This window comes from Herbaspirillum camelliae, assembly GCF_001929405.1.
GTDB classification, from domain to species: domain Bacteria; phylum Pseudomonadota; class Gammaproteobacteria; order Burkholderiales; family Burkholderiaceae_D; genus Herbaspirillum; species Herbaspirillum seropedicae.
This window is the reverse complement of sequence record NZ_KV880769.1, coordinates 795,271-1,024,162: the sequence shown is the minus strand read 5'-3', so window position 1 is coordinate 1,024,162 and position 228,892 is coordinate 795,271. Positions and strand designations below refer to the sequence as shown.

Sequence of the window (228,892 nt, the reverse complement as noted above, 5' to 3'; positions counted from 1 at the left end):
GGTGTGTCGGGTCGTGCGTTCGATGGTCGTGGCAACTACAACATCGGTGTGAAAGAGCAGATCATCTTCCCCGAAATTGAGTACGACAAGATCGATGCACTGCGTGGCATGAACATCAGCATCACCACGACTGCAAAGACCGACGACGAAGCGAAGGCGCTTCTCGCCGTATTTAAATTCCCGTTCAGAAACTGAGGATGCCATGGCAAAACTGGCACTGATTAACCGTGAACAGAAGCGCGCAGAAATGGTGAAGAAGTATGCTGCCAAGCGCGCCGAGTTGAAGGCTATTATCGACGACCAATCGAAGTCGGAAGAAGAGCGTTACGAAGCCCGCCTGAAGCTGCAGGCTCTGCCGCGTAACTCCGCTCCGACCCGCCAGCGCAACCGTTGCGCGCTGACTGGCCGTCCCCGTGGTACTTTCCGCAAGTTCGGATTGGGCCGTATCAAGGTCCGTGAAATCGCCATGCGCGGCGAAATCCCGGGTTTGACCAAAGCTAGCTGGTAATAGGAGAAGAAGCAATGAGTATGAGCGATCCTATCGCCGATATGCTGACCCGTATCCGCAATGCGCAAGGCGTGAACAAGACTACCGTCGTCATGCCGTCTTCCAAAGTGAAGGTCGCCATTGCCAACGTCCTCAAGGACGAGGGCTATATCGAAGATTTCGCCGTTGTTGCCGCTGATGGCAAGGCTGAATTGAAAATCGGTTTGAAGTATTACGCTGGCCGTCCGGTCATCGAGCGCCTGGAGCGCGTGTCCCGTCCGGGTCTGCGCATCTACAAGGGCAAGGACGATATCCCCAACGTCATGAACGGCCTGGGTGTGGCAATCGTGTCCACGCCGCGCGGCGTGATGACTGATCGCAAAGCACGCGCAACCGGTGTCGGTGGCGAAGTGATTTGCTACGTGGCCTAAGGAGTGCAAGATGTCTCGTGTAGGTAAAATGCCTGTTGCACTGCCGAATGGCGCGGAAGCGACCATCACTGCAGAGCAAATCACCGTCAAGGGCCCGCTGGGCTCCTTGACCCAACCGCTGACCAAGAAGGTCAAGGTGGTCAACAACAATGGCTCGCTGAGCTTCGAAGTGGCTGATGACAGCCGCGAAGCCAACGCGATGTCGGGCACCCTGCGTGCTCTGGTCAACAACATGGTCAACGGCGTCACCAAGGGCTTCGAAAAGAAGCTGAACCTGGTTGGCGTGGGTTTCCGTGCTCAAGCACAAGGCGACAAGCTGAACCTGTCGCTGGGCTTCTCGCACCCCATCGTTCACCAGATGCCCGCCGGCATCAAGGTTGAGACCCCGACCCAGACCGAAATCCTGATCAAGGGTATCGATCGCCAGGTGGTTGGCCAGGTCGCCGCTGAAATTCGCGCGTACCGCGAACCCGAACCCTACAAGGGCAAGGGTGTGCGCTACGCTGACGAAGTGGTGACGCTCAAAGAAACCAAGAAGAAGTAATAGGGGTTGACGATGGACAAGAAACAATCTCGCCTGCGCCGTGCGACTCAGACTCGCGCCAAGATCGCAGAACTGAAGGTGAATCGTCTGGCTGTGCACCGTACCAACACGCACATCTACGCCAGCGTCATCGGCCCCGACGCCAACGTGCTGGCTTCCGCTTCCACCCTGGAAGCAGAAGTCCGCGCCCAGCTGGCAGGTCAGACCGGCAAGGGCGGCAATGCTGCCGCTGCTGCCCTGATCGGCAAGCGCGTGGCGGAGAAGGCTCTGAAGGCCGGTGTGACTGAAGTCGCATTCGACCGCTCCGGTTTCCGTTATCACGGTCGCGTCAAGGCGCTGGCTGAGGCTGCGCGTGAAGCCGGCCTGAAGTTCTAAGGATTATCGATCATGGCAAAAATGCAATCGAAAACGCAAAGCGACAAGCCAGATGACGGCATGCGCGAAAAAATGATCGCGGTCAACCGCGTCACCAAGGTGGTGAAGGGCGGCCGCATCATGGGTTTCGCAGCGCTGGCAGTGGTCGGTGACGGCGATGGCCGTATCGGCATGGGCAAGGGCAAGTCCAAGGAAGTGCCCGTGGCCGTGCAGAAGGCGATGGAAGAAGCCCGTCGCAAGCTGATCAAGGTGACCCTGAAGAACGGTACCGTGCAACACACCGTCATCGGCAAGCACGGCGCTTCGTCGGTGATGATCTCGCCGGCCAAGGACGGTACTGGCGTCATCGCCGGTGGTCCGATGCGCGCGATCTTCGAGGTGATGGGCGTGACCAACGTGGTGGCCAAGTCGACCGGTTCGACCAACCCCTACAACATGGTCCGTGCCACCCTGGACGGTCTGTCGAAGATGAACACTCCGGCTGAAATTGCTGCCAAGCGCGGCAAGTCGGTCGAAGAAATCCTGGGCTAAGGTGATCGAGATGGCTAACACAATCAAAGTCAAACTGGTCAAGGGTCTGATCGGTACTCGTCAGGACCACCGCGCTACCGTGCGCGGTCTGGGTCTGCGTCGCGTCAACTCGGTGTCCGAACTGGAAGACACCCCGTCGGTGCGCGGCATGATCAACAAAGTGTCCTATCTTGTGAAAGTTGTGTCGTAAGCCTCGGCTTGCGAACGGAGCGAATCATGCAATTAAACACTATCCAACCCGCAGACGGCGCCAAGCACGCTAAGCGTCGCGTCGGTCGTGGTATCGGCTCTGGCCTGGGCAAGACCGCTGGTCGCGGCCACAAGGGTCAGAAGTCGCGTTCGGGCGGTTTCCACAAGGTCGGCTTTGAAGGCGGCCAGATGCCCCTGCAACGTCGTCTGCCCAAGCGTGGTTTCAAGTCGCTGGCGACGCCCTACAAGGCTGAAGTCCGCCTGTCCGACCTGGAAAAGCTGCCCGTCGCCGAGATCGACGTGCTGGCACTGAAGCAAGCCGGCCTCGTGTCGGAACTGGCTCGTGTCGTGCGTATCATCAAGGCTGGCGAACTGACCAAGAAGGTAACCGTCAAGGGTCTGATCGCAACCGCTGGTGCCAAGGCCGCTATCGAAGCTGCCGGTGGTTCCATCGCTGAGTGATCCGGTCCCGGAGCATTAATTGGCAACTACTCCTCAATTAGCAAAAGGTGCCGCAAAAGGATTCCCCTGGGGTCGTTTGTGGTTCCTGCTGGGGGCGTTGATCGTTTATCGCATCGGTGCACATATCCCGGTTCCGGGTATTGATCCGACGCAGTTGGCGCAGCTGTTCAAGCAGAATCAGGGCGGCATTCTGGGCATGTTCAACATGTTCTCCGGTGGTGCCCTGTCGCGCTTTACGATCTTCGCACTGGGGATCATGCCGTATATCTCGGCATCGATCATCATGCAGCTGCTGTCGGTGGTTTCGCCGCAGCTGGAAGCATTGAAGAAAGAGGGTGAAGCCGGTCGTCGCAAGATCACGCAGTACACCCGTTACGGCACCCTGGTGCTGGCGACCTTCCAGGCGCTGGGCATTGCGGTGGCGCTGGAATCGCAAGCCGGCCTGGTGCTGGATCCGGGTCTGGCCTTCCGTCTGACCACGGTGGTGACCTTGATTACCGGTACGATGTTCCTGATGTGGCTGGGCGAACAGATCACTGAACGTGGCCTGGGCAATGGCATCTCGATCATCATCTTCGCTGGTATTGCGGCAGGTCTGCCGAATGCTCTGGGTGGCTTGTTCGAGCTGGTCCGTACCGGTTCGATGAACGCTCTGTCGGCAATCCTGATCTGCGTGATCGTGGCTCTGGTGACGTTCCTGGTGGTGTTCATCGAACGTGGTCAGCGCAAGATCCTGGTGAACTATGCGAAGCGTCAGGTCGGCAACAAGATCTACGGTGGCCAGAGCAGCCACCTGCCGCTGAAGCTGAACATGGCTGGCGTGATTCCGCCGATCTTTGCATCGTCGATCATTCTGTTCCCGGCCACGATCACCAGCTGGTTCACATCGGGTGACACGTCGAACCCCTTCATTCGTTTCCTGAAGGATCTGGCGGCATCGATGGCACCAGGCGAACCGATCCATGCCTTGCTGTATGCGGTAGCTATCGTTTTCTTCTGCTTCTTCTACACCGCACTGGTGTTCAACAGCAAGGAAACGGCAGACAACCTGAAGAAGAGTGGTGCTTTTGTTCCGGGTATCCGTCCGGGTGACCAGACCGCGCGTTATATCGACAAGATCCTGATGCGCCTGACCCTGGCCGGCGCCGTGTACATCACCTTGGTGTGCCTGCTGCCAGAGTTCCTGATCGCACGCTGGAAGGTGCCGTTCTACTTCGGTGGCACATCGCTGCTGATCATTGTGGTCGTGACGATGGATTTCATGGCCCAAGTGCAGAACTATGTGATGTCTCAGCAGTATGAATCGTTGCTCCGCAAAGCTAATTTCAAGGGTGGCATGACACCGCGATAAGCGGGCTCATGCTCCAAGGAAGAAGACACGGAATGGCAAAAGACGACGTTATTCAGATGCAGGGCGAGATTCTTGAAAATCTGCCCAACGCGACATTCAGGGTTAAGTTGGAAAACGGTCACGTTGTACTCGGCCATATTTCCGGCAAGATGCGCATGAATTACATCCGTATCCTGCCCGGCGATAAGGTAACGGTGGAACTGACGCCTTACGATTTGAGCCGGGCACGTATCGTGTTCCGAACCAAGTAACAGTGAAACATTGAAAGAAAGAGGGCCACAATGAAAGTGCTCGCATCAGTCAAGCGGATCTGCCGCAACTGCAAAATCATCAAGCGCAATGGTATCGTTCGTGTGATCTGCACCGAACCTCGCCATAAGCAGCGCCAGGGTTAACTTAACGTTATTGATCGAGGAATAACGAATGGCACGTATTGCAGGGGTCAACATCCCCAACCATCAGCACACCGTAATCGGCCTGACCGCCATCTATGGTATTGGCCGTCCGCGCGCACAAGACATTTGCGCTGCTACCGGCGTTCCGACCAACAAGAAGGTCAAGGACCTGGACGATAACGAGCTGGAAAAGCTGCGTGACGAAATCGCCAAGTTCGTCGTGGAAGGCGATCTGCGCCGTGAGTTGTCCATGAACATCAAGCGTTTGATGGACCTGGGTTGCTACCGCGGTCTGCGTCACCGTCGTGGTCTGCCGGTTCGCGGTCAACGTACCCGCACCAACGCCCGTACTCGCAAGGGTCCGCGCAAGGCCGCTCAATCGCTGAAGAAATAATCCCGGCAGGCGCAAGCACTGGTCGGATTCAAGGAAGAAATTATGGCAAAGTCCCCCAACAACGCAGCAGCATCGCGTGTTCGTAAGAAAGTCAAGAAGAACGTTGCTGAAGGCATCGCGCACGTTCACGCTTCGTTCAACAACACCATCATCACGATCACCGACCGTCAGGGCAACGCTCTGTCGTGGGCAACTTCGGGTGGTGCTGGCTTCAAGGGTTCGCGCAAGTCGACTCCGTTCGCAGCCCAGGTCGCCGCTGAAAGCGCCGGCAAGGTTGCCATCGAATGCGGCATCAAGAACCTGGAAGTGCGTATCAAGGGCCCCGGCCCGGGCCGTGAATCCGCAGTGCGCGCTCTGAACAACCTGGGCATCAAGATCACCCAGATCCAGGACGTGACTCCGGTCCCGCACAACGGCTGCCGTCCGCCGAAGCGCCGTCGCATCTAAGTTGTAGTATAATCTTGCGCTTTCGCCTGTTCGTCAGGCAAAAGCGCAGGCAAATCACCCGCCAATCACCTTGGCGGGTTTTGTTCTTAAGACCACTGTCTGGCCGCATGCAGGTCAGACTAGCGTCCGGCAACATGGGACGTCATTGATAAAGGAAATACCGTGGCACGTTATATCGGACCGAAAGCAAAACTCTCCCGCCGCGAAGGCACCGACCTGTTCTTGAAGAGCGCACGCCGCTCGCTGGATTCCAAGTGCAAGCTGGATTCCAAGCCGGGTCAGCACGGCCGCACTTCGGGCGCCCGCACCTCCGACTACGGCAACCAGCTGCGTGAAAAGCAGAAGGTCAAGCGCATGTACGGCGTCCTCGAGCGCCAGTTCCGCCGCTACTTCGCTGAAGCCGACCGCCGCAAGGGCAACACCGGCGAAACCCTGCTCAAGCTGCTGGAATCGCGCCTGGACAACGTCGTCTACCGCATGGGCTTCGGCTCGACCCGCGCTGAAGCGCGTCAGCTGGTGTCCCACAAGGCCCTGACCGTGAACGGTCAAGTCGTGAACATCGCTTCGTACTCCGTCAAGGCTGGCGACGTCATCGCCATCCGTGAAAAGGCCAAGAAGCAAGTGCGTATCGCCGAAGCCCTGTCGCTGGCCGAGTCGAACGGTTTCCCGCAGTGGGTTTCCGTGGATTCGAAGAAGCTGGAAGGCACCTTCAAGTCGTCGCCGGACCGTACCGAAATCGCTGCCGACGTCAACGAATCGCTGATCGTCGAACTGTACTCGCGTTAATTCGTAGTACCGCCGTACCCCTGTGCCCACCTCATGGTGGGCATTTTTCCGAACTGCCATCAGCCTTATCGGTGTAACGAGCCGAGGGTATTGAAAAGGACAATTCATGCAAAACAGTTTGTTGAAGCCCCGCATCATCGAAGTGGAAACCCTGGCCCCCGGTCACGCAAAGGTCGTGATGGAGCCGTTCGAACGTGGTTACGGTCACACCCTGGGCAACGCGCTGCGCCGCGTGCTGCTGTCGACCATGAGCGGTTACGCTCCCACCGAAGTGACCATCGCTGGTGTGGTGCACGAATACTCGTCCCTGGACGGCGTGCAGGAAGACGTCGTGGACATCCTGCTGAACCTGAAGGGCGTGGTCTTCAAGCTGCACAACCGTGACGAAGTCACCCTGACCCTGAAGAAGGAAGGCGAAGGCGCCGTCCTGGCTTCCGATATCGATCTGCCGCACGACGTCGAACTGATCAATCCGGATCACGTCATCGCCAACCTGACCGGTGGCGGCAAGCTGGACATGCAGATCAAGGTCGAAAAGGGCCGTGGCTACGTGCCGGGTAACGTGCGTCGTCTGTCCGAAGACACCAACAAGACCATCGGCCGCATCATTCTGGATGCCTCGTTCTCGCCGGTGCGTCGCGTGTCCTACGCGGTCGAATCCGCTCGTGTGGAACAGCGTACCGACCTGGACAAGCTGGTCATGAACATCGAGACCAACGGCGTCATCACGCCGGAAGAGGCGATCCGCCAATCGGCTCGCGTGCTGGTCGATCAGCTCAACGTGTTCGCTGCCCTGGAAGGCACCGAAGCGACTGCAGAAGCACCGTCGCGCGCACCGCAGGTCGATCCTATCCTGCTGCGTCCGGTCGACGACCTGGAACTGACCGTGCGTTCGGCAAACTGCCTGAAGGCCGAGAACATTTACTACATCGGCGACCTGATCCAGCGCAGCGAAAACGAATTGCTGAAGACCCCGAACCTGGGTCGCAAGTCGCTGAACGAAATCAAGGAAGTCCTGGCTTCGCGTGGCCTGACCCTGGGCATGAAGCTGGAAAACTGGCCGCCGGCTGGTCTGGAAAAGTAATTCATGTCACCTGGCGGGCTGCGGTGCAAGCCGCGCCGCCAGGCTGACTTGAGGCTGTATCTGAAGTACCCGTCGTATTCGCAGCAAAGAACTTTTATCCGATATTTACCGGTCCGCGGTCAGGACAGCCCAGCTGGCCTGCCGATAGAAGAACTGGATCAAAACTGTAACCTGAAAGGAAATTACCATGCGTCACCGTCACGGTCTCCGCAAACTGAATCGTACTTCGTCCCACCGCCTGGCCATGCTGCGCAACATGACTGTTTCGCTGCTGCGTCATGAAGCCATCAAGACCACCCTGCCGAAGGCCAAGGAACTGCGCCGCGTCGTCGAGCCGATCCTGACCCTGGGCAAGACCGACACCCTGGCCAACAAGCGCCTGGCCTTCAACCGCCTGCGCGATCGCGAAATCGTCGGCAAGCTGTTCTCCGAACTGGGCCCGCGCTACGCTGCCCGTAACGGCGGCTACCTGCGCATCCTGAAGATGGGCTTCCGTCAAGGCGACAACGCACCGATGGCCTTCGTTGAGCTGGTCGATCGTCCGGAAGTCACCGACGCTGCAGACGCGCCGACCGCTGAGTAATCTCACGGACGTAGCTGCTCCAAGAAAAGCCAGGCATTGCCTGGCTTTTTTGTTTGCCACGCCGGTTTTCGCGCTTGTCCTTGTCTTGCATGGCCACGCAGCAGGTCAGGATGTGGTTGAATACGGCATCTGCAAGGAGATCTTCCGATGTCTGCTTCCCTGTTGAACCAACCGCTGCTGGTGTTGGCAAACCTGCCGGACCAGGCCTTGGCCGAACGCATCGCCGACGCGCTGGTCGAGCAGGGATTGGCCGCCTGCGTCAACATCCTGCCTGCGGTGCGCTCGGTCTATCGCTGGCAAGGAAAGGTCCAGCGCGACACCGAAGTCCCCGTGCTCATCAAGACCACGCAGGCCCGCTACCAGGAGCTGGAGCAGGCCATCCTGCAAGCCCATCCCTATGATGTGCCCGAGATCATCGCCCTGCCGATCACGGCGGGCCTGCCTGCCTACCTGGCATGGATGCAGGATGCGACCGCCCGTCCCTTGCGCGTATAGGCGCCCCCGCACTTCAGACAAGGAATACCGTTGAACCGCATGACCCCGCGCATTTCTGCCGACCCGCGCAAGCCTCTGCCGAGGCTGCCCTTGTTGATCTGGCTCGCCATCCTGGCCTTGCTGGGCCTGCTGGCCGCCAAGGCCGCCCAGGCGGCTGAGGATTACCTGCCGCCCGAACAAGCCTTCCAGCTCAGCGGCCGCATGGTCGATGCACAGACGCTGGAGCTGAGCTATCGGATTGCCGATGGCTACTACATGTATCGTGACCGCTTCCACTTCAGCGCCGAGGGGGCGACCTTGGCCGAGCCCCGGTTCCCGGCCGGCAAGCGCAAGTACGACGAGAATTTCCAGCAGGAAGTGGAGACCTATCACCAATCGGTCACGGCGCGCGTGCCGGTCAGTGGGGCGGTGGACAAGTTCGTGGTGCTGGCTGTTTCGCAGGGGTGCGCCGACAAGGGCTTATGTTATCCACCGATGACGCTCAAGCTGACCATGTCGGCGCAGGCCATCGGCCAGAGTGTGAGCCCGGCTGGCAGCGAGGGGGCAATCCAAGGTGGCGCTGGCGGCAGCGATATCGATGGCATTGCCGCCGTGCTCAAGAGCGGCAAGCTGTGGAGCATCCTCTCGCTGTTCTTCCTGCTTGGCATCGGGTTGTCCTTTACGCCCTGTGTGTTGCCGATGCTGCCCATCCTGTCCTCCATCATTGTCGGGCAGCAGCCGGGCGCCGGCGGTGGACGCGGGCGCAGCTTCCTGCTGTCGGTCGATTATTCGCTGGGCATGGCCCTGGTCTACACGGCACTGGGTGTGGCCGCCGGGATGCTGGGAGAGGGCTTGTCGGCCTATCTGCAGAACCCTTGGGTGCTGGGCGCGTTTGCCGTGTTGATGGCCGGGCTGGCATTGTCGATGTTCGACCTCTACACCCTGCAAGTCCCCGCCTCGTTGCAATCCAAATTATCCACAGCCTCCGGCGGAGGCAGTGGCAAATGGGTCGGTGTCTTCCTGATGGGCGCGATTTCGGCGCTGATCGTGGGCCCCTGCGTGGCGGCTCCCCTGGCCGGGGCCTTGCTGTACATCAGCCAGACCGGCAATGTGGTGCTGGGGGGCAGTGCCCTGTTTTCCATGGCACTGGGCATGAGCGTGCCGCTGCTGCTGGTCGGCGCGTCCGCCGGTGCCTTGTTGCCTCGCGCGGGTGCCTGGATGGATGCGGTCAAGCGCTTCTTTGGCGTGTTGATGCTGGGCACGGCCTTGTGGATGGTGTCGCCGGTGATCCCTTCATGGTTGCAGGTGGCTGGCTGGGCGGCGCTGGGCATCGGCTATGGCGCTTTCCTGCTGTGGACGCGTCCGGCTGGATGGATGTCCCGGGCACTCGGCCTGGTGGTGGTCACGCTGGGCTTGCTGCAACTGGTGAGCGTGGCCACCGGTGGGCGAGATCCGCTGGCGCCGCTATCGCATCTGCGCGGGCAGTCAGCCGCCGCGCAGGCCACCGACTTCGTGCGCATCCGCTCCAGCGCTGAGCTGGATGCGGCCCTGAAGGAAAACGCATCCGGCGAGCGCCGCCCGGTCATGCTGGATTTCTATGCCGACTGGTGCGTTTCCTGCAAGGAAATGGAACGCTTCACCTTCACCGATGAGCGCGTGAAGGCGCGCTTTGGCCAGATGCTGCTGCTGCAGATCGACGTGACCGCCAACAATGCCGATGACCGCGCCATGTTGAAGCGCTTCAATCTTTTCGGTCCGCCCGGCATCATGTTCTTCGATGCCGATGGCCGGGAACTGGCGCAGCGCCGCGTGATCGGCTATCAGGATGCTGACAGGTTCATTTCTACTCTGCAAAATCTGTAGTTCCACATGTCGCAATGTAATTTGAAAAGCACTTTATAGTCGTTGGCCTGAGGCTGGCCTCGCGTTATAGTCAGCCTTCTGTTTTCATTCTGTCCACCAAGGAGACCATCATGACGCTGCGCCTGGGCGATACCGCACCGGATTTCGAGCAAGAATCCTCGATCGGCAAGATCAAATTCCACGACTGGGCGGGTGACTCCTGGGTCGTGCTGTTCTCCCACCCGGCCGATTTCACGCCGGTCTGCACCACCGAGCTGGGCCTGACGGCCAAGCTGAAGCCCGAATTCGACAAGCGCAACGTCAAGGCCATCGCGCTCTCCGTGGACGGCGCCGAGGCCCATAACCAATGGATCAAGGACATCGAGGAAACCCAGCAGACCGTGGTCGGCTTCCCCATCGTGGCTGACGTCGACAAGAAGGTCGCGGGTCTCTACGACATGATCCACCCCAACCAGTCCGAAACCGCCACCGTGCGTTCGCTCTTCGTCATCGATCCGAAGAAGAAGGTGCGCCTCATCATCACCTACCCGATGAGCACCGGCCGCAATTTCGACGAAGTGCTGCGCGTCATCGACGCCCTGCAACTGACCGATGGCTATACCGTGGCCACCCCGGGCAACTGGAAGGATGGCGACGACGTCATCATCCCGCTGTCGATCAAGGACGAGGAAACCATCAAGCAGAAGTATCCCAAGGGCTACAAGGCGCCGCGCCCCTACCTGCGCATCACGCCGCAGCCGAACAAGTAATCCCGGCTCGCTGCCCAGTTCCACCAAAGCGCTCCTGCGGGAGCGCTTTTTGTTTGCCTCTCAGCATTGCGCCTCAGCTTGGCTGTGCCACCGTGCGCGCGAAGTCGTCCAGGAACAGGCGCGCCACCGGCGAGAGCATGGTGCCACGCCGCGTCACCAGCTGGTAAGGCTCGCTGCGGGTATGCAGGCGCAGCGGCAGGATGCGCGTCATGCCGAAGCGTGTGCAGAACTGCGCCACATCCACCGACAGCAGCGCCACGAAGTGCGGATTCTTCTGCAGCAGCGACAAGGTGGTGAAGGCCGAGGTGGTTTCCATCAGGTGTAGCGGGAAGCGCAGGTCGGCGTTGTGAAATTCGCGCTCCAGCGTCATGCGCATGGGCATGTTGGCCGAATAGACCACCCAGCGCGAATCGGCCAGGTCGGCCAGCTGCAGGCTGGGCGCATCGGCCAGCGGGTGCTGAACACTGGCCACCACGGCCAGCTCTTCATCGTGGATATTGAAGGCGTCATACAGGTCCGGACGCTGGCTGATGCTGGTGCGGCAGATCGCCAGATCCAGGCGGCCCTGGTCGAGCAGGCGCAACAGCCGGGCACTGGTGTCTTCGACGATTTCCACCGACAGCGCCGGATGGGCTTCCAGCAAGCGCGTGAGTGCATCGGTGAGCAAGGGCACCGCGCCCATGATGGTCCCGACAGCCAGTCGGCCGCCATGGCCCTGCATGATCGCCAGCATCTCTTCGCGCAGATGGGTCAGGTCGGTCTGGATGAGCCGCGCATAGCGGATGACGCAATGGCCCAGCTCGGTGGCCTCCAGCCCGCGATTGGTGCGGGTGAACAATTGCGCACCGAGCGTGCTCTCGATCTCCTGCAAGGCCTTGCTGGCCCCGGGCTGGGTCAGCGCCACCTGTTCGGCGGCCTTGAGCAGTGAACCATGGTCGGACAGGGCGATGAGCAGGCGCAACTGGCGCAAGTGCAGGCGGGAGGTGATGGAGGCCAGCGAAGGCAGCGTGTTGTGCATGAAGGTCATCCTCAAAGAAGTCCTTAGTATGAGCCTTGGTTATACCCATATCAACAGCTCTCATTAGCCAAGGGGGCCGCGATGGCTTAGAGTCTGGCTTTCCAATGCAGGAAGCCAGAGGGAAGCGCTGGCTTCGGCAGATTCGGGAGGACTGGCGGCACAGCAGCCCCCGATGCCGACATCTATAAATCAAGGCTATGTAATGGCACTTATCAACTACATCACCCAGGTTCAGTTCGACTACGGCGCGCTGGCGCTCCTGCAGCAGGAATGCGACCGCCTCGGCATCAAGAAGCCGCTGGTGGTGACCGACATGGGCATCCGCAATGCCGGCCTGCTGGACAAGGTCCTGGGTCAGTTGAAGGAGGGCGTCGGCGCCGTGGTCTATGACCAGACCCCGCCCAATCCCAACGAAGGCGCGGTGCGCGCTGCGGTCGCGCTGTTCCGCCAGCACGGCTGCGACGGCATCGTGGCCGTAGGCGGCGGTTCGTCCATCGACCTGGCCAAGGGTGTGGCCGTGTGCGGCACCCATGAGGGTCCGCTGAAATCCTTCGCGCTTATCGAAGGCGGCCTGGCCAACATCACCGCCAAGACCGCGCCGGTGATCGCCATCCCGACCACCGCCGGCACCGGCAGCGAAGTCGGCCGTGGCGCCATCCTGATCCTCGACGATGGCCGCAAGGTCGGCATCATCTCGCCCTATCTGGTGCCCAAGCTGGCCATCTGCGACCCCGAGCTGACCCTGGGCCTGCCGCCCTTGATGACAGCGGCCACCGGCATGGACGCCATCGCCCACTGCCTGGAAACTTTCATGGCGCCGTCCTTCAACCCGCCTGCCGACGGCATCGCCCTGGATGGCCTGTGGCGCGCCTGGGCGCATATCGAGCGCGCCACCCGCGAGCCGGGCGACCGCGAAGCGCGGCTGAACATGATGAGCGCTTCCATGCAGGGCGCGATGGCCTTCCAGAAGGGCCTGGGCTGCGTGCACAGCCTGTCGCATTCGCTGGGCGGCATCAATCCGCGGCTGCACCACGGCACCCTCAACGCCATCTTCCTGCCGGCCATCATCGCCTTCAACGAAAGTGCGGCGAGCATGGTCAAGGACAACAAGATGGCCCGCATGGCCCACGCCATGGGCCTGGGCAACGGCGCCGAGATCGGCCCGGCGATTCGCGACATGAGCCGCCGCCTGGGCTTGCCGGCAGGACTGGGCGAGCTGGGTGTGACCGAATCGATGTTCCCGCAGATCATCCAGGGGGCGCTGGCGGACCACAGCCACAAGACCAATCCGCGCGAGGCCTCGGAACAGGATTACCTGCACATGCTGCAGCAATCCATGTGATGGCCGACAATGACGGCGCAACCGGCCCGCCCCGCGTGGCCAGTTGCCCAGACCAGTAACCCAGCAGCCGCTCCCGCTCACGCGGGCGCGGCCTTTATGCCTGATCCGGCCAACGGCGCAGGCGCCAACGAAACCAGCAGGAGCACAACGTGAGCATTAACATCCTTGGACACAACTACATCGGCGGCCAGCGCAGTGGTCAGGGCGACGTCGCCCTGCACAGCGTCGACGCGACCACCGGTGCGCTCTTCGACACCCCGTTCCTGACCGCGACCGACAAGGAAGTGGCCGCCGCCGTCCACGCCGCCGAGCAGGCCTATCCGCTCTACCGCGCAACCACCTCGGAGCAGCGCGCCCAGTTCCTGGAAGCCATCGCCGACGAGATCGACGCCCTGGGTGATGATTTCCTCGCCGCCGTGGCCCGCGAAACCGCCCTGCCGGCCACACCGCGCCTGGCTGGCGAACGCGCCCGCACCAGCGGCCAGATGCGTCTGTTCGCCAAGGTCGTGCGTCGCGGCGACTTCTACGGCGCCCGCATCGACACCGCCCTGCCGCAGCGCCAGCCGCTGCCGCGCCCGGACATCCGCCAGTACAAGATCGGCGTAGGTCCGGTGGCCGTCTTCGGCGCCAGCAATTTCCCGCTGGCCTTCTCGGTGGCCGGCGGCGATACCGCTGCCGCTCTGGCGGCCGGCTGCCCGGTGGTGTTCAAGGCCCACAGCGGCCACCTGGTCACCTCCGAACTGGTGGCTGACGCCATCGAGCGCGCCGTCAAGAAGACCGGCATGCCCGCCGGCACCTTCAACATGATCTACGGTGACCGCGTGGGCGCCCAACTGGTCAAGAGCCCCGGCATCCAGGCGGTCGGCTTCACCGGCTCGCTGCGCGGTGGCCGCGCCCTGTGCGACATGGCTGCAGCGCGTCCGCAGCCGATCCCGGTGTTTGCCGAGATGTCCAGCATCAACCCCATCATCCTGATGCCGGAAGCGCTGAAGCTGCGCGGCGACGCCATCGCCAAGGACCTGGCCGGTTCGGTCACCGTCGGCGTGGGCCAGCTGTGCACCAGCCCTGGTCTGCTGCTGGGCGTGCGTTCGCCGGAACTGACCGCCTTCATCGAGAAGCTGTCGGCGGCCTTCGGCGGCACCAACCCGGCCACCATGCTCAACAGCGGCGGCCTGACCCATTACAACGGCGGTGTGGCGCGCCTGACCCAGTTGCCGGGCGTGAAGGTGATCGCCACCGGCGGCACCAGCTACACCCAGGCCGTGCCGCACCTGTTCAAGGCCGATGCCGCGCTGCTGTTCTCCAAGGAAGCACCGCTGGAAGAAGAAGTCTTCGGCCCCTCCACCGTCATTGTCGAGCTGGAAAGCCGTGAGCAGCTGCTGGACTTCGCCGCCAAGATGAACGGCCAGCTGACCGCCACCCTGCAAGCCGAGATCGGCGACCTGCAAGGCAACCAGGACTTGATCGCGATCCTCGAACAGAAGGCCGGTCGCCTGCTGTTGAACGGCTTCCCGACCGGTGTCGAGGTGTGCGACGCCATGGTCCACGGCGGCCCGTACCCGGCCACGTCGGACGCCCGCGGCACCTCGGTGGGCAGCTTGGCCATCGAACGCTTCCTGCGTCCGGTGTGCTACCAGAACTACCCGGACGCGATGCTGCCGGCGGCGCTGCAGAATGCCAATCCTCTGGGCCTGATGCGCCTGGTCGATGGCGAGCAGACCCGCGCTACCGTCGGCTGATATTGCTCACTGCATGATCCGGACCGGTCCCAGCCATCTGGCAAGGCCGGTCCTGCAAGACCTTCCCCGCACTCGATTGCGGGGTCGCAACAAGAACCCCATTCCAAGATCCCGAGAGGAGGAGACCCCATGACCCCATTCATCCGGCGCGCCGCGCTGTCGGCTACCGCCTGCGCGCTGCTGGGCGCAGCCATCCTGCCATCCGCCCAAGCGGTGGGCGATACCATCAAGATCGGCTTCATCACCGACATGTCCGGCACCTATGCCGATTTCGACGGCCAGGGCGGCGTCGAAGCCATCCGCATGGCCATTGCCGATGCCGGCGGCGCCATCAATGGCAAAAAGGTGGAGCTGGTCTTTGCCGACCACCAGAACAAGGCCGATATCGCCGCCAACAAGGCCCGCGAATGGTTTGACCGCGATGGCGTGGACATGCTGGTGGGCGGCGTGAACTCGGCAGCCAGCCTGGCCATGGGCAAGGTCGCGGGCGAGAAGAAGAAGGTCTTCATCTCGGTCGGCGCCGGCACCACGCGCCAGACCAACGAAGAGTGCAATGCCTACACCATCCAGTACGCCTACGACACCACCGCGCTGGCGCGCGGGACGGGCGCGGCCATCACGCGCCAGGGCGGCAAGTCCTGGTATTTCCTGACGGCCGATTACGCCTTCGGCACCTCGCTGGAAAAGGACACCAGCGAAGTCGTCAAGAGCAATGGCGGCAACGTCGTTGGCGCGACCCGGGTGCCGCTGGCGACTTCCGATTTCTCGTCCTTCCTGTTGCAGGCGCAATCCTCCAAGGCGCAGATCCTGGGCCTGGCCGTGGCGGGGGGCGACGTCATCAATGCCATCAAGGCGGCCAATGAATTCGGCGTGAACAAGACCATGAAGCTGGCCGGCCTGCTGATCTTCATCAACGATACCCACTCGCTGGGTTTGCCGCTGACCCAGGGGATGTACCTCACCGATGGCTGGTACTGGGACCTCAACGACCAGACCCGCGCCTGGGCCAATCGCTATTTCATGAAGATGAAGAAGATGCCTTCCATGTTCCAGGCCGGCGACGCCTCGGCGGTGGGGCAGTACCTCAAGGCCGTCAAGGCCGTGGGCAGTACCGATGCCGACAAGGTCATGGATTACCTGCGCAAGAATCGCATCAATGATTTCTTCACCAGCAACGGCGTGGTGCGTCCTGATGGACGCATGGTGCATGACATGTACCTGATGGAAGTGAAGAAGCCTTCCGAATCCAAGCGCCCCTGGGATTACTACAAGCTGGTGCAGACCATTCCCGGAGAGCAGGCCTACATGACCAAGGCGGAATCCAAGTGCGCGTTGTGGAAATGAACGCACGCTGAACCGACAAGCCGGACGGCGTCATCAAGACACCGCCGGCCAGATTTTGAGCAGAAAGTCTGATGTGGATCGGACCATGTTCAACGCATCCCGGGCAACCGGGGTGCGTTTTTTTTCGGCCTTATCCCAGGAATCCAATCAGGCGCGGCGCGGTACCTGCGGGCGCATCGACACGCCCAGGCGGTTCCAGGCGTTGATGATGGCCACCGCGAACGTCAGGTTGGCGATCTCGGTGTCATTGAAGTGCTGCTGCAACTGGGCAAAGGCGGCGTCTTCCTTGTCGGCATCCGGCTGGTGCAGATGGGTGAAACGCTCGGCCCAGTTCAGCGCGGCCCGCTCGGCGTCGGTGAAGAAGGGGATTTCGCGCCAGGCCGCCAGGGTGTTGAGGCGCTGCTGGTCTTCGCCCTTCTGCAGCAGGTCATGCGAATGCATGTCGACGCAGAAGGCGCAGCCGTTCAGTTGCGATACGCGCAGGAAGACCAGTTCCAGCAGCTTGGGATCGACGCCGCTCTGGTGGACCACTTCGCTGGCCTTGAGGAGGGCATTGAAGGCCGGGGCGGCGAGCTTGGCATGGGGCAGGCGTTGCTTGAAATCGGACATGGGAGTTCTCCATCGAGGGTGAGGTGACAACGGCGCCATTCGCCGGTGTTCCTCCACTAGACGGAGCGGGATGTCCTGTTGTGACAGGTCTGCGAAAAAAACCGAAAGATTCAGTCCACCGCCAGCTGTTGCCGGGCGATGGCCGCGAGCTTGTCGGGGTTGCGCACGACGTAGATCGCACTGACGCGCCCGGCCTGCCATTGCAGCGCCTGGGCCGATTCCAGCACGCCATCGACATAGCGCAACAGGCCGGCCGCACCATTGATCCAGGCGGCCTGATAGACGATGCGCGCGCCGAAGCGGCGCACATTGGCGTAGTACAGCCAGGAAATGCGCTCTGCCCCCTCCAGCGGATGCGGGAAGGACGCCACCTTGCCGCCGCCGTCGCCGATCAGGCGCGCATCCTCGGCCAGCAATCCCAGCATGGCCTCACGCTGGCCGCTTTGCAGCGCTTGCATGAATTTTTCCAGCAACAGCGCATGGGTCTCCCGCGTCACCGGGCTGGACGCGGCCCGCACTGCTGGGCTGAGCGGGTCGGCCTGGTGTTCCTGCCGCGCCAGCCGTTCGCGCGCGCGATGCACCAGCTGGCGGCAGCTGGCTTCGGACTTTTGCAGGATGGCGGCGATGTCGGGATAGTCGTTGTCGAACACCTCACGCAGCAGGAAGGCGGCGCGCTCTTCGGGCTTGAGGCGTTCCAGCAGCAACAGGTAGGCGAAGGAGAGGTCGCTGTGCTGTTCCAGCAACTGTTCGGGGGAAGGGGCCAGGCCGGCCTGGCCGTAGAGGTCGATGTCCGGACCGGGGCCGGGCTCGGCCAGGTCCACCAGCGGTTCCGGCAGCCAGTGGCCGACATAGTGCTGGCGTTCCTGCTGCAGCTGGCGCAGGCGGTCGATGCACAGGCGCGTGACCACCGTCACCAGCCAGGCCTCGGCCGAGTCCAGCACGGCCTTGTCCTGGGCGTGCCAGCGCAGCCAGGCGTCCTGCAGCACGTCGTCCGCCTTGCTGCGCGAAGCCAGCATGCGGTAGGCCACGCCAAACAGGCGCGGCCGGTGCTGTGTGAACAGGGCGAGCGCGAGGTCGTCCGTCATCGGTCTTGACCTGGTGCCGGGCGGTGTCAGCCTTGCTTGAGCTTGCGCGCGATGTCCAGCGCGAAGTAGGTCAGCACGCCATCGGCACCGGCGCGTTTGAAGGCCATCATGGCTTCCATCATGGTCTTGTCGTGGTCCAGCCAGCCATTCTGGGCGGCGGCCTTGATCATGGCGTATTCGCCGCTGACCTGGTAGGCGAAGGTGGGGACGCGGAATTCATCCTTCACGCGGCGCACGATGTCCAGGTAGGGCATGCCAGGCTTGACCATGACCATGTCGGCACCTTCTTGCAGGTCCAGCGCCACCTCGCGCAGGGCTTCGTCGCTGTTGGCCGGATCCATCTGGTAGGTGGCCTTGCTGCCCTTGCCCAGGTTGGCGGCCGAGCCGACCGCGTCGCGGAAGGGACCGTAGAAGGCCGAGGCGTACTTGGCCGAGTAGGCCATGATGCGGGTGTAGATGTGTCCCTGGGCTTCCAGCATGGCGCGGATGGCGGCGATGCGGCCATCCATCATGTCCGAAGGGGCGACCACGTCCACGCCGGCATCGGCCTGGGTTTGCGCCTGCTTGACCAGCAGCGCCAAGGTTTCATCGTTGAGGATGTAGCCGGTCTCGTCCAGCACGCCATCCTGGCCGTGGCTGGTGTAGGGGTCCAGCGCCACGTCGCACAGGATGCCCAGATCGGGGAAACGGTCCTTCAGGGCGCGCACCACGCGCGGCACCAGGCCGTCGGGGTTGGTGGCTTCGATACCGTCGGGCGTCTTCAGGGCCGGGTCGATCACCGGGAACAGCGCCAGCACCGGCACGCCCAGCTTCACGCATTCTTCGGCCACCGGCAGCAGCGCATCCAGCGAGAGGCGTTCCACGCCCGGCAACGACGCCACGGGCGTACGCAGGTTCTGGCCTTCCTGGACGAAGACGGGATAGATCAGGTCGGCGCTGGTGATGACGTTTTCGGCCATGAGGGCGCGCGAGAAGGCGTCGCGGCGCATGCGGCGCATGCGCAGGGCGGGGTAGCCGGCGTTGGAACTGAAGTCGGTCAAAGACATGGGCATTCTTTCAAAATAGATGATGTTTGACGTTATCTTGGAATATTTTCGAGCTATTCATCGTTATCTTCGGAAAATTGCCTCCTTTGAATTACAGGATGAACAACTTTCCCTCGAGATACTTTACCTTAGCTGCGGGTGATTCATTCACCCCCCGCTTCCCCTTCCCTCCCTGAGCGGGGCCGATCGTGCAAGCGAAAGGCATTCGGCCCCGGAGAATATCCCTGTTCTCCGGGGTTTTTTTTGTCCATGCTTTTTACTCCTGGCTGAGCCGATGCGCCTTGTCGGCGATCAGCTTTGCTGTGCTGCGTCAGCAGCAGCGTCGCCGGCCGCGGCGGCGGGAGTGGCCACCTGCGCCGGGTCGGCCTCTGCCGTGAGGCCGGCCAGTTCCAGGATCTTGTCGTTGGCTTCTTCCAGGCCCGTGCGTTTCAGGGCCGAGAACAGTTGCGCCGTGAACGGGAAGGGCTGGCCCTTCTCATCCACATAGCTTTGCAGGTAGGTCTGGGCCTGGCGCAGGGCATTGGTGGATTCGTTGCGGTTGAGCTTGTCGGCCTTGCTGAGGATGCAATGGATGGGTTTGCCGGTGGGGGCGAACCACTCGATCATCTGGATATCGAGGTCGGTGAAGGGGCGGCGCGAATCGACGATCATCACCAGCGCCGCCAGCTGTTCGCGCTGGCGCACGTAGTCGCCCAAGAGGGCTTGCCAGTGGTGCTTGGCCGAGCCCGACACCTCGGCGTAGCCGTAGCCGGGCAAGTCCACCAGCATGGCGCGGATATCGTCCGGGCGCGCCTCGTCATTGCGGTGCTGGCCCACGTGGGCGCCGCCGATGGAGAAATAGTTGATGTGCTGGGTGCGGCCCGGCGTCTTGGAGGCAAAGGCCAGGCGCTTCTGGTTGCACAGCACGTTGATGGCGCTGGACTTGCCGGCATTGGAACGACCGGCGAAGGCGATTTCCGGCACACTGGTCTTGGGCAGATCCCGCAGGTGATTGACGGTGGTGAAGAAACGGGCTTGCCAAAGTTGCGACATGGTGGGGGGAAATCCGAAAGAGGAGGGAAAAACGCGGAGAAGCTATTGTACAATGGCCCGAAACCCAACGCCTCGTTGACGCCAGGCAAGTAAAAAATATGGCGGCCATTGGAGACAGGTCAAACAACAGGCATTTGGTTTAGGGGCAGCTAGCCGCCGAACGGGCAAAATCTCTCAATTCCACAATAAGTATTAGGGTGACGAATGAACCGTGCCTTTTCCCCACTGTTGTACTCCGTTTTTGCTGCCTTCCTGGCAGTGGCCAGCACAGCCCACGCGGCTGATGACAAGAAAGCCGCGGTCAAGGCCGACCCGGCCAAGGGCGAAGCCCTTTATACCAATGGCGACAGCGCCCGCAACATCGTGGCCTGCGTATCCTGTCACGGTGCGGCCGGCAATTCGACCATCACCCAGAACCCCAAGCTGGCAGGCCAGCACGAGGCCTACATCGCCAAGCAGCTGCTGAACTTCCGCACCCCCGACCGCAACAATCCGGTCATGTCGCCGATGGCCAAGGCCTTGTCGGACGAAGACATCCATAACGTCGCCGCCTTCCTGGCCGCCCAGGCCCCCAAGCCGGGCGCAGCCAAGAACAAGGACACCATCGACCTGGGCAAGCACATCTGGCGCGCCGGCATCGCCGCCAAGAACGTGCCGGCCTGCGCTGGCTGCCACAGCCCCAACGGCGCTGGCATCCCGGCCCAGTATCCGCGTCTGGCCGGCCAGCACCAGGACTACACGGTGGCCCAGCTGACCAATTTCCGTGGCGGCGCCCGTACCAACAGCGTGCAGATGACCACCATCTCCGAGCGTCTCTCGGACAAGGAAATCAAGGCCGTGGCCGACTACATCGCCGGCCTGAAGTAAGCAGCCGGGCCGCCATGCGGCAGGGCAGGGAAGAGGCGGCCGGCGTGCCGCCTTTTTTCATGAGGGTTGACGCAGGTCGTGGCAGTCCGGCGCGGCAGCCCTCATGATGCTGCCTTGCCGCACCAGCGCCACGACCGATGAGCGCCGGCATGGACGTGCTACGCAGACTGGCGTCACGGACTTTCCCCGGGAGCGGTAGAATTCCGGGTTCGCATCCCTTGCCGTCCGGCAGGGCGATCCCCCCAGGTAAGCGGGTCCGCCAGCGCGGGCCCGGTAAGGCAGGAATATGACGACGGGCAGCAGTACCCAAGGAATCCAGATCAGGACCCGGCAGCGATGGTTGAGTGAAGCCGTCGAGCTGTTCTCTTCGATGCGCTTTGCCATCAGCCTGTTGACCCTCATCGCCATCGCCTCGGTGATCGGCACGGTGATGAAGCAGAACGAGCCGATGCCCAATTACGTGAACCAGTTCGGACCGTTCTGGTTCGAGGTGTTTGGCAAGTTGGGGCTGTATGCCGTCTATTCGGCCTGGTGGTTCCTGCTGATCATGGGTTTCCTGGTGCTGTCCACGTCGTTGTGCATTGCCCGCAACGCGCCCAAGATGCTGCGCGACGTCAAGAGCTGGCGCGACAACGTGCGCGAGCAGTCGCTGCGCAACTTCCATCACAAGCATGAGTGGCACACCGCCGAAGCGCCGGCCGAGGCCGCTGCGCGGCTGGTCCGCCAGGTCGGTGCCCGCGGCTACAAGACCCGCCTGGCCGACAAGGAAGGCGGCACGCTGCTGGCGGCCAAGCAGGGAGCGGCCAACAAGTGGGGCTACATCTTCGCGCATGCGGCCATCGTCATCATCTGCCTGGGCGGGCTGCTCGATTCGGACTTGCCGATCCGCTTCCAGCAATGGTTCTATGGCAAGTCGGCCTTTGCCGGCAACGGCATCATCGCCGAGATTCCCGAACGTTATCGCCTGGGCCTGAACAATCCGACCTTCCGTGGCAACACCCTCATTCCGGAAGGCGCCAGCAGCAGCACCGCCATCATCCCGCAGAAGGATGGCGTGATGATCCAGGACCTGCCTTTCACCATCCAGTTGAAGCGCTTCATCATCGACTTCTACTCGACCGGCATGCCCAAGCTCTTTGCCAGCGAGGTGGTGGTGCGCGACCATGAAACCGGCAAGGAGACCGCCGCCACCATCAAGGTCAACGAACCGCTGATCTACAAGGGGGTGGCGATCTACCAGTCCAGCTTCGAGGACGGCGGCAGCAAGCTCAAGCTGGTCGGCTATCCCATGCGCGGCGGGGCCAACAGCCACTTCGCTCTGTCCGGCGTGGTCAATGGCAGCACCGCGCTGCCGGCGGGCCTGGGTGACTACACCATCGAATGGAGCGGCTTCCGCCCCTTCAACGTGGAGAACATGCAGGCGTCCGGCGCTGGCGGCGGCTCGACCTCGGGGGATGCGCGGGCCGTCAATGTGGGCAAGAGCGTCAATCGTGGCCTCATGGATAGCCTGGACAAGCATCTGGGCTCCAGCGCCAAGAACGCCAACAGCAAGGACTTCAAGAACGTCGGTCCGAGTGTGCAGTACAAGCTGCGCGACAAGACCGGCCAGGCGCGCGAATACTTCAACTACATGCAGTCGCTGCCCATCGATGGCGCCTATGTCTTCCTGGCCGGCATGCGCGAGCAGCCTGACCAGCCTTTCCGCTACCTGCGCATTCCAGCCGACGACAATGACAGCGTGGCCGAATGGATGCGCCTGCGCGCGGCCCTGGCCAATCCGGCCCTGCGCGAGGAAGCGGCGCGCCGCTATGCCCGCCAGGCCATCAGCAGCGGACGCGAGGCTTCGCCGGTATTGCGCGAGCAGTTGCAGCAATCGGCCCTGCGCGGCCTGACCATCTTCGCCGGTGACGGCAAGGTCTCCGGCTACATTGCCGTGACACGCTTCCTGGAACAATTGCCCGCCGCCGAGCAGGAGAAGGCCGCCGACATCTTCATGAAGATCCTCAACGGCAGCATGTGGGAACTGTGGCAAGCCGCCCGCGCCCAGGATGGCCTGGAGCCGGTGGCCAGCGACGAGGCGCATGGACGCTACCTGCAGCTGGCCATCAATGCGCTGGCCGATGCGGCCTTCTACCCGGCGCCGGTGTTCCTGCAATTGTCCAGCTTCGAGGAAATCAAGGCCTCAGTGCTGCAGGTGACCCGCTCGCCGGGCAAGAAGGTGGTCTATCTGGGTTGCCTGTTCCTGGTGCTGGGCGTGTTCGCGATGCTGTACATCCGCGAGCGCCGCCTGTGGATCTGGATCAAGCCGGCCGCCGATGGCCAGGGCAGCCAGGCGCTGCTGGCCATGAGTACCCAGCGCCGTACGCTGGACTTTGACAAGGAATTCGAGCAGATGAAGGCCAGGGTGTCCGGCAACGCCGCCCCGCCGCCCTCTGCATGACAAGCGCTTGCAGCCGGACGATGACGGTTATCATCCGGGATATATGAATGACTGTGCTGTCTTGGCCGGTATCGCCGGTATCGCCGACCTCGCAGCAGTGGAGAAAGCAATGGAACTGACGCAACACAACCAGGCCTACGCCGAAGAGCAAGGTTTTTTCCGCCGCCTCGGCGTGCTCGACTGGATCTACGCAGCAGCCCTGGTGGCGGGCTCGCTGTACGCCTTCGGTCGCTTCGGCAGCTATATGGATTACTACGAAAAGGCGGTGCTGCTGCTGGCTGCGCCGACCTTCGCCTGGCTGGGCTGGCACTGGAAACCGGTGCGTCTGCTCATGCTGGTCATCGCCGTGCTCTCGCTGGGCGCCATCGCCATGTATGGCGGCGCGCTGGAATTGGCCGACAAGAAATTCTTCCTCAAGTACATGCTCTCCAGCCAGTCCGCCATCCTCTGGATGAGCGCGCTGTTCTGCCTGTCCACGCTGTTCTACTGGGGCGGCCTGGCCACCACCGCCGGCACCGGCAACGCGATCGGTTCGCGCCTGTGCTGGGCCGCCGTGGTGCTGGGGTTCACCGGTCTCATGGTGCGCTGGTACGAGTCCTACCTGATCGGGCCGGACGTGGGGCACATCCCCATTTCCAACCTGTATGAAGTCTTCGTCCTGTTCTGCCTGATCACGGCGCTGTTCTACCTGTATTACGAAGAGCGCTACGCCACCCGCCAGCTGGGCGCCTTCGTGCTGACCGTGATCACCGCAGCAGTGGCCTTCCTGATGTGGTATACCGTTTCGCGGGATGCCGCCGAGATCCAGCCCCTGGTGCCGGCATTGCAGAGCTGGTGGATGAAGATCCACGTACCGGCCAACTTCATCGGCTATGGCACCTTCGCCCTGGCGGCCATGGTGGCGGTGGCCTACCTGCTGCGGCAGAAGGGCTACCTGGCGGACCGCCTGCCTTCGCTGGAGGTGCTGGACGACGTGATGTACAAGGCCATCGCCGTGGGCTTTGCCTTCTTCACCATTGCCACCATCCTGGGTGCGCTGTGGGCCGCCGAAGCCTGGGGCGGCTACTGGTCCTGGGATCCCAAGGAAACCTGGGCGTTGATCGTCTGGCTCAACTATGCCGCCTGGCTGCACATGCGCCTCATGAAGGGCCTGCGCGGCCAGGCCGCGGCCTGGTGGGCGCTGGTGGGCCTGCTGGTGACGACCTTTGCCTTCCTGGGCGTGAACATGTTCCTCTCGGGACTGCATTCCTACGGCGAACTTTGACGGCGCTGGCGGCTCCTTGGAGAGGGCGGCCTCGCCCTGTAGACAAGGAGCAGCAATGAACGATTTCGCCACCTCGCCCGAACTGGTCATCTTCGACTGCGACGGCACCCTGGTGGACAGCGAAGTGGTCGCGGCCCGGGCCTGGTCCGAATATGTAGCCACCTACGGCGTGCAGCTCACCCCCGAGGACGCCCTGGCGCGCTTTCGGGGCGTGAGCATGAACTGGTGCATCGCCCATGTCGCGCAACTGCGCGGCCAGGCGCTGCCGGCGCATTTCGAGCAGGAGCTGCGCACGCGCATGGGCGTGATGCTGGAGCAGCACCTGCAGCCTATCAATGGCGCACTGGAGATGGTGGAGCAGCTGCAGATCCCCTTCGCGCTGGCCTCCAACGCCCCTCACCACAAGATCGAGCTATGCCTGCGGGTGACCGGCCTGCTGCCGCATTTCCAGGGACGCATCTTCAGCGCCTACGACGTGCAGCGCTGGAAACCCGATCCCGCCTTGTTCCTGTTTGCCGCCGAACGCCTGGGCGTGCCGCCCGCGCGCTGCGCGGTGGTGGAAGACAGCCTGCCAGGCGTGCAGGCCGGCCTGGCGGCGGGGATGAAGGTGATCGCCCTGCAAGAGCATGGCGTGCATCCCGACTTGCCCGAGGAGGTCGCCGTCATCACCCACCTGGGTCAATTGCATCCGCATCTGGCCTGAAGGGCTGGCCGCAGGCGCCGCGATTTGGCTAAGATGGAGCCAAGCACACGACCCCGGGCCGCCATGCACCACGCCATCGACCGCGAACGACAAATCATCTATTGCGACCGTGACATCGAAGTGCGCCCGCTCGGGCTGCGCGAAGCACCGGCGCTGTACGACGCGGTGCATCAGTCCATCCACACCATCAGCCAGTGGGAAGCCTGGTGCACCCCTGATTACAACCTGACCGATGCCAAATTGTTCCTCCAGCGCGCCATCGAGCAATGGCAGGCCGAGGCGGCCTATGACTTCAACATCGTCGACCGGGCGCGCGGGCTGGTGATCGGGTCGGTGGCCATCAACCAGGTCAGCGCGTTGAACCAGATGGCCAACCTGGGCTACTGGATACGCGAGGGCTATACCGGACGCGGCATCGCCGCCGTGGCCGCGCGCGCTGCGGCGGTCTTCGCCTTTGCCCATACCGGGCTGACCCGCCTGGAGATCGTCGCCCAGGCCGGCAACCTGCGCAGCCAGCGCGTGGCCGAGAAGACCGGGGCGACGCTGGAATGCCTGGCGCGCAATCGCCTGGTCTTTCATGGAGAGCCGCGGGATGCCAAGGTCTTTTCGCTGATTCCTGCCGACCTGGGACGGCCTGTGCCGGTGCATTGCTGAGCTTTCGCAGTGGCTGATAAAGATTCCTGCGAGCTAATCTTCCGTCGTTTTTTGGAGCGGAAAAGTGAAGATGGATACTTTTCGCAACACTTTTTTTGCGGTCTTTTTGTTCAGGAAAAGTGCACAATCGCAGTCCCACTGACAAGCCTGTCAGCCTTGATGGAGGCGGGTTTGGCGAAGTTTTGCAAAGCCGCAATAAAACGTTTCCTCAAAGTAATTTCAATTTGGCTGACAAAATACTGACTTTTCGCGTATTCCAAATCGCCGCTCGGGCGTTACATACCTAAAGCGCTGTCAAGAAAGGCCGCGCTTGTGTATCTGGAGCAGTTTCCCGGGATCAAGGCAGTGAGCAACATCTTCCGGGGCGCTGCGGGTTCTTCCGAAAAAACTCAGGACGGGAGAACGTTGAGCGTCAGCGACGTAAGAGGAAATACGATGCAAGCCATACAACGCAACAAGACCACGAACAATCACCACGCCGGCCGCGCCGCCCAACAATACGTCATGGGCGGGGAAGCGCGCAGCACTCGCCTGTCCAAGCGCCTCAAGAGCGCCGAAGCAGCCCATCAGGACGACGATTGCCATGCGCGCTACGACAAGATCTCCAAGCAGATGGATGACGCGCTCGAAGGGGGCTCGCCCCAGCACTTCAAGCGGCCCAAGATGGAAAGCGACATCATCGCGCGCTGAACCGGCCCTGCTTCAGGGTTGATGCTCGCACGATAAGAAACAGCCGGAGGCGGTTCGCTCCGGCTGTCATTTTCTCCGCTGTCGCCTGCGGTGAGGTTTGGTGAACCTTGCTGCCAGGCCGGCAGCTGGCGCTACAGGCTTTCCTCGCGCGCATCACGCGCCAGCAGCCGCGCCACCATCTCCTGTACCGACACGCCGTCGAACAAGGCCGCCGCCACCGCATCGGTGATCGGCATCTCGACGCCTTTTTCGCGCGCCAGCGCACGCACCGCCTGGGCGCAGCGCACCCCTTCGGCCACGTGACCGAGTTCGGCCACGATATCGTCCAGTTTCTTGTTCTGCGCCAGCCCCAGGCCGACCCGCCGGTTGCGCGAGAGGTCGCCGGTGCAGGTCAGGATCAGGTCGCCCACGCCGGACAGTCCCATGAAGGTTTCTGCACGTCCCCCCAGCGCCACCCCGAGCCGGGTGATCTCGGCCAGGCCGCGCGTGATCAGGGCGGCGCGGGCATTGAGCCCCAAGGCCAGCCCGTCGGCCACGCCGGTGGCAATGGCCAGGATGTTCTTGACCGCACCGCCGATTTCCACCCCGATCAGGTCGTCGCTGGAATAGATGCGGATGTTGTTGCCGTGGACCGCCGCCACGACGCGCTCGCACAAGGCAGCATCGGCGCCGGCGATGGTCAGCGCGCAGGGCAGGCCACGCGCCACTTCCTGGGCGAAGGAGGGGCCCGACAGGGCGCCTGCGGCCAGTTGCGGTCCCAGCACGTCCTGCACCACCTGGTGTGGCAGCAGGCGGGTGCCTTCTTCCAGTCCCTTGCACAGCCAGACCAGATTGGGGATGGGATAGGCGCGCAGATGACCGGCCAGCTCGCGCAGGCCCGATACCGACGACGCGGCGATCAGCAGGGAATCGGCAGGGTCGTCGCAGACGTGGCGTACCGCCGCGTCGAAGTCGGCGGTCACGACCAGGCCCTCGGGCAGCGGGAAACCGGGCAGGTAGAGGCTGTTCTCGCGCTGCCGGTCAGCTGCCTGCATGGCCTGGGCATTGCGTCCCCACAGCGTGACCTGATGCTTGCGCGCCAACGGGATAGCCAGGGCCGTGCCCCATGCACCGGCGCCCAGGATGGTGATCTTCATGGTGGTCCTGCCTCAGTCGCCCCAGACATCGCCGGCCTTGGCGAAGCCGGTCTGGCCGTCGCGGTGGCGCACCTTGACCCAGCCATTGTTGGGACTTTCCAGCATTTCCAGCAAGACCGACTTGTCGGCCGTGAAGACCACCGGGCTGCTCTCGTCGGCCGCATTGTAGACACGTGCATTGGCTGCCGAGACGACCAGCATGCGCTTGGGCGTGAGTGCCTTGGAGGAAATCCAGGACAGCGTGCCGGCGGCGTCCCTGACCTTGCTCCATTCGCCATAGGTCAGCACCACTTCGACCGGCATGCCGCGCGGCGCGACATAGACCCGCCGGCCCTTTTCGGAAGGCGCGTCGTACATGATGGCGGGGGCGGCGCCGACCGATTTGAAGTCCAGGGCCAGGGCGTCCTTGGCCAGGAAAGCACCCAGCAGGGTGGCGGAAAGAATCAGGGGCAGGCGTGTCATGGAAAAAGTCTCCGCAGAAGGGAAAGCGCCGCAGCGGCTGCTGCGGCGGCTTGGCGTCATGCCGGGCGCGACCGCGCTGACGCGGCCGCCCGGCAGGCGGACAGGTGGGCTGCGTGGATCAGTTGACGGCGGTAGAGCCGTTGTTGACCAGGGTCGCGCCCTGTTGCTCGGCCAGCGCTTGCAGGCGCTGTTGGTAGAACACCTCGAAGTTGATCTCGGCCAGGTGTACCGGCGGGAAACCGGCGCGGGTGATGGCGTCGGCGATGTTGGCGCGCAGGTACGGGTAGATGATGTTGGGGCAGCCGATGCCCAGGAGCGGGTCCAGCTGTTCGGCCGGCACGTTGCGGATCTCGAAGATGCCGGCTTGCTTGCCCTCGACCAGGAAGGCGACCTTGTCCTTGACCTTGGCGGTCACGGTGATGGTCACGGTCGATTCGAACACGCCTTCGGCCAGCGCTTCAGCGCCGACGTCCACCGAGACTTCGATCGAAGGGGCTTCCTGCTCCAGGAAGATGGCCGGGGAGTTCGGCTGTTCCAGAGAGAGGTCCTTGAGGTAGACGCGCTGGATCTGGAAAACGGGTTGCTGCTGAGCTTCTTGGTTCTGTTCCGACATGGATCTCTTTCAGGTTCGGTGAATCGATAAGGGGAAGGGTGCTGCCCTGGCCTCAGGCTTGCAGCAGCGGGTCCAGCTTGCCGGCGCGGTCCAGCGCGCTCAGATCGTCGAAGCCGCCGACATGGGTGTCGCCGACGTAGATCTGCGGCACGGTGCGGCGGCCGGTCTGTTGCATCATCAGCTCACGCTGCTGAGGGTCGAGATCGACGCGGATCTTCTCGATCTGCGTGATCCCCTTGCTGGCGAGCAGGCGCTCGGCCATCATGCAATACGGGCACACGGCGGTGCAGTACATCTTCACTGGGGCGCTCACTTGGCGGCCTCCTTGGTGGTCAGCGGCAGGCCCTGGCCTTGCCAGGCAGCGATACCGCCGCTGAGGCCGTAGACCTCGTTGAAGCCGGCCTTCTTCAGGGACGCCTCGGCGCGGTTGGCCTGGGTGCCGGTCTGGCAGACCACGATGACTGCACGGCCCTTGAGCTTGTCGAGTTCGCCGATGCGCTGCGGCAACTCTTTCAACGGGATGTTGCGGGCGTCGCGCAGGTGGCCGGCGGCGAACTGCTCGGCCTCGCGCACGTCCAGCACCAGCACCTTGCCCTGGTTGATCATCTGCGTGGCTTGCAGAAGGCTGAGCTTGTTGCCGCGTTGCTGCAGGTAGGGAACCAGCAGGGCGCCGCCCGAGACCAAGGCCAGAGCGATCAGGAAAATATTGTCGATGATGAATTTCACGGCAGTCCAATGAGTTTACTGAATCCCGGCATTATAAAATAGAAGCATTCGCGGTTTGCATGAGAACAGTCTAAGGTTTGCGCCCGGTTCCGCGTATGCGACCTTCGGGCAGCCGCATCGGTTTATCCATCATCAGAAACTAGTCCTGCTATGTACAAAATCGTATTCATGCGCCACGGCGAATCGACCTGGAACCTGGCCAACCGTTTCACCGGCTGGGTTGACGTCGATCTGACCGAGAAGGGCGTGGCTGAAGCCCGCCAGGCCGGCAAGCTGCTCAAGGAAGCCGGCTTCTCCTTCGATCTGGCCTATACCTCGGTGTTGAAGCGCGCCATCCGCACCCTCTGGACCACGCTCGATGAAATGGACCAGATGTACATCCCCATCAAGAACGACTGGCGCCTGAACGAACGCCACTACGGCGCCTTGCAGGGTCTGAACAAGGCCGAGACCGCCGCCCAGTACGGCGACGAGCAGGTGCTGGTCTGGCGCCGCAGCTACGATACCCCGCCCAACCCGCTGACCCCGGGCGAGGAGCGCGACGCCTTTGGCGACCCGCGCTACGCCGGCCTGTCGCGTGAGCAGGTGCCGCTGACAGAGTGCCTCAAGGATACCGTGGCGCGCGTGCTGCCGGCCTGGAATGACTCTATCGCCCCGGCCATCCGCGCCGGCAAGCAGATCATCATCTCGGCCCACGGCAACAGCCTGCGCGCCCTGATCAAGTACCTGGACGGCATCAGCGACAACGACATCGTCGGCCTGAACATCCCCAACGGCCAGCCGCTGGTCTATGAACTGGACGCCGACCTCAAGCCCATCAAGAGCTACTACCTGGGCGACCAGTCGGCCATCGAGGCAGCGCTCAAGGCCGTGGCCAACCAAGGGAAGTCGACATAAAACGGTCTCCCTTCCGCGAGACGCCGGCCGCACAGGCGGCGTCTTTTCCAGGCAAGTGCACCACGCAGGCGCGTTGCGGAGGCTTCTCCGGCGTGTCGCGGGGAGGCATTCGCCCCTGGCTGGCGGGGCTGGCGCTATTGCTGGCCACGGCAGCTGCGCAGTCCCAGCCGATCACCGAGCGCGCCCGGCAGAAGCAGGCCGCCGAGAAGGAACGCGCCGACCTGCAGCAGCGCCTGGCCAATCTCAAGCGCGACATCGACCATACCGAGACCGCCAAGGACAATGCCGCCGATGCGCTGGCAGCCTCCGAGCAGGCCATCTCCAAGGCCAACCGCTCCCTGCGCGACCTGGCGCAGGAGCAGCAGCAGACCGAGGCGCGCCTGAACCAGCTCATACGCCAGCTCAATGAACTGACCGCGCTGGTCAACGCCCAGCAGGCGCAGCTCTCCAAGCTGCTGCGCGAACAGTACGTGGCCGGCAATGAAGACCGCATCAAGCTGCTGCTTTCGGGTGACAATCCCAATCGCATCAACCGCGAGCTGCAGTACATGGGCTATGTATCGCAAGCCCAGGCCAAGCTGATCGAGACGCTGCGCGCCAACCAGCAGGCCATTCGCGCCAACAAGGCCGATACCCAGAACGCCAAGTTCGAACTAGAAGAAATCGCCCAGGAAGAGCTGGAGCAGAAAAAGGTGCTGGAGCGCGAAAAAGGCCGCCGCCAGACCCTGCTGTCGCAGCTTTCCACCAAACTCAACGCCCAGCGCCAGGAAGCCGGCCGCATCGAGCAGGACCAGCAGCGCCTCTCCAGCCTGGTGGACAAGCTGGCGCAGATCATCGAGCAACAGAAAAAGGCCGAAGCCGAGGCCCGCGAGAAGCGTCGCCAGGAACAATTGGCCAAAGCCAAGGCCGAACGTGAGAAGCGTCTGGCTGAGCAGCGCGCCCGCGCCGAGAAGCGCGCCGCCGAAGCGGCCAAGGCCGCCAAGGAGGGCAAGCCGGCGCCGAAGATGCCGGACCCGGCCGACGCCATCGATGATGACGAACCGCCGCAACAGGCATCGTTGGGCCGTAATGACACGGTGCCGGAGCCGCAGACGGACAACTTCGGCAAGCCCTTCGCCAGCCTGCGCGGACAATTGCATCTGCCGGTCAGGGGTGATTTGACGGCGAAATTCGGCAGCCGCCGCGGTGACGGACCGACCAGCCGGGGTCTGTTCATCCGCGCCCAGGAAGGTGCGGAGGTGCGGGCGGTGGCGGCCGGACGGGTGGTCTTTGCGGACTGGCTGCGCGGTTTCGGCAATCTGATCATCGTGGACCATGGCAACCAGTACATGACGATCTATGGCAACAACCAGTCGGTATTGAAGCGCGCCGGCGATCTGGTCAAGGCAGGCGACACCATTGCCACAGCAGGCAATAGCGGCGGTAACGAGCAATCGGGTTTATACTTTGAAATGCGGTATCAAGGCCGCGCATTCGACCCACAGGGGTGGGTAACTTCTAGGTGACACATGGGCAGCAAACTCAAGAATATCGGTTTGATCGGTTTGGGCATGGTGGCAGGCGCCACTGCGATGATTCAGTTCGACGCCATCGCGCAAAAGAATGCAACGGCGTCGCTGCCCCTGGAGGAGCTGCGCCAGATGGCCGACGTGTTCGGCCTCATCAAGTCAGACTATGTCGAGCAGGTCGATGACAAGAAGCTGTTGACCGAAGCCATCTCCGGCATGGTCGCCTCGCTCGACCCGCACTCCGCCTATCTGGACAAGAAGGCCTACAAGGAACTGCGCGAAGGCACCATGGGCAAGTTCGTCGGCCTGGGCATTGAGGTCGGCATGGAAGATGGCTACGTCAAGGTCATCTCGCCCATCGAGGATTCGCCGGCCTTCCGCGCCGGGATCAAGGCCGGTGACCTGATCACCCGCTTAGACAGCACCCCGGTCAAGGGCCTGACCCTGGATGAAGCCGTCAAGAAGATGCGCGGCGAACCCAATACCAAGATCACCCTGACCATCGCCCGCAAGGACGAAGACAAGCCCATCATCCTGACCATCACCCGTCAGGAGATCCGCGTGCAGAGCGTCAAGTCCAAGGTGGTCGAACCTGGCTACGCCTGGCTGCGCGTGACCCAGTTCCAGGAACCGACAGTGGACGACATGTCCAAGAAGCTGGCCGCCATCTACGCCCAGGAACCCAACCTGAAGGGCATCGTGCTGGACCTGCGCAATGACCCGGGCGGCGTGCTGCCGGGCGCCATCGGCGTGGCCGCGGCCTTCCTGCCCAAAGATTCGGTGGTGGTGTCCACCAATGGCCAGTTGCCCAGCTCCAAGCAGACTTTCTACGCCAAGCGCGAGTACTACGCGTCCAACCCGCTGTCGGACCCGCTGTCGCGCCTGCCGGACGCCATCAAGAAGGTGCCGATGGTGGTCCTGATCAACAGCGGCTCGGCGTCGGCCTCCGAAATCGTGGCCGGCGCCCTGCAGGATTACAAGCGCGCCACCATCATGGGCACCCAATCCTTCGGCAAGGGTTCGGTGCAGTCGGTGATCGCCTTGCCGCCGGAGAAGAACACCGCCGTCAAGCTGACCACCGCCCGCTATTACACGCCCAAGGGCCGTTCCATCCAGGCGCGCGGCATCGTGCCGGACATCATGGTGGATGAATACCCCGATGGCGATGGCTTGAACGGCCTGCGTCTGCGTGAAGCCGATCTGTCCAAGCACCTCACCAACGACACCGACAAGTCCGCCGAGGTCAAGGCCAAGTCGATGGATGAACAGGCGGAAGAACGCCTGATCGCCGCCGAGAAGAAGCGCAAGCCGCTGGACTTCGGCAGCAAGGATGACTTCCAGCTGATGCAGGCCCTGAACCAGTTGAAGGGTCTGCCGGTCAAGGTCTCCAACGCCAAGCCGGAAGTGCGCAACGAAGAAGGCAAGAACGACACCCCGGTGAAGGACGAGCGCCGCGACAACAAGGCGCCGGCCGAGAAGATCGACACCACCAAGTAATCCGCCGCCCTCGCGGGCAGGCACATCGGGCCGCTAGCACTTGCCAGCGGCCCTTTGTCATTTTCACGGGAACGAGGCTCACGACGATGGATGATCAACAGCTGCTGCGCTACTCGCGCCACATCCTGCTCGACGAGATCGACATCGACGGACAGACCCGGCTGCTGCAAGGACATGCGCTGGTGATCGGCGCTGGCGGCCTGGGTTCGCCGGCGGCCATGTACCTGGCCTCCGCCGGGGTGGGCCGCATCACTCTGGTGGACCACGACACGGTGGACCTGACCAACCTGCAGCGCCAGATCATGCACACCACGGCCCGGGTCGGCCAGCCCAAGGTGGAATCGGGGCGCCAGGCGCTGGAGCAGATCAATCCCGGCGTGCAGGTCACCGCCCTGGCCGAGCGCGTGGACGCAGAGCGGCTGCGGGCGCTGGTCGCCCAGGCCGACGTGGTGCTGGACTGCAGTGACAACTTCGCCACCCGCCATGCCGTCAACCGCGCCTGCGTGGCCGCTGGCGTGCCGCTGGTCTCGGGCGCGGCGATCCGCTTCGATGGCCAGGTCAGCGTGTTCGACCCGCGCCAGCACGCCAGTCCCTGCTATGCCTGCCTGTTCCCGCCCGAGCGCGAGTTCGAGGAGGTGCAGTGCTCCACCATGGGCGTGTTTTCCCCCCTGGTGGGCATCATCGGCACCATGCAGGCGGCCGAGGCGATCAAGCTCCTGGCCGGGGTCGGTCGTTCGCTGGCCGGACGCCTGCTCATCCTCGATGCGCGCGAGATGGAGTGGACTTCGATTACCGTGGGCCGCGACATGCAGTGCCCGGTGTGTGCGCAGCGCCACGCCTGACAGTCCATACTTGCCATACTGGCAACCCTTCCGCTTCCATCTGCCCCCGTTCTTCTGGTATAAACACGCTTGGATGTTGCAATGCAAATAGCATGCACATCGAGCCAGGCTGATGTTCGGAACGACGACAATTCATAAGCGCGATCAGCCCGCCCTGCATTTGCCCGCAACCGGGGACGTCGTGAACCGCTCCATGAAACGGTTTTCCAGCCCGCAGCCGGCCGTGTGCCGGCCCTTGAGCCCGGGGCTTGGCATCCGGAATCGTTGGTGTACAATCCTTGACCGCGAAAAAGCGTACGCTATCGGCAAGTCGCGGCCCGCCAGGAGGGAACCCATCGGGCCGGGGGACGGCGTGAACGCCAATCGAAGAGGTGCCAACGCGGCTAGGGAAGTGGATTCACAAGCGACCTGTTCCGGCAGCCAAGCATGAGCCGGGATAATGGATATAGTTGAAAAACCCGTAGTATTGAAAGTAAGCGAAGTGGCAACCAAAACTCCCAAAACTACCCCTGCAGCGCAGTTGTTGACCGAGGAAGAAATCCTCAAGATGGACGAGAAGGACTACATGAACGAAGCGCAGCTCGCTTTCTTCAAGGCCCGTCTCCAGCAACTGGAAAAGGATCTGCTCAAGAACGCGGATGAGACCACCGAACACCTGCGCGAAACCGTGCTGGTGCCGGACCCGGCCGACCGCGCCACCATCGAGGAAGAACATGCCCTCGAACTGCGCACCCGTGACCGCGAACGCAAGCTGCTCAAGAAGGTGCAGCAGTCCATCGTGGCCATCGACAACGGTGAGTACGGCTGGTGCGAAGAGACCGGTGAACCGATCGGCATCCCGCGTCTGCTGGCGCGCCCGACCGCGACCCTGTCGCTGGAAGCGCAGCAACGCCGCGAACTGAAGCAAAAGCTCTACGGCGACTGATCCCGCCACTGCAGGATGAAGCCTGTGCCGCGTGGCGGCCAGGTGCGGCGCCGGCAATGCCTGCCGGTGCTGGCTGACTGACCCCGTCGATCCGGGCCTGCGCCATTGGCGCCTTGTCTAATCCCTGCCATCCTGCGAGCCCTACACCGGCCATGACTCCTCTGCACCGCCTGCGTTGTCTGCATACTCCAGCTCTCGTCGCCATCCTGGCGATGTCGCTGCTGCTGGCGCAGATGCTGGGTTTCGTGCACGGCATCGCCCACGCCGGCTGGGCGCCGGGGACCGTGCATTCGCTCATCAGCGATGCGCTCTTTGATGAGGGCGAGGGCGACGACCATGCCGCCTCTGCGCATGTGCATGGTGGACAGCAGCAGGGCGAGGACCCCGCCCACGTCCACGCCGACCACTCGCATCACTCCTGCGTTTCCTACGATGCCGCCGCCCTGTCGGCCGGCGCGCACTTCGATTTCCCGCCGCTGCCCCTGATGCCGCCGGTGCGGGTACTGGCTCTCTGGCAGGCCTTCGCCTCCTGGGATCCGCCGCTCAACTGCCATTTCTCCTCGCGCGCGCCGCCGCGCTGAATTCCTCCCCCCTGCTAGCTTCTGACTGGTTGCCGGTTGTCCCGCGCGCATCCGGCCGCCGCTGACCTGGTCTTGTCGACCGCAGGCAGCGCGGCCCGGGCGCGTGTTGACGGCCGGTGTATCCGCGCCGCCTGTCCCACCCTCACATGACGGGCTGCGCCTCTGCACAACAAGGAATTCACATGGCAATCCAACGCCAACTCATCGCCACTGCGGTCCTCTCCGCACTGGCTACCTGGTCGCTGGCGGTCTCGGCCCAGACCGCTGCGCCCGCTGCACCTATTGACCCTGCTGTTTCGGTCACTCCTGCTGCTCCCGCGGCCGCCCAGCCGGCGCTGCAACCCATCGTCGTTACCGCCACCCCCTTCGGATCGCAGGAAGATGTCCAGGTCCTCACCCCGGCCAAGGTCATTGCCGGCGACGAGCTGCGCAACAAGCTGGGCAACTCGCTGGGCGAGACGCTGTCCTCCGAACTGGGCGTGTCGGCCTCGGCCTTTGGCGCGGTTGCGTCGCGTCCCATCATCCGTGGCATGGAAGGTCCGCGCGTGATGATCCTGCAGAACGGCATGGGTGTCTCTGACGTCTCCACCGTCTCCAATGACCACGCAGTTGCCACCGAAGCGGCGACCGCCCGCCAGATCGAGATCCTGCGCGGTCCGGCGGCGCTGCTCTATGGATCGGGCGCCATCGGCGGCCTGGTCAACGTGGTCAATGACCGTATCCCCACCGAGCTGGTGGGCAAGCCCACCGGTACCGTCGAAGGCCGCTACGGCACGGTCGATGGCGAAAAGAATACTTCCTTCTCGCTGGACACCTCGGCCGGCCAGATCGGCCTGCACCTGGATGGCAACTATCGCGATACCAGCGACTACAAGATCCCCGGCAATGCCCGCCAGGGCGACGGCAGCACGGCCTCGGGTCGCTTGCCCAATTCGTTTACGCATGAATCCAGCGTCGGCCTGGGCGCGTCCTATGTGACCAACTGGGGTTATGTAGGCGTCTCCGCTGCTACGTTGGACGATCACTATGGCATCCCCACCAGCGAACTATCCTTCATCGACCTGCACCAGAATCGCTACGACATCGATACGGTGGTCAACCAGCCCTTCGTCGGCATCGAGAAACTGCGCGTCCGCCTGGGTTACACCGACTACACCCACATCGAAAAGAAGCGCGACGGCACGCCCGATACCGTGTTTTCCAATCGCGCCGTGCAGACTCGCTGGGAGCTGACGCATGCGCCCCTGGCAGGATGGCATGGCACCTTCGGCGTGCAGACCGAGCAGGGTAACTACTCGGCCCTGTCGGCTGCCACCGGCGCAGCAGAGCTGACCCCGCCGACCCGCTCGACCTCGTTTGCCGGCTTCCTCGTGGAAGAGCGTCAGTTCGGCCAGGTGCTGGCTAGTGCTGGCCTGCGCGGCGAGAGCGTGAGCCGCCGTCCGGATGCTGGCAGGCAGGGACGCGACTTCAACCTCCTGTCCTGGTCCACCGGCGCGCTGTGGACCTTCCAGCCCGGCTATGGCCTGGGCCTGACCTACTCGCTGGCGCAGCGTGCGCCGACGGTGGAGGAGCTGTATTCCAATGGTCCACATGAATCGACTTCCACCTTCGACATCGGCAGCAGCCAGCTGAAGAAGGAAACCTCCCACAACATCGAACTGAGCCTGCAGAAGACCGAAGGCCTGGTGCGCTGGAAGGGCAACCTGTTCCGCAACAAGGTCAACAACTACATCTACGGCCGCACCAATGGCCAGGTCGATGACAGCGGCGCGGCCGATCCGAATGGTGAATTCACCCAGCGCTTCTGGTCGCAGGCCGACGCCACCATCCGTGGTGCGGAAGCCGAGGTCAGCTACAACTGGAACGGCGAAGGCATGTCGGGCCGCCTGTTTGCCGATACCTCTCGCGGCACCCTGGACAACCTGGGCAACATCCCCCTGCAGCCAGCCACCCGCTATGGCGTCGAACTGGGCTACAAGACCGGCCCCTGGGCCAGCGGCATGAAGGTGCTGCGGGCGCAGCGGCAGGACCGGCTGGCGTCCTTCGAGACCTATGCCACGCCGTCCTATACCCAGGTCGATGCCAACCTGTCCTACACCCAGAAGCTCAATGGCGTGAAGCTGACCTGGTTCGCGCTGGCGCGCAACCTGTTGAACCAGGACATCCGCCTGTCCACCTCGGTGCTGCGCGAAACCGTGCCGCTGGGCGGGCGCAATTTCATCGTGGGTGTGCGCACCAGTTTCTGACCGGCCCCCCAGTGCTGGAGGGAGCCTGCACCTCGCTCCAGCACGGTTTTGCCCGGCTCCTCCGCAAGGGGGCGCCGGGCTTTTTTTTCGCGCTGCCGCTAGGGCAGGGCGTCATGACGCCATTACGGGGCGGGCGGGAAGTCCAGCACGGTATCGTTGACGCGGTTGAACAGGTTGGTGAAGGTGATGGCCGTCACCGCCAGCAGGATATCGACGATCTGGGTATCGCTGTAGACTGCGCGCACGCGCTCGACCACGGAAGCTGCCACGGTGCCGCTGGTGCCGGCCAGCCCACGTACGAAGTCCGCCAGCACGTCGAGCCTGTCGTCCCCGGAGGGCTGGCCGTGACGCACACCCTGGATCGCCTGGGCGTCCAGCCCGGCCTTCCTGCCCATGAGTGTGTGGGCGGCCAGGCAGTAGTCGCATCCGGCCTGCTGGCTTACGGCCAGCTTGACGGCCTCGATTTCCTTGGCTGACAGGCTGCTCTTGCGCAGGGCGCCATCCAGGTGCAGCGCAGACTCCAGCGCGACCGGGCTGAGCGTGCCAATGCCCGCATAGGCATTGGGGACCATGCCGACGGCCGACTTGATGGCGGCAAACAGTTGGGCGGCCTGGCCGCTGGCTTCGCTGAGAGGGGCAATGGTGAGACGGGACATGGTGTTCTCCTTGAACGGGTGGACGCAGGGCGGTGGGGCGGGATTGCCTTCCTGACCGTGTTGCGCATGGATGTACTGTAGTCCCGGAGAAGGAAACGATGAATGCTCAGAAATGACATAAAATTGCTCAAAAATTCCAATCCTGTCCCGTGAGCCCTGAGCATGGATGCCCTCAGTCACCTGCTGTTCCTGCACCCGGTGCGCGCCGCGCTGGATATACGCTGTCGCTTCGGCCAGCCCTGGCATCTGCAGCATGTCGCCCAGCCGCAGGGGATCGCGCCCTACCATTTCATCCTGGCGGGGCAGGCGCAGCTGCAATGGGGCGATGGCGAGCCGCTGGCGCTGCAGGCCGGCGACCTGGTCGTGCTGGTGCGGGGTGCGGCGCATGGCCTGTTCACCGCCCCGGCGGCGCAGGCTGCGGCGGTGCGGGTGGCCAGCACGACCGCGCCCGTGGCCTTGCATGTCAACGGGCAAGCAGGAGAGGGCGGACCTGCCTTGTCCGATTTCCTCTGTGGGCAATTCACTTTCGATGCACCGCACTCCCACGCCCTGATGCAGGCCTTGCCCGACCTGCTCTGGATACGCGGGGCCGAGCTGCCCGAGGGCCATGGCTTGCGCACCCTGGCTACGCTGTTGCGCGACGAATGCGGCGGCAGTGAGGGTATCGATGGTATCGAGGCCCGGCCCGGCGCCCAGGCCGTGGTGGCCAGTCTGGCGGCGGCGCTATTCGGACTGGCCGTGCGCGCCTGGCTGGCCCAGTCCGGACCCACGCCGGGTTTGCTGGCCCTGCTCGCGCACCCGCTGCTGCACAAGGCCATGCAGGCGATGCTGGAGGCGCCCGCCGAAGACTGGTCACTGCCGCGTCTGGCGGCCTTGTGCCATATGTCGCGGGCGACCTTCATCCGGCGCTTCGCAGAAGTCGGCGCCAGCACGCCCGCCCAGGTGCTGCTGCAATTGCGCATGGCCCAGGCCGCGCGCTTGTTGAGCTACAGCAAACAAGCCACGGCGCAGATCGGCGAAGCTGTGGGATATCAGTCGGAGGCGGCCTTCAATCGGGTCTTCCGCAAATACAGCGGCATGGGGCCGGGGGCATACCGCCGCCAGGCGCGTGCAGCAGGCGAAGAGCGGCAATAGAAGAGAAACGATAGGTGGCGGCGCTAGCGGATCGGCAGGCGGATGGTGTTCTTCACCTCTTCCATCACCGCATAGGTATGGGTCTCGCGCACGCCCTTCAGTTGCAGCAGCGACTTGCCCAGGAATTCACGATAGGCGTTCATGTCCTTGACCCGCGACTTGACCAGGTAATCGAAGCCGCCGGCCACCATGTGGCATTCCATGATCTCGGGAATGCTCTGCACGCTCTTCTTGAATTCGGCGAAGACGTCCGGCGTGGTGCGGTCCAGCACCACTTCGATGAAGACCAGCAGCGATACGTCCAGCAGTTCGGGATTGAGTTGCGCCGCATAGCCCAGGATGTAGCCGGCCTCCTGAAGCTTGCGCACCCGTTCCAGGCAGGCTGCCGGCGACAGGTTCACCCGTGCGGCCAGATCGACGTTGCTGATGCGGCCATCGTTTTGCAGCTCCGCCAGAATTTTCTTGCTGATTTTGTCGAGTCCGGCCATGGTTTCTGAACTTTATTCAGTGAAAAAAATATTTAGAGAATTTTATTCTGATTATAAAGGCAATAAACGCGCCTAATATCAAGGAAGAGTCAATAGAATCCTCCCTCATAAAAAACATAACGTAATGCGGGCAGCGGGCTCAATCGAGCGCCGCTGCACGGATGACAGCAGTAACACCGGCTATTCTGTTGGCTAATGTTGTTTTGCCATGCCCTGCCTCTCACAAGGAATGCAGGGTGGCGCAAATCCTGCTTTTCAGCGTTTTCAATGCAATCACCCAACCGCAGTCTGACTTTCTAGAAGAGAGGAAACACCCCATGTTCAAGCGCGTCTCCGGACTCAACATCATCGCCGCCTCGCTGGCCCTGATCCCCGCCTTCGCCATGGCGCAGGAGACCCAGGTCGTCAAGATCGGTTTCTCCAGCCCGCTGACCGGCCCCCAGGCCTCGGCCGGCAAGGATAACCAGGGCGGCCTGATGATGGCCATCGAGCGTCTGAATGCGCAACCCATTACCGTGGGCGGCAAGAAGATCAAGTTCGACGTCATCGCCGAAGACGACCAGGCCGATCCGAAGTCGGGCGTGGGCGTGGCCCAGAAGCTGGCGGACCAGGGCGTCAAGGCCATCGTCGGCCCCTACAACTCGGGCGTGACCATCCCCGCTTCGCGCGTCTACAACGATGCCGGCATCGTGGTAGCCACCGTGGCCTCCAACCCCAAGATCACCCAGCAGGGCTTCGCCACCCTGTTCCGCGTGGCCGCCAGCGACAGCCAACTGGGCGGCAAGATGGCCCTGTACGCCGCCAAGGAACTGAAGTTCAAGCGCGTGGCCGTGATCGATGACCGCACCGCCTACGGCCAGGGCCTGGCGCAGGAATTCATCAAGGTCGCCAAGGCCAACGGCATCGACGTGGTCAGCACCGACTTCACCAACGACAAGGCCACCGACTTCACCGCCATCCTGACCTCGATCAAGGGCAAGAAGCCCGACGCCGTGTTCCTGGGCGGCTACGCTCCGCAAGGCGGCCCGATCAAGCGCCAGATGAAGCAGCTGGGCGTGGATGTGCCGCTCATGGGCGGCGACGGCATCTGCTCGCCGGAAATGGGCCGCCTCGGTGGCGACGCCATCGGCGAATCGGTCTACTGCACCCAGGGCGGCACCATGCTGGACAAGGCCAAGGAAGGCAAGGTCTTCGCCGACGAATACCAGAAGAAATACAACCGTCCCGCCGAGACCTATGCCGTCTCCTTCTACGACGGCATGATGCTCATCGCCCAGGCCATGAAGCAGGCCAACTCGGTCGACCCCAAGCAGTTCGGCCCGGCCCTGGCCAAGATCAGCTACAAGGGCGTGGCCGGCCAGTATGACTTCGACGCCAACCACGACCTGAAGCAATCGCCCGTCACCGTCTATCGCTTCAAGGATGGCCTGCCGGTGCCGCTGACCAGCTACTGATCGCTGCTCGCGCCTGCGCATCGGGCCTGAAGCGCACGCTTGCCGCCAACCGGCGGGTGTGCGCTGGCCTCCCCACCTCGTTTCACGATCGCTTTGCAAGCCCTTCCCTGCGGCCTGGCCGCAGGGGAGCGGCTGGCTGCAACTTTCGCGCGCGCTGCGTGGCCGTGGTGTACCCTGTGTTTCCCGCTTTGCCGGCCCGCGCTGTACCGTGCCGTACCGTAAGGAAGTCCATGCTCAGCTATACCCGCACCGTCCAGACCATCGATGCCCACACCGGCGGCGAACCGCTGCGCATCGTGGTGTCGGGCCTGCCCAAGATCCCGCCCGGCACCATCCTCGAGCAGCGCGCCTGGCTGCGCGCACATCGCGACGACCTGCGCTGCTTCCTCATGAACGAACCGCGCGGCCATGCCGACATGTATGGCGCCTACCTGTTGCCGCCGGTCACGGCAGGCGCCGATTTCGGCGTCATCTTCATCCACAACGAAGGCTACAGCGACATGTGCGGCCACGGCATCATCGCCCTGGGCAAGGTGCTGGTGGAGATGGGCTATGTCGAGCGCACCTCGCCGCAGACGCGCATCTGCTTCGACGCTCCGGCCGGCTTCATCGAGGCCTTCGTCGAGTGGGATGGCGAGCGCGCCGGCAAGGTCAGCTTCAACAATGTGCCGGCCTTCATCTATCGCCGCGACGTCGAAGTCGATACGCCCGGGTTTGGCAAGATCACCGGCGACATCGTCTTTGGCGGCGCCTTCTACTACTACATCAACGCCACCCAGGCCGGCCTGACCGTCAAGCCCGAACTGGTGCGCCAGCTGATCCAGCTGGGGGCCGAAACCAAGGCCGCCGTCATGGCCAAGGTCGCCATCGCCCATCCGCTGGAGCCGGGCCTGAACACGCTGTACGGCACCATCATCGACAGCGAACCCAATTTCCCCGGCGCCGACCAGTCCAATGTCTGCATCTTCGCCGACCGCGAAGTGGACCGCTCACCCACCGGCACCGGCACCTCGGGCCGCGCCGCCCAGCTGTTCCTGCGCGGCCAGCTGGCGCTGAACCAGCCCTACGTCAATGGCAGCATCGTCGGCAGCAACTTCGGCGTGCGCGTGACCGCCGCCACCCAGGTCGGCCCCTTCGAGGGCGCGCTCACCGAGGTCAGCGGTTACGCTCACATCATGAGCACCAACCAGTGGGTGCTGGAACAATCCGATCCTTTCCCGACCGGTTTCTTCCTGCGCTGACCGCTGACCTAAAGGACCACGCATGCATATCCTCGATCCCCGCCAGACCGCCCAGGCCCTGCCTTACGCCGCCCTTGTCGATGCGCTGGCGCGCGCCACGCAGGAACTGGCCGATGGCCGCATCCGCGCCCCCGAGCGCCAGGTGCTTCCCATCGATGCCGCCAGCGTGCTGCTGGGCATGCCCGCCATTGCCGATGACCTGTCCGTGACCAAGCTCATCACGGTGCATGCCGATAACGCGCGCCACCAGCTGCCCGCCATCCAGGGCGAGGTGATTGCCTTCGAGACGCAGACCGGTCGCCGCCTGGCCCTGATGGATGGCCCCACCGTCACCGCTCGCCGCACTGCCGCCATGAGCATGCTGGGCATTCGCACGCTGTTGCCGCGCAAGCCGCAATCGGCGCTGCTGATCGGCACCGGTGTGCAGTCAGCCGCGCATGCCGATGCGCTGGTGGAGTTCTTCGGCGTGCACCAGTTCTGGATCGCCGCACGCGATCTTCCTCGCACCCAGGCCTTCTGCCGCGCCTTGAGCGAACGCCATCCGCAGGCCGTGGCCAGTCCGCTGCCGGCGCAGATGCTGCAACAGGATCTGCCGCATACCGATGTGGTGATTGCTCTGACCACCTCGCGCAGCGCCGTCATCCCCGAAAAAATCGCGGCCGATACGCTGGCCATCGGCGTGGGCGCCTTCAAGCCGGACATGGTGGAATTTCCCGCCAGCCTGCTGCATGCGCGCCGCATCGTGGTCGATAACCTCGCCGGTGCGCACCATGAAGCAGGGGACCTGATCCAGGCTGGCGTGGACTGGTCCAGCGTGGTGGCCATCGCCGATGTGGTAGCCGGCCGCCCGCCCGCGGCCACCCTGGCCAGCGGCGCTGCGCTGCCGGTCTTCAAGACCGTCGGCCAGGCCGCCTGGGACCTGGCCGCTGCCCGCGTGATGCGAGCGACGCTGGGCCTGTAATACCAAGCCGGATGCGCGAGAGATCGCGCTCTTTTTTTATCCGCCGGTTTTCTTCTTTCTGCTCTTCTTGCTTTTGTTTTTTGCTTTTTGCTTTTTGCTTTTTCTTATAAATCACCGTCCCACAGGAGACACCGCTTCATGGACATTTTCATCCAGCAGATCATCAACGGATTGGTGCTAGGCAGCATGTACGCACTGATCGCCCTGGGCTACACCATGGTGTATGGGGTGCTGAACCTGATCAACTTCGCCCACGGCGACATCCTGATGGTGGGTGCGATGGTCGGCCTGTCGCTGCTCAAAGTGGTGCAGCAGGTGGCGCCTGGCCTGCCGGGCATCGTGCAACTGGTCATCGCCATCGTCGGCGCCATTCCGGTGTGCATCGTGGTGAGCCTGCTCATCGAACGCATCGCCTACCGGCCCCTGCGCAATGCCCCGCGCCTGGCCCCGCTGATCACGGCCATCGGCGTGTCCATCCTGTTGCAGACCTTGGCCATGATGATCTGGGGCCGCAGCCCCTTGCCGTTCCCGCAGGTCATGCCGTCGGACCCGGTGCATATCGCCGGCGCCCTCATTTCGCCCACGCAGATCATGCTGCTGGCGCTGGCCGTGCTGGCCATGGTGGGCCTGGTGCTGATCGTGGAAAAGACCAAGATGGGCCGCGCCATGCGCGCCACCGCCGAGAACCCACGCATCGCCGGCTTGATGGGCGTGGACGCCAACAAGGTCATCGTCGTCACCTTCGCCATCGGCGCGGGCCTGGCGGCCATTGCCGGGGTCATGTGGGCGGCCAACTATTCCACCGCGCAATTCGCCATGGGCTTCGTACCGGGCCTGAAGGCCTTCTCAGCCGCCGTGCTGGGCGGCATCGGCAACATCTACGGCGCCATGCTGGGCGGCATCCTGCTGGGCCTGATCGAAAGCCTGGGCGCGGGTTATATCGGTGACCTCACCGGCAACTTCCTGGGCAGCAACTACCAGGACATCTTTGCCTTCATCGTGCTCATCATCGTGCTGACCCTGCGCCCCTCCGGGATCATGGGCGAGCGCGTCGCTGACCGCGCCTGAGCCCCTTACTCCTTTAGTCATCCACACCTTTACAGAACCAGAAGAGAAGACCTATGGCTCTCCTAACTTTCGACATGAAGCGCAATCCGCAGCAAGCCCGCACCAGCCTCTTGCTGCTGCTGGCCCTGATGATCGTGTTTCCCTTCGTGGCCCAGCAGTTCGGCAATTCCTGGGTGCGCATCATGGACGTGGCGCTGCTCTACATCATGCTGGCCCTGGGCCTGAACGTGGTGGTGGGCTTTGCTGGCCTGTTGGACCTGGGCTACATCGCCTTCTACGCCATCGGCGCGTATACCGCAGGCTTGCTGGCTTCGCCGCAGTTTGCGGCGGTCATCGAATCCTTCGTCAACACCTATCCCAGCGTCGGCAACTTCCTGGTGTGGCTGTGCGGCCCGGAGATCGTGCAGAACGGCATCCACCTCTCGCTGTGGCTGATCGTGCCGATCTCGGCCTTGCTGGCTGCGCTCTTCGGTGCGCTGCTGGGCGCCCCGACCCTGAAGCTGCGCGGCGACTACCTGGCCATCGTGACGCTGGGCTTTGGCGAGATCATCCGCATCTTCATGAACAACCTCAACGCCCCGGTCAACATCACCAACGGGCCGCAGGGCATCAACCTGATCGATCCGATCAAGGTGTTCGGCGTCTCGCTGGCCGGTGAGCCCGGCTCGGGCTCGATGGTCCAGGTCTTCGGCATGAGCATGCCCTCGGTCAACGCCTATTACTTCCTGTTCCTGCTGTTGTGCATCGGCGTGATCTTCTTCTCGGTGCGGCTGCAGGATTCGCGTCTGGGCCGCGCCTGGGTCGCCATTCGCGAAGACGAGATCGCCGCCAAGGCGATGGGCATCAACACCCGCAACGTCAAGCTGCTGGCCTTCGCCATGGGCGCGTCCTTTGGCGGCGTGGCCGGGGCCATGTTCGGCGCCTTCCAGGGCTTCGTCTCGCCGGAATCGTTCTCGCTGACCGAATCCATCGCCGTGCTGGCCATGGTGGTGCTGGGCGGCATCGGCCACATTCCTGGCGTGGTGCTGGGCGGCGTGATCCTGGCGGCGCTGCCGGAAGTGCTGCGTCACGTGGTGGAGCCGGTGCAGATGGCCCTCTTCGGGAAGGTCTGGATCGATGCCGAAGTGCTGCGCCAGCTGCTCTACGGCCTGGCCATGGTGGTGATCATGCTGACCCGCCCGGCCGGCCTGTGGCCCTCGCCGCGCCATGAAGACCGCCCCGAAGCGGACCATACCCAAGTCGGCACGACCGGCGAAGTCAAAGCCTAAGCAGGAGAGAACAAGATGAGCCAGACACTGCTCAAGATCCGCGACGTCAGCAAGCGCTTCGGCGGCCTGCAAGCCTTGAACGGCGTGGGCATCACCATCGAACGCGGCCAGATCTATGGCCTGATCGGCCCCAATGGCGCGGGCAAGACCACCTTCTTCAACGTCATCACTGGCCTGTATCAACCCGACACCGGCACCTTCGAACTGGACGGCAAGCCCTATTCGCCCAGCGCCCCGCATGAAGTGGCCAAGGCCGGCATTGCCCGCACCTTCCAGAACATCCGCCTGTTCGGCGAGATGACCGTGCTGGAAAACGTGATGGTGGGCTGCCATGTGCGCACCAAGCAGAACGTCTTCGGTGCGGTGTTCCGCCACAAGGCCGCCCGTGAAGAGGAAGCGGCCATCCGCGAGAAGTCGCAGAAGCTGCTGGACTTCGTGGGCATCGGCCAGTTCGCCAAGCGCACGGCGCGGCACTTGTCGTATGGCGACCAGCGCCGCCTGGAGATCGCCCGCGCCTTGGCGACCGATCCGCAACTGCTGGCGCTGGACGAACCGGCCGCCGGCATGAACGCCACCGAGAAGCTGGGCCTGCGCGAGCTGCTGGTGAAGATCCAGGCCGAGGGCAAGACCATCCTGCTCATCGAGCACGACGTCAAGCTGATGATGGGCCTGTGCAACCGCATCACGGTGCTGGACTACGGCAAGCCGATTGCCGAAGGCGTGCCGGCCGATGTGCAGAAGAATCCGGCGGTGATTGAGGCCTATTTGGGTGCGGGACATTAAGTGAGGGCGGCTTCGATGTTGTTTGCACCGCTACGCACCGTTCGGACTGAGTAGCGGCTTTGCCGCGTATCGAAGATGCTCCTGCGGGCCTTCGATACGCGGCTGCGCCGCTACTCAGGACGAACGGTAGTGGATTGATTTCAGTACAGCCTCCAAGCAGTGAGAGAGCATAGAACATGACAACGAACATTCTTAAAGTCCAACAACTGAGCGTGGCCTATGGCGGCATCCAGGCCGTCAAGGGGATTGACCTGGAGGTCAACGAAGGCGAACTGGTCACGCTGATCGGCGCCAACGGCGCGGGCAAGACCACCACCCTCAAGGCCATCACCGGTACGCTGCCGGCCAGCCGCGTCGAGGGGCATATCGAGTACCTGGGCCAGGCGCTCAAGGGCAAGAAGTCCTTCGAGCTGGTCAAGGACAAGCTGGCGATGGTGCCGGAAGGGCGGGGCGTCTTCACGCGCATGAGCATCCAGGAAAACCTGTTGATGGGCGCCTACACCAGCGACGACAAGGGCCAGATCGCGGCCGATATCGACAAGTGGTTCGCGGTCTTCCCGCGCCTGAAGGAGCGCGCGGCGCAGATGGCGGGCACGCTCTCGGGCGGCGAGCAGCAGATGTTGGCGATGGCGCGGGCGTTGATGAGTCATCCCAAGCTGCTGTTGCTGGATGAACCGTCGATGGGCTTGTCGCCGATCATGGTGGAGAAGATCTTCGAGGTGATCCGCAATGTGTCGGCGCAGGGCATCACCATCCTGCTGGTGGAGCAGAACGCCAAGCTGGCGCTGGAGGCGGCGCATCGCGGTTACGTGATGGAGTCGGGCCTGATCACCATGCAGGGGCAGGCGCAGCAGATGCTGGATGATCCGCGGGTGAAGGCGGCTTATCTCGGTGAAGGCTGAGTTGTATCGCAGCCCGGGCCGCACAACGCCGCAACCGCAAGGTCTGCGGCGTTTTTTTCGACGGCGCTGCACTGCCCGCCCAGGCGCGCCGGGACTGGATGAGCTGGCCGCATCGTGTCCTTGTGGAAAATATAAAATGTTATAAATTAATATTGCCGAATTTAATATTGGTTATATAGATGAAATACAGAATTAATATTGGTTGTTAGCACATAGAATCCGCTTGCCCAAATCCACCCATTTTCCTGCTCCAGACCATGACCCACGTCGCTTCTGCCGCTGTCGCGGCCCCCTTCGGCGGTTTCCAGGCCGAACTGCTGCCCACCCCCAGCCCTCTGCGCGCCGCCATCACCGCCGCCTATCGCCGCGATGAGCGCGAGGCCGTGCAATGGCTGCTGCAGCAGGTGCAGGGCGAACAGCCCTGGAAGGACGCCACCCAGCAACTGGCCAGGAAGCTGGTGCAGCAGGTGCGCGAGAAGCGTACCCGTTCTTCCGGCGTGGATGCGCTGATGCATGAATTCTCGCTGTCCTCGGAAGAGGGCGTGGCGCTGATGTGCCTGGCCGAAGCGCTTCTGCGCATCCCCGACCGCCAGACCGCCGACCGTCTGATCGCCGACAAGATCAGCAAGGGCGACTGGCGCAAGCACCTCGGCGAATCGCCGTCGCTGTTCGTCAATGCCGCTACCTGGGGCCTGCTGATCACCGGCAAGCTGGTCTCCACCAGCAGCGAGAGCGGCCTCACGCAAGCCATCACGCGCTTGATCGGCAAGGGCGGCGAGCCACTCATCCGCAAGGGCGTGGACCTGGCCATGCGCATGCTGGGCAACCAGTTCGTGACCGGCCAGACCATTGAAGAAGCGCTGGAAAACAGCCGCGAGAACGAAAAGCGCGGCTATCGCTATTCCTATGACATGCTGGGCGAAGCGGCCCTGACCATGCACGACGCCGATGCCTATTACCAGTCCTACGAGACCGCCATCCACGCCATCGGCCGCGCCTCCAATGGACGCGGCATCAAGGATGGCCCCGGCATTTCGGTCAAGCTCTCGGCCCTGCATCCGCGCTATTCGCGCGCCCAGCATGCACGCGTGATGAGCGAACTGCTGCCGCGCCTGAAGCAGTTGCTGCTGCTGGCCAAGCAATACGATATCGGCCTGAACATCGATGCCGAAGAAGCGGACCGCCTGGAGCTGTCGCTGGACATGATGGAAGTGCTGGTGGCCGATCCCGACCTGGCCGGCTTCGAAGGCCTGGGCTTCGTGGTGCAGGGCTACCAGAAGCGCTGCCCCTTCGTCATCGATTACCTGGTCGATCTGGCGCGCCGCAACGGCCGCCGCCTGATGATCCGCCTGGTCAAGGGCGCCTACTGGGACAGCGAAATCAAGCGCGCCCAGGTCGATGGCCTGGAAGGCTATCCGGTCTATACCCGCAAGGTCCATACCGACCTGTCCTACCTGACCTGCGCGCAGAAGCTGCTGGCCGCCACCGATGTGATCTATCCACAGTTCGCCACGCACAATGCGCATACGCTGGCGGCCATCTATCACTGGGCCCGACAGCACCAGATCGACAACTACGAATTCCAGTGCCTGCACGGCATGGGCGAGACGCTCTACGACCAGGTGGTCGGCCCTGACAATCTGGGCAAGGCCTGCCGCGTCTATGCCCCGGTCGGTTCGCACCAGACCCTGCTGGCCTACCTGGTGCGCCGCCTGCTGGAAAATGGCGCGAACTCTTCCTTCGTCAACCAGATCGTCGATGAGGCCGTGCCGCTGGATCGCCTGGTGGCCGACCCTGTCGAGACCGTGCGCGCCCAGGGTGGCCTGCCGCATCCGGCCATCGCCGTGCCGCATCGCCTCTATGGCGAGGAGCGCAAGAATTCGGCCGGCATCGATCTCTCCAACGAAGATCGCCTGCAGCAATTGGGGCAACTGTTCATCTCCATGGCGGATCGCCAATGGCAGGCCGCACCGCTGCTGGCCGCTGACACTGCAGCGCGGCCTGCACAACTTGTACGCAATCCCGCCGACCATCGCGAAGTCGTGGGGCAGGTGAGCGAAGCCACCGTGGCCGATGTCGATACGGCGCTGCGCGCTGCCACCGAGTACGCGCCGCAATGGCAATCCACCCCCGCCGCCGAGCGCGCCGCCATGCTGGAGCGCGCCGCCGACCTGCTGGAAGCGCATATCGCCGAACTGATGGCGCTGGCCGTGCGCGAAGCCGGCAAGTCGCTGCCCAATGCAATTGCCGAAGTGCGCGAGGCGGTCGATTTCCTGCGCTACTACGCCATCGCCTCGCGCCACGATGGCAACGTGCTGGCCTGGGGGCCGGTGGTGTGCATCAGCCCGTGGAATTTCCCGCTGGCCATCTTCATCGGCGAAGTCAGTGCTGCCCTGGCCGCCGGCAACGTGGTGCTGGCCAAGCCGGCCGAGCAGACCGCACTGATCGCCCATCGCGCCGTGCAATTGCTGCATGAGGCCGGCGTGCCGCGCGCGGCCCTGCAATTGCTGCCGGGCCGTGGCGAGACCGTCGGCGCGGCGCTGACTTCGGATGTGCGCGTCAAGGGCGTGATCTTCACCGGCTCCACCGAAGTGGCGCAACTGATCAACCGCACCCTGGCGCAGCGCCAGCATGACGATGGCGATGGCAGCGGCGAGCACGGCGAGGTGCCGTTGATCGCCGAGACCGGCGGCCAGAATGCACTGATCGTGGATTCTTCGGCGCTGGCCGAACAGGTGGTGCAGGACGTGCTGTCCTCGGCCTTCGACAGCGCCGGACAACGGTGCTCGGCGCTGCGCATCCTGTGCCTGCAGGAAGATATCGCCGACCGCACCCTGGCGATGTTGAAAGGCGCGATGGCCGAGTTGCGCGTGGGTCGTCCTGATCGCCTCTCCATCGACATCGGCCCGGTCATCGATGCCGAGGCTCGGCAGAACCTGCTGGACCACATCGAGCGCATGCGCACCAGCGCCCGCGCGGTGCACCAGCTGCCGCTGGGCGAAGAATGCCAGCACGGCACCTTTGTAGCGCCGACGGTCATCGAGATCGACGACCTGGCGCAACTGCAGCGCGAAGTCTTCGGCCCGGTGCTGCATGTGCTGCGCTATCGCCGCGATGCCTTGCCGCAGTTGATCGACGCCATCAACGCCACCGGCTATGGCCTCACCCTGGGCGTGCATTCGCGCATCGATGAGACCATCGAGTTCGTGGCCCAGCGTGCGCACGTGGGCAACATCTACGTCAATCGCAATATCGTCGGCGCCGTGGTGGGCGTGCAGCCCTTCGGCGGCGAAGGCAAGTCCGGCACCGGTCCCAAGGCCGGCGGCCCGCTCTATCTGAAGCGTCTGCAACGCCATGCGCAACTGCATGAAGAGCTGACCCGCGCACAACCCGCCGACGTGCCCAATGCCTTGCTGGACAGCCTGCTGGACTGGGCCCGCACGCACGGCCATGAGCGCCTGGCCGCCAACGGCCAGCGTTATCATCGTGACAGCCTGCTGCAACGCAGCCTGGTGCTGCCCGGTCCTACCGGTGAACGCAATACCCTGGGCTTCGCGCCACGCGGCCTGGTGCTGTGCGCCGCCGGCAGCGTGGGCACGCTGTTGAACCAGCTGGCGGCGGCCTTTGCCACCGGTAACACCGTGCTGGTCGATGAGCGTAGCGCGGCCTTCTTGCCGTCAGGCTTGCCTGCGCCGGTGCGTGCCGCCATCCGTCGCGCCAGCCAGCTCGATGCCGAGCCGCTGCAGGCGGCGTTGGTGGACAGCCACCAGGCCGCCGACTGGCGCGCACGGCTGGCCGCCCGCGAAGGGGCGCTGGTGCCGCTGATCCTGTGCGGTGAAGACACGACCATTCCGCTGTGGCGTCTGCTGGCCGAGCGTGCGTTGTGCGTCAACACCACGGCAGCGGGCGGCAATGCCAGCCTGATGACGATTTCCGTCTAAGCTTTCCCGTCCCCTGCAACAGGCGCCCGGACCTCGTGTCCCGGCGCCTGTTTTTCTTGCAGGCGTACAATATCGGCCTCAATGAGCGGCGGCCCGATGGCATGACTTGCAATCCGGCCAGCCAGCCCCATCTCGACAGGAACGCGGATCCGGCACGTCCCTCCGCTGCTCCCAGGCACATATTGAACAGAGGCAAGCATGGAACAATTTCACGGCACCACCATCCTTTCCGTCCGTCGCGGCAATCAGGTCGCACTGGGCGGCGACGGCCAGGTGACGCTTGGCAACATCGTCATGAAGGGCAGTGCGCGCAAGGTGCGCAAGCTCTACCACGGCAAGGTGCTGGTCGGTTTCGCCGGCGGCACGGCGGACGCCTTCACCCTGTTGGAACTGTTCGAGGCCAAGCTGGAAAAGCACCAGGGCAATCTCATGCGCGCCTCGGTGGAACTGGCCAAGGACTGGCGCACCGACCGCATGCTGCGTCGCCTGGAGGCCATGCTGCTGTGCGCCGACAAGGAAACTACGCTGGTCATCACTGGCAATGGCGATGTGCTCGAACCCAATGACGGCATCGGCGCCATCGGTTCCGGCGGCAGCTATGCGCAATCGGCGGCCAAGGCGCTCTACGAGAATACCGAACTGTCACCGGCCGAGATCGTCAAGAAATCACTGACCATCGCCGGCGAGCTGTGCATCTATACCAACCTGAACCACATCATCGAGACGCTGGAATAAGCCACGCGGCGCGGGTTTTGCACCCATTCCCCTGATGAATCGTCACAGCGAAAAGATCACCACCATGAATATGACTCCCAAGGAAATCGTCTCCGAACTCGACAAGCACGTCGTCGGCCAGGCCCGCGCCAAGCGCGCCGTGTCCATCGCGCTGCGTAATCGCTGGCGTCGTCAGCAGATCGAGGAGCCGCTGCGCCACGAGATCACGCCCAAGAACATCCTGATGATCGGCCCCACCGGCGTGGGCAAGACCGAGATTGCGCGTCGCCTGGCCAAGCTGGCCGATGCACCCTTCATCAAGATCGAGGCCACCAAGTTCACCGAAGTCGGTTACGTGGGCCGTGACGTCGACACCATCATCCGCGACCTGGTCGATATCGGCATCAAGCAGACGCGCGAGCTGGAAACGCGCAAGGTGCGCACCCGCGCCGAAGACGCCGCCGAAGACCGCATCCTCGATGTGCTGTTGCCGCCGGCGCGCGATTTCGGTTTCACGCCCGATGGCAGCAACAACAGTGGCGAGAAGGACGACAAGAACACCACCCGCCAGACCTTCCGCAAGCGCCTGCGCGAAGGGGCGCTGGATGACCGCGAGATCGAACTGGAACTGGCCGAGGCCGCGCCTTCCATGGAGATCATGGCGCCTCCGGGCATGGAAGAGATGACCGAGCAGATCAAGTCCATGTTCTCGGGCCTGGGCAACCAGCGCAAGAAGGCGCGCAAGATCAAGATCAAGGAAGCCATGAAGCTCTTGATCGAAGAAGAAGCCGCCAAGCTGGTCAACGAGGAAGAACTCAAGCAGAAGGCCATCGCCAATGTGGAGCAGAACGGCATCGTCTTCCTCGACGAGATCGACAAGATCGCCACGCGCTCGCAGAACGGCAACGCCGATGTCTCGCGCGCCGGTGTGCAGCGCGACCTGCTGCCGCTGGTGGAAGGCACGACCGTCAATACCAAGTACGGCATGATCAAGACCGACCACATCCTCTTCATCGCCTCGGGTGCATTCCACCTGTCCAAGCCCTCGGACCTGATCCCGGAACTGCAAGGACGCTTCCCGATCCGCGTGGAACTGGATTCGCTGTCCATTGCCGATTTCGAGCGCATCCTCACCGGCACCGATGCCTGCCTCACCAAGCAATATGAAGCGCTGCTGGCCACTGAAGGCGTGAAGATCGAGTTTGCCGACAGCGGCATCAAGCGTCTGGCGGAAATCTCGCACTCGGTCAATGAGAAGACCGAGAACATCGGCGCGCGCCGTCTCTACACCGTGATGGAAAAACTGCTGGAAGAGATTTCCTTCACGGCCGGTGAAGCAGGCGTGGAGGGCTTGCTGATCGATGCGGATTACGTCAACGAGCGCCTGGGTGAGCTCGCCGTGGACGAAGACCTGTCGCGCTACGTGCTGTAAGCGCAACTGCGGGGAGCATGCGATGGCCAACAAGACACTGGGCACACGGCAGAAGCTGAGTTATCGCATCGAGCCTTCGCAATCCAAGCCCCGCAATCCGGTGGCGCTGGCCGCGCAACAGCGCGCCGGCGGCGCCGGGTCGCATCGCAAGAGTGAATCCACGCAGCGCCAGCAGGGTCGTTCGGCGCTGTTGAAGAAGCTGATCGATGGTGATGAGGAAAAGTAGGCAGGTGAGGTCCTGAGCAAACAATCGCCGCGCTTTGCGCGCTTGCTTGTGGGCATCGTGTAACAAATTGTTAGTCTTTGGAAAGCGCCGGTGTCTGCATCGGCGCTTTCTTTTTTTGCCTTCCTCTTGTCTGTCAGCAGAGTGTAGCCGATGCAAATAAGGCGATAAAAAAATACAACAATAGCCAATTCAATCATCGGCTCCCGTCTAAAAAATGTCTGCTATCGACCAAGGTGCAGTCATGCGCGAGCAGAAGCATTAATGTCTGTCCATCCGACTGCAAGTGCGGATCCTCAAGACTATTTTTAGAGAAGGACGTCACATGAAAAAATCTCTGCTGGCACTCGCCGTTCTGGGCGCGTTCGCAGGCGCAGCGCAAGCGCAAAGCTCCGTCACGATCTACGGTATCGTCGATACCGGTGTTGTCTACCAAAGCAAGGTTGCCACCCCCACCGGCGGCACCGGCAGCAAGTTCAGCCTGAATTCGGGTGTGATCCAGGGTTCGCGTATCGGCTTCAAGGGTACTGAAGACCTGGGTGGCGGCCTCTCCGCAGTGTTCAACCTGGAAGCTGGTTTCTCCAATGATACCGGCGCCCTGGATGATTCCAAGACCAGCAACACCCTGTTCCGCCGCAAGTCGGTGGTGGGTCTGGCCGGTAACTTCGGTAGCGTCCTGCTGGGTCGTCAGACCGACTTCGCTGACACCATCTCGTCCTACACCTCGGTGCAAGACTTCGGTGGCTGGACCGGCGCTGCAGGCCACAACCTGGATCGTCTGGAAGGCACCCGCACCAACAACTCCATCAGCTACACCACGGCCAACCTGAATGGCTTCACCGGTAACCTGATGTACGGCTTCGGCGAAACCGCTGGTCAGACCTCCGCTGGTCAAGCCTTCGGCATCGGCGGCAAGTACGACAATGGTCCTCTGGGTCTGGGTATCAACTACTACCAGTCCAAGGCTGGCTCGACCCCGGCGGATGCCTCCCTGCTGGCTGCCACTGGCACCAACCAGTACACCAACGGCGCCAACACTGGCAGCACTGCCCAGAAGGTCCTGAACGTGGCAGCGTCCTACCAGTTCGGTCCGGCCCGTGTGTACGGTAACTGGTCGCGCGTCAAGCAAGACCTCAACACCCAGGCCAACCTGACCGCCGCTGGCGTGGGTTCGCTGGCGACCATCAGCAACCGTACTCTGGCAGCCTCCAACAAGGCTGACATCTACGAAATCGGTACCGCCTACTCCCTGAGCCCGTCGCTGAAGTTGCTGGCTGCGGTGGATCACACTCGCGCCCAGTTCGACGGCGTCTCCGGCAAGGCCAAGCTGACCCAGGTCAGCCTGGGCACCGACTACTGGCTGTCCAAGCGCACCGACCTGTACGCCTTCCTGGCCTACAGCAAGGCTACCGACCTGAACAACCCGGGCGTGGCTGACAGCAGCGGCACCGATGGCAACCAAGGTGCTGTGGCCGTGGGTATCCGTCACAAGTTCTAAGCATGTCCTGATGAGCATCGTCGCTACGACGATGCTTGTTCTGGTGCAGAAGAAAAAGCGCCGCATGAGTTTCATGCGGCGCTTTTTTTGTTAGTTTTTTTGGGGAAGTTCCCTCACTCGTCTTATAAAATATTTTCATCAATGCGAGCCGGATGATGATCTCGCATTCCCATTGCGACCGCTTTCCCAAGCGACCTGATAGCCCTCGCTGGCGTCTCCATTTGTAACTTTTGCAAAGCTCGCTTTTGTGCTGCAAAAACCTGACGAAACCCTGACTGGTGGCCGATCTTTACGTTTGTAAATGAATAGTAATAAGCGCTTTCCCAGCGGGATTTTTGCACTGCGGACTGCTCTAATAGACACCATATAAATCGGTGCGCGCAGTGCTCATCCGCTGCTGCATTCATCCACCGAACATCGCCCCGTTGGCACATCGTGCTGCTGTGTTTTCTAACACAGCGGAGGGGAAGTCTTTTGTCCGGATTTAGTGCATCCGGCAGTGCAAGAGAAAGGAATCACATGGCGACAAGAGAAGAACTGGCAGTCATCAAGGCTGCCCGTGCGGGCGAGTCACGCGCACAGCTGGCGCTGGGACGACGTTATCTCAACGGTGGCAGCGGCCTGCCGCGCAGCAAAGGCACGGCTTTCTACTGGCTGCGGCGCGCAGCGCAGCAGGGCGTGGATGACGCCTGGATGATCATCGGTCGCAACATCACCTACGAACAGGTCAAGGAGCTGTCGCCGCCCAGGGAAGCCGCCGTCTGGTACGAGAAGGCCTTCGAGGCTGGCGTGCCGCAGGCTGGCCTGATCTTCGCGCGTCTGGTGCTGGACAATACCAGCGAGTTCGACAGCAACACCCATGCGCGCGCCATCGCTGCCCTGTCGCTGCTGGCCAGTCGCGATGACCACGAGGCGCAGTGGCTGCTGGCCCAGCAGATGCAACGCCACGGCCAGCCCATGCTGCCGGGTGCGGCGGCAGCTTCGCCCGCCTACGAAGACAAGCTGATGCTGGAGGCGGCCCGCGCCGGCATCGAGGAAGCCCAGTACGCCGTGCTGGACAAGGCCTGGCAGCAGGGTGACGAGGCCAGCTTTGCGCGCGGTGCGCAACGGGTCACGCAACGCCTGCTGGCGCGTCATGCCAACGCCGTGGCGCAGTTGGAGAAGGATGGGCAGATCCACGGTACGGTGCAGCTCAGCGATGAGGAAGCCACCTTGCTGTTGCGCTATGGCCAATGGCGCCTGCGCGGCCAGGCCCCGGATCCGGATGAATTGCAGATCCTGTTCGAACTGGCGGCCATGGGCGGCAATGCGCAAGCCTGTCTGGAACTGGGCCTGTTGTGCGCCAAGATCGATCGCCAGGGCGAGCGCATCTTCATGGAACATGGACTGGCCAACTTCAAGAAGGCGCTGCACTGGCTGGAGCGCGCTGGGGAAGCCGGCGTGGCGCAGGGCTGGCATGCGCTGGCGCGCATCTATTCGCGCTCGATCTATTCGCAGCGCAATCTGCAGGTGGCACAACAATATCTGGAGAAGGCGGCCCAGGCCGGACTGGTGGAGGCGCAATGCGAACTGGCGCAGATGTGCTGGCGTCATCGCCGCGATGATCCGCTCAATGACGTCAAGGCGCTGTACTGGTGGCAGCAGGCTGCGGCCCAGGGCGAGCCGACGGCGCAGGCGGCGCTGGAAGCTTTCGCCGCGCAGCCGCATGCCCAGGGCTGGGCCTTGCAAGCGCAGGCGCTGCTCACCGACAAGCTGCGCAACAGCAGTCCCTTCCTCAGCGCCCGCATCGAACTGGCGGCCACCTTCGGGCTGACCAAGCCCGAGGCGCTGCTCATCGATATCAAGGCGGCTGACTATGGCCACTGTCTGGTGGTGGACATCTGCGCCCACCATGCGCGCAGCAAGCGCCGCCTGATTGCCATCCAGACCGACGCCCAGCGCGCGACCCTGAACCGCGTCTCACGCCTGTTCGGCGATGTCGATTGCGGCTTCGACGGACTGGAGGGCAACTACCGCCAGCGCCAGTACCGGCTGCGCACGACCTTCCCCGACCTCGGATAAGGGCAGGCTTACATGTGGTAGCGCAGCGTCAGCGCGACGTTGCGCGGCGCACCCGGCATGCTGAGGTTGGGGTTGGTGCCGTGGCCGGAGATGATGTACCCGGTATTGAAGAGATTGCCGATGTTGAGCTGCACTTCATACTTGGGCGTGCGATAGGCCGCCATCGCATCGACTGTGACGTAACCGGGCAACGTGACGGTGTTGCCCGGATTGGCAAAGCGCGCGCCTACTGCGTTGGCGCCACCGCCGACTACCAGTCCCTCGCCCAGCTCGCGGGTCAGCCACAGGTTGCCGCTATGGCGCGGGGTCAGCGTGGCGTTCTTGCCCTTGAAGGGGACGCCATTGTCCAGCGACGAAGACTCGGTGATCACCGCATTGAGCCAGGCATAGCCGGCCAGCAGTTTCCAGCCTTGCTTGAGATCGGCGCTGAAGCTCAGTTCGGCGCCGTCGGTGCGCTGCTTGCCTACCGGGATGATCACGCCGCTGGGCAGGGCCGACTTGATGTTGTCGCGCTCCAGGCGGAACACCGAGACGGTGGCGCTGGCGCGGCCTTCCCAGAAATCATATTTGGCGCCGGCTTCGGTATTGCGGGTCTGCTCCGGTGCGAGGTCGGCGTTGTTGGTGGCCAGCGCGAAGCTTTCTCCCGATGGCTGGAAGGAACGGCTCCAGGACAGGTAATACGATTGCGTCTGGCTGGGTTGCCAGACCAGGCCGGCGCGCGGGCTGGTGGCGGTGTCGGTGCGCTGGAGATCGGCGGTGCTGCCGTTATTCAGGTTGAGGATGCGTGACTGTTGGCGATAGCGGTCATAGCGCAGGCCCACCAGCGCCTTCCATTGTTCGCTCAGGCTCAGGCTGTCCTGCAGATAGGTGGCGAAGGTGTCGTAGGTGCCATAGGTCAGCGTCGGCGGGTTCAGGCGATTGGGGTCGACCACCGGCAGCACGGGATTGAAGATGGAGATGCCAGGGAAATTGACGACGCCGCTGGACTGGCTGGAATCCTTGCTCTGGCTACCCAGTTCCAGGCCGTAGAGAATCTCGTGGCGGATCGATCCCAACTGCAGCTTCTGCGTCAGCTCGCTCTGGTTGAACCAGCCGTTTTCATCCCGCACCAGCTTGGCGTGGTTCAGGGTCGTCGTGGCGGTGGCCTCATTGACGGTGCCGCCATTGGTGTTGTTCCGGTTGAGGTGGTAATCGTAGTAGCGCAGCCCGTTGCGGAAGGAAAACTCGTCGTTGAAACGATGGGTGAAGGTCGCCGTGGTCGAGGCCACGCGTGATTGCACGAAGTCGGCGTCGCGGGCGTTGCGTGCGCCATAGGTGGTACCGGGATCGACATCGACCGGCCGGCCGCGATAGGAGGGAATGCCGAAGTCCATCATGCGGCGGTCTTCCAGATAATCCATCTGCAGCAACAGCTTGGTATCGGCCGAGAAGCGCAGCGCCACCGACGGCGCGATGGCCGTGCGGTCGATGAATTGCTGGGCGCGGAAACCGTCGCCGCGCTCGACTGCGCCGGTCAGGCGCCACGACAGCGCGCCTTCGCCGGCGCGTCCCAGGTCCAGCTCGGCGCGGCGGCCTGCGGTGCTGTTGGCGGTGAAGCTGACATCGCTGACATCCACCCCAGGCTTCTTGGTCACCCGGTTGATCAGCCCTCCCGACGAACCCCGGCCATACAGGACGGCGGCGGGTCCCTTGATCACTTCCACGCTTTCCACATTGGACAGGTCGCGGAAATACAGCGCATCGTCACGGAAACCATCCACGAACTGGTCGCCGATGGCCGTAAAGCCACGGATGAAGACCTGGTCGCGCTGACCGTCGCCGGTGGACAGGCCCAGGCCCGGCACGTTCTTGAGCACGTCCTGCAGGGAGCTGGCGTTCTGGTCGCGGATCACCTGGGCGGGCACCACGTTGATGGTCTGCGGTATATCGCGCAGCGGCGCTTCGCTCTTGGTGCCGCTCACCGCCGTCGGTGCAACGTAGCCATCGTTGGCGCGCGCACCGCTGACCTCGATGGCGGGCAGCGTGGTGGTGTCCTGCTGGGCGCAGGCGGGCAGGATGGCCAGAGGGGAGAGCGAACAGGTGGCCAGTACGGCCAGGTGCAGCGGGGAGAGGCGCAAGTTGATGGATTTTTTCACAGGATTGGATATTAATAAGAATAATTATTATTCGTATTTAATAACACTTGTGAGTAAATGTAAATCTGCAGAAGCTGACCTCAGGATTCTTCTCATCTGACAGGATGAGAAGACGCAAGGATGCGGCACCCTATTGCCAGCAGGCAAGGGCGGAGGTGAAGAAATGGAAGGAAGAAGAAGGGCGGCGAAGCGCCCGATGCAGGCCCTAGTGCAGACTGATTACCCGCTCGTCATCGTCGCCGCCATCCGGGCCGGCCTGGCCGAAGGAAAAGAGTTCATAGCTGGTGCCGTCGTCATCGGCCTGGTACTGGTAGGGATTGCCCCAGGGGTCGCGCGGCAGGCGTTCCACATAGCCGCCCAACTGCCAGCCATTGGCCAGCGGCTCGCGTGCCGGCCTGATCACCAGCGCCAGCAGGCCTTGCTGGGTGCTCGGGTAGCGGCCATTGTCCTGGCGGTAACGTTCCAGCCCGGCGGCGATGGCCTTCATGTCCTTCTCGGCGGCCAGGGCCTGGGGACCGTGATCGTGGTTGAAGCGCGTCACCAGCGGCGGCACCAGCAGGGCCGCCGCCACGGCCAGCACCGTCAGCACCAGGATCCAGCGCAGCCGCGCCAGGCCCCGTTGCAGGAACAGGAAAGCAGGATGTCGCCGCGAGGGCTGGAGAGAACGGCGCATGGATGCTGCTGGCTTCAAATCGGCGATGGGTTGGAAAACACGCAAGTATAAGCGCGCAGCCGCCCAAAAGGCGACATGCGCCATCGGGCGAGCTGCCCGCTGTGCTTGCTCAGGGACGGATGGTCACCGGCACGCCGGCCTGGCTGCTGACCACCTCCGAGAGGGTGGCGTAGAGTTCGGTGCCGTCGCGGGTGTTGAGCCAGTGCTGGCCGTCGTACTTGTAATGGAAGCCGCCGGAGCGGGCCGCCAGCCACATCTCCTGCATCGGCGCCTGGCTGTTGATGATGATCTTGGAACCGTTGTCCACGCACTCGATTTCCAGCACGTTGCCGCTGCGGCTGCATTCCACGTCCAGGTCGCTGGCGTCGCAGGCATCCTCGAGAGCCGTCTCGATGGCGTTGAGGGTGGCGTCGGCCAGGTCCAGGAATTCCGATTCGGTCATGCTACACTCCAAGGCATTCTAAGATTTCGATGTAATCCTCCATTTTATCGTGAAGTCACATTCTTCTCTTGCCCGTCGCAGCGCCGCCCTGGCCCTTTGCAGCGCCGTCCTGATGCTGGCCGGCTGCGGCCAGAAGGGCCCGCTGTTCATGCCCAAGACGCCGCCCGATCCGTTCGCGCAGACTCAGCCCCAGTCCCAGTCCAAACCGGCCGAGTCACCGGCTGCTGCCTCCGAGGGCAAGCGCCCGGCCGATCCCGCCGCCGGCAAGCAGTAACTCCGGCTTCACCGCAGGCCCGCGCAGCGGGCTCCGATCACCGCATTGCCACCCGACACCATGTCTCATTTCTCCTATCGCAATGGCGTCCTGCACGCCGAACAGGTTTCCCTCGCTACTCTGGCCGAGCAGTTCGGCACCCCCCTGTACGTCTATTCCAAGGCCGCCCTGGTCGAGAATTTCTCCGCCTACGCCAATGCCTGCCAGCAGGCGGGCCGCGCAGAGGGCGGCAAGGGCGGGGCGCTGGTGTGCTACTCGGTCAAGTCCAATTCCAACCTGGCGGTGCTGAACCTGCTGGGCCAACTGGGGTCGGGCTTCGATATCGTCTCCGGCGGTGAACTGCTGCGCGTAGTGGCGGCCGGCGGTGACGCCCGCAAGGTGATCTTCTCGGGCGTGGGCAAGGGCCGCGACGAGATGAAGCTGGCCCTGGAACATGACATCCTCTGCTTCAACGTCGAATCCATCCCCGAGGTGGCCCGTCTGAACGAAGTGGCCGGTGCGCTGGGCAAGCGCGCCCGCATCTCGTTGCGCGTGAACCCCAACGTGGATGCCAAGACCCACCCCTACATCTCTACCGGCCTGAAGGAAAACAAGTTCGGCGTGGCCTATGAAGATGCGCTGAACTGCTACCGCGCCGCCGCAGCCCTGCCCCACATCGACGTGGTCGGCATCGATTGCCACATCGGCTCGCAGTTGCTGGACGACTCGCCGCTGCTGGAAGCGCTGGACAAGATCATCGACATGGTCGATGCGTTGGAAGCCGAGGGCATCCCCATCCATCATCTCGACATCGGCGGCGGCATCGGCATCCGCTACGACGACGAGCAGCCGGTGGCCGTCGGCGACTACCTGGCGCGCGTGTTTGCCCGTGTCGATGCCTGGCGCGCCAGCAAGTACCAGGGCCGTCCCATCCAGGTCATGTTCGAGCCGGGCCGCTCGGTGGTCGGCAATGCCGGCCTGCTGCTGACCGAGGTGCAATACCTCAAGCATGGCGAAGGCAAGAATTTCGCCGTGGTCGACGCCGCCATGAACGACCTGATGCGCCCGGCCATGTACGAAGCCTGGCACGGCGTGAAGACCGTCAAGGAAAACGCCGGCCAGCCGCGCATCTATGACGTCGTCGGTCCGGTCTGCGAATCGGGTGACTGGCTGGCGCGCTCGCGCGAGCTTGCCATCGGCGAAGGCGACCTGCTGGCCCTGATGTCGGCGGGCGCCTACGGCATGACCATGGCGTCCAATTACAACACCCGTGGCCGCGCGGCCGAGGTGCTGGTCGATGGCGAACGCGCCCACCTCATCCGTGCGCGTGAAAACCCGGCCGACCTGTTTGCGCTGGAGAAGATCGTCAGCTGATTGCGGTCCATCGATTGACGTTTTGCCATCACGGCAGCCGCCCAAACGCGGCTGCCGTTTGTTTTTGTTGATTGCCCGGCAACATGCGCCGGTGCTGGGATGCGGATTTTTTTTGCATAGCCGCATTCTTTATTTTGCCTTTCAGAAATTTGGGAGCAAAATAGCCGTCCGTCCAGAAAATACCGGCAGCCGACTGCCAGCAGGCCCGTAGCGCGAGCTCATCCGCGCCCGGAGACCGGGCCATGACAACAAGGGGACGTCAGCGGGAAACCGGGCGCCGGGACGGCGGTCGGTAACGCAACACAGGGGAATTCCATGCAAGTTCTGGAACGCACAGGGGAAGATCGCGACAAGCGCGGGGCATGCCATGCCGACTCCGCCGCGCACGCGCATGCCTACGAGTACGCTTCTGGGCAGTCCGCCTCGCCCTCCGGCAGCATGGCGCTGTCGGCGCAGGCCGAGGAAGAATTGGCCATCCGCGCCTCCCACATCACCGCTGCCGCCGTGGCTGCAGCGGCCGTTACGGCCGCTGTGGTGACCGCCGCTGAAGCCCCTGAAGAACTCCGCGACGCCCAGGCCGCCAGCGCGCCTGCCGCGGCGCATGCCAGGCAGCCGCGCGGCTTGCAGGGAGCCGAGGCGGCCACGACGCAATCGCAGCCATCCCAGCGAGGCGCATGGCGGGTGTCGCTGCTGACCCTGGTCATCATTGCCGCGGCCCTGTGGGTGGGACAGCAGTGGCCCCAGCGCGGGCTCAAGCCCATGGTGACGCAGCTGCCGACCCTGAACCAGCCCGCTGCCGCACCGGCCAGCGCCGCCGCGCCTGCCCAGGCGCTGGACAGCACCGCGCCGGCTACCGTGGCCGAGGCCCCCAGTCCCGACGCCATCGCCCTGTTGCAAGAAGAATCCGAAGAAAAAGCGCGCATGCTGGCGCACAAGCGCGCCGTGGCCGAAGCGCGTCATCGCCGTGAGGATGCGGCCCAGGCCTTGCGTGAACAACGCCGCCGCCAGGCCGAGCAGCAACTGGCCGAGGCCCGCGCCAAGGCCGAGCGCGCCCAGGCCAGCAGCGTGGCCGCACCCGCGATATCCGCAGCGCCAGCCGCCCCTTCGCTGGCAGACCAGGTGGCCCAGTGCAAGACCTTGTCCGTGTTCGCCCGCGAAAGCTGCCTCTGGAAACTCTGCAGCGGCAACTGGGGCAAGAACGGTTGCCCCTCCTACGAGCGCAACAACGAAGGCGCTTGAGTCCACCTCCGGCTGGCGGCTCCGCCAGCCGATATTCCCTGACAAAGCACTGACACTCCTGCCCCTTGGCAGGAGCAATTCTTGCTTGACGACACCCCGATCCGGGCTACTTGCGGCAGCACAGCTGTGGTCCCGTCGCGACAGGTGAAAAGTCTTGCCGCAAGCGGCTTTGCGCGCAGAACTTGCCGCTATAATGCGCGTTTTTCGTCTCCACCCCCCGCAAGGAAATGGCATGAATGCACTGCTTTGGTTCGTCGTCCTCTATTGGGTCGTCTCGGTCGGCATCGGCCTGTATGCCACCCGCTACGTGAAGAGTTCGAAGGACTACGCCGTCGCCGGCCGCTCGCTGCCGATGTCGGTGGTGACTGCGACCGTCTTTGCGACCTGGTTCGGATCGGAAGCCGTGCTGGGGGTGTCCTCGACCTTCCTCAAGGAGGGCCTGGGCGGCATCGTGGCCGACCCCTTCGGTTCCTCGCTGTGCCTGATCCTGGTGGGCCTGTTCTTCGCCAAGCGCTTGTACCGGATGAACCTGCTGACCATTGGTGACTACTACAAGAAGCGCTTCGGCCGCGCCGCCGAAATGCTGGTCACCATCTGCATCGTCATTTCCTACCTGGGCTGGGTGGCTGCGCAGATCAAGGCGCTGGGGCTGGTCTTCAACGTCGTCTCGGGCGGCTATATCCCGATGCACTGGGGCATGATCATCGGCGCCGGCAGCGTGCTCATCTATACGCTCATGGGCGGCATGTGGGCCGTGGCCATCACCGACTTCCTGCAGATGATCATCGTGGTGGTGGGCATGCTCTACATCGGCTATGAGGTCTCCGGCATGGTCGGCGGCCCCGGCGTGGTGATCGCCCATGCTGCCGAGGCTGGCAAGTTCAACTTCTGGCCGGCCGCCGAACTCAAGGATGTGCTGTGGTTCTTTGCCGCCTGGATCACCATGATGCTGGGTTCGATCCCGCAGCAGGACGTATTCCAGCGCGTCATGTCGTCCAAGAACGAGAACGTGGCGCGCAATGCCTCGGTGCTGGGCGGCGTGATCTATTTCTTCTTCGTCTTCATCCCCATCTTCCTGGCCTATTCGGCCACGCTGATCGATCCCGAGATGGTCTCGCGCCTGCTGGAAACCGACTCCCAGCTGGTGCTGCCGACCCTGATCATGGAAAAGATGCCGGTGTTCGCCCAGGTGATGTTCTTTGGCGCCTTGCTCTCGGCCATCAAGAGCTGCGCCAGCGCCACCCTGCTGGCCCCGTCGGTGACCTTTACCGAGAACGTGCTCAGGGAAATCCGTCCCTGGAGGAGCGACCGTGAATTCCTCTTCTCCATGCGCGCCGTGGTGCTGGTCTTCACCATCGGTGTGACCTCGCTGGCCTTGAACAGCCAGTCCAGCATCTATGAAATGGTCGAGAACGCCTACAAGGTGACCCTCGTAGCCGCTTTCGTACCGCTGGCCTTCGGTGTCTACTGGCCGCGCGCCTCCCGCCAGGGCGCCTTGATGGCGATGGTGCTGGGCCTGGTGTCGTGGATCACGCTGGAATACGTCGCTCCGGATGGTTTCTGGCCGCCGCAACTGGCCGGTCTGCTGTTCTCCATCGGCGGCATGGTGGTCGGTTCGCTCATGCCCCAGGTGCTGGCGCCGATGCCGCCCATGATGCCGGCGCCCGCCGAGGGCAGCGCCCAGCCCTGATCATTCTTGCTCCAGTGAAACGGTCGCCCGGCCTTGCCGCGCGGCCGTTTTTCCTTTTTGGACGGCTTGGTCAGAACTGCTGGGACAGGGGCTGTCAAAGCATTGCCCACGCCCGGTTTTCGAAGTTGTTCGATGCTTTCTTGATAAGAAATCGAGAAACAACCGGAACTTATTTGCCTTCCATCAACCTCAAAAGGTATGACTGAGCAAACTCGCCCCTACGATATGGCTGCCGACGCCTTATTTCTGGATTTCGACGGCACTCTGGTCGACCTGGCGCCCCAGCCCGACGGGATCGTGGTGCCGCCAGAACTGATCACGCTGTTGCAGCAGATACAACAGGAGTCGGACGGCGCGCTGGCCATCGTCAGCGGCCGGCCCCTGGACCAGCTCGACTTCTTCCTGGCCCCGCTGCGCCTGCCGGCTGCTGGTGTGCATGGCGCCGAGCGCCGCACCGCCGATGGCCGCATCCTGCAGCAGCCGGTGCCGGACGTGCAGCACCTGCGCGAGCGCCTGCTGCCGCTGGTCGACTCCCATTCCGGCTTGCAACTGGAACTCAAGCGCGGCGCGCTGGCCCTGCATTACCGCCACGCCGCCCATCTCGAGCAGCGCTGCGTGGACGCCATGATGGAGGCGCTGCGCCACGAACCCGGTTTCACCCTGCTGCACGGCAAGATGGTGGTGGAAGCCAAGCCGCACATCAACAAGGGCGATGCCGTCGCCGCCTTCCTGCACGAAGCCCCGTTCCGCGGCCGCCGCCCGGTCTTCATCGGTGACGACGTGACCGATGAGGCCGGATTTGCCATCGCCCAGGGCGAAGTCTTCGGCGGATTGGGCATCAAGATCGGCGCCGGTCCCACGCAGGCCTTGCAGCGCCTGGCCGATCCGGCTGCGGTGCTGGGCCTGCTGCGCCAGAGCGTGGAGGTGCGCAGCACCTCCGGATAGCCGTATTGCCGGCAAACTTGCCGTGCGCAGCACAGCACATCGCCTTCCATCAAGAAATCTGATCCACAGAACAGAGCACGAGGAACCATGAGCCAGCCCAGCCCCGATCCGCAGCAAGAAGCGCAACCGCAACCGCACTCCCAGACGCAGCATTCCGAACAACCGCACCTGGCCGCCCAGGCCCACGACATGCCCTCGACGTCCTCGCTGGAGCTGGGCGTGATCGGCAATTGCGCCTTCTCGGCGCTGGTGGACAAGATGGGCCGCATCGTCTGGTGCTGCCTGCCGCGCTTCGATGGCGATCCGGTCTTCAATGCCTTGCTGGACCCCACCGACAATGGCGCGCTGTGGGCCTTCCAGCTGGAGAATTTCTCCCACAGCGAGCAGTGGTACGAACCCAATACCGCCGTGCTGCGCACCCGCCTCTACGACACGCTGGGGCAGGGCATCGAGATCACCGACCTGGCCCCGCGCTTCCAGAGCCGTGGCCGCTTCTTCCGTCCGCTGCAACTGGTGCGCCGCATCCATCCACTCTCGGGCGCGCCGCGCATGCGCGTGGTGCTGCGGCCCAAGTTCGACTGGGGCCGTGAAGAGCCGCTGCAGACGCGCGGCAGCAACCACATCCGCTACGTCGGCCAGGAACAGACCCTGCGCCTGAACACCGATGCGCCCATCAGCTACATCGTCGGCGAGACTGCCTTCGTGGTCAGCCGTCCCTACAACTTCATCCTCGGCCCGGATGAAACCCTGCATGGCGGCATCAATGACACCGCCCGCGATTTTGAACAAGAGACCACCGCCTACTGGCGCAACTGGAGCCGCGCCTTGGCCACGCCTCTGGAGTGGCAGGACGCCGTCATCCGCGCCGCCATCACGCTGAAGATGTCGGTCTATGAAGATACCGGCGCCATCATCGCCGCCATGACCACCAGCGTGCCCGAAGCACCGGGCAGCCAGCGCAACTGGGACTATCGCTATTGCTGGCTGCGCGACGCTTTCTTCGTGGTGCGCGCACTCAACAGTCTCTCTGAGCTGGGCACCATGGAAGACTACCTGCGCTGGCTGACCAATGTGGTGGTGCGTTCCGGTGGCGGCCATGTGCAGCCGCTCTACGGTATCGGGCTGGAAGAGGCGTTGCCCGAACAGATCCTGGATCATCTGCCGGGCTACCAGCACCACCAGCCGGTGCGGGTCGGCAACCAGGCCTATGAACACTTCCAGCACGACGTCTACGGCAATATCGTGCTGGGCGCGGCGCAGGCCTTCCATGACATGCGCTTGCACCATCGCGCCGGGGCCGAGCACTTCCAGCATCTGGAAGCCGTGGGCGAACGCGCCTACGAGGTCTACAGCCAGCCGGACGCCGGCATGTGGGAGCTGCGCACCCGTTCGCGCATCCACACCTCCTCGGCGCTGATGAGCTGGGCCGCCTGCGACCGCCTGGCCAAGATCGCCGCGCGCGTGGACCTGCCCGAGCGCGCCCGCTACTGGGGCGACCGCGCCAAGGAAATCGGCGACCGCATCCTCACCGAAGCCTGGAACGAACAGCGCCAGGCCTATGCCGAAAGCTTCGGTGGCCGCGACCTCGACGCCAGCGTGCTGCTGATGGTGGAAGTGGGCCTGATCTCGCCCACCGATCCGCGCTTCATCTCCACCGTGGAAGCGCTGGAGAAGTCGCTCTGCGACGGCCCTTATATGCGCCGGTACGAAGCCCCGGACGACTTTGGCCGCCCCGAGACGGCCTTCAACATCTGCACCTTCTGGCGCATCGACGCGCTCTCGCGCATCGGCCGCAAGGAGCAGGCGCGCGAGATCTTCCAGGCCATGCTGGACGCCCGCAACCACCTGGGCCTGCTGTCGGAGGATACGCATCCGGTCACGCGCCAGATGTGGGGCAACTTCCCGCAGACCTATTCGATGGTGGGCATCATCAACTGTGCGATGCGCCTGTCGGCATCGTGGGAGGCGGTGATCTGATGGGCAGACTCGTCGTCGTTTCCAATCGTTTGGCCGATCCACGCAAGCCTGCTGCGGGCGGCTTGGCCGTCGCCCTCGGCGAGACCTTGAAGAAGACCGGCGGGATGTGGTTCGGCTGGAGCGGAAAGGTCATCGAGAACGGCACGCCCGGCGAGGGCGAGCTGCGCGTGAACCAGGCCGGCCCGGTGACCCTGGCCGAACTGGACCTGTCGCAGGAAGACCATGACGCCTACTACCGTGGCTACGCCAATGGCGTGCTGTGGCCGGTGTTCCACTATCGCCTGGACCTGGCGCATTTCGAGGCCGGCCACCTGGGCGGTTATCGCCGGGTCAATCAACTCTTCGCGCGTAAATTATTTCCATTGTTGAAGCGCGATGACATCGTCTGGATCCACGATTACCACCTCATCCCCCTGGCTGCCGAACTGCGCGCCATGGGCTGCGAGGCGCGCATCGGCTTCTTCCTGCACATTCCGCTGCCGCCGCCGCCGATCCTCACCGCCATCCCTTCGCATGAATGGCTCATGCGCGCGCTGTTTGCGTACGACCTGGTGGGCTTCCAGAACCACGCCGACCTGCAGCACTTCGCCCAGTACGTGCAGGCCGAAGCGACCGCCGAGCCGGTCGGTCCCAACCAGTTCCGCGCCTTCAACCGCACGGTGCATGCCAACGCCTTCCCGATCGGCATCGACGTGGCCGAGTTCCAGCGCCTGGGCCAGGCCAAGGAAGCGCGCGATACCTATGAAAGCACCAAGGCCGAATATTCGCGCCGGCGCCTGCTCATCGGCGTGGACCGGCTGGATTACTCCAAGGGCCTGCCGCAGCGCATCCGCGCCTTTCGCGAGCTGCTGCGCCTGTATCCCGAAAACCGCCACAGCGCCACCTTGCTACAGATCGCCTCGCCCAGCCGCGAAGACGTGGAAGCCTACGGTGACATCCAGCGCGAGCTGGAAAGCCTGTGCGGCTCCATCAACGGCGACTTCGGCGACTTCGACTGGATGCCGATCCGCTACATCCACCGCACCGTAGCGCGCCGCCGCCTGCCGGGTTTGTATCGCGCCTGCGCGGTGGCGCTGGTGACGCCCTTGCGCGATGGCATGAACCTGGTGGCCAAGGAATTCGTCGCCGCCCAGGATGCGGACGATCCCGGCGTGCTGGTGCTGTCGCGCTTTGCCGGTGCGGCCGAGCAGATGAAGGCCGCGCTCATCATCAACCCCTATGACACCCACGGCACCGCCCAGGTGATCCAGCAGGCGCTGCAGATGTCGCAGTCCGAACGGCGCGAGCGCCATGCCGCGCTGATGGAGAACATCCGCCAGTTCGACGTACACTGGTGGTGCCGGGAATTCCTCGACACCCTGCGCAGCAGCCGCGCCGCTCCGGTGGAGAGTTGAGCCGGGAGGGCCCCGCCGGAAGGGCAGGGTGGCGAAGAAGATTTCCAGAAAGCAAGTATTTGCCTGGCGCGGCGGTGCATGCCGTCGCGCCAGCGCATCGCCCACGCGGGCAGGTTCACTAAAACTCCGCCAAAAGCCTTTATAATTCAGGGCTTTGGAAGTTTTTTGCGGAGTTTTCATGCCAATTTACGCGTATCGCTGCGAAGCGTGTGGTTTTGCCAAGGATGTCTTGCAGAAGATCTCTGACGATGCGTTGACCGTCTGTCCGTCCTGTCACAAGGACAGTTTCCGGAAGCAGTTGACTGCGGCCGGCTTCCAGTTGAAGGGTTCGGGCTGGTACGTGACCGATTTCCGGGGCAATGGCAGTGGCACGGTCAACAGCAAGGGTGCCAATGGCACCGGCATTGCCGCTACCGCTGACGCCCCCGCTGCGACTGCCGAAGCACCTGCTGCTGCTGCAGCTGCGCCCGCTTCGGCGCCGGCGGCGGCTGCCCCAGCGGCGGCCCCGTCCACCCCCAGCGCCAGCTAACGAGGTCCTCCTTTCCCCCATGCGCAAATACTTCATCACGGGTCTGCTGATCCTGGTTCCCCTGGCCATCACGCTGTGGGTGCTCAACCTGATCATCAGTACCATGGACCAGTCGCTGCTGCTGCTGCCGGAGGCCTGGCGGCCGGCGCACTGGCTGGGCCACAACATCCCCGGCCTGGGCGCGATCCTGACGCTGTTGATCGTATTCCTCACCGGCCTGGCCGCGCGCAATTTCATCGGCCGCCGCCTGGTGCTGCTGTGGGAAGGCCTGCTGACCCGCATTCCCGTGGTGAAGTCGATCTATTCCAGCGTCAAGCAGGTCTCCGACACGCTGTTCTCGCCCTCCGGCAACGCCTTCCGCAAGGCCGTGCTGATCCAGTACCCGCGCCAGGGTTCGTGGACCATCGCCTTCCTGACCGGCGCGCCCGGTGGTGAGGTCAAGAATCACCTGCCGGGTGAGTTCATCAGCGTGTATGTGCCCACCACCCCCAACCCGACTTCCGGTTTCTTCCTGATGCTGCCGCGTGCCGATGCCATCGAGCTCGAGATGTCGGTGGATGCAGCCCTGAAGTACATCGTCTCCATGGGCGTGGTCGCCCCCGAGATGGTCACCGACAAGAAGATCATCACCGACGCGGCGGCGCCGAAGAATTGACGGGGCGGCCGGCAGTCCGCTGCCCGGCCAGCCCCGCCTTCGCCCTTAGCGTCTTCTCTTTCGAATCCAACAAGAACACTGTCAACGGAATCACAACCATGTCCATGCGAACCCAATACTGTGGCCTCACTACCGAGGCACTGCTCGGCCAAACCGTCAGCCTGTGCGGCTGGGTGCACCGTCGCCGCGATCACGGCGGCGTGATCTTCATCGACCTGCGCGACCGCGAAGGCCTGGTCCAGGTGGTCTGCGACCCCGATCGTGCCGACGTCTTCAAGAACGCCGAATCGGTGCGCAACGAATTCTGCCTGCGCATCACGGGCCTGGTGCGCAACCGTCCGGAAGGCACCACCAACGCCAACCTGAAGTCGGGCAAGATCGAAGTGCTGTGCCACGAACTGGAAGTGCTGAACCCGTCGGTGACGCCGCCGTTCCAACTGGATGACGACAGCCTGTCGGAAACCACCCGCCTGACCCACCGCGTGCTGGACCTGCGCCGTCCGCAGATGCAGAACAACCTGCGCCTGCGCTACAAGGTCGCCATGGAAGTGCGCAAGTTCCTGGACGCCCAGGGCTTCATCGACATCGAAACCCCGATGCTGACCAAGTCCACCCCGGAAGGCGCGCGCGATTACCTGGTGCCCTCGCGCGTGAACGCCGGCGAATTCTTCGCCCTGCCGCAGTCGCCCCAGCTGTTCAAGCAGCTGCTGATGGTGGCCAACTTCGACCGCTACTACCAGATCACCAAGTGCTTCCGCGACGAAGACCTGCGCGCTGACCGCCAGCCCGAATTCACCCAGATCGACTGCGAAACCTCCTTCCTGAACGAACAGGAAATCCGTGACCTGTTCGAAGGCATGATCCGCCTGGTCTTCAAGAACGCGCTGGACATCGACCTGCCCAACCCCTTCCCGGTGATGGACTTCGCCACCGCCATGGGCATGTATGGTTCGGACAAGCCGGACATGCGCGTCAAGCTCGAATTCACCGAACTGACCGACGTCATGAAGGACGTCGACTTCAAGGTCTTCTCGGGCGCTGCCAACAGCGAAGGCGGCCGCGTGGTCGGCCTGCGCGTGCCGGGCGGTGCAGAAATGCCGCGTTCGGAAATCGACGCCTACACCCAGTTCGTCGCCATCTACGGCGCCAAGGGCCTGGCCTACATCAAGGTCAATGAAAAGGCCAAGGGCCGTGACGGTCTGCAGTCGCCCATCGTCAAGAACATCCACGATGCGGCCCTGAACGCCATCATCGAGAAGACCGGCGCGCAAGACGGCGACCTGATCTTCTTCGGCGCCGACAAGGCCAAGGTGGTCAACGACGCCATCGGTGCGCTGCGCGTGAAGATCGGCCACAGCGAATTCGGCAAGAAGAATGGCCTGTTCGACGACGCATGGCGTCCGCTGTGGGTGGTCGACTTCCCGATGTTCGAATACGACGAAGACGGCCAGCGCTGGGTTGCCCTGCATCACCCGTTCACCTCGCCCAAGGATGGCCACGAAGACTTCATCTCGACCAACCCGGGTGCAGCCATCGCCAAGGCCTATGACATGGTCCTGAACGGTTGGGAACTGGGCGGCGGTTCGGTCCGTATCCACCGCGCCGACGTGCAGAGCAAGGTGTTCCGCGCCCTGAAGATCGATGACGAAGAAGCCCGCCTGAAGTTCGGCTTCCTGCTGGACGCCCTGCAATACGGCGCGCCCCCGCACGGCGGCATCGCCTTCGGCCTGGACCGCCTGGTCACCATGATGGCCGGCGCCGAATCGATCCGCGACGTGATCGCCTTCCCCAAGACCCAGCGTGCACAGTGCCTGTTGACGCATGCTCCTTCGGAAGTGGATGAGAAGCAGCTGCGTGAGCTGCATATTCGTTTGCGCAATACTGAGCCGGTGGTGAAGGCCTGAGCGGCTTATCGATTTTTTCGATCAGCTCAGCGAAAGGCGCGTGCAGAAATGCACGCGCTTTTTTGTTTGTAAAATAATATAAATAATTTAAATGAATAGGTGCGGACGGCCTGAATGCCGCCTGCATATTGTTTGCACACGCATGCGATACGGTCATGGCAGCATGCACAGATATCATTTCCGCCCGCCTCCCGCTCACCCTATCATCGGCCGAATATCCAACGTCCAATATGAGGGGAGAGCATGCAGGCAAGTACATTACCAGCCGACGGGATTGTGTCGGTCAGCAATCAGCAGCGCCGACGCGCCATCGTCGCCACTGTCATCGGCAATGGTCTCGAATGGTTCGACTTCACCGTCTACAGTTTCTTCGCGGTGATCATCGCCAAGCTGTTCTTCCCGACCGGCAATGACCTGACTTCGTTGCTGCTGGCCGTGGCCACCTTCGGCGTCGGCTTCTTCATGCGTCCGGTGGGCGGCATCCTGCTGGGCATCTACGCCGACCGCGTGGGCCGCAAGGCCGCGCTGTCGGTCACCATCCTGCTCATGGCCGTGGGCACCACGATGATCGGCCTGGCCCCGACCTATGACAGCATCGGCCTGTTCGCCCCGCTGATCATCGTCGTGGCGCGTCTGCTGCAAGGCTTCTCGGCCGGTGGCGAGATGGGCAGCGCCACCGCCTTCCTCACCGAATACGCCCCCGAGCGCGAGCGCGCCTATTACTCCAGCTGGATCCAGGCCAGCATCGGCGTGGCTGTGCTGCTGGGGGCGGCCGTCGGCACCTTCGTCACCGCCAGCCTGGACGCCGCAGCGCTGGCCAGCTGGGGCTGGCGTCTGCCCTTCCTGCTGGGCATCATCATTGGCCCGGTCGGCTATTACATCCGTAACCATCTCGAAGAAACCCCGACCTTCCTCGAAGAAAAGGACAAGACCGATTCGCCCTTGAAGGAAGTGATCCGCAACTTCCCGCGCGAGACCTCGGCCAGCTTCTCCATGGTGATCCTGTGGACGGTCTGTACCTACGTGTTGCTGTTCTACATGCCGACCTATTCGGTGAAGGTCCTGAAGCTGCCGCAGACCACCGGCTTCATCGCCGGTATGGTCGGTGGACTCTGCATCATGGTGCTGGCCCCCATCGTCGGCAGTCTGGCCGACCGCATCGGCCGCCGTCCGCTGCTCTCCGGTTCGGCGGCCTTGATCCTGGTGCTGGCCTATCCGATGTTCGCCTACATCAATAGCGCCCCCAGCCTGTCCACGCTGCTGATCTTCCAGCTGGTCTTCGGCACCCTGATTGCGGCCTATACCGGCCCCATCCTGGCGGCCTTCTCCGAACTGTTCCCGGCCAAGGTGCTTTCCACCGGCCTGTCGGTGGCCTACAACCTGGCCGTGACCATCTTCGGTGGCTTTGCGTCCTTCTTCATCACCTGGCTCATTGCAGCCACCGGCAATAACATGGCCCCGGCCTTCTACGTGATGATCGCCGCCGCCATCAGCTTCGTCGGCACCCGCTTCGTGCGTGAGCCGCAGTACCTGCAACAACATTGAATTTCGCCATGACCAAGATTCTCCTGAAGGGCGGTAACGTCCTCGACCCGGCTCTGGGCAGCCTGTTCCCGCGCCACGATGTCCTGATCGACAAAGACCGCATCATCGATGTCTCCGCCACCCCGCTGGAGGTCAGCGGCGCACGCGTGATCGACGTGACCGGCAAGACCGTCATGCCCGGCCTCATCGATTGCCACGTGCACGTGCTGGCTTCGCTGGCCAACCTGGGGCTGAATGCCTTGCAACCCGGCTCGCTGACCTCGATCCGCGCCTTGCCCATCGTCGAAGCCATGTTGAATCGCGGTTTCACCACCGTGCGCGATGCAGGCGGTGCGGACTGGGGCTTGGCGCAGGCCATCGCCATCGGCCTGGTGCCGGGGCCGCGTATCTTCCCCTCGGGCAAGGCGCTGTCGCAGACCGGCGGCCATGGCGACTTCCGCCCGCGCTCCGATGTGCTGGAACCCTGTTCCTGCGCCTTCCGTGCCGGCGCCATTGCGCGCGTGGCCGATGGCGTGGATGCGGTGCGCCTGGCTGCCCGCGAAGAACTGCAGAAGGGTGCGACCCAGATCAAGATCATGGCCTCGGGAGGTGTCGCTTCGCCCACCGATCCCATCGGCAATACCCAATACAGCGAAGATGAAATCCGCGCCATCGTGGCCGAGGCAGAAGCCGCGCAGACCTATGTGATGGCGCATGCCTACACCGGCCGCGCCATTGCCCGCGCCGTGCGTTGCGGCGTGCGCACCATCGAGCACGGCAACCTGGTCGATGCCCAGGCCGCTCGCGTCATGCACGAACACGGCGCCTTCGTGGTGCCTACGCTGGTGACCTACGATTCGCTGGCGCGCGATGGCGCCCGCCTGGGGCTGCCGCCAGATTCGGTGGCCAAGATCGAATCGGTGCGCCAGGCTGGCCGCGACTCGCTGCGCATCTATGCCGAGCACGGCGTGCAGATGGGCTTCGGTTCCGACCTGCTAGGTGAGATGCATCAGGACCAGTCACAGGAGTTCATCATCCGCGCCGAGATCCTGGGCAATCTGGAAACCATCCGTTCGGCGACTTCGATTGCTGCGGCCATCCTGCAGCGCGAAGGCGAGCTGGGCACCGTGCGCACCGGCGCGCTGGCCGACCTGATCGTGGTCGACGGCAACCCGCTGCAGGACATCACGCTCCTCACCGGCCAGGGCGAGCACCTCTGCCTGGTCATGCAGGCAGGCCACATCCACCGCAGCCGCTGATTCCCGGCGCAGCGTCTGTTTTCGTCGCGGCTTTCCGCCAGCAACAGGAAAGCTGCGGCGGGCATGCTTTTCGCTCTACCATCTCGACTGGAGACCTTTCGAGCCGGAGCGCCGACCATGCGTATATCGCCACTTCCCCCTTTGCCCTCGCTGATCGCCTTCGAGGCCGCCATGCGCCATGGCAGCTTTACCCGCGCCGCCGCCGAGCTGCACCTCACGCAAAGCGCCATCAGCCGCCAGATCGCCCAGCTGGAGCGCTTCCTCGGCAAGAAGCTGTTCCTGCGCGAGCCGCGTGCGCTGCGCCTGACCGTCAGCGGGCAGCGCTATGCCGCTTTGGTGCAGCGCCTGCTGGTCGATTGCGCCGAAGCCACCGAAGACATCATGAAGCGCAAGGGCCACCAGGAACTCACGGTGGCTTGTTCGCAGGGCGTGGCCGTGCTCTGGCTCACGCCCCGTCTGGCGCGCTTTCGCGCCCGGCATCCGGATTGTCATTTGCGCCTGGTCGTCAACGACAGCCTGGCCCAGCTCTCGGAAACCGACTTCGACATGGGCATCTACTTCCTGCGCGACGGACCGCCAGCAGGCCTGGCCGTGCGCCGGCTGTATGACGAGGAGGTCTTCCCGGTCTGCTCGCCGGCCTACCTTGGTGGACGCATGCTGGAGCCAGAAGACCTGTGCCACGAGACCTTGCTGACGCTCGAAGATGGCCAGCGTCAATGGATGTCCTGGCAGAACTGGATGGCGCACAATGGCATGCCGAACGTGCGCATCGAACACCAGATCCTGTCCAATCAATATCCGGTGCTGCTGCAGCTGGCCATGGAAGGGCAGGGCATCGTATTGGCCTGGCGTCACATGATCGATGCCTGCATGGAGCACGGCCTGCTGGTACGCGCCTGCCAGGCCAGCGCCAGCCTGGGCGGCGGCTACTATGCCGTATGGCCGCGCGAGCGCATCGAACACGCCGCCGCACGCGCCTTCCGCAACTGGCTGGTGGCGGAGAGCGAAACCTCGCTGCTCTGAAACCTCCCCATCCCGATACAATGACGGCTTTCCCGCATCACGGACAGGCCATGACGCAAGCCAAGCCCTACAAGATTCCCGAATCGGTGCTGGTGGTGATCCACAGCGCCGACCAGCATGTGCTCTTGATCGAGCGCGCCGACCAGCCCGGTTTCTGGCAGTCGGTGACGGGCTCCAAGGACAGCCTGGATGAGCCCTTGTCGGAGACCGCCCGACGCGAAGTCGAGGAAGAAACCGGCATCGTGGTGGCCGACGTCGGCGTAGACTCTGCCCATGGTGAGGCAAACCGCGTCCCGCTGACGCATCTGCGTGATTGGCAACTTTCCAACATCTATGACATCTATCCGGTCTGGCGGCACCGCTATGCACCGGGCGTGACGAGGAACACCGAGCACGTCTTTGGCCTCCTGGTGCCGCGCGACATTCCGGTCACGCTGGCCCCGCGCGAACATACCCGCCATGTCTGGCTGCCCTATCGCGAAGCGGCCGACCGCTGTTTCTCGCCCTCCAATGCCGAGGCGATCCTGCAGTTGCCGCGCTACCTCGCCATGTAGCCAGCGCCTTGCGCGAGACCAGCGCCGGACAAGAACAAGAGAAAGGTTGCATCGATGAAGCTGCGTGTTGCCACATACAACATCCACAAGGGCGTGACCTCGTTCGCCGGCCGCCCGCGCATCCTGGCGTTGAAGCAGGCGCTGGCGCAACTGGACCCGGACATCCTGTTCCTGCAGGAAGTGCAGGGCCGCCACGATCTCAACGCCCTGCGCCACGCCTCCAACTGGCCACAGCAAGGCCAGCACGAATACCTGGCCGGCGACACCCATCATGCCGCCTACGGCATGAACGCCGTCTATGATCACGGGCACCACGGCAATGCGCTGATCTCGCGCTTTGAAATCGCTTCCATCCGCAATCAGGATGTCTCGGACCACGCCTACGAGTCACGCGGCATCCTGCACTGCGTGGTGCCGGTGGAGGGCGTGGAGGTGCATTGCTACGTGATCCACCTGGGCTTGTTCGCGGGTGGCCGCCGCCGCCAGATCGATGCGCTGATCCAGGCCGTCAGCACCTCTTCGCCCCCTGATGCGCCCTTGTTGATCGCCGGTGACTTCAACGACTGGACCAACCAGTTGAGCCGCACGCTCTACCAGAACCTGGGCGTGACCGAAGTGTTCGACCAGCCGCAACCCAAGGCGCGCGGCGTGATGCAGGGCCTGCGGCGACTCGGTGGCTTGTCGGCCCCGATCCGCCCGGCGCGCACCTTCCCGGCCATGATGCCGTGGCTGCGGCTGGACCGCATCTACGTGCGCGGTTTCCGCGTGGAAACCGCGGAGGTCTTGAAGGACGGACCGTGGGCGCGTCTGTCCGACCACGCCCCCATCGTCACCGAACTGCAGCTGGCCTGATTTTGCGTCACCTCACCTTTACCGACGGCAACCAGATCGCGCTGCTGCAGAGCGGCGCGGGCTTCTATCCCGCCCTGATCAGCGCCATCGATGCGGCGCGCGTCGAGATCTATCTCGAAACTTATATTTTCTCGCTGGACGACACCGGCGTGCTGGTCTGCGATGCCCTGCAACGGGCCGCAGGACGGGGTGTCGTGGTCTATGTCATCAATGACTGGCTGGGAACCGGCAGGGAAAATACTAACAAATTGCATCTCGCCCTGAGCGCGGCGGGCGTGCAACATCGTTCGTTCAATCCCTGGTTCCGGCGCGGCGTGGCGCGCAGCCATCGCAAGCTGTGCGTGGTGGATCGCCAGGTGGCGTTTGTGGGCGGGCTCAACATCAATGACGACATGGTCTCTGATCGCGACCACATGACGCCGCTGCCGGCCCCGCGCTGGGATTTCGCGGTGAGCATCCTGGGGCCGCTGGTGCAGGATATCTACCGTGAAGTGCAGGCACAATGGTTGCGCGTGGGCCACATGAAGCTCAAAGCGCGGTGGCGCAACTTCAAGCGCCTGCGCCACGGCCATAGCGGCCCCGTGCATGACCAGACCCAGGCCGCCCTGGTGGTGCGCGACAACTTCCGCAACCGCCGCACCATCCAGCGCGCCTACCTGCAGGCGCTGGGCCGCGCCCGCGAGAGCGCCTTCCTCGCCAATCCCTATTTCGCCCCCGGTCGCAAGATGCGCCGGGCGCTGGAAGAGGCCGCCATGCGCGGCGTCAAGGTCACCCTGCTGCTGGGCGTGGGCCAGTTCATGATGCAGGATGCCGTGGCCCATTCCTTCTATCCCAAGCTCTTGCGCGCGGGCGTGCGCATCATCGAATATACCCGCACCGAACTGCATGCCAAGGTGGCCGTGGTCGATGACAAGTGGGCCACGGTCGGGTCGAGCAACTACGATGGACTGTCCCTGTTTGTTAATCAGGAAGCCAACGTGGTGGTCCAGGACCCGGCCTTCGCCGGCTTCCTGCGCCAGGAGATCGAAGCGGGCGCCACCCAGGGCCGCGTGGTGCACCTGGCCGACTTCATGCACGTGCCCTGGTACAAGCGCGCAGCCTATGGTGCTGCCTTCCTCCTTTATCGGACGGTAATTCACATCATCACGCTGGGAAAAGATGCTTGAGATATATTTGGCGTCCGTTTGATTTACCGAAAATTCACCGTATCGCATTCCCCGCTGAAATGGAATAAGATGACCGCTCCGGTTTCCGGCGGGGAGCCCAGCGGCTTCCCGTCAATTTCTAATAAAAGGAGCGAGTTATGGATGATGTGGTCATTGTCGCAGCACAGAGAACGGCGATCGGCAAATTCGGCGGAGCCTTGTCGAAGATTGCGGCAGCCGATCTGGGTGCGCAAGTCATCAAGGCCTTGCTGGCCAAGACCGGCATCAAGCCCGAAGCGATCAGCGAAGTCATCCTCGGCCAGGTGTTGACGGCAGGCCTGGGCCAGAACCCGGCGCGCCAGTCGGTCATCAAGTCCGGCCTGCCCGACATGGTCCCGGCCTTCGTGGTCGGCAAGGTCTGCGGCAGCGGCCTGAAGGCCGTGCAACTGGCGGCCCAGGCCATCCGTTGCGGCGACGCCCAGATCGTCATCGCCGGCGGCCAGGAAAACATGAGCGCCTCCCCGCACGTCCTGAACAACTCGCGCGACGGCTTCCGCATGGGCGACGCCAAGCTCACCGACACCATGATCGTCGACGGCCTGTGGGACGTCTACAACCAGTACCACATGGGCATTACCGCCGAGAACGTCGCCAAGAAGTTCGAGATCAGCCGCGAAGAGCAGGACGCCTTCGCCGCCGCTTCGCAGAACAAGGCAGAAGCCGCCCAGAAGGCCGGCAGGTTCAAGGATGAGATCGTGCCCATCGAGATCAAGGGCAAGAAGGAAACCGTGGTCTTCGACACCGACGAGTTCGTCAAGCACGGTGTCACCGCCGAATCCCTGGCCACGCTGCGCCCGGCCTTCGACAAGGCTGGTACGGTGACGGCCGGCAACGCCTCGGGCATCAACGATGGCGCCGCCGCCGTGGTGGTGACCTCGGCCAAGCTGGCTGCTGAGCTGGGTCTGCCGGTGCTGGCCAAGATCAAGGCCTACTCCTCGGCCGGCCTGGACCCCAGCATCATGGGCATGGGCCCGGTGCCGGCGTCGCAGCTGACCCTGAAGAAGGCCGGCTGGACCCCGCAGGACCTGGACCTGATGGAAATCAACGAAGCCTTCGCCGCGCAAGCCATTGCGGTGAACAAGCAGATGGGCTGGGACACCAGCAAGATCAACGTCAACGGCGGTGCCATCGCATTGGGTCACCCCATCGGCGCCTCGGGCTGCCGCGTGCTGGTGACCCTGCTGCACGAGATGGTGCGTCGTGACGCCAAGAAGGGTCTGGCCAGCCTCTGTATCGGTGGCGGCATGGGCGTGGCGCTGGCGGTGGAGCGTTGAGTCTGTAGATCCGCTTGTTGCAATGAGGAAACGCCGGCTTGCGAGCCGGCGTTTTTATTTTTCTTAGTTTTTAGGTCTTTATTTTTTTAGTTTTGGGGTGTTATGTCCGCACCACTTCAACTGGCCGGATGGAGGATTTCCTGCGGCAACTCCGCCTCGTGGTATTTCTTGTAGATCGTATTGAGTTCTCCATTACTCAGGTTGGTGCGGATCCACCCGTCGATCTTTTCCTTCAGCCGCGGCTCTCCCTTGCGCAGTCCTACCGCCAGCAGATTGGCCTTGAGCGTGAGCTTGCTTTCGATGTCGCGCGATGGATTCTTTTGATTGACCACCTTCAGCAGCATGGGCGAGGTCGCCCAGATGTCGGCCTGGCCGCTGACCATGGCGGTCATCGAGGTGGCGTCATCATCGAAACGGGTAATGGTGGCCGAGGATGGCGCGATCCTGGTCAGTTCCTGGTCGTTGGTGGTGCCGCGCGTGGCAATGAGCTTCTTGCCGGCCAGGTCGGCCGGGCTGGTGATCTTCATGCTCTTCGGCGCTCCCACCACTACCAGGATGGGCGCATACGGGACGGAGAAATCGATGACCTTGGCGCGCTCGGGTGTGATCGAGAAAGCCGAGATGACGATGTCGGCCTTGTTGGTCTGCAGATAGGGCACGCGATTGGTCAGTGTGGTGGGGACCACTTCCAGTTCCAGGCCAAAGTCCTTGGCCATGCACTGGGCCGTCTCGACATCGGAGCCGATCAGCCTGAGCTTGTCGTCCTTCATGCTGTAGGGTGGCACCGCCAGGTCGATGGCCACGCGCAGCTTCTTCGCGGCCAGGATCGTATCGAGCTGGTCGGCCTGCGCCGCACCGGCGCCCAGCAGCAACAGGCCCAATAAAACCATCGGTACACGCCGCGCAGGGGATGAGGGGGAATGCATGTCTCGCTCCTTGTTTGATGAGTGTTAGGGTAGAACGCCAGCGGGGAAGAGAAAGCTCATAGACCGGTGCCGACAAAGCTGCGCAGTTCCGGCGTGACGGGCGCATCGAGAATCTCGGGGCCGCCCTGTTCCCACACCTGGCCCTGATGCATGAAGATGACCTGGTCGGCGACACGGCGCGCAAAAGCCATCTCATGCGTCACCAGGATCATGGTCATGCCTTCGCTGGCCATCTGCTCCATGACCTTGAGCACCTCGCCGGTCAGCTCGGGATCAAGCGCCGAGGTCACCTCGTCGAACAGCATCAGTTGCGGCTGCAATGCCAACGAACGGGCGATGGCCACGCGTTGTTGCTGGCCGCCCGACAATTGCTCGGGATAGGCCTCGGCCTTGTCGGCCAGGCCCACCCGCGCCAGCACCTGCTGCGCCAGCGTCTGCGCCTGACCGACTGGCATGCGCTTGACCGCCGTCGGACCCAGTGTGATGTTCTGCAGCACCGTCAGGTGCGGGAACAGGTTGTAGCCCTGGAAGACGATGCCGACGTCACGGCGCAAGCCGCGCAGGTCCAGCCCCGCAGCGTGCAGGGCATGGCCGCAGACGCTGATCTGGCCGGCGTCGATCTGCTCCAGCCGGTTGATGCAGCGCAGGGCGGTACTCTTGCCCGATCCGCTCTTGCCGATGATGGCCACCACCTCGCCGCGCGCCACCTGAAAGGAGACGCCGCGCAGCACGGTGTTGCTGCCGAATCGCTTGTGGACGCCTTGTAGTTCAACGACGGTGTGCATGGAGTTTCCTTTCGAGCGCCCGGCTCCAGCGCGACAGGGGATAACACATGGCGAAATACAGCAGCGCGGCGCTGCCGAAATACAGGAAGGGCTGGAAGGTGGAGTTGTTGAGCACCTTGGCGTTATAGGAAAGTTCGGCAAAGCCGATCACCAGCGACGCCACCGAGGTGTTCTTGATGACCTGCACCGCAAAGCCCACGGTGGGCGGCGTGGCCATGCGCAGGGCTTGCGGCAGCACGATCATGCGCATGCGTTGCCAGCGGCTCAGGCCTATGCATTCGGCGGCCTCCCACTGGCTCTTGTGGACCGACTGGATGCAGCCGCGCCAGATTTCTCCGAGGAAGGCGCTGGCATAGATCAGCATCGCCGTGGCGGCTGCCGGCAAGGCCTCGACCGTGCCGACGCCGGCCAGCGCCGGACCATAGAAGCACACGCCCATGAGCACCAGCAAGGGCGTGCCCTGGATCAGCTGTATCCAGGCGGCGGCCAGCCGCCGCAAGGGCGGCAGCGCAGAGACCCGGGCCAGCGCCAGCGCCAGACCGGCAATCCCGCCCAGCAGCAGCGTCAGGCCTGACAGCAGGACCGTGCCCCACGCCCCCTGCAGCAAGGAAAGCAATTGTTCTTCAGACATGGCCTGGCTCCTTCAGAGCGGTGTACCCAGCTTGCGCCGACGCGTGAAGACCAGTTGCCCCAGCAGCCAGAATCCGGCCCGCATCAGGCAGGCCAGCGCCAGGTAGGCGGCCCACAACAGCAGAAACACCTCGAAGTTGCGGAATGTGTCGGACTGCACCCGATTGGCCACACCCAGCAATTCCTCTGCACCCACCGACGAGAGGATGCTGGAGGCCAGCATCATCAGCACGAACTGGCTGGTCAGGGCCGGCCAGACCCGCTCCACCGCCGGCAGCAGGACCACGTGCCAGAACACCTGCGCCGGCGACAGTCCCAGGCAGCTGGCCGCTTCAAGCTGGCCGTGATGGATCGACTCCAGGCCGGCGCGGACGATCTCGCAGCTATAGGCGCCGATGTTGATGACCAGCGCCAGCGTGGCGCCGGCCATGATGGGCATGGTCACGCCCACCGAGGAAAGGCCGAAGATCAGGAAGTAGCACTGGATCAGCAACGGCGTATTGCGGATCAGCTCCACATAGCCGCTCACGGCCGCTCGCAGCCAGCCATACCGGCTGCCCCGTGCCACCGCGCAGGCAGCACCCAGCACGAAACCCAGCAGCGTGGCCAGGAAGGACAGCTGGACCGTGGTCCAGGCGCCCTGTAGCAATAGCGGCCAGTGGGCAGCTACGCTGGCGAAATCGAATTCGTAATGCATGTCTGCTCCTCGCTCGGATGATAGGGCGATGCCTAGGACTGCAAGCGGCGCAGGTAGCTTGCATCGAGCTGGTCGATATCCGGGCAGGCCAGCAGGGCCAGCACCCGATCCACTTCGCTGCGCAAGATGTCCAGCGCCCGCGCCGCGCCGGCCTGCCCACCCGCAGCCAGGCCATAGGTGGTGGCACGCCCCAGCAGGACGGCGTCAGCGCCCAGCGCAATGGCCTTGACGATGTCGGCGCCGCGCCGGAAGCCGCCGTCGAGCATCACGGTCAGTTGTCCCTTCACGGCGGCCACCACCTCGGGCAGCACATCCATCGTCGAGAGCGCGCCATCGAGCTGACGCCCGCCGTGGTTGGAGAGGACGATGCCATCCACCCCCAGCGCCGCGGCGCGTTGCGCATCCTCTACCTGCATCACGCCCTTCAAGACCAGCTTGCCCGGCCAGATGCCGCGCAGCCATTGCACATCAGCCCAGTCCAGCGCCGCTGACAGCGATTGGCCCAGGATGGACGCGGCCGCACCGCGCACGCTGGTCTGGTCGGGTGGCAGCAGGTCGCCCAGGTTGGCGAAGCGGGGGAAGCCATGCGGATAGAGGATGTCGATGAGCCAGCGCGGATGGCGCAGCACGTCGAGCTTGTTGCGCCAGTCCAGGCGGCGCGGGCTGCTGAAGTTGCGCACATCCCATTCGCGCTTGCCATAGACGGCGCTATCGGTGGTCAGCACCAGCACGCCGATGCCGGCTGCCTGCGCCCGCTGCGCCACGCTGGCCACGAAAGCGCGGTCGCGGTACAGGTAGACCTGCTGCCACACCTGCGCTCCCGAGCGGCGCACCACCTCTTCCAGCGAGGTGGTCGATACATTGGTCAAGACGAAGGGGACACCGGCGGAGGCCGCTGCGCTGGCCATGGCGACATCCCCCTCGCGCGCCAGCAGGCCGCTGAAGCCGGTCGGGCCGATCAGGAAGGGCGAGGCGATGTCCTGCCCAAACAGCTTGCGCGCCTGTCGGCGCACCGAGACATCCACCAGCGTGCGCGGCAGGAAACCGATGCGGGTGAACACCTCGCGGTTGTGGCGCAGGCTGATTTCTTCCTCGGCCCCGCCCTCGACGTATTCGAAACAGAAATTGGGTACCCGCTTGCGCGCCATGGCCCGCAGTTCTTCGATGCTCTGGGCGCGCTGCACCTCCGGCCCGGTGTATAGACGACGTTTCAATTCGACTCTCCCGATGGGGACTGCGTGGACATCCTGTTGACTGGCGGCATGGCATGGCCTGCTCGGCAGTGTATTAACTGGTAAGGCCAAAAGCAAATAATTTTTATTATTTGAAAATTGGTAAAGCCAATCGTAGATCCGTGCTTATGAGACAATCGCCCACAAATCCTTGGCAACCTGTCCCAAAGGTCAGGTTGTCAGGCATCACCAGATCCCTGCTCAAACGATGGCCAGCCAGAAATCGACCGATTCCCGCCGCTTGTACCTGCAGATTGCGGACCGCCTGCGCACCGTGATGTATCAGCCCGGCTTCACCAGCCATGGCCGCTTGCCGCCTGAGCGCGCGCTGGCCGAACAACTCGGGGTGTCGCGTCCGTCGATACGGGAGGCGCTGGTCGCGCTGGAGCTGGAAGGGCGAGTGGAGATTCGTATGGGGTCGGGCGTCTACCTCACCCAAACGCCGCCGCCGGGTTTGCAGGAAGCGCCGGCAACGGACAAGGAGATGGGCAACAGCCTGAGCGACATCATGGGCGCGCGCGCCATCTTCGAAGGCGCCATCGCGGCGCTGGTCGCGCCGCTGGCCAAGCCCAGGGATATCAAGGCGCTGCGCACCATCTACGACACCATGGAGCGCGAATGCCAGGCCGGCCAGAGTCCTGCGGTGGCCGACCGCGACTTCCACATCCGCATTGCGCGGATGACCGGCAACGACGTGCTGGTGCAGACCGTCGCCCGGCTTTACGATGAACGCCAGGACCCGATCTCGGCCAAGCTGCTGGATCATTACGAACCTGAAGACAGCTGGTTCACTGCCCTGCATGAGCACCGCGAAATCCTGGAGGCCATCGAAGCGCGCGATGCCATCCAGGCGCAGGCGGCCATGCAGCGCCATCTGAAGATGTCGCTCAAGCGCACCATGACGCGCAAGCAATTGAATTGAACCGGCCCACGTGGGACGTTACGCACAAGGACAGCAAGAGGACAGGATGGACACCACCCGCATCGACAAATGGTGCTGGGCCGCACGCTTCTTCAAGACGCGTTCGCAGGCCACCGAAGCCGTGGAGCGCGGCCGCATCCGGCTCAATGGCGAACGCACCAAGCCGGCCCACAACGTCAAGGCCGGCGATCGCCTCGACGTGGACAACGGCGCCACCGAATGGGAAGTGCTGGTCACCGGCATCGCCGACAAGCGCGGCTCGGCGGCCATTGCCGCCACCCTCTACCAGGAAACCGCAGAAAGCGTCGCCCGCCGCGCCGCCGAGGCCGAGCGCCATCGCCTCTTCCGCGAACCCTCGGCCGAGATCAAGGGCCGCCCCACCAAGCGCGACCGCCGTCTGCTGGACCGTTCCTCGTCCTGAGCGCAGGCACTGCCACCGCAGCCTGGGCTCGTTGTAAGATGAGGGCCGATCTCCCAGGCCTGTCTTTTCTCCAACGTAGGTGCGAAGGTGCAGATGTCTCAGGTTGTTTCTTCCGACTCCATGCAGCCCATGCCGGCGGCGCGGCCCATCCGCAAGGAATGCCCGCCCGGCGCCTGCGACTGCCAGCGCGAAGCGCTGCTGGAATGCCTGCATGCGCCCGAGGCGCGGATCCTGATGCTGACCCGCGAGGAAGAAAAGCGCCTGATCGAACGCATCTTCCGCATCGCTAGCTATGAGGAGCTGCTGCATGTGGGCGCCCTCATGCGCAAGAACCTCGGCATCCACCTGCACATCAGCCCCGGCCCCAACGAGGTGCGCACCGTGCGCGGCCTGCAGATCCATCTGGCCGAGCAACCGGGCCTGTGCCGCAAGACCCGCGACACCATTCCGGCCGCCATCCGCAAGTGCCTGGAAAACAATCCCACCATCGTCTACGCCCTGCTGGACGCCCACGACCTGCTGGGTGCAACCACGCCGCCGCCCGCCTCGCCACGCTAGCTTGTCGCCAGGAAAGCCCGCGTGGCAAGCGCGCAAGGCTGCCCGATTTTTTGTTTGACTTTTGTGGCGCGATGAATAATAGTACGATCGTTCGAATAAATTCCGCATGAAGGATAATTCATGCGTTCATGAGGCAGTGGCCACGCAAGCCGCGCCCGTCGACACGGTTCCTTCCCGTCCCGCCCGGGGGCGGATAGCAAAGAGATAACGATGACAGAGACAAGCAAGGTGACCACCGCGCCCGCCCGCCCCAAGTTCCTGCGCAAGGGTGAGCAGACCCGCGCCGCCATCCTCGACGTGGCGTTGGAGCTGGCCAGCCGCGACGGCCTGGAAGGCCTCACCATTGGCCTGTTGGCCGAGAAGATGAAGATGAGCAAGTCCGGCGTCTTCGCCCACTTCGGCTCGCGCGAGGACTTGCAGATCGAGGTCGTGCGCCTGTATCACAACCGTTTCGAAGCCGACGTCTTCTATCCTTCCATCAAGGAGCCGCGCGGCCTGCCGCGCCTGGAAGCGATGTTCGCGCGCTGGATCAAGCAGGTCACGGTGGAAATCGCGCTGGGCTGTATCTACATCAGCGGCGCCGTCGAATACGACGACCGCCCCGGCGCCATCCGCGACCACCTGGTGGCCATGGTGCAGGCCTGGCGCGATGCGCTGGAGCGCTGCATCCAGCAGGCCATCGAAGCCGGCCACCTGCGCCCGGAAGTCGATGTCAGCCAGATGGTCTACGAGATGTATGGCCTGATCCTGGCCCTGCATCATGATGCGCGCTTCCTGCACATCCCCGGCAGCGTCGAACGCGCCGAGGCGAGCTTTCGCCGTCTGATCGGCAGCTATCGCCCGCAGGGCAGCGACAGCCTCAGCAGCACGCCCGCCAAGCATTCAAAATCGGCCGCCAGGAAGGCAGCCTAAACCCGTACGGAGACATTCATGCCCCAATACAACGCCCCCTTGCGCGACATGCAGTTCGTGCTGCACGAGCTGCTCAATGTCGAGGAAGTCTTCAAGGAACTGCCGCCGCATGCGGACACCAACCGTGAGCTGGTGGACCAGGTGCTGGAAGAGGGCGGCAAGTTCGCTGCGCAGGTAGTGTTCCCGCTGAACCATTCGGGTGACCGCGAGGGTTGCCACTACGACCGCGAGAGCAAGACCGTGACCACGCCCAAGGGTTTCAAGCAGGCCTACCAGCAATACGTGGAAGCTGGCTGGGCGGCCTTGTCCTGTGACCCGGAATTCGGCGGCCAGGGCCTGCCGCTGACGATCAACAACTCCTTCTACGAGATGCTGAACTCGTCCAACCAGGCCTGGACCATGTACCCCGGCCTGTCGCACGGCGCCTACGAGTGCCTGCATGCGCACGGTTCGGACGAACAGAAGCAGCTCTACCTGCCCAAGCTGGTTTCGGGTGAATGGACCGGCACCATGTGCCTGACCGAAGCCCATTGCGGCACCGACCTGGGCCTCTTGCGCAGCAAGGCCGAGCCGCAGGCGGACGGTTCCTACAAGATCACCGGCAACAAGATCTTCATCTCCGCCGGTGAAAACGACGTGTCCGCCAACATCATCCATCTGGTGCTGGCGCGCCTGCCGGATGCGCCGGAAGGCTCCAAGGGGATCTCGCTGTTCCTGGTGCCCAAGTTCCTGCCCAATGCCGACGGCTCGCTGGGCGCGCGCAACCCGATCTTCTGCGGCGCCATCGAAGAGAAGATGGGAATCCACGGCAACGCCACCTGCCAGATGAACCTGGACGGCGCCACCGGCTGGCTGATCGGCCAGCCGCACAAGGGCTTGCAGGCCATGTTCGTGTTCATGAACGCGGCCCGCCTGGGCGTGGGCATGCAAGGCCTGGGCCTGACCGAAGTGGCCTACCAGAACGCACTGGTGTATGCCAAGGACCGCCTGCAGATGCGCAGCCTGTCCGGCATCAAGGCCGCCGACAAGCCGGCCGACCCCATCATCGTGCATCCCGACGTGCGCCGCATGCTGCTGACCGCCAAGGCCTTCGCCGAAGGCGGCCGCGCCTTCACGTCCTATGTCGCGCTGGAGCTGGACAAGGAACTGACCCACCCCGACGAGCAAGTGCGTAAGGACTCCGCCGACATCGTCGCCCTGCTGACCCCGGTGGTGAAGGCCTTCCTGACCGACAATGCCTGGACGGCCACCTCCGAGTGCCTGCAGGTCTACGGCGGTCACGGCTACATCGCCGAGTGGGGCATGGAGCAATACGTGCGTGATGCCCGCATCAACATGATCTACGAAGGCACCAACACCATCCAGTCGCTGGACCTGCTGGGCCGCAAGATCCTGATGGACAACGGCGCCAAGCTCAAGAAATTCGGCGCGCAGATCCAGGCCTTCGTGGAAGAGCATGGCACGGATGAGTCCATGTCCGAGTTCATCACTCCGCTGGCCGACATCGGCGACAAGGTCACCAAGCTGACCATGGAAATCGGCATGAAGTCCTTCGCCAATCAGGACGAGGCCGGCGCTGCCGCCGTGCCTTACCTGCGCGTGGTGGGCCATCTGGTGTTCTCGTATCTGTTCGCCCGCATGGCCAAGATCGCACTGGAAAAGCAGGACAGCGGCGACAGCTTCTACACCGCCAAGCTGGCCACGGCGCGTTTCTACTTCGCGCGCCTGCTGCCGGAGACCGCCATGCTGATCCGCCAGGCCCGTTCGGGCGCAGGCAACCTGATGGCGCTGGACGCAGAGTTGTTCTGAGCGCAACACCCTGCCGCACGCGGGCCCAGCGCCGGCGTGCGGCGTTGATCTAGCGCAATCCGGCCCGGTAGGGCGTCATGTTCGTGTCACCCCTGCGAGGCATGCTGTGACCTTCTGCAAGAAGGCGTACAGTAGCCGTTCGCACCTGCAGTAGCGTGGTAGCGCGGCAGCGCTGCTGGCCTGGCCCCGAATTCGTGTTTCATGTTTGCAGCACCAGCAAAAGGAGAGTTGCGTGTCCAATTTCATCGTCAAAAAAGTGGCAGTGCTTGGCGCCGGCGTCATGGGCGCCCAGATTGCCGCCCACTGCATCAATGCCCGCGTACCGGTCGTGCTGTTCGACCTGCCGGCCAAGGAAGGCCCGAAGAATGGCATCGTGCAACGCGCCATCGAGAACCTCAAGAAGCTCAGCCCCGCTCCGCTGGGCAACAAGGATGACGCGGCCCTGATCCAGGTCGCCAACTACGAGGATGACCTGGCCGTGCTGGAAGGCTGCGACCTCATCATCGAAGCCATCGCCGAGCGCATGGACTGGAAGCACGACCTCTACAAGAAGGTCGCCCCGCACATCGGCCCCAAGGCCATCTTCGCCTCCAACACCTCGGGCCTGTCGATCAATGCCCTCTCCGAAGGTTTCGAGGCGGGCCTGAAGGCGCGCTTCTGCGGCGTGCACTTCTTCAACCCGCCGCGCTACATGCACCTGGTCGAGCTGATCCCGACCCAGTCTACCGAACCGCACATCCTCGACCAGCTCGAAGCCTTCCTCACCACCACCCTCGGCAAGGGCGTGGTGCGCGCCTTCGATACCCCCAACTTCGTGGCCAACCGCGTGGGCGTGTTCGGCATCCTGGCCACCATCATCGAAGCCGAGAAGTATGGCCTCTCCGTCGATGTGGTCGATGACCTGACCGGCGCCAAGCTGGGCCGCGCCAAGTCCGGCACCTTCCGTACCGCCGACGTGGTGGGCCTGGATACCATGGGCCACGTCATCAGGACCATGCAGGACAACCTCAAGGACGATCCCTTCTTCTCCTCGTATGCCACCCCGCCGCTCTTGGCCAAGCTGGTCGAGCAGGGCGCACTGGGCCAGAAGAGCGGCGCCGGTTTCTACAAGAAGGTGGGCAAGGACATCTTGCGCATCGATCCGGCCAAGGGCGATTACGTTCCGGGCGGCGCCAAGGCCGATGACATCATCGCCCGCATCCTCAAGGAAAAGGATCCGGTCAAGCGCATGAAGGCGCTGCATGATTCGACCAATCCGCAAGGCCAGTTCCTGTGGGCCATCTTCCGCGATGCCTTCCATTACATCGCCGTGCATCTGGAATCGGTGGCCGACAATGCCCGTGACCTGGACTTCGCCATGCGCTGGGGCTTCGGCTGGAGCGTCGGTCCCTTCGAGACCTGGCAGGCGTCCGGCTGGAAGCAGATCGCGCAATGGGTCAAGGAAGACATCGAGGCCGGCAAGGCGCTCTCCAATGCACCGCTGCCCGACTGGGTCTTCGATGGCCGTGATGGCGTGCATTCGGAGAAGGGTTCGTACTCGCCCTCGAAGAAGGCTGACGTCGCCCGTTCCGAGCTGCCGGTCTACCAGCGCCAGGCCTTCCGCGCTCCGCTGGTGGGCGAAGGTGCAGCCGATGGCAAGAGCGCCGGCACCACCTTCTTCGAAGACGAATCGGTGCGCATCTGGCATCAGAACGACGATGTGCTGATCCTGTCCTTCAAGACCAAGATGCACGTGATCGGCCAAGGCGTGATCGATGGCATGAACAAGGCCGTCACCGAAGCCGAACAGAACTTCAAGGGCCTGGTGATCTGGCATCCGGACGCGGCCGAAGGCGGCGCCTTCTCGGCCGGGGCTGACCTGCAGTCGATGCTGCCGCTGTTCATGTCCGGCGGCGTCAAGGCCATCGAGCCGGTGGTGCACCAGCTGCAACAGGCGCACCAGCGCCTGAAGTACGCCAGCGTGCCGGTGATCGCCGCTGTGGCCGGCCTGGCGCTGGGCGGTGGTTGCGAATTGCTGCTGCATACCGCCAAGCGCGTGGTCTCCATCGAGTCCTACATCGGCCTGGTGGAAGTGGGCGTGGGCCTGATCCCCGCCGGTGGCGGCCTGAAGGAAGCCGCTGTGCGCGCCGCCCGCGAAGCCAAGGGCAACGACATCCTGCCCTTCCTGAAGGAATACATGCTGGCCGCGGCCACCGCCAATGTCTCCAAGTCCGCACTGGAAGCGCGCAAGCTGGGCTACCTGCGCGAGGATGACGTGATCGTCTTCAACCCCTATGAATTGCTGCACGTGGCCAAGGTCGAGGCGCGCGCGCTGTTCGACGCCGGCTACCGTCCGCAACTGCCGCCGCAGGTGCCAGTGATCGGCCGCAACGGCCTGGCCACCATCATGGCGCAGCTGGTCAACATGCGTGATGGCGGCTTCATCTCGGCGCACGACTTCAAGCTGGGCAAGATGATCGCCGAGACGGTGTCCGGCGGCGAGGTGGAAGAGGGCAGCATCGTCAATGAACAATGGCTGCTCGACATCGAGCGCAAGTTCTTCATGGAGCTGCTCAACCACCCCAAGACCCAGGAACGCATCATGGGCATGATGCAAACCGGCAAGCCTGTGCGCAATTAAAGAACGCCCCCTTCTTCCTGAGGAGAGCGCGAGCAAAGAAAGCTCCCTCCCCTTCAAGGGGAGGGTTGGGGTGGGGATGGGTTGAAATGAAAGGGCAGACCAACACGTTCACCAAACTTGCGGCCAAGCAGTTACGCAAGACCATGACCGATGCCGAGCAACGGCTATGGCACCGTCTGCGCGGCCAGCAACTGGACGTGAAATTTCGCCGTCAGCACCCCTATGAAGATTACGTACTCGATTTCGTTTGTCTGGAACGCAAGCTGGTGATTGAAGTAGATGGTTCGCAGCACGCCGGCAATCCGGATGATGAGAAGCGGACCGCGAGATTGAATCAGGCGGGCTTCACGGTGCTGAGGTTTTGGAATAACGAAGTATTGAATGAGACGGATGTGGTCGTTCAGGCAATCTGGAATGCGTTGAACCCATCCCCACCCCAGCCCTCCCCTTGAAGGGGAGGGAGAGTCCAAGGAGATTTTGAATGAGCAAACAACTGCAAGACGCCTACATCGTCGCCGCCACCCGCACCCCCATCGGCAAGGCGCCGCGTGGCATGTTCAAGAACACCCGCCCGGATGACCTGCTGGTGCGCGCCATCCAGTCCGCCGTGGCGCAGGCGCCGGGCCTGGACCCCAAGCTGATCGAGGACGCCATCGTCGGCTGTTCCTTCCCCGAAGGCGCACAGGGCCTGAACATGGCGCGCAATGCCGTACTGCTGGCCGGCCTGCCCAACACCATCGGCGGCGTCACCATCAACCGCTACTGCGCCTCCGGCATCACTGCCATCGCCATGGCGGCCGACCGCATCCGCGTGGGTGAAGCCGATGTGATGATCGCCGCCGGCGCCGAGTCGATGTCGATGGTGCCGATGATGGGCTTCCATCCCTCCATCAACATCAATGCCTTCAAGGATGAGAACGTCGGCATGGCCTACGGCATGGGCCTGACCGCCGAGAAGGTGGCGCAGCAGTGGAAGGTCTCGCGCGAAGCCCAGGACGAGTTTTCGCTGGCCTCGCACCAGAAGGCCATCGCCGCCCAAGAGGCCGGTGAATTCGCCGATGAGATGACTTCCTTCGAGATCGTCGAGCGCTTCCCCAATCTGGCCACCGGCGAGATCGACATCAAGACCCGCACCGTCAGCCTGGATGAAGGCCCGCGCGCCGATTCCAACCTGGCCGCGCTGGCCAAGTTGAAACCCGTCTTCGCCGCCAAGGGCAGCGTCACCGCGGGCAACAGCTCGCAGACCTCCGATGGCGCAGGCGCGCTGATCATCGTCTCGGAAAAGATCCTGAAGCAATTCAACCTGACCCCGCTGGCGCGTTTCGTCTCCTTCGCCGTGCGCGGCGTGCCGCCGGAAATCATGGGTATCGGCCCGAAGGAAGCGATTCCTGCGGCCCTGAAGGCCGGTGGCCTGACCCAGGACCAGATCGACTGGATCGAACTGAACGAAGCCTTCGCGGCCCAAGCGCTGGCCGTCATTGGTGACCTGGGCCTGGACCCGAGCAAGGTCAACCCCATGGGCGGTGCGATTGCCCTGGGCCACCCGCTGGGCGCGACCGGTGCGATCCGTGCCGCTACCACCATCCATGCGCTGCGCCGCAAGAACCTGAAGTACGGCATGGTGACCATGTGCGTGGGGACCGGCATGGGTGCAGCGGGCATCTTCGAGCGCGTCTGATCCGCGCGCGCAAGGCCTGAACAAAAAGCCGCACTGCTGATGCCGTGCGGCTTTTTTTCAATGATGCATGTAAATCATTTGTAAAATAAGAGGAGACCCGTCCAGATGGATATCCAACTGAGCAAGGCCGATGGCGTCCTGACCATCCACTTCGACCGTGAAGACAAGAAGAACGCCATCACCGCCGCCATGTACCAGCAGCTGGCCGATGCGTTGAGGGAGGCCGAGACCGACAGCGCGGTGCGGGCCATCCTCTTCACCGGCAAGCCGAAAGCCTTTTCGGCGGGCAATGACCTGGAAGACTTCCTGAAGCATCCGCCCAAGACCCAGGATGCGCCGGTGTTCCAGTTCCTGTGGCAGATCAGCCATGCCAGCAAGCCCATCGTGGCGGCGGTCTCCGGCGTGGCGGTCGGCATCGGCACCACGCTGCTGCTGCATTGCGACCTGGTGTATGCAGCCGACAATGCCAAGTTCTCTATGCCCTTCACGCAACTGGGGCTGTGTCCGGAAGCGGCGTCTTCGCTGCTGTTGCCGCACATCGCCGGTTACCAGCGCGCGGCCGAGAAGCTCTTGCTGGGCGAAGCCTTCGGCGCAGACGAAGCCTGCCAGATGGGCTTCGTCAATCGCGTCATGGCGCAGGAGGAGTTACTGCCGTATGCGCAGCAGCAGGCGGCCAAGCTGGCTGCGCTGCCGGCAGCATCGATCCGCGTGACCAAGCAGTTGATGAAGAAGAATCGCGTCACGGCAACCGAGCAGCAGATGGTGGCCGAGATCGAGCACTTCTCGCGCATGCTGACTGCGCCCGAAGCGAAGGAGGCATTCACGGCGTTCTTCGAGAAGCGCAAGCCGGATTTCACGCAGTTCGCCTGAGCGGGCTGGGCGGCGGAGATTGTCCGCCGCTATTTCCAGCTGCGCTTGCCCGACGCAATCACCTCTACCGGCTCTGCGCGCCGTTCATACGGATGCCGCAACACGATCCGGCTGGCGAATTTCTCAATGCCGATCTCATCCTCCAGCAGACGCTCCATCAGTTCCTGAAACATCCCGACCGTGGGCGAGATGATCTTGAGCAGGTAATCGTAACCGCCGCTGACGTTGTAGCACTCGACGATTTCCGCATACCTGGCCGCACCCTGTTCGAACTTGCGGAAGTCCGCAGGGCGATGGCTGCTGAGCGTGATCTCGGAAAACACCACAACGTGGCTGCCCAATTTTTCCAGCGCAACCTGGGCGGCATAGCTGGCGATGACACCGGTTTCTTCCAGGCGCTTGGTGCGGGTCAGGCAAGGGCTGGGGCTCAGATTGATGGCCTCGGCCAGTTCCACGTTCGAACAGCGTCCCTCGCGCTGCAAGTGCTCGAGGATCTTGATGTCGGTGCGGTCGATGGGGTCGGTGGGTCGCATGGATCGATCATAGCACCGCATCATCAGCCTCGACCTCAGCGCCGCGCCGCTGCCGTCCTGGCCTCGGTAAGCGACGCGTCCAGCGCCTCGATCACCATGCCTGCCTGCTCCGTCGTGAGCACCAGCGGCGGCCGGATCTTCAGTACGTTGTGACCCATCGCGCAGGCACTGAGCAGCACGCCCTTCTGACGCATCCGGTTGACCACCTCGCTGGTGAGCGCACGGGCTGGCGTGCGTCTGTCCCGGTCCGATACCAGTTCCACCCCCACGAACATGCCTGCACCGCGCACCTCGCCGATGGCTTCGTGACGTCCGGCCAGCGCGCCAATGCCCTCCAGCAGCACAGCCCCGACCTGGCGTGCATGGGCGATCAGCCCTTCGCGCTCGATGGTGTTCAACACCGCCAGCGCGGCGGCGCAGGAGACGGTGTTGCCGGCGAAGGTATTGAAGTAGCGCGAGCGCTGTCCGAACTCCTGCAACACATCGGCCGTGGCCAGCAGGCCGGCCACCGGCTGCCCATTGCCCATCGGCTTGCCCATGGTCACGATGTCCGGCGTCACGCCGTGGCGCTGGAAGCCCCACATGTGTTCGCCTGTGCGGCCAAAGCCCGGTTGCACTTCGTCGGCGATGAAGATGCCGCCGGCCTCTTTGATGGCCGCCACCGCGCCCTTGAGGAAGCCCGCGGCGCCCGGCAGGATGCCGTCGCTGGTGAAGAGTGAATCCACGATCAGGGCGGCGGGCTGGATGCCGTGCCGCTGCAGATCGGCAATGGCGGCCTGTACGTCGCGGGTGAAGCGTTCCCCCAGGTCCTGCCCCTCTGCATGATAGGCGCGCGGCGCCGGCACCAGCCGCACATGCGGCCCCAGGTTCACGCTGCTGCCCAGCGAGGGCGAGAACTGCGAGACCGCATCAGTGATGCCGTGATAGGCGGTCTCTGTCACGATCACGCCCACGCCGCCGGTGCGCACCTTGGCGATGCGATAGGCCAGGTCGTTGGCTTCGCTGCCGGTGCAGGTGAGCATCAGATGCGCCAGCGCGGTGTCGGGGACGGTGGCCAGCAGGCGCTCGGCCAGCTCCAGGATGGTCTCATGCAGATAGCGCGTATTGGTCGCCAGCGTCTGCACCTGCTGGCAGATTGCCTCGGTGACAGCCGGATGGCAATGGCCCAGCGAGGTGACGTTGTTGTAGACATCCAGATAGCGCCGGCCCTGCGGATCGATCAGCCACACGCCCTCGCCACGGACGATGTGCAGCGGATGCTCGTACATCAGGCGATAGGCCGGCCCCAGCAGGGCGTTGCGGCGTTCGATGAGGGCCTCGGTCACCGGCCCGACATCGGCGCGGCCGGGGATGTAAGCGTTGACCATGGTGAGGTCGGTCGTGGTGGTCATGCAATGCTCCTGTGTCGGATGTCGGAAAGCAGGCGGTCACGCGCGTCCTGGCGCGGCAGGTCGGCCAGCTGGCCGAGCGCCTCCCAGGCGGCCGGGTTGTGCCGCATGATGTAGGCGCGGTTATGGGGATAGCGCACGGCGCGCCATTCGGAGATCAGCGCCGTGATCAGGTGGCGCGTGGCCATCAGGTCGGCGACGATGTCCTGTTCCAGGGGTGTCAGCGGCAGGATGGCTTGATAGGCGCCCACGAACTGCGCCGGCCCGGCGAAGGGATCGTCACTGCCTGTCATGTGGAAGGCCGCCGCCGTGGCCACTTCGCTCACCAGCGGCGCATGCAGCATGTCGCCGAAGTCGATGATGCCGGTGACGCGTTCCTGTTCTGCAGAGGCCACCAGCACGTTGTAGAGGTGATAGTCGTTGTGGATCACTTGTGTGCGCACTTCATGCAGGCGCGGCAGCACGTGCTCTTCGAAGCGCGCCATGAAGCGCCGCGCCAGCTGCTGCTTTGCCGGGTCGGGCAGGCTCTCCATCTTGTCGCGCAGCCGATGCGCGGCGGAGGCGTTCCACAGCAGATCGTGATGCGCGCCAGGATGGTCAAAGCCTTGCAACGCCAGGTCCAGCCTGGCCAGGCCACTACCCATGGCGCACCGCTGAGCGGCTGTGCGTTCGGTGTGCTTGATCTGCACGCCATCGAGATAGGTCAGCATGCGTACCATGCTGAGACTGCCATCCGGCAATGTCAGATGCGCGGTGTTTTCGCCGTCCAGGGTGCGCAACACACGCGGAATCGGAAGATCCGGCGCCCGTTGCGCGATGTGATCCAGGGCTGCGATCTGGAAATCCACCACCGAGCTCTGTTCGGAGGGATTGCTGATCTTGAGCACATAGCGCGCGCCATCGGCAGTCTCGATGCAGGCGTTCTGGTCCCGTTCACCACCCAGTGCAGTGGCGACACCTTCGATGCCATAGCGGGCCGCCGCCAGTCTTTCCAGTGCAGCCGGGGAGAGATCAGGTGCAGCCGTGCTCAAGGCGGCGGTATCGGTCGAAGCTGTTTCAAGCATCATGGATTCCGGTTCGCGTGCGTGACAAGTGAATCATCAAAGACCCACCAGCGTGGCCAGCTGGCGGAAGTCCGTCAGCCGGTTCACGCCATAGCCATCAAAGCTGGGTTCGTGATTGCGGTCGATGAAGGCCTTGCCCATGAAGCCGAGGTCGGAAGCGGTCATGAGGTCGTAGCGGAAGCTCGATGAGCAATGCACCATCTCCTGCGGGCCGCAGCCGAGCTGGTCGAACATGTATTCGAAGGCTTGTCCACGCGGCTTGTAGGCCTGGGCTTCCTCTGCGGTGAAGACGGAATGGAAGGGCGCCTTGAGGTGTGCCACGCTGTGCGGGATCAGGTCGATCATGGAGTTGGACAGGATCACCAGCGGGATATGGGGCGCGATCTTTTCCAGCGTTTCCACCACGTGCGGATGCGGTTGCCAGGTCGGGATGGCGGCATAGAGCGCCTGCGCATCGCTGGCCCGGCACTCCACGCCGTGGGCGTGACAGGCGCGCCGGATGGCGTTGTCCACGACATCGAAGAAGGGCTTCCAGGCCCCCAGGACTTCATCGAGGCGATAGAAGCGGAAACTGTCCAGGAAGGCAGGCATGCGCTTCTCATCGACGCGGTCGGCAAAGAGCGTGCGGGCGGTCGGGCCCATCTCGAAGTTGATAAGGGTTCCGTAGCAGTCAAAGCTGATGAACTTGGGCTTGAAAATCATGGGATCGCACTCCTTCGTTGGGGATGGAAGAAGTATGGTCGTCGCCGCCCATCGGAAAATGTTTATTGCTGTCGGATTAAAGCAGCTTGTGCTTTTTATCGCCGGCTTTCTGGCATTTTCGATGGAGAAGGGCAGGACTATTTTCTTGGCGATGAACTTTATAGATCGCCTGTAAGCCGCTATGGTAAAGGCGTTGCGGTATTTTGAAAGAGCCCTGAAGAGCGTGGAAAAAAGGGTGGATGAAGTGCTTCAGCCTTCGCGTAACCTGGCTTCTTGGACGTCATGGAATACGTTAAATTATATTTAATGAAGCATTAAAGACGGCTTAATCATTAGCGCAATCTGCACTCGCATAATGATTTCACCTACCGATAGGTCAGGCGCCGCCCGCCATCTTTTTTCTTCGTCATCCCAATCTAGCCACCAGGAACACGCTCCATGTTTCCTCCGCTCATTCGTCTGGACAGGCCATGATGCAACTGAAGTCCTACTGGCTGGATACCTCGCCCGCCTTCGTCAGTCAGACCCGGACGCTGCCGGAGGGTGCTTGCGACGTCGTCGTGGTCGGCGGCGGCATCACCGGATCGGCCGCAGCGTTGGCCCTGGCGCGCAAGGGTGCGCGGGTCGTCGTGTGCGAGGCGGACATCGTCGGCGGAGCGGCGTCAGGGCGCAATGGCGGCATGTGCAATAACGGCTTCGCCCAGGATTACGCCACCTTGTCGCAGCGCCTCGGCGCCGAATGGGCCAACCGGCTCTACCGCGCCTTCGACGCCGGCGTCGATACGGTGGAGCGGCTGGTGCGCGAAGAATCCATCGATTGCAGCTTTGCGCGTCATGGCAAGCTCAAGCTCGCCGCCAAACCGGAGCATGCCGACAAGCTGGCGCGCAGCCAGGAACTGCTGGCCCGCCACGTTGACGGAGACACGCGTCTGCTGAGCCGGGCGCAACTGCGCGACGAACTGGGCAGCGACCGCTACCACGGCGGCCTGCTGATGCACAAGAGCGCCGGCATGCACGTCGGCTGCTACGTGCGCGGGCTGGCGCAGGCGGCCCAGCGACGCGGCGCGTTCTATCTGGAACGGACCCCGGTGCTGGGCATCGAGGCCAAGGGTGGCCGCTACGAGGTGCGCACACCGGCTGGCGTCCTGCATGCGGGGCAGGTGCTGCTGGCCAGCGGCATCTCCCAGGTCGGCCCGTTCGGCTGGATTCGCCGCCGCATCGTCCCGGTGGGTGCGTTCCTGATCGTGACCGAGCCTTTGCCTAATGCGTTGCTCAAGCAACTGTTGCCGACGCAGCGCATGTACACCGACACCAAGAATTTCGTGAACTATTTCCGCGCCACGCCGGACCAGCGCCTGCTCTTCGGCGGCCGCGCGCGCTTCGCCGTCTCCAACCCGCAGTCCGACGTCAGGAGCGGCGAAATCCTGCGCGCCCAGATGCTGGAGGTCTTTCCCGCGCTGGCGCAGACGCGCATCGATTATTGCTGGGGCGGCATGGTCGACATGACCACTGATCGCTTGCCTCGCGCTGGCCAGCGCGACGGTCTCTATTACTCCATGGGCTACAGCGGTCATGGCACGCATATGGCCACGCTCATGGGAACCCTGATGGCGGAGATCATGGACGGCCACGCCGACCTGAATCCATGGAAGGATTTTGACTGGCCCGCCATTCCGGGTCACTTTGGCAAGCCGTGGTTTCTTCCTTTCGTGGGAGCCTGGTACCGGCTCAAGGACAGATTGCGATGACTTGCCGGCTCATCAGGTCAGCCGGACAGGCTGCGACCTGAACCGCATCGGTAATGCTCTTTTCCGGTACAGCGGCGATAGCCGCTGGTACTTTGCTCAAACCTTATCTCTGCCTGCCCAACCCATCATGCTTTCTTCCCTGCGTGCGCGCGTCATCTGCGCCTTGATCCTGCTGGTCATCTCCTCAGTGCTCATCAGCACTGCGGCCAACTATCTCATTGCCCGCAAGGGCTTGAATGCCGCGACCGACGATGATCTTGCGAGCGCCGTCGACCAGCATGCCACCGTCATCGGCGACTGGCTCGCGGGCAAGAGCAAGATGATCGCCTCGCTCGAGGACATCACCCTGACCAACGACCCCGATGCCATGCTCAAGCAGATCTAGGTGGCGGGTGGCTTCTATGACGTCGGCGTGGGTTATCCGGACAAGCGCGCCAAGTTCACCGACTGGCCCAACATTCCGGCGACCTACAATCCGACTACGCGGCCCTGGTACAAGGGAGTGCTGCAGGCGGGCAAGCCGGTCGCTCTTCCCTATGTGAGCACCAGCGGGCTGTTGCTGGTGGCGCTGGCGCGGTCGGTGATGCGCGATGGCGTGCTCAAGGCCGTGGTGGTCGGCGATGTGGCGCTCGATAGCGTGGTGGAGAACATCAAGTCGATCCACCCCACACCCTCCAGCTTTGGCATGCTGGTCGAGCAGGGTGGGCGCATCATTGCGCATCCGGACGCCCAGCTGCGCTTCAAGCAGGCCAGCGAACTGGCGCCGCAGTTCAGCGACCTCAACGTCGCCAACGCCGGTCCGGGCAAGCCGCCGGTGCATATCGTCGTCGATGGGCGCGAGAAACTGGTGCGCGTGCAGGCCGTGCCGGGCACCGACTGGAACATCGTGGTGGCCATTGACCAGGAGGAAGCCAGCGCGGGTGTACGTTCGTTGCTGGCTTCATCGCTGGTGTCTCTGGTGGCGGTGGTGATTGCGGCCTCGCTGATCGGCGCGGCCGTCACGGCCACGGCGTTTCGCCGGCTGGGACAGATCAGCGCAGCCATGACGGCCATTGGCTCCGGCAGCGGCGACCTGACCCAGCGCCTGCCGGATCATGGCCGCGACGAAGTGGCCATCATCGCGCAGTCTTTCAATGCGTTCGTGGCCAAGCTGCAGAGTGTCATGCGCGATATCCGCGATGCCGGCGAAACCGTGCGGGTGGCGTCCGACGAGATCGCCGCAGCCAATCACGACCTGTCGGTCCGTACCGAATCGGCCGCGGCAAGCCTGGAGCAGACTGCCGCCTCCATGGCCGAGATCTCGTCCACCGTGGACCGCTCGGCTACGGCCGCCCACGAGGCCGACCAGCGCTCCAGCGCCGCTACCGGGATCGCCTCCCAGGGCGGCAAGGTGGTCAGCGATGCAGTGGCCACCATGGGCGAGATCGAGAAGGTCTCGGCGCAGATCGGCGACATCATCAGCGTCATCGATGGCATCGCCTTCCAGACCAATATCCTGGCCTTGAACGCAGCGGTCGAATCGGCGCGCGCTGGGGAGCAGGGGCGCGGATTTGCAGTGGTGGCCCATGAGGTGCGCAATCTCGCGCAACGCAGCGCCGGGGCTGCACGCGAGGTCAAGGATCTGGTGGAGGCGACCATCTCGCGGGTTTCTGCAGGGTCGCAGCAGGTCCGCCAGGCCGGCGGCACCATGCGCGACATCGTTGCGCACACGGCCGATGTGCAGTCAGTCATCGCCGATATTGCGCGCACCACCACCGAGCAGACGCGAGGAATCCAGGAGGTGAACCAGGCCGTCATCCAGCTCGACGGCATGGTGCAGCAGAACGCGGCGCTGGTGGAAGAATCGGCGGCGGCTTCGTCCACCTTGCAGCAGCAGGCCAATGTGCTGGCCGCGACCATCGCACGCTTCAGGATCGATTGAACACAGCCATCGCCGCGCCGCTGGTCCTAAGCACCTTCGCATGCGCGGCTGGCCGCAGGCCATGCCAGGCTATGTGGCATTGGATGGGGTGATGACGATCTGGTTGCGCCCCGCGCGCTTGGCCTCATACAGGGCCGCATCGGCCAGCGCCATCAGGCCTGCCAGATCGTGCGCCGCCGTGCAGTAGAGACTGACGCCCACACTCAGGCTTACTGCCTCCGGGGTGGCCACGGCCGTGTGCGTCACATGCGCAAAGGCTTGCCGCAGTTGTTCGCCGATGTGCGCCACTTGCGCCTGGCGTCCCTCCGGCAACAGGATGGCGAACTCGTCGCCGCCCAGCCGTGCGGCCAGGGCATCGCCCGGCAAGACCTCACGCAGCAGGGCGCTCAGGGCTTCGAGCAGCTTGTCGCCGGCGGCGTGGCCGTGCAGGTCGTTGACCTGCTTGAAGTTGTCGATATCGATGAGCATCAGCGCGCCGGGATGCGCCTGGCTGGCTTGCGCAATGAGCGCCGGCGCCCTGGCCTGCAGCGCCCGCCTGTTCAGCAGGCCGGTGAGCGGGTCGCGCGCGGCCAGTTGTCCGATGCGCTCTTCCCGGCGATGGCGCTCGGTGCCGGTCATCGACAGGGCAATGAGCATCACCGCCATCGATCCCTCCACCAGCGAAATCTGGATCAGGGCGCCGCCGAACGCGGCCAGATCGACGAAGGCGCCCAGCGCCAGCGCCGATACCGCCTTGGCGAGATAGAACAGTCCATGGATCAGCAATACGTAGCGCAACTGCACCGCGCCCACGCTCAGGGAAGCGCCGTGCGGACGCAGCAGGCTGCTGGCGCGCAAGGTCAGCACGGCGATCATCAGCGACTGCAGGCCCAGCATCACGCGCGACCACCAGGCGTGCGTAGGCAACAGCAGCATCAGCAGCCACAGCAGCGCGATGAGCCACCATGCGCGCGAGATCCGGGTGCGCATGAAGCCCGCCACCCCCGCCAGGAAGCAGGCATGGGCAGCGATGAGCAAGCCATTGGCGAACCAGATGCCCACCAGCAGATAGCCGCGCGAGCGCAGCAGCGCCAGGAAGGAACCCACGGTGATGATGGCAAAGCCGCTGCTCCAGAGCAGCAGCGAGCGTTCGCGCACCACGCTCCATTCTACGGTCAGGTACAGTGAAGCGGCCGCCGCCAGGGCGATGGTGAGAATGAGGAGGGTGGAAGGATCAAGAGCCATGGACAGGAAGCGCACTGCAATGCCGCGTCGTGATGACGCGGCGTTATTGTAGCCCTAGGCGTGCGGCGACTTGCTATCCGATGGCGTTTTTTGGCGCGGCTCTCAGTCCTGGCGCGGCGGCTGCGCCACATTCTCGTCATTGTCGGGCTGCCCCTCTTGCTCTGCTTGCGCCTGCTGGGGCGAGAACAAGGGTAGCTTCTTCTTCACCAGCGGCAGGTTCTCGCGCAGCGTGCCGTCGGGCAACACGGCTTGTTCGGCCGATAGCCAGTTTCCATTGTCCGGGTTCATCGTAGGGCTCCTTGCGGGGTTGCGGAGAGGCAAGCTTGTCGTTTTCTTGCCAATACCGCGTTGATGCACCGCAATCGCGCCCGGCTTTTGATGAGAATTCTTCTTGTTGCTTGGATAATGACTCGGTACTCACGTACTATCCCGGACGGAAAGGCAGGCTGCACAAGGCTTGCCGACCGGCAACAGGAAATGATGTTCAGGATGAAGATGTTTCACACCCCCACCCCGCAGACCGGAGTGCAAGCACCCGCCGCTCAGCTTTCATTGCAGCAACTGATCCGCGCCGACCAACTGGCGGCATTGCGTCAGACTGTGCTGCTGTCCATTCCGGTCAACATGGTGCTGGGAGCGATCTGCACCTTCGTGGCGTGGCGTTCCGGCCAGTTGGCCATTGCCTTGCTCTGGCTGGCCTGCTCGGGGGTGGTCAACCTGCTGCGCATCCTGGCTTGCCGCCTGCCGGTGCAGCGCGTGGCGGCGCTTGTGCGGCGCATCGCTGCACCCGGCGTCGGCGTCATCGACCTGAACCTGCGCGTGCACTGGATGCTGGCGCTGTGCTCGGGGCTGGTGTGGGCCGGCGTGGCCTTGCTGTGCGCGGGCTATACCGCGCCCGGTACGCTCTTCTATCTCACCTGTGTGTGCGGCATCACGGCCGGTGCGGTCACGCACGGCTTTGCCTATGCCCGCATTCCCATCGCCTTCATCACGCCACCCCTGCTGGCCATCATCGCCAGCCTGGTGCTGGTCGAACCCGATACCACCCGCGTGGCGCTGGCCGCTGCCGTGCTGCTCTACCTGGCCGCACTCATCCGTGGCTCCAAGGTCAGCGAAGGCCTGGTCTCGCATGCCAGCGCCCTCAAGAACGAAGCCACCACCGCCAGCCAGGCGCTGGAGGTGGCACACCGCGACCTGCACCAGTTCGCCGAGCGCATGCGCTACCAGGCCGAGCACGACCTCCTGACCGGCCTGCTGGGGCGGGCCGGCTTCATGGCGGCGGCGCAGGCCATGGCGGCGCGGCGCGAAGAGGTGCTGTGCATGATGTTCCTCGACCTGGATGGCTTCAAGGTCATCAATGACGCCTATGGCCATGAGGCTGGCGACCAGGTGCTGGTGGAAGTGGCGCGGCGTCTGCAGGGCTGCCTGCCCGCGGGCGTCACGCTGGCCCGCCTGGGCGGGGATGAATTCGTGATCCTCTATGCGCTGGATGCGCAGGCTGAACTGCCCGAGGTGCTGGCGCGGCGTCTCATCGATGCGGTGCGCCAGCCCTTTGCGCGGCTGGCGCACCGGCATATCGGCCTGAGCCTGGGCATCACCTTGTCCGACCGCGACGATATCGACGAAATGCTGGTCTGTTCGGACGCCGCCATGTACCAGGCCAAGCGCCGTGGCCGCAACCAGTTCTGCGTCTTCAACGAAACGCTCAACGCCCATCTGCAGATGAAGCGCGATGTCGAGCGCGACCTCGCCGGGGCGCTGGCGCGGCGCGAACTGGAGGTGTGGTTCCAGCCCATCGTGCAGCATGACGGACAGACCCTGGATGGCTTCGAGGCGCTGCTGCGCTGGCAGCATGGCAGGCATGGCGCCATCGCTGCGCCTGACCTGATCGAGATCGCCGCGCTGGCCGGCCTGTCCGAAGAGCTGCTGCGTTTCGTCCTGGAAGAGGTGGCGTGCATGATTGCCTTCCTGCAGTCCAGCGGACGCAGCGACCTGCGCATCTCGATGAATATCTCGCCGCGTGAAATGGAGCGCCTGGTGGTCGATGAGCTGGTGATCTCCATGCTCAAGGCGCACCATCTGCCGGCGCGCATGCTGGAAATCGAGATCACCGAAGAAACCGCGCTGGACCTGCAAGCCGCCACCCAGACCCTGGTGACCTTGGCCATGCAGGGCGTGTGCATTGCCATTGATGACTTCGGCGTGGGTTATTCCTCGCTGGGCTTCCTGCGCCAGATGCAGGTCTCACGCGTGAAGATCGACCGCAGCTTCGTCACCGGCCTGGCCGACCAGACCGAGAACCAGGCGCTGGTGTCGGCAGTGCTGCAACTGGCCGGCAGCTTTGGCTTCCAGGTCGTTGCCGAGGGCGTGGAGAGCGCCGAGGACTTGCAGACACTGCAAGCCATGCATTGCCATGCGATGCAGGGTTATTACTTTGCCCCGCCCATGCCGGCCGCGCAGGCGCGTGCGCGTATCGAGGCGCTGGCGCAGGCCTGAAGAGCACGCAGATGTCAGCAACATGACCGCCGCTGGCAATGTTGAAGCAGATCAAGCTTTGCGCGATCTGACCAAAGCTCCACCCTCCTGGCAATTGAAGCCGCTCCCTGGGGAAGTTATGCTGCAACACGGCATGAACCTGCATGCCAGCCCTTCCCCACGAGGAGAACCACATGCTGCAATCCGTGCACGCCACCCCGGCCGAGCGCTACGATCAACTCATCCGCGACGCCCTCGGTGCGCAGCCCATGCGCGTCGCAGTGGTCCATCCGTGTTCGCCGGAGGCCTTGCAAGGCGCGCTGGAAGCGCGTGACGAAGGCCTCTTTGATCCGGTGCTGGTCGGCCCGGAAACACGCATCCGGCGCATTGCCGAGGCCGCCGGCATTTCCTTGCAGGGCCTGCCCATCGTGGCTGCCGAGCACAGCCACGCCGCGGCCGCGCGCGCCGTCGAGATGGCGGTGGCCGGCGAGGTGGGCGCGCTGATGAAGGGCAGCCTGCACAGCGACGAACTGCTGGGCGCGGTGGTGGGCGGGGCCTCGGGATTGCGCACCGAACGACGTATCAGCCATGTCTACGCCATGGCCATCCCGGCCTATCCCAAGCCGCTCATCATCACCGACGCCGCCATCAATATCGCGCCCACGCTGGCGCACAAGCGCGACATCTGCCAGAACGCCATCGACCTGCTGCATGTCATGGGTGTGCCGCGTCCTCATGTCGCCGTGCTGGCGGCGGTGGAAACGGTTAATCCGGCCATGCCCTCCACGCTGGATGCGGCGGCCCTCACCGTCATGGCCACGCGCCACCAGATCACGGGCGCGCTGGTCGATGGGCCGCTGGCCTTCGACAATGCCATCAGCCTGCAAGCCGCCAGCGTCAAGGGCATCGTCTCGCCCGTAGCCGGCAGCGCCGACATCCTGCTGGTGCCGGACCTGGAAGCGGGCAACATGCTGGCCAAGCAACTGATCTACCTGTCGCAAGCCGATGCAGCAGGGCTGGTGCTGGGCGCGCGCGTGCCCATCATCCTCACCAGCCGCGCCGACAGCCTGCGTGTGCGCCTGGCCTCGTCGGCGCTGGCGCGCCTGGTGGCCTCGCGCCAGCGGCTGCAAGACCTGGACCGGGAGCTGGCATGAACCGTCTGCTGCTGACCTTCAATGCCGGTTCGTCCACGATCAAGCTGGGCGTGTTCCGCCTCGATGGCGCGCGCGCCCGCAAGATCGGCCAGGGGCAGCTGGACCTGCACTTGACGCCACTGAAGCTGCGCCTGGAGATCGACGGCGAACGTTCAGCCGTGGAGATCGACGCCGATCCCGCTGCCGCCATGGACCGCGTGCTGGAACAGGTGCTGCACCAGCTGGAAGTGGGACACGCCCAAGGCGAGCTGTGCGCCGTCGGCCATCGCGTCGTGCATGGCGGCCTGCATCTGGCGCAGGCGGTGCGGCTCGATGACGCCATCGAGACCGAACTGGAAAACCTGGCCCCGCTGGCGCCCCTGCATCAGCCGCAGAACCTGCGCCTGATCCGCGCCATTGCGCGGCTGCGTCCGGATTTGCCGCAGACAGCATCCTTCGACACCGCGTTTCACGCCAGCCAGGATGCGCTGGCGCGCCGCTTCGCGCTGCCGCGCAGACTGCATGAAGAGGGCGTGTTGCGTTATGGCTTCCATGGCATTTCCTACAGCTATGTGGCCGCCGAGATGCGTCGCCGGGCGCTGCCCGAGGCCCATGCCCGCGTGGTGGTGGCGCACCTGGGCAATGGCGCCAGCCTGTGCGCCCTGCATGAGGGGCGCAGCGTGGACGCCAGCACCGGTTTCTCCACGCTGGATGGCGTGCCCATGGGAACGCGCTGCGGCGCGCTCGATGCCGGCGTGCTGTTGTACCTGCTGCGTCAGGGGATGTCGCTGGATGAACTGGAAGACCTGCTCTATCACCGCAGCGGCTTGCTGGGTGTGTCCGGCCTGAGCGCGGATGTGCGCAGCCTGCAGCAGAGTCAGGACAGCGCCGCCCGCGAGGCGCTGGACCTGTTCGCCCTGCGCTGCGCCGGTGAAGCGGCGCGCCTGGCCGCCACCCTAGGCGGGATCGACGCCCTGGTCTTCACGGCCGGCATCGGCGAGCACGACGCCGCCATGCGCGCGGCCATCTGCGAACGACTGGCCTGGCTGGGCGTGCGCCTGGACCCGCAGGCCAACGCCGCCCATGCCGGTCGCATCAGCCGCCTCGACAGTGCTGTCTGCGTCTATGTCATTCCCACCAATGAAGAGCAGGTCATCGCCGATGACGCGGCCAGGCTCCTGCTCACTTCCACGACAGGAAAACCTTCATGAGCACCGCTACAGAGACTGTGCTGCCGATCACTCCAGCCGGCAGCGTCCCGCTGTTCTGGCCCATGGCCTTTGCCGCCCAGGCGTTCAAGCAGGGACAGGAGATGATGGACAAGCAGCTGCGCTTCCTGGAAGAGGAAGCCAAGCTGCACGCCGTCCACCATCCCCGCATGGCCACGCGCCACCGCGAACGCCTGCGCCTGCGTACGCTGACCCTGCGTGAATACGGCAGCGCCGATACCGCCCAGGCCACTCCACCCACGCTGGTCGTGGCGCCCTACGCCGGCCACACCTCCGTCATCGCCGACTATGACCAGGGTCAGAGCCTGGTGGAGACGCTGTTGGGACATGGCGTGGAGCATGTGCTGCTCATCGACTGGCACAGCGCCAGCGCCGACATGAAGGACCTGGAAATCGACAACTACCTCGCCGACCTGTGCGTGGTCATCGACGAGCTGGGTGGTCGCGTGCGCCTGGTGGGCCTGTGCCAGGGCGGATGGATCTCGGCCATGATCGCCGCGCGGTTCCCGGCAAAGGTGGCGCGGCTGGTGCTGGCCGGCTCGCCCATCGATGCGGGCGCCGGAGAGGGACCGTTGAAGCAGATGGTCCAGCGCTTGCCGATGCACTTCTACGAAGACCTGGTGCGCAGCGGCGGCGGACTCATGCGCGGCAGCTTCATGCTGCAGGGCTGGAAGAACATGCATCCCGACGAGCACTACTTCAACGAGCATCTGGAATTGCTCCAGCACATCGACGATCCGGTCTACCTGGCCAAGCGCGAGACCTTTGCCGCCTGGTACGAAACCACGGTCGATCTGCCGGGGCGCTGGTACCTCCAGGCCATCGGCCACATCTTCAAGGACAACCTGCTGGCGCGCGGCAAGTATGTAGCGCTGGGACAGCAGCTCGATCTCAGGCAGATCACTTGTCCGCTCTACCTGCTGGCCGGTGAGCGCGACGACATCACCACACCCGAGCAGGTGCTCAACGCCGCTGGGCTGGTGGGCACACCCGCCGCGCAGATCACGCAGAAGATCGTGCCGGGCGGCCATATCGGATTGTTCATGGGCAGCCGCACGCTGGCCGAGGTCTGGCCGCAGATCGCGGCCTGGCTGGTGCAGCCGGACTGAGCTGGTCGCCTGCTCAGGCAGCGCGCTTGCGTCCGGCCGGCTTCTTTGGCGCAGGCGCAGGGGCAGCAGCAGCAGGGGCGGGCGGGACGGCGATGGAAGCCTTCAGGAACCACGACAGCACCGATTCGGCGGTCTTGCCATCGACGATGTGCGGGACGCAGCGATAGGAGAAGCTCACCCCTTCGCACAAGGCCATGAGGCCGATGGCGATCTCGCGCGGCGGCGCTGACAGCGCCGTCCCGGTGAGGTGACCATAGGCTTCGACGAAGCCGGTGATCTGGCGGTAGCGCTCTTCCAGGAAGCCGTCCAGCTGGGCGCGGAATTTCTCGTCGCGCAGCGCCACGATGCGCGCCTCCATCCACAACAGGCTGCACTTGTCGTCGCGGTACAGGCGCGAATACTGCGCGGCCAGTTCATCTTCCAGCGCCGCCGCGTCCGTCATGGGCGCTTCCAGGATGCGCTGGAAGCCGCGGTCGATGCTCTCGCCTTCCCGCCGCAGCAGCTCGAAGAAGAGCTGGGTCTTGTCATCGAAGTTGGAATAGAACGCCCCGCGCGAATACCCGGCAGCCGTGCTGATATCCTCCACGCTGGCCAGCGCAAATCCCTTTTGCATGAAAACCGCGTGCGCCGCCTCCAGCAGCCTTTCCCTGGTCTGCTCCCGGCTTTGCTCGCGGCTGAGTCGTTGGCGTGTCATAGGGCGAGATTCTAACACCACCGTATTCAAATACAGTGTTGCATCTGAATTCGGGTATGCATTAGAATCTGTCCACTTTAGATCGCAATGCTCCAGGGGAAGCGTACGCCCTGCGTGCTGACGCCCACTTCCTGAAAGGAAAGCCGTGAAGCCTGTCTCTCCGTCCGTTTCCCCTGGGCGCGCCCGCCGCCGTGTCTATCCTTTGCTGGCGCTGGTCATCGCCCTGGCGGCCTGCAGCAAGCCGGCCACGGTAGCCGATGCGCCGCGTGAAGTGGTGGTGCTGCAGGCGCAGGAGCGCGGCCAGGCCGGCACGCTGCACCTGCCCGCCGAGGTGCAGTCGCGCTACGTGACCAGCATGTCCTTCCGCATCGCCGGCCAGTTGGCCGAGCGGCGCGTGCATCTGGGCGATGTGGTGCGCAAGGGACAGGTGCTGGCGCGGCTGGACCCGGCTGACGCCAACCAGAACGCCAGCGCCGCCCAGGCCGAACTGGCCTCGGCGCGCCAGCACCTGGACGCCGCCGAGAAGCAACTCCAGCGTGACGCCCAGCAGGCCCGCGAAGCCTTGATCAGCGCCCAGCAGCTCGAACAGAGCCAGGACGCCCACGCCGCTGCGCTCTCGCAATTCAAGGCCGCCCAGGCGCGCGCCGCCGTGGCGGGCAACCAGCGCGACTACACCACCCTGATGGCCCAGCATGACGGCGTCATCAGCGCCGAGCAGGCCAATACCGGCGACGTGCTCGCTGCCGGCCAGCCGGTCTATTCGCTGGCCTGGTCGGGCCAGGTGGACGTGGTCACCGAGGTGGCCGACCGCCAGGTCGCCGCGCTGCAGCCGGGTGCGGCCGCCGTGGTCACGCTGGCCGCGCTGCCGGGCAAGACCTTCAAGGGAAAGGTGCGCGAAGTCAGCCCGGCGGCTGATGCGCAGAGCCGCACCTACCGCGTCAAGGTCACGCTGGAGCAGCCCGATGCCGCCGTGCGCCTGGGCATGACTGGCGAGGTCGCGATCACCCCGGCAGCCAGCTCGGCTGCGCCGGTGCTGCTGTTGCCCGCCACTGCGCTGTTCCACCAGGCTGACAAGCCAGCCTTGTGGATCGTGGGGGAGCAGGGCAAGCTGGAACTGCGGCCCGTGACCGTGGCCGCCTACGGCGAGCGCAGTATCAGCGTCAGCCAGGGCGTCAGCGCCAGCGACAAGGTGGTGGTGCAGGGCGTGCATACCCTGACGGCCGGTGAAAAGGTCAAGCCGGTCGCGCCCCTGCATGCCGAGGACTTCGCCCTATGAGCGCGCCTGGCCGTTTCAACCTCTCTGCCTGGACCTTGCAGCATCAGGCGCTGGTGACCTTCATCCTGGCGCTGGTGACGCTGTTGGGCATCGGTTCCTACTCGCGCCTGTCGCAGTCCGAAGATCCGCCCTTCACCTTCAAGGTCATGGTGATCCAGACCGACTGGCCGGGCGCGACCGCGCGCCAGGTGCAGGAGCAGATCACCGACCGCATCGCCCGCAAGTTGCAGGAGACGCCCGATGTGGACTTCCTGCGCAGCTATTCACGGGCGGGCCAGTCGCAGCTCTTCTTCACCATCAAGGATACGGCCCCGGCTTCGCAGGTGCCGCAGACCTGGTACCAGGTGCGCAAGAAGGTGGGCGACATGGCCGCCACGCTGCCGCAAGGGGTCAAGGGTCCTTACTTCAATGACGAGTTCGGCGACGTCTACACCAATATCTATGCCCTGGCCGGAGACGGCTTCAGCCCGGCGCAATTGCGCGACTACGCCGACCAGCTGCGCGGCGAACTCTTGCATGTGCCGGGCGTGGCCAAGATCGATTACTTCGGCGAGCGCAGCGAGCATATCTACATCGACATCGGCAATGCCCGCATGACACGCCTGGGCATCAGCCCGCAGCAACTGGCCGACGCCATCGGCGGCCAGAATGCAGTGGTGCCGGGCGGCCTCATCACCACCGGCAATGACCGGGTCTACGTGCGCCCCACCGGCCAGTTCGACAACCTGCGCGCGCTGGAAGAGAAGATCATCCAGATCAACAACCGCAGCTTCCGCCTGGGCGACATCGCCACCATCACGCGCGGCTACGACGAACCGCAGGAGCAGGCCATGCGCGCCAACGGCCAGCCGGTGCTGGGCATCGGCGTGACCATGCAGCCGGGCGGCGACGTGATCCGCCTGGGCAAGGCCCTCGATGCGCGCACCGAGGAACTGCGCAAGCGCCTGCCGGCCGGGCTCACGCTCACGGCGGTCTCGAGCATGCCGCATGCGGTGGAAAAATCGGTGGATGACTTCCTCGAAGCCGTGGCCGAGGCCGTGGCCATCGTGCTGGTGGTCAGCCTGGTCTCGCTGGGCATCCGCACCGGCATGGTGGTGGTGATCTCCATTCCCATCGTGCTGGCGGTGACCTCGCTGTTCATGTACATGTTCGACATCGGCCTGCACAAGGTCTCGCTGGGCACCCTGGTGCTGGCGCTGGGCTTGCTGGTGGATGACGCCATCATCGCCGTGGAAATGATGGCGGTGAAACTGGAGCAGGGCTGGAACCGCCGCCGCGCCGCCGCCTTCGCCTATACCAGCACGGCCTTCCCCATGCTCACCGGCACCCTGGTGACGGTGGCCGGCTTCCTGCCCATCGCCCTGGCCAAGTCCGGCACCGGCGAATACACCCGCTCCATCTTCGAGGTCTCGGCCATTGCGCTGCTCTTGTCCTGGCTGGCGGCGGTGGTGCTCATTCCGCTCTTGGGCTATCACATGCTCAAGGAAAAGCCGGGCGCGCTCACCGATGAGCAGATCGCCGCCAATCCGCACGCCGGCCACGACGAGGAAGACCACGACCATCCCATCTACCAGACCCGCATCTATACCTGGCTGCGCCGTTCGGTGGCCTGGTGCGTGGCGTTCCGGGGCCGCGTGGTGATCGCCACCACGGTGCTGTTCATCGGTTCGCTGGCGGCCTTTGCGCTGGTGCCGCAGCAGTTCTTCCCCAGCTCCGACCGGCCCGAACTGCTGATCGACCTGCACCTGCCCGAGCGGGCTTCCTTCGAAGCCACCCAGCGCGAAGCAGTGCGCATGGAAGCGCTGCTGAAGGACCGTCCGCAGATCGACCACTACGTCAGCTTCGTCGGCGTGGGGGCGCCGCGCTTCTACCTGCCGCTGGACCAGCAACTGGCCAGCCCCAACTTCGCCCAGTTCGTGGTGACGGCCAAGTCGGTGGAAGACCGCGAAGCCCTGGCGCGGGCGCTGGAAGAGCCGCTGCGCCGCCAGTTCAGCGGCGCGCGCACGCGCCTGACCCGGCTGGAGAACGGCCCGCCGGTGGGCTTCCCGGTGCAGTTCCGTATCAGTGGCGAGCAGATTCCCAAGGTGCGCGCCATTGCCGAACAGGTCGCCGCCGAGATGCGCAAGGAAAGCCGCGCCACCAACATCCAGTTCGACTGGGATGAACCGGCGCAGCGTTCGGTGTCCTTCGAGATCGACCAGAAGCGCGCCGCCCAGCTGGGTCTCACCAGCCAGCAGATTTCCAATTTCCTGGCCATGCAATTGTCCGGCTACACCATCACGCAATACCGTGAGCGCGACAAGCTCATCAGCGTAGACCTGCGCGCCCCGCGCAGTGAGCGCGTCGATCCGGCGCGGCTGGCCACGCTGTCCATGCCCACCGCCAATGGCCCGGTGCCGCTGGCCACGCTGGGCCAGTTCAACAACACGCTGGAATATGGCGTGATCTGGGAGCGCAACCGCCAGCCCACCATCACCGTGCTGGCCGATGTGCGCCCGGGTGTGCAGGGCATCGACGTCACCAATGACGTCAACCAGAAGCTCAACGCCCTGCGCGCCGAGCTGCCGGTGGGCTATCGCATCGACGTGGGCGGCCCGGTGGAAGAAAACGCCAAGGCGCAATCCTCGATCTCGGCGCAGATGCCCTTGATGGTGATTGCCGTGCTGCTGTTGCTGATGGTGCAGCTGCAAAGCTTTGGCCGCACCATGATGGTGGTGATGACGGCCCCGCTGGGCCTGATCGGCGTGGTCGGCGCGCTGCTGCTGTTCGGCCAGCCCTTCGGCTTCGTCGCCATGCTGGGGACCATCGCCATGTTGGGCATCATCATGCGCAATTCGGTGATCCTGGTGGACCAGATCGAGCAGGACATCGCCGCCGGACGCGGCCGTTTCGACGCCATCGTCGGCGCCACCGTACGGCGCTTCCGCCCGATCACGCTCACCGCTGCCGCCGCCGTGCTGGCGCTGATCCCGCTGTTGCGCAGCAACTTCTTCGGCCCGATGGCCACCGCCCTCATGGGCGGCATCACCATCGCCACCATCCTGACCCTGTTCTACCTGCCGGCGCTGTATGCGCTGTGCTACCGGGTCAAGCCGGATGAAACCCATCACCGCGACACTGCCGCCCAAGGGAGCCATTGATGAGCCAGGTCCAACATCCCCTGCCGCTGGCCCTGCTGCTGGTGCTGACCCTGTCGGGCTGCGCCCTTGGCCCCACCGGCGAAGCGCCGGCCATGCCCCAGCCCGAACACTATGCGGCCCAGGCCACGTCCGCAGATGTCGGGCCCGAAGGGGCGCGCCAGCGCTTCGTGCTGGGCCAGCGCGCCGTGCCACAGTGGTGGCAGGCCTATGGTTCGCCCGAGCTGTCGGCCTGGGTGGAAGAGGCCTTGCGCAACAATCATTCGCTGGCCCAGGCTGAACGCAACCTGGCCAGCGCGCGTCTGCAATTGCGCGCCCAGGTCGACCAGTCGCTGTGGCCTTCCGTCGATGCGGTCGGCCAGGCCCAGCGCCAGCGCGCCTTGGGCCTGCCCAATATCGGCCCGACCACCAACCTCTACAACGTCTTCGCCGGCCAAATCCGCGCCAGCTATACCTTCGACCTGTTCGGCACGGAACGCTACGCCAACGCCGCCACGGCCGCCCAGGTCGATGCCCAGTCCTACCAGTTCGATGCGGCCCGCCGCGCCTTGGTGGCCAATGTGGTCATCAGCGCCATCAATGCCGCTGCGCTGCGCGTGCAGGTGAGCGATACCGAACGCCTGGTGGCGCTGGCCGAGGCCGATGCCAGTGAAGTGCGGCGTCGCGCCGAGCTGGGTGCGGCCTCGCAGGACGATCTGCTGGCCGCCCGCGCCAATGCACAGTCCTTGCGCGCCAGCCTGCCCGGCCTGCAGGCACAGTGGCTGGCCGCACGCCACGCCCTGGCCGTGCTGATGGGACGCACGCCCGACCAGGCGCCCGCCGACCTGGACCTGGCCAGCCTGCGGCTGCCAGCCGATGTGCCCATGGCAGTGCCCTCGGAACTGTTGCGCCAGCGGCCCGACATCCTCGCCGCCGACGCCGCGCTGAAGGTGGCGGCGGCCCAGCAGGCCCAGGCCACGGCGGAGATGTTCCCCAGCCTGTCCATCAGCGCATCCTTCGGGCAGTCCGGGTTTACCTGGCCCAAGGCGACCGGTGCGGCGGGTGCCGTGTGGGGTTTGGGGGCGTCGCTGACGCAGCCGCTGTTCCATGGCGGCGCGCTGCGTTCCATGAGCGAAGCGGCGGAGCAGGCCTATCTGGCGGCCGAGGCCAATTATCGCCAGACCGTGTTGAATGCGTTCCAGAATGTGGCCGATAGCCTGGTGGCCCTGAGCCATGACGCCGATGCCCAGACCGCCGCAGCAGCGGCGCGTCAGGCCAGCGAGCAGGGCTGGCGCAATGCCCAGCGGCGCATGGCCCTGGGTGCGGTGCCGGTCAGCGCGGCGCGCAGTGGCGAGCGCCAGTATCTCAATGCCCACCTCAGTGAAGCGCGTGCCACCGCCAGCCGCCTCAACGCCACGGCCACGCTGTTCCAGGCCATGGGGGTGAGCCTGGAGGCCGCACCGGCCGCTGCACCGCAGGCAGCACAACCCTGACGCCGTCGCCCTGTTCCTGTGGGGACAGGGCGCGGATCTCTTATCTTTTAGTTTCTTATCCCTTGCTCGCCCCGAAGGTCAGCCCGGCGACGAACTGCTTCTGCATCACGAAGAACAGGATCACCGACGGCAGCGCCGCCAGGATGGAGCCGGCCGAGACCAGGTTCCAGGCAGTGGTCCACTGGCCGCGCAGGGCCGCCACGCCGACCGTGATCGGGGCCACGTCATCCCCCTGGGTCAGCACCAGCGCCCAGAAGTAGTCATTCCAGACAAAGGTAAACACCAGCACCGCCAAGGCCGCCAGCGCAGGACGGATCAGCGGCAGCACGATGCGATAGAACACGGTCCATTCGCTGGCCCCCTCGATGCGCGCCGCCTCGATCATCTCGAAGGGCAACTGCTTGATGAAGTTGCGCAGGAAGAGGGTGCAGAAGCCGGTCTGCATGGCAATGTGGAACAGCATCATCCCGGTGATGGTGTTGAACAGGCCCAGCGACAGCGAAAGGTCGCGCACCGGGATCATCAGGATCTGCTGCGGCACGAAGTTGCAGGCCACGAAGGTGGCGAAGAGCAGCGTATTGCCACGGAACTGGTAGGTCGATAGCGCAAAGCCGGCCATGGCCGCCAGCGAGATCGCGCCGATCACCGAGGGGATGGTGATGAGGCAGCTGTTCCAGAAGTAATGCAGCATCGGCGACGCCGTCAGGGCTTCGCGGTAATTCTCCAGCATGGCGAAGTCCTGCGGCCAGCCCCAGTAGTTGCCGGCCATCAGTTCATCGTTGGAGCGGATCGAAGTGACCAGCGCGGCCAGCATCGGCAACAGCCAGATCAGCAGCGCCACCGGCAGCGAGGCGCGGTAGAGCGCACGGTGGATGGGCTTCCATTTTTCTATCGGCATCGGGAACATGAGGATTCCTTTCTTGAGCGTTCAGCGTTCAGCGCGCAGCATGCGGCGCAGCTGATAGACGATGTAGACCAGCATGATGGCAAAGAGCGTCACCGCCACCGCTGCCGAATAGCCCTGGCGGTAATACTTGATGGCCTGGTCATAGGCGTAGTAGGCCAGCACGGTGGAACTCTCATAGGGACCGCCGCTGGTCATCACCGAGATCAGGTCGAAGCTGCGCAGCGCGCCGATGATGCTGACCACGAAGGCCATGAAGGTGGTCGAGCGCAATTGCGGCAGGATCACATAGCGCAGCATGGTCCAGCCCTTGGCGCCTTCCATGCGCGCCGCTTCCACTTGGTCGTGGTTCAGCGCTGTCAGGCCAGTGAGGAAGAGGATCATGCAATACGCCGTCTGCGGCCACAGGGCGGCAAAGATGATGCCGAAGGTGGCATAGCGCGCATCGCCCAGCACCGGCACGCCCTGGCCGAAGAGCAGCGAGAGCAGGCCGAAGCTGGGGTCATAGAACCAGCTGTACATGAGGCCGACCACCACGCCCGAGAGCACGAAGGGCGCGAAGAACAGCGACTTCACCACGCGCATGCCGATCACCTTCTGGTTCAGGTACAGCGCGATGGCCAATCCCATGGGCGGGGCCAGCAGGAACATCAGCAGCCACAGCACATTGTTCTTCATGGCCGTGTAGAAGGTCGGCGCGTGGAACAGCTCGACGTAGTTGGCCAGGCCCACGAATGTGGGCGCGGTCATGCCATCCCAGCTGAAGAAGCTGAGATAGATCGTATAGAGAATCGGGTACAGCACATAGACCAGCGTCATCACGCAGGCCGGCGCCAGGAACCAGAAGGCGGCGCGGTTGCGGCGGGCGGCGCTGCGCTGAGGACCACTGGCCGCGGTTGCGGCGGGGGGCGCAGGCGGCTGCGCGGCGGATGTGGGCGCGAGCATGGCGGGGTCTCCTTCTTTTTCTGCGGGCCATCGTGCGGGCAAGCACGATGGCCCGGGTGGACTACTACTGAACTGCTGCTTAATAACTATCAAATACAAGTTAATTGCAACTTGATTGCTGCTTGACCACTACTTAACTACTACCGCATCAACCGCCATCAGGACTTCTTGTAGATGCGCTTGCGGCTTTGCTCCAGCTCATTGAGCACATCATCGATCTTGGTCGGATCGCTGACGAACTTCTGCATGCCCTTCATGCCTTCATCGGCCATTTCCTTGGTCATGTCGCGATCATAGAACTGCGAGATGCCGCCCTTGGCGTTGGAGAGGATCTCGAAGCCGATGCGCGAGATCGGTTCGGTGGGTGCGGGCGACTTGCTGTTGGCCGGCAGCGAACCCAGTCCCTCTGCCAGCTTGGCGCTGATGGCCGGGGTGCCGACGAAGGCGATGAAGCGGCGCGCATCGGCCTTGTTGCGGGCCTTGGCAGGGATGTGGATGGATTCGGTCGGACCTTCTTCCGCCGTGGGTACATTGGTATCGATGATGGGGAACTGGAAGTAACCCATCTCCGGCGCCAGCTTGGCCGGGAAGCCCTTGGCGATGAAGGTGCCCATCAACATCATGGCGGCCTTGCCCTGGAACAGGAAGGGCTGGGCGCCGTCGAGGTCATAGGAGAGGGCGTTGTCGATGAAGTACTTGTTGTCGATCAGGCTCTTCCAGGCGGTGTAGACCTTCTTGACGCGCGCATCGGTGTAGGCGATGTCGCCGGCCATCAACTGCTGGTGGAAGGCATTGCCGTTGATGCGCAGGTCCAGGTAGTCGAACCAGCCGGCCAGGGTCCAGGCGTCGCGGCCACCCACGGCGATGGGGGCGATGCCGGCGGCCTTGAGCTTCTTGCAGGCGTCCAGGAATTCATCCCAGGTCTTGGGTTCGCCAGCGATGCCGACCTTCTTGAACAGGTCCTTGCGGTAGAACATGCCCCAGGAGTAGTAGACGGTCGGTACCGAATACTGCTTGCCCTGCCAGGACGACGCTTCCTTGGTGGAGGCGTAGGTGGCGTCCCAGCCGTTCTTCTTCCAGTCTTCGCTCACGTCTTCCAGCAGGCCGCGGCTGGCGTAGAAGGCCATGCGCTCGCCGTTGTGCCAGTTGATGATGTCCGGCGCCTGGGTCGAGAGCCAGCCCGGCAGCTGCACCTTGTAGGCTTCTTCCTCGATGAAGGAGGGCTTGATGTCCACGTCCGGGTTGGCCTTCTTGAATTCATCCATCGTCGATTGCCACACCGCGCGCTGCACCGCGCCCTTGTAGGCGATGTTGATGGCCAGGGTGCCGGCGGTGGCAGCGGTGCTCCAGGCGGCCGTGGCGGCCAGGCAGCCGGCGATCACGCCCATGCGAATCATCTTCTTCATTGTTGTCTCCGAATGTGGGTTCAAAACAGCTTGGTCCTTGTTACGCTGCGCAGGTTCTGCCGCCTGCTTGGGCCACGGCGGACAGCGCCGCCGCGACGTTTTTCTTCCAGAGTGAGGCTGGCTATTGCTATTGCCTGATCACGGATGCTGGCCAGTGCGATACACCGCCACGCCTTGCGGTTCCAGCTGCGCCTGGCCGATCAGGAACTGCGCGCCTTGCGCTTGCGGCAGGGTGATCGGTGCGTCGCTGTAGTTGAAGGCGAAGCAGAGGCCGCTGCGCTCTTGCAGGCGCAGGCCCTCGGGCAGGCGTTGCGGGGCGAGTCCGGCGTCGCGGGCCAACTGCTCGAAACAGGCGCTGGTAAGCGCATCATCGAAGATGCCGGCCAGGTAGTGGGTGCGGTCCTTGCGCACGATGGCCGGGTGGCCATCGCCGAACTGCGCCAGGGTCTGCAAGCCCTCGCCATCGGCTTCGATCAGGTCGCGCCAGTGCGCGCCCTGGCCGCTGTGCGCGCCGAACTGCACCGGCTCGGTGACGTTGGGGCGCAGCGATTCCACGCGCCAGACGCGCATGGGCAGCAGTTGCTGCAAGGGGCCTGGCGGCAGCGTCTCGGGAATCTGCAGCGAGCGGGTCTTGGAGCCGCTGCGCGGGCCGAATACCGACAGCGCGCCGCTCTTGGCGATGCGACCGGGCAGGTCGTCCGGCAGGATGGGCAGGGGCGGCACCACGATCATGGCATAGCCATCCAGCTTGGCGTGCAGCGGCAGGATGTCCACATCCAGGCCCAGTGCGCGCAGGGTCGAGTAGTACTGGAAGGCAAAGCGCTGGTATTCGAAATCGATGCCCTGGAAATGGATGTCGAAGAGCCACTTGGCGTCATAGTCGAACAGCAGCGCCACCTTGCCGCGCGGCTGCGCCAGCGCACCCTGCGCCTGTTCGACGGCGATGATTTCCCGCGCCACCTGTTCGGCTTCGCTGCCGCCTACATCAAGGCGGTTGTCGGGACGATTCAGGCCGGCATGCAATTGTTCCTGTGCGAACGGGCATTGGCGCCAGCGGAAATAGGAGACGCAACCCGCGCCGTGGGCAAAGGCTTCCCAGCTCCACAGGCGCACCATGCCCGGCAGCGGATGCGGATTCCAGTGCGCCCAGTTCACCGGCCCCGGCTGTTGTTCCATGACCCAGAAGGGCTGGGCCGACATGCCCCGATACAGGTCGTGGTTGAAGCTGGCGAAGTCGGGATGGCCGGTGCGCAGCCAGCGCGCCTTGGTGGCGTCGTCGAACCACATCACTTCCAGCGCACCCAGCGGATAGCTGTCCCAGGTGGCCACATCGAGGTCGGCCGCGACCGGATAGTGATCGAACTCCAGGAACATCTGCATGAAGTTGTGCACCATCAGCCGGCCCGGCGAGAGCGGGCGCAGGATATCGACCTGCATGCGGTTGTAGCGCGCCACTTCGTCGGACGCAAAGCGGCGATAGTCCAGGCGGTGCGAGGGATGGGCTTCGGTGACGGTGCCGATGGGCGCATCGATCTCGTCGAAGCTGCGGTACTCCATGCTCCAGAACACCGTGCCCCAGGCCGTGTTGAGCGCATCGATGCTGCCATAGCGCTGGCGCAGCCACTGGCGGAAACGGCGCTGCGCCGACGGCGAATAGCTGACCACGGTCTGGTGGCAGCCGTATTCATTGTCGGTCTGCCAGGCCGTCACGGCCGGGTGCTGGCCATAGCGTTCGCCCAGCAGGCGTACGATGCGTTGCGATTCCTCGAAGTAGGAATCCGACGAGAAATCATAGTGGCGGCGCGAACCGAAGCCGCGCTGGCGGCCATTGGCGTCGACGGCCAGCACATCATCATGACGGTCGATGAGCCACTTGGGCGGGGTCGCCGTCGGGGTGCACATGACCACTTCCAGACCATGTCTGGCCAGCACCTCGATGGCGCGATCCAGCCAGTCCCAGCGCAGCTCGCCGGGCGAAGGTTCGATGCGGCTCCAGGCGAACTCGCCGATGCGCACCTGCTTGATGCCCAGCGCCTTCATGCGTTGTGCATCGCTGTCCCACATGGCCTCGGGCCAATGTTCGGGGTAGTAACAGACTCCCAATCGTAGCGACATGGTCGTGATTCCTTAGCGGTAGTGAAGCGGATTCAGGATGAAACAAGAGGGCGGCGGGCTTCGGACTCAGGCCGCCACGGCCAGGCCGCCCTGGACTTGCGTGCGGGTCAGCGCCAGCCCGTCCTGGTCGAACAGATAGGCGCAGGCCGGTGCGATGGCCACGCGCACGCGCTCGCCACGGGCGATGCAGGCGTCGCCAGCGGCCTTGGCCACCAGCGGTTGGCCGGCGGGCTCGTCCAGGTGCACATAGGTCTGCTCGCCCAGGCGTTCCACCAGCACCACTTCACGGTGGATACCGTATTGGCCCTGGCTGCCGATTTCCATGTGCTCGGGGCGCACACCCACGGTCACCATCTGGCCTGGCTGCAGCGCGCCTTGCGCGGCCACCAGCAGGGTTTCCTCGCTGCCGGACAGGCGCACCAGGATGCCGTTCTCTTGCACACTCGCTACTTGCGCCGGCAGGAAATTCATCCGTGGCGAACCGATGAAGCCGGCCACGAAGCGGTTGCGCGGATGGTGATACAGCTCTATGGGCCTGCCGACCTGGGCGATGCTGCCGAAGCGCTGGGTATCGGCACCGGCATGCAGCAGCACGATGCGATCGGCCAGGGTCATCGCTTCGACCTGGTCGTGCGTGACATAGACCACGCTGGCCTGCTCGAACTGGCGATGCAGGCGGGCGATCTCGATACGGGTCTGGCTGCGCAGGGTGGCGTCCAGGTTCGACAGCGGTTCATCGAACAGGAACACGCCCGGACGCCGCACGATGGCGCGACCGATGGCCACGCGCTGGCGCTGGCCGCCGGAGAGTTCCTTGGGCTTGCGCTGCAGCAGTTCTTCCAGCTGCAGGATGCGGGCGGCCTCGCGCACCTTCTGTTCGATCTCGGCCTTGGGCAGCTTGGCCAGGGTCAGGCCGAAGCTCATGTTTTCGTACACCGTCATGTGCGGGAACAGCGCATAGCTCTGGAACACCATGGCCACCGAACGCTGCGCCGAAGGCACATCGTTGACGCGCTTGCCGCCGATGAAGAGGTCGCCGCTGGTGAGATCTTCCAGTCCTGCGATGCTGCGCAGCAGCGTGGATTTGCCGCAGCCGGACGGACCCAGGAAGACGCAGAATTCATGTTCGCCAATGTCGAGATCGACATTGCGGATCACCGGCGGTGCATCGCCGTAGGCTTTTTGTGCTGCACGCAAGGTAATGCTGGCCATCACATTTTCCTGTCAGAAAGATTGCCAGGCAGGCCGCCGCAAAGGCAGGGCTGGCGTCAGGTTAAGCGCTTAATCAAATCACCCAAAAAAAAGATCGCCTGGGTGGGTGTCCTGAGTGCAATCGGGTTTGTCTCCACGTCGTTGTTCTGATCGTGTTGCCGCATCGGGGCGGCCAATAGTGTGGAAAGATCATACCCATCTTGCATGGGCCATGCAACAACAATCCTGTAACGGCAGGCGACAGGAAATTGTCAGCCAGCGCGGCTCAGTGCGCTCTTCTGCAGCCCGTCTGCGTTGACAAGCCAGGCATAAGCGGTTTGAATGCGAGGGCTTCCAACTCCATCGCCTCATGACCACCTTATCCGAAGTCGCCCGACTGGCCGGTGTCACCTCGGCCACTGTGTCCAACGTCCTGCGCCAGCGCGGCAAGGTCGGCGAGCAGACCCGCCAGCGCGTGCTCGACGCCGTGGCCCAGCTGGGTTACCGCCCGCACCTGACCGCCCGCGCCCTGGCCGAAGGACGCGCACCTACGCTGGCGCTGGTGGTCTCCAGCATCGCCAACCCCTTCTATCCCGAGTTCGCCCTGGCGGCCGAGCGCACGGCGCGCGAGCATGGGCGTTTTCTGATCGTCTGCAATACCAACGATGATCCCGATACGGGGCGCGCCTATCTCGACCAGATCGCTGGCACGCTGTCGGACGGCGTGCTGATCATGAACGCCAACCTGCCCATGGATGAGCTGAGGAAGACCGAGCAGCGCGGCGCACCCGTGGTGCTGTGCATGTGGGAAAAGCCGGATGCGCCGCCCGAGCTGCCCTGCATCGCAGTGGACTTCTTCGAGGCCGGCGCGATTGCCGCCCGGCATCTGCTGGGCCTGGGGCATCAGTGCTTTGCCGCGCTGGTGGGCAGCAAGAAGAGCGGCATCCATGCCGAGCGCTATCGCGGTTTTGCCAGCGCCTGCAAGGCGGCCGGGCACCCGCATCCGACCCAGCGCACACGCTATATCAAGGACACGGTCGAGTCGGGTTACCGCGCCACCCTGGAACTGCTGCGCGAACATCCGCAGGTGACCGCCATCTTCGCCAGCAATGACTTGCCTGCGCTGGGGGCGATGAATGCCATCGCCGACATGGGGATGAACGTGCCGCGCGACATCTCGGTCACCGGCATCACCGATATCCAATGGGCGCGCGTCTCGCGCCCGGCGCTCACCACCGTGGCCGTACCCACCGAAGCCGCTGCGCGCATGTCCATCGAACTCTTGCTGGCGCTCATCGAACGGCGCAGCCCCTCGCCCGTCATGCACGTCACCGCTGCGCCGCAACTGGTGGAGCGCGCCTCCACCGCTGTTCCGCGCAAGCGCTAGGCGGTCGCGAGACTGTCCAGGTAGGCCGCGAACATGTCGGCCATGGCGTCAGCGTGACGCTTGATCTCGCTGTCCGGACGAGGCGTGCGCGAGAGGTGCTCGCCCATCGTGGTCAACGTGCTCATCACCATCTCGCCAGCCAGCTTGCGGCGTCGCGGTGACACCGTCGGCAAGGCCTCGTGCATGAAGCGCGCAATGATGCCATCCCAGGCATGCGCCAGCGCCTGTGCCTGTTCGCCATCCCGATACAGCGGCGCGGCATCATTGAGCGCCAGCCTGACCGCCGCTTCCTCGAACTCGCTGCGCAGGAAGGCATGCACCAGTGCACGCAGCCGCAGCAGGGGCGGCTTGCGGCTGTCTTCCAGCAATACGCGCACCATCTCGGTGGTCTGTTCCCATTCATCGGACTGCAGCCGGAACAGGATGGCCGCCTTGTTGGGGAAATACTGGTAGATCGATCCCACGCTCACGCCAGCCCGCTCGGCCACCCGCGCCGTGGTGAAGCGGGCCGCGCCCTCGCGCAGCAAAACCTGAACAGCAGCTTCCAGGATGGCCTTGACGAGATCGGTGGAGCGCGCCTGTTGCGGCTCCTTGCGCAGGGAGATATTGGGGCGGCGGGGCTTTTTCATGGTGACGAGACCGGTGGAAAAGAATGCGAATGGAAAATCTGACGGATTCGTCGCATACTGGATTTCGCTGGATGTGACGAATTCGTCGCATTCTACGATGTCCTGATCATCATGTCCAAGCGGCCTGGGTTTCCTGCGAGCTGCCGGTCTGGTGATGGCGACATCCTTTTTCGCTGCTTTCCTCCTTCTCACTGATCCAAGGATTCTCCATGTCTTCTTCCTCTACCGGCAAGCCCGCACGGGTGACGCCGCTGGCCAGTCCCGGCATCGCCGTCTTCCTCAAACTGGCGCCGATCACATTGGCCGTCTTCGTCGCCTTCCTCACCATCGGCCTGCAATTGCCGGTGCTGCCCTTGCACTTGAAAGACGCGCTGGGCATGAACGCCACCGTAGTGGGCGTGGTGGTCGGCGCCCAGTTCGCTGCCGCCTTGGTCTCGCGCGCCTGGGCCGGCAACTATGCCGACCTGCGCGGCGCCAAGCGCGCCGTCATGGCCGGTTTCATCACGGCCGCATTGTCGGGGCTGGTGTATCTGGCTTCGCTGGCCGTGCTTGGCCGGCCGGACTGGTCGGTGGCCGTGTTGTTGCTGGGGCGCGTGGTTCTGGCGCTGGGCGAGAGCCTGATGGTGACCGGCGCGATGAGCTGGGGCATCGGCCTGGTCGGCCCGCAGCATGGCGGCAAGGTCATGGCCTGGCTGGGCATCGCGTTGTACGCCGCCTTCGGCGCGGGTGCGCCCCTGGGCGTGGCGATCAGCCAGGCCTATGGCTTTGCCGGCATCAGCCTGGCCAGCGTGGGCCTGCCGCTGGCAGCACTGCTGCTGATTGCTCCGCTGCGCGCCATCGCGCCCAGCGCCCACCGCCGCACGCCGTTCTACCAGGTGCTGGGTGCGGTGTGGCGTCCGGGGCTGGGGCTGGCATTTTCCAGCGTCGGTTTTGGCGTCATCACGGCCTTCATCGCATTGCTGTTTGCCGCGCGTGCCTGGGGCAATGCCGCACTGGCATTTTCCGCATTCGGTGCGGCCTTCATCCTGGCGCGGCTGTTGTTTGCCCACCTGCCGGACAAGCTCGGCGGCGCGCGCGTTGCGTTGGTATGCGTGCTGATCGAAGCGGCGGGCCAACTGCTGATCTGGCAGGCTGGCGCGGCGCACTGGGCCTACCTGGGCGCGGCCCTGACCGGCTTTGGCTATTCGCTGGCCTTTCCCGGTTTCGGCGTGGAAGCCATGCGCCGCGCGCCGCCCCAGACGCGGGGGCTGGCCATGGGGGCGTATGTGGCCTTCCTGGATCTTTCGCTGGGGATCACCAGCCCGCTGGCCGGTGCGCTGGCCCAGGCCTGGGGCGTGGAGGCGGTGTACCTGCTGGGGGCCGTCATGGTGGCGCTGGCTGCATTGGTAGCCCTTGGCCTGATGCGTACCAGTCCGCAGAGCGCAGCGCGCGGATGAAAAAAAGCGCCGCGATGGGCGACGCCTGGGCAGTGCAGTGGCTGGTGCGACTCAGGTGTGGCGCGGTTCGCGCCCATGCTTGCGCCGGTACATGGCCTGGTCGGCGGCCTGCAGCAAGGCGCTGAAGTCGCACATCTCCGAGGGCGTCACCGTGGCGGCGCCCAGGCTGATCTCGATATCGCAGTGCTCCCAATGCGCCTGCTCCACCGCAGCCTTGATGCGTTCGGCCACCTGGAGGGCGCCGATCTCGTCGGTGTCGGGCAGGATCAGGGAAAATTCGTCGCCGCCATAGCGCGCCAGGAAGTCGCTGGCGCGCAGCGGCGCACGCAGGACGCGTCCCAGCTGCGTGAGCAGGGCGTCGCCAGCTGGGTGGCCGTAGGTGTCGTTGTACTGCTTGAAGTAATCGACGTCCACCATCAGCAGCGACAAGGGGCGGGCATTGCGCAGATGGCGGGTCCATTCTTCACGCAGACGCAGGTCGAAGCTGCGGCGATTGCCGATGCCGGTGAGCGCGTCGGTCAGTGTCTGTTGCTCCAGCTTCTGCATGGCGCGGCGCGCTTCCAGCTGACCTTCGAGCTGACGGCCTAGCTTGAGGAAAGCGTCGCGCTGGGCGGCGGTGAGCACGCGCGCTTCGCGGTCCATCACGCAGAGCGTGCCGAAGATGTCGCCATTGGACGACACCAGCGGCACTGCCGCATAGAAGCGTACACGCGGATTGCCATTGGCCAGGGCGCTATCGCGGAAGCGCTGGTCGGCCTGCAGGTCGCTGATCTCGGTGAGTTGACCCGGGCGACGAGCAGCATATTCGCACAGCGAGAAGTCCACCACGGTGCGCGCCACGCCATTCTGGCCAGGGAAGCGCCACCATTGGTTGCGGCGGTCGCCACGGCCATTGACGACGGAAACGAAGGGATGCTGCATGCCGATGTCGGCGTGCAGCTGGCTGACCATGCCCATGGGCATGCTGCACAGGCTGGTGGCCAGCGAGATGAAGTCCGCCAGGGTCGGCTCCAGCCAGGCGTCAGCCTGGCCGCCACCATTGGCCAGGTCGATGCGGGAGCCGCTCAGGCCGCGCTGGGAGCGGGCGCGCTCGGGCTGGGTCGGAGGAAAAAAGTTTCGAATGGTCATGGCGCGATACGATCTTGGTCGATGGTTCGAATTCGTCTGGACTGGGTCTGTCCTGAACAGCTTGCACATGCAGCGGTGACATCAGGAGAACGAGCTTGCAGGTCGAGTGCCCGGCTGATTGTTTTTCTTCTTCGTCTCAAGCACATCCTGTTGCCCTGCGACATTACGTTAGCAGATCAGGTTCCGGCACGACGGCGTTTGGAACATCCTTTTACAATTTAATCGCCCTCGCGCAGCAAACAATGCCAATCCGATCACAATAAAAGTACTTCGCTGATCATGCTGACAATTGGTATTTCAACAGCCACCTTTGAGCAATTGTGAAAGGGTACTTCAACGCGCACGATCACGACATCAGACAGAGCAGTGTTTGCTTGTCAGCGCATGTCGGTATTGCGCCGCAACAGGCGACAGAATGGCGTCGCCGCAGGGCGACACAACGATGTCGCCACAGGGTGACGATTAAGGCTTGCCAAGCGCGTGCTTCGAAAATAAACTCTGCCGTTCCTTGTCTGATCCGTTCAACGTTTTTGAAAGCAGAGATGTCGACCCAGCCCAAAGCAGGCGCAGTCCTGTTCGCCAAAGATGTAGCCCGCCTCGCCGCGTTCTATGCGCAGGTGCTGGCAGTGGTTCCCAAACACGCCCAGGCCGAGAAGGTGGTCATCGAGAGCGCTGATTTCCTGCTCGTGATCCACGCCATCGCCGCGCCGCATGGCGACGCTGTGGAGATCAGCACGCCGCCGGTGCTGCGCGAGAATGTGCCGGTCAAGCTCTTCCTTCCGGTGCGCTCGCTCAGCCATGCGCGGTTCGCCACGCAACAGATGGGCGGTGGCATGAAGAGTCCGGAAGGGGAATGGAACGGTCCCGATTTCCGCGCCTGCGACGGCTACGATCCGGAAGGCAACGTGGTGCAGTTCCGCGAGGCGCTGCCGGAAGTGGCCCTGGCGTCCTGAGCGTTTTCCTCCCCATGAAAAAAGCCGTCCGGCGCTTGCCGGACGGCTTTCTCGTTTCTGGCGGCGTGCGTACTTACGGCAGGCTGACCTTGTAGTAGCTCTCGCGCTGCATGTCGACCACTTCCACCGTGATCTGCACCTGGGTGTCGGCCACCAGCGTCAGGTCCTTGCGCATGGCTGCGCCCAAGAGGTCGGAGATCTGCTTCTTGTCCTCCAGCGAGCGGCCGGTCAGGATGGCCAGGCGCAGCGCGATGAAGGCGCGCCGCGCCTGCGTATCGGTGCCCACCAGGTAGTGTTCCAGACGTACTGCGCGCGCCTTGATGGCGTTCTCTTCGAAGTGGCCGCTGGCCACCAGCGCCTGGTTCAGCCTCAGCAGTGTTGGCTGGACATCGATGGAGAGATTGCCGGTATATTCCATGACGAGATGGGGCATGGTGATCGTAGTCCTTTTCGTTGTGCGGTGGGTCAATTGGGATGTACTGGCACTGTAGGCCAAATTCTCCCGAGACGGTATAGGGGTAAATGATTAGCCCGCCAGGAAGGTGGCCAGCTTGCCCAGGTCCACATTGCCCCCGCTGATGATTACCCCCACGCGCTTGCCCTGCAGCTGGTCCTTCAACTTGCGGGCCGCTGCAAAGCCCAGGCAGCCGGTGGGCTCCACCACCATCTTCATGCGCTCGGCAAAGAAGCGCATGCCCGCCACCAGTTCCTCATCGCTCACCGTATGGATGTCATCGACCAGCTCGCGGATGACGCCGAAGGTGTACTTGCCCAGGTGCTGCGTCTGGGCGCCATCGGCGATGGTCTTGGGGGTATCGATGTGCACCACCTGCCCGGCGCGCAGCGATTGCTGGCCATCATTGCCGGCCTCGGGTTCTACGCCATAGATCTTGCACGCCGGTGACAGCGCGCGCGCAGCCAGCGCCGCACCGGAGAGCAGGCCGCCCCCGCCCAGGCAGACGAAGAGCGCATCCAGCGGACCGGTTTCCTGCAACAGCTCCAGCGTGGCCGTCCCCTGTCCGGCCATGACGTGGGGATGGTCGTAGGGCGGGATCAGGGTCATCTGGCGCTCGGCCGCCAGGCGCGCACCGATGGCTTCGCGGTCTTCGGTATAGCGGTCATAGGTGACCACTTCCGCACCATAGCCACGGGTGGCCGCGACCTTGGCCGCCGGCGCATCCTGCGGCATCACGATCACCGCCGGGATGCCCAGCAGTTGCGCAGCCAGCGCCGTGCCCTGCGCGTGGTTGCCCGAGGAGAAGGTGATCACGCCATGCTTGCGCTGGGTCGCATCGAACTGCGCCAGCGCATTCATCGCACCACGGAACTTGAAGGCCCCCATGCGCTGGAAGTTCTCGCACTTGAAGAAAAGCTGCGCGCCCAGCTCGCTGTCGGCAGTGCGCGAGCGCAGCACGGGCGTCCTGTGCGCCCAGGGCTTGATGCGTTCGGCCGCCAGCAGGACATCGGCAAAGCTGGGCAATTCGGTGGCGCTGGAAACGGGGATCATGGTGGCATCCTTGGTGAGGTGGGAAGAAGGGAGCAAAACAGGGCAGCAAAACGGGGGAAGCAAAAACAGGCTACGCAATCACCAGCGCAGCCTCACTCTTTATCGTCGTTGTAGACAGTCGCGCGGGAGACGCCCAGATGCGCTGCCACGATCTCGGCAGCGCGCCGCACTTCCAGGCCGCCGTTCTGGCGCAGCTCGCGCATGAGCGCACGGCGTTCCTCGGTCTTGAGGCTGCGCGGAGTGGTCGAGAGCCGGGCGGCAAAGGCATCGATGTGGTTGCGCAGGGCGTCGGCGCCGGCCGGCTCCAGCGACTCGGCCACGCGCACTGCGCCATCGGTGTGGCCGAACTGGTTGAGCATGCCCTGCAAGGCGCCGAAGAGTGTGAGGTCGATGTTCAGGCACAGCGCCGCCACGTACTTGCCATCGACATCCTTGATGCCGATGGAGGTGCTCTTGGTCTGGCGGCCATCGGGCAAGGTGTTGGCGTAGTTGCTCAGCACTTGCGGATAGGTCTCGTCGGCGATGCGGGCCAGTCCCAGTTCGGTGGTGGGGTCGCCCACTTCGCGCCCGGACAGGTTGTTGTACAGGGCGACCACGGAATGATCTGCATGGCGCAGATCGTGCAGCACGACTTCGCAGAAGGGGGCAAACGTATCGCCCAGACCCTGGGCGATCTGTTGCAGCTGTGACAGCAGCAGGGCGTGGTCGGGACGATCGGGGACGCGTTTCTTGCGGGGGCGGGATTTCATGTTAGACAGTTTATCTAAAATTAGACATTCCGTCCAGATTGAGGAAAACGTCCCCGGCCTCTCTGTGAGAGCCGCCGAACCCGAGCACTAGAAATCAGCGCTGCCTCATTCGGTGTTTTCCTTGCCCTTGGCTGGTTTGGGATAGACCTTGAGCACATCGATAGGCTGCGCGTAGACGGAATTCCAGGTCTGCTCATGCAGGCTCGCCACGCGTTGCGCCATGGCGGCGTTGTGCAGCACCACTTCCAGATTGCGCGAGTTGTCCAGGTAGCCGCCGGCCCAGTTGCTGGTGCCGATCCAGGCGAGCTGGCCATCGATGCTCATGGCCTTGGTGTGGATGACCCGCGCGAATGGAATGAAGCCGCTGCTGGCCTGCGGCAGGGTGACGATACGGATCTCCACATTGGGCAGCAGGGCCAGGCTTTGCAGATAACGGATCGCCGGGGCCTCGGTGTTCCAGTTCGACACCATCAGCTTGATCTTCACGCCCCGAGTGGCCGCTGCGCGCAGGGCGTCGTCGATCACCGCGTAATAGGGCCGGGTATGGTTGGGGCCATAGGAGAGCGGCGCATAGTCCAGCAGCTGCACTCGTATCTCGCGTTGCGCCTGTCCGATCAGGCGCACCAGTTCGCTCTGCGAGTCGCCTACGCCCGGCGGGTTGAAGGCGTTCGGGCTGGCCACCAGGTAGTTGCCACGCGCCACATCGGCCGCCGCCACATCGTGGTTGGTCACGGCCGGTGTCTGGCCGGCGGCGATGGCCGCCTGCGCGGCCCAGTCGATCTCGAAGATGGCTTGCACCTGCGCGGCCACGGTCGGGTCGGTGATCTTCAGTCCGGTCTCGTGGATGTGGGAGAACGAGCGCCAGTCGAAGTTCTGGCTGCCCACATAGGCGCTCTGGCCATCGACCACGAAATACTTGGCGTGGATGATGCCGTTGCCGGTCATGCGGGAATAGTCGATCTGCCGGAATTCCAGGTTGGGAATGCGCTTGAGCCTGTCGATAGTGGCCGGCACCGACGCGAACTCGCCCTTCTTTTCCATCAGGAAGCGGATCTTCACGCCACGCCTTCCCGCCGCCTCCAGATGCGCCATGATGTCGTCGAGCGCCTCGCCATCCTGTCCGGCCACGTAGAACTGGCCGAACACGATCTCGCGCTGCGCGGCGTCGAACATCTCCTTCCACACCAGCGCCGCGTCGCGCAGGTCGGGCGTGGCCAGGGTGGTTTCACGCGGCACCGTGTGGACCAGTTCGAAACCGGGGATGGCGAACTCGGCATGGGCCGGACCGGCCAGCCCAAGGGCGGTGCCGATGGCCGCAGCAAGGCGGATGAGGAAGCGGCGAGGAGCAGGTTTCATGTGCTGGCGATGGGAAAGTGAGAGGCTGGTCAGGCGATGTGCAGCTTGCTTTGCGGCGGTTGGTTCACGCGGCCGACGCAGGCGCGCAGCATCAATACCTTGAGATGATCGTTGATGCGCTCGATGCGTTCCTGGAACAGGTTGAAGAAGAACATGCCGACCACCGCAATGCCGATGCCCAGCGCCGTCGCATACAAGGCCGTGCCGATGCCCTGCGACACCTGGCCCGGATCGGAGACACCCGACACCGCCAGCGCCTTGAAGGTATCGATGATGCCCAGGATGGTGCCCAACAGGCCCAGCAAGGGTGCCGCCGTGACAATGGTATCGAGGATCCACAGGCGCTGCTGCACTTCGCCGCGCTTGGCAATGTAGACCGATTCGCTGAAGTCTTCCAGGTCCTTCTCGGTGGTCAGATGATGCTTCTCGGCCAGGATGTCCGAGACCAGCGCCAGCGGCAGGCTGGGGCGGGCGGTCAGTGCGGCCGGCAGTTCCTTGAGGTGCTGTACGGCGTGGGTCATGGCGCGCTCCAGGCCGGTCGCCTGGCGCATGGTGTAGCCGAAGAACAGCCCGCGTTCGACGATGACGAAGATGGCCAGGGCCGCGCAGGCATACATCAGGTAGAAAGCCACTTCGTGGAGTAATTGCATGTTCATGCTTGCCTCTCTTGCAGTGAGGGGCGGCGCGCCTTGCAGGGCGCGCCGCCCGGTTCAGACCACGATCAGAAATCCGCAGTCAGGGTGACGGTGAAGGTGCGCGGGGCGCCGATGTAGAGCGATGGATCGGTGCCAGGGATGCCGTTGACCGCCACTGCGTTGGTGGTGAACTGGCTGCCGCTGCCGCCGTTGAGGTTGAGGTACTGCTTGTCGAAGAGGTTGTAGACGTTCAGCCGCACCGTCGGCTTCTTGAGCCAGGTGGTGGAGGCGAAGGTCATCCCCGCGCCGGCGTTGAAGAGGGTGTAGCCACCCAGCGCATCGTCGTTGACCAGCGTGGTGTAGCGACGTCCGGTGTACTTGGCCTGGCCGAACACGTACCAGCCGTCCTGCTGGTATTGCAGCGACAGGCCCGACAGCCAGTTCGGCGTATCCGGGAATTCTTTGCCGGAGGTGGGCAGGAACTGGGTCGAGCTGTTGCGCAGGTCCTGCTTCATCTTGCTCTTGATGTAGGACAGCGAACCATACATCGACAGGTTGCGCGTGAAGGCATAGCCGCTTTCCAGTTCCATGCCGTGCGAGGTGGCGTCGCCGACGTTGTAGTCGGTCTTGTTGCCGGTGTCCGGGTTGTAGGCGCTGGCGATGCGGTTGTGGTAATTGATGTAGAACAGCGACGCCGAGGCCATCCACTTCTCGGTGTTGTAGCGATAGCCGAGGTCGTAGTTCCAGGAGGTTTCCTTGTCCACCGGGACCTCGCGCTGGGTCGCGCCGACCAGTTGGCCGTTGACGATGGTGCCGCCCGAGAGCAGGCCGAAGTAGGAGAAGTTGCCCGGCGCCTTGAAGTTCTTGGCGGCGTTGAAGAAGACCGATTGCGCGTCATCCAGCTGGAAACGCACACCCAGGCTGGGCAGGAAGTCGGCGTAGGTCTTCTTGACCTTGTAGAAGCCGGCGCTGGCATTGTTGGCAGCGCCGGAGCTGGGGTAGTTGGTGAAGTCGCGCTCGATGGAGGAGTAACGGCCGCCCACTTGCACGTTGAGCTTGTCGTTCATCATGCTGATACTGTCCTGCAGGAAGATCGACTGAGCCGTGCTCACGGTCAGCGTGTCGCGGTTTTGCAGGATGGAGCCATCGGCATTGCGCAGCCACAGGTCGGAGTTGTCCTGCCACAGGTTGGCGATGTTGCCGTTGCTGTCCACACGGCTGTAGGGCCCGGTCTGCTGGTGGCGCGCGCGTTCGACCCAGTAGCCGGCCAGGAGGCGATGGTTGTCCAGCTGCTGGTTGAACTTGAAGGTCACGCCGGGACGGTAGGTGCGGGTGCGGCTGCCCTGGTAGGCGTAGACGGTATCGAGGCGGTCGCCGTCGCCGTTGATGTCGGCGGCGCCGCCGCCCACCTGGCTGGCCCCGGCCACGCCGCCTTCGCGCACGGTCTGCAGCTGGTTGCCGCCGGTGCCGAAGCCGTACCAGAAGTAGGGGTCGATATCGAGGCTGGCGGTCGGGCTCAGCTGGAAGTGCGCATTGACGGTGCCCAGCCAGTTCTCGAAGGGATTGAGGCTGTAGGCGTAGTAGCCATTGGCGGCGATGTTGGCCGCCACATTGGGCGCATAGGTGGTGTCATTCTGGGCCGTACCGCCCACGGCCGGCTGGTGCTGTGGCGCAATGCTGCCGAAGTCGGCATTGCGGCCCAGCTGGGCGATCTGGGTCTTGGTCAGCGAGCGGTAGTTGTTGTTGAGCTGGCGGTTGTAGAGCAGGTTGGCGTTGATGAAGCTGCCTTGGCCGAGGTCGAAGTTGGTGCCGATGTCGACGTGATCCTTGATGGCGCCGCCCGATCCCTTGAACTTGTCGGCGGTGGTCTTGGAATAGGAGATGAAGAACTTGAAGCGATTGTCCAGCAGCTTGCCCGAGTCGAAGCGCACATAGCGCTTCCACAGGCTATTGGAGCCGAAGGCATTGGTCACGCGGATGCGCTGCTGGTCTTCCGGGGCGCAGAAGGCCATGCCGATATTGCCGCCGCTGGCGCCGACGTGCGGGGCTTCGGTATCGGTCGATCCTTGTGTCACGAAGACATCGCACAGGTTCTCGGGATCGGTGTATTGCTGCGGATAGACTGCGAAGCTGCCCGAATCATTGACTGGCGCGCCGTTGATGGTGAAGCCCAGCTGATCGCTGTTGAAACCGCGCACCCGGATATTGCCGCCAAACAGACCCGAACCGTCGTTGTCGTAGGTGTTCACGCCCGGCAGCAGGTTGATCATCTGGTAGGGATTGCTGGTGGGCGATTGCTTCTCGATGTACTCACGGTTGACCGAGCTGCGCGCCTTGGGCGAATCCTCGGCCTGGATCAGGCCGGTGGCGGCGGCCGTGCCGGCGCTGGCGCTGCTGCCGCCTTGCACGGTCACGGTGCCGACGTTCGTGGTGGTCTGGGCGAAGGCCGGTGCGCCCGCCATGAAGAGCCCGGATATCAGCAAGGACAGCCGGGTGAGTTTGCATTGCATGTCGTGTTCCCCTGGGTATGTTGGACTACGTGTTGACATCGTTGCGCCTGGAGCGCGGAGCTCTGCCGAGATCCACTTCCACTTCAGACGGGTATGAAATCCAGATCAGCGGTAAAGCGGTGCGTGCTTTCACCCTTGTAGGTGTCGTCCGGGAAGGGTGCGAAGGCGGCGCGGTTGATGGTCTTGCGGGCGGCGTCATCGAGCAGCATGGAATTGGACGAACTCTCGATGCCGCTATCGACCACGCTGCCATCGCGCCTGAGCACGAACCACACGCGCACCTTGCCTTGCGGACGCAGCGTGCTGGCTTCGCGTCCGGTGGGGTAGCGCTTGATGCTGTTGAGATGCGAGCGCAGCTGGCCCACATAGGTCTGTTCGATGTGGGCGGTGTTGACTGGCGGCGGCGCTGGCGGTGCCACTGGCGCAGCCTGTACTGGCGGTGCGGCGGGCGTGCTGGGCGGGGCCGGCAGGACCGGTGCGTTGGCCGAGGGTGGTGCAGGGTCCACAGGTGCAGGGGCCTGCTTGACCGGCGCTGGCTTGGCGACCGGCCTGGGCGCTTCCTGCTTCTTCGGCGGCTCCACCGGTTTGGGTGGCGGCTCCACTTGCGGCTTGGGCTGCGGTGGTGGCGGCAATTCCATCAGCGAGATCTGTACCGGCTGCGGATCTTCCTTGCGCTTCAATTCGGTGGCCTTCTGCACGCCGGCGATGATCAGCACCGCCAGCACCACCAGCGAGGGCAAGGTCGCCAGCGGCTCGCGGAAACGGAAGAGGACGGGAGCGTTCATCATCACGGCTTGCGGGTGGCGATCGAGATGGAATCGAAGCCGCCCTTCTTGAGCGTATCCATCACATCGACCAGGCGCTGCACTTCCACGCCGCGGTCGCTGTTGATGATGAGATTGAGCTTCTCGCCGTCGCGGCGCAGCTTGTCCAGGCGCGCGGTGAGCGCGTCCAGGGTGGTGTTCTCGCCATCGACCTGGAGCACGTCATCCTTGGCGATGGTGATGACCGCCTTGGTCTGCGGTTTCAGGTCCTGGGCGGTGGACGAGCTGGGCAGCTGCGTCTTCAGGCCCAGGGCCGGAATCACGTTCAGGCTGATCAGCACGAAGAAGACCAGCAGGAACATCATCACATCGATCATCGGGATGATCTCGACGCGGGCCTTCCGTTTCTTGGGTTCGTCCCAACTGCGCATGCCACACTCCTCGAAGCTTCGTTATACGATTTGTAGCGCTATAGTTTTTATAGCGATGCGCAGCGTAGCGAGGAAATGTGTCGTGCGTATTACACCATGCAGGTTGAGGTTAAGAGCCGTGAAGAAATTGTTGCCGACCAGGGCCGGTGCAAGGCGCGATGCAGAGGTGGGTGACGCCAGGCGGCGACAGCGCCCGGCGTGGCGGTCAGGGACGTGGCAGCGGCAGGCGCGGCAGCAGCGACAGCAAGAGCTTGCAGAGATAGACCACGATCAGCGAGCCGGAGAGATCACCGATGGACATGACGATGAGACCGCTCCAGAAATCCGGATAGACCCCGCGCATGACGAACCAGATCAGCTGCAGCAGGGGATTGGAGAGCGCGTAGAGCAGGATGCAGGCCATGAGCCGGGTGGTAGTGAGATTGCTCAGGTTGCGCCCCAGGTCCAGGCCGGAGAGCGTGAGCCGGTAGGCCAGGTAGGGCGCGCCTGCCGAGATCAGGCAGTAGCCGGCCACCGCAATGAGGTCTTGCGGAAACAGCTGGTAGGTCGCGGCCGTGGCCAGCGAGCCGATCAGCAGGCCCACGCAGCCGGCTTCGGCAAAGAGCAGGGTGCAGATCAGGCGCACCCCGGCGGGCAGGTAGATCCAGGCGATGCCCTCGGTGAACTGGGTGCGCCGGAACAGCCATTCGTTGATGGAATAGAACAGGAAATAGCACAGCGCCGTGCCAGCAACGGCGGCCAGGTGGGTGCGCAGGGCGGAGCGGAATTCGGACGAGGCTTGCATGGCGGGAGGGGGGTGACATGCTCAACGGCGCGTATGTTACCGATTAAGCGGGAGCGCTGCACCTCAACAATTTTCATCAGTGTGGCGCGCCAGCCTCGCAAATCGGCGCGCAAACGCCTCTGGCGCAGATATCGCAGGCCGACATGGGGGCAAGGATTGCATTCCCGGGCGGGCCCGGCGTATGATTCGCTATCAATTCTGGAACGATGAGCGGGCGCGGGAGTTACGCTGGCGGTACGTTCCTGATGGGTACCACAACAACCAACACCATCGCCATATGGGTAAAAACAAGCGGCCGGCAGATATCTACCTGCGATTTCTGCAACTGGCCGAAGCACTACGGGGATTGCCTGCATTACCGTCGCTGGATCCGCTCGAAGACCGGATCCTGGCCTTCATCGCCCGTGCCGGGCAGGAACAGCAACGCCTGTCGGTGCGCGACCTGATGGCGCAGAGCGAATTCGGCTCGCCGGCGATGCTGCATACTCGCCTGAAATCCATGCGCGAGAAAGGCTGGATCGTGCTGGCCGATACCGAAGACCCGCGCCGCAAGCAGGTCGAGCTGAGCCAGGCGGCCTGGCTGCATTTCGACAAGCTCTCCAAGTGCCTGGTGCAGGCCACGCGCGACAAGTAATCGAACGATCCCAGGCCATCACCCTGCAGCCGCCAGCGTGGCTGTCATCGTCACGACACACCGGTCCGCTACACTCGGCGCCTTTGCTGCGCCGCCCGGTGCGCCGTGCAGTCCATTGTCCGAGGTGGTTCCGATGCGACGGCTTTTACGCTTTCCTTTCTGTCTTGCTACTGTCCTGCCGCTGCTGGCGCTCTGGCTGGGTAGCGCCCCCCGCCCGGCCATGGCGGCCGACCCGCACAAGCTGTGGGAAATCACCAGCCAGCAATGCGTTCCCCACATGCAAGCCAGCGGCCAGCCGCAACCTTGCGCCATGGTCGACCTGGCGCGCGGCTTCGTCATCCTCAAGGACCTGGTGGGCCCGGCGCAGTACCTGCTCATGCCGACACGCCGCCTGACCGGCATCGAAAGTCCCGAGCTGCTGGAGCCGCAGGCGCCCAACTACTGGGCCTACGCCTGGCAGCAGCGCGCACGGGTAGCGCAGACCCTGGGCCGTGCGCTCAGCGATGAGCAGTTGGGGGTGGAAATCAATTCGGCGGCCGGACGTTCGCAGTTGCACCTGCATCTGCACATCGACTGCATGCGCCGCGATGTCGCCGCCAGTCTCGCCGCCCATCGTGATGATCCCTTGCAGCAGTGGCGGCCCTGGCATTTCGAGGGGCATCGCTACTGGGTGATGCGCTTGCCCGCCGAGGCGCTGGAACAGCACGATCCCTTCAAGCTGGCTGCCGCCCGCAGCGCCTATGCCGCGGCCAACATGGCCTCGCAATCGCTGCTGCTGACCGGTGCGCGCTTTGCCGATGGCAGCGCCGGCTTCTTCCTGGTCAACATGCCGGTCAACTTCGACCTGCAGGAGCAGGGCAGCGCCGAAGTGCTGATGGATCACGACTGCCGCTGGTAAGCCTGCACGTTCATTCGGCGAATTCACGCACCAGCGTATCGAACACCAGCCGCAGGCGCGGCGGCACCGGCCCGCGTTGCGGGCGGTAGAGGTACATGTCCCAGGGATCGGGTTCGTGGTCGGTCATGACCGGCACCAGGCGCCCGGCGGCGATGTCGTCCTCGCACAGGAAACCGGCGATCTGGCCGATGGCCACGCCACTTCTCACCAACAGATATTCCCCCTCGGAATCATCGCAGAGGAAGCGGGCATGGTCGGCCATCCACTGGTTCTCCTGCGCGAATAGCCAGGGCCAGGGCCGGCCCGTGCCCCGGTCCAGCATGGCCGTGCAGGGCAGGGCGCGCAGGGCTTCGGTGTCTTCCGGGGTGCCATGGCGGCGCAGGAAGCGCGGCGTGGCCACCACGTGGAAGCGTACCTTGCCCAGACGCCGCACCACGAACCGATTATCTGGCACGGTGCCCACGCGGATGCCGATGTCGATCTTTTCTCCCACCACGTCGGCGCGCTGATCGGTCAGGCGCAGGTCGAAGCGCAAGCCGGGATGCGCCTGCGCCAATCGTTCGACGATGGGCAAGAGGCGGCTGCGTCCCAGCGACGACGGTGCGGCCAGGCGCACCAGTCCGCTCATCTCGTCGGCCGGGCTGGCAGTATCCGTCTCAAAGAGTCCATCCAGATCACGCAAGCTGGCACGGGCGCGTTCGGCCAGGGCCTCGCCGAAACTGGTGATGCGCACCTGGCGTGTATTGCGGTGGAACAGCATCTCGCCCTGGAGGCGCTCCAGTTCCTGGATGGCGCGAGTGACCGCCTGCGGTGAAATGCCGAGCCGTATGGCGGCGTCCTTGAAGCTGCCCGTATCGGCGGCAGCGCAGAAGATGCGCAGCATCTCCAGTCGGTTGAGCATGATGATTCCTTAAAATGGAATTCTGTAATCTTATCATTTCCATTGTTTGGCATAGTGGCGCCACCCATAATCCTTCCATCGACACGCAGCAACCGCAAGCCAACCCCATCACTGGAAAGGAATTCATCATGAGCAACAACATCAAGGACAAAGTCGTCGTCATCACCGGCGCCAGCAGCGGCCTGGGCGAAACCACCGCACGCCACCTGGCTGCACTGGGTGCCAAGCTGGTACTGGGTGCACGCCGCACCGAGCGTCTGGAGAAGCTGGTGGCCGACATCACCGCCGCCGGTGGCCAGGCCATCGCCGTGACCACCGACGTGGCGCGCCGCGACGATGTGGAAGCCCTGGTCGCCAAAGGCGAGCAGCACTTCGGCCGCATCGACGTGCTGGTCAACAATGCCGGCATCATGCCGCTGGCCCCGATGGCCAAGCTCAAGGTCGAGGAGTGGGACCGCATGATCGACGTCAACGTCAAGGGCGTGCTCTATGGTGTCGCCGCCGCGCTGCCGCGCTTTGCTGCGCAGGGCTCGGGCCACATCATCAATGTGTCGTCGGTGGCGGGCATCAAGGTCTTCGCCGGCATGGGTACCGTCTACAGCGCCACCAAGTTCGCCGTGCGCGCCCTCACCGAAGGCCTGCGCACCGAAGCACCGGACGGTGTGCGCACCACCATCATCTCCCCGGGGGCGGTGGATTCCGAACTGAAGACCCACAGCAGCGACAAGGAAACTTCGGAAGCCCTGCTGGCCTGGTATGAGGCCAACCAGATTCCGTCCGATTCGGTGGCGCGCGCCATTGCCTATGCCATCGAGCAACCGGCGAATGTGGATATCAGCGAAGTGGTGCTGCGCCCGGTGGCGCAGGAATTCTAAGTTTTCCACAGCCGTTTTCAGCCAGTTCGATCTGACGGCACCGCCGGGCAGCCCTGCCTGGCGGTGCCTTTTTTCGTTGGCTTATCATCTTGCCATTGCCGAATCGGTAATGATTTCATGGCGGCATGTTGTTTGCTTCAAACGCCGCCATGACGCCGTGCAGACAAGCACGGTGCTTTTCTATATGATTGCCGGCCCAAAAAGAAGGAGTGATCGATGGCGAACGCGTGCGGTGTGGATTTCGGCACCTCCAATTCCACGGTCGGCTGGCTGCGTCCGGACGCCCCGGATTCCCTGCTGCTGCCGCTGGAAGACGGCAAGGCCACGCTGCCCTCGGTAGTGTTCTTCAATGCCGACGAGAACCAGTTCAGTTATGGCCGCGCCGGCCTGAGCGATTACCTGGCCGGCTATGAAGGCCGCCTGATGCGCTCGCTCAAGAGCCTGCTGGGTTCCGGGGCCATCGATGGCCAGACCGAGGTGGGCGGGCGCGCCTTGCCTTATCGTGACCTGCTGTCGCAGTTCATCGGCGAGCTGAAGATGCGCGCCCAGCGCGCCGCCGGGACGTCCTTCTCCAGCGTGGTGCTGGGGCGCCCCGTGCACTTCGTCGATGACGATGACAAGGCCGACCAGCTGGCCCAGGATACGCTGGAGCAGATCGCGCGCGATGTCGGCTTCAAGGACATTGCCTTCCAGTTCGAACCCATCGCCGCCGCCTTCGACTATGAATCGCGCATCGACCGGGAAGAGCTGGTGCTGATCGTCGACATCGGCGGCGGTACCTCCGATTTCTCGCTGGTGCGGCTCTCGCCGCAGCGCGCCCAGCGTGCCGAGCGGCGCGACGACATCCTCGCCAATGGCGGCGTCCACATCGGCGGCACCGATTTCGACAAGTATTTCAGCCTGTCCTGCGTGATGCCCTTGCTGGGCCTGGGTGGGCGCTTGCAGGGCAATGCCGAGATCCCCTCCAGCTATTACTTCAACCTGGCCACCTGGCACACCATCAACCAGCTCTACACGCGCAAGGTATGGCAACAGTTGCAGGACGTCGGCCGCGAAGTGGCCGACCGCGAGCGCTTTGCGCGCCTCCTGGATGTGGTCGAGCAACGCTGCGGCCACTGGCTGGCCTTGCAGGTGGAAGCCGGCAAGATCGCCCTGTCCTCCGCCGACCAGACCCTGCTGGACCTGGAGCGCCTGCGCAATCCCGAGCAACTGTCGCTGGAGCGCCGCGACTTCGACCTGGCGGTCGAGCACCTGGTGCAGTCGGTCGAGCAGACCGTGCTGTCCTTGCTCAAAGAAGCCGGACTGGGGCCTGACGACATCGACAGCGTCTTCTTCACCGGCGGTTCCAGCGGGGTGCGCCTGCTGCGCGAGCGCATCGGCGCGCTCGCCCCGCAGGCCCGGCATGTGGAAGGGGACCTGTTCGGCAGCATCGGCAGCGGCCTGGCCATCGACGCGGCGCGCAAGTTCGGCTGAGTCCCGCTTCTACAGCATCGCCAGCGGCTGCTTGCGGCGCGGCGGAGCGAAGGCCTCGTCCAGGGTCTTGAGGTCGGCGGCGCTCAGGCTGATGTCGAGGCTGGCGCGGTTGGCCTGGACGTGCGCCACATCAGCGGCCTTGGGAATGGCCACCACGCCCGGCTGGCGCAGCACCCACGCCAGCGCGATCTGTGCTGGCGTCACCCCGTGCGCCTGCGCCAGCGCCGTCAAGGCCGGATGCTTCAGGATGCGCCCCTGTTCGATCGGCGAGTAGGCCATCACCGCGATGCGCGCTTGCTGCGCCTGCGGCAGCAGGTCGTACTCGATGCCGCGGCGCGAGAGGTTGTAGAGCACCTGGTTGCACAGGTAGTGTTCGCCATGCGCTTGCTCCAGCAAGTCATTGATGTCGTCGGTGTCGAAATTGCTCACGCCCCAGCCGCCGATCTTGCCCTGTGACACCAGCGCCTCCATGCCTTCGATGGTCGCCGCCAGCGGGTGCGTACCGCGCCAGTGCAGCAGGTAGAGGTCGATGCGGTCCGTTCCCAATCGCTTGAGACTGGCCTCGCAGGCAGCGATCGTGCCACGCTTGCTGGCATTGTGCGGCAAGACCTTGCTGACCAGATAGACCTGCTCGCGCCGGCCCGCAATGGCCTTGGCCACGATGCGCTCGGCGCCGCCCTCGGCGTACATCTCGGCCGTATCGATGAGGCTCATGCCCAGGTCCAGCCCGGCTTGCAGGGCGCGTACTTCGGCGCTGGCCTGGGCCGGCGATTCTCCCATGTTCCAGGTGCCCTGGCCCAGGACCGGGACGGACTGACCATTGCGCAGGCTCAAGAGCGGGATGGGTTTCATGCAGGATCTCCGGTGGGTGGTCGGGCAATCATTAGACCGCATTTTCGCCGGCGCTTCATCCTGCTGCGCAAGGCGGCCCATGATGCCGCAGGGAAACTGTGTCGCCGCCGCCCGCGCCGCAATTGTGGCGGCGCGCAACAACTGGCATGATCGCAGCCAAGAAAAAATCCGGGGGAAACATGCTGCGACGTTTGCGAACTGCCTTTGCCAATTACTGGGCGCGCTGGCTGCTGGCGCTGGTGCTGACCGGCCTGGCCACGGCCCAGGTGATGGCGCTGCTGCCCAATCGCCTGGTCGAGCGCATGGACCTGTTCTTCTATGACCTGCGCATGCGGGTGGCCAAGCCCGACCTGGACCCGCGCATCGTCATCGTCGACATCGATGAAAAAAGCATCGCCGAACTCGGCCGCTGGCCCTGGAGCCGCGATGTGATCGCGCAACTGGTGCGGCAGATGACCCAGACCTACCAGGCGCAGTCGGTGGGCTTCGACGTGGTCTTCGCCGAGCCCGATACCAGCTCCGGCTATGGCCGTCTGGAACAGCTGGCCGACGGCCCCCTGAAGGACGTGCCGCAATTTGCGCGCCAGCTGCAGGCCTTGAAGCCGCAGATGGATTACGACGCCCGGCTGGCTGAGGCCTTGCGCGGCCAGCCCGTGGTGATGGGCTACAACCTCTCCAATGAAGCTGGCGCCATCGCCAAGGGCCAGTTGCCGCCGCCGGCCTTCTCGGTGGCCGACCTCGGCGGACGGGCGCTGGATGTGACCCACTGGCGCGCCTACGGCGCCAACCTGCCGCAGTTGCAGGCCGCCGCGCGCGCCGGCGGTTTCTTCAATCCGGTGCCGGACGACGATGGTCTCATCCGCGCCGTTCCCTTGATGGCCCAGGTGGGCGAGCACTTCTATGAATCGCTGGCGCTGGCCACCGCGCGGGTGGCGCTGGAGGGTCGCCGCATCAAGCCCATCTTCCTCCAGAGTCAGGACGTGCTCTTCGAAGGCCAGTTGCGCGACTATGGCGCACTGGCCGGCATCGCCGTGGAGACGCGGCCGCAACCGCTGTTCATCCCGGTGGAGCGGCATCTGACCACGCTGGTGAGCTATCGCGGCAAGGGCGGCCCCAACGGCGGCGCTTTCCGCTACGTGCCGGCGGTGGATGTCATCCGCGGCACCTATCCGCACGCCCAGCTCGATGGCCGCATCATGCTGGTGGGCACTACCGTGCCGGGCTTGAATGACTTGCGCGCGACCCCGGTCAATCCGGTCTATCCGGGCGTGGAGATCCATGCCAACCTGATCGCCTCCATCATCGATGGCGACTTCAAGGCGCGGCCCGACTTTGCCGTCGGCTACGACCTGCTGCAGGTACTGGCCGTGGGTGTGCTGCTAGGGCTGCTGCTGCCCATGCTGAGTCCCTTGTGGTCCATCGTCCTGACGCTGGCCACTGCCGCCGGGCTGGGCGGACTCAACTTCTGGCTCTACGACAGCGCCGGCATGGTGTTGCCGCTGGCCACGGCCTTGTTGCTGGTGGCGTCGCTGTTCATCTGCAACCTGGGCTGGGGCTACCTGTTCGAGTACCGCAACCGCAAGGCCATCGTCAACCTGTTCGGTGAATACGTCGCCCCGGAGCTGGTGGCCGAGATGGCGGCCAACCCCGCCAGCTACAACATGGAGGGCGAGATCCGCGAGCTGACCGTGATGTTTTCCGATGTGCGCGGCTTCACCACCATTTCCGAGAGCTTGCAGCCCAACGAGTTGCGCGAGTACATCAATGTCTACCTGACGGCCATGTCCGAAGACATCCGCGGCAATCGCGGCACGCTCGACAAGTACATCGGCGACGCCGTCATGGCCTTCTGGGGCGCGCCGCTGGCGCTGCCCGACCACGCCGCGCGCGCCGTGGCCACGGCGCTGAAGATGCAGCAGACCGCGCTGGTCCTCAACGAGGAATTCGCCCGCCGCAACTGGCCCCCCTTGAAGATAGGCATCGGCCTCAATACCGGCCAGATGCGCGTGGGTGACATGGGCTCGCGCATCCGCAAGGCCTATACGGTCATGGGGGACGCGGTCAATCTGTCCTCGCGGCTGGAGTCCATTACCAAGGTCTATGGCGTGGGCGTGCTGGTGGGCGCGGCCACGCGCGAGGCCGCGCCGCAGTTTGCCTACCGTGAGCTGGACCGGGTGCGGGTGAAGGGCAAGCATGAGCCGGTGCCGATCTACGAGCCGCTGGCGCTGGAGCAGGAACTCGACGCCAGCCTGCGCGAGGAAGTGGCGCAGTGGCATGCGGCGCTGGCGCTGGTGCGGACTCAGCAATGGGACGCGGCGCAGGCTGCGCTGCAAGCCTTGCAGGCGGCCCAGGCGCGCGCTCTGTATGCGCTCTACCTGGAGCGCATTGCACACTATCGGGCGAGCCCGCCGCCTGCGGATTGGGATGGCGTCACGACTTTCGAGACCAAGTGAGTCCTGGGGACAGGCCGCCGCCCTGCCAATTGCCTTCAACTGCCTTCGATTTTGCGGAAAATCGCAAGCTAGAGAGCGATCACCGAGCGAAATCAGGGTTTTATTCGGCTTTTTCCTTTGCCTGGCCTGGTGCATTATTCTCGCGAGGGTGCGGCCGCACCTGAATCAATGTTGCCGATTCGCAATTCCCTGGATTCGCCAGGAAAAAGGGCGAAGACCAAGGGCTTGGCGGGCAGGACGGTTGGCACCGTGTTGCCTGCTGGAATTGGGGTTGATCGACCGTAAAGGTATAATCAAACGACAACTATGCATCTCTATTAAGTCAGTCTGCGGCCCATAGGGAGGCCGCCATTCCCTGGTCACCATCTTCCCCGAATCCGGACGCGCCTGAGCCTATCTGCGCATTGCGAGCGGGGTTTTTTTGCAGGTGACGACGGTGGATGAATCACGCCTCAGTCAGCTTGACACTGGTAACGCAGCAGTATCGACTTTTGAAAATTTCTGCACTACGCAAGCGGATTCGTGGCGGCAGCAGTTATTTCCAATTTCTAAAGTGAGCCTCTGCGCTATGGCTTCGTGTGCCATTTTCGAAAGGGCAATTTGATGGATGCGCTATTTGTAAATCCGGATTCTTCAGTACAAGCCTACCAAGGTCTGGCGAAGGTCTATTCGGCCATTGAACCTCCGACCTGGTCGCTGCTGCTGGCCGAGTCCTGCCGGGCAAAAGGACATGAGGTGGCCATTCTTGATTGCGATGCGGAAAGGCTTACGCTGGAGCAGTCGCTGGTCAGGATCGAAACCCTGAAACCGCGGCTGGTGGTGCTGGTGGTCTACGGCCAGAATCCGAATTCCGGAACCACCAGCATGATCGGTGCGCTGGCGCTGGCCAAGGCCATCAAGAAGGCGCAGCTCGATACCAAGGTCTGCTTCGTCGGCTCGCATACCAGCGCATTGCCGATGGAAGTGTTGTCGCATGATTGCGTGGATATCGTCCTGCTCAACGAGGGCGTCTATGCGCTCCACAACCTGCTCAAGAGCAATCTGGCCGATGACCTGGCCCAGATCAAGGGCATCGGCTACAAGAAGCAGGGACCGGCGGGCTTTGCCATGCCCACGCTCAATGCGCCCCAGTCGATCGTTCCGCAAGAGCGCATGGATGAGGACTTGCCCGGCTATGCCTGGGATCTGCTGCCCTACCGTGAAAAGCCGCTCGATCTGTATCGCGCCCATTTCTGGCACGCCGAGTTCAGTCACGAAAAACGTACCCCCTTCGCGGCCATCTACACCTCGCTGGGTTGTTCGTTCGGCTGCGATTTCTGCATGATCAATATCGTCAACCGGGTCGACAGCAGTGATGGCGTGAGCGCGGCGCAATCGCGCGGCATGCGTTTCTGGAGCCCGGCCTGGGTGGCCAGGCAGATGCGCAAGCTGGCCGACCTGGGCGTGCGCACGCTGCGGATCAGCGACGAGATGTTCTTCCTCAACCGCAAGTACTACACCCCCATCCTCCAGCAAGCCATCGATGAGGATTTCGGCTTCAACATGTGGACCTACTCGCGCGTGGACACGGTGCGCCGCGATGCGCTCGAACTGTTCAAGCGCGCCGGTGTGAACTGGCTGGCGCTGGGCGTGGAGGCGGGCAACCAGATGGTGCGCCAGGAAGTCTCCAAGGGCTCCTTCAAGGAAGTCAACATCCGCGATGTCTGCAAGGTCATCAACGACGCCGACATCAACATCATCAGCAATTACATCTTCGGCTTCCCCGACGACACACGCGAGACCATGCAGGAAACGCTCGATCTGGCCCTGGAACTGAATACCGAAATGGCCAACATGTATCCCTGCCAGGCATTGCCGGGCAGCCCCATGTACTACACTGCCAAGAAGAATGGCTGGGCCCTGCCGGATTCCTACGAGGGCTACGCCTTCCTTTCCTATGAAAGCCAGCCCTTGCCGACCAAGTACATGAGTGCGGCAGAGGTATTGAAATTCCGCGACGAGGCCTGGCGCACCTACTTCACCAATCCCGATTATCTGAGTCTGGTGGAGCGCCGCTTCGGCGAGCAGGAGAGGAAGAACGTCGAGGACATGACCAGCATCCGCCTCAAGCGCAAGTTGCTGGGAGACTGATTGTCAGCATCAGCATCAGCATCAGCGCCGGGGTCGGCCATCCCAACTGATCGCTGAGCTGGCTGCCGTACTCCATTCACCTCTGTCTGTGCCACATCGTCACAGCATGCTTATCAAAGGAGGACGAACATGAAGAATGATTTCGTCGATTTACGCGCCAAGGCGCACTGGGTATGGCGCGAGACGCTAGCCATCCACCGCCGCGCGCCGGAGACGCGCCTGGCGTCTTCGCTGTCGTCCATCGATATTTTCGTGGCGCTGTATTACGGCGGCGTCCTGCGCTTCAACCCCGCCGATCCACGCGATGACGGCCGCGACCGTTGCGTCATCAGCAAGGGCCATGGCTCCATCTGCATGTATCCCATCCTGGCCGACCTGGGTTATTTCCCGATGGAAGAGCTGCAGCATGTCTGCGAGGCAGGCAGCTTCCTCGGCGGCATTCCGGACCCCGTCATTCCTGGTTACGAGACCGTCAATGGTTCGCTCGGCCATGGTTTGGGCGTGGCTACCGGCATGGCGCTGGGCCTCAAGCGCAAGGATAGCGACCGCAGTGTCTTCGTGGTGGCCGGCGACGGTGAGCTCCATGAAGGCGCCAATTGGGAAGCCATCATGTTTGCCTCCCAGCACCAGCTGGACAACCTGCATCTGATCGTTGATGACAACCGCATCAGCATGCTGGGCTACACCGAGGATATCGTCTCGCACGGCGAGCTGGCCGCGCGCCTGAGCGCCTTCGGCTGGGACTGCATGGAGGTCGACGGCCACGATGTGCTGGCCGTGCAGGCCGCGCTGCTGCAACAGAAGGCGCATGCCGCCGGCAAGCCCAAGGCCATCATTGCCAGAACCCTGAAAGGCCATGGTGTCCCGGGTCTGGAAAACGCGCCGCTTTCCCACATCATTAACCCCAAGCCGGAGCTGATCGACGACTTGCTGGAGAAGAATCGATGACTATCAAACCCATGGCCATGCGCGACGCCTTGCTCCAGCGCATCTGGAGCGCGATGGCCGAAGACAGGCAGATCTTTTTCACCTGCGCCGACTTCGGTTCGCCGGTGCTCGACAAGATCCGCGCGGACTTCCCGGATCGTTTCGTCAATGTCGGCATTGCCGAGCAGAACCTGATCAACGTCTCTGCCGGCCTGGCGCTGGAGGGCTACAAGGTCTTCGCCTACGCGATTGCGCCGTTCATCACCATGCGCTGCTATGAGCAGGTGCGGGTGAGCCTGGCATTGTTGTCCGAGGTTCGTCCGATGAACGTCAATCTCATCGGTGTGGGCGCTGGTTACAGCTACGTCGTTTCCGGTCCCACCCATCAGTGTTACGAAGACATCACGCTCATGCGCGCCTTGCCCAATTTCCAGGTGCTCTCTGCGGCCGATCATGTCACCGCCGCTGCGTTCTTCGATACCTGCAGCAATAGCACGGGTCCCAAGTACCTGCGTTTCGATGCGCAAGTGCTGCCGGTGATCTACGGTGACGGCGCTCCCGATCTGGCCCAAGGTTTCCACATCCACCGGCGCGGCGGCAAGATCGGTCTGGTCGCCACCGGCTACATGCTGCACACCGCGCTGCAGGCAGCCGAGGTGCTGGCCGCCGAAGGCATCGAGGTCGGTGTCATCGACCTGTTCGATCTGGCCCGCTTCTCGGCCGACGCCTTGCAGGAGGCGCTGCAGTCCTACGCCGGCATCGCCACGCTGGAAGAAGGTTTCCGCGGACGCGGCGGGATGGATTCCATGCTCTTCGAATTCATCGCCCGACGCGGTCTGCAGACCAGGATGCTCAATATCGGCGTGGACGGTGTCTATCGCTTCGAACTGGGCACCCGCACCGAGCTGCATGAAGAGGTCGGCATCGGTCCCCAGGCGGTGCTCACCAGCATCCGCGAGTTCGCCGCTTCCATCGCCCGTTGAGCCAACAGGCGTCCAGCGGTTTTTTTGACATTAACTTAACCAGATCGAGGAATACAGTGTCGAGCAAGATTCTTGTTACAGGCGGTGCGGGCTATATCGGATCCATGCTGGTCCCGGAACTGCTGAAATTGGGTCACCAAGTGACGGTGGTCGATAACTTCATGTTCCGCCAGGCCAGTCTCAATCACTGCTGCGGTTACGCCAACTTCAATGTGGTCAATGGCGATATCCGTCATGAAGACTTCATCCGTCCCTACTACGAAGCCGCCGAGATCATCATCCCGCTGGCCGCGTATGTGGGCGCGCCGCTGTGCAACAAGGACAAGACCGGCGCCCAGACCGTCAATCACGACGCCATCATGGCCATGCTGGGCATGCTGCGTGATGACCAGAAGGTGCTCATGCCCACCACCAACAGCGCCTATGGATCGGGAGACAAGGATAATTTCTGCGATGAAAATTCGCCGCTGAACCCGATCTCCAAGTACGCCATCGACAAGGTCGCCATCGAGAAAGAGCTGATGAAGCGCCAGAACTCGATCAGCTTCCGCCTGGCCACGGTGTTCGGCATGGCGCCGAAGATGCGCATCGATCTGCTGGTCAACGATTTTGTCTACCGGGCTGTGTACGATCGCTTCATCGTGCTGTTCGAGGGGCACTTCAAGCGTAACTACATCCACGTTACCGATGTGGTCAGGGCCTTCCTCCACGGCATCGACAACTTCGACACCATGCGCGGCGAGATCTTCAACGTGGGGCTGTCGGAAGCCAACGTCTCCAAGGCCGAACTGTGCGCCTGGATCAAGAAGCACATTCCGGATCTCGTCGTCATGGAAGCACCGCTGGCGACCGACCCCGACCAGCGTAATTACGTGGTCTCCAACGCCAAGCTCGAAGCCACCGGCTGGCAGCCGCAAGTGGGCCTGGATGCTGGCATCCGTGAGTTGATCAAGGGTTACGCCATGATCAAGAACACCCGCTACGGCAACGTCTGAGTTCCATCCCCTCCTGCGCGCAGCAACGCAGGCGCCACCCCGCTGGCCGGCTTTTGCCAAGGCGGCCACGGGTGGCGGTCCGGTACGGCGCATCTGCCTGATCCCCTCCCTTATGCCAACGGCTCTTCGAGAGCGCAGGCACAGTCTTCCCTGCATTTCCTATTGCGCGCCCGTCAGGCTGAGCAAATGTTCTTGCGTTTTCGGGCGCTGTGAAATTGTTTCCATTCGACCCTTGATTCATTTCCGCATGGAAATCATTTCCGCCTGACGTCGCGCAAAAGCCCGCTGCAAGCGGTTTTTCGGCGATTGTTATCGACGCGGTCAGGACGAGTCAGTATACTTTACAGGTATCAAGAAGCGATGCCGTCGGGAAAGACGGCGTCGCCGGACAGCCGGGAATCAGTCCTCCCTTAAGAAGGGCGATTCGCAGCTCATCCATTCAGCAGCAGGGGTTCCTTCGACTTGTGTAGATCGGCGGCATGCGCACGGCTTGTGTGCGTGCCGGGCGGTGAGCGTGCGCACGCGGTCTGCGCACGCGTGTCCGTGCGGAGGTGCAGGGGCAGTGCATGACATATCAGGGAGGGCCGCAGGGGCGCGGCCAGAAAAAATGAAACGATGCTTGCAGCATTACGTGATGGCAGCCGCGCTGCTGGGCACGGCCGCGGCGGCCGTGGCGCAGCCTGCGCCGGCGGCGGCCGAGGCCACTGAACGCTTCGAGATCCGCCGCTTCGTCGTGGCCGGCAATACCCTGCTCACTGAGGACCAGGTACAGGCCGCCGTCGCGCCCTTCACCGGCCAGGGCCGGGTCTACGGCGATATCCAGCAGGCGCTGGAAGCGCTGGAAAACCTCTACCGCAGCGCCGGCTATACCGCCGTGCAAGTCCATGTGCCGGAGCAGGAACTGAGCTCGGGCGAGGTGCGCATCGATGTCGTGGAAACCGTGGTGGGCAAGGTGCAGGTGAGCGACAACCGCCATTTCAGCCAAGCCAATATCCGCGCCAGCATCCCGGCCCTGAAGGAGGGCGTCTCGCCCAACCTGCGCCGCATCTCCGAGTCGGTGCAACTGGCCAACGACAATCCGGCCAAGCAAGTCAATGTCACGCTCTCGGCGGCTGAATCGGGTGACCAGATCGACGCCAAGATCGAGGTCAAGGACGATAATCCGCTGCGCGTCATGCTCAACCTCGACAATACCGGCAGCGCCGATACCGGCCGCTGGCGCACCGGGGTGGCCATCCAGCATTCCAACCTGTTCAACCGCGACCACGTCGCCACGGTGGCCTATACCACTTCGCCTGACAGCCCCTCGGGCTCCAAGGTCGATCTGTATTCGCTGGGTTACCGGTTGCCGCTGTATGCGCTGGGCGACAGCCTGGACTTCATCTACGGCAAGTCCAGCGTCAGCTCGGGCCAGACCCTGGCGCTCAATTCCACCCTCAACATCACCGGGCGCGGGGAAGTCTATGCGCTGCGCTGGAACCATTTCTTTGCCCGCAACGGCGAGTGGAGCAGCAAGCTGGTGCTGGGTGCGGATTACAAGAAGGTCGATTCATCCTGCGCCATCAATGGCGGTCTGCTGAACGGAGCGACCCTCAATACCTGCCTGCCCTATTCGACCTTGCCGCTGTCGCTGACCTACAGCGCCCAGCGCCAGGGCGTGGGCCAGGTGATCGACGCCAATATCGGCGTGGCCCGCAACATGGCCACGGGCGAGGCCCGGCGCAACGATGCACTGCAGGTCACGGATCGCTATTCGCTGTTTACCAATGGCCGCCAGTCGATGGACAACTTCATTGCCGTGCGTGGCGGCGCGTCCTGGCTCAAGGCCTTCCAGAGCGACTGGCAGATGCGCCTGGCCGGCAACCTGCAACTCTCGCCGCACGCCTTGCCGGCGGTGGAGCAATTCGGGCTGGCCGGGGCGACGGCGGTGCGTGGCTTCACCGAGCGCGCAGTCTCGGCCGACAGCGGCGTGGTGCTCAACAGCGAACTCTATACGCCTGACCTGCTGGCCAAGAGCGAGCTCAAGGGAAGCATGCGCTTGCTGGCCTTCGTGGATGCCGGACGTGGCGCCAACAATAACGTGACGTCCAGCTCCCAGGTGCAATCCACGCTGACGCTGGCTAGTATCGGCGCCGGTCTGCGCTATGCGCTGGGACGCGATTTCAACCTGCGCCTGGATGTGGCGCGGGTCCTGCTCAACGGCAATTCCATCACCGAACAACGTGGCGATCTCAACGCCCACCTGAGCGCAACCCTGGGGTTCTGACATGACAACTACCTCCGCTTCTGCCCAAGGCTCTTCCCGGCCGGCCATCGAATTGCTGCCGCCGTCGCTGACGGTGCGGGTGGGACGTCGCCGCCTGACGCTGAGCTGGCGCGCCCGCAAGCCCTTGCCGCAATTGCTGGCCGGCTTGCTGCGACGTTCTTGGACGCGCCTGCTGGCCCCGGCCCTGCGCATTTCGGTGGCCACGGCGGCGGTGTGCGGTGCGTGGCAGGCGCCCGTGCTGGCGGCCGCGCCAGCGCCCGGTACCCTGCCCACCGGCTGGAGCGTGGTCAATGGCAATGTCACCTTCACCCAGAACGGCAATATCCTCAACATCAACCAGCTCTCGCCGCAGGCCATTGCGCAGTTCCTGTCCTTCAGCATCGGTGCGGATGCGACGGTGAACGTGAACCAGCCCAGTGCGGCGGCGGCCCTGCTGGCCAAGGTCAGCGGCGGCGATATCTCGCAGATCTACGGCAAGCTCTCGGCCACCGGTACGGTGGTGCTGTACAACCCCAATGGCGTGGTCATCGGCCCCAGCGGCAGCATCGATGCCGGCCGCTTCATCGCCACCTCGCTGGCCATCAGCGACAGCGACTTCCTGGCCGGCAAGCTCAACTTCGCGCGCCAGGGCAATGCCGGTGTCGTGGACAACCAGGGCAAGATCCAGTCGGCCACCGGCGGCAGCGTCTACCTGATCGGCAGCAGCGTCTCCAACAGCGGCATCATCAAGAGCGCGCAGGGTGAAGTGATCCTGGCGGCGGGCGAAACCGTGACCCTGGCCGATACCGCCACGCCCGGCGTGACCGTCAATGTCACCGGCAGCGCGGGCAATGTCACCAACCTGGGCAGCATCACGGCCGAGGCGGGGCGCATTGGCGTGGCCGCCGGCCTGATCAACAACAGCGGCGTCATCAATGCCTCCAGCGTGGTGCGCGAGGGTGGGCGCATCTTCTTGCGCGCCAGCCAGAACCTCAACACCAGCGCCAGTTCCAGCATCCACGCGGACGGTACCCGGGGCGGCAATATCACCCTGGTGGCGCAGGACCAGGCCTTCATCGATGGCGATGTCTCGGCCACCGGAGCGCCGGGGCAGGGTGGCTTCGTGGAGACCTCGGGTCTGAAGCGGCTCGATGTGGTCAAGGCGCCTACGCTGGGCGCAGGCGGTAACTGGCTGATCGATCCCTCTGACCTGGAAGTGGTGTCGGGTGGCTCGCGCACCGTGTCCACCAGCACCGGCAATGGCAGTTATGCCATCAGCGCCAACGGCAGCAGTTCACAGATCGGCGCCGATACCATCGTCGGCCAGCTCGAAGCCGGGGTGAATGTCACGCTTGCTACCGGCGCGAATGGCAGCCAGGCCGGCAATATCACGGTCAGTTCGGCCATCGTCAAGCAGGCTGGCGGCGCTGCCTCGCTCACGCTCAATGCCGCCAACAATATCAGCATCAATGCCGACATCCGCAGCACCAGCGGAGCGCTGACCCTGACGCTGCACACCGGGGCCGGCGAGGGCGTTGACTTCAGCGCTGCGCGCCAGAGCACCGTCGGCAATGGCGCGCGCATTTCGCTCAATGGTGGCGATCTCTACGCGATGGATGGCGTCGAAGGCCGCGGCAACCTGCTCATCAGCAATGGCTCGGTGTGGCTCGACGGCACCAGCACGCTGCGCGCGGGCCGTCTGCAGCTCGATGGCGGCGGCTCGCTCGTCTATGCCAGCGGCAACAGCTCGGTCACGCTCAATGATGCGCTGATCAACAACGGCACCATCCAGGTCAACGCCAGCGGCCGCCTCTACAGCGATGGCGGGGTCTACAACAACGGCAACCTCACTCTGGCCAACGGTACCAGCCTGATGGCCAGCAGCACCTCGTTGAGCAACAACGGCACGGTGACACTGAGCAACGGCACGCTCAATTTCTCCAGCATCACCAACAACCAGAACGCGACCATCCTCGGCAGCGGCAGCCTGGTGGCGGCCGCAGGCGTGGTCAACAATGGCGTGCTGGCCCCGGGCGGTGACGGGATCATCGGCAACCTGACCATCGCCGGCAACTATACCCAGGGCGATACCGGCACCATGCTCATCGACGTGACCCCGGCCGGCACTAACGACAATGTCGTCTTCAGCGGCGGCTTTGCGCATCTGGGCGGCATGCTCAAGACGCACGTGCTGGGCAACGTCAATGATGTGGCCGAGGGCAGCAACTTCACGCCGTTCAACTTCCAGGGGGCGTCGCTGGGCGACAGCTACTTCCGCTACGTCAGTGGCGACGTCAGCAATGTCGATGGCATCAAGACCATGCTCAAGGCCAACTATACGGACGGTCCGTTGCGCCTGACCATGATGCGCAGCACCACCTTCTATGCATCAGGCAGCAACAGCTACTGGGGCGCCCGCGAGACCTGGAGCGGCGGTAGCAGTACCTACCTGCCCACCGAGATCGATACGGTGGTGATCGATTCCAACAATACCGTCACGCTCAGCGATGGCGTGGGCGACAAGATCGACCGTCTCCTGGTGAAGGGCACTGGCCAGTTCAACCAGACCGGCGGTGTGCTGACCGTGGTCAGCGGTTCGGTCATCGACGGTTCGGCTAACGTGAGCGGGGGCAGCTTTACCAGCAACGGCACCACGCTGGCGGGCAATTTCTCGGTCAATGGCGGCACCGTCACGCTCAGCGGCGTGACCGGCGGTAACGGTCGTCTGACCCTTGGTACAAGGGTGCAGGAAGAAGGAAACGATGAGGGCGGCAACCAGCTCTCGGCGATGCCCTTCGGCAACGGCAGCGTGACCATCGCCAATGCCTCGCACTCCAGCCTCAACGTCGACATCAACAGCGGCAACCTGACCCTGGGCGGTGATGTGCGCCTGGCTGCGCTCAACGTCACCCAGGGCAATGTGACCGGCAATATCGGTTCGCGCCTGGTGGTCGCGGAGTCCTTCCAGCAGACCGGCGGCAATCTGACTTTGGCCGATGCGGCGCTGTCCCAGACCAATGGCAGTCTGATCGTGGGCAACATCACGGCCAACAACCTGGTGCTGGAAGCTCAGTCGGCCAACATCTTCCAGCAGACCGGCAGCGCGCTGCACGTGAAGCAGCAGCTGATCACCTCGGCCACGGACGGCATTTCCCTCACCGAGACCGGCAACCAGATCGCAGGCTTCGCCGCCAACAACCAGGGCACGGGCAGCATCAGGCTGATCAACCGGCTCAATACTGCCGACGCCAGCGTGGTCACCATCAATGGGGTCCACACCGTCCATGGCGATATCAACATCGACAATACCGGCGGCATGCGCACGGCAGCGCTGGGCGACAGCGCCAGCTTCCTCGGGGCGTTGCCTTCCAGCACAGCGGGCGATCCACCAGCTACCGCCGCCAAGCTGGCCATGCTGGGCATGAGCAGCAATACCAACGGCCAGGTCAAGACCGACAATGGTGCGGTGACCATGGTCACGCACAGCCCCATGGCCATCGGGGCGGGCGGGGTCAGCGCCACTGGTGACATCATCCTGACCGCCAGCGCGTCGGCCGGCAGCAACGATACGCTGGTGGTCAATGGCGTGCTGGTCTCGCTGGGCGGCAACATCACGCTCGCTGCGGGCGATTCCATGACCATCAACGCCAATATCTCGACCTCGCCACCTGGCGTGGCCCTGCTCTCGGTGGACTCGGGGGCGGTGATCGGTTACGCCCAGGGGGTGCGCATCACTGATGTCAATGGCACCCGCATTCCGCTGCCCGCGAGTGCGACCAGTTCCGCTGGCAGCAATACCCAGACCAGCCAGGCAGTGCAACAGCAGCAGAACCAGCAGAGCCAGAACCTGCAGGCCACCGTCAACAGCGCGCGGCTTTCCGATCCCAATGCCCAGTCCGCCGGCAATCCCGTCCAGCAGAGCAGCGGCGGCGGCCAGACCGTAGGCGGCACCGCAGGCAGCTTCGGCGATGACAGCGGCGGCGATCCGAAGGCAGCGCGCAAAGCCCTGCCGATGTGCACCTGATAACCTGGACCTAGCCATGACCATGACATCGCATCTTCAATCCTTGCCGGCGCTTCTGCCGCGTCGGCTGGCCTGGCTGGGCCTGCTGCTGCTCTTGCTGACGGCCAGCGGCCTGGTGCAGGCCCAGGTGGTGGGCCAGGTGACCCATCTTTCCGGCGTGCTCACGGCGCGCCATGCCGACGGCACGCGCGCGGTGCTGTCGGTGAAGTCGGCCATCCTGCAGGGCGACACCCTCATCACCGAGCGCGAGACCTATACCCGCGTCAAGTTCGTCGACAACGCCGAGATCGTGCTCAGGCCCGGCACCGAAGTGGCCGTCAACAAGTACATCTACGACGAAAAGAAACCCGAGAACGACTCCGTGGCCATCGGCCTGGTCAAGGGTGGGTTGCGGGCCGTCACGGGACTGGTGGGCAAGCGCAACCATGAAGCCGTCAACTTCGATACGCCCACGGCCACCATCGGTATTCGCGGTACCCATTTCGGCGCGCTGTTCTGCCAGGCCGATTGCGGCGCGATCCCCACGCCCAGTGGCCAAGCTCCCGCCGATGGCTTGCATGTGGATGTGGCCTCGGGCGCGATCCTGGTGAGCAATGCGGGCGGCGCGCAGCTGTTCAACGCCGGGCAGTTCGGCTATGTCTCCGGGCCCCTGCAGCCGCCGGTAGTGGTGCCGGCCAACATCGGCGTGCCGGTGACGATGCCGCCGGCCATCAGCAGCAATACCAACAATGGCATGCAAAAGCTCGGTGCGGCCAGCGCGCCTGATTGCGTGGTGCATTAAAGCTGCTTCGTTGCCGATGGAAAAAGGGCGCTGCACCGTGGGGTGAGCGCCCTTTTTTCCTGGCTGGCGGAGAAGGCTTCAGAGTTCCAGGATGGTCCCCGTCGCCAGCATGCGTGGACGGTGCGCCGTGCCGCCGGCGGCGATCTCGGCGGCAATCTCCTGCACCTGGCTGGGTTTGGCATGGGTGACCAGCACGTCCGGGCGGGATTGCAGATGCTGCAGCTCTTCCAGCAGCAGGGCCGGGCAGAGATGCTTGGACAGCAGCGCCAGTTCGCGTTCGCGGTTGGCGAAGGCGGCTTCGATGATCAGATAGCGCAACTGCTCGATGCGGTTGAGCGCCTGCCACAGCGGCGGGCACACCGTGGTGTCGCCGCTGAAGGCGAGCGACGCGCCGCTGCGATCGTTCCTGACCTGGTAACCTACTGCCGGCACCGTATGCTCGGCGGGCAGCGCGGTGATGCTGCGCTGGCCCAACGCGACGGTCTGGCCGGGTTCGATGGTGGCAAAGCGCAGGAAGGGCTGTTCGGCGCTGGGAATGACGCTGAAATCAGGCCAGATGTGCCAGTTGAAGATGTGCTTGCGGATGATCTCCAGCGTGGCCGGGGTGGCGTGCATGGTGATGGGCGTCTGGCGCAGGTCGCCGACGCTGTCGATCATCAGGGGCAGGCAGGCGATGTGGTCGAGGTGGGCGTGCGTGATGAAGACATGGTCGATGGCCTGCAGCCGTTCCAGTGTCAGATCGCCCACGCCGGTACCGGCGTCGATCAGGATATCGTCATCGATGAGCAGGGACGTGGTGCGCATGCCATTGCCACCGATTCCCCCGCTGCACCCGAGAATTTCTACATGCATCGTCATTGCCGCTCTATTGTCTGTGGTCTTGGTCATGCGGTCAGGAAAAGTCCAGGGCGGACTTTCGTTGCAGCCCGGAAACCCCCGCCGGATCCGGCTTTGCGCGATATGTGGCAAAGATTGCAACAGGGGCGATGGTAAGGGATTCGGGACGCTAAATCAATCGGGATATCCCTGATCCTGGCCCGCGCGCCCATGCCGTTGCTGCATAAGCGCAGAATTGCAGGTTATTTCCCCACAAGCTCGCCGCAAGGTCGCGTCGCGGGGCCTCTTAGAATCGCCAGGATGCCATCAGAGCATCCGCAGAATCGCGTCCATCTTCCACGCCAACGCATCAGGGAGCAGCATGTTGTCAGCCGTCAATCCACTCGCCCGTGCCGGGAGCCTGGCAGCATGAGCCCGTTTTCGCACATCCCGGCAGCGGAGCGCCACCGCCACATTGCTTATCGCCTGGAACGGCTCACCGAGCTGTGCCGCGAGCTGGGCAGCAGCCGCGATATTCCCCTGTTGCTCGAACGTATCCTGCTCACGGCCAAGGACATCACCCAGGCCGATGGCGGCACCCTCTACCGCATCAATGAAGGCGGCGACAGCCTGCGCTTCTACATCTCGGTCAACGATACGCTCAAGATGCACCAGGGCGGCAGCAGCGGAAAAGCCATCTCCATTCCCGACATCGCGCTGCGCTTGCCCGATGGCCAGCCCAACCTGTCGGCGGTGGCCGCCTATGCCGCCAATACCCGCAAGTCGGTCAATATCGCCGATGTCTACCAGGTCAGCAGCGGCTTCAATTTCAATGGCATGCGGCTCTTCGACGAGAAGTATGGCTACAAGTCCCAGTCCTTCCTGACGGTGCCCATGGAGGATCATGAGGGCGAGCTGGTGGGCGTGCTGCAGCTCATCAATGCCATCGATCCGGTCACCGGTGTGCCGGTGCCCTTCTCCGAGACCGACCAGCACTTCATCGAAGCGCTGGCCTCGCAGGCGGCCATGGCTATGACCAACCAGCAACTGATCCAGCGCCTGGAGCAGTTGTTCGAAAGCCTGATCCGCCTCATCAACATCGGCATCGGCGAAAAATCGCCGCACACCGGACGCCACTGCGAGCAGGTGCCGGAACTGGCGATGATGCTGGCCGAGGCCGCGCACAACGCCACCGAAGGTCCGCTGGCCGATTTCCAGATGAGCGAGGCCGATCGCCGCGAACTGTGGCTGGCGGCGCTGCTGCATGACTGCGGCAAGATCAGCACGCCCACCCACATCGTCGAGAAGGCCACCAAGCTGGAGACCATCTTCGACCGCATCCACCTGGTCGAGACCCGCATCGAGGTGCTCAAGCGCGACGCCGAGATCCGCGTCCTGCAGGAAAAGCTGGCGCTGGGCGCGGCGCTGGATGCGCAGCGCGCCGCCGAGCTGGACGCCGGCCTGGCCGCCGAGCTGGCCCAGCTTGATCTGGAGCGCGCCTTTATGCGCAAGATCAATGTGGGCACCGAGGGTATGCGTGCGGAAGACCAGCAGCGCGTCCTGGAAATCGCCCAGCGCAGCTGGCGCGGTCCGGACGGCCAGCTGCGCCCGCTGCTGGACGAGGAGGAATCGGCCAACCTGCGCATCCGCGCCGGCACCCTCAATGACGCCGAGCGGCAGATCATCAACAACCACATCGTCATCACCATCAAGATGCTGGAGTCGTTGCCGTGGCCCAAGCAGCTGGCGCGCGTGACCGAATTCGCCGGCGGCCATCATGAGCGCATGGATGGCAAGGGCTATCCCAAGGGACTCACGCGGGACCAGATGTCGGTGCAGGCGCGCATCATGGCCGTGGCCGATATCTTCGAGGCGGTGACCGCGGCCGATCGCCCCTACAAGCGCGGCAATACGCTCAACGAGGCCGTCGAGATCCTAGCCGGCTTCAAGGCGCGCGACCATATCGATCCGGACCTCTTCGACCTGTTCGTGCGCGAACGCATCTACGAGAAGTACGCCGAGAAATTCATGCATCCCAGCCAGATCGACGCGGTCGACCTGTCACGCATTCCCGGCTTCGGGGCCTGACCGGAGGCAGCGGCTGGGGTATGCTTGAGCCTGTCCAAGCAAATGAGCGCGTCACAACGGTGCGGGTTGGGCCCCTACCGTAGCGCATCGAGGAAAAGCATCACGTGTCTGAGGTTGTAACCCGTCCTTCCCATTCCGCGCCCCGGGCTGCCGTTTCCCCGCGCCCCGGTTTCCTGCGTCGCCACTGGCGCGGCGACTATTCGCTGGCGCGTTCCTACTGGCTGCATACGGTCTTGCTGACCTCGCTCACGCCGGCCCTGGCGATCCCCTTGCTGGCGCGCCTGACCAATGACATGCCGGCCCGCTATGGCATGGGCGGGGTGCTCTTCATCGCTGCCTTCAGCTACCTGGCCTGGACCTGGGGCGTGTGCGGCTGCTGGCGCTCGGCCAGTCGCCATGTGGCGCGGGGCGGTCGGCGCTGGGCCGAGCTGGCGGTCAAGTTCCTGATCCTGTGCGGCGTCATCAGCATGGCCACCAGCACCTGGCGCGCCGCCCATTCGCTGCGCGAGCAGTTCGAGATCGCCCTGGGCAAGCAGTTGGGGCCGCCGGTGGTCTACCAGCTGCGCGTGGATGGCAAGTCGGTGCTGCTGCAGGGCGGGATGAACGATGGCGCCGCCGAAGGCCTGGCGCGCATCCTCGATCAGCATCCTTCGGTGGGGACCGTGGTGCTGTATTCGGCCGGCGGCTGGGTGCGCGAGGGCAAGCTGGTCGGCGAGGTGATCCGCCAGCGCGGCCTGGCGACCTACGTGGAGCAGGAGTGCTCTTCCTCCTGCACCCTGGCCTTCCTGGCCGGACGCGACCGCGCCATGGACCCACGCGCGCACATCGGTTTCCACACCCTCTACACCGTGGGCGGCGACGACCGCATCAACAAGAGCTTCGACCGCAAGCTGACCTTCGATACCTACGGCAAGCTGGGCCTGCCGCACGAATTCATTGAGCGCATCGCCGACACGCCTGCCAGCAGCAGCTGGTATCCGGAACTGGGCCAGTTGCTGCAGGCGGGCGTGCTGACCCGGCTGGCCCCGGGTGGTGAAACGGCGCAACTGGCCACCATCGCCACCTCGCGCGACATCCTCGAAGCCGAATTCAAGAAGGGTGCGCTGTTCGACATCATGGCGCGCTATCACCCCAAGGAATTCGCCCATACCATCGACTTGGCCTGGGCGCAGGTGCAGGCCCATGCGTCGGATGCGCAGATCCTGGCGGTGGGGCGCGAGCAGATCGGCATCCTCAGCCGCCGTCTGCTACCCATTGCCTCCGATGCCTCGCTGGCCGAGTTCCAGCAATTGCTGCTGGACCAGGCCGTGGCCCTGCGCGGCATCAGCGCGGCGGCCTGCACCGAGCTGATCTATCCGCGTTCGCGCGAGGACGCCACCGCCGGGCGCGAAGCGCCGCAGGCGGTGCTGCCGCCGGAATTCGCCAACCGCGAACAGCGCATGACCCAGCATCTGCTGCGCGATGCCGATCCGGCCAATGCCGGTCGCTATACGCTGGCCGAGCGCACTCGCGTGATCCGCCAGGCGCTCGCCCCGCTCACCCAGGACCAGCTCAAGCTGCTGTCTTCACCATTGCGCCGCCAGGCCGATCCTGAGGCCACCTGCGACGCCTCCATCGCCTACCTGCGCGCGGTCAACCAGCTGCCGCCGCCGGAGCGCCGGGTGGCGCTGCGTGTGCTGTATTCGCGCAACTGAGGCGGGCGAACCGGCCTTCATTGCCGGGGGTGTTTGCTGCAATGCGGTAAAATGCGGGCTTCACTGCATGCCGACGCCGGTTCCTTGCACCGCTGTCCCTCTGGCATGTTCCCCCTGAAGCACCGCCTTTTCCATCGCCTCCCTGCGCCAGCGTGCAGGCCGAGCTGCTGCCCATGACGACCATCACGACACCGACTTCGCGCCTGCGCGACCTGCGCCAGAATGTACTGGCCGGCCTTACCACCTCCTTCGCGCTGGTGCCGGAATGCATCGCCTTCGCCCTGGTGGCGCAGTTGAATCCGCTCATGGGTTTGTATGGCGCCTTCTTCATCTGCACCATCACGGCGCTCTTTGGCGGACGGCCCGGCATGATCTCGGGTGCGGCGGGATCGATGGCGGTGGTGATCGTGGCGCTGGTGGTGCAGCATGGCGCGCAGTATTTCCTGGCCACCGTGGTGCTGTCGGGGCTGATCATGCTGGCCTTCGGGGTGTTGCGGCTGGGCAAGCTGGTGCGCATGGTGCCGCATCCGGTGATGCTGGGCTTCGTCAATGGCCTGGCCATCGTGATCGCCTTGTCGCAGCTGGAACATTTCCGCATCGCGACGGCGGCCGGCACGCAGTGGCTGCAAGGATCAGCGCTGTGGGTGATGATCGCGCTCACGCTGGCCACCATGCTCATCGTCTGGCTGCTGCCGCGCGTGACCAAGGCGGTGCCCCCGGCCCTGGCGGCCATCCTCGGCGTCGGTCTGGTGACGTACGCCAGCGGCCTGCACACCCGCACGCTGGCCGACATGGCGCAGATCGCCGGCGGCCTGCCGCCGCTGCACCTGCCCAGCGTGCCGATGACGCTGGACACCTTGCGCATCATCGGTCCCTACGCCGTCCTCATGGCCATCGTCGGCTTGCTGGAAACGCTGCTGACCTTCAATCTGACCGACGAGATCACTGCCACGCGTGGCCAGCCCAACCGGGAATGCCTGTCGCTGGGCGCCGCCAATATCGTCTCGGGCCTGTTCGGTGGCATGGGCGGTTGCGCCATGATCGGCCAGACCATGATCAACCTCGGCTCGGGCGGTCGTTCGCGGCTGTCCGGTGTGGCGGCGGGCGTCATGATCCTGTTGTTCATCCTCTTCCTGTCGCCGGCCATCGAGCGCATCCCGCTGGCGGCGCTGGCCGGCGTCATGTTCGTGGTGGCGCAGGAGACCTTCGCCTGGGGTTCGCTGCGCGTGCTGGGCAAGGTGCCTCGCAGCGATGCGCTGGTCATCATTGCGGTGACGGTCATCACGGTGCTGACCGATCTGGCGGTAGCGGTGCTGTGCGGCATCGTGATCGCCGCGCTCAACTTCGCCTGGCAGCATGCGCGCGAGGTGCGTTCGGACGTGCGCGATGAGGACGATGGCAGCCGCACCTATGTGCCGCATGGCACGCTCTTCTTTGCCTCCACCACGCATTTCCTCGCATTGTTCGATACCGGAAATGATCCACAACAGGTCACCCTGGATTGCCGGCATCTGCGCCTGGCCGATCACTCCGCCATTGCCGCCGTGCAGACCCTGGCCGAGCGCTATACGCGGATGGGCAAGCAATTACGCGTGGTGGCCTTGTCGCAACGGTGCCGCCAGTTGTTGCAGCGGGCTGGGTTGCCACAGGTCGCCTGAAGAAAAAAGGCCCGCCCTCGGGGGAGCGAGGCGGGCCAAAGTACCACGGGAAACGAGTTGTCACGGACGGCCCGCATCGCAGGATGCGGGCCGTTTTCGCAGGCGTCCTACAAGGCCAAGGCCAGGAAGTCCATCTTGCCCAGCTTGACGCCCTTGTGGCGCAGGATGCCGTAGGCGGTGGTGAGGTGGAAGAAGAAGTTGGGCAGGCCGAAGGTGGTCAGGTAGTGCTGGGCCGTCATGCTGCGTTCTTCGCCGCGCAGCTTCATGGTCACGGCGCGTTCTTCCTGGCCGTCGATGGCGTCGGCCGGGATCGATTCCAGGAAGACGATGGTCTTGTTGATGCGCGCCTGCAAGTCGTCGAAGCTGGCTTCGTCGTCGGCGAAGGCTGGTGCGGCCACGCCGGAGAGGCGGCTGGCGGTGGCCTTGGCGGTATCGCTGGCGCGCTGGACCTGGCCGCTCAGGGCGTACATGTCTTCGTACAGGCGCGCTGCGAGCAGTTCGTTGGGATCGAGCTGGTGTTGCGCGGCGTGCTGCTCGGCCTTTTCCAGCAGGGTGGACAGGGTATCGAGGCCGTGGATCAGCATCGGGATGCTGACCTGGTACAGGGAGAGGGACATGGTGTTCTCTATATTGCGTCGGTGGATGGAAAGAAGGGCGCGGCGTTCCTGCTGCGCTCGGCAGCAGGAACATCTTACCTGGCCGAGGACAGTTGCTCGGCCGGGACTCCCCAGCCGCCACCCAGCGCGCGGATCAGGTTGACGGTGGAGCGGGCGCGTTCGCCATCGAGGGTGACCGAGGCGCGCTGCTGTTGCAGCACGGTGCGGTCGGCGTCGATGACGCTGAAGTAGCTGACCGCCCCTTCGCGATACTGCGTGTGCGAGAGCGTGGCCGCGCGTGCCGAGGCGGCCACGGCTTCATCCTGGGCGCGGTTCTGCTGATCCAAGATACGCAGGTTGGCCAGATTGTCTTCCACTTCGCGGAAGGCGTTCAAGACCGTGCCGCGATAGCTGGCCACCTGTTCTTCATAGCTGGCGCGCGCGCGATCCACGCCAGCCTGGCGACGGCCGCCATCGAAGATCGGCATCGACAAGGCCGTGCCCACCAGCGGACCCAGCAGGAAGGTGCGGCTGGACCAGTTGAACAGGTCGCCCAGCTGCGCCGATTCATAGCCCAACCCGCCGGTCAGGTTCAGGCTGGGGAAGAAGGCCGACTTGGCTACGCCCACGCGGGCATTGGCCGCGGCCATGGCGCGCTCGGCCGCGGCGATGTCGGGACGGCGTTCCAGCAGCGCCGAGGGCAGGCCGGCCGGCACCGAGACGGCCAGGCGCGTCAGCGGCTGCGGCGGCAGCGAGAACTCGGCCGGGGTGCGGCCCAGCAGGATGGCCAGCGCATGCTCGGCGGTGGCGCGCTGGCGGGCGATGCCCAGCGCTTCCGATTGCGCCGAGGCCAGTTCGGCGCGGGCGCGGGCCACATCAACCTCGCTGATATCGCCTTCATCGAAGCGGCGCTGCACCAGACGCAGCGATTCCTGGCGCAGGTCTACGGTGCCGCGATAGAGGGCCGCCGCCGCGTCCAGTTCGCGCACCAGGAAATACTGTTGCGCTACGTCCGCCTGCAAGGCCAGCAGCACCGAATGGAACAGCGCTTCGCTGCGCTGGGCGTCGGCGGTGGCAGCGTCGACTGTGGAGGCGACCCGGCCAAACAGGTCGACTTCATAGGAGACATTGGCCTGGGCGCGGTAGAGCGTGTTGGGCCGGGTGTCGGCATCGGCCGGCAGGCCTTGCGAGGCGGGCGAAGGACGCTGGCGGGTCGCGCCGATGCCGGCATCGACCTGCGGGAAGTAGCCCGAGCGCGCATCGCGGGTCAAGGCACGCGCCTGGCCCAGGCGGGCGGCGGCGGCCTTGAGGTCCTGGTTGGCTTGCTGGGCGCTGTCTTCGAGGGCGTTCAGCTTCTCGTCACCGAAGATCTTCCACCACTCGCCGCGGGTGATGTCTTCGGCGGGTTGCGCGGTCTTCCACTGGCTGCCGTTCTCGCCGGTCTGCGTGGCGGGGGCGGCTTCCTTGAAGGCGGCCGGGGTGTCCACCGAAGGACGTTCATAGGTCGGGGCCACCGAGCAACCGGCCAGCACCAGCAGCGCAGCCAGCAGGGCCGAGCCGATGCGCACGGGGCGCAACAGGCGGCTCATCGAGAGAGATTGGGTCATCATTTTTCTTGCTCCATTCATGGGCTGATCCGCAGATCAGCGATCATCCTGTGCGCCCGGTGCAGCATGGGCGATGTGGGTGCCGGCGGTCATCGGGGCTTCGTGATGCGAGGCCGAGTGCAGTGCGCGGCGGTCGATGGTACGCAGCAGGACGTAGAACACGGGCGTGAGGAACAGGCCGAACAGGGTCACGCCCAGCATGCCGAAGAACACCGCAATGCCCATCGCATGGCGCATTTCCGAACCGGCGCCGGAGGAGGTCACCAGCGGCACCACACCCATGATGAAAGCGATGGAGGTCATCAGGATCGGGCGCAGACGCAGGCGGCTGGCTTCGATGGCGGCCTGCACGGCGGTACGGCCCTGCATCTCCAGTTCGCGGGCGAATTCCACGATCAGGATGGCGTTCTTGGCTGAGAGTCCCACCAGCACCATCAGGCCGATCTGGGTGAAGATGTTGTTGTCGCCACGGGTGAGCCACACACCGGTCAAGGCGGCCAGGATGCTCATCGGCACGATCAGGATCACGGCCAGCGGTAGGGTCAGGCTTTCATAGAGGGCCGCCAGCACCAGGAACACCAGCAACACGCTGATCGGGAACACCCACACACCGGCATTGCCTGCCAGGATCTTCTGGTAGGTCAGGTCGGTCCATTCGAACTTGATGCCGCGCGGCAGGGTCGCTGCAGCCACACGTTCGGCAGCGGCCTGCGCCTGGTCCGAGGAATAGCCCGGGGCCGGACCACCGTTGATGTCGGCAGCGGTATAGCCGTTGTAGCGCACCACCATTTCCGGACCAAAGGTCTGCTTGACCTTCACCACCGAGGACAGCGGCACCATTTCGCCGGCATCGTTGCGGGTCTTCAGTTGCGCGATGTCCTCGGCCTTGGCGCGGAAGGGCGCGTCAGCCTGTGCCCGCACCTGATAGACGCGGCCGAAGCGGTTGAAGTCGTTCACGTACAGCGAACCCAGGTAGATCTGCATGGTGTTGAAGACGTCGGTGACCGGAATGCCCAACTGCTTGGCCTTGACGCGATCCAGTTCCACGTCCAGCTGCGGCACGTTGATCTGGTAGCTGGAGAACATCGGGCCCAGCGCCGGTTCCTTGGCGGCGGCCTTCATGAAGGCTTGCGCAGCCTTGTCCAGTTCGGCGTAGCCCAGTGCATCGCGGTCTTCGATCTGCATCTTGAAGCCACCCAGCGTACCCAGGCCCATCACCGGCGGCGGCGGGAAGACGGCGGTGAAGGCTTCCTTGATGCTGCCGAATTTCTTGTTCAGCGAAGCGGCAATCGCATTGCCCGACAGGTCCTTGCTCTTGCGTTCATCGAAGGGCTTCAGGCCCACGAAGACGATACCGGCCGAGGAGCTGTTGGTGAAGCCATTGATGGACAGGCCAGGGAAGGCGATGGCGCTGGCCACACCGGGTTCCTTCAACATGATGTCGCTCATCTTGCGCATCACTTCTTCACTGCGGTCGATCGAAGCGCCATTGGGCAATTGCGCGAAGGCCACCAGGTATTGCTTGTCCTGGCCCGGCACGAAGCCGCCGGGGACGATGTACGACACGCCCAGGGTGGCCGCCAGCAGCAGCACGTACACGCCCATGGTGGCGCCCTTGCGCTTGATCACACCGGTCACGCCATGGCCATAGTTGTCCGAGGCGCGGTTGAAGAAGCGGTTGAAGCGGATGAAGAAGCCACCGAGGAAACGGTCCATCTGGCGCGTCAGCCAGTCCGGCTTGTCGCCATGGCCCTTGAGCAGCAGGGCGGCCAGGGCCGGGGAGAGCGTGAGCGAGTTGAAGGCCGAGATGACGGTGGAGATCGCAATGGTCATCGCGAACTGCTTGTAGAACTGGCCGGTCAGGCCGGTCATGAAGGCCAGCGGTACGAACACCGCCACCAGCGTCAGGGCAATGGCGATGATGGGGCCGGAGACTTCCTGCATGGCGCGATAGGTGGCGTCACGTGGCGAGAGTCCTGCGCCGATGTTGCGCTCGACGTTTTCCACCACCACGATGGCGTCATCGACCACGATACCGATGGCCAGCACCATCCCGAACAGCGACAGCGCATTGATGGTGTAGCCAAAGCCCAGCATCAGCGAGAAGGTACCGATGATGGAGACCGGCACGGCCAACAGCGGAATGATGGAGGCGCGCCAGGTCTGCAGGAAGATGATCACCACGATCACGACCAATGCAATGGCTTCCAGCAGGGTATGCACCACCGCTTCGATGGAGGCGCGCACGAACTGGGTCGGGTCATAGACGATGCTGTAGCTGACCGAACTGGGGAAGTCGGCCGACAATTCCTTCATCGCCGCGCGCACCTGGGTCGAGACCTCCAGCGCATTGGCGCCCGGCGCCTGGAAGATGGGGATGGCCACGGCCGGCTTGTTGTCCAGCAACGAGCGCAGGCCGTATTCGGAGGCGGCCAGTTCCACCCGGGCCACATCGCCCAGGCGGGTAGTGGCGCCGTCCGGCGAGGCTTTCAGGATGATGTCGCGGAATTCGCCTTCGGTCTTCAGGCGACCCTGGGCGTTGACCGACAGTTGCAGCGGTGTTTCCGGCGAGCTGGGCGAGGCGCCGATCACACCGGCGGCCACTTGCACGTTCTGCTCGCGGATGGCGCGCACCACGTCGGTGGCGGTCAGGCCGCGCTGGGCCACCTTGTTGGGATCGAGCCAGACGCGCATGGCGTAGTTGCCCGAGCCGAACAGGCCCACTTCACCCACGCCCTGGATACGCGCCAGGCGGTCCTTGACGTTCAGGACTGCGTAGTTGCGCAGGTAGGTGGTGTCGTAGCGGTTGTCGGGCGAAGTCAGGTGCACCACCATGGTCAGCGTGGGCGAGGACTTGAGCGTGGTCACACCCAGTCGCTGCACATCTTCCGGCAGGCGCGGCAGGGCTTGCGAGACGCGGTTCTGCACCAGCTGCTGGGCCTTGTCGGGATCGACGCCCAGGCGGAAGTTGACGGTGATGGTGAGGTTGCCGTCGCTGTTGGCCTGCGACTGCATGTAGAGCATGTTTTCCACGCCGTTGATCTGCTCTTCCAGCGGCGAAGCCACGGTTTCAGCGATCACCTTGGGGTTGGCGCCGGGATACTGCGCGCGCACCACCACCGAGGGCGGCACCACTTCCGGATATTCGGAAATGGGCAACTGCAGCATGGCCAGCACGCCGCCCAGCAGGAGCAGTACCGATAGCACGCCCGCGAAGATCGGGCGGTCGATAAAGAATTTGGAGATATTCATGTAGGTTCCTTGTCAGTCGTCAGGATGCAAATGCCCTTGCAGGGGCCTTGCAGTCCCTGCGACTTGTTCTTCCTTGAATGCGAGAGCGCTCTGGTGTCGGATCAGGCCTTGCCGGCGGCAGGCGCGGCAGCAGCGGTCTGCACCTGCATCGGCACCACGGTCGGGGTGATGGCGTCACCCGGGCGGATGCGTTGCAGGCCATTGACCACGATGCGTTCACCCGGCTGCAGACCCTTTTCGATCACCACCAGGCCGTCGTGGCCAGCGCCCACCACCACCTGGCGATAGTTGGCGTGGTTGTCCTTGTCGGCCACCATGACGAAGCGCTTGTCCTGGTCGGTGCCGATGGCCTTCTCGTCGATCAGCACGGCCTGGTGCGGTTCGCCGCCACCCAGTCGCACCCGGGCATACAGTCCCGGGACCAGCTGGCTGTCGGCATTGTCGAAGATGGCGCGCACGCGGATGGTGCCGGAGGCGATGTCCAGACGGTTGTCCACCGAGCCGACACGGCCCTTGCGGGAATAGCCGTCTTCATTGGCCAGACCAAGTTCCACGGGTACGGTGGCGCCGGCGGCGCGGGCCGGGTTCACGTATTTCAGGAAGCTTTGTTCATCCACGTCGAAGGAGGCATAGACCTTGGCCACCGATACCAGCGTGGTCAGCGGCGCATTGGCTGCACCCGGGTTGACCACATTGCCCACGGTCACTTCGGCGCGCGAGATGCGGCCCGAGACGGGAGCAGTGATGCGGGTGTATTCCAGGTTCAGGCGGGCGGCGCGCAGGGCCGCGCGGGCGGCGGCAACATTGGCCGACGCTTCGCGCGAGGCGTTCTGCTTCTCTTCGAAATCGCGCTTGGCAATGGCGTTGTCGCCCAACAGGCGCTGGCCACGGGCCAGGTCGGAGGCGGTATAGCCGGCGCGCGCTTCGGCGCCGGCCAGTTGCGCTTCGGCGCGCGCCACTTCGGCCTCATACGGACGCGGATCGATGGTGAAGAGCACGTCGCCCTTCTTGACCAGGGCGCCATCCTTGAAGTGGACGGCGGTCAGGGTGCCGCCGACCAGCGGGCGGACCTCGACGCGATCGACCGCTTCGATGCGGCCCGAATAGGATTGCCAGTCGATGATCTGGCGCTGGACCACCTCGGCCACATCGACCGGAGCGCCGGCCGCCGCCGCGCTGGGCGCGGTGGTGGCGTTGGCCGACAGGCCCACGACCGAGATCGCGCCACCGACCGACAGGGCGATGACGGCCAGGACCGTAGCAGTAAGAGCGAAGCGCTTGCGCAGGGGAGCAGGAGTTTGCATTTTCTTATCCTCAGAATGGTGTGGAGGGTTGGAGCTTGTTGGGCAGGAATTCAGGGTGCAGTGCATTGCCTTGCAACTTGGCGAAGCGACATCGCAGGAAATTGACGATCTCGGTCAGCAGCGGCAGGTGGGTGCGCAGCGCCGCATGGGTGATGCCGACAAAGCGCGAGACCTGCGTGGGTACGCCCGCGCGGATCAGGCTGGAGGCGTATTTCTCGGCCTCGGGGCAGAGTACGTCGCGCTCGGCGGTGGCGATGAAGGCCGGCGGCAAGCCCGCCAGGCGACTCACTTCCAGCGGCGCGGCATAGGGATGCAGGCGCTGCATGGTCTGCGGCAGGTACTGGCGATAGCTGGCCGCGCAGGTCTCGGCGGTGAGGTCCGATTGCAGGCGGGCGGCGTCACCCAAGAGGCGCATGCTCGGGTCCAGCATGGGGCTGATCAGCACCTGCGCGGCCAGCGGCTTGCCGCAGCGGTCGCGGGTCATCAGCGTCAGGCTGGCGGCCAGGCAGCCGCCGGCGTCGTCCCCGGCCACCACCATGCGGTCCAGGTCCACCTTCAGTTCAGCGGCGTTCTTGCACGCCCAGGTGGCGGCGGCGAAGGCGTCTTCGGGCGCAGCCGGGAAGGGTTTGGCCGGGGCCAGCGCATAGCCCACCGACAGCACGGCCAACTGGCCATGCTCGGCGATGAAGCGCGCCGGGGTGTCGGCGTCCTCCAGCGAACCGCTGACGAAGCCGCCGCCGTGGAAGTACATCACCAGCGGGCGCTTCTGGCCGCGCGCCAAGGGTGTGACCGGCAGGTAGAGGCGCACGGGAATGCGCCCCAGCGGGCCGGGAACGAAGAAATCGCGGATATCGAGTGAAGACGAGCCTTGCATGATGTGCGCCTGGGCATGAGCCACTGGTCCAAGAATGGAGCGGATTGTGCGCCACAGCAGGGGTACGAATAAACACCTATAATCCAACAACACTGTTCGGTTGCGCCGAACAATCGCAGTGATAAGTTCCTTCACAATTGCACTCCGTGATGAGATCGAAAGTGCCGGTGACGGCGCCGGCGGGCCTTCATGCGATGCTGCACGTAGAAGGGCGATGATGCAGATTTGGTATTAAATGCTGTTAATTGCTGAAATTTGAGCTAAATTGGAGAGATCTGCCCGGCTGGGCGGAGCGGCTCTCCGATCAAGGCAGGCCAGCGCGCCGGGGGCGGTGCGGGCTTGATCCACCTGTGCCACCTGTATCCTTGCCCCCGTTTTTGCCCCGTTTGCCGCCCCGGTCTTGCCGGGAAGACGGCCTCAAGGAGAGAGCAATGGACCGTTTCCAGGCCATGCAGGTCTTCACCGCCGTGGTGGATGCCAACAGTTTCACGCGCGCTGCCGACAACCTGAACCTTCCACGCACTACCGTCACCACCCTGGTTCAGGGGTTGGAAAGCATGCTGCAGGTGCGGCTGCTGAACCGCACCACGCGCCGCATCAGTCTCACGCCCGATGGTGCGGCCTACTACGAGCGCTGCGTACGCATCCTGGCTGACCTGGACGAGACCGAGCAGTCCTTCCGCAACGTCACCCGCGGTCCGCAGGGGCGCTTGCGCATCGACGTGCCGGCCTCGGTCGGGCGGCTGATGCTGCTGCCCAACCTGTGTGATTTCTATACCCGCTACCCCGATATCGAGTTGATGATGGGCATGGGCGACCGCCCCGTGGACCTGGTGCAGGAAGCGGTCGATTGCGTCATCCGCATCGGCGAGCTGCAGGATTCGTCGATGGTGGCGCGCCGCATCGGCACCTTCCAGACCGTCACCTGCGCTGCGCCTGCCTATCTCGAACGGCACGGCGTGCCGCATACCATCGAAGACCTGCAGCAGCACAAGGCCGTGCATTACTTCTCCAGCCGCACCGGTCGCACCATCGACTGGGATTTCGTGGTCGAAGGCGTCACCCGCGAGGTGAAGATGAACGGCAAGCTGGCGGTCAACGAGGCCGATGCCTACGTCGAATGCGCGCTGCAGGGCTTTGGCATGGTGCAGGCGCCGCTGTACATGGTCACGCGCCACATCGATGAAGGCCGCCTGGTCGAAGTGCTGTCGCAATGGAAGCCGGCGCCCATGCCGATCTCGGTGGTCTACCTGCACAACCGCCATCTCTCGCCCAAGGTGCGCGCCTTCGTGGACTGGGTGGCCGAGCTGTTCGCCACCTGTCCGCTGCACAAGGCCTGCACCATGGGCATGGAAGAGAGCGAATGCCGCTTCGTCGACAAAGCCGAGACCACTACCGTGCGCAACGTGGTGGAGCAATACAACATCGCCGAGAGCGTGTTCTGAGGTCGTTGATGTCTGCTTGGGTTCGGCGAGGATTATGCAGGGCCAGGCGTGTTTTGCACGTGCCGAAAGCTGCCGATTTCTTGCCTGATCCTCTGCCTGTTGTGACTGGAGTTTCAGGTGGATTCGCGCTGGGGCAGGGTGTTGCGGGATGATGGCCTCATCATTGCTGCGCTCATTCGTGTTGTGGCATACCTGATTCTGCAAACTTCTTGCCTGATCCTCTGGCAATTGATGGCGGAGGATAGTGCAATTGCCGGTCCGCGCTAAAGTTGCATCTGTTTTTCGAAAGAGAGAAGCTTATGGAGCTCGATCTGCACACCATCGAGGATGCCGCTACGCTGCTGTTGCCTGAAGCGCATGACACCGCCCCCGCGCCCGCACCGGCAGCCGAGGATGCGCGCTTCCAGGCCATGCAGCAGGAGTTGCTGCAACTGCTGGAGCACTACACCACTGGCGTGGAGGGGATGCTGGAGACGGCCATCCCCAACATGGAAATCTATCGCATCACCTGTCCGAGCGGCCCCAAGCATGCGGTGCAGAAGCCGGTCTTCGCGGTGATCGCGCAGGGTTCCAAGCGCATCTTCGTGGGTGATGAAATCTACGAATACGATCCCATGCATTACCTGGTCGCCTCGGTGGACCTGCCGGTGGTGGGCAAGGTCATGGTGACCAGTCCCGATGAGCCTTACCTGGGTCTGCGGCTGGAGCTCGATACCCAGGAGATCGGCGAGCTGATCGGCGACGAGAACTTGCCTGCGGCAGCGCAGGCCAGCGAAGGAGCCGCCCGCGGGCTGTATGTGAACCGCCTCGATGTGGATCTGCTCGACGCCGTGCTGCGGCTGTTGCGCCTGCAGGAGAGACCGGCCGACGTGCCCATTCTGGCGCCGATGATACGGCGCGAGATCCTCTACCGCCTGCTGATGAACGGGCAGGGCGCACTGCTGCGCCAGACCGTCCTGCAGGACAGCCAGATGAACCGCGTGGCCAAGGCCATCCGCCTGATCAAGGACGGCTACGATCAGGCCCTGCGTATCGACGATATCGCGCGCGATGTCCACATGAGCGTGTCGTCGCTGCATCACCACTTCAAGCTGGTGACCGCCATGAGTCCGTTGCAATACCAGAAGAACCTGCGGCTGCAGGAAGCGCGCAAGCTGATCCTCACCGCCGACGCCAGCGTGGCTACCGCCGCGCATCGGGTGGGATATGAAAGCTCATCGCAGTTCAGTCGCGAATACAGCCGCCTGTTCGGCGCGCCGCCGCTGCGCGACAAGCGCCGCTGGCAGGAAGAGGAAGCGCCGGTGCTGTAGCGCCAGCCTCAGGGATCGCCGGACGTTAGAATGAGCGGCTGCCAGCAGTTAACTTATCCACACCCATTTTTGATTCGGAGACAGCATGCACTATCGTCGCCTCGGCAAGAGCAATCTCAAGGTATCGGCCCTGTGCCTGGGGTCCATGATGTTCGGGGACCAGACCGACCTGCAGGAGTCCGGCCGCATCGTGGCCTCGGCGCGTGAGCACGGCGTCAATTTCATCGATACCGCTGACGTCTACACCAAGGGCAAGTCCGAGGAAATCGTCGGCAAGCTACTGGCCGGGCAGCGCCACGAGTGGGTGCTGGCCAGCAAGCTGGGCAATGCCATGAGCGGCAAGCCCAATGAGTCGAACTACTCGCGCAGCTGGATCGTGCGCGAGACCGAGAGCATCCTCAAGCGGCTCGATACCGATTACCTCGACATCCTCTACATGCACCGCGACTACCAGGACGAGAACCTGGAAGAAGCCGTTCAGGCGCTGGGCGACCTGATCCGCGCGGGCAAGATCCGTGGTTTTGGCGTCTCCAATTTCCGGGGCTGGCGCATCGCCGAGATCGTGCGCCTGTGCGAGAAGAACAATGTACCGCTGCCGCTGGTCTGCCAGCCCTACTACAACCTGCTGAACCGCCAGCCCGAGGTGGAAATCCTGCCGGCCTGCGCCCACTATGGCCTGGGCGTGGTGCCGTACAGCCCGATTGCGCGCGGCGTGCTGACCGGCAAGTACCAGCCCGGCCAGAAGCCCGCGCAGGATACGCGCGCAGGCCGCGGCGACAAGCGCATGATGGAAACCGAGTTCCGCGATGAGTCGCTGCTGATCGCGCAGCGCCTGCAGCAGCACTGCGAGGCGCGCGGCGTCAAGCTGGGCCAGTTCGCCACCGCCTGGGTGCTGGCCAACTCGGCCATCAGCAGCGTCATCGCCGGGCCGCGTACGCTGGCGCAGATGGAGGATTACTATGATGCGGCGGAATTGAAGATCAGTGCCGAGGAAGAGGCGCTGGTGGATTCGCTGGTGACGCCGGGGCATGCGTCCACCCATGGGTATAACGATCCCAACTATCCGTTCTTTGGGCGGTTGGTGCGGACTTAAGCAGAGTGAGTGTTGAGGAATATTCAGGTATTTGCATAAATATGTAAGTACTTGTATTATTCCCGGATGAAGCCACTCCGTTTTCTCGGTTCCAGTCTGGGCGACCTGCGCGATATGCCGGACGATGTCCGGCGGGCATTGGGCGGCGAGTTGGCGCGTGTGCAATTCGGTCTCGAACCCAGCGATTTCAAATCGATGCCGACGGTGGGTGCAGGCGTCTATGAGATTCGTTACAGGGACAAGGCTAGTGGCCCATTTCGTGTCATGTATGTGGCCAAGTTTGCTGAAGCCATCTATGTGCTTCACGCCTTCCAGAAGAAAACGCAAAAAACCGAAAAGGCGGATATCGATCTGGCAGCAAGACGTTACAGAATGATAGGAGGGTGAAAATGCAAACGACTGATCCCCGCTGGAGCGACGAGAGCAGCATCCCCGGCAGCGGCAACGTGTTCATCGACCTGGGCTTCGAGCCTGCCGAGGCTGAAGTCATGCTCATGCGCGTGAAGGTACTGGCGCAAACTTCGCAGCGACTCAAGGAAAAGGGGTGGACCCAGGCCAAGGCCGCTGAGGAGCTCGGTATTACGCAACCGCGAGTCTCCCGGCTGATGAAAGGCAAGGTCGAAGATTTCAGCCTGGATATGCTCGTTACCCTGGCGGGCAAGCTAGGCTTGAAGCCGCAGATCAGTTTCGCTGGATAAGTTCTACTGACTAGGCAGGCGCAATGCCTGCCGATTTTTTTGATCCTGGCCGCGCATTACCGCAACGCCCCAACCCGCCGCGCCCCCTCCGCCTTGATCTGCTGGATATCCGTCCCCGGCACCACCAGGTCCATGCCGATGCCCTTCATGCGCTGGGCCATCTCCATGGTGCCAGCAAAGATTCCCACGTACTTGCCCAGCTTGCGCGCTAGCGCCAGCAGATGATCGATGGCCTCGTTGAGGCGTACATCGTCGTAGGCGTCCGGCGCCAGCCCCAGTTCGATGGCCAGGTCGCTGGGGCCGATGAAGATGCCGTCCAGATCGGGCGTCAGCAGGATCGCTTCGGCGTTGGCATAGCCTTCGCGGGTCTCGATCATGGCCAGGGTCAGGATGGTGGCGTTGGCATGCGTGAAGTAATCCGCGCCGCCATACAGGAAGCCGCGCGCCGGACCATAACTGCGCCCGCCGCGCGGCGAATAATGGCAGGCCCGCACGAAGCGCTCGGCATCGGCCGCGGTGTTGATGAGCGGGCAGATCACGCCATAGGCGCCGGCATCGAGGAGCTTGTTGATTTCGCCCAGGCTGTTTTCGGAGCAGCGCACCAGCGGCACGGCGGGAGTGCTGGAGATGGCCTGCAGCATGGGCAGCGCGGCGTCGATGGAGAAGGGGCCGTGCTGCAGGTCTACTGTCACGGCGTCGTAGCCGCTGTGCGCGATCACTTCGGCCAGGAGGGCGTTGCCCATCGATACCCAGCCCGAGAGGGCCAGTTGCTGTTGCGCGAACAGGGTGCGCAGCCGGTTTTCCCGCATCTTTCGTCTCCCATGGATCAGGCCAGCAAGAGGCTGGCGAGGCTCCATGGTAAGTCTGAATGGGCGGCTAAGGCATGAAACTTCTTCAGGCGCGGTAGCGGAAGGGCGTGTCGTCGATGCTGCATGGCCGGCCGGCGATCTGGTCGGCGATCAGCGCCGCGCTGCCGCAGGCCAGCGTCCAGCCCAGGGCGCCCTGGCCGATGTTGAGATAGAGATTGTCCACAGGACAGGCGCCGACAGTGGGAACCCCGCTGGGAGTGGCCGGGCGGAATCCCATCCACGGCGACAGCCGGGCGTCCTCGCCCAGCACGCAGTCCGGGAAGAGTTCGCGCATGCCCTGCTTGAGTTCGGCGATGGCGCGCGGCGGGATGCTGCGGTCCTGCCCGACCAGTTCGATGCGGCCGGCTACGCGCAGTCGCTGGCCCAGGCGGGCGTAGACGATCTTCCTGGCGATATCGGTGATGGATACCTGCGGGGCGGCCGCGCGGCTGGCCTCATCTTCCAACGGGACGGTGATGCTGTAGCCCTTGAGTGGATAGAGCGGCAGGCGCAGGTCGAGCTGGCGCGCGAAGTCGGCGCTGTCTGCGCCTAGTGCCAGCACGAAGCGCTGCGCGCTGATCCATTCATTGCCCGCCTGTACCGCGCTCAGCGCGCTGCCTTGGCGGCGCACGGCAGTGATCCTGGCGCCACCGATGAAGCGGAAATTCGGGTCCGCCTGCATGGCCGCGACCAGGGCGCGGCAGAAGGCGGGGCAGTCGCCGGCCTCTTCGCTGGGTGTATAGACGCCGCCGACCCAGTCGCGCTGCGAACGGCCCAGCGCGGGTTCGATGCGGATGCACTGGGCCGCGTCCAGTACTTCCTGCTGGCAACCGTATTGGGCCTGGAACTGCACTTGCCCGGCCGCCGCTTCCAGGCCCTGGGCATCGGTGAACATGACCAGCTTGCCGGAGCGCTGGTGGTCGAAGGACAGCTTCAGGCTGCCATTCCACTGGGTCAGTTGATCGCGGCTGTAGAAGGCCAGTTGCAGCAGATCAATGGTGGTCTGACGCACGCTGCCGGCGTTGCAGCAGCGCAGGAAGCCGGCCAGCCAGCGGTACTGGGCGGCCTCCAGTGTGGGTTTGAAGGTCAGCGGCGAGTCCTTGCTGAACAGGTAGTAGGCCCACTTGGACCAGACCGAAGGATCGGCCAGCGGCGCCACATAGGAGTAGCTCAGCTGTGCGCCGTTGCCCTGGCTGGTGCCAGCGCCGGGTTGGTCGCGTTCATCAATCAGGCTGACCTGGTGGCCATCCTGCAATAATCGGTAGGCAGTGGTAACGCCGATCACGCCGGCGCCCATGACGCAAATATGCATGGTGTTTCGTCGAAGTCTGTGAAGAACCGCGTGGCGCGTGGCCTGCAGCGGATCAGCATCAGACTACCGAAGAGCCGCGCAGGTGTCACATGCCGAATCGGCATGAGCTTTGCGTGTGCGCACAAGCGTTTTGCGCATGGCAATCGCCGGGGCGGGTGCATGCTGCGCTACAATAGCGCCCGATGCAGGCCAGACAGCCGCTGGCCGCCTTCGCAAGGAGGCGGCGGGAGGAAGGTCCGGACTCCACAGAGCAGGGTGACGGTTAACGGCCGTCCGCTGAAAGCCGGCGCAAGCCGGTATAAGGCGAGGAACAGGGCCACAGAGACGAGCGTATTAAGTTACGGTGAAACGCGGTAACCTCCACCTGGAGCAATTTCAAATAGGCACGCGTTGATGTGGCTCGCGGAGCGTGCGGGTAGAAAGCTTGAGCGGCGGAGCAATCCGTCGCCTAGAGGAATGGCTGTCATAGCGGGTTTCCCGCCGTAACAGAATCCGGCCTACCGGCCTGCTTCATTGAATTCGATCCGTTCATAACAACACTGCGGCCCGTGGGCACTGCGGGCGCGCCAGCGACCCCAGGAGACCCATGAACCAAGCCGCCGCCCCCGTGGTATTCGAAGAACTGACGGCCGCCAATGGCCGCCGCATCGGCATCGCCACCCTCGCTTCCGAAAAGACGCTGCACGCCATCTCGCTGGAGATGGTGCGGCTGCTGACGCCGCAACTGCAGCAATGGCAGGCCGATCCGGACGTGGCCATGGTGATCCTGCAGGCGCAGGGCGAGAAGGCCTTCTGCGCCGGCGGCGACCTGCAGCAGCTCTATCGCTCCATGCGCGAGCATCATGCCTCGCCGGCGCGCGAGGATATCCGCGCCAATCGCTATGCGGCCGAATTCTTCGAACAGGAATACCGGCTGGATTATCTTATCCACAGCTTCGCCAAGCCCATCCTGTGCTGGGGACATGGCATCGTCATGGGCGGCGGCATTGGTCTCATGGCCGGGTGCAGCCATCGGGTGGTCACCGAAAAGTCGCGCCTGGCCATGCCCGAGATATCCATCGGCCTGTATCCGGATGTGGGCGGGAGCTGGTTCCTGGCGCGCATGCCGGGCAAGACCGGGATTTTCCTGGCGCTCACCGGGGCCAACCTGAATGCCCATGACGCGCTTTTCGCGGGGCTGGCCGACTATGGCGTGGCGCATGCGTCCAAGGCAGCAGTGTTCGATGCGCTGCTGTCGCAGCCCTGGGGCCAGGGACGCGACGCCGAGTTGCTCGACCGCGTCCTGGCCGGCGCCCAGGCGGCGTCGCGGCGGGAGGGGGTGGCGGCGTTTGCGCCGTCCAACTTGCGCTCCCATTTCGACCAGATCGAGGCGCTGTGCCGCCTGCCGACCCTGCCGGAGATCGTTGACGCCATCCTGGTTGTGCAGACCGATGACACCTGGTTGCTCAAGGCCCAGGCGACATTGCGCGCTGGTGCGCCCGGTTCGGCCTGGCTGGGGTATGCGCTGCAGAAAAAGGTGCGTCCGCTGTCGCTGGCCGACGTGTTCCGGCTGGAATTCGTGGTCTCGCTGCATTGCGCGGCGCGGCCCGATTTCGTCGAGGGCATTCGCGCGCTGATCATCGAGAAGGATCAGAAACCACGATGGAATCCGGCCTCGCTGAAGCAGGCCACGCCGGCGTGGGTGGAAGGGTTCTTCGCTGATCCCTGGGCCCAGGGTGGCCATCCTCTGGCCGACCTGGGCCGCTGAGTCCGTTCACAGGCTCGGCTCGGACAAGCCGGGCTGGTCCGCCAGGCGCGGATGGACGAGCCAAAGCAAGAGCCACAGCCAAGGTCTGAAGCGGTTGTCAACGGAGGGGCAAAGCGGGAGAGGGGAGGTGCTGCGCGGCTTATTGCGGGAGAAGGACCGGCCTGGAGGGGCCGGCTTTCGATTTGAATGCCATGAACCTGGTTCATGGCATTCAAATGCGGAATTATTTCTTCTTCTTGTTCACGGCTTCCTTGAAAGCCTTGCCAGCCGAGAACTTGACGGTGGTCGCAGCGGCGATCTTGATTTCTTCGCCGGTTTGCGGGTTGCGGCCGGTACGGGCAGCGCGCTTGCCGGTCGAGAAGGAACCGAAGCCAACCAATTGCACGGTATCGCCCTTGGTCACGGCCTTGATGATGTTCTCGATGACGGAGTCCAGCGCGCGCTGGGCTGCTGCCTTGGAGATCTCGGTGTCGGCGGCGATAACGTCAACCAATTCAGATTTGTTCACTTGAAAATTCCTTTCACTGTTAAGGTGCCCAGATTTTAGCACTGGAATGAGCCGGATTCGCAAGCCCTATCTGCGTTTTGAGCCGATTTGACCTGGACGCATCCAGCCTTGATTGAAAAAAATCGACCGGTCTTTCGACGCTGGCGAGCAGCCCGGAAAATATCCGTACTGGCGCTTCGATCTTCCCAAAGACACGGATAGTAAAAGGTGGGCGGCGCGGAAGTCAAAGCAAAAACGCGTTGCCCCCCCATTTGATGACGATTCGGGAGGAATTTGCCGCGCTGCGATGAACTAAAGTTGCGTTGCAAAATCCATGTCGATCTTTCTCGGCACTCGCAAATCAGGTCGTGCCGACCCTCTTCTATTGTGGTCTCTTATCGTTGCCTTCTGGTGGTGCAGGCAAGCTCGTCCACTCCGCGCAAATGCCCGTCGTTACGCAATTCTGACGCGAAACACATGTGTAAAGCTCAGGTTGCACCTTCAATGTAAATGCTAAGTCCTTCATTTAGTTCGAAAAACTTCTCGCAACGGTGTGTTAAGGAAGTGCGCTAAGTCTTTGACTTTATTAGCAAAATCCCCGTTTTTCCCTGCGTATACCGCTTGACCTGCCATAGTGCATCCTCTAAAGTGGGCGGCAGTGTCAAAAAGTGTTTTTTTGTGGGGCGTTTTTGCAAAGTCATTTGCATTTGCCCTTCGCGACAAGACACCCCGATCAGCAATCCCAGTAATCTCACTCGCCACAGGCGAAGGAAAACACAGTGTTCCAGGGCGCGTCAGCACTCAATCTCGATGCCAAAGGACGGATGACCATTCCGGCCAAGCATCGTGACGCCCTGATGGTGCAGTGCGAAGGGCGCGCCACCGTGACGCGCCATCCGCATGGCTGCCTGCTGTTCTTCCCGCGCCCGACCTGGGAGACGCATCGCGAGCAGATCGCCAGTTGGCCGATGTCGGCTCGCGCCTGGCAGCGCATCTTCCTGGGCAACGCCCAGGACGTGGAGCTCGACAGCGTCGGTCGCATCCTGATCGCGCCCGAACTGCGCGCGGCCGTGGGCCTGCAGCGCGACGTGATGTTGCTGGGCATGGGTAGCCATTTCGAAATCTGGGATGCCGTCAAGCTGGCCGAAAGCGAAGCCGAGGCTGTGGCGGGCGGCATGCCTGATGTGTTGAGTAATTTTTCCTTCTGACGGCCGGACAAGATGAATTTGCAACCGGTGCCCGAGCTGCAGCACCGCACCGTGCTGTTGGAAGAAGCCGTGGACGCGCTGGCCATCGAGGGCGAGCGCGCCAATGGCGTTTTTCTGGACGGAACCTTTGGTCGCGGCGGTCACAGCCGCGCCATCCTGTCCCGGTTGGGCCCGCAGGGCCGTTTGATCGCATTTGATAAGGACCCGTTGGCCATCGCCACGGCGCAGAAGATCGCCGATCCGCGTTTCGAGATCGTGCATGACAGCTTCGCGACCATGGACCAGGCGTTGGCCGAGCGCGGCATTGCCCGCGTGGACGGGGTGTTGATGGATTTGGGTATTTCGTCGCCGCAGGTGGATGACGCTGCGCGCGGTTTCAGTTTCAGGCTCGATGGCCCGCTGGACATGCGCATGGATACCACACGCGGCGTGTCGGCAGCGGAATGGCTGGCAACGGCGGATGAACAGCAGATTGCAAAGGTGATACGAGATTATGGGGAAGAACGGTTTGCTCTTCAGATTGCAAAGAAGATTGTTGCTGGCCGGGCAGTCGAGCCAATTTCAAGCACACGACAGCTTGCCGCGCTCGTGGCACAAGCCGTCAAAACCCGCGAGAAAGGCAAAGACCCGGCCACTCGTACCTTTCAGGCTGTACGGATTTTCGTCAATCAAGAGCTTGAAGAACTCGAAGTAGGACTGGAGAAGGCTTTTGCCCAGATGGCGCAGCACGGGAGATTGGTTGTGATCAGCTTTCACTCGCTGGAAGATCGCATCGTCAAGCAGTTCATGGCCTCCAAGGCACATGCGCCGCAGCCCGACCGCCGCCTGCCGATTCGTGCAGTCGACCTGCCGCAGGCGCCGGCGCGCCTGCTGCCGCGGGTCATGCCCAGCGCCGGCGAGGTCGAGGCCAACCCGCGCGCGCGTTCGGCCGTCATGCGCGGCCTGGAGCTGATCGTGGCCGCGCCCGCCCCCGCCCGAGGAGCCTCGGCGTGACCGGCCGCCTGTGCCTCCTGCTGACCATCCTGCTGGTGGCGTGCGCGCTGTCGGTGGTGAGCGCGCAATACAAGGCACGCAGCCTTTTCATCGAACTGGAGCGCGCCCAGAGCGCGGCCCGCCAGCTCGACGTGGACTGGGCGCAATTGCAGCTGGACCAGTCCACGCTGGGCAAGAACGCCCGCATCGAGGAACTGGCCCGGCGTGACCTGGGCATGGTGCCGGTCTCGGCCGCCCGTACCCAATACCTGACCGTGGGGGCGCCATGACCAAGATGCCTCCCCGCACCAACCTGTCCGGCGGCCGTGTGGCTGCTTCCAAGGGCGTGGCGTTTTCCTCCAATCCCATCCTGCAGGTCAAGCTGCCGGCCTGGCGCTCGCGTTTCGTGCTGTTCGTGCTGTTCGTCGCCTTTGTCGCGCTGGTGCTGCGCGCCTTGTGGCTGCAGGGTGTGTCCACCGATTTCCTGCAGAAGCAGGGCGCCTCGCGCTATGCCCGCACGCTGGAGCTGCCCGCCACGCGCGGCAAGATCACCGACCGCAACGGCCAGGTGCTGGCCTCGTCCGTACCGGTCAAGGCCATCTGGGCCATCCCCGAAGATGTCCAGGCCGCGCCCAAGGACAAGCTGGTGCAATTGGCCAGGCTGCTGGAGATGAGCGACGCCGACCTGCGCAAGAAGCTCGACTCCGACCGCAGCTTCGTCTACCTCAAGCGCCAGGTCGAGCAGGATACCGCCGACAAGATCGTCAAGCTGGGCATCCCCGGCATCGAGACCCGCAAGGAATACAAGCGCTTCTATCCCGAAGGGGAGGTGATGGCGCACGTGGTCGGCTTCACCAATATCGAGGATGCCGGCCAGGACGGCATGGAACTGGCCGCCCAGAAGACCCTGGCCGGCATGACCGGCAGCCGCCGCGTCATCAAGGATCGCCTGGGTCGCGTGGTGGAAGACATCGAGTCCATCCGCGAGCCGCACGATGGTCGCGACCTGACCCTGTCCATCGACAGCAAGATCCAGTACATCGCCTTCACCCAGTTGAAGGAAGCGGTGGACAAGTTCAAGGCCAAGGCCGGCGGCATCATCGTGGTCGACGCCAAGACCGGCGAGGTGCTGGCGCTGGCCAACCTGCCCACCTACAACCCCAACGACCGTTCGGTGCTGACCGGCGCGCAGCTGCGCAACCGAGTCGTGACCGACACCTTCGAGCCGGGCTCGACCCTGAAGCCCTTCACGGTGGCGCTGGCGCTGGACACCCATCGCGTCACGCCCTCCACCGTATTCCAGACCGCCCCCGGCAAGATGACCATCGGCACCGCCACCATCGGCGACTCGCACGCCCACGGTCCGCTGACGGTGGCGCAGATCATCGAGAAGTCGTCCAACATCGGCACCGCCAAGATCGCCCTGGGCATGCCGCCGGAAGAGATGTGGGAAATGTTCACCACGGTCGGCTTCGGCCAGCAGCCCAAGTTCGGCTTCCCGGGCGCGGTGGCTGGCCGGGTGCGTCCGTACAAGTCCTGGCGCCCCATCGAGCAGGCCACCATGAGCTACGGCCACGGCATCTCGGTGTCGCTGATCCAGCTGGCGCACGCCTACCTGATCTTCGCCCGCAATGGCGACATCATTCCCTTGTCCTTCACCAAGGTCACCGATTCGCCCATCGGCCAGCGCGTGATCTCGGCCGATACTGCCCTGCAGATGCGCCGCATGCTCGAAACCGTGGTTGCTCCGGGCGGTACGGCGCCGCAGGCGCAGGTGCCGGGCTATCGCGTGGGCGGCAAGACCGGGACGGCCTACAAGATCGAGGGTGGCAAGTATGTGCGCAAGTATGTGGCGTCCTTCTCGGGCATCGCCCCGATGTCGGACCCGCGCCTGATCATCTCGGTCATGATCGACGAGCCGCAAGGTCAGCACTATGGCGGCCCGGTGGCCGGTCCCGTGTTTGCCAACGTGGCCGCCAACGCCTTGCGCGCGCTGAATGTTCCGCCGGACTCCAGCGTGACCAACATCATCATTCCCAAAGAACCGCTTGAGGAGAGCATGTGATGCCCGAGCGTGTTCTGGACCTCCAAGACATCCAGGCCTGGCTGCGCCAGGCCGCACCGTCTGCGCAGCTGACATCGGACTCGCGCCGCGTGGTGCCCGGCGATGTCTTCTTCGCCTACGTGGGCGATGCCGATGGGCGCTCCTATATTGCCGACGCGGTCGAGCGTGGCGCCGCCGCCGTGGTCTATGAAGCGACCGGCTTCACCTGGCCGGCCCAGATCGACGTGCCACACCTGGCCGTGGCCGACCTCAAGTCGCGCGCCGGCGAGATTGCCGCGTCCTGGTATGGCCAGCCCGACCAGGGCATGCTGACCGTGGCCGTCACCGGCACCAACGGCAAGACCTCCTGCGCCTACTGGCTGGGTATCGCGCTCTCGCGATTGGCTGGCGCCAGCGCCGCCGGCGTGATTGGCACCCTGGGCGTGGGCAGCTTCGTCAACGGTAAGCCGCAAGGCTTCGATGTCACTGGCTACACCACGCCGGACGCCGTGCTGCTGCAACGCAGCCTGTCCAAGCTGGCGCAGGGTCGCGTGGGTGCGCTGGCCATCGAGGCCTCCTCCATCGGACTGGCGCAGGGTCGCATGAACGGCATGCACGTGGATGTCGCCTTGCTGACCAATTTCACCCGCGATCACCTGGATTTCCACGGTGACATGCAGACCTACGAAGACGCCAAGCGCAAGCTGTTCCAGTGGCCGGGCCTCAAGCACGCCGTGGTCAACCTGGATGACGACATGGGCCAGCGCCTGCTGCCGCTGCTGGCCGAGCGGAAGGTGCCGGTGATCGGCTACGCCATTGCCGACGAGCAGGGCGGCGACCCGCACGGCGTGCCGACCCTGCGCGCCAGCCAGCTGCGCAGCAGCCACACCGGGACCGTCTTCCATGTCGATTCACCCTTTGCCAGCGGGCAAGTCAAGACACAGTTGGTCGGACGCTTCAACGTCAGCAATGTGCTGGGCATCATGGGCGTTCTGCTCACGCAGGGCGTGGCCTGGGATGCCGTGGTCGCTGCGGCCGCCGCACTGACTCCCGCGCCGGGCCGCATGCAGCAATTCGGCGGCCCCGACGTGCCGCTGATCGTGATCGATTACGCGCATACGCCTGATGCGCTCGACAAGACTCTCTCTGCCCTGCGCCAGGTGGCCACCCAGCGGGGCGGCCAGCTGTGGTGCGTGTTTGGCTGCGGTGGCGACCGCGATCCCGGCAAGCGCCCGCAGATGGGCCAGATCGCCGAGCAGGCCGACCAAGTGGTGCTGACCAGCGACAACCCGCGCAGCGAAGACCCGCAAGCCATCATCGGCCAGATTCGCGCCGGCATGAGCCGCGTCGAACCGGTGGTGCTGCCGGACCGCGCCGGCGCCATCCTGTGGGCGATCCGTCATGCCACCAAGGCTGACGTGGTGCTGCTGGCCGGCAAGGGCCATGAGTCCTACCAGGAAATCGCCGGCAAGAAATTGCCCTTCCTTGATGCCGACCATGTCGCGCTGGCGCTGGCTGCGCGCTCGACCATGATGGGAGGCGCATGATGCGATTCGATTTCCGCCAGATGCTGGAATGGTTGCGCACCGCCGAAGCAGCCGCCTCCGCGCATACCGTGCCGGGCGTGGTCAATGCGCCGGCCGGCTTGCTGGCGCTCAATGACGTCGTCACCGACAGCCGCGCGGTCAAGCCCGGCAACGTTTTCGTCGCCCTGCGCGGCGAGCGTTTCGATGCCCATGACTTCCTCGACGCCGTGGCTGGCCAGGGCGCTGCCGCCGTGGTGGTCGAACGCGTACCGCCGGGGCTGACGCTGCCGGCCATTGTGGTGCCCGACACCCGCGCCGCACTGGGCCAGATCGCCCATGGCTGGCGCATGCAGCGGCAGATTCCGGTCATTGGCGTCACCGGCAGCAATGGCAAGACCACCGTCAAGGAAATGATCGCCGCCATCCTCGCAGCAGCTTTTGGCGAGGAGGGCTATCTGGGCACGCGTGGCAATTTCAATAACGAGATCGGCGTGCCGCTGACCTTGTTCCGCCTGCGCGCACAGCACCAGGCCGCCGTCATCGAGATGGGCATGAACCATCCGGGCGAGATCGCGGTGCTCTCGCGCATCGCCGCGCCCACGCTGGGCCTGGTCAACAATGCCCAGCGCGAGCACCAGGAATTCATGGCCACCGTGGAAGCGGTGGCGCGCGAGAACGGCGCGGTGATCCGCCATCTGCCGGCCGATGGCGTAGCCGTATTCCCAGCGGATGACAATTTCACGGCGCTCTGGCGCGAAGAGGCTGGTGCCCGCCGCGTGCTGACGTTTGGCCTGAATGCGCAAGCCGATGTCAGCGCCAGCTACCAGGCCACGGCCTTTGGCAGCACCTTGCAGGTCACCGTCAAGGGCCTGGCCGTGCCGCCGGCGCAATTCAAGGTCGAGCTGGCCGCCGTGGGCGAGCACAATGTGCGCAATGCCCTGGCCGCCGCCGCCTGCGCGCTCGGGGCCGGTATCGCTGTCGAGGCCGTGGTGCGCGGGCTGCAGAGCTTCGCCCCGGTCAATGGCCGCCTGCAGCGCAAAGAGGCCAGAAGCGGCGCGCTGGTGATCGATGACACCTACAACGCCAACCCGGATTCGGTACGCGCCGCCATCGACGTGCTGGCCGCCATCGCCGGACCCCGCGTGCTGGTGCTGGGCGACATGGGCGAGGTCGGCGACCAGGGACCGCAGTTCCACGCCGAGATTGGCGCCTATGCGCGCAACCGTGGCATCCCGCTCTTCTTCGGCCTGGGCGAATTGACGAAACACGCCGTCACGGCCTATGGCGCAACACTGCAAGGTGTTGCGCAGGCCCTGCATTTCGACGACATCGCCGCACTCAATGCGGCGGTGGAGCAGGCCGCGCCGCAAGGCGCGACCGTTTTGGTAAAAGGTTCACGCTTCATGAAGATGGAGCGAGTTGTACAGCATCTGGTCAACGTTGAATCACTCACGCAACATCAACAGGAGACCCATTAGCATGCTGGTCTGGCTCGCACAGAATTTTCAACAGGACTTCGGCTTCTTGCGCCTGTTCAACTTCATCACCTTCCGCGCGGTGTTCGCCACGTTGACGGCGCTGTTGATCGGCATGATCGCCGGCCCCGCCGTCATCCGCATGCTCACCCGCATGAAGGTCGGCCAGGCCGTGCGCACCGACGGTCCGCAGACCCACCTGATCAAGTCCGGCACCCCGACCATGGGCGGCGTGCTGATCCTGATCGGCATCGGCATTTCCACCCTGCTGTGGGCGGACCTGTCCAACCGTTTCGTCTGGATCGTGCTGATCGTCACACTCGGTTTTGGGGCCATCGGCTGGGTCGATGACTACCGCAAGGTGGTCTATCGCGACCCCCAGGGCATGCGCTCGCGCGAGAAGTATTTCTGGCAATCGCTGATCGGCCTGGTGGCCGCCTTCTACCTGGCCTTCTCGGTCTCGGAAGTGAGCAACATGAAGGTCTTCGACCTGTTCGTGGCCTGGGTGCGTTCCGGCTTCAGCCTGGACCTGCCGCCCAAGGCCGACCTGATCGTCCCCTTCTTCAAGACCGTCAGCTATCCGCTGGGCGTGTGGGGCTTCATCGCGCTGACCTATTTCGTCATCGTCGGCACCAGCAACGCCGTGAACCTGACCGATGGCCTGGATGGCTTGGCCATCATGCCCACCGTGCTGGTGGGTGCAGCATTGGGCCTGTTTGCCTACCTGACCGGCAATGCCGCCTATGCCAAGTACCTGTTCATCCCGCATATCCCGGGTGCCGGTGAATTGCTGATCTTCTGCGGCGCCATGGGTGGCGCCGGCCTGGCCTTCCTCTGGTACAACGCCTACCCGGCGCAGGTGTTCATGGGCGACGTCGGCGCGCTGGCGCTGGGTGGCGCGCTGGGCACCATCGCCGTGATCGTGCGCCAGGAGATCGTGCTCTTCATCATGGGCGGCATCTTCGTGGTGGAGACGCTGTCGGTGATGATCCAGGTGGCCTATTTCAAGTACACCAAGAAGCGTTTCGGCACCGGTCGACGCGTGTTGTTGATGGCGCCGCTGCATCATCACTATGAGCAGAAGGGCTGGAAGGAAACCCAGGTGGTGGTGCGGTTCTGGATCATCACCATGATGCTGGTGCTGCTGGGCCTGTCGACGCTGAAGCTGCGCTGACCCGGAAGCCAGAAAAGATACGCGCCCCCTTGCCATGTGGCCAGGCGGCGCTTTTGTAGCAGGCAGATTTGAAGAAGTGAGTTTGGAAACGACGATGAACTATTCGGGCAAACACGTTCTGGTGCTCGGACTCGGTGAGTCCGGCCTAGCAATGGCGCGGTGGCTGGTCTACTGCGGCGCCAGCGTGCGCGTGGCCGATACCCGTGGCGAAGCAGCGCTGGCCGAGCGCCTGGCCGCGCTGCGCGCGGATGCGCCCGAGGCCCAGGCCGTGCTGGGGCAGCCCTTGTCCCCGGCCTTGCTGGAGGGCGTGGATTTCGTCGCCGTCAGCCCGGGCCTGGCTCCCGAGGGCGAACTGGCGCCGCTCATGCCCGCCATCGCCGAACGCGGCCTGCCGCTGTGGGGCGAGATCGAATTGTTTGCCCAGGCGCTGGTCGCCTTGCGCGAAGAGACCTTGTATCAACCCAAGGTGCTGGCCATCACCGGCACCAATGGCAAGACTACCGTGACGCGCCTGACCGGCCTGTTGTGCCAGCGCGCCGGCCTGTCGGTGCAGGTGGCCGGCAACATCAGCCCGGCTGCACTGGATGTGCTGCGCGAAGCCGTGATCAGGGACAAGGTCTTCCTGGCCGAACTGGCCGAGCAGGACGCCCTGGCCGCGGCCCAGGCTGCCGCCGAAGCCGAGGCCCAGGCCGCCCAGCAGGCCGTGCTGGACGCGCAGCAGGAGGCCGAAGCCGAGAAACACCGCCGTGCCGCTGCCCGCATCGAAGAGGCGGCCGCCATTGCGGTGCCGGTGCTGCAGTCGCATCCCATTGCACCAGCATCCCTATCCGAACCTGAACAGGAGCCGGCCCCGCAGCTGGATCTGCTGGGCGCTGCCGACGCCTCCGGGGAGCATGCGCAGGACCACCAGCCGCCCGCCGCCGACGTATCGCCCAGCGCAGCAGAGGCAGCCAGCCAGGCCGATGCAAGTGCTGCCGATGAGCCGGGCGCCAGCGAGAGGGTGGCCACCGATGAGGCTGACGCGGTAGCACAAGATGCGTCCGCCGCCGCCGCCGCCGCGACCCTGGACGTGGCTTCCGACGTAGTCCCGCAAGCCCAGCCGGATGCGCCCGCCACCACGGGCGAGGCCATGAACCTGGGCGACTTCATGGAAGTCTCGCGCAAGGCCGAGGAAGACGCGCTGGTCGAAGTGCCGCCACCACCGCCGCCGGAGCCGACCTATCGGGGTTCCATGCCGCAGGCCTGGGTGCTGGAGTTGTCCAGCTTCCAGCTGCATACCACGCATAGCCTGCAGGCCGACGCCGCCACTGTGCTGAACCTGACCCAGGATCACCTCGACTGGCACGGCAGCATGGAACACTATGCCGCCGACAAGGCCCGCATCTTCGGCCAGCACACCGTGCGCGTGCTCAATCGCGACGATGCGCTGGTCATGGAGATGGCCGCTGCCGGTAGCGCGCTCTCGACCTTCGGACTGGATGAGCCGACCGCGCCCAACAGTTTCGGCCTGGTCAATGACAACGGCATGCTGTGGCTGGCCAATGCCTTCGTCCATGAAGACGACGAAGTGCCCGAAGGCAAGCGCCGCCGCAAGCAGAAGGACATGCTGCCGCCGCCGGTCACCCTCAAGCGTCTGATGCCCGCCGACGCCCTCAAGATCCGCGGCGCGCACAACGCCATGAACGCGCTGGCTGCGCTGGCCCTGTGTCGCGCCATCGATCTGCCGATGGCGCCGCTGCTGCACGGCCTGCGCGACTACACCGGTGAGCCGCACCGGGTGGAGCTGGTGGGCGTGATCCAGGAGGTCGATTACTACGACGACAGCAAGGGCACCAATGTCGGCGCCACCGTGGCTGCGCTCAACGGGCTGGGCCTGGGTGGGCGTCCCAATCGTATCGTGTTGATCGCTGGTGGCGATGGCAAGGGCCAGGACTTTTCGCCGCTGGACCTGCCGGTGCAGAAATATGCGCGCGCGGTGCTGCTCATAGGTCGCGATGCGCCGGCGGTGCGTGCTGCGCTGGCCGACAGCGGTGTCGAGCTGATCGATTGCGCCAGCCTGGAAGCGGCCGTGGAAAAGGCGGGCGAGATCGCTACCGCCGGCGACATCGTGCTGCTGTCGCCGGCCTGCGCCAGCCTGGACATGTTCCGCAACTACGCCCACCGCGCCGAAGTCTTCGTCGATGCGGTGCGCGAACTGGCGCTCTCGCGCGGTGAGGTGCTGGGATGAAACTGAACCTGTCATCGATGCGCAGCTGGCTGGGCGGCCTCAAGGAAGCCACTCCGGTGGCGGCCGGCCGCGCCCGCAGTGGCCGTGGCGGCGCGTCGGGCAGCGTCGGTTTCGAGCAGCGTTCGCGCATGATGGAATACGACCAGCCCCTGATCTGGGTGGTCCTGTTGTTGATGCTCTTCGGCATGGTGATGGTCTACTCGGCCTCGGTGGCCTTGCCGGATTCGCCCAAGTACGCCTCCTATTCGAACTACCATTTCCTGATCCGCCAGGCCATCTTCATCGTGCTCTCCATCATCGCGGGCGCGCTGGCCTTCCGCGTGCGCATCGAGACCTGGCAGAAGTGGGCGCCCTACCTGTTCGGCATCACCTTGGTCCTGCTGCTGATGGTGCTGGTGCCGGGCGTGGGCAAGGGCGTCAATGGCGCCAAGCGCTGGCTGTCCTTGAAGATCATCAACCTGCAGCCGTCCGAACTGATGAAGCTCTTCATCGTCCTGTACGCAGCCGACTATACGGTGCGCAAGCAGGCGGTGATGCACAAACTGGTCAAGGGCTTCTTCCCCATGGCCGCAGCCGTCGGCCTGGTCGGGCTGCTGCTGCTGCTGGAGCCTGACCTGGGCGCCTTCGGCGTGATCGTCTGCATCGCCATGGGCATCCTGTTCCTGGGCGGCATCAATGGGGTCTGGTTCGGCGGCATCGGCGCGACCCTGGTCGGCGTGTTCTCGCTGGTCATCGTGACCTCACCCTGGCGGCGCGAGCGCATCTTTGCCTACCTCAATCCCTGGGAAGAAGAAAACGCCCTGGGCAAGGCCTACCAGCTGTCGCACTCGCTGATCGCCTTCGGGCGCGGCGAGCTCTTCGGCGTGGGCCTGGGCAGCAGCGTGGAGAAATTGCATTACCTGCCGGAGGCGCATACCGACTTCCTGCTGGCGGTGATCGGCGAGGAACTCGGTTTTGTCGGCGTGCTGGTGGTGGTGCTGCTGTTCTACTGGCTGGTCAAGCATGCCTTCGAGATCGGCCGCCAGGCCATCGCCCTGGACCTGACCTTTGCCGGCCTGGTGGCCAAGGGCATCGGTATCTGGCTGGGCGTGCAGGCTTTCATCAACATGGGCGTGAACCTGGGCTTGCTGCCGACCAAGGGGCTGACGTTGCCGCTGATGAGCTATGGCGGTTCGGGCGTGCTGCTCAATTGCGTGGGCCTGGCCATCCTGTTGCGCATCGATTATGAAAACCGGGTGTTGATGCGCGGAGGTCGTCTATGAGCGCGCCCCGCAAGTTGCTGATCATGGCGGCCGGCACCGGCGGCCATATCTTCCCCGGCCTGGCCATTGCCGACACCATGCGCGCACGCGGCTGGGAGGTGAGCTGGCTGGGCACCACCCACGGCATGGAGCGCGAGCTGGTACCGCGCCATGGCGTGGAGATGGACAGCATCGTCTTCGCCGGCCTGCGCGGCAAGGGGCTGATGCATACGGTCAAGGGCGCGTGGCGTCTGGTGGCGAGCTTCTTCGATTGCTTCGCCATCCTGGGACGTCGCCGTCCGGATGTGGTCCTGGGCATGGGCGGTTACGTCACCGTGCCGGGCGGAGCGATGGCGCGCCTGCGCGGCAAGCCGCTGGTGCTGGTCAATGCGGACGCGGCGCTGCTGCTGTCGAACAAGGCGCTCGCGCCGCTGGCCGACAAGGTCTTGTTCGGTTTCCCGGCGGATTTCGGCAAGGCCGCCGGCAAGGCCGAGGTGACCGGCAATCCGGTGCGCCAGGAAATCACCGCCTTGCCACCGCCGGCCCAGCGTTATGCCGGTCGTACTGGCCCGCTGAAGATCCTGGTGGTGGGCGGAAGCCTCGGCGCCAAGGTGTTGAACGAGACGGTCCCGGCCGCGCTGGCGAAGTTGCCGGTCGAGCAGCGCCCGCAGGTGACGCACCAGTCGGGCAAGCAGAATATCGTCGCGCTGCGTGCGGCCTATGAGGCTGCTGGCGTAGAGGCCGACGTGCTCGATTTCATCGACGACATGCCGCGTCGCTATGCCGAGGCCGATCTGGTGATCTGCCGCGCTGGCGCGATCACGGTGTCCGAGCTGACGGCAGCGGGCGTGGCTAGCGTGCTGGTGCCCTTGGTCGTCTCGACGACCTCGCAACAGATCGAAAATGCCCGCTGGATGGCCAAGAACAAGGCGGCGATTCACCTGCCGCAACGCGAACTGAGCCCGGACGCCCTGGCCGGTTTGCTGCAGAAACTGGACCGCGCTGCATGCCATGAGATGGCGCAGGCGGCGTACGAACAAGGCCGGCGCGACGCCAATGAGGCGATCGCGCGCGTGCTGGAAGGACTGGTAACACCATGAAGCATCGCGTCAAGAATATCCATTTCGTCGGCATCGGCGGCTCCGGCATGAGCGGCATCGCTGAGGTGCTGCTCAACCTCGGCTATGGCGTCTCGGGGTCCGACCTCGGCAGCAACGCCGCCACCCAGCGCCTGGCGCAGCTGGGCGCGTGCATCCGCTATGGCCATGCGGCCGAGAATATCGAAGGTGCCGACGCCATCGTCACTTCCACCGCCGTCAAAGGCGACAATCCGGAAGTGCTGGCGGCCCGCAAGAAGCACATCCCCATCGTGCCGCGTGCGGTGATGCTGGGCGAGCTGATGCGGCTGAAGAAGGGCATTGCCATTGCCGGTACCCACGGCAAGACCACCACCACCAGCCTGGTGGCAAGCGTCCTGGCCCAGGGCGGGCTGGACCCGACCTTCGTCATCGGCGGCCGCCTCACCAGCGCGGGCGCCAATGCCAAGCTGGGCACCGGTGAATTCATCGTGGCCGAGGCTGATGAGTCGGATGCGTCCTTCCTCAACCTCACCCCCGTGATCGAAGTCATCACCAATATCGACGCCGATCACATGGAAACCTACAACCATGATTTCGCGCGCCTGAAGCAGGCCTTCGTCGAGTTCACCCAGCGCCTGCCGTTCTATGGCGTGGCCGTGCTCTGCCTGGATGACCCGCATGTGCGCGAGATCATGCCCATGGTCTCCAAGCCCATCCTCACCTATGGTTTCCACGAGGACGCCGATGTGCGCGCCATCGATGCCAAGGCGGTGGACGGCAAGATGGAATTCACCGTGATCCAGGACGGCTACGCGCCCATGCAGGTGAGCCTGAACCAGCCCGGCATGCACAACGTGCAGAACGCCTGCGCCGCCATCGCCATCGCGCGCGAGCTGGACGTGGACGATGCCGCCACCCAGAAGGCGCTGACCGAATTCAACGGCGTGGGCCGCCGCTTCACCCGCTATGGCGAGGTGCCGCTGTTCGACGCCGAAGGCAAGCCGGCAGGTCACTTCACCCTGGTGGACGACTATGGCCACCATCCCGTGGAGACCGCCGCCACCATCGCGGCCGCCCGTGGCGCCTATCCGGGCCGCCGCCTGGTGCTGGCCTTCCAGCCGCATCGCTATACGCGTACCCGCGATCTGTTCGAAGACTTCGTCAAGGTCTTGTCTTCACCCGATGTGCTGGTGCTGGCCGAGGTGTACTCCGCTGGCGAAGCGCCCATCGTGGCCGCCGATGGCCGTTCGCTGGCGCATGCGCTGCGCGCCGCGGGCAAGGTGGAGCCGGTGTTCGTGGACGATATCAGCGATATGCCCGAGACCATCCGCAATGTGGTGCGCGATGGCGACGTCGTCATGACCATGGGCGCGGGTTCGATCTCGGCGGTGCCGGGCCGCCTTACCGCCCAGGCCGATGTGAAGAATGAACAGGGGGCAGCATGATCAGCCAGGACCAGATCAAGGCCTTTGGCCGCGTCGGCGTGCTCTTCGGTGGCCGTTCGGCTGAGCGCGAAGTGTCGATGATGTCGGGTAGCGGTGTCTTGCAGGCCTTGCGCAGCAAGGGCGTGGACGCCCATCCCTTCGATCCGGCCGAGCGCAGCCTGGGTGAGTTGCAGGCCGAGAAGTTCGATCGCGTCTTCATCGCCTTGCATGGCCGCTATGGCGAGGATGGCACCTTGCAAGGCGCGCTGGAGCAGATGGGCCTGCCCTACACCGGGCCAGGCGTGATGTCTTCCAGCATCGCCATGGACAAGGTCATGACCAAGCGCATCTGGCTCTCGCATGGGCTGCCGACGCCGCGCTTCCTGACCCTGGACGCCCAGGCGACCACCCGCGAACAGCTGCGACTGGTGCCCGATACGCTGGGCCTGCCGCTGATGCTCAAGGCGCCGCACGAAGGCTCCACCATCGGCATCGCCAAGGTCAACGGTTATTCGGACATGCAGGAAGGCTTCGACCTCTGCGCCCGCTACGACAAGGTGGTGCTGGCCGAGGAGTTCATCCGTGGCCGCGAGCTGACGGTGCCGGTGCTGGGCACGGGTAGCGCTGCGCGCGCCTTGCCGGTCATCGAGATCCGGGCGCCGGAGGGTAACTATGATTACCAGAACAAGTATTTCACCGACGACACGAAATATTTGTGTCCGGCCCCGCTGGATGAGGAACTGACGCGCCATCTGCAGAATCTGGCGGTACAGGCCTTCAATGCCTTGGGTTGCCGTGGCTGGAGTCGGGTCGACTTCATGTTGCGCGAAGTCGATGGCAAGGCCGAGCCCTACCTGCTGGAAATCAACACCTCCCCCGGCATGACCGGCCATTCGCTGGTGCCGATGGCGGCCAAGGCGGTGGGTATGAGCTACGAGGATCTGTGTTGCGAGATTCTGCAGATGGCGGCGCTGGACATGACGCCTTCCAAGGATTGGACGCCGCAGGCGGGCCAGTCGTGATGGTTCGGGTTTAAGGGAGCGCGCGCGTCGATGTGGCAGGACGTCAAGATGCTCAACGCCATCAGCAGTGCGCTCCTTGCGCTGGTGCTGCTGGCCCTGGTGGCGTCGGGTTTGTGGTGGGTGGCGCAGCGGCCGATGTTTACGCTGCACACGATACGTATCGAGTCGGCGGGCGAGTTGCCGCTGGAGAAGGTCAATGCGTTGACGGTGCGGGCCACTGCAGTGCCGCGCATCCATGGCAATTTCTTCACCGCCGACTTGACGGCGGTGCGGGCGGCCTTCGAGGCGGTGCCCTGGGTGCGCAAGGCCATGGTGCGGCGTGAATGGCCGGACCGGCTGGTGGTGAAGATCGAGGAACACAAGGCCCTGGGGACCTGGGGCGAAGATGGCAAGTTGTTGTCGCAGAAGGGCGATGTGTTTACCGCCAACCTGGCCGAGGCCGAGGACGACACCGACCTGCTGGAGTTTGATGGCCCGCCCGGCAGCGAGAAGCAGGTGGTGGCGCGGCTGGCGCAGTTTCGCCAGTGGTTTGCGCCCATCAAGCTGGAGCCGGAGTCGCTGGTGCTGTCCAACCGTTATGCCTGGACGATACGGCTGGACAATGGCATGACGGTCGAGCTGGGCCGCGACCAGGGCGATGCGGTGTTGAAGGAACGTGTGGCGCGGCTGGTGGCGGTCTATCCGCAACTGCTGGACAGGCTGCAAGGAAAGATAGAAAGCGTCGACTTGCGCTATCCCAACGGGATGGCCTTGAAGGCGGATGGAATGGTGCTGGCGGCAATGAACGGGAAAAAGAAATAAGCGGAACGATATGACAAAAGACGCAAAAAATCTGATCGTCGGTCTCGACATCGGCACCTCGAAAGTGGTGGCGGTGGTGGCCGAGGTGCTGCCCGACGGCCGCCATGAAGTGATCGGGCTGGGGCAGTCCGAATCCAAGGGGCTCAAGAAGGGGGTGGTGGTCAACATCGAGGCCACCGTCGAATCCATCCAGCGCGCCCTGGAAGAAGCCGAGCTCATGGCCGACTGCAAGATCCGCAATGTCTATACGGGCATCGCCGGCAGTCACATCCGCAGCTTCAATTCCAGCGGCATGGTCGCCATCAAGGACAAGGAAGTGACCGCCGCCGACGTCTCCCGCGTGATCGAGACCGCCAAGGCGGTCAACATCCCGACCGACCAGCAACTGCTGCATACGGTCCCGCAGGAATTCATCGTCGACAACCAGGAAGACGTGCGCGAGCCCATCGGCATGAGCGGCATCCGCCTGGAAGTGAAGGTGCACATCGTCACCGGCGCGGTCTCTGCGGTGCAGAACATCGTCAAGTGCGTGCGCCGCTGCGGCCTGGAAGTGTCGGACCTGATCCTGCAGCCGATGGCCTCGGCCGATTCGGTGCTGACCACCGACGAGCGCGAGCTGGGCGTGGTGCTGGTCGATATCGGTGGTGGCACCACCGACGTGGCCGTCTTTACCGAAGGGGCGATCCGCCATACCGCCGTGATTCCCATTGCTGGCGACCAGATCACCAACGACATCGCCATGGCCCTGCGCACGCCGACGCTGGAAGCCGAAGAAATCAAGCTGCGCTATGGCGTGGCCAAGCAGATCCTGGCCGACCCGACCGAGACGCTGGAAGTGCCCGGCCTGGGTGACCGCAATCCGCGCACCCTGTCGCGCCAAGCGCTGGCAGCTGTCATCGAACCGCGCGTGGAGGAGCTCTTTGCGCTGGTGCACCAGGTGGTGCGTGAATCGGGTTATGAAGAGGTGCTGTCCTCGGGCATCGTGTTGACCGGCGGCTCGGCGATGATGCCGGGCATGACCGAGCTGGCCGAGGACATCTTCTTGAAGCCCGCCCGCCTGGGTACGCCCGAATACAGCGGCCAGCTGGCCGACGTGGTGCGCAGTCCGCGCTACTCGACCGTGCTGGGTCTCTTGCAGGAAGCCAAGAAGCAGTACCTGCGCGGCTACATCGTGACCCGCCAGGAGGGTTCGGTGAAGGCGGTCTGGCAGCGCATGAAGGAGTGGTTCCTGGGTAATTTCTGAACGATGCAGACGGCGTGAGCTGGCAGGAGCGCCGAGTGCATCAGGATGTAAAAGCATTGGCCGTCAGTGATTCAACAGCGGTACGGTGCAGCATGAAAAAAAACAGAAGCAAATGGCAGCAAGGCAGCAAATGGGCAGGACAGTTTTTGGATTGGCAGTAAGCAGGCAAGCAAATTAACGAAGTCAACGAATCAACGTTTAGACAGCAGTGATCAGTTGCTAGTCGTCACACCGCGTGATGCCTATCAACTGCCAGCTGCAGGACACATATATTTAAAGGAGTCATCATGGAAATCGATATGGTCGACAATGCTACGCTGGGTACGATCATCAAGGTCGTGGGCGTAGGCGGTGCTGGCGGCAATGCCGTGCAGCACATGATCAACAAGGGAGTGTCGGGGGTGGAATTCATCGCCGCCAACACCGACGCCCAGGCGTTGAAGCAATCCAAGGCGCACAACGTCATCCAGATCGGCGATACCGGCCTGGGTGCTGGCATGCAGCCTGACGTCGGCCGCCGTCTGGCCGAGGACACCCGTGCCCGCATCGAGGATTCGCTGCGTGGCGCGCACATGGTCTTCATCGCAGCCGGCATGGGCGGCGGCACCGGTACCGGCGCGGCTCCCGTGGTGGCGCAGGTGGCCAAGTCGCTGGGTGCGCTGACCGTGGCGGTGGTTTCCAAGCCGTTCTCCTACGAAGGCCAGAAGTGCATGGACATCGCGGACGCTGGTCTGGAAGAGCTGTCCCAGCACGTCGATTCGCTGATCATCATCTTGAACGAGAAGCTGGAAGAGATCTACGAAGACGACAGCATGATCGAATGGCTGTCCCACGCCGATGACGTGCTCAACAATGCCGTCGCCGGGATTGCCGAGATCATCAATGTGCCGGGCCACATCAACGTCGACTTCAACGACGTCAAGACCATCATGGGCGAGCAGGGCAAGGCCATGATGGGCACCGCCACCGCTTCCGGCGTGGACCGCGCCCGCGTGGCGGCCGAGCAGGCCGTGGCCTCGCCGCTGCTGGATGGCATCGACCTCTCTGGCGCGCGCGGCGTGCTGGTCAATGTCACCGCCAGCCGCAGCCTCAAGGGTAAGGAAATCAAGGAAGTCATGTCCACCGTGCGCGCCTTCGCGGCGCCCGACGCTTCCATCGCTCAAGGCATCGCCTACGACGACAGCATGGGCGACGAGATCCGCGTGACCGTCGTGGCCACCGGCCTGGGCCGCGCCCGCAAGGCCGTGCAACTGGTGCAGACTCCGGTCATGCGCACCGGCACCCACAACGAGCCGATCATGGCCGTTGGCGGCGCGCCGCAAGGCGGTGCACAGGCCGCGCCTGCCTTTGGCGGCCTGAAGGCGCCGGCGGTATGGCGTCGCGAGTCGGCCTCCGACACCGTGCGCGCGCTGGAAAAGAACGGCATGGAAACCTACGACATCCCGGCCTTCCTGCGCAAGCAGGCGGACTGAACGTCGCTGCATTGGATGGTCCTGCTTGCACAGTCGCAGCAGGCCGGACCGATCCGAGGCATACTAACGCCGCGCCTGGTGCGCGGCGTTTTTCATGCGCGCGCCGGCGGCTCGTGGCTGGCTTCATTGCGCCTGACAGGCGTCACCGAGCTAGTCGCAGCACCGATGCACTCCCCCCAATTCATAGCTATACAACCAGACGAGGAAACACCATGACCATCAAGATCGGCGACCGCCTGCCCGAAGGCACCCTGACCGAATTCATCGAGACCGAGACCGAAGGCTGCAGCCTGGGCCCGAACGCCTTCAAGGTGTCGGACCTGGTCAAGGGCAAGAAGATCGCGCTGTTCGCCCTGCCAGGCGCCTTCACCCCGACCTGTTCGGCCAAGCATGTGCCGGGTTATATCGCCCTGGCCGACCAGTTCAAGGCCAAGGGTGTGGATGAGATCTGGTGCATCTCGGTCAACGACGCCTTCGTCATGGGCGCCTGGGGCCGCGACCAGAAGGCCACTGGCATCGTGCGCATGTTCGGTGACGGCAGCGCCACCTTCACCAAGGCGCTGGGCATGGAGTTCGACCTGACCGAGCGCAACATGGGCGTGCGTTCGCAGCGTTATTCGATGCTGGTCGAAGACGGCGTGGTCAAGCAACTGAACCTGGAAGCGCCGGGCAAGTTCGAGGTCTCCAACGCCGAGACCTTGCTGGCGCAGCTGGGCTGATTGCTGCCAGGCATCAAGAAGACGGCATGCTGCGGCATGCCGTTTTTCCTGGCGTAAATGTTTTATTGCATTGCTGCGCCTGCTGACATGATCCTGACGCCAGCTTGCAGATGGGAACGATTTGCAACAAAGCCGCGCCCGTCGGGGCGGGGCAGGGGCATCTTGGCTATAATGCCTGGATGTTGAAACAGCGCACAATCAAGAATCTGGTCAAGACCACCGGTGTGGGTCTGCACTCCGGCACCAAGGTCGAGCTGACCCTGCGTCCGGCCGCACCCGACACCGGCATCATCTTCCGTCGCATCGATCTCGATCCCGTGGTCGAGCTGCCGATGATGGCCACCGGCGTGGGCGACACCCGCATGGCCTCGACCCTGACCAAGGATGGCGCCAAGGTATCCACCGTCGAACACCTGCTGTCGGCCTGCGCCGGCCTGGGACTGGACAACCTCTACATCGACCTGACCGCCGAAGAGATTCCCATCATGGATGGTTCGGCCTCGTCCTTCGTCTTCCTGCTGCAGCAGGCAGGCCTGCAGGAGCAGGAAGCGCCCAAGAAGTTCATCCGCGTCAAGAAGCCCGTGGAAGTGCGCGAGGGCAGCGGCGACAAGGAAAAATGGGCGCGCCTGGAACCCTATGACGGTTTCCGCCTGAAGTTCTTCATCGAATTCAACCATCCGGCCGTGGACGGCACCGGCCAGGTGGCCGAGGTCGATTTCGGCATCGATTCCTACGTCAAGGAAATCGCCCGCGCGCGCACCTTCGGTTTCATGCAGGACGTGGAAACCCTGCGCGGCATGGGCCTGGCGCGCGGTGGTTCCTTCGAGAACGCCATCGTCATGGATGAGTACCGCATCCTCAACGCCGACGGCCTGCGCTACGACAACGAGTTCGTGCGCCACAAGATCCTCGACGCCATCGGCGACCTCTACATCATCGGCCATCCGCTGCTGGCCAGCTACGACGCCCACAAGTCCGGCCACGGCCTGAACAATCTCTTGCTGCGCGAACTGCTGGCGCAGCCGGATGCCTACGAGATCGTCAGCTTCGATACGCTTGAGAAGGCGCCGCAGACCTATGTCATGCAGGCCAAGCAGGAGTGGGCGCTCAACTGAGGCTAGTCCCCGTCCAGAAAGCAAACGCCCCGGCAATTTGAGTTGACCGGGGCGTTTGCTTTTTCGGCATGCGACGAGGAAATCCTTGTCAATTTTTTAGTGAAATCTCGGAAACCGACTACTTTCCCTCTGGAAATGGCGGCGCTTCTCCCGCTTGTTTGGCCAATCGGCGCCGTTCGCGCCGCTGTAACATGGCGTCAATGGCATCCTTGAGGCCTTGGCTGCGCGGGTCCCGGGCCAGGTTGCTGCTGAGTTCGGCGAAGGAAGAGAGGGCGTCTTCGGTCAATTCCAGCACCCGTTTCGGGGCGGGCGGAGGCTCGGTCCGGCCAACTTGCACTTTGATTCGGATTGAATTAACCTGCCATCCGTCCTTCAGCAGGCGGTCCTGCAAGCGGGGGAGCTGTTGCTTCAACCGGGCCGCCAGTGCTGCGTTGGGCGCGCTCATGACCAGCACGCCTGCCTCGAAATGCAGGATCTGACACGCGGCAAACATCGCCGGCAGCGCCGCAGCCACCGACTGCTGCAGCGTGCCCATGCGAGCCAGGGCAGGCAAGAGCGCTGCCATTGTCGAATTCGACCGCAAGAAATCCGCGGCTCCCTTCGTGCTCTTCGCCATGCGTTGAGCGCTCGTGGGGGCAGGCCGATAAGGGGTGAACGTAGATGGGTACTTCATCTTTAAACCTTATCACATCCGGTGTCTGACCGGCCGGAGACCAAGGAGCAAAGATGCAAATTATCCTGTTGCACCCCCGTTTCACCAAAGCCCGTTCCATCACGCTCGGTACGCGTCACCTGCTGCTCCTCCTGCTGTTGCTGATCGGCTCGGTGATTGGCTGCTCGATGCTGATCTCCTATCTCATGCTGCGCCAGGCCGGCGACCCCGAGGCGTCGCCCATGTTGCACAAGCTGGCGGCGTCGATGAGCCAGGAAGAGGACGACCGCAAGGAAAAATTCGTCAAGGAAAACCTGGCCATGATGGCCGTCAAGGTGGGCGAGATGCAGGCCCAGATGATGCGTCTGGATGCGCTGGGCGAGCGGGTGCAGGGCCTGGCCGGCATCCGCCCCGAGGAATTCAACTTCAAGGAACCGCCCGGCCGAGGTGGCGCGGAAGTCTCCAGCCTGGCCGGCCCCGGCCGCGATGTCGGCCTCGATGAGCTGCGCCGCATGCTGGACAACCTGGCCGTGGATGCCGGTCACCGCACCGACTACCTCAACGCGGTTGAGTCCACGCTGATGGGCGACAAGATCAAGTCGCGCCTGTTGCCGACCAACCAGCCGGTCAATGTTGCCTACAACTCATCGAGCTTCGGCTGGCGGCTGGATCCCTTCACCGGCCATAACGCCTTCCATGAAGGCCTGGACTTCCCCGCGCCGGTGGGCACTCGCATCGTGGCCGCCGCCGCCGGAGTGGTGATTGCCTCTGAATATCATTACCAGTTTGGCAACATGCTGGAAATCGACCACGGCAACAACATCATCACCCGCTACGCCCACGCCTCGCGCCTGTTCGTCAAGGTGGGAGACATCGTCAAGCGCGGCCAGCATGTGGCCGACGTCGGCTCTACCGGCCGCTCTACTGGCGCCCACCTGCATTTCGAGGTGCGCATCCGCGGCATCGCGCAGGACCCGCGCAAGTTCCTGGCGCTGGGCGCCAATGGCGGCAACCAGCCCAAGCAGATGCCGGTCTTCGTGGCCGGTCGCTGATCTCGCGGCTCCCGTAGCTTCCGTAGTTTCCGCTTTTCCTGGCCCGGCAGCTCGCCGCGGCCTCCTGCAGCTTTTTCAGCAGCCCATTGAAACCTGGCCAACGCGCCCGATCTAACGCCCATGCAGCATCTGCACGGGCGCGAAAGCCATTGGCACGGGCCTGCGTGCTAGAATCCATGGTTTATTTTCGGGCGTTGTCGGCTGGAATCGCGCAGCCGGGAGCCCAACGTCACTCTGCCGGATCGTTCATCGGCGCTTTTATAGAATCCAAGCATGTCATTCCTGACCAAGATTTTCGGCAGCCGTAACCAGCGACTGCTCAAACAATATCAAAAAATCGTCCGCCAGATTAATGCGCTGGAGCCCTCGGTCGAGAAGCTGACCGACGCCGAACTGCAAGCCAAGACGCCCGAATTCAAGCAACGCATCGCCGGCGGCGAGGCTCTGGACGCGATCCTGCCGGAGGCCTTTGCGGTCTGCCGCGAAGCCAGCCGCCGCGTGCTCAAGATGCGCCACTTCGACGTCCAGTTGATCGGCGGCATGGCCTTGCACTTCGGCAAGATCGCCGAAATGCGCACCGGCGAAGGCAAGACCCTGATGGCGACGCTGCCGGCCTACCTCAATGCCCTGGCCGGCAAGGGTGTGCACGTGGTCACCGTCAACGACTACCTGGCCCAGCGCGACGCGGAAGACATGGGTCGCCTCTACAGCTGGCTGGGCCTGACCACTGGCGTGAACCTGTCGCAGATGGAACACGACGTCAAGCAGGAAGCCTACGCCGCCGACATCACCTACGGCACCAACAACGAATTCGGCTTCGACTACCTGCGCGACAACATGGTCTTCGACGCCGACGACCGCGTGCAGCGCGCACTGAACTTCGCCATCGTCGACGAAGTGGACTCGATCCTGATCGACGAGGCGCGCACGCCCCTGATCATCTCCGGCCAGGCCGAGAACCACACCGAGCTGTACCACAAGATGAACGCCGTGCCGCCGCTGCTGACCCAGCAGATCGGCGAAGAGACGCCGGACGGCAAGGGCAAGGTCGAAGTCCCCGGCGACTACACCAAGGACGAGAAGAGCCACCAGGTCCTGCTGACCGAAGCCGGTCACGACAAGGCCGAGGAAATCCTGACCCAGATGGGCCTGCTGCCCGAAGGCGCTTCGCTCTATGACGCCGCCAACATCACCCTGATCCACCACCTGTACGCTGCCCTGCGCGCACACACCCTGTACCATCGCGACCAGCATTACGTGGTGCAGAACGGCGAAGTGGTGATCGTCGACGAATTCACCGGCCGCCTGATGACGGGCCGCCGCTGGTCCGACGGCCTGCACCAGGCCGTCGAAGCCAAGGAAGGCGTGAAGATCCAGAACGAGAACCAGACCCTGGCCTCGATCACCTTCCAGAACTACTTCCGCATGTATGCCAAGCTGTCCGGCATGACCGGTACGGCCGATACCGAAGCCTACGAATTCCAGGAAATCTATCACCTGGAAACCGTGGTGATCCCGCCCAACCGTCCCAATGCCCGCAAGGACCGCCAGGACCAGGTCTACAAGACCGCGCAAGAGAAGTACATGGCGATGTTGAAGGACATCCAGGACTGCTACGAGCGCGGCCAGCCCGTGCTGGTGGGCACCACTTCGATCGAGAATTCGGAACTGCTCTCGGGCATCCTGACCAAGGCCAAGCTGCCGCACAATGTCCTCAACGCCAAGCAGCACGCGCGTGAAGCAGAGATCGTGGCGCAGGCCGGCCGTCCCAAGATGATCACCATCGCCACCAACATGGCCGGTCGCGGTACCGACATCGTGCTGGGCGGCAACGTGGGCAAGCAGATCCAGCTGATCGAGGCCGACGAATCCCTGTCCGACGCCGACAAGGCCGCCAAGTCGCAGCAGCTGCGTGATGAATGGCAGTCCCTGCATGATCACGTGGTCAATGCCGGCGGCCTGCACATCATCGGCACCGAGCGTCACGAATCGCGTCGCGTGGACAACCAGCTGCGTGGCCGTTCCGGCCGCCAGGGCGATCCGGGTTCCTCGCGCTTCTACCTGTCGCTGGATGACGCGCTCTTGCGCATCTTCGCCGGTGACCGCGTGCGCGCCATCATGGACCGCCTGAAGATGCCCGAAGGCGAACCGATCGAAGCCGGCATCGTGACCCGCTCCATCGAATCGGCCCAGCGCAAGGTGGAAGCCCGCAACTTCGACATCCGCAAGCAATTGCTGGAATACGACGACGTCGCCAACGACCAGCGCAAGGTCATCTACCAGCAGCGCAATGAACTGCTGGAGTCGGGCGAGATGGCCGAGATGATCGCCTCCCTGCGCGATGGCGTCTTCACCGACCTGTTCCGCCAATACGTGCCGGCCGAGTCGATGGAAGAGCAGTGGGACATCCCCGGCCTGCAAGCCGTGCTCAAGAACGAATGGCAGCTCGACGTCTACCTGGAAGCCACCCTCAAGGCCGAGCCTGACATGGCCGACGACGACCTGCTGGCGCATCTGCTGAAGGCGGCCAAGGACGCCTACGACGCCAAGGTGGCCGTGGTCGGCGTGGAAGCCTTCGCCGGCTTCGAGCGCAGCGTCATGTTGCAGAGCATCGACAACCACTGGCGCGAACACCTGGCCGCGCTCGATCACCTGCGTCAGGGCATCCACCTGCGCGGCTATGCGCAGAAGAATCCCAAGCAGGAATACAAGCGCGAAGCCTTCGAGCTGTTCGCCCAGATGCTGGACCTGATCAAGAACGAAGTGATCAAGGTGGTCATGACGGTGCGCATCCAGAGCCGCGAAGAAATCGAAGCGGCTGAGGAAAGCATTTCCGGTGGCTCGCCCATCAACGTCAACTACCAGCACGCCGACTTCGACCCCGAAGCCGCGCCGGAAGAACTGCTGGCGCCGACCGCCCAGGCCGGTTCCGATGACGACGGTTCGGAATACGCCAAGGTCGGCCGCAACGACCCTTGCCCCTGCGGCAGCGGCAAGAAGTACAAGCAGTGCCACGGCAAGCTGGCCTGATCGCCGCCTAGCCCGATGTGAAGAGGCCGTCCACCTGCCAGGGTGGACGGCCTTTTTTCTGCGCGGCGCATGAAGGCTTCTGCATGAAGCGCCCGGCTGGCCTTATCATGGGCGCTCCGGCAGCCATCGTCTGCCGCCCAGGAGAACAAGAAGATGTCCCTCGCCACGCTGGTCCGCGCTTTGCCCTTGTCTTTTTCATCCTCCCGTCTGGCCTGTGTTGCTGCAGCCACTGCCGTTCTGCTGGCCGGTTGCGCTTCCTCGCCGTTGCCGCAATGGCGCGACAGCGACAATGCCGGTTACGCCCCGGTGACGCCCGCCATCCCGGTGACCAATACCGCCGTGCCCGCAGTGGCCATCAGCACCGCTCCGCCCACGCGGGCAGCGCTGGTGGAGGCGGCCAAGGCCGAGTGGGATTTCTTTGGCAACCAGCAGATCGACATGCGCCACGAGCCCTTCAGTGCGCCACGCCTGGGTTTGTTGGAGGATGAGGGCGAGGCCGTGCAGCGCGTGGCCGAGTATTGGCATGCGGTGGGTAAGAACCTGACTGGCGCTGACTGCCAGCAAGCCTGGTCGGCCGCCTTCATTTCCTGGCTGATGGTGAGCACCAATGTGCCGCCGCAGGATTTCGCGCCCAACGAAACCCACTTCAATTACCTGAGCTTCCTCAAGGACCGCGAGTCCCGGCCCTCGCCGCAATTCCTGCTGCGCCCGGCGGACAGTGAGCCCATCGCCGCCGGTGACCTGATCTGCGCTCCGCGCGGCAACAACAACATCACGTCTATCGATGACATCCGCCCCGGCCTGGCCGGTCATTGCGATGTGGTGGTGGAAGTGCATGCCGATGATGGCTGGGCCGGGGTGATTGGCGGCAATGTCTTCAATTCGGTGTCGGAATCGCTGATCCCGGTGGATGGGCAGGGGCGGGCGCAGCCGATTGCGGCGCGGCCGTGGCTGGTCGTGGTCAAGAATCTGCTGCCCTGATGAGGGTAGCGGCATGCTGATCCTCGCCAAGCTGTTGCTGGGGCCGCTGCTGCTGGCGCAAGCCAGGCGCTTGCGCAGGACGGCCCTGCGTCTGCCGGAAGCTGCCGGCCCGCGTGCTGGGCTGGAGCCAGCACCAGCCACTGCGGCGGGCAGCGACGCGCCGTTGCGCCTGCTGGTGGTGGGCGACTCATCGGCGGCAGGCGTGGGGGTGGAACACCAGGAGCAGGCGCTGGCCCAGCCGCTGGCGCGCCATCTGGCCGGGCGCACGGGCCGTCCGGTCGCCTGGCAGCTGGTGGCGCAAAGCGGCGTCAATTCGCTTGAAGCGCTGGACCTGCTGGCGCGCCACGAGATCGGTCCGGCGGCGGTGCTGGTGGTGGCGCTGGGCGTCAATGACGTCACTTCGCAGATGCCGCCGCAGCGCTACCTGGCCAATCTGCGCCTGCTGTGCGAGCGCCTGATGGCGCAGGCGGGCGTGCAGCACATCGTCTTCTCGGGCTTGCCGCCCATGCACCTCTTGCCGGTGGCGCCGCAGCCACTGCGCTGGTACCTGGGGCGCTATGCCCGCAAGCTGGACCGCGCCCTGCGCGACTGGATCAGCACCGAGCCCGCCCTGCGTTACTGCTCGCTGCAATGGACGCTCCCTCATGAAATGGCGATCGACCGCTTCCATCCCGGCCCTGGCCAATACGCCCAATGGGCCAGGATGAGCGCCGAGATCATCGAAACCGAGTTCCTGCGTCATCAGCCGGTGACGGAAAGTGTTTAAAATACCCGTTCCGATTTTTACGCTGAAAGCTCGCCATGGCCGTCAATTCCCCGATTCCCGTTCCTTCTGACCTGAAAGCCGTCGCTGGCATCGAACTCGGCCATGCCGAGGCGGGTGTGCGCAAGGCCAATCGCAAGGACGTGCTGGTCATGAAGCTGGCCGAGACGGCCACCGTGGCGGGCGTGTTCACCAAGAACCGTTTCTGTGCCGCCCCGGTGCAGATCTGCCAGGCCAATCTGGCCCAGTTGAGCGCCGGCAAGCCCATCCGCGCCCTGGTCATCAACACCGGCAACGCCAACGCCGGCACCGGTGAGGAAGGCCTGCAGCGCGCCAAGTCGGTCTGCGCCGCCCTGGCCCAGCAGATGGGCGTGGAAGCGCAGCAGATCCTGCCATTCTCGACCGGCGTGATCCTGGAGCCGCTGCCGGCCGACCGCATCATCGCCGGCCTGCCGCAGGCCATCGGCAACCTCAAGGCCGACAACTGGTTCAACGCGGCCGAGTCCATCATGACCACCGACACTCAGCCCAAGGCGGCCTCGCGCACCCTTACCATCGGTGGCAAGCAAGTGGTGATGACCGGCATCAGCAAGGGCGCCGGCATGATCAAGCCCAACATGGCCACCATGCTGGGCTTCCTGGCCTTCGACGCCAAGCTGCCGCAGGCCCTGCTGAACCAGCTGGTCAAGGACGCCGCTGACCACTCCTTCAACTGCATCACCATCGATGGCGATACCTCGACCAACGATTCCTTCATCCTGATGGCCACCGGCGCCGGCGAGCTGGAAATCACCAGCGCCGACAGCGAGGAATACAAGCAGCTGGCCGCCGCCGTCACCGACCTGTCGCAGCACCTGGCGCACCAGATCGTGCGCGATGGCGAAGGCGCCACCAAGTTCATCGAGGTGGCCGTGGAAGACGGCAAGAGCGTCGAGGAATGCCGCCAGATCGCCTACTCCATCGGCCACTCGCCGCTGGTCAAGACCGCCTTCTTCGCCTCCGACCCGAACCTGGGCCGCATCCTGGCCGCCATCGGCTATGCCGGCATCGATGACCTGGATGTGTCCAGGATCAACCTGTGGCTGGATGACGTGTGGGTTGCCAAGGACGGTGGCCGCAATCCGGATTACCGCGAAGAAGATGGCCAGCGCGTCATGAAGAAGGCGGAGATTGTGGTGCGCGTGAAGCTGGCGCGTGGCGCGGCCAAGGCGTCCATCTGGACCTGCGACCTGTCGCACGACTACGTGTCCATCAACGCCGACTATCGTTCCTGAGCGCCTCCATGACCCAGCTAGACCAATTCCTGCAGCGCGCCGAAGCCTTGCTGGCGCGCGTCGAAGCCATCCTGCCCCAGGCCGCGGCCCGCGAACCGGACTGGAATGCCGCGGTTGCCTTCCGCTGGCGTGGCGCCACTGCGCAGCGCCCTGGCTACCTCCAGGCGGTCGGCCACATCTCCCAGATCGGTTTGTCGGACCTGCACAATATCGGCCCGCAAAAGGAACAGATCGACCAGAACACCCGCCAGTTCGTCGAAGGCCGGCCGGCCAACAACGTGCTGCTGACGGGCGCACGCGGCACCGGCAAGTCCTCGTTGATCAAGGCCTGCCTGAACCAGTATGCCGATCGCGGCCTGCGTCTGATCGAGGTGGACAAGGACGACCTGCATGATCTGCAGGACATCGTCGAACTGGTGGCGGCACGCCCGGAACGCTTCATCGTCTTCTGCGATGACCTGTCCTTCGAAGAAGGCGAGGGTGGCTACAAGGCGCTGAAGGTGGCGCTCGATGGCAGCATCGCCGCCCAGTCCGATAACGTCCTCATCTACGCCACCTCGAACCGTCGCCACCTGATGCCGGAACGCCTTTCCGACAACAGCACCTATACCCACACCGAGGATGGCGACCTGCATCCCGGCGAGACGGTGGAAGAAAAGATCTCGCTCTCCGAGCGCTTCGGCCTGTGGGTGACCTTCTACCCCTTCAAGCAGGACGATTTCCTGGACATCGTGGCGCACTGGCTGCGCCACTTCGGCTGCAATGACGCCCAGATCGCCGAGGCCCGCGCCGATGCGCTGCGCTGGGCGCTGCAACGCAGTTCGCGCTCGGGCCGGGTGGCCTGGCAGTTCGCGCGCGACTACGCCGGCAAGGCGCAGGGCTGATGAGCGCTGAGTCCAAGCCTAGCGGCAAGCCCGTTGGCAAGCCCATTGGCAAGCCCATCGACGTGGCCGTAGGCATCCTGATGCAGCCCAACGGCGATGTGCTCTTGGGGCAGCGGCCGGAAGGCAAGCCCTATGCGGGTTACTGGGAATTCCCCGGCGGCAAGGTGGAGGCCGGCGAAAGCATCTTCGCCGCCCTGCAGCGCGAGTTCAAGGAAGAGCTGGGCATCGAGGTGCTCGACGGCGAGCCCTGGTGTGGTGTCGAGCACGTCTATCCGCATGCCCATGTCCGCCTGCATTTCTACATCAGCCGCCAGTGGCGCGGCCAGCCGCAGAGCCTGGAAGGCCAGGCCTTCGCCTGGCAGGGCAGCGTGGGCGTGGCGCCCTTGCTGCCGGCCACGATCCCGCTGATCGAATGGCTGGATCAGCTGAGATACGGCGAAAAACGGTAAATTGAGCAGGAAATTGAGCGAGGATGAACGAAAAAGTCCGTGATCACTGCACGGGCTTGTCGCCTTCGTCTTCCAGCGGCAGGTTCACGGCCGGGATGGTGTATTTCTCTTCGGCCCAGGCGCCCAGGTCGATTTGCTTGCAGCGTTCGGAGCAGAAGGGGCGAAACTTGTTCTTTTCACTCCATTCCACCTTGGCCCCGCAGGTGGGGCAGTCAACGATCGTAGCCATACTTTCTACTTCACTTCCATCACATCAGTTCAAAAGCCGCACAGGGCCAGTTCGAAGGGGACTTCGCCCTCGAAGGAGCGCGGCTTCTCGTCACCATCCTGCTGGGTGAAGCGCACCCACAGCATGTACTTGTTGGCCGAGATCTCGGGAATCGCGCCGAGCTCCATGTCGAGTGACAAGCGCAGCATCTGGTAGACCTTGCCTTGCAGCATCTGCTGGTAACTGCCGCCTTCGGCATTGATCTTCACCGCATGGCCGGATTCGCGCAGCAGCCGCATGACGATGGCGATGGCGTCGAACAGTGGGATCAGCGGAGCGAACCAGTTGGAAATATCCTGGAAGCGGCGCTCGAAGGGATGTTGTTGCCACGCGTAGTAGGTGGGCAGGTCGAATTCACAAGCGCCGCCGGGGATGATGGTGCGGCCGCGGATGCTCATGAGCCATTCATTGTCGCGGATGTTCTGGCCGGTCTTGCCTTGCGCGGCAGCCAGGGCGCTGCTGGCCTGGTCCACTTCGGCGAGGATGGCGTTGAGCATCTCGGGCTCGACATTGGGATTGGACTGGTAGGCCAGCAGGATCTGCTTTTGCCGTTCCAGCTCTTGCAGCAGGTCGGACTTGAGGTCGGCGCGTCCGGCGACCTCCAGCATTTCAAAAATGGTGGCAAGGGCGATGTGATGCTGATGCGGGCTTTCCTGATGCAGGAAGAAGACGAACTTCTCATACAGGTCTTCCAGTCGCAACAGCGTGCGAATACGCTCGTTGAAAGGGTATTCGTAGACGATCAAAGCATGATCCCTTTATTGGTTGAGCCGGACTTGTTAGGCCGCTGACAGGCCGCGGGTGCAAAAACCTCGTCAACAATGCGATGTCTGTGATTCTGACCCATGCAGCAGAAAATTACAAATGCATGCCGCATCAAATGAAGCGCCAAGCAGGCTCAGCGCTGTGCTGCGAGCGCAAGGTATTGTGAATGCAAGTTGCGCACCCGTTCCGGCAGGCTGTCGGCGGCGCCGCCGTTGTCGACGACGTCATCGGCCACGGCCAATCGCGCCTGGCGGCTGGCCTGCGCGGCCATGATGGCTTCCACCTCGTCGCGGCGCAGGCCATTGCGCTGCATGACGCGAGCGACCTGCACTTCTTCGGGGCAATCGACCACCAGGATGCGGTCGGCGCGTCCGACCCAGTTGCCCGATTCCACCAGCAGCGGCACCACGAAGATGACGTAGGGGCCGGTGGCTACTTCGGCCGCCCGCAGGGTCTCGCTGCGGATCAGGGGATGCAGGATGGCCTCCAGTGCGTGGCGCGCCTCGGGATTGCCGAAGACGTGCTGGCGCATGCGGGGACGATCCATGGCGCCGCGCGCATCGATGAAGTCCGCGCCGAAGTGCTCGATGATAGGTGCGATGGCCAGGCCGTCAGGCGCAGTCAGGGCATGGGCGATGGCGTCGGTATCGACCAGCGCCGCGCCGAGTGCGCCGAACAGTTCGGCCACGGTGGTCTTGCCGCTGCCGATGCCGCCGGTCAGGCCGATGGTGAAGCGTTCAGAAAGTGCAGTCATGCGAATCCAGGTCAGTAGTCGTAAAGTCCCCGCCAGAGCCAGTCCAGTCCCTGCAACAGCGCCAAGAGGCCGGCGCTGGCCAGGCAAGGCCCGAAGGGAATGGCCTGGCCGCGGCGATGCCGGCCAGCCGCCATCAGCGCCAACCCTAGCACCGCGCCCATGGCTGAGGCCAGCAGCAGGATCACCGGCAGCGCCTGCCAGCCCAGCCAGGCGCCCAGCGCGGCCATGAGCTTGAAGTCGCCATAGCCCAGCCCATCCTTGCCGGTGATGAGTTTGAAGAGCCAGAAGATCAGCCATAGCACGCCATACCCGGCCGCAGCACCCAGCACCGCATCCTGCAAGGGCACCAGGCGGTGCGTCAGGTTCACCAGCAGGCCCAGCCACATCAGCGGCAGGGTCAGGTCGTCGGGCAGCAGCATGGTGTGGGCGTCGATGAAGGCCAGGGCTACCAGCGTGGCCGTGCAGGCCATCACGGCCAGGCCTGTTACGCCCAGGCCGAAGCGCCAGGCCGCGACGGCGAACAGTGCCGCCGTCAACAGCTCCACCAATGGATAACGCAGGCCGATGGCGGCCTGGCAGTGGCCACAGCGCCCGCGCAGCAGCAGCCAGCTCAGCACCGGCAGCTTGTGGCGCCAGGGCAGCGGAGTCGCGCAGTGCGGGCAGGCCGATGCGGGCAGCCAGAGGTCGTAGCGGTCGTGATGGGGCGGCGTCTCACCACGCTCTTGCGCCACGAAGTTGGCGCTTTCGCGCAGCATCATGATGGGCAGGCGATGGATCAGCACATTCAGGAAACTGCCCACCAGCAAGCCCAGCAGGGCCGCCAGCGCGCAGAGGATGGGGTCGCCAGGGACGGCGTAGGCTTCCAGGAAGGGCATCGTGGCAATCGTGGATCGGGCATCGGGGTGTTCGTCAGACGACGGACCCCATGCGGAACACCGGCAGGTACAGGGCAATGACCAGGCCGCCGATGACCAGGCCCAGGACCGTCATGATAGCCGGTTCCATGAGGCTGGTCAGTGCCGTGACCGTGTCATCGACTTCGCGCTCGTTGAGTTCGGCGATCTTGATGAGCATGGCGTCGAGCGTGCCGGTCTCCTCGCCCACGGCGGTCATCTGGACGGCCAGGTCGGGGAAGACGCCTGTGGCCTGCATGGCCGCATGCAGCGAGGCGCCATTGCGCACCGCATCGCGCACGGCCAGGCTGGCTTGGCCGATGACCACATTGCCGGTCGCGCCGGCCACCGTCTCCAGCGCTTGCACCAGGGCGATGCCCGCGCCCAAGAGGGTGCCGAAGGTGCGGCTCCAGCGCGCCAGCGCGGCCTGCCTGAGCAAGCCGCCCAGCAAGGGCAGGCGCAAGGAGAGACGCTGGGCGTGCTGGCGCAGGGGCAGCGAGCGTCGCCAGGCCTGCAGCCCTGCCAGGGCCGCGATCACCAGCCCCGGCAGCAGCCAGGGCCACGCCTGTGTCAGCGCGTGCGCCAGGCTCATCACGATACGGGTGGGCAGGGGTAGCTCAGCCCCGAAATGGCGAAACATCTGTTCGAAGGCCGGCACCACCCACAGCATGATCACCACGGTCACGGCCACCGCCACCAGCACCACCGCGCAGGGATAGGCCAGTGCGGCGCGCACCTTGCCTCTGAGGGCCAGGGATTTCTCGCGGTAGCTGGCAATGCGGGCCAGCATGCTGTCGAGTACGCCGGCGCTTTCCGCAGCCCGGACCAGTTGGCAGAACAGTGCATCGAAGCGCTGCGGATGACGCGCCAGCGCCGCATGCAGGCTGTCGCCGCGCGCCACATCCTGGCGGATGGTGGCCAGCAGCCCGCCCAGGGCATCGGCGCCGGCGCCACGGATGGCGATATCGAGCGCCTGCAACAGCGGCAGCCCGGCTTGCAGCATGGTGGCCAGTTGCCGGGTGAAGAGCACGATCTGCTTGTCGGTGATGCGACGCCGGCCCCTGCGCGCCGAGGTACCCGGCGCTGGTGCCGCAACTGCGGTGTCGGCAGGCTGCAGTCGTGCCACCCGTACGCCAGCCTGGCGCAGCGCCTGGCGCGCGGCAGTGGCGTCGCGCGCCTGCAGGACGCCGCGCTGCGGCCGTCCCTGGCGGTCCAGGCCCTCCCAGCGGAAGCGGCTGTCCTGACTGCGTTCAGGTGCTGGCAAGGACTTCTCCCAGGCTGGTGTCGCCGCGCAAGGCCTTGAGCAGGCCGGCGCGGCGCAGGTCGATGACGCCCTCGGCGCGGGCCTGCCGGGCGATATCCTGGGTGCCGGCCTGGGCCTGGATCAGCGACTGCATCGTGGCACTGACCGGCATGACCTGGTAGATGCCGGTGCGGCCGCGATAGCCGGTATGGCTGCACGCCGGGCAGCCGTGCGGCACGAAGCTGCCCGACGCATCGCGCGCCGGGCGGCGGCAGCTGCACAGCCTGCGCACCAGCCGCTGGGCCACGATCAGGCTGACCGAGGCGGCAATGTTGTAGGCCGGTACGCCCATGTTGAGCAGGCGCGTGAGCGTGGCCGGGGCGTCATTGGTATGCAGGGTGGAGAGCACCAGATGGCCGGTCTGCGCAGCCTTGATGGCGATGTCGGCGGTGTCGAGGTCGCGGATCTCGCCCACCATCAGCACATCCGGGTCCTGGCGCAGGAAGGCCCGCAGCGCCACCGCGAAGTTCAGGCCGGCGCGTTCGTTGATGCTGACCTGATTGATGCCGGGCAGATTGATCTCGACCGGGTCCTCGGCGGTGGCGATGTTGATGCCCGGACGGTTCAGCCGCTGCAGGCAGGCATACAGCGAGACCGTCTTGCCCGAGCCGGTGGGACCGGTCATGAGCACCATCCCATGCGGCCGCGCGATGGCCTGTTGCAGCGCCTGCAACTGGGCCGGCTCGTAACCCAGTTGTTCGAGTGCGAGGGCGGCCTGCTCGGTGTCGAGGATGCGCAGCACGATCTTTTCGCCGAACTGCGTGGGCAGGGTCGAGACGCGGAAGTCCACTGTACGGGTTTCCAGGGCCAGGCGCATCTTGCCGTCCTGGGGCAGGCGTTTTTCGGCGATATCCAGCCGGGCCAGGATCTTGAGCCGGGTCGCCAGCTTGTCCTTCAGGCTCAGCGGCGGCTGCGCCAGTTCATGCAGGATCCCGTCGATGCGCAGGCGCACCCGGCAATAATGTTCGAAGGGCTCGAAATGCAGGTCCGATGCGCCCATGCTGACGGCATCGGCCAAGAGCTTGTACAAGAGCCGCACGACGGGAACGTCGTCGGCCAGGGGAGTCTCGGAAGCTTGCATGGATGACCTCGCGCGCGAGGTCGCCGACGGAGGCGGCGACCGGGGGCAGGCAGTCTCCCATGCGGGTTTGCGCGGAGGAAAGCAGGGCCGCTATTGGCTGCGGCGAAGTCGGCAGAGTTCGACGAAGGGTTTCGAGGCCTTGTTCGCCGGGCTCACTCTACCTTTAGTCGGGCATCGAGGACGCCGCTCCCGACGTCTGCGCCAGCGCGATCAGCTTGACCATGCGGATGGCCTGGTTCTGCACCTGGACAATCTCGATCACGCAGCCATCCATCTTCACGGCCACGCTGGCTTCGGGGATGTCCTGCAGGTATTCCAGCAACAGGCCGTTGATGGTCTTGGGGCCATCCAGCGGCAGGTGCAGGCCGAGGCGCTTGTTGATGTCGCGCAGGGTGGTGCTGCCTTCGAGCAGGCAGGCGCCGTCCTTGTCCCAGCCGAAGCCTTCGCCGGAGCTGCCCGGTGAGGAGGTGGTGAATTCGCCGATCATCTCTTCGATGATGTCTTCCAGCGTCACCAGGCCTTGCACCTCGCCATATTCATCGACCACCACGCCCAGCCGCTCGTGGTTTTCCTGGAAGTACTGCAACTGGGTGAAGACGTCGGTTTCCACCGGTACGTAGTAGGGCGCCGAGAGCAACTCGCGGATGTCATCGTGGCTGATCTCCTCTTCGCGGCGGAACAGCGAGACCGTCTTGCGCACATGCAGGATGCCGACGATGTGATTGATCTCACCCTCGAAGACCGGCAGCTTGTTGTGGTAGCAGGTGGCCAGCTGGTGCAGGATGTCATCGACCGGCGCAGCCAGGTTCAGGGCCTCGACCTGAGAGCGTGGCGTCATCACGTCTTCGACCGAAATCTTTTCCAGGTCGAACAGGTTCAGCAGGATGCTCTTGTGCTTTTGCGGAATGAAGCTGCCGCCCTCGAGCACGATGGAGCGCAGCTCTTCGGGCGAGATGCGCTGTTCGGCGGCGCGCGCGCCGGTCTTGATGCGCAGCAGCCTGAGAATGGCCGAGACGAACAGGTTGACGAACCAGATCAAGGGCTTGGCCACCCGCATCAACGGCTTGAGGATGAAGCCGGTAAAGAGCGAGATGCGCTCGGGATAGGTGGCGCCGATCACCTTGGGCACGATTTCCGCGAAGATGATCAGCAGCGCCGCCACGCAGGCCGTGGCCGCCGTGATGACGCGCTGGTGGTTGCCGAAGGCGGCGATGGCCAGGGCCGTCACCAGGGCGGTGGCCAGGGCGTTGATGGCGGTATTGGCGATGAGGACCAGCGAGAGCAGCCGCTCGGTGCGGTCCAGCAGCCACAGGATGGTGATGGCGGCGCGATTGCCCTGCTTGGCCAGGTGCCGCAGGCGATGGCGGTTGGCGGCCATCAGCGCCGTCTCGGTCATGGAAAAGAAGGCCGAGAGCAGGATCAGGATGAAGAGTGCAAGAACTTGCACCCATATGGGTACGGTTTCCAAACGTTGCCGTCAGGTTGATTACCCTCAGCGGAGGGAGGCGGCGGGCCTGTTTGCTTGCCGGCAAGGCAGGCAGCGCAGGGCGGCCAGGGAGCGCCAAAGTCTAGACGATGGGGGAGTATCCCGCAAGCGGGCATGCTGGCGATGGCGACAAGTGCGAAGTGGGCGTATAATGCCTGGATCGCTCATGAAAAGAGCGGAAATCCCGATCTCCATGAGTGTTGCTGCCGACGCAATCCTCGTGCTTCGCATCTCCATCCGCTTCCCCGAGTTACTGAACGCTGTCGGCCTCACCGCAAGCGCGTTCGCATGTCCTCCGACCTTTACGTTCCCGGCCTCCCTGCTGCGTGGCCAGTCGTCAAAGCCAGAGTTTGCAAATCCCCGAGCCCTTCCTCGCTGGAGGTCGCGTGCTCACGTCAAAGAAAGAGAAAATGGCAAAAGAAGAACTGATTGAAATGCAAGGACAAGTCTCCGAAGTCCTGCCCGATTCGCGTTTCCGCGTGGCGCTGGACAATGGTCATTCGCTGATCGCCTACACCGCTGGCCGCATGAAGAAGAACTTCATCAAGATCCTGGCCGGTGACAAGGTCACGCTGGAACTGTCGCCCTATGACCTGAACAAGGGCCGCATCATCTTCCGTCACCTCGAAAACCGTGGTCCGACCGGTCCCCGTCCGGGCTTCCGTCGCCGCTAGCAACAGGTCTGGCATTGCCGGGTGCATTTCCTGCGCCCTCTGGAGAGCCGCCGCCAGTGCGCCGGCGGTGCTTTCTCCTCATCAGGTCGGTATTGCGAAAGAAGAACAATATGCAAAGTCCGATCGATCACTGCGACCATTACCATGGCTACCAGGTCAGTCTGAGCTGCATTCAGCGCGGTGGCCTCTGGAAGGTGGCCGGCATCACCATCGTGCGCAACGATACGCTCGCGCCGCTTTTCCCCAGGCGCGCCTTGCCGGGACAATCTCCTGATGCCGACCACGCCGTGCAGCGCGGGATGGGCTGGGCGCGCGCGGTGATCGACAACCTCGATCCCGGACGGCTGGTCGAGGCTGTCTAGCAGACGGAAGTGGAGAAGTGGAAATGAAAAAGCCCAGCATCGCAGCTGGGCTTTTTTGTCCTTGATGTGCAAGGAAATAATTCTGGTCGGGGTGAGAGGATTCGAACCTCCGGCCTCTACGTCCCGAACGTAGCGCTCTACCAGGCTAAGCTACACCCCGTCGAGTGAGATCTAAGTCAGTGATTTCGATCTACTGCGAAAGCCGATAATTCTAACAGGGATTTTTTGAATTGGCTATCCGGAAGTGAAATAATTGCGTCAGCTGCCCGGCGGGCGGCGATTTCCGCCTGTTCGCGGGTGTAGGCCAGCGCGCCGGAATGGGTGATGGCCGACAGCACTTCGTCGAAATGCTGCTCGTCGCCATTCTCGATGCAGGTGCGCACCAGCTCGCGTTGCTGCGGCGTGCCGTGCTGCATCAGCCAGATCAGCGGCAGGGTGGGCTTGCCTTCGCGCAGGTCGTCGCCGACGTTCTTGCCGATCTCGGCGCTGTTGCCGGAATAGTCCAGCACGTCGTCGATCAGTTGGAACGCGGTGCCGATGGAACGGCCATATTCGCCGGCGGCTTCGATGCCGTCCTCGTCGGCCCCAGCGATGAGCGCGCCGATCTGGCTGGCGGCTTCGAACAGCTTGGCGGTCTTGGAGCGGATCACCTGCAGGTAGCCGTTCTCGTCCACGTCGGGGTTGTGCATGTTGAGCAACTGCAGCACTTCGCCCTCGGCGATGACATTGGTGGCGTCGGCCACGATTTCCATCACGCGGGGATTGCCCACGGCGACCATCATCTGGAAGGCGCGCGAATACAGGAAGTCGCCCACCAGCACCGAAGCGGCGTTGCCGAACATGGCGTTGGCGGTCTGCTTGCCGCGCCGCAAGGAAGACTCGTCCACCACGTCGTCATGCAGCAGGGTGGCGGTGTGGATGAATTCGATCACCGCCGCCAGCGAGTGATGGTGTTCACCCTTGTAGCCGAAGGCGTTGGCGATGAGCACCACCAGAACCGGGCGCAGGCGCTTGCCGCCCGCACTGATGATGTATTCGGCGACCTGGTTGACCAACGGCACTTCCGAATACAGCTGCCGGCGGATGACTGCGTTGACCGCCTCCATGTCGGCGACGATCGGTTGCAGGATGGTTTGTTGCGAAGCGGTTTGTACGGCGGCAGACAAGGCGGAACCTGTGAAAAAGGGTTATTTCCGGGATTATACGATGACAAGGCAGGCCCACGCCAAAGACCGTGTTTGCAGGCAGGCGTGGGCGAGGTGCATTGCTGTGGTGAAATTCCCGTCGGATGGATAGCTTGCTCGTCCGGCAAGAATGGCTGGCGTCGTCGTTGTCCGGGCGGAAACTGTGTTGTACAGCGGTCGGGCAAAGTGTCAAGCCTTTTGACCGAGCAGCTAAGTGCCTGTATAATTTGCGGTTTTCCTGTTTCGGCAGGGGAAAATCGTTCTTATTCATTCATTCGTGAGGTTTCACATGTACGCGGTCATAAAAACCGGCGGCAAACAATACAAAGTTGCTGCTGGCGAAAAACTCAAAGTAGAACAGATACCGGCTGACATTGGCTCCGAAATCACTTTGGATCAAGTGCTCGCAGTGGGCGCAGGCGAAACCGTGAAGTTCGGTGCGCCGCTGGTCGCAGGTGCTACGGTGCTGGCTACTGTGGTAGCACAAGGTCGCCATGACAAGGTCCGCATCTTCAAGATGCGTCGTCGCAAGCACTACCAAAAGCGTCAAGGCCATCGTCAGAACTACACCGAACTGCAAATCGTCTCGATCAACGCCTAAGCGTTGACCCAAACGAACTGCTCATCCAAAGTCATCAAGGAGTTTTAAATGGCACACAAAAAAGGCGGCGGCACTACGCGCAACGGCCGTGACTCAGAATCGAAACGCCTGGGCGTCAAGGTTTATGGCGGCCAAGTGATCAACGCTGGCGGCATCATCGTCCGTCAACGCGGCACCCGCGTTCACGCTGGCGAAAACGTCGGCGTCGGCAAGGACCACACCCTGTTCGCCCTGAAGGACGGCAAGGTCAAGTTCGTTGTCAAGGGCCTGCAACAGCGTCAATACGCTACCGTCGTTACGGCGTAAGCGTTCCTGTCATCCGGGTTTGCCCGGAAACCAGGCATAAAAAAGGCTCTGCCGGCTGGTGGAGCCTTTTTGATTTTTGAAGAGCCGTCAACAAAGCGCCGAGCCCAGGCTTCCGTCGGAAGCGCCGGGGTGGGTCCTGACCAGGACCGAGGATGCATCGACGTTTTGTTAGCGGCTCCCATGACCCATGAGGCGTCCAAATCATGAAATTCATCGACGAAGCACGTATTGAAGTCGTGGCGGGGGATGGCGGCAACGGTGTCGCCAGCTTCTGCCGCGAGAAATTCCGCCCCTTCGGCGGTCCCGACGGCGGCGACGGCGGCAAGGGCGGCACCATCTGGGCCGTGGCCGACCGCAACGTCAACACCCTGATCGACTATCGCTACGCCAAGCTGCACCGCGCCGGTCGCGGCGAGAACGGCCGCGGCTCGGACTGCTACGGCAAGGGTGCCGACGATGTCTACCTGCGCATGCCGGTGGGCACGCTGATCGTCGACATCAATACCGGCGAGCATATCGCCGACCTGACCTTCCACGGCCAGACCGTGATGCTGGCCAAGGGCGGCGAGGGCGGCTGGGGCAACATCCACTTCAAGACCTCCACCAACCGCGCTCCGCGTCAGAAGACGGAGGGCAAGGAAGGCGAGCGCCGCGAACTGCGCCTGGAACTGAAGGTGCTGGCCGATGTGGGCCTCTTGGGCATGCCCAATGCGGGCAAGTCGACCTTCATCACGGCCGTCTCCAATGCCCGTCCGAAGATCGCCGACTATCCCTTCACCACGCTGCACCCGAACCTGGGTGTGGTGCGCGTGAGCCACGAGAAGAGCTTCGTGATCGCCGACATTCCCGGCCTGATCGAAGGTGCGGCCGATGGCGCCGGTCTGGGCGTGCAGTTCCTGCGCCACCTGCAGCGCACCGGTCTGCTGCTGCATATCGTCGATCTGGCGCCCTTCAATGAGGAAGTCGATCCGGTCAAGGAAGCCAAGGCCATCGTCCAGGAACTGAAGAAGTACGACCAGTCCCTGTTCGACAAGCCGCGCTGGCTGGTCCTGAACAAGCTGGACGTGGTGCCCGAGGCCGAGCGCGCCAAGCGCGTGAAGGACTTCGTCAAGCGCTTCGGCTGGAAGGGGCCGGTCTTCGAGATTTCGGCCCTGAACCGTGATGGCTGCGAAGAGCTCATCAACGAGATCTACAAGTATCTGGAAACCAAGCGCGCCGAAGAGCACCGTTCGGAAGAGACGCAGATGACCGAGGAAGCCCGCGCCATCTCCAGCATCGATCCGGACGATCCGCGCTTCAAGGTCCTGGACTGATTCACGCGTGCGCGGCCCCGTCCCTTCTCGGGGCTGCGCGCGGGGGCGGTTCGGGCTATCATCTCAGCCTGTCGGATTTTCCGCCCGCCCCCAGAAGAATCAGAACCCGGAACACTATGCAATCGGTCATTCAACGCGCCAAGCGACTCATCATCAAGGTTGGCTCTTCCCTGGTCACCAATGATGGCAAGGGCCTGGACGCCAACGCCATCGCCCGCTGGGCCGAACAGATCGCGCAACTGCGCGCGCTCGGCAAGGAAGTGGTGCTGGTCAGCTCCGGCGCAGTCGCCGAAGGCATGCAGCGCCTGGGCTTCGAGAAGCGCCCGACCGGCATCCATCACCTGCAGGCCTGCGCCGCCGTGGGCCAGATGGGCCTGGCGCAGATCTACGAAACCAGTTTCCGCAAGCACGACCTGCACACCGCCCAGGTGCTGCTGACCCACGCCGATCTGGCCGACCGCGAACGTTACCTCAATGCCCGCTCGACCCTGTTTGCCCTGTTGCAACTGGGCGTGGTGCCGGTCATCAACGAGAATGACACGGTGGTCACCGACGAAATCAAGTTCGGCGACAACGACACCCTGGGCGCGCTGGTGGCCAACCTGATCGAGGCCGAAGCCCTCATCATCCTGACCGACCAGCCTGGCCTCTTTACCGCCGATCCGCGCAAGGATCCGACGGCGACCTTGATTTCCGAAGCGCGCGCCGGCGACCCCTCGCTGGAACTGATCGCGGGCGGCACCGGCACCGGCATTGGCCGCGGCGGCATGCTGACCAAGATCCTGGCCGCCAAGCGGGCCGCCACGTCCGGCGCGCATACCGTGATCGCCTGGGGCCGCGAAGAGCAGGTCTTGACGCGTCTGGCCGCCGGTGAGGCCATCGGCACCCAGCTCAACGCCGAGACCGCGCAGCTGACCGCCCGCAAGCAATGGATGGCCGATCACTTGAAGACCGCCGGCCGCGTCGTGCTCGATGCCGGCGCAGTGCAGAAGCTGAGCCTGGAAGGCAAGTCGTTGCTGCCCATCGGCGTAGTGGAGGTCTCGGGCGAGTTTGGCCGGGGCGATGTCATCACCTGCGTGGACGAGAACGGACGCGCCATCGCGCGCGGCATGAGCAACTACAACAGCTCGGATGCGCGCCGCATCATCCGTCACCCTTCCTCCGAAATCCAGGCGATCCTGGGATTCGTGGAGGAGCCGGAGCTGGTGCACCGGGACAACCTGGTGCTGCTCTGATCAAAACGATATAAAGAATATAAAGGAAATAAAAAACGCGGCCTGGCCGCGTTTTTTATTGCCTGACGGTCTTGGCAGCGCCCGCTCTTAGCGACGCACCGGGTCAATCCGGGTCTGGCTTTTCAGGCGGCCGATGATGCTCTTGAGGTTTTCATTGTCGGCGATCATCTTGCCTTCGCAGAAATAGTCCTTGAACAGCGCGCCGTCGATGCGATTGGCGCCAATGTCACGGATCGGTTGCCACTTGTCCCGACGCGAGCGCGACCAGCTGCCATCGGGATGACCGAAGGCATAGGTCTTCTTTTCCCAGGTCTCGCAGCGCATGCCTTCGTAGAGGGTGTTGACGGCGCCGCCTTCGGTGCGGGTCACCACCGTATAGCGAACCACCTTGTCGGTGCCAATGGAGACCGAGTTGGTATCGACATAGGCCTTCATCGTCGCGTTCGGGCTCAGGTAGAACTCCGCCAGGTTCTGCTGCTGCGGCGCAGGCGGCAGGTGGACGGCGATTTCCTGCCAGGGCTTGGCTTCATCATCGAATTCTTCGTCGAAGCTCTGCGCCAGCGTACTGGCGCAGACCGCCAGCAGCGAGCAGGCCAGCGCCGCGCGACGCAGGCCGCGCAGGCTCAGGAGGGAACGGGCTTGTTCGGATTGCACGGAAAAAGACATGTGGCTCACTTGGGTTCGGGCGCAGGCGCCGCATTGGGGGGCAGGCCGCTGGCGGCCGGTTTCTTGTGGGCGGGCAGGGCGCGCGCGGTCGGCTCATGGCGGCGCGCGCCTTGGCCGGGCCGGTTCAGGAAGCGCGACAATTCCTGCAGCGCCTGCTGGTAGACCTCGCGCTTGAACTCGATCACCACGTCCAGCGGCACCCAGTAGTCATGCCAGCGCCAGGCATCGAATTCGGGATGCGAGGTGCCGCGCAGGTTGACGTCGCAGTCGCGCCCGACCATGCGCAGCAGGAACCAGATCTGCTTCTGACCACGGTAATGGCCGCGCACTTCACGCTTGATGAAATGATCGGGGACTTCATAGCGCAGCCAGTCACGGGTGCGGCCAATGATCTTGACGTGCTCGGCGCGCAGGCCGATTTCTTCTTCCAGTTCCCGGAACATCGCCTGTTCGGGGGTCTCGCCGTGCTTGATGCCGCCTTGCGGGAATTGCCAGGAGTGCTCGCGCACGCGCTTGCCCCACCACACCTCGTTGTTGGCGTTGAGCAGGATGATGCCGACGTTCGGGCGGAAGCCTTCTCGATCCAGCATGGTGATCCTCAAACTTTCTGCGGCTGGAAGTCCCCTTCAGGCAGGCTCATGCGACTGTGCGAGCGCTGGCCGATGCCGGCGCGCCAGGCGTGTCAGGAGCAATCACATCGATGCACGGATGTCATTGTAACTAGGAGCAAATCTGCAAAGAAAGGGCGCATCAGCCAGCTAATCCTTTAAAATTGGAATGATTATAACCCTCCTCTTTTTAAAAAGAACCGACCGTCATGCGCGCCTCACGTTTTTTTATTTCCACCCTGAAAGAAGCCCCTTCGGACGCTGAAATCGTCAGCCACAAGCTGATGATGCGCGCCGGGATGATCAAGCGTCTGGGCGCCGGCATCTACACCTACATGCCGATGGGTCTGCGCGTGATCCGCAAGGTCGAGGCGATCGTGCGCGAGGAAATGAACCGCGCTGGCGCCGTCGAGCTGTTGATGCCGGTGGTGCAGCCGGCCGAGCTGTGGCAGGAGACCGGGCGCTGGAACAAGATGGGCGCCGAGCTCATGCGCGTGAAGGATCGCCATGGCCGCGACTTCGCCATCCAGCCGACCTCGGAAGAAGTGGTCACCGACGTGGCCCGCTCCGAGCTGCGCAGCTACAAGCAACTGCCGGTCAACTTCTATCACATCCAGACCAAGTTCCGCGACGAGCGCCGTCCGCGTTTCGGCTTGATGCGCGGCCGTGAATTCACGATGAAGGACGCCTATTCCTTCGACCGCGATGTCGATGGCTTGAAGAAGTCCTACCAGGCCATGTACGACGCCTACGTGCGCATCTTCACCCGCTTCGGCCTGGAATTCCGCGCCGTGGCCGCTGACAACGGCGCCATCGGCGGTTCCGGTTCACATGAATTCCACGTCATCGCCGCCACCGGCGAAGACGCACTGGTCTATTGCCCCACCTCCGACTACGCCGCCAACATGGAAGCGGCCGAGGCCCTGCCGGTGGACAGCACCCGTGGCGCCGCCACCCAGGCCCTGGAAAAGACTGCCACGCCGGCCAAGTCCAAGTGCGAAGCCGTGGCCGAGCTGCTGGGCCTGCCGCTGGCGCGTACGGTCAAGTCGATTGTTCTGGCCGTGGACAACGAAGACCCGGCCAAGAAGGAAATCTGGCTGCTGCTCCTGCGCGGCGACCATGAATTGAATGAAGTGAAGGCCAGCAAGATCCCCGGCCTGTCCACCTACCGCTTCGCCAACGAAGCCGAGATCGTCGAATGGTTCGGTACGCCGCCGGGCTACCTCGGCCCGATCGGCACCAAGAAGCCGGTCAAGGTGGTGGCCGACCGCACGGTGGCCAACATGGCTGATTTTGTCTGCGGCGCCAACGAAGCCGACTTCCACTACACCGGCGCCAACTGGGGTCGCGACCTGCCCGAGCCGCTGGTGGCCGACATCCGCAACGTCGTCGAAGGCGACGCTTCCCCGGACGGCAAGGGCGTGCTGGCGATCCAGCGTGGTATCGAAGTGGGCCACGTGTTCCAGCTGGGCACCACCTATTCGGAAGCCATGAAGGCGACCTACCTGGATGAAGCCGGCAAGCCGCAACCGCTGGTGATGGGCTGCTACGGCATCGGTGTGACCCGTATCCTGGGTGCGGCCATCGAGCAGAACTTCGATGACCGCGGCATCATCTGGCCGACCTCGATTGCGCCCTTCGAAGTGGTGCTCTGCCCGATGGGCTATGACCGCAGCGAAGCGGTCAAGACCGAGATCGACAAGCTCTACGCGCAACTGAGCGAGGCCGGCGTGGACGTGGTGCTGGACGACCGTGGCGAGCGTCCGGGCGCGATGTTCGCGGACTGGGAGCTGATCGGCGTGCCGCACCGCATCGTGGTGGGCGACCGGGGCCTCAAGGATGGCAACATCGAGTACCAGGGTCGTCGCGATACCGAGGCGACCCAGGTGCCGCTGGCCGAGGCGCTGGCCTTCATCCAGGGCAAGCTGGCGGCCTGATTCGGCACGGCAACAAGACAAAAGGCGGGCGCCATGCATCGGCGCCCGCCTTTTTGTTTGGGACTGCGGTGATACTTGCTTTGACTTACTTGGCAGTGGCTGGAACGATGGTCACGGTCTCGCGCAGGATGCCGCCTTCAGACACGCTGCCCTCAACACGTCCCTCGCCGTTGACGCGCTTCTCGCAGTCGATGCGATCCGACTGTGGCAGGCCTTCGCAGCGCTTCATGGCGTTTTCCTTCAGTTGGGCCGCGCCGGGGTCGGTGAGATTGCCGCGGCTGGCGGCCTGTCGTGCAGCGCCGGCTTCGCGCAGGCAGGTGGCGCGGTCTTCGCTGGAACTGCCATTCTTGCAGGCGGCGACCTGTTGCTGGTAATCAGAATTGTCCGTCTTGCCGGCAGCGAACACGTGCGAAGCGCCGCCCAGGGCCGCCAGGCCGATCACGAGAGCGCTGGTCGAACGCAGCAGTTGATGACGCAGGGATGCGGTTGGATGGGGCATGTCATTTCCTTTCTCTTGGCAATGAGCGCGCAAGCTCATCATTGGATGGCATGGTAATAGACCTGCTGATGCTTGTTCAGTTCTGTTTACTTCAGTTCTACGGGAGGGAAGCTGAGCGTCGCTGCAAGGACAGCGCCGACACGTCATGCAGAATAGGCAGGATAGCCAGGTGTCGCCTTGAGCGGCATCAGAGAAGCTCGCCAGTGGGCGTCAGACAAGAGGAAACCTGCCGATCAGGCAGGGTCGCCCGTCGCGCCCGGAAACATCCGGAAACAAAAACGCCCGCATGACATCTGCGGGCGTTTTTGTTTGCAAGTCGCTTGCAAACCGCGGGCGTCGATCAGCTCAGGTGAGCCGAGATCAGCTTGGTCATTTCAAACATCGTGACTTGCTTCTTGCCACCGAAGATCGCCTTGAGCTTGTCATCAGCATCGATGTTGCGCTTGTTCTCGGCGTTCTGCAGCTTGTTCTTCTTGATGTATTCCCACACCTTCTTGGTCACTTCGGTGCGCGGCAGCGGCTTGGCGCCAACCACTTCGCCCAGGGCTGCCGACGGGGTCAGCGGCTTCATGAAGGCGGCGTTGGGTGTGCGCTTGGCGGCGGGCTTCTTGGCTGCCGGCTTGGCTGCGGCTTTCTTGGGTGCTGCCTTGGCGGCTGCCTTCGGAGCGGCTTTGGGCGCTGCCTTTGGAGCTGCCTTCGCTGCAGGCTTGGCGGCCGGTTTGGCGGCTGCCTTGGGCGCTGCCTTAGCGGCGGCCTTGGGGGCTGCGGCCTTGGCGGTCGCCTTCGCCGCAGGCTTTGCGGCTGCCTTGGCGGCGGGTTTTGCTGCTGGCTTCTTTACTGCGGCTGCTGCTTTTTTTGCTGTGGCCATCTGAAAGACTCCTCACAAGAATGAGATGAATGCGTCGATTTACGCACCGCTAATAGTGGTGCTGTTTGCACTGCCGTGCAAGTATTTTTTAGTGGATTTCCACCCGAAAGAACCAGGAAACAACGAGCCTGCGCGATCCCGCCTCAAGCCGCGCCAGCAAAGGGATCGCGGCGGATCGGCCAGGTTCGTTGGAGCAATGTCTGCAGACCCCCGGCAAGGGACCGGGAGAGATGACGGAAGGACATGATCCGGCCCTGGCGGAGCAGCCTGAAAAAGGGGAAGGCGGGAAGCAAAAGGGGGGAGGTCTGGCGGCGGCAGGACTGCCGCCGGAGAATCCGGCGCAGGCCGCAAGGCCAGCGCCGGCAAGGCTTTGCGGGCGACGAGGTCAGCGCATGCCGCCGGGCAGCATGCCCTTCATGTTGCGCATCATCTTCATCATGCCGCCGCCCTTGAGCTTCTTCATCATCGATTGCATCTGCTCGAACTGGGACAGCATGCGGTTGACTTCCTGCACCTGCACGCCCGCGCCGGCGGCGATGCGACGCTTGCGGGTGGCCTTGATCAGTTCGGGCTTGGCGCGTTCCTGCGGGGTCATGGAATTGATGATGCCTTCCATGCGGCGCACCTGCTTTTCGGCCTGGTCCATGTTGGCGTTGCCGGCGGCGGCCTGCATCTGCGCCGGCAGCTTGTCCAAGAGGCTGGTGAGGCCGCCCATCTTCTTCATCTGCGACAGCTGGGCCTTGAAGTCGTTGAGGTCGAACTTGCCGCCGCCCTTGATCTTGTTGGCCAGGCCTTCGGCGGCGGCCATGTCCACGCCCTTGCGCGCCTCTTCCACCAGCGCCAGGATGTCGCCCATGCCGAGGATGCGGTTGGCCATGCGCGAGGGATCGAAGGCTTCCAGGCCATCCAGCTTTTCAGCCACGCCGGCGAACTTGATGGGCTTGCCGGTGATGTGGCGCACCGACAGCGCCGCGCCGCCGCGCGAGTCGCCGTCCAGCTTGGTGAGCACCACGCCGGTCAGCGGCAGGGCGTCGCTGAAGGCCTTGGCGGTGTTGATGGCGTCCTGGCCCAGCATGGCGTCGACCACGAACAGGGTTTCGATGGGCTTGATGGCCGCATGCACGGCGCGGATCTCATCCATCATGGCCTGGTCGATGCCCAGGCGGCCGGCGGTGTCCACGATGAGCACTTCGTGGTGGTGCTTCTTGGCGTAGTCCAGCGCGGCCAGGGCGATATCGACCGGCTTGTCGGTCGCCTGGCTGGGGAAGAAATCGGCGCCGGCCTGGCCGGTCACGGTCTCCAGCTGGCCAATGGCGGCCGGGCGGTAGACGTCGGCCGAGACGGTCAGTACCTTCTTCTTGGTGGTCTCGCGCAGGTACTTGGCCAGCTTGCCGACGGTGGTGGTTTTACCGGCGCCTTGGAGACCCGCCATCAAGATGATGGCTGGGGGCTGGGTGGCGAAATTGAGCTGCGAGGCTTCCGGGCCGAGGTCGGCGCCCATCAGGCTGGCCAGCTCGCGCTGCACCACGCCCACCAGCGCCTGGCCGGGGGTGAGCGAGCCGATGACTTCCTCGCCCAGGGCTTTTTCCTTCACCTTGGCGATGAACTCGCGCACGGCCGGCAGGGCCACGTCGGCCTCCAGCAGGGCCAGGCGCACTTCGCGCAGCATCTCGGCGGTATTCGATTCGGTCAGTCGCGCCTCGCCGCGCATGGTTTTGACGACTTTGGCGAGGCGTTGGGTCAGGTTGTCTAGCATGGTGATATCTGCAAATGAGTGGATGGCCGCCGGACAGGGCTGGCCCGGTGGGGCAGGGCGGCGGGCAATCCCGCATTCTAACCGATCAGCCCCGGCGCGCCCTGGTTGGCGCCGCCCGGCACAGATGGGGACGCTACGTAAAATTAACAGCTTGTACAGCCCGCGCTCTTTGTGTATACATGGGCGCTGAATTTCCAAGCGCAAATAATAATCAAGGCGTTCCGCCCACGAGGCCTTCGCCAACGCCATCGAGACAGCCGGCCCTGCACCCGCGCCGTCGGCTTGCCGCAACAAGAACGATACACACAAGAGGAGAGTGGAAATGCAAAAGAAATTGATCGCCCTGGCCCTGCTGGCAAGCGCCGGCTTCGCGGC

210 protein-coding genes, 1 tRNA gene, 1 other RNA gene and 1 pseudogene (2 of these 213 running past the window's edge) are annotated in these 228,892 nt (G+C 63.9%); 142 read left to right on the top strand and 71 right to left on the bottom strand.

Translation table 11 applies throughout. The annotated features are described in order from the left end of the window. The 19 genes from rplE to BGK68_RS04600 form a co-directional block, all read left to right on the top strand. Positions 1-195, top strand: the 3' portion of a protein-coding gene (gene rplE, locus BGK68_RS04690; RefSeq protein WP_075256127.1) for a 50S ribosomal protein L5. 345 nt of this gene lie to the left of the window's left edge; only the last 195 of its 540 coding nucleotides appear in the window; the start codon falls outside the window, past its left edge; the stop codon is at positions 193-195. A 7-nt stretch (positions 196-202) separates the two neighbouring features. Next, the gene (gene rpsN / locus BGK68_RS04685; RefSeq protein ID WP_008334139.1) at positions 203-508 is read left to right on the top strand and encodes a 30S ribosomal protein S14; all 306 of its coding nucleotides are present in this window, start codon (positions 203-205) and stop codon (positions 506-508) included. A 14-nt stretch (positions 509-522) separates the two neighbouring features. Next, the gene (gene rpsH / locus BGK68_RS04680) at positions 523-918 is read left to right on the top strand and encodes a 30S ribosomal protein S8 (RefSeq protein ID WP_006464920.1); all 396 of its coding nucleotides are present in this window, start codon (positions 523-525) and stop codon (positions 916-918) included. A gap of 10 nt (positions 919-928) precedes the next feature. After that, positions 929-1,462 carry a 50S ribosomal protein L6 gene (gene rplF, locus BGK68_RS04675; protein ID WP_008334141.1) on the top strand — a complete coding sequence of 178 codons (534 nt, stop codon included), beginning with the start codon at positions 929-931 and terminating at the stop codon, positions 1,460-1,462. 12 nt (positions 1,463-1,474) lie between these two features. Next, the gene (rplR, locus tag BGK68_RS04670; RefSeq protein WP_008334143.1) at positions 1,475-1,837 is read left to right on the top strand and encodes a 50S ribosomal protein L18; all 363 of its coding nucleotides are present in this window, start codon (positions 1,475-1,477) and stop codon (positions 1,835-1,837) included. Positions 1,838-1,849: 12 nt separating this feature from the next. Next, positions 1,850-2,368, top strand: a complete 519-nt coding sequence (gene rpsE, locus BGK68_RS04665) for a 30S ribosomal protein S5 (protein WP_006464917.1) — start codon at positions 1,850-1,852, stop codon at positions 2,366-2,368. Between the two features lie 10 nt (positions 2,369-2,378). Continuing rightward, complete coding sequence (gene rpmD / locus BGK68_RS04660) at positions 2,379-2,558, top strand: 50S ribosomal protein L30 (RefSeq protein WP_006464916.1); 180 nt, start codon at positions 2,379-2,381, stop codon at positions 2,556-2,558. Positions 2,559-2,584: 26 nt separating this feature from the next. After that, positions 2,585-3,019 (top strand): 50S ribosomal protein L15, encoded by a 435-nt coding sequence (gene rplO / locus BGK68_RS04655; RefSeq protein WP_008334147.1) that lies wholly within the window; start codon positions 2,585-2,587, stop codon positions 3,017-3,019. A gap of 19 nt (positions 3,020-3,038) precedes the next feature. Next, positions 3,039-4,370 carry a preprotein translocase subunit SecY gene (gene secY / locus BGK68_RS04650; RefSeq protein WP_013232188.1) on the top strand — a complete coding sequence of 444 codons (1,332 nt, stop codon included), beginning with the start codon at positions 3,039-3,041 and terminating at the stop codon, positions 4,368-4,370. Positions 4,371-4,402: 32 nt separating this feature from the next. Then, positions 4,403-4,621: a translation initiation factor IF-1 gene (infA, locus tag BGK68_RS04645; protein ID WP_005663428.1), complete on the top strand. Its 219-nt coding sequence runs from the start codon at positions 4,403-4,405 to the stop codon at positions 4,619-4,621. Between the two features lie 30 nt (positions 4,622-4,651). After that, the gene (rpmJ, locus tag BGK68_RS04640; protein ID WP_013232189.1) at positions 4,652-4,765 is read left to right on the top strand and encodes a 50S ribosomal protein L36; all 114 of its coding nucleotides are present in this window, start codon (positions 4,652-4,654) and stop codon (positions 4,763-4,765) included. 28 nt (positions 4,766-4,793) lie between these two features. After that, a complete protein-coding gene (rpsM, locus tag BGK68_RS04635; RefSeq protein ID WP_006464912.1) occupies positions 4,794-5,159 on the top strand; it encodes a 30S ribosomal protein S13 in 366 nt (121 codons plus the stop codon). A gap of 42 nt (positions 5,160-5,201) precedes the next feature. Then, the gene (gene rpsK, locus BGK68_RS04630) at positions 5,202-5,606 is read left to right on the top strand and encodes a 30S ribosomal protein S11 (protein ID WP_006464911.1); all 405 of its coding nucleotides are present in this window, start codon (positions 5,202-5,204) and stop codon (positions 5,604-5,606) included. A 162-nt stretch (positions 5,607-5,768) separates the two neighbouring features. Beyond that, the gene (gene rpsD, locus BGK68_RS04625) at positions 5,769-6,392 is read left to right on the top strand and encodes a 30S ribosomal protein S4 (protein WP_075256125.1); all 624 of its coding nucleotides are present in this window, start codon (positions 5,769-5,771) and stop codon (positions 6,390-6,392) included. Between the two features lie 106 nt (positions 6,393-6,498). Continuing rightward, positions 6,499-7,476: a DNA-directed RNA polymerase subunit alpha gene (locus BGK68_RS04620; RefSeq protein WP_006464909.1), complete on the top strand. Its 978-nt coding sequence runs from the start codon at positions 6,499-6,501 to the stop codon at positions 7,474-7,476. Positions 7,477-7,663: 187 nt separating this feature from the next. After that, on the top strand, positions 7,664-8,059 hold the full coding sequence (gene rplQ, locus BGK68_RS04615) for a 50S ribosomal protein L17 (RefSeq protein WP_008334167.1): 396 nt from the start codon (positions 7,664-7,666) through the stop codon (positions 8,057-8,059). Positions 8,060-8,206: 147 nt separating this feature from the next. Beyond that, positions 8,207-8,554, top strand: a complete 348-nt coding sequence (cutA, locus tag BGK68_RS04610; RefSeq protein ID WP_075256124.1) for a divalent-cation tolerance protein CutA — start codon at positions 8,207-8,209, stop codon at positions 8,552-8,554. Positions 8,555-8,593: 39 nt separating this feature from the next. Beyond that, positions 8,594-10,396, top strand: coding sequence for a protein-disulfide reductase DsbD (dsbD, locus tag BGK68_RS04605; RefSeq protein WP_143433186.1), 1,803 nt, complete (start codon positions 8,594-8,596; stop codon positions 10,394-10,396). Positions 10,397-10,506: 110 nt separating this feature from the next. After that, on the top strand, positions 10,507-11,145 hold the full coding sequence (locus BGK68_RS04600; protein ID WP_075256122.1) for a peroxiredoxin: 639 nt from the start codon (positions 10,507-10,509) through the stop codon (positions 11,143-11,145). Positions 11,146-11,218: 73 nt separating this feature from the next. Here the strand turns inward: BGK68_RS04600 and BGK68_RS04595 are convergent, their stop codons facing one another. Continuing rightward, positions 11,219-12,163: a LysR family transcriptional regulator gene (locus tag BGK68_RS04595; protein WP_075259676.1), complete on the bottom strand. Its 945-nt coding sequence runs from the start codon at positions 12,161-12,163 to the stop codon at positions 11,219-11,221. A gap of 202 nt (positions 12,164-12,365) precedes the next feature. Between BGK68_RS04595 and BGK68_RS04590 the strand changes: the two genes are divergently transcribed. From BGK68_RS04590 to BGK68_RS04580, 3 genes are all read left to right on the top strand, one after another. After that, positions 12,366-13,505 (top strand): iron-containing alcohol dehydrogenase, encoded by a 1,140-nt coding sequence (locus tag BGK68_RS04590; protein WP_075256121.1) that lies wholly within the window; start codon positions 12,366-12,368, stop codon positions 13,503-13,505. 149 nt (positions 13,506-13,654) lie between these two features. Beyond that, positions 13,655-15,244, top strand: a complete 1,590-nt coding sequence (locus BGK68_RS04585; RefSeq protein ID WP_083657721.1) for an aldehyde dehydrogenase (NADP(+)) — start codon at positions 13,655-13,657, stop codon at positions 15,242-15,244. A 129-nt stretch (positions 15,245-15,373) separates the two neighbouring features. Beyond that, positions 15,374-16,588 (top strand): ABC transporter substrate-binding protein, encoded by a 1,215-nt coding sequence (locus BGK68_RS04580; RefSeq protein WP_075256120.1) that lies wholly within the window; start codon positions 15,374-15,376, stop codon positions 16,586-16,588. Between the two features lie 147 nt (positions 16,589-16,735). Here the strand turns inward: BGK68_RS04580 and BGK68_RS04575 are convergent, their stop codons facing one another. The 4 genes from BGK68_RS04575 to yihA all read right to left on the bottom strand — a co-directional run bounded on the left by BGK68_RS04575 (position 16,736) and on the right by yihA (position 20,360). Next, a complete protein-coding gene (locus BGK68_RS04575; RefSeq protein ID WP_075256119.1) occupies positions 16,736-17,197 on the bottom strand; it encodes a carboxymuconolactone decarboxylase family protein in 462 nt (153 codons plus the stop codon). A gap of 110 nt (positions 17,198-17,307) precedes the next feature. Continuing rightward, entirely contained in the window at positions 17,308-18,282 is a 975-nt protein-coding gene (sigJ, locus tag BGK68_RS04570) for an RNA polymerase sigma factor SigJ (protein ID WP_075256118.1), read from the bottom strand. A gap of 26 nt (positions 18,283-18,308) precedes the next feature. Beyond that, complete coding sequence (gene hemB / locus BGK68_RS04565) at positions 18,309-19,328, bottom strand: porphobilinogen synthase (RefSeq protein ID WP_075256117.1); 1,020 nt, start codon at positions 19,326-19,328, stop codon at positions 18,309-18,311. A gap of 291 nt (positions 19,329-19,619) precedes the next feature. After that, entirely contained in the window at positions 19,620-20,360 is a 741-nt protein-coding gene (gene yihA, locus BGK68_RS04560) for a ribosome biogenesis GTP-binding protein YihA/YsxC (RefSeq protein ID WP_075256116.1), read from the bottom strand. 204 nt (positions 20,361-20,564) lie between these two features. Between yihA and BGK68_RS04555 the strand changes: the two genes are divergently transcribed. The 6 genes from BGK68_RS04555 to BGK68_RS04530 all read left to right on the top strand — a co-directional run bounded on the left by BGK68_RS04555 (position 20,565) and on the right by BGK68_RS04530 (position 26,978). Beyond that, positions 20,565-21,227, top strand: a complete 663-nt coding sequence (locus tag BGK68_RS04555; RefSeq protein WP_075256115.1) for a c-type cytochrome — start codon at positions 20,565-20,567, stop codon at positions 21,225-21,227. A 286-nt stretch (positions 21,228-21,513) separates the two neighbouring features. Next, positions 21,514-23,667: a cytochrome c biogenesis protein ResB gene (locus BGK68_RS04550; protein WP_075256114.1), complete on the top strand. Its 2,154-nt coding sequence runs from the start codon at positions 21,514-21,516 to the stop codon at positions 23,665-23,667. Between the two features lie 109 nt (positions 23,668-23,776). Continuing rightward, positions 23,777-24,931: a c-type cytochrome biogenesis protein CcsB gene (ccsB, locus tag BGK68_RS04545; protein WP_075256113.1), complete on the top strand. Its 1,155-nt coding sequence runs from the start codon at positions 23,777-23,779 to the stop codon at positions 24,929-24,931. Positions 24,932-24,986: 55 nt separating this feature from the next. Then, positions 24,987-25,634 (top strand): HAD family hydrolase, encoded by a 648-nt coding sequence (locus BGK68_RS04540; RefSeq protein ID WP_075256112.1) that lies wholly within the window; start codon positions 24,987-24,989, stop codon positions 25,632-25,634. A gap of 63 nt (positions 25,635-25,697) precedes the next feature. Continuing rightward, entirely contained in the window at positions 25,698-26,288 is a 591-nt protein-coding gene (locus BGK68_RS04535) for a GNAT family N-acetyltransferase (RefSeq protein WP_075256111.1), read from the top strand. A gap of 435 nt (positions 26,289-26,723) precedes the next feature. Then, the gene (locus BGK68_RS04530) at positions 26,724-26,978 is read left to right on the top strand and encodes a hypothetical protein (RefSeq protein WP_041309953.1); all 255 of its coding nucleotides are present in this window, start codon (positions 26,724-26,726) and stop codon (positions 26,976-26,978) included. A 131-nt stretch (positions 26,979-27,109) separates the two neighbouring features. Here BGK68_RS04530 and BGK68_RS04525 read toward each other — a convergent pair whose 3' ends face one another. From BGK68_RS04525 to BGK68_RS04505, 5 genes are all read right to left on the bottom strand, one after another. Further along, on the bottom strand, positions 27,110-28,114 hold the full coding sequence (locus BGK68_RS04525) for an NAD(P)H-dependent glycerol-3-phosphate dehydrogenase (protein WP_075256110.1): 1,005 nt from the start codon (positions 28,112-28,114) through the stop codon (positions 27,110-27,112). A 12-nt stretch (positions 28,115-28,126) separates the two neighbouring features. After that, positions 28,127-28,576 carry an SH3 domain-containing protein gene (locus BGK68_RS04520; RefSeq protein ID WP_075256109.1) on the bottom strand — a complete coding sequence of 150 codons (450 nt, stop codon included), beginning with the start codon at positions 28,574-28,576 and terminating at the stop codon, positions 28,127-28,129. 118 nt (positions 28,577-28,694) lie between these two features. Then, positions 28,695-29,189 (bottom strand): protein-export chaperone SecB, encoded by a 495-nt coding sequence (gene secB / locus BGK68_RS04515; protein ID WP_013232209.1) that lies wholly within the window; start codon positions 29,187-29,189, stop codon positions 28,695-28,697. Between the two features lie 52 nt (positions 29,190-29,241). Further along, positions 29,242-29,502: a glutaredoxin 3 gene (gene grxC, locus BGK68_RS04510; protein ID WP_013232210.1), complete on the bottom strand. Its 261-nt coding sequence runs from the start codon at positions 29,500-29,502 to the stop codon at positions 29,242-29,244. Then, the gene (locus tag BGK68_RS04505; protein WP_075256108.1) at positions 29,499-29,915 is read right to left on the bottom strand and encodes a rhodanese-like domain-containing protein; all 417 of its coding nucleotides are present in this window, start codon (positions 29,913-29,915) and stop codon (positions 29,499-29,501) included. Before BGK68_RS04505 ends, grxC begins: the two co-directional genes overlap by 4 nt. A 150-nt stretch (positions 29,916-30,065) precedes the next feature. Between BGK68_RS04505 and gpmA the strand changes: the two genes are divergently transcribed. The 7 genes from gpmA to BGK68_RS04470 all read left to right on the top strand — a co-directional run bounded on the left by gpmA (position 30,066) and on the right by BGK68_RS04470 (position 38,411). Next, positions 30,066-30,812 (top strand): 2,3-diphosphoglycerate-dependent phosphoglycerate mutase, encoded by a 747-nt coding sequence (gene gpmA, locus BGK68_RS04500; RefSeq protein ID WP_075256107.1) that lies wholly within the window; start codon positions 30,066-30,068, stop codon positions 30,810-30,812. Positions 30,813-30,904: 92 nt separating this feature from the next. Then, positions 30,905-32,317 (top strand): murein hydrolase activator EnvC family protein, encoded by a 1,413-nt coding sequence (locus BGK68_RS04495; protein ID WP_075256106.1) that lies wholly within the window; start codon positions 30,905-30,907, stop codon positions 32,315-32,317. A 3-nt stretch (positions 32,318-32,320) separates the two neighbouring features. Continuing rightward, positions 32,321-33,817: a S41 family peptidase gene (locus BGK68_RS04490; protein ID WP_075256105.1), complete on the top strand. Its 1,497-nt coding sequence runs from the start codon at positions 32,321-32,323 to the stop codon at positions 33,815-33,817. Between the two features lie 86 nt (positions 33,818-33,903). Next, positions 33,904-34,659 (top strand): HesA/MoeB/ThiF family protein, encoded by a 756-nt coding sequence (locus tag BGK68_RS04485; RefSeq protein WP_075256104.1) that lies wholly within the window; start codon positions 33,904-33,906, stop codon positions 34,657-34,659. Between the two features lie 439 nt (positions 34,660-35,098). Continuing rightward, positions 35,099-35,584: an RNA polymerase-binding protein DksA gene (gene dksA, locus BGK68_RS04480; RefSeq protein ID WP_013232217.1), complete on the top strand. Its 486-nt coding sequence runs from the start codon at positions 35,099-35,101 to the stop codon at positions 35,582-35,584. 152 nt (positions 35,585-35,736) lie between these two features. Further along, the gene (locus BGK68_RS04475; protein ID WP_198937159.1) at positions 35,737-36,165 is read left to right on the top strand and encodes a hypothetical protein; all 429 of its coding nucleotides are present in this window, start codon (positions 35,737-35,739) and stop codon (positions 36,163-36,165) included. Between the two features lie 182 nt (positions 36,166-36,347). After that, the gene (locus BGK68_RS04470) at positions 36,348-38,411 is read left to right on the top strand and encodes a TonB-dependent receptor (protein ID WP_075256103.1); all 2,064 of its coding nucleotides are present in this window, start codon (positions 36,348-36,350) and stop codon (positions 38,409-38,411) included. A gap of 122 nt (positions 38,412-38,533) precedes the next feature. Here BGK68_RS04470 and BGK68_RS04465 read toward each other — a convergent pair whose 3' ends face one another. Beyond that, entirely contained in the window at positions 38,534-39,067 is a 534-nt protein-coding gene (locus BGK68_RS04465; protein ID WP_075256102.1) for a carboxymuconolactone decarboxylase family protein, read from the bottom strand. 162 nt (positions 39,068-39,229) lie between these two features. Here BGK68_RS04465 and BGK68_RS04460 point away from each other — a divergent pair, with 162 nt between their 5' ends. Next, positions 39,230-40,201 carry an AraC family transcriptional regulator gene (locus tag BGK68_RS04460; RefSeq protein ID WP_075256101.1) on the top strand — a complete coding sequence of 324 codons (972 nt, stop codon included), beginning with the start codon at positions 39,230-39,232 and terminating at the stop codon, positions 40,199-40,201. Between the two features lie 23 nt (positions 40,202-40,224). Here the strand turns inward: BGK68_RS04460 and BGK68_RS04455 are convergent, their stop codons facing one another. Next, on the bottom strand, positions 40,225-40,689 hold the full coding sequence (locus BGK68_RS04455; RefSeq protein ID WP_008334229.1) for an Lrp/AsnC ligand binding domain-containing protein: 465 nt from the start codon (positions 40,687-40,689) through the stop codon (positions 40,225-40,227). A gap of 317 nt (positions 40,690-41,006) precedes the next feature. Between BGK68_RS04455 and BGK68_RS04445 the strand changes: the two genes are divergently transcribed. The 12 genes from BGK68_RS04445 (at position 41,007) to BGK68_RS04385 (ending at position 56,174) form a co-directional block, all read left to right on the top strand. Next, positions 41,007-42,143, top strand: a complete 1,137-nt coding sequence (locus BGK68_RS04445; RefSeq protein WP_075256100.1) for a branched-chain amino acid ABC transporter substrate-binding protein — start codon at positions 41,007-41,009, stop codon at positions 42,141-42,143. Positions 42,144-42,373: 230 nt separating this feature from the next. Continuing rightward, the gene (gene lhpH / locus BGK68_RS04440) at positions 42,374-43,384 is read left to right on the top strand and encodes a trans-3-hydroxy-L-proline dehydratase (RefSeq protein WP_075256099.1); all 1,011 of its coding nucleotides are present in this window, start codon (positions 42,374-42,376) and stop codon (positions 43,382-43,384) included. 22 nt (positions 43,385-43,406) lie between these two features. After that, the gene (locus tag BGK68_RS04435; RefSeq protein ID WP_075256098.1) at positions 43,407-44,345 is read left to right on the top strand and encodes a delta(1)-pyrroline-2-carboxylate reductase family protein; all 939 of its coding nucleotides are present in this window, start codon (positions 43,407-43,409) and stop codon (positions 44,343-44,345) included. 138 nt (positions 44,346-44,483) lie between these two features. After that, positions 44,484-45,413 (top strand): branched-chain amino acid ABC transporter permease, encoded by a 930-nt coding sequence (locus BGK68_RS04430; RefSeq protein ID WP_013232225.1) that lies wholly within the window; start codon positions 44,484-44,486, stop codon positions 45,411-45,413. A gap of 53 nt (positions 45,414-45,466) precedes the next feature. Continuing rightward, entirely contained in the window at positions 45,467-46,681 is a 1,215-nt protein-coding gene (locus BGK68_RS04425) for an ABC transporter permease subunit (RefSeq protein WP_075256097.1), read from the top strand. A 15-nt stretch (positions 46,682-46,696) separates the two neighbouring features. Further along, positions 46,697-47,464, top strand: a complete 768-nt coding sequence (locus BGK68_RS04420) for an ABC transporter ATP-binding protein (RefSeq protein WP_013233215.1) — start codon at positions 46,697-46,699, stop codon at positions 47,462-47,464. A 176-nt stretch (positions 47,465-47,640) separates the two neighbouring features. Next, positions 47,641-48,366 (top strand): ABC transporter ATP-binding protein, encoded by a 726-nt coding sequence (locus tag BGK68_RS04415; protein WP_075256096.1) that lies wholly within the window; start codon positions 47,641-47,643, stop codon positions 48,364-48,366. 257 nt (positions 48,367-48,623) lie between these two features. After that, complete coding sequence (gene putA, locus BGK68_RS04410) at positions 48,624-52,307, top strand: trifunctional transcriptional regulator/proline dehydrogenase/L-glutamate gamma-semialdehyde dehydrogenase (RefSeq protein WP_075256095.1); 3,684 nt, start codon at positions 48,624-48,626, stop codon at positions 52,305-52,307. 198 nt (positions 52,308-52,505) lie between these two features. Then, positions 52,506-53,042: an ATP-dependent protease subunit HslV gene (gene hslV / locus BGK68_RS04400; RefSeq protein ID WP_013232230.1), complete on the top strand. Its 537-nt coding sequence runs from the start codon at positions 52,506-52,508 to the stop codon at positions 53,040-53,042. A gap of 64 nt (positions 53,043-53,106) precedes the next feature. Further along, positions 53,107-54,453: an ATP-dependent protease ATPase subunit HslU gene (hslU, locus tag BGK68_RS04395; RefSeq protein WP_069375407.1), complete on the top strand. Its 1,347-nt coding sequence runs from the start codon at positions 53,107-53,109 to the stop codon at positions 54,451-54,453. Between the two features lie 22 nt (positions 54,454-54,475). Then, a complete protein-coding gene (locus BGK68_RS04390) occupies positions 54,476-54,679 on the top strand; it encodes a hypothetical protein (RefSeq protein WP_075256093.1) in 204 nt (67 codons plus the stop codon). 322 nt (positions 54,680-55,001) lie between these two features. Beyond that, positions 55,002-56,174 (top strand): porin, encoded by a 1,173-nt coding sequence (locus BGK68_RS04385; protein ID WP_075256092.1) that lies wholly within the window; start codon positions 55,002-55,004, stop codon positions 56,172-56,174. Between the two features lie 122 nt (positions 56,175-56,296). Here BGK68_RS04385 and BGK68_RS27305 read toward each other — a convergent pair whose 3' ends face one another. Then, positions 56,297-56,515 carry a hypothetical protein gene (locus BGK68_RS27305; RefSeq protein ID WP_143432944.1) on the bottom strand — a complete coding sequence of 73 codons (219 nt, stop codon included), beginning with the start codon at positions 56,513-56,515 and terminating at the stop codon, positions 56,297-56,299. A 178-nt stretch (positions 56,516-56,693) separates the two neighbouring features. Here BGK68_RS27305 and BGK68_RS04380 point away from each other — a divergent pair, with 178 nt between their 5' ends. Beyond that, positions 56,694-58,235 (top strand): tetratricopeptide repeat protein, encoded by a 1,542-nt coding sequence (locus BGK68_RS04380; protein WP_075256091.1) that lies wholly within the window; start codon positions 56,694-56,696, stop codon positions 58,233-58,235. An 8-nt stretch (positions 58,236-58,243) separates the two neighbouring features. On the opposite strand, the gene BGK68_RS04375 is transcribed toward BGK68_RS04380, so the two are convergent. The 3 genes from BGK68_RS04375 to cyaY all read right to left on the bottom strand — a co-directional run bounded on the left by BGK68_RS04375 (position 58,244) and on the right by cyaY (position 61,485). Next, a complete protein-coding gene (locus tag BGK68_RS04375) occupies positions 58,244-60,358 on the bottom strand; it encodes a TonB-dependent receptor (protein WP_075259673.1) in 2,115 nt (704 codons plus the stop codon). A gap of 217 nt (positions 60,359-60,575) precedes the next feature. Further along, positions 60,576-61,043: a type II secretion system major pseudopilin GspG gene (gspG, locus tag BGK68_RS04370; protein ID WP_075256090.1), complete on the bottom strand. Its 468-nt coding sequence runs from the start codon at positions 61,041-61,043 to the stop codon at positions 60,576-60,578. Between the two features lie 109 nt (positions 61,044-61,152). Beyond that, the gene (gene cyaY / locus BGK68_RS04365) at positions 61,153-61,485 is read right to left on the bottom strand and encodes an iron donor protein CyaY (protein ID WP_013232237.1); all 333 of its coding nucleotides are present in this window, start codon (positions 61,483-61,485) and stop codon (positions 61,153-61,155) included. Positions 61,486-61,534: 49 nt separating this feature from the next. Here cyaY and lptM point away from each other — a divergent pair, with 49 nt between their 5' ends. Together lptM and lysA are read left to right on the top strand one after the other, a co-directional pair. Further along, positions 61,535-61,759 (top strand): LPS translocon maturation chaperone LptM, encoded by a 225-nt coding sequence (lptM, locus tag BGK68_RS04360; protein ID WP_075256089.1) that lies wholly within the window; start codon positions 61,535-61,537, stop codon positions 61,757-61,759. A gap of 60 nt (positions 61,760-61,819) precedes the next feature. Then, complete coding sequence (lysA, locus tag BGK68_RS04355) at positions 61,820-63,112, top strand: diaminopimelate decarboxylase (protein ID WP_075256088.1); 1,293 nt, start codon at positions 61,820-61,822, stop codon at positions 63,110-63,112. Positions 63,113-63,140: 28 nt separating this feature from the next. Here the strand turns inward: lysA and BGK68_RS27300 are convergent, their stop codons facing one another. Further along, the gene (locus BGK68_RS27300) at positions 63,141-63,356 is read right to left on the bottom strand and encodes a hypothetical protein (RefSeq protein WP_143432943.1); all 216 of its coding nucleotides are present in this window, start codon (positions 63,354-63,356) and stop codon (positions 63,141-63,143) included. A 71-nt stretch (positions 63,357-63,427) separates the two neighbouring features. On the opposite strand from BGK68_RS27300, the gene BGK68_RS04350 reads away from it, so the two are divergent. The 15 genes from BGK68_RS04350 (at position 63,428) to BGK68_RS04280 (ending at position 81,136) form a co-directional block, all read left to right on the top strand. Beyond that, positions 63,428-64,351: a phage tail protein gene (locus tag BGK68_RS04350; protein ID WP_075256087.1), complete on the top strand. Its 924-nt coding sequence runs from the start codon at positions 63,428-63,430 to the stop codon at positions 64,349-64,351. 232 nt (positions 64,352-64,583) lie between these two features. Next, on the top strand, positions 64,584-66,041 hold the full coding sequence (locus BGK68_RS04345; RefSeq protein ID WP_075256086.1) for a sodium:solute symporter family protein: 1,458 nt from the start codon (positions 64,584-64,586) through the stop codon (positions 66,039-66,041). Positions 66,042-66,239: 198 nt separating this feature from the next. After that, a complete protein-coding gene (otsB, locus tag BGK68_RS04340; protein WP_075256085.1) occupies positions 66,240-66,986 on the top strand; it encodes a trehalose-phosphatase in 747 nt (248 codons plus the stop codon). Between the two features lie 87 nt (positions 66,987-67,073). Further along, complete coding sequence (locus BGK68_RS04335; RefSeq protein WP_075256084.1) at positions 67,074-68,963, top strand: glycoside hydrolase family 15 protein; 1,890 nt, start codon at positions 67,074-67,076, stop codon at positions 68,961-68,963. Beyond that, the gene (gene otsA, locus BGK68_RS04330) at positions 68,963-70,357 is read left to right on the top strand and encodes an alpha,alpha-trehalose-phosphate synthase (UDP-forming) (RefSeq protein ID WP_075256083.1); all 1,395 of its coding nucleotides are present in this window, start codon (positions 68,963-68,965) and stop codon (positions 70,355-70,357) included. The genes BGK68_RS04335 and otsA overlap by 1 nt, the downstream gene beginning before the upstream one ends. A gap of 178 nt (positions 70,358-70,535) precedes the next feature. Then, positions 70,536-70,886 carry an FmdB family zinc ribbon protein gene (locus tag BGK68_RS04325; RefSeq protein ID WP_075256082.1) on the top strand — a complete coding sequence of 117 codons (351 nt, stop codon included), beginning with the start codon at positions 70,536-70,538 and terminating at the stop codon, positions 70,884-70,886. Between the two features lie 19 nt (positions 70,887-70,905). Further along, the gene (locus tag BGK68_RS04320; protein WP_075256081.1) at positions 70,906-71,541 is read left to right on the top strand and encodes a DUF502 domain-containing protein; all 636 of its coding nucleotides are present in this window, start codon (positions 70,906-70,908) and stop codon (positions 71,539-71,541) included. A gap of 98 nt (positions 71,542-71,639) precedes the next feature. Beyond that, positions 71,640-73,445 carry an aspartate--tRNA ligase gene (aspS, locus tag BGK68_RS04315; protein ID WP_075256080.1) on the top strand — a complete coding sequence of 602 codons (1,806 nt, stop codon included), beginning with the start codon at positions 71,640-71,642 and terminating at the stop codon, positions 73,443-73,445. Positions 73,446-73,688: 243 nt separating this feature from the next. After that, complete coding sequence (locus BGK68_RS04310) at positions 73,689-74,990, top strand: MFS transporter (RefSeq protein WP_075256079.1); 1,302 nt, start codon at positions 73,689-73,691, stop codon at positions 74,988-74,990. Between the two features lie 8 nt (positions 74,991-74,998). Further along, complete coding sequence (locus BGK68_RS04305; RefSeq protein ID WP_075256078.1) at positions 74,999-76,228, top strand: metal-dependent hydrolase family protein; 1,230 nt, start codon at positions 74,999-75,001, stop codon at positions 76,226-76,228. Between the two features lie 117 nt (positions 76,229-76,345). Continuing rightward, positions 76,346-77,251, top strand: coding sequence for a LysR substrate-binding domain-containing protein (locus tag BGK68_RS04300; RefSeq protein ID WP_075256077.1), 906 nt, complete (start codon positions 76,346-76,348; stop codon positions 77,249-77,251). 50 nt (positions 77,252-77,301) lie between these two features. Continuing rightward, positions 77,302-77,805: a dihydroneopterin triphosphate diphosphatase gene (gene nudB / locus BGK68_RS04295; RefSeq protein ID WP_075259672.1), complete on the top strand. Its 504-nt coding sequence runs from the start codon at positions 77,302-77,304 to the stop codon at positions 77,803-77,805. Positions 77,806-77,859: 54 nt separating this feature from the next. After that, on the top strand, positions 77,860-78,657 hold the full coding sequence (locus tag BGK68_RS04290; RefSeq protein ID WP_075256076.1) for an endonuclease/exonuclease/phosphatase family protein: 798 nt from the start codon (positions 77,860-77,862) through the stop codon (positions 78,655-78,657). Positions 78,658-78,659: 2 nt separating this feature from the next. Beyond that, positions 78,660-79,823: a phospholipase D-like domain-containing protein gene (locus BGK68_RS04285; protein WP_075256075.1), complete on the top strand. Its 1,164-nt coding sequence runs from the start codon at positions 78,660-78,662 to the stop codon at positions 79,821-79,823. Positions 79,824-79,960: 137 nt separating this feature from the next. After that, on the top strand, positions 79,961-81,136 hold the full coding sequence (locus BGK68_RS04280) for an acetyl-CoA C-acetyltransferase (RefSeq protein WP_075256074.1): 1,176 nt from the start codon (positions 79,961-79,963) through the stop codon (positions 81,134-81,136). A gap of 116 nt (positions 81,137-81,252) precedes the next feature. Here the strand turns inward: BGK68_RS04280 and BGK68_RS04275 are convergent, their stop codons facing one another. From BGK68_RS04275 to BGK68_RS04255, 5 genes are read right to left on the bottom strand one after another with little or no spacing between them, the layout of a single operon-like run. Further along, positions 81,253-82,062 (bottom strand): transporter substrate-binding domain-containing protein, encoded by an 810-nt coding sequence (locus tag BGK68_RS04275; RefSeq protein ID WP_075256073.1) that lies wholly within the window; start codon positions 82,060-82,062, stop codon positions 81,253-81,255. 56 nt (positions 82,063-82,118) lie between these two features. After that, entirely contained in the window at positions 82,119-82,847 is a 729-nt protein-coding gene (locus BGK68_RS04270) for an amino acid ABC transporter ATP-binding protein (protein ID WP_075256072.1), read from the bottom strand. Further along, positions 82,831-83,478, bottom strand: coding sequence for an amino acid ABC transporter permease (locus BGK68_RS04265; RefSeq protein ID WP_075256071.1), 648 nt, complete (start codon positions 83,476-83,478; stop codon positions 82,831-82,833). Before BGK68_RS04265 ends, BGK68_RS04270 begins: the two co-directional genes overlap by 17 nt. Before the next feature lie 12 nt (positions 83,479-83,490). Beyond that, positions 83,491-84,174, bottom strand: coding sequence for an amino acid ABC transporter permease (locus BGK68_RS04260; RefSeq protein ID WP_075256070.1), 684 nt, complete (start codon positions 84,172-84,174; stop codon positions 83,491-83,493). A 32-nt stretch (positions 84,175-84,206) separates the two neighbouring features. Continuing rightward, positions 84,207-85,388, bottom strand: coding sequence for an alpha-hydroxy acid oxidase (locus tag BGK68_RS04255; protein ID WP_075256069.1), 1,182 nt, complete (start codon positions 85,386-85,388; stop codon positions 84,207-84,209). A gap of 226 nt (positions 85,389-85,614) precedes the next feature. Here BGK68_RS04255 and BGK68_RS04250 point away from each other — a divergent pair, with 226 nt between their 5' ends. From BGK68_RS04250 to BGK68_RS04210, 9 genes are all read left to right on the top strand, one after another. Beyond that, positions 85,615-86,328, top strand: coding sequence for a FadR/GntR family transcriptional regulator (locus BGK68_RS04250; RefSeq protein ID WP_075256068.1), 714 nt, complete (start codon positions 85,615-85,617; stop codon positions 86,326-86,328). A 46-nt stretch (positions 86,329-86,374) separates the two neighbouring features. Continuing rightward, positions 86,375-86,749: an RNA-binding S4 domain-containing protein gene (locus BGK68_RS04245; protein ID WP_075256067.1), complete on the top strand. Its 375-nt coding sequence runs from the start codon at positions 86,375-86,377 to the stop codon at positions 86,747-86,749. Positions 86,750-86,842: 93 nt separating this feature from the next. After that, complete coding sequence (locus BGK68_RS04240) at positions 86,843-87,307, top strand: hypothetical protein (RefSeq protein WP_075256066.1); 465 nt, start codon at positions 86,843-86,845, stop codon at positions 87,305-87,307. A gap of 210 nt (positions 87,308-87,517) precedes the next feature. Then, the gene (locus BGK68_RS04235; RefSeq protein WP_075256065.1) at positions 87,518-88,219 is read left to right on the top strand and encodes a TetR/AcrR family transcriptional regulator; all 702 of its coding nucleotides are present in this window, start codon (positions 87,518-87,520) and stop codon (positions 88,217-88,219) included. Positions 88,220-88,237: 18 nt separating this feature from the next. Further along, positions 88,238-90,028: an acyl-CoA dehydrogenase C-terminal domain-containing protein gene (locus BGK68_RS04230; protein ID WP_075256064.1), complete on the top strand. Its 1,791-nt coding sequence runs from the start codon at positions 88,238-88,240 to the stop codon at positions 90,026-90,028. A gap of 232 nt (positions 90,029-90,260) precedes the next feature. Further along, positions 90,261-92,648, top strand: coding sequence for a 3-hydroxyacyl-CoA dehydrogenase/enoyl-CoA hydratase family protein (locus BGK68_RS04225; RefSeq protein WP_075256063.1), 2,388 nt, complete (start codon positions 90,261-90,263; stop codon positions 92,646-92,648). Positions 92,649-92,734: 86 nt separating this feature from the next. Then, complete coding sequence (locus BGK68_RS04220) at positions 92,735-93,100, top strand: endonuclease domain-containing protein (RefSeq protein ID WP_075259671.1); 366 nt, start codon at positions 92,735-92,737, stop codon at positions 93,098-93,100. A 29-nt stretch (positions 93,101-93,129) separates the two neighbouring features. Continuing rightward, positions 93,130-94,326 (top strand): acetyl-CoA C-acyltransferase, encoded by a 1,197-nt coding sequence (locus BGK68_RS04215; protein WP_075256062.1) that lies wholly within the window; start codon positions 93,130-93,132, stop codon positions 94,324-94,326. Positions 94,327-94,431: 105 nt separating this feature from the next. Then, on the top strand, positions 94,432-95,196 hold the full coding sequence (locus BGK68_RS04210) for an enoyl-CoA hydratase (protein WP_075256061.1): 765 nt from the start codon (positions 94,432-94,434) through the stop codon (positions 95,194-95,196). A 29-nt stretch (positions 95,197-95,225) separates the two neighbouring features. Here the strand turns inward: BGK68_RS04210 and BGK68_RS04205 are convergent, their stop codons facing one another. From BGK68_RS04205 to BGK68_RS04190, 4 genes are read right to left on the bottom strand one after another with little or no spacing between them, the layout of a single operon-like run. Next, on the bottom strand, positions 95,226-95,729 hold the full coding sequence (locus BGK68_RS04205) for an Lrp/AsnC family transcriptional regulator (RefSeq protein WP_075256060.1): 504 nt from the start codon (positions 95,727-95,729) through the stop codon (positions 95,226-95,228). A 35-nt stretch (positions 95,730-95,764) separates the two neighbouring features. Beyond that, entirely contained in the window at positions 95,765-97,120 is a 1,356-nt protein-coding gene (locus BGK68_RS04200; protein ID WP_075256059.1) for an aspartate aminotransferase family protein, read from the bottom strand. Next, positions 97,117-98,184, bottom strand: coding sequence for a phosphotransferase (locus BGK68_RS04195; RefSeq protein WP_083657720.1), 1,068 nt, complete (start codon positions 98,182-98,184; stop codon positions 97,117-97,119). Before BGK68_RS04195 ends, BGK68_RS04200 begins: the two co-directional genes overlap by 4 nt. 33 nt (positions 98,185-98,217) lie before the next feature. Next, positions 98,218-98,883, bottom strand: coding sequence for a haloacid dehalogenase type II (locus tag BGK68_RS04190; protein WP_069372789.1), 666 nt, complete (start codon positions 98,881-98,883; stop codon positions 98,218-98,220). A gap of 34 nt (positions 98,884-98,917) precedes the next feature. Between BGK68_RS04190 and BGK68_RS27785 the strand changes: the two genes are divergently transcribed. The 3 genes and pseudogenes from BGK68_RS27785 to BGK68_RS04180 all read left to right on the top strand — a co-directional run bounded on the left by BGK68_RS27785 (position 98,918) and on the right by BGK68_RS04180 (position 102,552). Then, on the top strand, positions 98,918-99,058 hold the full coding sequence (locus BGK68_RS27785) for a hypothetical protein (RefSeq protein ID WP_156794505.1): 141 nt from the start codon (positions 98,918-98,920) through the stop codon (positions 99,056-99,058). Between the two features lie 298 nt (positions 99,059-99,356). Beyond that, positions 99,357-100,631, top strand: a complete 1,275-nt coding sequence (locus tag BGK68_RS04185) for an NAD(P)/FAD-dependent oxidoreductase (RefSeq protein WP_075259670.1) — start codon at positions 99,357-99,359, stop codon at positions 100,629-100,631. 127 nt (positions 100,632-100,758) lie between these two features. Next, positions 100,759-102,552, top strand: a pseudogene (locus BGK68_RS04180) (methyl-accepting chemotaxis protein). 69 nt (positions 102,553-102,621) lie between these two features. Here BGK68_RS04180 and BGK68_RS04175 read toward each other — a convergent pair. Continuing rightward, positions 102,622-103,776: a GGDEF domain-containing protein gene (locus BGK68_RS04175; RefSeq protein ID WP_075259669.1), complete on the bottom strand. Its 1,155-nt coding sequence runs from the start codon at positions 103,774-103,776 to the stop codon at positions 102,622-102,624. 102 nt (positions 103,777-103,878) lie between these two features. Beyond that, a complete protein-coding gene (locus BGK68_RS04170) occupies positions 103,879-104,064 on the bottom strand; it encodes a hypothetical protein (RefSeq protein WP_075256057.1) in 186 nt (61 codons plus the stop codon). 207 nt (positions 104,065-104,271) lie between these two features. On the opposite strand from BGK68_RS04170, the gene BGK68_RS04165 reads away from it, so the two are divergent. The 4 genes from BGK68_RS04165 (at position 104,272) to BGK68_RS04150 (ending at position 109,722) form a co-directional block, all read left to right on the top strand. Beyond that, a complete protein-coding gene (locus BGK68_RS04165; protein ID WP_075259668.1) occupies positions 104,272-106,272 on the top strand; it encodes a putative bifunctional diguanylate cyclase/phosphodiesterase in 2,001 nt (666 codons plus the stop codon). A 173-nt stretch (positions 106,273-106,445) separates the two neighbouring features. Then, positions 106,446-107,405: a bifunctional enoyl-CoA hydratase/phosphate acetyltransferase gene (locus BGK68_RS04160; RefSeq protein WP_075256056.1), complete on the top strand. Its 960-nt coding sequence runs from the start codon at positions 106,446-106,448 to the stop codon at positions 107,403-107,405. Further along, positions 107,402-108,595, top strand: a complete 1,194-nt coding sequence (locus BGK68_RS04155) for an acetate/propionate family kinase (RefSeq protein ID WP_075256055.1) — start codon at positions 107,402-107,404, stop codon at positions 108,593-108,595. The genes BGK68_RS04160 and BGK68_RS04155 overlap by 4 nt, the downstream gene beginning before the upstream one ends. Next, entirely contained in the window at positions 108,592-109,722 is a 1,131-nt protein-coding gene (locus tag BGK68_RS04150; RefSeq protein WP_075256054.1) for an alpha/beta fold hydrolase, read from the top strand. The genes BGK68_RS04155 and BGK68_RS04150 overlap by 4 nt, the downstream gene beginning before the upstream one ends. Before the next feature lie 13 nt (positions 109,723-109,735). On the opposite strand, the gene BGK68_RS04145 is transcribed toward BGK68_RS04150, so the two are convergent. Continuing rightward, complete coding sequence (locus BGK68_RS04145) at positions 109,736-110,416, bottom strand: TetR/AcrR family transcriptional regulator (RefSeq protein WP_075256053.1); 681 nt, start codon at positions 110,414-110,416, stop codon at positions 109,736-109,738. Between the two features lie 145 nt (positions 110,417-110,561). Between BGK68_RS04145 and BGK68_RS04140 the strand changes: the two genes are divergently transcribed. From BGK68_RS04140 to BGK68_RS04130, 3 genes are read left to right on the top strand one after another with little or no spacing between them, the layout of a single operon-like run. Next, positions 110,562-111,692 (top strand): efflux RND transporter periplasmic adaptor subunit, encoded by a 1,131-nt coding sequence (locus BGK68_RS04140; protein ID WP_075256052.1) that lies wholly within the window; start codon positions 110,562-110,564, stop codon positions 111,690-111,692. After that, a complete protein-coding gene (locus BGK68_RS04135; RefSeq protein WP_075256051.1) occupies positions 111,689-114,832 on the top strand; it encodes an efflux RND transporter permease subunit in 3,144 nt (1,047 codons plus the stop codon). The genes BGK68_RS04140 and BGK68_RS04135 overlap by 4 nt, the downstream gene beginning before the upstream one ends. Beyond that, positions 114,832-116,301, top strand: a complete 1,470-nt coding sequence (locus BGK68_RS04130) for an efflux transporter outer membrane subunit (protein ID WP_075256050.1) — start codon at positions 114,832-114,834, stop codon at positions 116,299-116,301. The genes BGK68_RS04135 and BGK68_RS04130 overlap by 1 nt, the downstream gene beginning before the upstream one ends. A 55-nt stretch (positions 116,302-116,356) precedes the next feature. Here the strand turns inward: BGK68_RS04130 and BGK68_RS04125 are convergent, their stop codons facing one another. The 5 genes from BGK68_RS04125 to BGK68_RS04105 form a co-directional block, all read right to left on the bottom strand. After that, on the bottom strand, positions 116,357-117,208 hold the full coding sequence (locus BGK68_RS04125) for a carbohydrate ABC transporter permease (RefSeq protein ID WP_075256049.1): 852 nt from the start codon (positions 117,206-117,208) through the stop codon (positions 116,357-116,359). 21 nt (positions 117,209-117,229) lie between these two features. Further along, positions 117,230-118,150 carry a carbohydrate ABC transporter permease gene (locus tag BGK68_RS04120; protein ID WP_075256048.1) on the bottom strand — a complete coding sequence of 307 codons (921 nt, stop codon included), beginning with the start codon at positions 118,148-118,150 and terminating at the stop codon, positions 117,230-117,232. A gap of 158 nt (positions 118,151-118,308) precedes the next feature. Next, a complete protein-coding gene (locus tag BGK68_RS04115) occupies positions 118,309-119,547 on the bottom strand; it encodes an ABC transporter substrate-binding protein (protein ID WP_407645725.1) in 1,239 nt (412 codons plus the stop codon). Between the two features lie 147 nt (positions 119,548-119,694). Continuing rightward, positions 119,695-121,671, bottom strand: coding sequence for a beta-galactosidase (locus BGK68_RS04110; RefSeq protein ID WP_075256046.1), 1,977 nt, complete (start codon positions 121,669-121,671; stop codon positions 119,695-119,697). A gap of 66 nt (positions 121,672-121,737) precedes the next feature. After that, a complete protein-coding gene (locus BGK68_RS04105) occupies positions 121,738-122,883 on the bottom strand; it encodes an ABC transporter ATP-binding protein (protein ID WP_075256045.1) in 1,146 nt (381 codons plus the stop codon). Positions 122,884-123,232: 349 nt separating this feature from the next. Here BGK68_RS04105 and BGK68_RS04100 point away from each other — a divergent pair, with 349 nt between their 5' ends. Then, complete coding sequence (locus BGK68_RS04100; protein ID WP_075256044.1) at positions 123,233-124,249, top strand: LacI family DNA-binding transcriptional regulator; 1,017 nt, start codon at positions 123,233-123,235, stop codon at positions 124,247-124,249. Here BGK68_RS04100 and BGK68_RS04095 read toward each other — a convergent pair. Beyond that, a complete protein-coding gene (locus BGK68_RS04095; protein ID WP_075256043.1) occupies positions 124,246-124,878 on the bottom strand; it encodes a TetR/AcrR family transcriptional regulator in 633 nt (210 codons plus the stop codon). The genes BGK68_RS04100 and BGK68_RS04095 overlap by 4 nt on opposite strands. A gap of 209 nt (positions 124,879-125,087) precedes the next feature. Between BGK68_RS04095 and BGK68_RS04090 the strand changes: the two genes are divergently transcribed. Further along, complete coding sequence (locus BGK68_RS04090) at positions 125,088-126,314, top strand: arabinose transporter (RefSeq protein WP_075256042.1); 1,227 nt, start codon at positions 125,088-125,090, stop codon at positions 126,312-126,314. Between the two features lie 51 nt (positions 126,315-126,365). Here the strand turns inward: BGK68_RS04090 and BGK68_RS04085 are convergent, their stop codons facing one another. Then, positions 126,366-127,442 (bottom strand): GGDEF domain-containing protein, encoded by a 1,077-nt coding sequence (locus tag BGK68_RS04085; protein ID WP_075256041.1) that lies wholly within the window; start codon positions 127,440-127,442, stop codon positions 126,366-126,368. A 542-nt stretch (positions 127,443-127,984) separates the two neighbouring features. Here BGK68_RS04085 and BGK68_RS04080 point away from each other — a divergent pair. Continuing rightward, positions 127,985-128,395 carry a VOC family protein gene (locus BGK68_RS04080; protein WP_075256040.1) on the top strand — a complete coding sequence of 137 codons (411 nt, stop codon included), beginning with the start codon at positions 127,985-127,987 and terminating at the stop codon, positions 128,393-128,395. 73 nt (positions 128,396-128,468) lie between these two features. On the opposite strand, the gene BGK68_RS04075 is transcribed toward BGK68_RS04080, so the two are convergent. The 9 genes from BGK68_RS04075 to BGK68_RS04035 all read right to left on the bottom strand — a co-directional run bounded on the left by BGK68_RS04075 (position 128,469) and on the right by BGK68_RS04035 (position 137,131). Next, the gene (locus BGK68_RS04075) at positions 128,469-128,828 is read right to left on the bottom strand and encodes a 5-carboxymethyl-2-hydroxymuconate Delta-isomerase (RefSeq protein ID WP_075256039.1); all 360 of its coding nucleotides are present in this window, start codon (positions 128,826-128,828) and stop codon (positions 128,469-128,471) included. 93 nt (positions 128,829-128,921) lie between these two features. Next, positions 128,922-129,902, bottom strand: a complete 981-nt coding sequence (locus BGK68_RS04070; RefSeq protein WP_075256038.1) for a threo-3-hydroxy-L-aspartate ammonia-lyase — start codon at positions 129,900-129,902, stop codon at positions 128,922-128,924. 92 nt (positions 129,903-129,994) lie between these two features. Further along, the gene (locus tag BGK68_RS04065) at positions 129,995-130,651 is read right to left on the bottom strand and encodes a helix-turn-helix transcriptional regulator (RefSeq protein WP_075256037.1); all 657 of its coding nucleotides are present in this window, start codon (positions 130,649-130,651) and stop codon (positions 129,995-129,997) included. Between the two features lie 105 nt (positions 130,652-130,756). Next, positions 130,757-132,007, bottom strand: a complete 1,251-nt coding sequence (locus BGK68_RS04060; RefSeq protein ID WP_075256036.1) for a phospholipase D-like domain-containing protein — start codon at positions 132,005-132,007, stop codon at positions 130,757-130,759. 29 nt (positions 132,008-132,036) lie between these two features. Beyond that, entirely contained in the window at positions 132,037-132,663 is a 627-nt protein-coding gene (locus tag BGK68_RS04055; RefSeq protein ID WP_075256035.1) for a MotA/TolQ/ExbB proton channel family protein, read from the bottom strand. A 65-nt stretch (positions 132,664-132,728) separates the two neighbouring features. After that, positions 132,729-135,152, bottom strand: coding sequence for a TonB-dependent receptor (locus tag BGK68_RS04050; protein WP_075256034.1), 2,424 nt, complete (start codon positions 135,150-135,152; stop codon positions 132,729-132,731). 83 nt (positions 135,153-135,235) lie between these two features. After that, complete coding sequence (locus BGK68_RS04045) at positions 135,236-135,940, bottom strand: energy transducer TonB (RefSeq protein ID WP_075256033.1); 705 nt, start codon at positions 135,938-135,940, stop codon at positions 135,236-135,238. After that, the gene (locus BGK68_RS04040; RefSeq protein ID WP_075256032.1) at positions 135,940-136,347 is read right to left on the bottom strand and encodes an ExbD/TolR family protein; all 408 of its coding nucleotides are present in this window, start codon (positions 136,345-136,347) and stop codon (positions 135,940-135,942) included. Before BGK68_RS04040 ends, BGK68_RS04045 begins: the two co-directional genes overlap by 1 nt. 205 nt (positions 136,348-136,552) lie before the next feature. Then, positions 136,553-137,131 (bottom strand): hypothetical protein, encoded by a 579-nt coding sequence (locus tag BGK68_RS04035; protein ID WP_075256031.1) that lies wholly within the window; start codon positions 137,129-137,131, stop codon positions 136,553-136,555. A gap of 277 nt (positions 137,132-137,408) precedes the next feature. Here BGK68_RS04035 and BGK68_RS04030 point away from each other — a divergent pair, with 277 nt between their 5' ends. Both BGK68_RS04030 and BGK68_RS04025 read left to right on the top strand, forming a co-directional pair. Next, complete coding sequence (locus BGK68_RS04030) at positions 137,409-137,765, top strand: MarR family transcriptional regulator (RefSeq protein WP_013232343.1); 357 nt, start codon at positions 137,409-137,411, stop codon at positions 137,763-137,765. Positions 137,766-137,898: 133 nt separating this feature from the next. Then, the gene (locus tag BGK68_RS04025; protein WP_075256030.1) at positions 137,899-138,663 is read left to right on the top strand and encodes a CDP-diacylglycerol diphosphatase; all 765 of its coding nucleotides are present in this window, start codon (positions 137,899-137,901) and stop codon (positions 138,661-138,663) included. A 10-nt stretch (positions 138,664-138,673) separates the two neighbouring features. Here BGK68_RS04025 and BGK68_RS04020 read toward each other — a convergent pair whose 3' ends face one another. Further along, a complete protein-coding gene (locus BGK68_RS04020) occupies positions 138,674-139,564 on the bottom strand; it encodes a LysR family transcriptional regulator (protein ID WP_069372815.1) in 891 nt (296 codons plus the stop codon). Positions 139,565-139,692: 128 nt separating this feature from the next. Between BGK68_RS04020 and BGK68_RS04015 the strand changes: the two genes are divergently transcribed. After that, positions 139,693-140,439 (top strand): SDR family oxidoreductase, encoded by a 747-nt coding sequence (locus BGK68_RS04015; RefSeq protein WP_075256029.1) that lies wholly within the window; start codon positions 139,693-139,695, stop codon positions 140,437-140,439. Positions 140,440-140,655: 216 nt separating this feature from the next. Further along, entirely contained in the window at positions 140,656-141,912 is a 1,257-nt protein-coding gene (locus tag BGK68_RS04010; RefSeq protein WP_075256028.1) for an Hsp70 family protein, read from the top strand. Between the two features lie 9 nt (positions 141,913-141,921). On the opposite strand, the gene BGK68_RS04005 is transcribed toward BGK68_RS04010, so the two are convergent. Then, on the bottom strand, positions 141,922-142,764 hold the full coding sequence (locus tag BGK68_RS04005; RefSeq protein ID WP_075256027.1) for an aldo/keto reductase: 843 nt from the start codon (positions 142,762-142,764) through the stop codon (positions 141,922-141,924). Between the two features lie 179 nt (positions 142,765-142,943). Between BGK68_RS04005 and BGK68_RS04000 the strand changes: the two genes are divergently transcribed. From BGK68_RS04000 to BGK68_RS03965, 8 genes are all read left to right on the top strand, one after another. Continuing rightward, positions 142,944-145,217 (top strand): CHASE2 domain-containing protein, encoded by a 2,274-nt coding sequence (locus BGK68_RS04000; protein ID WP_075256026.1) that lies wholly within the window; start codon positions 142,944-142,946, stop codon positions 145,215-145,217. A 603-nt stretch (positions 145,218-145,820) separates the two neighbouring features. After that, positions 145,821-147,347, top strand: a complete 1,527-nt coding sequence (locus BGK68_RS03995; protein WP_075256025.1) for a B12-binding domain-containing radical SAM protein — start codon at positions 145,821-145,823, stop codon at positions 147,345-147,347. A gap of 129 nt (positions 147,348-147,476) precedes the next feature. Beyond that, positions 147,477-148,295 carry a transketolase gene (locus BGK68_RS03990; RefSeq protein ID WP_075256024.1) on the top strand — a complete coding sequence of 273 codons (819 nt, stop codon included), beginning with the start codon at positions 147,477-147,479 and terminating at the stop codon, positions 148,293-148,295. Beyond that, positions 148,292-149,257, top strand: a complete 966-nt coding sequence (locus tag BGK68_RS03985; RefSeq protein ID WP_075256023.1) for a transketolase family protein — start codon at positions 148,292-148,294, stop codon at positions 149,255-149,257. Before BGK68_RS03990 ends, BGK68_RS03985 begins: the two co-directional genes overlap by 4 nt. A 56-nt stretch (positions 149,258-149,313) precedes the next feature. Beyond that, positions 149,314-150,252 carry an NAD-dependent epimerase/dehydratase family protein gene (locus BGK68_RS03980; protein WP_075256022.1) on the top strand — a complete coding sequence of 313 codons (939 nt, stop codon included), beginning with the start codon at positions 149,314-149,316 and terminating at the stop codon, positions 150,250-150,252. 607 nt (positions 150,253-150,859) lie between these two features. Beyond that, the gene (locus BGK68_RS03975) at positions 150,860-152,518 is read left to right on the top strand and encodes a ShlB/FhaC/HecB family hemolysin secretion/activation protein (protein ID WP_075256021.1); all 1,659 of its coding nucleotides are present in this window, start codon (positions 150,860-150,862) and stop codon (positions 152,516-152,518) included. 1 nt (position 152,519) lies between these two features. After that, positions 152,520-156,521, top strand: a complete 4,002-nt coding sequence (locus tag BGK68_RS03970) for a beta strand repeat-containing protein (protein WP_075256020.1) — start codon at positions 152,520-152,522, stop codon at positions 156,519-156,521. Positions 156,522-156,543: 22 nt separating this feature from the next. Continuing rightward, complete coding sequence (locus BGK68_RS03965; protein ID WP_075259667.1) at positions 156,544-157,302, top strand: FecR family protein; 759 nt, start codon at positions 156,544-156,546, stop codon at positions 157,300-157,302. A gap of 78 nt (positions 157,303-157,380) precedes the next feature. Here BGK68_RS03965 and BGK68_RS03960 read toward each other — a convergent pair whose 3' ends face one another. Then, positions 157,381-158,154 carry a 3',5'-cyclic-nucleotide phosphodiesterase gene (locus BGK68_RS03960; protein ID WP_075256019.1) on the bottom strand — a complete coding sequence of 258 codons (774 nt, stop codon included), beginning with the start codon at positions 158,152-158,154 and terminating at the stop codon, positions 157,381-157,383. Positions 158,155-158,547: 393 nt separating this feature from the next. Between BGK68_RS03960 and BGK68_RS03955 the strand changes: the two genes are divergently transcribed. From BGK68_RS03955 to BGK68_RS03945, 3 genes are all read left to right on the top strand, one after another. Further along, positions 158,548-160,206: an HD family phosphohydrolase gene (locus BGK68_RS03955; RefSeq protein ID WP_075256018.1), complete on the top strand. Its 1,659-nt coding sequence runs from the start codon at positions 158,548-158,550 to the stop codon at positions 160,204-160,206. A gap of 104 nt (positions 160,207-160,310) precedes the next feature. Next, positions 160,311-161,900 carry a COG3904 family protein gene (locus BGK68_RS03950; protein ID WP_075256017.1) on the top strand — a complete coding sequence of 530 codons (1,590 nt, stop codon included), beginning with the start codon at positions 160,311-160,313 and terminating at the stop codon, positions 161,898-161,900. A gap of 173 nt (positions 161,901-162,073) precedes the next feature. Beyond that, the gene (locus BGK68_RS03945; protein ID WP_198937158.1) at positions 162,074-163,558 is read left to right on the top strand and encodes a SulP family inorganic anion transporter; all 1,485 of its coding nucleotides are present in this window, start codon (positions 162,074-162,076) and stop codon (positions 163,556-163,558) included. Positions 163,559-163,665: 107 nt separating this feature from the next. Here BGK68_RS03945 and BGK68_RS03940 read toward each other — a convergent pair whose 3' ends face one another. From BGK68_RS03940 to BGK68_RS03920, 5 genes are all read right to left on the bottom strand, one after another. Then, entirely contained in the window at positions 163,666-164,175 is a 510-nt protein-coding gene (locus tag BGK68_RS03940; protein ID WP_075256016.1) for a DUF1993 domain-containing protein, read from the bottom strand. A 74-nt stretch (positions 164,176-164,249) separates the two neighbouring features. Further along, positions 164,250-165,764: an efflux transporter outer membrane subunit gene (locus BGK68_RS03935; protein ID WP_075256015.1), complete on the bottom strand. Its 1,515-nt coding sequence runs from the start codon at positions 165,762-165,764 to the stop codon at positions 164,250-164,252. A 33-nt stretch (positions 165,765-165,797) separates the two neighbouring features. Further along, positions 165,798-169,013 (bottom strand): efflux RND transporter permease subunit, encoded by a 3,216-nt coding sequence (locus BGK68_RS03930; RefSeq protein ID WP_075256014.1) that lies wholly within the window; start codon positions 169,011-169,013, stop codon positions 165,798-165,800. A 101-nt stretch (positions 169,014-169,114) separates the two neighbouring features. Next, positions 169,115-170,317 (bottom strand): efflux RND transporter periplasmic adaptor subunit, encoded by a 1,203-nt coding sequence (locus BGK68_RS03925; RefSeq protein WP_075256013.1) that lies wholly within the window; start codon positions 170,315-170,317, stop codon positions 169,115-169,117. Positions 170,318-170,327: 10 nt separating this feature from the next. Next, complete coding sequence (locus tag BGK68_RS03920) at positions 170,328-171,191, bottom strand: alpha/beta hydrolase fold domain-containing protein (protein ID WP_407645622.1); 864 nt, start codon at positions 171,189-171,191, stop codon at positions 170,328-170,330. 431 nt (positions 171,192-171,622) lie between these two features. Here BGK68_RS03920 and BGK68_RS03915 point away from each other — a divergent pair, with 431 nt between their 5' ends. The 5 genes from BGK68_RS03915 (at position 171,623) to BGK68_RS03895 (ending at position 175,737) form a co-directional block, all read left to right on the top strand. After that, entirely contained in the window at positions 171,623-172,636 is a 1,014-nt protein-coding gene (locus BGK68_RS03915; protein ID WP_075256011.1) for a LysR family transcriptional regulator, read from the top strand. A 299-nt stretch (positions 172,637-172,935) separates the two neighbouring features. Then, positions 172,936-173,946: an AraC family transcriptional regulator gene (locus tag BGK68_RS03910; RefSeq protein WP_075256010.1), complete on the top strand. Its 1,011-nt coding sequence runs from the start codon at positions 172,936-172,938 to the stop codon at positions 173,944-173,946. Between the two features lie 85 nt (positions 173,947-174,031). Continuing rightward, on the top strand, positions 174,032-175,039 hold the full coding sequence (locus BGK68_RS03905) for an aldo/keto reductase (RefSeq protein WP_075256009.1): 1,008 nt from the start codon (positions 174,032-174,034) through the stop codon (positions 175,037-175,039). A gap of 66 nt (positions 175,040-175,105) precedes the next feature. Beyond that, the gene (locus BGK68_RS03900) at positions 175,106-175,426 is read left to right on the top strand and encodes a type II toxin-antitoxin system RelE/ParE family toxin (protein ID WP_075259665.1); all 321 of its coding nucleotides are present in this window, start codon (positions 175,106-175,108) and stop codon (positions 175,424-175,426) included. A gap of 2 nt (positions 175,427-175,428) precedes the next feature. Then, the gene (locus tag BGK68_RS03895) at positions 175,429-175,737 is read left to right on the top strand and encodes a helix-turn-helix domain-containing protein (protein ID WP_075256008.1); all 309 of its coding nucleotides are present in this window, start codon (positions 175,429-175,431) and stop codon (positions 175,735-175,737) included. A gap of 56 nt (positions 175,738-175,793) precedes the next feature. Here BGK68_RS03895 and BGK68_RS03890 read toward each other — a convergent pair whose 3' ends face one another. Both BGK68_RS03890 and BGK68_RS03885 read right to left on the bottom strand, forming a co-directional pair. Continuing rightward, complete coding sequence (locus BGK68_RS03890; protein WP_075256007.1) at positions 175,794-176,546, bottom strand: HpcH/HpaI aldolase family protein; 753 nt, start codon at positions 176,544-176,546, stop codon at positions 175,794-175,796. A gap of 85 nt (positions 176,547-176,631) precedes the next feature. Next, the gene (locus BGK68_RS03885; protein ID WP_075256006.1) at positions 176,632-177,897 is read right to left on the bottom strand and encodes a D-amino acid dehydrogenase; all 1,266 of its coding nucleotides are present in this window, start codon (positions 177,895-177,897) and stop codon (positions 176,632-176,634) included. A gap of 181 nt (positions 177,898-178,078) precedes the next feature. Here BGK68_RS03885 and rnpB point away from each other — a divergent pair. Further along, positions 178,079-178,413: RNase P RNA component class A (gene rnpB, locus BGK68_RS03880), an RNA gene on the top strand. Between the two features lie 70 nt (positions 178,414-178,483). Beyond that, positions 178,484-179,644 (top strand): enoyl-CoA hydratase/isomerase family protein, encoded by a 1,161-nt coding sequence (locus BGK68_RS03875; RefSeq protein ID WP_075256005.1) that lies wholly within the window; start codon positions 178,484-178,486, stop codon positions 179,642-179,644. A gap of 223 nt (positions 179,645-179,867) precedes the next feature. Here the strand turns inward: BGK68_RS03875 and BGK68_RS03870 are convergent, their stop codons facing one another. Further along, on the bottom strand, positions 179,868-180,152 hold the full coding sequence (locus tag BGK68_RS03870; RefSeq protein WP_006465510.1) for an HU family DNA-binding protein: 285 nt from the start codon (positions 180,150-180,152) through the stop codon (positions 179,868-179,870). Positions 180,153-180,910: 758 nt separating this feature from the next. On the opposite strand from BGK68_RS03870, the gene mraZ reads away from it, so the two are divergent. The 17 genes from mraZ (at position 180,911) to lpxC (ending at position 200,873) form a co-directional block, all read left to right on the top strand. After that, entirely contained in the window at positions 180,911-181,339 is a 429-nt protein-coding gene (gene mraZ, locus BGK68_RS03865; RefSeq protein ID WP_075256004.1) for a division/cell wall cluster transcriptional repressor MraZ, read from the top strand. A gap of 12 nt (positions 181,340-181,351) precedes the next feature. After that, entirely contained in the window at positions 181,352-182,332 is a 981-nt protein-coding gene (gene rsmH, locus BGK68_RS03860; protein ID WP_075256003.1) for a 16S rRNA (cytosine(1402)-N(4))-methyltransferase RsmH, read from the top strand. Further along, positions 182,329-182,601: a cell division protein FtsL gene (gene ftsL / locus BGK68_RS03855; RefSeq protein WP_013232377.1), complete on the top strand. Its 273-nt coding sequence runs from the start codon at positions 182,329-182,331 to the stop codon at positions 182,599-182,601. Before rsmH ends, ftsL begins: the two co-directional genes overlap by 4 nt. Beyond that, positions 182,598-184,376 (top strand): peptidoglycan D,D-transpeptidase FtsI family protein, encoded by a 1,779-nt coding sequence (locus tag BGK68_RS03850; RefSeq protein ID WP_075256002.1) that lies wholly within the window; start codon positions 182,598-182,600, stop codon positions 184,374-184,376. Before ftsL ends, BGK68_RS03850 begins: the two co-directional genes overlap by 4 nt. Then, on the top strand, positions 184,376-185,902 hold the full coding sequence (locus tag BGK68_RS03845; RefSeq protein WP_075256001.1) for a UDP-N-acetylmuramoyl-L-alanyl-D-glutamate--2,6-diaminopimelate ligase: 1,527 nt from the start codon (positions 184,376-184,378) through the stop codon (positions 185,900-185,902). Before BGK68_RS03850 ends, BGK68_RS03845 begins: the two co-directional genes overlap by 1 nt. Next, complete coding sequence (locus BGK68_RS03840) at positions 185,899-187,359, top strand: UDP-N-acetylmuramoyl-tripeptide--D-alanyl-D-alanine ligase (protein ID WP_075256000.1); 1,461 nt, start codon at positions 185,899-185,901, stop codon at positions 187,357-187,359. Before BGK68_RS03845 ends, BGK68_RS03840 begins: the two co-directional genes overlap by 4 nt. A 1-nt stretch (position 187,360) precedes the next feature. Further along, complete coding sequence (gene mraY, locus BGK68_RS03835) at positions 187,361-188,530, top strand: phospho-N-acetylmuramoyl-pentapeptide-transferase (protein WP_013232381.1); 1,170 nt, start codon at positions 187,361-187,363, stop codon at positions 188,528-188,530. A gap of 94 nt (positions 188,531-188,624) precedes the next feature. Continuing rightward, positions 188,625-190,757 carry a UDP-N-acetylmuramoyl-L-alanine--D-glutamate ligase gene (gene murD / locus BGK68_RS03830; RefSeq protein WP_075255999.1) on the top strand — a complete coding sequence of 711 codons (2,133 nt, stop codon included), beginning with the start codon at positions 188,625-188,627 and terminating at the stop codon, positions 190,755-190,757. Then, entirely contained in the window at positions 190,754-192,019 is a 1,266-nt protein-coding gene (ftsW, locus tag BGK68_RS03825) for a putative lipid II flippase FtsW (protein ID WP_075255998.1), read from the top strand. The genes murD and ftsW overlap by 4 nt, the downstream gene beginning before the upstream one ends. Beyond that, positions 192,016-193,098, top strand: coding sequence for an undecaprenyldiphospho-muramoylpentapeptide beta-N-acetylglucosaminyltransferase (gene murG / locus BGK68_RS03820; protein ID WP_075255997.1), 1,083 nt, complete (start codon positions 192,016-192,018; stop codon positions 193,096-193,098). The genes ftsW and murG overlap by 4 nt, the downstream gene beginning before the upstream one ends. Beyond that, entirely contained in the window at positions 193,095-194,522 is a 1,428-nt protein-coding gene (gene murC / locus BGK68_RS03815) for a UDP-N-acetylmuramate--L-alanine ligase (protein ID WP_075255996.1), read from the top strand. Before murG ends, murC begins: the two co-directional genes overlap by 4 nt. Further along, positions 194,519-195,523 (top strand): D-alanine--D-alanine ligase, encoded by a 1,005-nt coding sequence (locus BGK68_RS03810; RefSeq protein WP_075255995.1) that lies wholly within the window; start codon positions 194,519-194,521, stop codon positions 195,521-195,523. Before murC ends, BGK68_RS03810 begins: the two co-directional genes overlap by 4 nt. A 30-nt stretch (positions 195,524-195,553) precedes the next feature. Then, positions 195,554-196,324: a cell division protein FtsQ/DivIB gene (locus BGK68_RS03805; protein WP_075255994.1), complete on the top strand. Its 771-nt coding sequence runs from the start codon at positions 195,554-195,556 to the stop codon at positions 196,322-196,324. Positions 196,325-196,334: 10 nt separating this feature from the next. Continuing rightward, positions 196,335-197,567, top strand: coding sequence for a cell division protein FtsA (gene ftsA, locus BGK68_RS03800; RefSeq protein ID WP_008334543.1), 1,233 nt, complete (start codon positions 196,335-196,337; stop codon positions 197,565-197,567). Positions 197,568-197,854: 287 nt separating this feature from the next. Next, positions 197,855-199,039 carry a cell division protein FtsZ gene (ftsZ, locus tag BGK68_RS03795; RefSeq protein ID WP_075255993.1) on the top strand — a complete coding sequence of 395 codons (1,185 nt, stop codon included), beginning with the start codon at positions 197,855-197,857 and terminating at the stop codon, positions 199,037-199,039. Between the two features lie 212 nt (positions 199,040-199,251). Next, entirely contained in the window at positions 199,252-199,758 is a 507-nt protein-coding gene (locus BGK68_RS03790; protein ID WP_013232389.1) for a peroxiredoxin, read from the top strand. A 179-nt stretch (positions 199,759-199,937) separates the two neighbouring features. After that, on the top strand, positions 199,938-200,873 hold the full coding sequence (gene lpxC / locus BGK68_RS03785) for a UDP-3-O-acyl-N-acetylglucosamine deacetylase (protein WP_069372856.1): 936 nt from the start codon (positions 199,938-199,940) through the stop codon (positions 200,871-200,873). A gap of 118 nt (positions 200,874-200,991) precedes the next feature. On the opposite strand, the gene BGK68_RS03780 is transcribed toward lpxC, so the two are convergent. Continuing rightward, positions 200,992-201,546, bottom strand: coding sequence for a DciA family protein (locus tag BGK68_RS03780; protein ID WP_069372857.1), 555 nt, complete (start codon positions 201,544-201,546; stop codon positions 200,992-200,994). A gap of 53 nt (positions 201,547-201,599) precedes the next feature. Between BGK68_RS03780 and BGK68_RS03775 the strand changes: the two genes are divergently transcribed. The 7 genes from BGK68_RS03775 to BGK68_RS03745 all read left to right on the top strand — a co-directional run bounded on the left by BGK68_RS03775 (position 201,600) and on the right by BGK68_RS03745 (position 209,958). After that, the gene (locus BGK68_RS03775) at positions 201,600-202,577 is read left to right on the top strand and encodes a M23 family metallopeptidase (protein ID WP_075255992.1); all 978 of its coding nucleotides are present in this window, start codon (positions 201,600-201,602) and stop codon (positions 202,575-202,577) included. Positions 202,578-202,850: 273 nt separating this feature from the next. Beyond that, positions 202,851-205,607: a preprotein translocase subunit SecA gene (gene secA / locus BGK68_RS03770; RefSeq protein ID WP_075255991.1), complete on the top strand. Its 2,757-nt coding sequence runs from the start codon at positions 202,851-202,853 to the stop codon at positions 205,605-205,607. Between the two features lie 153 nt (positions 205,608-205,760). Next, on the top strand, positions 205,761-206,588 hold the full coding sequence (locus BGK68_RS03765; protein WP_233149231.1) for a DUF2272 domain-containing protein: 828 nt from the start codon (positions 205,761-205,763) through the stop codon (positions 206,586-206,588). A 13-nt stretch (positions 206,589-206,601) separates the two neighbouring features. Next, positions 206,602-207,354 (top strand): SGNH/GDSL hydrolase family protein, encoded by a 753-nt coding sequence (locus BGK68_RS03760; protein WP_075255990.1) that lies wholly within the window; start codon positions 206,602-206,604, stop codon positions 207,352-207,354. Between the two features lie 35 nt (positions 207,355-207,389). Beyond that, positions 207,390-208,625 (top strand): bifunctional glutamate N-acetyltransferase/amino-acid acetyltransferase ArgJ, encoded by a 1,236-nt coding sequence (gene argJ, locus BGK68_RS03755; RefSeq protein ID WP_075255989.1) that lies wholly within the window; start codon positions 207,390-207,392, stop codon positions 208,623-208,625. Between the two features lie 8 nt (positions 208,626-208,633). After that, positions 208,634-209,509, top strand: a complete 876-nt coding sequence (locus BGK68_RS03750; RefSeq protein ID WP_075255988.1) for an ATP-binding protein — start codon at positions 208,634-208,636, stop codon at positions 209,507-209,509. Continuing rightward, positions 209,509-209,958, top strand: coding sequence for an NUDIX domain-containing protein (locus BGK68_RS03745; protein WP_075255987.1), 450 nt, complete (start codon positions 209,509-209,511; stop codon positions 209,956-209,958). Before BGK68_RS03750 ends, BGK68_RS03745 begins: the two co-directional genes overlap by 1 nt. Positions 209,959-210,001: 43 nt before the next feature. On the opposite strand, the gene yacG is transcribed toward BGK68_RS03745, so the two are convergent. The 7 genes from yacG to BGK68_RS03710 form a co-directional block, all read right to left on the bottom strand. Further along, positions 210,002-210,187, bottom strand: a complete 186-nt coding sequence (gene yacG, locus BGK68_RS03740; protein WP_075255986.1) for a DNA gyrase inhibitor YacG — start codon at positions 210,185-210,187, stop codon at positions 210,002-210,004. 29 nt (positions 210,188-210,216) lie between these two features. Continuing rightward, the gene (zapD, locus tag BGK68_RS03735) at positions 210,217-210,972 is read right to left on the bottom strand and encodes a cell division protein ZapD (RefSeq protein WP_075255985.1); all 756 of its coding nucleotides are present in this window, start codon (positions 210,970-210,972) and stop codon (positions 210,217-210,219) included. 152 nt (positions 210,973-211,124) lie between these two features. After that, complete coding sequence (coaE, locus tag BGK68_RS03730; RefSeq protein WP_075255984.1) at positions 211,125-211,745, bottom strand: dephospho-CoA kinase; 621 nt, start codon at positions 211,743-211,745, stop codon at positions 211,125-211,127. A gap of 11 nt (positions 211,746-211,756) precedes the next feature. Further along, positions 211,757-212,620: a prepilin peptidase gene (locus BGK68_RS03725; protein WP_075255983.1), complete on the bottom strand. Its 864-nt coding sequence runs from the start codon at positions 212,618-212,620 to the stop codon at positions 211,757-211,759. Positions 212,621-212,654: 34 nt separating this feature from the next. Next, on the bottom strand, positions 212,655-213,902 hold the full coding sequence (locus BGK68_RS03720) for a type II secretion system F family protein (protein WP_075255982.1): 1,248 nt from the start codon (positions 213,900-213,902) through the stop codon (positions 212,655-212,657). Beyond that, the gene (locus BGK68_RS03715) at positions 213,889-215,022 is read right to left on the bottom strand and encodes a GspE/PulE family protein (protein WP_075255981.1); all 1,134 of its coding nucleotides are present in this window, start codon (positions 215,020-215,022) and stop codon (positions 213,889-213,891) included. Before BGK68_RS03715 ends, BGK68_RS03720 begins: the two co-directional genes overlap by 14 nt. Before the next feature lie 163 nt (positions 215,023-215,185). Continuing rightward, the gene (locus BGK68_RS03710; RefSeq protein ID WP_075255980.1) at positions 215,186-216,490 is read right to left on the bottom strand and encodes an HlyC/CorC family transporter; all 1,305 of its coding nucleotides are present in this window, start codon (positions 216,488-216,490) and stop codon (positions 215,186-215,188) included. A gap of 428 nt (positions 216,491-216,918) precedes the next feature. Between BGK68_RS03710 and infA (BGK68_RS03705) the strand changes: the two genes are divergently transcribed. Continuing rightward, positions 216,919-217,182, top strand: a complete 264-nt coding sequence (gene infA / locus BGK68_RS03705) for a translation initiation factor IF-1 (RefSeq protein WP_013232407.1) — start codon at positions 216,919-216,921, stop codon at positions 217,180-217,182. A 110-nt stretch (positions 217,183-217,292) separates the two neighbouring features. Further along, positions 217,293-217,544, top strand: coding sequence for a hypothetical protein (locus BGK68_RS03700; protein WP_075255979.1), 252 nt, complete (start codon positions 217,293-217,295; stop codon positions 217,542-217,544). Positions 217,545-217,627: 83 nt separating this feature from the next. On the opposite strand, the gene BGK68_RS03695 is transcribed toward BGK68_RS03700, so the two are convergent. Together BGK68_RS03695 and ispB are read right to left on the bottom strand one after the other, a co-directional pair. Next, positions 217,628-217,704: transfer RNA gene (locus BGK68_RS03695), tRNA-Pro, on the bottom strand. Positions 217,705-217,720: 16 nt separating this feature from the next. Then, positions 217,721-218,650: an octaprenyl diphosphate synthase gene (ispB, locus tag BGK68_RS03690; RefSeq protein WP_198937276.1), complete on the bottom strand. Its 930-nt coding sequence runs from the start codon at positions 218,648-218,650 to the stop codon at positions 217,721-217,723. A gap of 367 nt (positions 218,651-219,017) precedes the next feature. Here ispB and rplU point away from each other — a divergent pair, with 367 nt between their 5' ends. The 4 genes from rplU to proB all read left to right on the top strand — a co-directional run bounded on the left by rplU (position 219,018) and on the right by proB (position 222,183). Beyond that, entirely contained in the window at positions 219,018-219,329 is a 312-nt protein-coding gene (rplU, locus tag BGK68_RS03685; protein ID WP_006713215.1) for a 50S ribosomal protein L21, read from the top strand. A gap of 48 nt (positions 219,330-219,377) precedes the next feature. After that, a complete protein-coding gene (gene rpmA, locus BGK68_RS03680) occupies positions 219,378-219,635 on the top strand; it encodes a 50S ribosomal protein L27 (protein WP_006713216.1) in 258 nt (85 codons plus the stop codon). Between the two features lie 203 nt (positions 219,636-219,838). Beyond that, positions 219,839-220,948: an Obg family GTPase CgtA gene (gene cgtA / locus BGK68_RS03675; protein WP_013232411.1), complete on the top strand. Its 1,110-nt coding sequence runs from the start codon at positions 219,839-219,841 to the stop codon at positions 220,946-220,948. A 116-nt stretch (positions 220,949-221,064) separates the two neighbouring features. Beyond that, positions 221,065-222,183 carry a glutamate 5-kinase gene (gene proB / locus BGK68_RS03670; RefSeq protein WP_013232412.1) on the top strand — a complete coding sequence of 373 codons (1,119 nt, stop codon included), beginning with the start codon at positions 221,065-221,067 and terminating at the stop codon, positions 222,181-222,183. 87 nt (positions 222,184-222,270) lie between these two features. On the opposite strand, the gene BGK68_RS03665 is transcribed toward proB, so the two are convergent. Further along, complete coding sequence (locus BGK68_RS03665) at positions 222,271-222,849, bottom strand: CNP1-like family protein (RefSeq protein WP_075255977.1); 579 nt, start codon at positions 222,847-222,849, stop codon at positions 222,271-222,273. A 5-nt stretch (positions 222,850-222,854) separates the two neighbouring features. Beyond that, entirely contained in the window at positions 222,855-223,439 is a 585-nt protein-coding gene (locus tag BGK68_RS03660; protein ID WP_013232414.1) for an RNA pyrophosphohydrolase, read from the bottom strand. Positions 223,440-223,666: 227 nt separating this feature from the next. On the opposite strand from BGK68_RS03660, the gene BGK68_RS03655 reads away from it, so the two are divergent. Then, a complete protein-coding gene (locus BGK68_RS03655) occupies positions 223,667-225,394 on the top strand; it encodes a proline--tRNA ligase (protein WP_075255976.1) in 1,728 nt (575 codons plus the stop codon). An 85-nt stretch (positions 225,395-225,479) separates the two neighbouring features. On the opposite strand, the gene BGK68_RS03650 is transcribed toward BGK68_RS03655, so the two are convergent. The 3 genes from BGK68_RS03650 to ffh form a co-directional block, all read right to left on the bottom strand. Further along, positions 225,480-225,893, bottom strand: coding sequence for a hypothetical protein (locus BGK68_RS03650; RefSeq protein WP_075255975.1), 414 nt, complete (start codon positions 225,891-225,893; stop codon positions 225,480-225,482). A 340-nt stretch (positions 225,894-226,233) separates the two neighbouring features. After that, the gene (locus tag BGK68_RS03645) at positions 226,234-226,761 is read right to left on the bottom strand and encodes an SWIB/MDM2 domain-containing protein (protein ID WP_075255974.1); all 528 of its coding nucleotides are present in this window, start codon (positions 226,759-226,761) and stop codon (positions 226,234-226,236) included. A gap of 385 nt (positions 226,762-227,146) precedes the next feature. Beyond that, positions 227,147-228,517: a signal recognition particle protein gene (gene ffh / locus BGK68_RS03640; RefSeq protein ID WP_013232418.1), complete on the bottom strand. Its 1,371-nt coding sequence runs from the start codon at positions 228,515-228,517 to the stop codon at positions 227,147-227,149. Between the two features lie 322 nt (positions 228,518-228,839). Here ffh and BGK68_RS03635 point away from each other — a divergent pair, with 322 nt between their 5' ends. Continuing rightward, positions 228,840-228,892, top strand: the start of a protein-coding gene (locus tag BGK68_RS03635; protein ID WP_075255973.1) for an ABC transporter substrate-binding protein. The gene runs 907 nt beyond the window's last position; 53 of the gene's 960 nt are visible here — the first part of the coding sequence; it begins with the start codon at positions 228,840-228,842; its stop codon lies beyond the right edge, outside the window.

Coding starts and splice junctions, on each gene's coding strand:
- BGK68_RS04070 (WP_075256038.1), bottom strand. CDS start 129,902: ATGATCCCCGTTTCCAGCGCCACCGAATTGCCCAGCTTTGCCGATGTC.
- BGK68_RS04105 (WP_075256045.1), bottom strand. CDS start 122,883: ATGGCCAGCATTACCTTGCGTGCAGCACAAAAAGCCTACGGCGATGCA.
- rpsH (WP_006464920.1), top strand. CDS start 523: ATGAGTATGAGCGATCCTATCGCCGATATGCTGACCCGTATCCGCAAT.
- BGK68_RS04055 (WP_075256035.1), bottom strand. CDS start 132,663: ATGAACATGCAATTACTCCACGAAGTGGCTTTCTACCTGATGTATGCC.
- BGK68_RS03995 (WP_075256025.1), top strand. CDS start 145,821: ATGGATGCGCTATTTGTAAATCCGGATTCTTCAGTACAAGCCTACCAA.
- hslV (WP_013232230.1), top strand. CDS start 52,506: ATGGAACAATTTCACGGCACCACCATCCTTTCCGTCCGTCGCGGCAAT.
- BGK68_RS04040 (WP_075256032.1), bottom strand. CDS start 136,347: ATGCGCAGTTGGGACGAACCCAAGAAACGGAAGGCCCGCGTCGAGATC.
- BGK68_RS03700 (WP_075255979.1), top strand. CDS start 217,293: ATGCAAAGTCCGATCGATCACTGCGACCATTACCATGGCTACCAGGTC.
- BGK68_RS03810 (WP_075255995.1), top strand. CDS start 194,519: ATGATCAGCCAGGACCAGATCAAGGCCTTTGGCCGCGTCGGCGTGCTC.
- hemB (WP_075256117.1), bottom strand. CDS start 19,328: ATGTCTTTGACCGACTTCAGTTCCAACGCCGGCTACCCCGCCCTGCGC.
- BGK68_RS03665 (WP_075255977.1), bottom strand. CDS start 222,849: ATGTCTTTTTCCGTGCAATCCGAACAAGCCCGTTCCCTCCTGAGCCTG.
- BGK68_RS03885 (WP_075256006.1), bottom strand. CDS start 177,897: ATGCATATTTGCGTCATGGGCGCCGGCGTGATCGGCGTTACCACTGCC.
- BGK68_RS04030 (WP_013232343.1), top strand. CDS start 137,409: ATGGGTAAAAACAAGCGGCCGGCAGATATCTACCTGCGATTTCTGCAA.
- BGK68_RS04420 (WP_013233215.1), top strand. CDS start 46,697: ATGAGCCAGACACTGCTCAAGATCCGCGACGTCAGCAAGCGCTTCGGC.
- rsmH (WP_075256003.1), top strand. CDS start 181,352: ATGAATTTGCAACCGGTGCCCGAGCTGCAGCACCGCACCGTGCTGTTG.
- BGK68_RS03725 (WP_075255983.1), bottom strand. CDS start 212,620: ATGCCCTTCCTGGAAGCCTACGCCGTCCCTGGCGACCCCATCCTCTGC.
- BGK68_RS04350 (WP_075256087.1), top strand. CDS start 63,428: ATGCAAGTTCTGGAACGCACAGGGGAAGATCGCGACAAGCGCGGGGCA.
- BGK68_RS04045 (WP_075256033.1), bottom strand. CDS start 135,940: ATGATGAACGCTCCCGTCCTCTTCCGTTTCCGCGAGCCGCTGGCGACC.
- cutA (WP_075256124.1), top strand. CDS start 8,207: ATGTCTGCTTCCCTGTTGAACCAACCGCTGCTGGTGTTGGCAAACCTG.
- BGK68_RS03975 (WP_075256021.1), top strand. CDS start 150,860: ATGAAACGATGCTTGCAGCATTACGTGATGGCAGCCGCGCTGCTGGGC.
- BGK68_RS04540 (WP_075256112.1), top strand. CDS start 24,987: ATGAACGATTTCGCCACCTCGCCCGAACTGGTCATCTTCGACTGCGAC.
- otsA (WP_075256083.1), top strand. CDS start 68,963: ATGGGCAGACTCGTCGTCGTTTCCAATCGTTTGGCCGATCCACGCAAG.
- lhpH (WP_075256099.1), top strand. CDS start 42,374: ATGCTCAGCTATACCCGCACCGTCCAGACCATCGATGCCCACACCGGC.
- BGK68_RS03940 (WP_075256016.1), bottom strand. CDS start 164,175: ATGTCCCTCTCCCTGTACCAGGTCAGCATCCCGATGCTGATCCACGGC.
- yihA (WP_075256116.1), bottom strand. CDS start 20,360: ATGTCGCAACTTTGGCAAGCCCGTTTCTTCACCACCGTCAATCACCTG.
- BGK68_RS04240 (WP_075256066.1), top strand. CDS start 86,843: ATGTCTCAGGTTGTTTCTTCCGACTCCATGCAGCCCATGCCGGCGGCG.
- BGK68_RS04270 (WP_075256072.1), bottom strand. CDS start 82,847: ATGCACACCGTCGTTGAACTACAAGGCGTCCACAAGCGATTCGGCAGC.
- BGK68_RS04220 (WP_075259671.1), top strand. CDS start 92,735: ATGAAAGGGCAGACCAACACGTTCACCAAACTTGCGGCCAAGCAGTTA.
- BGK68_RS04190 (WP_069372789.1), bottom strand. CDS start 98,883: ATGATTTTCAAGCCCAAGTTCATCAGCTTTGACTGCTACGGAACCCTT.
- BGK68_RS04290 (WP_075256076.1), top strand. CDS start 77,860: ATGAAGCTGCGTGTTGCCACATACAACATCCACAAGGGCGTGACCTCG.
- BGK68_RS04300 (WP_075256077.1), top strand. CDS start 76,346: ATGCGTATATCGCCACTTCCCCCTTTGCCCTCGCTGATCGCCTTCGAG.
- BGK68_RS04260 (WP_075256070.1), bottom strand. CDS start 84,174: ATGCATTACGAATTCGATTTCGCCAGCGTAGCTGCCCACTGGCCGCTA.
- BGK68_RS04015 (WP_075256029.1), top strand. CDS start 139,693: ATGAGCAACAACATCAAGGACAAAGTCGTCGTCATCACCGGCGCCAGC.
- BGK68_RS03890 (WP_075256007.1), bottom strand. CDS start 176,546: ATGCGGGAAAACCGGCTGCGCACCCTGTTCGCGCAACAGCAACTGGCC.
- ispB (WP_198937276.1), bottom strand. CDS start 218,650: ATGGAGGCGGTCAACGCAGTCATCCGCCGGCAGCTGTATTCGGAAGTG.
- aspS (WP_075256080.1), top strand. CDS start 71,640: ATGTCCATGCGAACCCAATACTGTGGCCTCACTACCGAGGCACTGCTC.
- ftsZ (WP_075255993.1), top strand. CDS start 197,855: ATGGAAATCGATATGGTCGACAATGCTACGCTGGGTACGATCATCAAG.
- BGK68_RS03790 (WP_013232389.1), top strand. CDS start 199,252: ATGACCATCAAGATCGGCGACCGCCTGCCCGAAGGCACCCTGACCGAA.
- BGK68_RS04460 (WP_075256101.1), top strand. CDS start 39,230: ATGGATGCCCTCAGTCACCTGCTGTTCCTGCACCCGGTGCGCGCCGCG.
- otsB (WP_075256085.1), top strand. CDS start 66,240: ATGACTGAGCAAACTCGCCCCTACGATATGGCTGCCGACGCCTTATTT.
- BGK68_RS04425 (WP_075256097.1), top strand. CDS start 45,467: ATGGCTCTCCTAACTTTCGACATGAAGCGCAATCCGCAGCAAGCCCGC.
- BGK68_RS04470 (WP_075256103.1), top strand. CDS start 36,348: ATGGCAATCCAACGCCAACTCATCGCCACTGCGGTCCTCTCCGCACTG.
- BGK68_RS04080 (WP_075256040.1), top strand. CDS start 127,985: ATGTCGACCCAGCCCAAAGCAGGCGCAGTCCTGTTCGCCAAAGATGTA.
- BGK68_RS03840 (WP_075256000.1), top strand. CDS start 185,899: ATGATGCGATTCGATTTCCGCCAGATGCTGGAATGGTTGCGCACCGCC.
- argJ (WP_075255989.1), top strand. CDS start 207,390: ATGGCCGTCAATTCCCCGATTCCCGTTCCTTCTGACCTGAAAGCCGTC.
- murG (WP_075255997.1), top strand. CDS start 192,016: ATGAGCGCGCCCCGCAAGTTGCTGATCATGGCGGCCGGCACCGGCGGC.
- BGK68_RS04125 (WP_075256049.1), bottom strand. CDS start 117,208: ATGTTCCCGATGCCGATAGAAAAATGGAAGCCCATCCACCGTGCGCTC.
- rpmA (WP_006713216.1), top strand. CDS start 219,378: ATGGCACACAAAAAAGGCGGCGGCACTACGCGCAACGGCCGTGACTCA.
- BGK68_RS03845 (WP_075256001.1), top strand. CDS start 184,376: ATGCCCGAGCGTGTTCTGGACCTCCAAGACATCCAGGCCTGGCTGCGC.
- BGK68_RS04150 (WP_075256054.1), top strand. CDS start 108,592: ATGAGCACCGCTACAGAGACTGTGCTGCCGATCACTCCAGCCGGCAGC.
- BGK68_RS04090 (WP_075256042.1), top strand. CDS start 125,088: ATGTCTTCTTCCTCTACCGGCAAGCCCGCACGGGTGACGCCGCTGGCC.
- BGK68_RS04455 (WP_008334229.1), bottom strand. CDS start 40,689: ATGGCCGGACTCGACAAAATCAGCAAGAAAATTCTGGCGGAGCTGCAA.
- BGK68_RS03750 (WP_075255988.1), top strand. CDS start 208,634: ATGACCCAGCTAGACCAATTCCTGCAGCGCGCCGAAGCCTTGCTGGCG.
- lysA (WP_075256088.1), top strand. CDS start 61,820: ATGTCTCATTTCTCCTATCGCAATGGCGTCCTGCACGCCGAACAGGTT.
- rpsK (WP_006464911.1), top strand. CDS start 5,202: ATGGCAAAGTCCCCCAACAACGCAGCAGCATCGCGTGTTCGTAAGAAA.
- secB (WP_013232209.1), bottom strand. CDS start 29,189: ATGTCGGAACAGAACCAAGAAGCTCAGCAGCAACCCGTTTTCCAGATC.
- BGK68_RS04185 (WP_075259670.1), top strand. CDS start 99,357: ATGCAACTGAAGTCCTACTGGCTGGATACCTCGCCCGCCTTCGTCAGT.
- hslU (WP_069375407.1), top strand. CDS start 53,107: ATGAATATGACTCCCAAGGAAATCGTCTCCGAACTCGACAAGCACGTC.
- BGK68_RS03985 (WP_075256023.1), top strand. CDS start 148,292: ATGACTATCAAACCCATGGCCATGCGCGACGCCTTGCTCCAGCGCATC.
- gspG (WP_075256090.1), bottom strand. CDS start 61,043: ATGCGCCGTTCTCTCCAGCCCTCGCGGCGACATCCTGCTTTCCTGTTC.
- BGK68_RS03760 (WP_075255990.1), top strand. CDS start 206,602: ATGCTGATCCTCGCCAAGCTGTTGCTGGGGCCGCTGCTGCTGGCGCAA.
- BGK68_RS03945 (WP_198937158.1), top strand. CDS start 162,074: ATGACGACCATCACGACACCGACTTCGCGCCTGCGCGACCTGCGCCAG.
- rplQ (WP_008334167.1), top strand. CDS start 7,664: ATGCGTCACCGTCACGGTCTCCGCAAACTGAATCGTACTTCGTCCCAC.
- BGK68_RS03850 (WP_075256002.1), top strand. CDS start 182,598: ATGACCAAGATGCCTCCCCGCACCAACCTGTCCGGCGGCCGTGTGGCT.
- infA (WP_013232407.1), top strand. CDS start 216,919: ATGGCAAAAGAAGAACTGATTGAAATGCAAGGACAAGTCTCCGAAGTC.
- BGK68_RS03805 (WP_075255994.1), top strand. CDS start 195,554: ATGTGGCAGGACGTCAAGATGCTCAACGCCATCAGCAGTGCGCTCCTT.
- BGK68_RS04100 (WP_075256044.1), top strand. CDS start 123,233: ATGACCACCTTATCCGAAGTCGCCCGACTGGCCGGTGTCACCTCGGCC.
- BGK68_RS04445 (WP_075256100.1), top strand. CDS start 41,007: ATGTTCAAGCGCGTCTCCGGACTCAACATCATCGCCGCCTCGCTGGCC.
- BGK68_RS04145 (WP_075256053.1), bottom strand. CDS start 110,416: ATGACACGCCAACGACTCAGCCGCGAGCAAAGCCGGGAGCAGACCAGG.
- BGK68_RS04160 (WP_075256056.1), top strand. CDS start 106,446: ATGCTGCAATCCGTGCACGCCACCCCGGCCGAGCGCTACGATCAACTC.
- BGK68_RS04310 (WP_075256079.1), top strand. CDS start 73,689: ATGCAGGCAAGTACATTACCAGCCGACGGGATTGTGTCGGTCAGCAAT.
- BGK68_RS04430 (WP_013232225.1), top strand. CDS start 44,484: ATGGACATTTTCATCCAGCAGATCATCAACGGATTGGTGCTAGGCAGC.
- BGK68_RS04620 (WP_006464909.1), top strand. CDS start 6,499: ATGCAAAACAGTTTGTTGAAGCCCCGCATCATCGAAGTGGAAACCCTG.
- proB (WP_013232412.1), top strand. CDS start 221,065: ATGCAATCGGTCATTCAACGCGCCAAGCGACTCATCATCAAGGTTGGC.
- BGK68_RS04200 (WP_075256059.1), bottom strand. CDS start 97,120: ATGACCACCACGACCGACCTCACCATGGTCAACGCTTACATCCCCGGC.
- mraY (WP_013232381.1), top strand. CDS start 187,361: ATGCTGGTCTGGCTCGCACAGAATTTTCAACAGGACTTCGGCTTCTTG.
- BGK68_RS04195 (WP_083657720.1), bottom strand. CDS start 98,184: ATGATGCTTGAAACAGCTTCGACCGATACCGCCGCCTTGAGCACGGCT.
- BGK68_RS03930 (WP_075256014.1), bottom strand. CDS start 169,013: ATGAATATCTCCAAATTCTTTATCGACCGCCCGATCTTCGCGGGCGTG.
- BGK68_RS04550 (WP_075256114.1), top strand. CDS start 21,514: ATGACGACGGGCAGCAGTACCCAAGGAATCCAGATCAGGACCCGGCAG.
- BGK68_RS03775 (WP_075255992.1), top strand. CDS start 201,600: ATGCAAATTATCCTGTTGCACCCCCGTTTCACCAAAGCCCGTTCCATC.
- rplR (WP_008334143.1), top strand. CDS start 1,475: ATGGACAAGAAACAATCTCGCCTGCGCCGTGCGACTCAGACTCGCGCC.
- dsbD (WP_143433186.1), top strand. CDS start 8,594: ATGACCCCGCGCATTTCTGCCGACCCGCGCAAGCCTCTGCCGAGGCTG.
- BGK68_RS04345 (WP_075256086.1), top strand. CDS start 64,584: ATGAATGCACTGCTTTGGTTCGTCGTCCTCTATTGGGTCGTCTCGGTC.
- BGK68_RS03970 (WP_075256020.1), top strand. CDS start 152,520: ATGACAACTACCTCCGCTTCTGCCCAAGGCTCTTCCCGGCCGGCCATC.
- ftsA (WP_008334543.1), top strand. CDS start 196,335: ATGACAAAAGACGCAAAAAATCTGATCGTCGGTCTCGACATCGGCACC.
- BGK68_RS04600 (WP_075256122.1), top strand. CDS start 10,507: ATGACGCTGCGCCTGGGCGATACCGCACCGGATTTCGAGCAAGAATCC.
- BGK68_RS04005 (WP_075256027.1), bottom strand. CDS start 142,764: ATGAAACCCATCCCGCTCTTGAGCCTGCGCAATGGTCAGTCCGTCCCG.
- BGK68_RS03655 (WP_075255976.1), top strand. CDS start 223,667: ATGCGCGCCTCACGTTTTTTTATTTCCACCCTGAAAGAAGCCCCTTCG.
- BGK68_RS04490 (WP_075256105.1), top strand. CDS start 32,321: ATGGGCAGCAAACTCAAGAATATCGGTTTGATCGGTTTGGGCATGGTG.
- BGK68_RS04155 (WP_075256055.1), top strand. CDS start 107,402: ATGAACCGTCTGCTGCTGACCTTCAATGCCGGTTCGTCCACGATCAAG.
- BGK68_RS04595 (WP_075259676.1), bottom strand. CDS start 12,163: ATGCACAACACGCTGCCTTCGCTGGCCTCCATCACCTCCCGCCTGCAC.
- cyaY (WP_013232237.1), bottom strand. CDS start 61,485: ATGACCGAATCGGAATTCCTGGACCTGGCCGACGCCACCCTCAACGCC.
- BGK68_RS04280 (WP_075256074.1), top strand. CDS start 79,961: ATGGATGATGTGGTCATTGTCGCAGCACAGAGAACGGCGATCGGCAAA.
- BGK68_RS04075 (WP_075256039.1), bottom strand. CDS start 128,828: ATGCCCCATCTCGTCATGGAATATACCGGCAATCTCTCCATCGATGTC.
- cgtA (WP_013232411.1), top strand. CDS start 219,839: ATGAAATTCATCGACGAAGCACGTATTGAAGTCGTGGCGGGGGATGGC.
- BGK68_RS03960 (WP_075256019.1), bottom strand. CDS start 158,154: ATGCATGTAGAAATTCTCGGGTGCAGCGGGGGAATCGGTGGCAATGGC.
- BGK68_RS04335 (WP_075256084.1), top strand. CDS start 67,074: ATGAGCCAGCCCAGCCCCGATCCGCAGCAAGAAGCGCAACCGCAACCG.
- BGK68_RS04010 (WP_075256028.1), top strand. CDS start 140,656: ATGGCGAACGCGTGCGGTGTGGATTTCGGCACCTCCAATTCCACGGTC.
- BGK68_RS04210 (WP_075256061.1), top strand. CDS start 94,432: ATGGATATCCAACTGAGCAAGGCCGATGGCGTCCTGACCATCCACTTC.
- BGK68_RS04380 (WP_075256091.1), top strand. CDS start 56,694: ATGGCGACAAGAGAAGAACTGGCAGTCATCAAGGCTGCCCGTGCGGGC.
- BGK68_RS04520 (WP_075256109.1), bottom strand. CDS start 28,576: ATGACACGCCTGCCCCTGATTCTTTCCGCCACCCTGCTGGGTGCTTTC.
- putA (WP_075256095.1), top strand. CDS start 48,624: ATGACCCACGTCGCTTCTGCCGCTGTCGCGGCCCCCTTCGGCGGTTTC.
- BGK68_RS04130 (WP_075256050.1), top strand. CDS start 114,832: ATGAGCCAGGTCCAACATCCCCTGCCGCTGGCCCTGCTGCTGGTGCTG.
- BGK68_RS03875 (WP_075256005.1), top strand. CDS start 178,484: ATGAACCAAGCCGCCGCCCCCGTGGTATTCGAAGAACTGACGGCCGCC.
- BGK68_RS04485 (WP_075256104.1), top strand. CDS start 33,904: ATGGATGATCAACAGCTGCTGCGCTACTCGCGCCACATCCTGCTCGAC.
- rpsM (WP_006464912.1), top strand. CDS start 4,794: ATGGCACGTATTGCAGGGGTCAACATCCCCAACCATCAGCACACCGTA.
- infA (WP_005663428.1), top strand. CDS start 4,403: ATGGCAAAAGACGACGTTATTCAGATGCAGGGCGAGATTCTTGAAAAT.
- BGK68_RS04060 (WP_075256036.1), bottom strand. CDS start 132,007: ATGAAACCTGCTCCTCGCCGCTTCCTCATCCGCCTTGCTGCGGCCATC.
- BGK68_RS03925 (WP_075256013.1), bottom strand. CDS start 170,317: ATGCAAACTCCTGCTCCCCTGCGCAAGCGCTTCGCTCTTACTGCTACG.
- dksA (WP_013232217.1), top strand. CDS start 35,099: ATGGATATAGTTGAAAAACCCGTAGTATTGAAAGTAAGCGAAGTGGCA.
- BGK68_RS04385 (WP_075256092.1), top strand. CDS start 55,002: ATGAAAAAATCTCTGCTGGCACTCGCCGTTCTGGGCGCGTTCGCAGGC.
- sigJ (WP_075256118.1), bottom strand. CDS start 18,282: ATGACGGACGACCTCGCGCTCGCCCTGTTCACACAGCACCGGCCGCGC.
- BGK68_RS04555 (WP_075256115.1), top strand. CDS start 20,565: ATGAACCGTGCCTTTTCCCCACTGTTGTACTCCGTTTTTGCTGCCTTC.
- BGK68_RS27785 (WP_156794505.1), top strand. CDS start 98,918: ATGGTCGTCGCCGCCCATCGGAAAATGTTTATTGCTGTCGGATTAAAG.
- lpxC (WP_069372856.1), top strand. CDS start 199,938: ATGTTGAAACAGCGCACAATCAAGAATCTGGTCAAGACCACCGGTGTG.
- BGK68_RS04305 (WP_075256078.1), top strand. CDS start 74,999: ATGACCAAGATTCTCCTGAAGGGCGGTAACGTCCTCGACCCGGCTCTG.
- BGK68_RS04230 (WP_075256064.1), top strand. CDS start 88,238: ATGCCCCAATACAACGCCCCCTTGCGCGACATGCAGTTCGTGCTGCAC.
- BGK68_RS03660 (WP_013232414.1), bottom strand. CDS start 223,439: ATGCTGGATCGAGAAGGCTTCCGCCCGAACGTCGGCATCATCCTGCTC.
- BGK68_RS04535 (WP_075256111.1), top strand. CDS start 25,698: ATGCACCACGCCATCGACCGCGAACGACAAATCATCTATTGCGACCGT.
- ccsB (WP_075256113.1), top strand. CDS start 23,777: ATGGAACTGACGCAACACAACCAGGCCTACGCCGAAGAGCAAGGTTTT.
- ffh (WP_013232418.1), bottom strand. CDS start 228,517: ATGCTAGACAACCTGACCCAACGCCTCGCCAAAGTCGTCAAAACCATG.
- BGK68_RS04035 (WP_075256031.1), bottom strand. CDS start 137,131: ATGCAAGCCTCGTCCGAATTCCGCTCCGCCCTGCGCACCCACCTGGCC.
- gpmA (WP_075256107.1), top strand. CDS start 30,066: ATGTACAAAATCGTATTCATGCGCCACGGCGAATCGACCTGGAACCTG.
- coaE (WP_075255984.1), bottom strand. CDS start 211,745: ATGACTGCACTTTCTGAACGCTTCACCATCGGCCTGACCGGCGGCATC.
- BGK68_RS03745 (WP_075255987.1), top strand. CDS start 209,509: ATGAGCGCTGAGTCCAAGCCTAGCGGCAAGCCCGTTGGCAAGCCCATT.
- BGK68_RS04580 (WP_075256120.1), top strand. CDS start 15,374: ATGACCCCATTCATCCGGCGCGCCGCGCTGTCGGCTACCGCCTGCGCG.
- BGK68_RS03920 (WP_407645622.1), bottom strand. CDS start 171,191: ATGCAAGGCTCGTCTTCACTCGATATCCGCGATTTCTTCGTTCCCGGC.
- BGK68_RS03765 (WP_233149231.1), top strand. CDS start 205,761: ATGTCCCTCGCCACGCTGGTCCGCGCTTTGCCCTTGTCTTTTTCATCC.
- BGK68_RS03935 (WP_075256015.1), bottom strand. CDS start 165,764: ATGATGACCCAATCTCTCTCGATGAGCCGCCTGTTGCGCCCCGTGCGC.
- rplF (WP_008334141.1), top strand. CDS start 929: ATGTCTCGTGTAGGTAAAATGCCTGTTGCACTGCCGAATGGCGCGGAA.
- BGK68_RS04465 (WP_075256102.1), bottom strand. CDS start 39,067: ATGTCCCGTCTCACCATTGCCCCTCTCAGCGAAGCCAGCGGCCAGGCC.
- BGK68_RS04135 (WP_075256051.1), top strand. CDS start 111,689: ATGAGCGCGCCTGGCCGTTTCAACCTCTCTGCCTGGACCTTGCAGCAT.
- BGK68_RS03990 (WP_075256024.1), top strand. CDS start 147,477: ATGAAGAATGATTTCGTCGATTTACGCGCCAAGGCGCACTGGGTATGG.
- BGK68_RS04325 (WP_075256082.1), top strand. CDS start 70,536: ATGCCAATTTACGCGTATCGCTGCGAAGCGTGTGGTTTTGCCAAGGAT.
- BGK68_RS04235 (WP_075256065.1), top strand. CDS start 87,518: ATGACAGAGACAAGCAAGGTGACCACCGCGCCCGCCCGCCCCAAGTTC.
- rpmJ (WP_013232189.1), top strand. CDS start 4,652: ATGAAAGTGCTCGCATCAGTCAAGCGGATCTGCCGCAACTGCAAAATC.
- BGK68_RS04050 (WP_075256034.1), bottom strand. CDS start 135,152: ATGCAATGCAAACTCACCCGGCTGTCCTTGCTGATATCCGGGCTCTTC.
- murD (WP_075255999.1), top strand. CDS start 188,625: ATGAACTATTCGGGCAAACACGTTCTGGTGCTCGGACTCGGTGAGTCC.
- ftsW (WP_075255998.1), top strand. CDS start 190,754: ATGAAACTGAACCTGTCATCGATGCGCAGCTGGCTGGGCGGCCTCAAG.
- BGK68_RS03905 (WP_075256009.1), top strand. CDS start 174,032: ATGCACTATCGTCGCCTCGGCAAGAGCAATCTCAAGGTATCGGCCCTG.
- BGK68_RS03780 (WP_069372857.1), bottom strand. CDS start 201,546: ATGAAGTACCCATCTACGTTCACCCCTTATCGGCCTGCCCCCACGAGC.
- nudB (WP_075259672.1), top strand. CDS start 77,302: ATGACGCAAGCCAAGCCCTACAAGATTCCCGAATCGGTGCTGGTGGTG.
- BGK68_RS04525 (WP_075256110.1), bottom strand. CDS start 28,114: ATGAAGATCACCATCCTGGGCGCCGGTGCATGGGGCACGGCCCTGGCT.
- BGK68_RS04530 (WP_041309953.1), top strand. CDS start 26,724: ATGCAAGCCATACAACGCAACAAGACCACGAACAATCACCACGCCGGC.
- rplU (WP_006713215.1), top strand. CDS start 219,018: ATGTACGCGGTCATAAAAACCGGCGGCAAACAATACAAAGTTGCTGCT.
- BGK68_RS04265 (WP_075256071.1), bottom strand. CDS start 83,478: ATGTCTGAAGAACAATTGCTTTCCTTGCTGCAGGGGGCGTGGGGCACG.
- BGK68_RS04275 (WP_075256073.1), bottom strand. CDS start 82,062: ATGCATTCCCCCTCATCCCCTGCGCGGCGTGTACCGATGGTTTTATTG.
- BGK68_RS04000 (WP_075256026.1), top strand. CDS start 142,944: ATGCTGCGACGTTTGCGAACTGCCTTTGCCAATTACTGGGCGCGCTGG.
- rpmD (WP_006464916.1), top strand. CDS start 2,379: ATGGCTAACACAATCAAAGTCAAACTGGTCAAGGGTCTGATCGGTACT.
- BGK68_RS03900 (WP_075259665.1), top strand. CDS start 175,106: ATGAAGCCACTCCGTTTTCTCGGTTCCAGTCTGGGCGACCTGCGCGAT.
- secA (WP_075255991.1), top strand. CDS start 202,851: ATGTCATTCCTGACCAAGATTTTCGGCAGCCGTAACCAGCGACTGCTC.
- BGK68_RS04590 (WP_075256121.1), top strand. CDS start 12,366: ATGGCACTTATCAACTACATCACCCAGGTTCAGTTCGACTACGGCGCG.
- BGK68_RS03715 (WP_075255981.1), bottom strand. CDS start 215,022: ATGCAAGCTTCCGAGACTCCCCTGGCCGACGACGTTCCCGTCGTGCGG.
- BGK68_RS04175 (WP_075259669.1), bottom strand. CDS start 103,776: ATGGCTCTTGATCCTTCCACCCTCCTCATTCTCACCATCGCCCTGGCG.
- BGK68_RS04435 (WP_075256098.1), top strand. CDS start 43,407: ATGCATATCCTCGATCCCCGCCAGACCGCCCAGGCCCTGCCTTACGCC.
- BGK68_RS27300 (WP_143432943.1), bottom strand. CDS start 63,356: ATGGCCCGGTCTCCGGGCGCGGATGAGCTCGCGCTACGGGCCTGCTGG.
- BGK68_RS04390 (WP_075256093.1), top strand. CDS start 54,476: ATGGCCAACAAGACACTGGGCACACGGCAGAAGCTGAGTTATCGCATC.
- BGK68_RS04095 (WP_075256043.1), bottom strand. CDS start 124,878: ATGAAAAAGCCCCGCCGCCCCAATATCTCCCTGCGCAAGGAGCCGCAA.
- BGK68_RS03915 (WP_075256011.1), top strand. CDS start 171,623: ATGGACCGTTTCCAGGCCATGCAGGTCTTCACCGCCGTGGTGGATGCC.
- BGK68_RS04165 (WP_075259668.1), top strand. CDS start 104,272: ATGTTTCACACCCCCACCCCGCAGACCGGAGTGCAAGCACCCGCCGCT.
- rpsN (WP_008334139.1), top strand. CDS start 203: ATGGCAAAACTGGCACTGATTAACCGTGAACAGAAGCGCGCAGAAATG.
- BGK68_RS04320 (WP_075256081.1), top strand. CDS start 70,906: ATGCGCAAATACTTCATCACGGGTCTGCTGATCCTGGTTCCCCTGGCC.
- BGK68_RS04170 (WP_075256057.1), bottom strand. CDS start 104,064: ATGAACCCGGACAATGGAAACTGGCTATCGGCCGAACAAGCCGTGTTG.
- BGK68_RS04415 (WP_075256096.1), top strand. CDS start 47,641: ATGACAACGAACATTCTTAAAGTCCAACAACTGAGCGTGGCCTATGGC.
- BGK68_RS04020 (WP_069372815.1), bottom strand. CDS start 139,564: ATGCTCAACCGACTGGAGATGCTGCGCATCTTCTGCGCTGCCGCCGAT.
- BGK68_RS04245 (WP_075256067.1), top strand. CDS start 86,375: ATGGACACCACCCGCATCGACAAATGGTGCTGGGCCGCACGCTTCTTC.
- BGK68_RS04215 (WP_075256062.1), top strand. CDS start 93,130: ATGAGCAAACAACTGCAAGACGCCTACATCGTCGCCGCCACCCGCACC.
- BGK68_RS04475 (WP_198937159.1), top strand. CDS start 35,737: ATGACTCCTCTGCACCGCCTGCGTTGTCTGCATACTCCAGCTCTCGTC.
- rplO (WP_008334147.1), top strand. CDS start 2,585: ATGCAATTAAACACTATCCAACCCGCAGACGGCGCCAAGCACGCTAAG.
- BGK68_RS04120 (WP_075256048.1), bottom strand. CDS start 118,150: ATGCTCGCGCCCACATCCGCCGCGCAGCCGCCTGCGCCCCCCGCCGCA.
- BGK68_RS03645 (WP_075255974.1), bottom strand. CDS start 226,761: ATGGCCACAGCAAAAAAAGCAGCAGCCGCAGTAAAGAAGCCAGCAGCA.
- BGK68_RS04085 (WP_075256041.1), bottom strand. CDS start 127,442: ATGACCATTCGAAACTTTTTTCCTCCGACCCAGCCCGAGCGCGCCCGC.
- BGK68_RS04115 (WP_407645725.1), bottom strand. CDS start 119,547: ATGATTCGCATGGGCGTGATCGCCGGCTGCCTGGCCGCCACGGCCGCC.
- BGK68_RS04065 (WP_075256037.1), bottom strand. CDS start 130,651: ATGAAATCCCGCCCCCGCAAGAAACGCGTCCCCGATCGTCCCGACCAC.
- yacG (WP_075255986.1), bottom strand. CDS start 210,187: ATGGCTACGATCGTTGACTGCCCCACCTGCGGGGCCAAGGTGGAATGG.
- BGK68_RS03965 (WP_075259667.1), top strand. CDS start 156,544: ATGACATCGCATCTTCAATCCTTGCCGGCGCTTCTGCCGCGTCGGCTG.
- BGK68_RS03910 (WP_075256010.1), top strand. CDS start 172,936: ATGGAGCTCGATCTGCACACCATCGAGGATGCCGCTACGCTGCTGTTG.
- rpsE (WP_006464917.1), top strand. CDS start 1,850: ATGGCAAAAATGCAATCGAAAACGCAAAGCGACAAGCCAGATGACGGC.
- BGK68_RS03650 (WP_075255975.1), bottom strand. CDS start 225,893: ATGCCCCATCCAACCGCATCCCTGCGTCATCAACTGCTGCGTTCGACC.
- BGK68_RS04110 (WP_075256046.1), bottom strand. CDS start 121,671: ATGTCGCTACGATTGGGAGTCTGTTACTACCCCGAACATTGGCCCGAG.
- BGK68_RS03895 (WP_075256008.1), top strand. CDS start 175,429: ATGCAAACGACTGATCCCCGCTGGAGCGACGAGAGCAGCATCCCCGGC.
- murC (WP_075255996.1), top strand. CDS start 193,095: ATGAAGCATCGCGTCAAGAATATCCATTTCGTCGGCATCGGCGGCTCC.
- BGK68_RS04575 (WP_075256119.1), bottom strand. CDS start 17,197: ATGTCCGATTTCAAGCAACGCCTGCCCCATGCCAAGCTCGCCGCCCCG.
- BGK68_RS04250 (WP_075256068.1), top strand. CDS start 85,615: ATGGCCAGCCAGAAATCGACCGATTCCCGCCGCTTGTACCTGCAGATT.
- BGK68_RS04025 (WP_075256030.1), top strand. CDS start 137,899: ATGCGACGGCTTTTACGCTTTCCTTTCTGTCTTGCTACTGTCCTGCCG.
- BGK68_RS04205 (WP_075256060.1), bottom strand. CDS start 95,729: ATGCGACCCACCGACCCCATCGACCGCACCGACATCAAGATCCTCGAG.
- BGK68_RS03955 (WP_075256018.1), top strand. CDS start 158,548: ATGAGCCCGTTTTCGCACATCCCGGCAGCGGAGCGCCACCGCCACATT.